This window comes from Azoarcus olearius (genome assembly GCF_001682385.1).
Lineage (GTDB): Bacteria > Pseudomonadota > Gammaproteobacteria > Burkholderiales > Rhodocyclaceae > Azoarcus > Azoarcus olearius.
Genome location: NZ_CP016210.1, coordinates 1,641,873 through 1,870,942, shown reverse-complemented (window position 1 = coordinate 1,870,942; position 229,070 = coordinate 1,641,873). Strand labels below are relative to the sequence as shown.

The window sequence follows — 229,070 nt, the reverse complement described above, 5'->3', positions numbered from 1 at the left end:
CATCGCGAGATTGTCACGAGTGATGCCGGCGTTGTTCACCAGGATGCCGACCGCGCCAAAACGCTTCTCGACTTCCGCAATCAGGCCTTCACAGGCAGCAACGTCGGTGACGTCGAGCGCCAGACCGGCGCCCTTGAAACCCGCCTCCGCCAAGGCGTTGTCGATGTCCGCCGCACCCGCTTCAGAGGTGGCGGTGCCGACCACGACGGCGCCGAGCCGGGCCAGTTCCATCGCTACCGCGCGACCGATCCCGCGCGAGGCGCCGGTAACCAGCGCGATCTGTCCTTCCAGCGAAAAACTCATTCTTACCTCACTGCCGCAATCGATTGTTCCAGACTCGCGGCGTCGTGTGCCGAGCCGCCTTCGATGTCCTTCGCGATGCGCTTGGTCATGCCGGCGAGCACCTTGCCGGGCCCGCATTCGACGACGTGGGTCATTCCGCGACGAGCCATTTCCTGCACGGATTCGATCCAGCGCACCGGCGAAAACGCCTGCCGCACCAGCGCGTCACGGATACGGTCCGGCTCCGCGTACACCGCAACATCGACGTTGTTCAGCACGTCGATCTCGGGGGTGCCGATTTCGAGACCTGCCAGACGCTCCGCCAACCGCTCCGCGGCCGGCTTCATCAAGGCACAGTGGAACGGGGCCGAAACCGGCAGCAGCACCGCGCGCTTTGCGCCCTTGCCCTTGGCGACCTCGATGGCACGCTCGACGGCAGCCTTGGCCCCGGCGATGACGATCTGCCCCGGCGCATTCAGGTTGGCCGCCTCGACGACCTCGCCTTGCGCCGCTTCGGCACACGCCTCCCGCACTGCGTCCGCCTCCAGCCCGAGCAGGGCGGCCATCGCGCCCTCGCCCGCCGGCACCGCTTCCTGCATGGCCTGAGCGCGCAACCGCACCAGCGGCACGGCGTCGGCAAACGGCAGTGCGCCAGCAGCCACCAGCGCCGCATACTCGCCGAGGCTGTGACCGGCGACGATCGCCGGTTTGGGACCGCCGGCCGCAAGCCAGGCGCGATACACCGCCACGCCGGCAGTCAGCATCAGAGGCTGCGTATTCACCGTGAGCGCCAGGCGCTCCGCCGGTCCTTCGCACACCATCTGCCACAAATCTTCACCCAGCGCCGCAGAGGCCTCGGCAAAAGTGTCGCGGATCACCGCGGATTCGCCATACGCGTCCATCATCGCGACGGACTGCGAACCCTGGCCTGGAAAAACCAGCGCAAAAGCCATCATCTCTCCAAGGTCTATCGGAAGAAATCAGAAGTCGATCAGGGCTGCGCCCCAGGTGAACCCGCCGCCTACACCCTCGACCACGACGCGCTGCCCGGGGCGGATACGGCCATCCCGCACCGCGAGATCGAGTGCAAGCGGAATCGATGCCGCCGAGGTGTTGCCATGGCGATCCACCGTGGCCACGACCTTCTCCATCGACAGGCCCAGGCGCTTCGCCGTGGCCTGGATGATGCGGATGTTCGCCTGGTGGGGAATCAGCCAGTCCACGCTGTCCGCCGCCACGCCTGCCGCGTCGAGCACCTCGTGCGCGACGTCGCCGAGCACTTTCACGGCAAACTTGAACACCGCCTGACCGTCCATGCGCAAAAAGGGGTCGCCTACCACCTGCCCGGTAGCCACGTTGCCGGGAACACAGAGAATTGGATGGTGGCTACCATCGGCGTGGAGCGCGGTCGTCAGCACGCCGGGCCGCTCAGAGGCTTCGAGCACCACCGCGCCGGCGCCGTCTCCGAACAGCACGCAGGTAGCGCGATCGGTCCAGTCGAGAATGCGGGAGAAAACTTCCGCCCCGACGACGAGCGCGCGCTTGTGACTGCCCGAACGGATGAATTTCTCAGCGATGCTCAGTGCGTAGACAAAGCCGCTGCACACGGCCTGCACATCGAATGCCGCACCGTTGTTGCCGATGCCCAGCTTGGACTGCAGCAGCGTGGCGGTGCTGGGAAAGATGTAATCGGGCGTCGAGGTCGCCACGATGATGAGGTCGATGTCGTTGGCCGCACAGCCCGCCGCTTCAATTGCGCGCTGCGCCGCGACGAGCGCGAGATCGCTGGAGCCCACGTCGGGCGGCGCGAGATAGCGGGTGCGGATGCCGGTTCTCGATACCACCCAATCGTCGGAGGTGTCGATGCCACGGGCGACGAGATCGTCGTTGCTCACCGGATTGCCGGGGAGATAACTGCCTGTCCCGGCGATACGTGCGTGGATCATGCGGCCTCCTGGCTCATCGCGGACATCCTCTCCTCGATACGTTCGATCAAACGGTTCGCGGCTGCATCGGCAGCACGGCCGAGCGCCTGCTCGAAGGCGAATGCGTCCGCCGAACCATGACTTTTCACCACCACGCCGCGCAAACCGAGCAGCGACGCGCCGTTGTAGCGGCGGTGATCGACCCGCCGCTTGAACCGCCCCAGTGCCGGAAGCGCCACAATCGCCATCAGCTTCGTCAGCAGATTGCGGCTGAACTCTTCGCGCAGGAACGTTGCCAGCATCTGCGCCAAGCCCTCGGAGGTCTTCAGCGCCACGTTGCCGACGAAGCCGTCGCACACGACCACATCCACACCCCCGGTGTAGATCTGGTCGCCCTCGACATTGCCCTTGAAGTTGAGCCCGCTGGTGCGCAGCAGTTCGCCGGCCTGCTTGACGACCTCGTTGCCCTTGATCGCCTCTTCGCCGATGTTGAGCAGACCGACGGTGGGACGATCGATGTGCTCCACGGCCGAAACCAGCATGGCCCCCATGATGCCGAACTGGAGCAGATGCTCGGGCGAGCAATCCACGTTTGCACCCAGGTCGAGCACGTAGGTACGTCCATCGCGACTGGGCAGCACGGTGGCGATCGCAGGGCGATCGATGCCGGGCAAGGTCTTGAGCACGAAGCGGGAAATCGCCATCAGCGCACCGGTGTTACCGGCGGAAACGGCCGCGGTGGCCTCACCGGACTTCACCAGGTCGATCGCCACCCGCATCGACGAGTCTTTCTTGTTCCGCATGGCGGTCGCTGGCGCTTCGTCCATGCCGACCACCTCGGTTGCGGGCTGCAGGCGCAGGCGCTCACCGAACTCCTTCGCCACCGGCGCAATCAGGGGCGCCAGAACCTCTTCACGACCGACCGCGATCGCCCGTGCGTCGGCGTGGCTGCGCAGAAACGCAAACACCGCAGGCACGGTGACGACCGGGCCGTGATCGCCACCCATGCAATCGACTGCAACGGTGACACTCATCGGCTTCTCGCGTGATTCACAAGCTGGGGATAAAAAAGGCGGCGCGAGCGCCACGCGCTCCGCGCCGCCTCCGGTTCAGGAAGCAGGCTTATTCGCCTTTTGCCTTGACGACCTTCTTGCCGCGGTAGAAACCGTTGGGGCTGATGTGGTGCCGCAGGTGCACTTCACCCGTGGTCGGCTCGACGGCCAGCGACGGGGCGGTCAGGAAATCGTGCGCACGGTGCATGCCACGCTTCGAGGGAGACTTCTTGTTCTGCTGGACTGCCATGAAAAACTCCTAATTCACACGTACTACGATGTTTCGTTCAAGCCTTGCCGCCACCGCGCAGCCCGGCCAGGACCGCAAACGGAGAAGCCTTGCCGTCTGCACCCTCTTGACCGGCGGGCCCACAGCTTTCATGCCGCGGCGCGATGGGCAATGCCAACAGAATCTCGTCTTCGACCAAGCCCACGACATCCAGCCCGGATTCGACCTCGATGGCGTCGACCTCGTCGTCCTCCAGCTCCTCGTCGGGAATTTCTTCCCCACTGCGGAAAGGCTGCAAGACTCTATCCACTGCAAGCGCCCAGGACATCCCTTCAAGACACCGCTGACAACGCAGTTCCAGGCAGCCTTTGACAATCAACTGCAAACGCGGCTTTCCCTGCTTGTCGAGCGATCCGGCGATGCGGTATTCCACATCACCTTCCGTACCTGCGAGAGCATCCGCCAACCGCTCAAGCGCAGCGACCCCGACCTTCCCCGCCAGGCTGCGGGCCTCGACGGCGAAGCGAAAGGGGTCGGCGATCACGACTGACGGAACGTCTGGGTGCGACATAAGCTGCGCATCATAGTATTCTTTCCGCCTGATTGTCAAAGACTTGAGACGGTTAGCCGGAAGACCCGGCGGCGCTCACTTACCCTGCCCTCACCATGAAGAAGCTCGTCCTCGCCTCTACCTCGTCCTACCGTCGCCAACTGCTGGAGCGGCTCGGCCATCCGTTTGAAACGGACCGCCCGGAAACCGATGAAAGCGCACTGCCCGGCGAGCATCCGCGCGACACGGCCGAGCGGCTCGCGATCGAGAAGGCACGTGCCGTGGCGGCCCGCCACCCGGACGCACTCATCATCGGCAGCGATCAGGTGGCCTTTCTGGACGACGAAGTGTTCGGCAAGCCGGGCACCGAAGAGCGCGCGATCGCGCAACTGACCCGCATGAGTGGTCGGACAGTCGTTTTCCATACTGGCGTCGCGGTGCTCGACGCGGCCAACGGCCAGGTGCAGTGCGTCGGCGTCCCCACCGAGGTGCGTTTCCGGACGCTGACCGATACCGAGATCCGGCGTTACGTCGAGAAGGAACGTCCGCTCGACTGCGCCGGCAGCGCCAAGTCGGAAGGCCTGGGCATCTCGCTGCTCGACGCCTTGTCGGGAGACGACCCGACGGCCTTGATCGGCCTGCCGCTGATCGCCCTGTCCAGAATGCTGCGTACCCAGGGCATCGAACTGCCATGACCACGCCCGGCCGCCTGCTCCTGATCCCGGTCGGCCTCGGCGGCGACGCATGGCCCGACTTCCTGCCGGCCCGCACGCAAGCCACCGCGGCAGCGCTGCGCTATTTCGTGGTTGAAAACGCCCGCGCGGCGCGTGCCCACCTGAAGACGATGGGTCATCCGCTGCCTTTGCGCGATGTCGCCATCCATGAACTCCCCGAGCAGTGCGCCGCCGCTGCGCTCGACGAGTTGCTCGCGCCGGCACGCGCTGGCCAGGACATCGGCCTGATGTCGGACGCAGGCTGCCCGGCGGTCGCGGACCCTGGCTCGCGCCTGGTCGCCCGCGCGCACGAACTCGGCATCCCGGTCATGCCGCTGGTAGGACCGTCGTCCATCCTCCTCGGCCTGATGGGTTCGGGGCTGAATGGCCAGAGCTTTGCGTTCCACGGCTACCTGCCCGTGGCGGAAAGCGAGCGCGACCTGCGCATCCGCGGACTGGAGGAGGAGTCGCGCCGCCAGGACCGCACGCAGATCTTCATCGAAACGCCCTACCGCAACGAACGCATGTTCGACGCGCTGCTCCGTCTTTGCCATCCGCAGACCCGGCTGTGCATCGCCTGCGATCTGACAACCCCGACGGAGTATCTGGTGACGCACCGGATCGAGACCTGGAGGACGACCCCTCGCCCCCAACTCGCCAAGCGGCCCGCGCTGTTTCTCCTGCTGGCCGCAGCCAGCCGCTAACGCAGCGTGACCCCTCGCAGCGCGGTGGCGAGGCTTTCGGTGACGCCGGCGCCGAAGCGCTGGGCGAAACGCTCGGCAAACGAACGGGTCTCGGTGAAATCGCGCACTTCTTCGGCCTGGAATACGTCGCGCGCAACCGAATCAACGGTTCCGTAGCCATCCGCGAGCCCCAGTTCCACGCTGCGCGCGCCGGTCCACACCAAGCCGGAAAACAACTCCGGCCCCTCCTTGAGACGCGGACCCCGCCCTTTGCGGACGACCTCGATGAACTGACGATGAATGTCGTCGAGCAAGCCGCGCGCGTGCGCGGTCTGCGTTTCCCGCTGCGGCGAGAACGGGTCGAGAAAGCCCTTGTTCGCGCCCGCGGCCAACAACCGACGCTCGACCCCGAGCTTTTCCATCGCGCCGACGAAGCCGAACCCGTCCATCAGTACGCCGATGGATCCAACCAGGCTCGCCTTGTCGACCATGATCTTGTCGGCCGCGGCAGCGACGTAATAGCCACCGGACGCACACATGTCTTCCACCACCGCGACCACCGGCAGATCGGGGCGCTCGCCACGCAAGCGGTAAATCTCGTCATTGATCATGCCTGCCTGGACAGGGCTGCCGCCGGGGCTGTTGATCCGCAGGACAACGCCGCGCACCGCCTTGTCGTCGTAGGCTGAACGCAGCGCACCGATGACGCGTTCAGCACTGGCCTCCGACCCGGAGTCGATCACCCCCTCGACGGACACCATCGCGGTATAGCCGCCCGCGGGCGCGAGGGCCTCCGCCGGCTCACCCCAGTCGGCAACTTTCCACAGGATCACGCCGAGGTAGATGAAAGTCAGCAACCGGAAGAACACGCTCCAGCGCCGGCGGCGGCGCTGCTCCGCCAGCGCTTCGAGCGCCAGCTTTTCGAGCACACCCCGCTCCCAGCCAGTCCCCTCAGTCCCACTCATAGCCCTTCGTCCTCGTGCAGATAGACGTGACCGGCACGTTCAACCACGTTGAGCGCGATGAGCCGCCTGCCCTTGCACGGCCCCATCACGCACTGCCCGGATTCCGGCTCGTAGTGTGCACCGTGCACTGCACAAATCAAGAGCGTTCCACTGAGGTCAAAGAACTTTCCCGCAACCCAGTCCAGCTCGACCGGTACATGGGCGCAGCGGTTGAGATAGGCGTACACCGCACCCCGGTAGCGAACTGCAAAGGCCGGCTCCACCACGCCGAAGCGCTCCACCGTGAACCGCACCCCGTCGCCGCCATCCGCCAGTTCGCTGGCCGCACAGATCAGACGTTCCCGCGCAGCCATTGCTCGAGCGCCGCCGGCGTTTCCACATAGGCGAGCGGGCGCGCCGCCTCGAGTTCTGCACGGCCATGCGCACCGAACCCGACCGCAAGCCCGGCCACGCCGGCGTTATGCGCCATCTGCAGATCGTGGGTGGCGTCACCGATCATCAGTGTGCGGTCCCGAGCCACCCCCAGTTCATCCATCAACTCTTCCAGCATGGCCGGATGCGGCTTCGAAAAGCACTCGTCGGCACACCGCGTTGCATGGAAGCGCGGCCCCAGCCCCGAATGCGACAGCGCGCGGTCCAGCCCGAGGCGGCTCTTCCCGGTTGCCACCGCCAGCAGCTTTCCCTCCTCGGCCAGCCAGTCGATCATGCCGGGCACGCCGGGAAAGAGCGTCAGCTCGTGGTCGGCCGACAGGTAATGATGACGATAACGCTCGACCATGCGCGGATAGGCCTCGACATCGAGTTCCGGCACCGCGTGCCGCAACGCATCGCCCAGCCCCAGGCCGATGACGTAGCGCGCCCGCTCCTCAGGCGGCTCGGGCAGACCGAGGTCACGGCAGGCGGCGAGGATGGCGCGCACGATCGCCGCCGCCGAATCCATCAGCGTGCCGTCCCAGTCGAAAACAACCAGATCGAAGCGGTCAGCCACGGGACTTGCCCTCCTTGGTATCGAGCAGGGCGACGAAGCCCCGCAGATCGTCCGGCAGCGCCGCCTCGAATGCGAGCAACTTGCCGGTCAGCGGATGGTGAAAGCGAAGCGAGGCCGCGTGCAGGAACATCCGGCGCAAACCCTCGCCCTCCAGGCGCTTGTTCAACGCGAAATCACCATATTTGTCGTCACCGCACAAGGGGAAACCGAGATGGGTCAGATGGACGCGGATCTGATGAGTCCGCCCGGTCTTCAGTTCCACCTCGAGCAGGCTGTAGTCGGCCCAGCGCTGCACCAGGCGGACGATGCTGTGCGCGGGCTTGCCCTCGTCGCTGACTCGAACCCTGCGCTCGCCCTCCGGCGTCAGGTACTTCAGGAGGGGCGCCTTGACGTGTTGCATCGGGTTCATCCAGCGCCCGGGCACCAGGGTCAGGTAGCGCTTTTCAACCTGGCCCTCCCGCATCATGTCGTGCAGCGCGGTCAGTGCGGAACGCTTCTTCGCGACGATCAGCAGGCCCGAGGTCTCACGGTCGAGACGATGCGCGAGCTCCAGCATCCGCAGCTCGGGCCGCTGAGTGCGCAATTGCTCGATGACCCCGTAACTGACGCCGCTGCCTCCGTGCACAGCCTTGCCGGACGGCTTGTTGACCACCAGCAGCGCATCGTCCTCGAACACGACCGGCAGCGGCTTGCCCGCCGGAGCGGGCGCACTGCGCGTCGGCTCGGCCACGCGCAGCGGCGGCACCCGCACTTCGTCGCCCAGCGCCAGTCGATAGGTGGGCTGCACGCGGCGGCCGTTTACCCGGACCTCCCCGCCGCGCAGGATGCGATAGACGTGACTCTTGGGCACGCCCTTGGCAAGCCGCAGGAGGAAATTGTCGATGCGCTGACCGGCCGAAGCCTCGTCGATGCGCTCGTGGCGAACCGCGATCGCTTTGCCTTGTGTCGTCATCCTGAAATATACTTCCCCGCGGTTTAGCCGGTTGCGGTCGCCATCCCCACACGCCAGAAGGCGGGGGTCGATGTTCGACGATGAGCCCGCACGAGCGCTCCCGGCAGAACCGATGCGTGCGCCGCGCTGCCCAAAAAGGCGGCGATGGTAACGCAATCAACCAAGCAAAACACACTCTTCGACCTACCAGTTGGATTTATTCGCGTAGCACACGCAGGATCAAATGTTCTGGCCCGAACGCCGCACGACGGCGGGGGCGGGAACACGAGAATTTCGACCAGCCGACCCATCACAGCCGCGACCCTACAACCGGATGAAAGTAGCCCTACCCAACCGCTCCTGAACCCGGAAAGCGCGATGGTGCGCGCCGTTCGTCCTGCCCGTGTGCTTTTGCGCGGGAGAACGACCTAAATGAAGCGCATGCTTTTCAACGCGACGCAGGCCGAGGAACTGCGCGTCGCAATCGTAGACGGTCAGAAACTGATCGATCTCGATATCGAATCGGCCGCCAAGGAACAACGCAAGAGCAACATCTACAAAGCGGTCATCACCCGCATCGAGCCCAGCCTCGAAGCCGCTTTCGTCGATTACGGCGCCGAGCGCCACGGCTTCCTGCCGTTCAAGGAAATCTCGCGCTCCTACTTCCAGCCGGGCGTGGATGCCGGCAAGGCCAGCATCAAGGAAGCCCTGCGCGAAGGCCAGGAACTGATCGTCCAGGTGGAAAAGGACGAGCGCGGCAACAAGGGCGCGGCGCTCACCACCTACATCTCGCTGGCCGGGCGCTACCTGGTCCTGATGCCGAACAATCCGCGCGGCGGCGGCGTGTCGCGCCGTGTGGAAGGCGACGAGCGCGCCGAACTGCGCGACGTCATGGACCAGCTCGAAGTCCCGGGCGGCATGAGCCTGATCGCGCGTACCGCGGCGATCGGCCGCAGTGCCGAAGAGTTGCAGTGGGACCTGAACTACCTGCTGCAGCTGTGGACCGCGATCGAAGGCGCCGCCACCAGCCAGTCCGGCGCGTTCCTGATCTACCAGGAAGGCAGCCTGGTGATCCGCGCGATCCGCGATTACTTCCAGCCGGAAATCGGCGAAATCCTGATCGACACCGACGACATCTACGAGCAGGCGCGCCAGTTCATGGCCCACGTCATGCCGGGCAACGTCAACCGGGTCAAGCGCTATCAGGACGACGTGCCGCTGTTCTCGCGCTTCCAGATCGAGCACCAGATCGAATCCGCCTACTCGCGTCAGGTCGGCCTGCCCTCCGGCGGCGCGGTGGTCATCGACCACACCGAAGCGCTGGTGTCGATCGACGTGAACTCGGGCCGTGCGACCAAGGGCGCCGACATCGAGGAAACCGCCTTCCGCACCAACCTGGAAGCGGCCGATGAAATCGCCCGCCAGCTGCGCCTGCGCGACCTCGGCGGCCTGATCGTCATCGACTTCATCGACATGGAGTCGCAGAAGAACCAACGCGAAGTCGAGAACCGCCTGCGCGACGCGCTGCGCCACGACCGCGCCCGCGTGCAGACCGGCAAGATCAGCCGCTTCGGCCTGCTCGAACTGTCGCGCCAGCGCCTGCGTCCGGCGCTCGCCGAAACCAGCTACATCCCCTGCCCGCGCTGTAACGGCACCGGCCACATCCGCAGCACCGAATCGTCGGCGCTGCACATCGTGCGCATCCTCGAAGAGGAAGCGATGAAGGAGAACACCGGCGCGGTGCACCTGCAGGTGCCGGTCGATGTCGCCACCTTCCTGCTCAACGAGAAGCGGGTCGACATCGCCCGCATCGAGATGCGCCACAAGGTGCAGCTCATCATCGTGCCGAACCGCCACCTGGAGACGCCGCAGCACGAAATCATCCGTCTGCGCCACGACCAGCTCAACCTCGAAGACATCGCCCTCGCCAGCTACCAGATGGTGCAGAAGCCGGCTGACGAGGAAATGCGCCTGCCGACCAAGAACGGCGACAAGCCGGCCCGCCAGGAAGCTGCAGTCAAGGGCATCTCGCCCGAACAGCCCGCGCCCATCGTGGAAGCCCGCGCCGAAGCCGCGCCGGCGCCCGCCGCGGTGGCGCCCGCGCCGCGCCGCGGCCTGCTCGACTGGATTCTCGGCCTGTTCCGCAGCGAACCAGCCCCGGCCGCCACGCCGGCGCCGGCCGAAACGCCGGCCAAGCGCGAGGCCCGTCCGCGCGGCGAACGTAACGGAGACGCCCGTCGCGGCAATGGCAATCGCAACCGCCGTGAAGGCCAGCGCGAGCGCACCGAACGCGATGGCGAGACGCCTCGCGCACGCCCCGAGAACGGCCGTCACGCACGTGGCGAACGAAGCGAAAGCGTCGAACGCGAGAAGCCCCAACAGGAGCGTGCGGAGCGTCCCGAGCGCGCTGACCGTCCCGAACGGACCGAGCGCGGCGAAGGCGGCCGTGGTCGCGGCCGTGGGCAGCGCCAGGCACGCACCGAAGAGCTGAACGAGAAGCCTGCCGACAAGGCTGCCGAAGTCGCGGCGGAAGTCATCGCCGCCGCGGCGCTCGCCAGCGCGAACGACACCGAAGCCGTGGTGCCCTCGGGCGACGACAGTGCAGGTGAGAACGCAGCCCCCGAAAAGCGTCGCCGCCGGGGCCGCGGCCGCCGCGACCGCCGCCCGGCCGAAGTCGCCGGCGTGGATGGCGTGACCGAGAACGAAGGCAGCGCCGATGCGGTTGCCGAAACCGCCGACGTCCTCGCCCCTGAGGCCGCGCCCGTCGTGGCGGAGGCCGAGGCTGTGGTTCAGGTCGCCGCGACCGTGGAAGCGGTCGAAGCCCCTGCGGTCGAAGCCCCTGCGGTGGAAGATGCGCCGGCTGCCGCCGAGGCGGCCCCCGCGAGCGCAGAACTGCCGGTCGTCGCCTCCGCCGCTACGGCGGTGGAGTCGATCGTCGAGGCGGCACCGCTGCCGGTCGCCATCGAAACGGCGGTTCCCACCGAGGAGGTCGCTGGCGCCCAGGTCACCGAAACCGTTGCGCCCGAGACGGTTCCGCCGCTGTGCGTGGCCGAACCCCCGGCCGCCGACCACCCCGAGGTGTCCGTGGAAGCCGAGGCGGTGGCGACGACGTTCGAAACCGCGACGGTGCAGCCGGTGGCCGCCCCTGAGGCAGAACCGGTCGCCGAGGCGCCGATCCCGGTGGTCGTGGCGGAAGACAGCATCGTCCCGCCTGCGCCGACCGAGACGCGCGCCGCCGGCGTTGAGCAGAAGCCCGCGCCTTCGGATCCGATCGACCTGGGACCGGCGCTGGCTGACAGCGGCTTGGTACTGATCGAAACGAGCCGCGACAAGCTGTCCAAGTTTGGCACCGGTGCCGTGGAACAGTCCGTGCCGCTGGGCCGCAAGCCCCGTCAGGCGATGGTAATTGCGGAAGAACCGCTGCAGCAGGTTGAGACGCGCAAGTAAGCGCAGACCGCGTCCAGAAAAAAGGCCACCGCAAGGTGGCCTTTTTTCGTTCTGATCGGCGCTGACGACCGGGGCGCGTGCGCGCCCATTCCCGTCAGGCGCCGATCCGATCCAGCAGGCCGTCGACGCCAGCCTCGCACATGTCGAGCACCATCTCGAAACCCTGCGGACCGCCGTAATACGGGTCCGGCACCTCATCGAACTCGGTTTTCGCGGCGTAGCGCAGGAACAGATCGAGCTTGGGCCGATACACCTCCGGGCAGGCCCGCTTCATCAGGTCGAGGTGGCCGCGATCCATTGCCAGCAGCAGGTCGAAATCCTGGAAATCGCGCAGTTCCAGCTTGCGCGCCCGCAAGGGACTGAGATCGTAGCCACGTCGGGCCGCCGCCTTGAGCGTACGCGGATCCGGCGCCTCGCCCACGTGGTAGCCGTGAGTGCCCGCGGAATCCACATGAACATGGGCGCCGAGGCCGCCACTGTGGATCATGTGCAGCGCAACCCCTTCGGCCGTGGGCGACCTGCAGATGTTGCCGGTGCAAACGAATAGAACGCGCTTCACCTCTCCTCCCTAGGTATTGCCGTGCTGGTCCGCGCCAAAAGCGCGTTCTCGCAGCTTGAACAGTTCGTCGCGCGCGGCCGCGGCCTTTTCGAACTCCAGGTTGCGCGCGTGCTCCTGCATCTCTTTCTCGAGCTTCTTGATGGCCCGTGCGAGTTGCTTTTCGTCCATCGCGGCATAGTCGGCGCGTGCTTCGCCCACCCGGGCGCTGTCGCGACTAGCGCCATCGGCATTGTAGACGCCGTCGATGATGTCCTTGATGCGCTTGCTCACTGTCCTGGGCACGATGCCGTTCGCCTCGTTGAAGGCGATCTGCTTGGTACGCCGGCGCTCGGTCTCGCCGATCGCGGCGCGCATCGAATCGGTGATCTGGTCGGCATACAGGATCGCGGTGCCATGGATGTGGCGCGCGGCGCGGCCGATCGTCTGGATCAGCGAACGCTCCGAGCGCAGGAAACCCTCCTTGTCCGCATCGAGGATGGCCACCAGCGACACCTCGGGAATATCCAGCCCCTCGCGCAGCAGGTTGATGCCGACCAGCACATCGAACTGACCCAGGCGCAGGTCGCGGATGATCTCCACCCGCTCGACGGTGTCGATGTCCGAATGCAGATAGCGCACCTTGATGCCGTTGTCGGCCAGGTAGTCGGTCAGATCTTCCGCCATCCGCTTGGTCAGCACCGTCACCAGCACGCGTTCCTGAACCGCGATGCGGGTCTTGATCTGGGCAAGCAGGTCATCCACCTGCGTCGTCGCCGGACGGATCTCGACGACAGGGTCGATCAGCCCGGTCGGGCGGACCACCTGCTCCACCACCTGGCCCTGATGCTGCGCCTCGTAGGCCGCCGGAGTCGCCGAGACGAATACGGTCTGCGGCATCAGGCGCTCGAACTCCTCGAACTTCAGCGGCCGGTTGTCCAGCGCGGATGGCAGCCGGAAACCGTAGCCCACGAGGTTTTCCTTGCGCGAGCGGTCGCCCTTGTACATGCCGCCCACCTGCCCGATGGCGACGTGCGACTCGTCGATGAACATCAGCGCGTCGGCTGGAAGGTAGTCGATCAGCGTGGGCGGCGGCTCGCCCGGGCCGCGCCCAGACAGATGGCGGGAGTAGTTCTCGATGCCCTTGCAGAAGCCCATCTCGTTGAGCATCTCGAGATCGAAGCGGGTGCGCTGCTCGAGCCGCTGCGCCTCCACCAGCTTGCCCTCGCGCTGGAAGAAGGCGATGCGGTCCTTCAGCTCTTCCTTGATCGCCTCGATCGCCTTCAGCACGGTCGCGCGCGGCGTGACGTAGTGGCTGGACGGATAGACGGTGAAGCGCACCAGCTTCTGCTTGAGGTGCCCCGTGAGCGGATCGAACAGCGTCAGGTGCTCGATCTCATCGTCGAACATCTCGATGCGCACTGCGAGTTCCGCGTTCTCCGACGGGAACACGTCGATCACGTCGCCGCGCACGCGGAAGGTGCCACGACGGAAGTCGAGGTCGGCGCGGGTGTATTGCATCGCTACCAGGCGGGCGATCAGATCGCGGTGGGAGACGCGCTCGCCCTCGCGCAGGTGCAGGATCATCGCGTGGTAGTCCACCGGGTCGCCGATACCGTAGATGCACGACACCGTCGCCACGATCACCACGTCACGGCGTTCCATTAGGCTCTTGGTGGCCGACAGCCGCATCTGCTCGATGTGCTCGTTCACCGACGAATCCTTCTCGATGAAGAGGTCGCGCTGCGGCACGTAGGCCTCGGGCTGGTAGTAGTCGTAGTAGCTGACGAAGTACTCGACCGCGTTCTCCGGCAGGAACTCGCGGAACTCGGCATAGAGCTGCGCCGCCAGCGTCTTGTTGGGCGCCAGCACCAGCGCCGGCCGCCCCATGCGGGCGATGACGTTGGCCATGGTGTAGGTCTTGCCCGAGCCGGTCACGCCCAGCAGGGTCTGGTACATCAGGCCGTCCTCGACACCCTCGCACAACAGCCGGATCGCCTCCGGCTGGTCGCCCGCCGGAGGAAAGGGTTGGTGCAGGCGGAAGGGACTGCCCTCGAACGTCAGCACCTTGGCGGTGCTGTCGGAGCCGCTGTCGGCCGGACTCTGCATGCTAGAATTCCCGTCTTGTTTCAAGCGCCTGCGCCCACCAGGGGAAGCAGGCGGAAACACCGATTATTTCCCAAATCGCGTCTCAAGGCACGGCCCAGGCCGCGCCGCGGCGCGACCGAACCGCTAGCGCAACTGGAGTCCAAATGTCCGCATCGATCTTCGCCGCCGTCGAGTTGGCGCCCCGTGACCCGATCCTCGGCCTCAACGAGGCCTTCGCCGCCGACACCCGCGCCGAGAAGGTGAACCTCGGCGTCGGCGTCTACTACGACGACAACGGCAAGATTCCGCTGCTGGCCGCCGTCCGCGCCGCCGAAAAGGCCCGCCTCGAAGCCATGCCGCCGCGCGGCTACCAGCCGATCGAAGGCCCCGCCGCCTACAACAACGCGGTGCAGAACCTGCTGCTCGGCAAGGATTCCGCGCTGATCGCCAACGGCCAGGTCGTCACCGTCGAAGCACTCGGCGGCACCGGCGCGCTGAAGGTCGGCGCCGACTACCTCAAGCGCCTGCTGCCGGGCGCCACGGTCTACATCTCCGACCCGAGCTGGGAAAACCACCGCGCGCTGTTCGAATCGGCCGGCTTCCCGGTCGACACCTACCCTTACTACGACGCCGCCACCCGCGGCGTGAACTTCGCCGGCATGAAGGCCAAGCTGGAAAGCCTGCCGGCCGGCTCGATCATCGTGCTGCACGCCTGCTGCCACAACCCGACCGGCGCGGATCTTTCCGACGCCCAGTGGGATGAGGTCGTCGCCGCCTGCCGCGCCCGCGGCCTGGTGCCCTTCCTCGACATGGCCTACCAGGGCTTCGCCGACGGCATCGACGCCGACGCCGTCGCGGTGCGCGCCTTCTCGGCCAGCGGCCTGCAGTTCTTCGTTTCCAGCTCGTTCTCCAAGAGCTTCTCGCTGTACGGCGAGCGCGTCGGCGCGCTGTCCATCATCACCGCCAGCAAGGAAGAGTCCGGCCGCGTGCTGTCGCAAGTCAAGCGCGTGATCCGTACCAACTATTCCAACCCGCCGATCCACGGCGGCGCCATCGTCGCCGCGGTGCTCAACTCCGCCGAACTGCGCCAGCAGTGGGAAGACGAACTCGCCGGCATGCGCGACCGCATCCGCGCGATGCGGACGGGGCTGGTCGAGCAGCTGAAGGCCGAAGGCGTGGCGCAGGACTTCTCCTTCGTGATCAAGCAGCGCGGCATGTTCTCCTACACCGGCCTCACCGCCGCCCAGGTCGAGAAGCTGAAGACCGACTTCGGCATCTACGCGGTGTCGACGGGCCGCATCTGCCTGGCGGCGCTGAACTCCAAGAACATCGGCTACGTCGCCAAGGCGATCGCGGCGGTGGTCAAGGGCTGATCATCGAGTCGGGGCGGCCGATTGCCGTGCGAACGAATAATCCGCGGCCCCGTTCTTGACGAAGCGCACATTCATGCCTAGAATGCGCGGCTCTGTTCCTCGATAGCTCAGTCGGTAGAGCGCCGGACTGTTAATCCGTAGGTCCCTGGTTCGAGCCCAGGTCGAGGAGCCAAAATTCGATGCACGAAACCTCCGGTTGCGGGCATCTGCAGTACAAGAAGCACCAACACGTTTTATTCCCCGATAGCTCAGTCGGTAGAGCGCCGGACTGTTAATCCGTAGGTCCCTGGTTCGAGCCCAGGTCGGGGAGCCAAAAATTCAAGGCCGTGTTCCACAAGGAACGCGGCCTTTTTGTTTTTCGACGGCGGCGGATCGCTCCGCCGCCCCTCGCCTCAATGCGTTCGCGAACGCCGCCGGCGCGAGGCCGATTCGCCGTCGTTGAAGGCGTGACGCGCCGCCGTCATGTCCGCCAGCACCGCGGCCACCTTGTAGTTCAGCGATCCGCGCGGCATCGCGCCCTTGGCGTCGGGTTCGCCTGCCGGCACGCCGGTCAGCACTTCCATCGCCTCGTCCACCGTGCTCACCGGGTAGATGTGGAAGCGGCCGGCGCGGGCTGCTTCGACCACGTCCTGGCGCAGCATCAGGTGGCGCACGCTGGCTGCGGGAATCACCACGCCATGGCTGCCGTCCAGACCGCGTGCGGCGCAGAGGTCGAAGAAGCCTTCGATCTTCTCGTTCACCCCGCCGATCACCTGCACCTCACCGAACTGGTTGACCGAACCGGTGATGGCCAGCCGCTGTTCGATCGGCAACTGGGTGAGGGCCGACAGCAGCGCGCACAGCTCCGCCAGCGACGCGGAATCACCTTCGACCGGCGCGTACGACTGTTCGAACACCAGGCTGGCCGACAAGGACAGGGGCTGATGGCGGGCGTAGCGGGCGGCAAGGAAGGCCGACAGGATCAGCACACCCTTGGAGTGGATCGCGCCGCCAAGGTCGGCCTCGCGCTCGATGTCGACCACGTCGCCCTCGCCCAGCCTCACCGTGGCCGAGATGCGCACCGGATGGCCGAAGCGCTCGCCGGCGAGTTCGATGACGACCAGGCCGTTGATCTGGCCGGCACGGGCGCCGCTGGTGCTGATCAAGGTGGTGCCTTCCAGCATCGACTGCCGCACCCGTTCGGAATAGCGACCGTAACGGTGGCGGCGTGCCGCCAGTGCCGACTCCACCGCGGCCACGTCCACCCGGTCGCGCTGCTGCAGGCGGGCGAAGTGATCCGCCTCGCGCATCAGGTCGGCGAGGCTGCGGGTCTGCAGCGACAGCCTGCCGGCGTCTTCAGCCAGCCGTGCGCCCTCCTCGATCAGGCGCGCAACGGCGTTGCGCTCCAAGGGCATCAGCTTGGCGCCGCGGGCCAACATGGCGAGCAGGCGCGCGTATTCGAACTCGGTTGCCGCGGTGCGCGGCAGATCGTCGTCGAAGTCCGCCGCCACCTTGAACAGTTCGGCGAACTCGGGATCGTGCTCCATCAGCAGGTAATAGATGTCGCGGTCGCCGATCATCACCACCTTGAGCCGGCACGGCACCGCCTCCGGCTCCAGCGTCAGCGCCCCGCTCCAGCCCTGCGCCTCGGCGGGCGGTTCGATGCGGATTTCTCCCGAGCGCAGCGTGCGCTTGAGGCCCTCCCAGGCAAACGGCTGCGACAACACCCGTTCGGCGTCGATGACGAGGTAGCCGCCGTTGGCGCGATGCAGCGCACCCGCGCGGATCAGGTTGAAGTGGCTGACCTGCACGCCCTGCTGCACCACGTGCTCGATGCGGCCGATGAGATTGCCGTAGCCAGGATTGTTCTCGAACACGATGGGCGCGCCCTGCGAACTGGCGTGATCCACCAGCAGCTTGACCTGATAGCGGGTGAAGCGGGTGGATTCCTCCGGTTCGCCGTCCTCGTCGTCCTCCTCCATCATCATGTGGTTAACCGCGTTGTCGAGCACATCGCGGAACACCGCGTCGAAGAAGGACAGCACCTCGGGCAGGTCGGCGTGACGCTCGCGCATGTCGCGCATCAGGTGTCCCACGGCCGGCGACAGCACCTCGTGCTCCGCGCGTACCACTGCTTCGCGCAGCGCCTTGCGCCAGCCGGGAAACTCGTTGAGCAGTTCCTCGAGCTTGTCGCTCCACGATGCGACGCGGACTTCGATCGCGTCGCGCTCTTCCTGCGGAAGCACCTCGAACGCCTCCGGCGACAAGGGTTCGCCGTCCTTGGAGGGGGCAAACACGAAGCCGTCGGGCGTCTGCAGCAACGAAATGCCTTCTTCGGCGCAGGCCTCGCCGATCTCGCGCAAGGCCGCCTCTTCACGCGCCTTGTGATTGTTCTGCAGCGCTTCGACGCGTTCGGTATGGGCCTCCTGGCCCAGGGCCGCTTCGATGGCCGGACCCAGTTCGCGGATGAAGGTCTGCATGTCCGCGCGCAGCGCGGCGCCACGCCCGGCCGGCAGCGTCAGCAGGCGCGGGCGCAGCACCTCGTCGAAGTTGTGCAGGTAACACAGGTCGGGCGGCACCGCCTCATTGGCCGCACGTTCGCGCAGCATGCGGAAGGTCGTCGCATGCTTGCCGCTGCCGGCCTCGCCCAGCACGAACACGTGGTAATCGGAATGGGCGATCGACAGGCCGAAACGCAGCGCATCCATCGCGCGTTCCTGGCCCAGGTCGCCTGGGTGGCTTTCTAGGGTTTCAGTGGTCTCAAAATCGAATTGCTCGGGATTGCAGCGCGTCCGCAGCAGATCCGCGGACAAGGGTGTGGCGTCGGCCATTATGTGTTTTTCTCCGGGAGCCGAAGGTGTATCGAGGAGCGCACGGACGACGCGCGCTCCCCGCCATCTTTACCGCAAGCGTGCGTGCGGGCAAGCCCGCAACGCGGCTCGCCGCAATCGGGCAAGATGCATCAGCGCGGGCTGTACTCGGTCCAGGCCTGCCCCTGCAGATCGTTCTCGAACGCCGGATACAGGCGGTCGTGCTCGGCCAGCAGGCCGAATATGGTGCGGGCGTGCTCTGGCGGAAAGCCCTGCCGGGTCCCACCGCGCGAGTCGGTCAACAGGTTCATCAACCGCCGTCGGCAGGCGCGCGTGCCCCATTCGCTCTCGATCGCCTGCAAGTGGGGAAAACGTTGATACAAGGCGGTGGTATCCACTTTGCGCGACGCTTGGATGCCGGGTGTCTCCATGGGACCTCCTGTCTTCGCTGGCGCTACCGCCTGTTAGTCCGCCCGGCCCCCGGCGGCGTTCCGTCCGGCGGCTGCCTTGCCAGCCTGCAACGGGCTGCCGATAATCCGGTCGAACACAGGCGATCGCGCTCCGCTACTTGATCGCCGACAAGGCGCAGCCGGTAAAGCGGTGCCGACAATGCAACACCGAACGACGGCAAGCTCGCATCCCATGAAGGTCATCCCGATCCGCCCCGCCTCCTCCGCCCGCATCGACCTGCCGCCCCCTCCGGCCGCCGGCTTGCCCTTGCTCGACACCCGCGGCCGCAGCGTGCGCGACCTGCGCATCTCGGTAACCGACCGCTGCAACTTCCGCTGCGTCTATTGCATGCCGCGCGAGGTGTTCGACAAGGACTATCCCTTCCTCCCGCGCGGCCAGTTGCTCAGCTTCGAGGAGATCCTGCGCGTCGCCCGCCTGTTCGTGGCGCGCGGGGTCCGCAAGATCCGCATCACCGGCGGCGAGCCGCTGCTGCGCAAGGACATCGAGCGGCTGGTGGAAATGCTGGCGGCGCTGGATGGCGTCGAGCTGACGCTGACCACCAACGGCGTGCTGCTGCCGCGGCTGGCCAAGAAACTGCGCGATGCCGGCCTGCATCGCGTCACCGTCAGCCTCGACGCGCTGGACGACGCGACCTTCCGCCGCATGAACGATGCCGACTACCCGGTCGAACGCGTACTCGAAGGCATCGCCGCGGCGCGGGACGCCGGCTTCGAGGGCATCAAGGTGAACATGGTGGTCAAGCGCGGTACCAACGACCAGGACATCGAGGCGATGGCGCGGCATTTCCGCGGCAGCGGCAACATCCTGCGCTTCATCGAATTCATGGACGTCGGCTCCAGCAACGGCTGGAAGATGGACGAAGTGCTGCCCTCGCGCGAGGTGATCGCGCGCATCGACCGCCTGTTTCCGCTCGAACCCATCGACCCCAACTATGAGGGCGAGGTGGCGGAGCGTTGGCGCTACAAGGACGGAAGCGGCGAGGTCGGGGTGATTTCCTCGGTGACACAGGCGTTCTGCGGCACCTGCACCCGCATCCGCCTATCCACCGAAGGCAAGCTCTACACCTGTCTGTTCGCCCAGCAGGGGCACGACCTGCGCCAGCTGCTGCGCGAAGGGGCCGATGATGGCCAGCTCGATGCCGCCATCGCCCATGTGTGGCAGCAACGCGACGACCACTATTCCGAAATCCGCACTGCCGCCACGGCCAAGGCGCACAAGATCGAGATGTCCTACATCGGCGGCTGAGCGCTCAGCTGACGCTCAGGCCAACGCCCGCAAACTGGCAAGCGGCGGCCGCCGCAGCAGGCCGCGCGTGCCCAGCCAGCCACCGGCCACCACCCCGGTCGCGCCCAGCGCCGCCGCCAGCAGCACCGGCGCCGCCCCCGGCACGTAGGCCATCTTGAACACGAAGTGCGCGAGCAGCCAGCCGATCGCACTCGCGCCCGCGCCGGCCAGCACGCCGGCCGCGCCGCCGAGGACCAGGAATTCCGCCAGCAGCGCCTGCCGTACCTGACGGTTGCGCGCGCCCAGGGTACGCAGCACCGCCAGTTCGAACTCGCGCTCGTCATGCGTGGATTGCAGCGCCGCGAACAGCACCACCAGCCCGGCCAGCACCGCAAAACCGAACACGAACTGGACGATGAGCACCAGCTTGTCGACCATCGTGTGCACCTGCGCAAGCACCGCCGTCACGTCGATGACCGACAGGTTGGGAAAGGCATTGACCAGCGCGGTGGAGAACGCCGCCCGCTCCGGCGGCAGATGGAAACTGGTGATGAGACTGGCCGGATAGTCCTCCAGCCAGCCGGGCGAGGCGATGAAGAAGAAATTGACCCGCATCGAATCCCACGACAGCGCACGCACGCTGGTGATCGGCGCCTCCACGCTGCGTCCCGCAATCTCGAAGCGCACGCGGTCTCCGACCTTCAGGCCGAAGGTCTCCGCCAACCCGGCTTCCACCGACAACTGCGGCTGCGCGGCGTCGCCGTGCCAGCGCCCGGCGGAGACGCGGTTGCCGGACGGCAGGCGGCTGTCGTAGGACAGGTTGAACTCGCGCTCCGCAAGCCGGCGCGTGCGTTCATCCTGGAAGTCCGACGCCTTCACCGGCGCGTCGTTGATGGCGGTCAGGCGGGCGCGGATCATCGGCTGGATATCCGGGGCCGGCAGGCCGGCTTCGACGAAGCGGGCCGCGATGCCCTCGCGCTGGTCGGGCTGGATGTTGATGATGAAGCGATTGGGCGCGTCCGGCGGCGCCATCCGCTGCCAGTTGTCCAGCAGGTCGCCGCGGATCAGCGTCAGCAGCAGCAACGCGGTCATGCCGAGCCCGAGCGCCGTCACCTGGATCACGCTGCCGCCCATGCGCCGGCCGAGCGCGGCCAGGCCATACCGCCAGCCGCCGCGCACCCCGGCGCCACCCTTCAGGCGGGTGACAGCCCGCAGCCCCCACCAAGCGGCCAGCGCGAAGACGCCGAGCGCGGCGACAAAGCCGGCCGCCGCGAAGGCCCCGAGGCGCAGGTCGCCCGCGATCCAGAACACCAGCCCAAGCAGCGCAACGCCACCGAAGCCCCAGGCGGCGCTGCTGGCGGCTTCGACCACGTCGAATTCGCGCCGCAACACCCGCAGCGTCGACACCCGCCCCAACCGCAGCAGCTGCGGCAGCACGAAGCCGACCAGCAGCGCGATGCCGACCACGAGGCCGTGCGCCAGCGGCAGCAGCGAGGGCTGCGGCAGCTCGCTGGCGACGAGTTCGCTGACGCCGCCCGCGAGCGCCCACTGCGTGAGCCAGCCCAAGGCGCTGCCGCACAGCGCCGCGATCAGGCCGAACACCAGGAATTCGCCGGCCATCACACCCAGCACCTGACGCTGGCGGGCACCCAGGCACCGCATCACCGCGCAGGCGTCGACGTGACGCCGCATGAAGCGGCGCGCCGACAGCCCCACCGCGACCGCCGCGAGGATCACCGCCAGCAGCGCCGACAGGCGCAGGAAGCGCTGTGCGCGGTCGAGCATGTCGCGCACCTCGGGGCGGGCGTTCTCGATCGTTTCGATGCGCTGGCCGCGCCCCAACCGCGGACGCGCCCATTCGGCATAGGCATCGACGGCGGCCTGAGGCCCTGCGAGTTGAAGCAGCCAGGTTGCGCGGCTACCGACGCCGAGCAGGCCGGTCGCTTCCAGATCCGCGGCATTGAACATGGCACGCGGCAGTAGGCTGAAGAAATTGCTACCGCGATCGGATTCGAAGCTGACCATGGCGCCCACGCGGAAAGCCACCCGGCCCAGCTCCACCGTGTCGCCCACTTTCAGACCCAACTCGGCGAACAGCCGCTCGTCCAGCCAGGCTTCGCCGCGCTCCGGCACCCGCCCCGCCACCGCGTCCGGTGTATTGGGCGCCGGCGCGATGCGCAACGCGCCGCGCAAGGGATAGCCCGGCTGTACCACCTTGACCCCCGCCAGCTGAGTGGCGTCCGGCGTGCTCGCCATACTGGTGAATTGCACCGTGACCACCGCTTCCAGCCCGCGCCGCCGCGCCTCGTCGGCAAACTCCTCGGACCACGGCCGGTCCGCGCGCAGCAGCAGGTCACCACCGAGCAACTGGTTTGCCTCGCGGTCCAGCCCGCGCCCGACGCGGTCGGCGAGAAAGCCGACACTCGTAAGGCTGGCGACCGCGACCACGATCGCCAGCCCCAGCAGGTGCAATTCGCCCGCGCGCAGGTCGCGCAGCATCATGCGGAAAGCGAGCCGGAGCGTGTTCATGAAGGGTCCTCAGCGCGCCGGCAGCAGACGCCGCACCAGCTCCACCCAATAGCCGATGCCCGCCGGCAGGATGTCGTCGTTGAAGTCGTAATGCGGGTTGTGCAGCGTGCAGCCGCCCTCGCCCGGGCCGTTGCCGATCCAGATATAGGCGCCCGGCTTCTTCTGCAGGAAGAAGGCGAAGTCCTCTGCCCCCATGCTGGGTGGCGCGGCGGTAGTCACCGCGCTTTCCCCCGCCACCGCCCGCGCGGCGTCGGCGCACAGCGCGGCCTCGGCGGCGGTGTTGACCGTCGGCGGATAGCCGCGCCGGTATTCGAATTCGACCTCCACGCCGAATGCCGCCGCGGTGCCCTCGCACAGCGTGCGCAGGCGCGCTTCCACCGCCTCCTGCACCTGTTCCGAGAAGGCCCGCACGGTGCCGGCCAGCTCGGCGCGGTCGGGAATGGCGTTGTAGGCCTCGCCCGCATGGAACTGGGTGATGGACACCACCGCCGACACCACCGGGTCGAGGTTGCGCGAGACGATGGTCTGCACCGCCTGCACCAGCGCCGCGGCCGCGGTCACCGGGTCGGTGCCCAGGTGCGGCATCGCGGCGTGGGCGCCATGGCCGCGGACCGTGATGTCGAAGCGGTCTGCGCTCGCCATCACCGGCCCGGCGTGCACCGCAAAGCTGCCGGCCGCCATGCCGGGCCAGTTGTGCATGCCGAATACCGACTCCATCGGAAAACGGTCGAACAGGCCGTCCTCGATCATCGCCCGCGCGCCGCCCTCACCCTCTTCGGCAGGCTGGAAGATCAGGTACACCGTGCCGTCGAAATCCGGCCGCGCGGCCAGGACCTCGGCAGCGCCGAGCAGCATCGTCGTGTGGCCGTCATGCCCGCAGGCATGCATGCAGGCCTCCACAGTGGAGCGGTGGGCGAAGGTGTTACGCTCGGTAATCGGCAGCGCGTCCATGTCCGCGCGCAGGCCGATCGCACGCAGGCCGCGGCCACCGCGCACGACGCCGACCACGCCGGTGCCGCCAAGGCCGCGATGCACCTCCAGCCCGAGCGACGTCAGGTGGCGGGCGACGACGTCGGCAGTGCGGTGTTCGGCGAAGGCGAGTTCCGGATGGGCGTGAAGGTCGCGGCGGATCGCCTTCAGGTTGTAAAGACGCGGACTGACGATGTCGATGATGCTCATGGTTGCACCCAGGCCGGAAAGGCGGCGGAAGACGGACGGCGGGAACGGCCGAGTGTAGTACAGGACCCGAAGGACTGTGCGCCGCCCGCTCCCCGGTGCGAGAACCGTACGAAAACAGTGCGCCCCAAAACAGGGCGCGCCCGATTAGGGTGCATGAATACGCCCGCTGGCCCCGGCAGATGGCCTATCGCGCTTGGCGCAAGACTTGCTGAGCCGACTTTCAAACAGCTCGAAGAAGGAATCCGTTCATGTCCATCCATGTGGCGCTGAATCACGTCACCACCTACACGTACGACCGCCCGATCAACCTCGGACCGCAGGTGATCCGGCTGCGCCCTGCGCCGCACAGCCGCTCCCGCATCCTGTCGTACTCGCTGCGCGTGCTGCCCGCCACCCACTTCATCAACTGGCAGCAGGACCCCCAGTCCAACTATCTCGCGCGCCTCGTCTTCCCGGAAAAGACGAAGGAGTTCCGCATCGAGGTGGACCTGGTCGCCGAGATGGCGGTGATCAACCCGTTCGACTTCTTCCTCGAACCCCATGCCGAGCACATCCCCTTCGAATACGAATCGTGGCAGCGCGACGAGCTGTCGCCCTATTTCAAGAAGCTGCCGCTGACCCCGCGTTTCGCGGAATACCTCAACGGCATCGAGCGCGAGAAGCGCCAGAGCGTGAACTTCCTCGTCGATCTCAACGCCGAGCTGTTCAAGCACATCGAATACACGATCCGGATGGAACCCGGCGTGCAGACCCCGGAAGAGACGCTGGAAAAGCGTTCCGGTTCCTGCCGCGACTCGGCCTGGCTGCTGGTGCAGCTGCTGCGTCACCTCGGTCTGGCGGCCCGCTTCGTGTCGGGCTACCTGATCCAGCTCACGCCCGACGTCAAATCGCTCGACGGCCCCTCCGGCCCGGAGAAGGACTTCACCGACCTGCACGCCTGGTGCGAGGTCTACCTGCCCGGCGCGGGCTGGATCGGACTGGACCCCACCTCGGGGCTCTTCGCCGGCGAAGGCCACATTCCCTTGGCGTGCACGCCCGACCCCTACTCCGCCGCCCCGGTTACCGGCGCGCTGGACAAGTGCGAGGTGGCGTTCGAACACGCGATGAAGGTCACCCGCATCTGGGAAGCGCCGCGCGTCACCAAACCCTATACCGAGGCGCAGTGGAGCGAGATCGAACGCCTCGGCCACGCGATCGACGCCGAACTCGCGGAGCACGACGTCCGCCTCACGCAAGGCGGCGAACCCACCTTCGTGTCGGTGGACGATCCGGACGGCGCCGAGTGGAACACCACCGCGATGGGGCCCAACAAGAAGCGGCTGGCCTCCGACCTGTACGACCGCCTTGCGGCCAAGTACGGCCCGCAGGGGCTGGTGCATTACGGTCAGGGCAAGTGGTATCCGGGCGAACAGCTGCCGCGCTGGTCGCTCAACTGCTTCTGGCGCAAGGATGGCGAGCCGATGTGGACCCGCCGCGATCTGATCGCCGACGAATCGCGCCCGGGCGGAGCAACCGACATCATCGCGGGCCGCTTCCTGCGCGGCATCGCCGATCGCCTCGGGCTGGACGCGCAATACGTCTTTCCGGCGTATGAAGACGTCTTCTACTACCTGTGGCGCGAACGCCGCCTGCCGGCCAACGTCGATCCCTTCGACTCGCGCCTGGACGATCCGCTCGAGCGCGAGCGGCTCATGAAGGTCTATAGCCAGGGGCTCACCAAGATCGCCGGCCACGTGCTGCCGATCGCTCGCAACCCGGCCAACGACGCCTGGCAGACCGGGCCGTGGTTCCTCCGCAGCGAACGGTGCTACCTGATTCCCGGCGACTCGCCGCTCGGCTACCGCCTGCCGCTCGATTCCCAGCCGTGGGCCACGCCGGGGGATTACCCCTGGATCCACCAGCCCGACCCGTTCGAGCGCTTCAAGCCGCTTCCGACGCATGCCGCAATCCGCCAGCAGTTCGGCCCCGCAAGCGGCTTTGCAACCCTGCGCCCCGCGGCCGGCGGCATGCCGGGCAGCGGCGGCGAAGACGGCAACAGCAACGGCAAGGCCCGCAGCCAGGCCGAAATCACCGATCGCAAGCCGCAGGGCAAGCAATCGGCCGGCTGGATCACCCGCACCGCGATGTGCGCCGAGGCGCGCAACGGTACGCTGTACGTGTTCATGCCGCCGGTCGCCACGCTGGAGGACTACCTGGAGATCGCCGCCGCCGTCGAAGCCACCGCCGAAAGCCTCAACCACCCGGTGATGCTCGAAGGCTACGAGCCGCCGCGCGACCCGCGCCTGTCGCACTTCCGCATCACCCCCGACCCGGGCGTGATCGAGGTGAACATCCACCCGGCGTCGAACTGGGACGAGCTGGTCGACCAGACCACCCACCTGTACGAATCGGCCCACTACTCGCGCCTCACCACCGAGAAGTTCATGCTCGACGGCCGCCACACCGGCACCGGCGGGGGCAACCACTTCGTGCTCGGCGGCGCAACCCCGGCCGACTCGCCCTTCCTGCGCCGGCCCGACCTGCTGCGCAGTCTGGTGAGCTACTGGAACAACCACCCCAGCCTGTCCTACCTCTTCTCCGGCATGTTCATCGGGCCGACCTCGCAGGCGCCGCGCATCGACGAAGCGCGCAACGACTCGGTGCCGGAGATCGAACTCGCCTTCCGCGAGATGGACCGCGTGTGCCAGTCCGGCCCCAACGGCTGCCCGCCGTGGATGGTCGACCGGCTGTTGCGCAACCTGCTGATCGACGTTACCGGCAACACCCACCGCGCCGAGTTCTGCATCGACAAGCTGTACTCGCCCGACGGCCCCACCGGCCGTCTCGGCCTGCTGGAGATGCGCGCGTTCGAAATGCCGCCGCATGCGCGCATGAGCCTGACCCAGCAGCTGCTGCTGCGCACACTGGTCGCCCGCTTCTGGAAAGACCCCTACACCCCGCCCAAGCTGGTGCGCTGGGGCACCGAACTGCACGACCGCTTCCTGCTGCCGCATTTCGTCTGGCAGGACTTCAGCGACGTCATCGGCGACCTGCAGGCCGACGGCTATCCGATCCAGCCGGAGTGGTTCGCGTCGCACCTCGAGTTCCGCTTCCCCAAGTATGGTGACTTCGCGGTCAAGGGCATGCAGCTCGAACTGCGCGCGGCGCTGGAGCCCTGGCACGTGATGGGCGAGGAAGGCGCGATCGGCGGCACCGTGCGCTATGTGGACTCGTCGCTCGAACGTATCCAGGTCAAGCTCAACGGCGCCGCGCCCGACCGCTACACCGTCACCTGCAACGGCGTGCCGGTGCCGCTGCAGCCCACCGGCACCGTGGGCGAGTTCGTCGCCGGCGTGCGCTACCGCGCGTGGCAGCCCGCTTCCTGCCTGCACCCCACCATCGGCACCGACGGCCCGCTCACCTTCGACATCGTCGATACCTGGAACCAGCGCAGCCTGGGCGGCTGCCAATACCACGTCGCCCATCCGGGCGGGCGCAACTACGACACCTTCCCGGTCAACGCCTTCGAAGCGGAGAGCCGTCGCATGGCGCGCTACTTCCGCATGGGCCACACACCGGGGCGGATGGAGGTCGGGGAAGCCCGCATCAACCCGGAGTTCCCATTCACGTTAGACTTGCGCCACTACTAACCCGCGCGCCGCGCCCGGTCCCCGGACGCGGCGCCGTTTTCTTGCGATCATGCCCGCAAGCCTCATCGCCACCTATCCGCTCATCGCAGACCGCTACGACGAGATGCTTGCCACGCGCGGCGACGCGCGCCCGCACTGGCAGGCATTCGCCGAGCGGCTCGAGCACGCTCCCGACGACGTCCTGAAGCGCCGCGCCGAGTTCGTCCGCGACGCCATCGAATCGGACGGCGTCACCTACAACGTCTATGCCGACCCCAAGGGCACCAAGCGCCCGTGGGAGCTCGACATGCTGCCGCTGCTGGTGAGCGCCGACGAGTGGAAGGGCATAGCCGGGGCGATCAGCCAGCGCGCGCGCCTGCTCAACGCCATCCTGGCCGATCTCTACGGGCCGCAGACCCTGCTCGCCGAAGGCCTGCTGCCACCCGCGCTGGTGTTCGGCCAGCATGGTTTCAAGTGGCCCGCGCGCGGCACGGTGCCGCCCGGCAACGTATGGCTGTTCAGCTACGGTGCCGACCTCGCCCGGGCGCCGGACGGCCGCTTCTGGGTGATCGCCGACCGCACCCAGGGCCCCTCGGGCGCAGGCTATGCGCTGCAGAACCGCATCATCGTCTCGCGCGCGTTTCCGGATGCCTTCCGTGAGCTGCACGTGCAGCCGCTGGCCAGCTTCTTCCGCGCGATGCAGGACGGCCTCGCCCGCCTCGCACCGGCCGACGGCGACGTGCCGCTCACCGTGCTGCTGACGCCCGGCCCGTACAACGAAACCTATTTCGAGCACGCCTTCCTCGCCCGCTACCTCGGCTTTCCGCTGGTCGAGGGGCAGGATCTCACCGTGCGCGACGACACTGTCTATCTCAAGACGCTGCGCGGCCTGCGCCGGGTGCATGCCATCCTGCGCCGGCTCGACGACGACTTCTGCGATCCGCTCGAGCTGCGCGCCGACTCCGCGCTCGGCATCCCCGGCCTGCTCGGCGCCATCCGGGCCGGGCGCGTGCTGATGGCCAACGCGATCGGCAGCGGGGTGCTCGAATCCGGCGCGATCTTCGGCTTCCTGCCGGCCATCTGCGAACGCCTGCTCGGCGAGCCGCTGGCCATGCCCTCGGTGGCGAGCTGGTGGTGCGGCGAACCCCCGGCGCTGGAATACGTGCTCGAACACCTCGACGAACTCGTCATCAAGCCGGCCTTCCCCAGCATGCGGATGGAGGCGGTGTTCGGCCACCAGCTGAAGGGCGAGGCGCGCAAGACCATGATCGAGCGCATCCTCAAGCAGCCCCACGCCTACGTGGCGCAGGAATGGGTGCGGCTGTCGCAGGCACCCGTGTGGAATCACCGCCTGACCCCGCGCTCGATGGGCATGCGGGTGTTCGCCACCGCCACGCCCGAGGGCTACACCGTCATGCCCGGCGCGCTCGGCCGCGTCGCGCCCCGCCCCGGCATGGAAGTCATCTCGATGCAGCGCGGCGGCCTGTCCAAGGACACCTGGGTGCGGGCCGAGGCGCCGGTGGTGCGCACCTCGCTGCTCAAGCGCCGGCTCGGCGTGATCGACCTGGTGTGCGGCGGCTCGGACATCCCCTCGCGCGTCGGCGAAAACCTGTTCTGGATGGGGCGCTACGCCGAACGCTGCGAAGCCAGCGCACGCATGCTGCGCGCGGCGCTGACGCGCGTGGCCAGTACCGACCCGGAAACGGAGCAAAGTCTCGCCGGTCTGGTGCTGGCGGCGCGCCGACTGGGCGTGCTGTCCGCCGAGCGCGAGGATGAGGACGAGGAGCCGGTGGCGCTCGAAGACGAACTGGTCGCCGCGCTCACTGACCCCACCCAGCCCGGTTCGGTCGCAGCCAACCTGCGCGCACTCGCGTTTTCCGCCAGCCAGGTGCGCGAGCGCCTGTCGTCCGACAACTGGCACGCGCTCAACCGGCTCGAACAGCAGCTCTCCGAGCCGGTGCAGACCACCGACCAGGCGCTGTCGGCGCTGGACCGCGTGATGCAGTCCTGCATCGCGCTCGCGGGTTACGCGATGGACGACATGACGCGCGACGAAGGCTGGCGCTTCCTCATCCTCGGCCGCCGCATCGAACGCATGGCGGGCCTGTCGGGCCTGATCTCGGTGCCGATGGAGGCGCCGGCCGAAGCGCGCGAGCGCATGTTCGAGTGGATGCTGGAAGTCGCCAACTCCATCGTCACCTACCGCGCCCGCTACCGCCGCGTGCCCGAGCTGCTGCCGGTGGTGCACCTGCTGGTGTTCGACACCGCCAACCCGCACGCGGTGGGCTTCCAGGTGGAAATCCTGCAACGCTATCTGGCCCGCACGGCGCGCGAACTCGGCCACCCCTACCCTTCGCTGATGATCGACCCGCTCGCCCGCCGCCTCGAAGACTTCGACCTCACCCGCTTCGAGGCCGAGGACTGCGAACTCGCGATCCGCACCCTGCGCACGCTGCTCAACGATGCGCTGGAGGCGGCCGGCAACCTGTCGGACGAGGTCCATCGCCGCTTCTTCACCCACACGGTGCGGCCGATGCACCTGCGGAGGGTGGCATGAACGCGCGCGCCTGGACGCCCGTGCCCGGCCCCCGCCGCGGCGATGGCCTGAGGGTGGCGCCATGACCCTGCTCCCGCCCAGCGCGCCGATGGCGGCCGCGGTCCGCTACCACATCCGGCACGACACGCTTTACGCCTACGACCAGCCGGTGGGCGAGTCGCGCCAGTTGCTGCGCCTGACGCCGCGCGAGTTGCCGTGGCAGCGCTGCCTCACCCACCGCATCGACGTCCACCCCGAACCCGCCCGCCGTCAGCAGTTCATCGACGGTTTCGGCAACGCGGTGCAGTCGCTGCATTTCGAACGCGACCACGAGGAACTCTTCATCCGCGCCGAAAGCTGGGTGTGTCTCGCGCTGCGCCCGCCGGTGGTGGCCGCCGAATCGCCACCCTGGGAAGCCGTGCGCGACGGCCTCGCCTATCGCGCGGGGCGGCGTAACGACCCGGCGGAACTCGACGCCGCAGGCTACCTGTTCGAATCGAGCCATGTCCGCGTCAAACGCGACTTCGCCGACTATGCCGGGGCCGACTTCAAGCCCGGCGTGCCGCTGCTGGCGGCCGTCAACGGTCTGATGCGGCGCATCTTCGACGAATTCACCTTCGACCCCGAGGCCACCGACGTGTCGACGCCGGTCACCGAGGTGTTCGAAAAACGCCGCGGCGTCTGCCAGGACTACGCCCACTTCATGCTGTCCTGCCTGCGTTCGCTCGGTCTGGCCGCGCGCTACGTGAGCGGCTACATCCTGACCCGGCCGCCGGCCGGCAAGCCGCGGCTGATCGGCGCCGATGCCACACACGCCTGGATCGCGGTGTACTGCCCGCGGCACGGCTGGGTGGACTTCGACCCCACCAATGCGCTGATGCCCGCGCTCGAACACGTCACGATCGGCTGGGGGCGCGATTTCGCCGACGTCTCGCCCTTGCGCGGCGTGCTGCTGGGCGGCGGCGGCCACGAGCCCAAGATCGCGGTGACCATGGTGCCCGAGGGCGAACTCGCGGCGGTGTATGGCGACAGCGAAGCCGTGCTGGCGCCGCTGATCGAGTGACGCGGCCGGCACGCCGGCCGCCCTCCGGGCTGCATTCGTGAAGCTGTACTACGCCGACCATTTCGTCCTGCCGCTGCCGCCGGGCCACCGCTTCCCGATGGAAAAGTACAGCCGGCTGCGGGCGCGGCTCGTCGCCAGCGGCGTGTTTGGCGACGGCGACCTGCGTGAGCCCGCGGCCGCCACCGACGCCGAACTCGCCCGCGCCCACGATCCGGCCTATGTGGCACGCGTGGCGCAAGGCGAACTCGCGGCGGACGAGATCCGCCGCATCGGCTTTCCGTGGTCGGAAGCCATGGTCGAACGCTCGCGCCGCTCCGCCGGCGCGACGCTTGCCGCCTGCCGCAGCGCGCTCGACGAAGGCTGCGGGATCAATCTGGCGGGTGGCACCCACCACGCCCATCGCGAATTCGGCTCCGGCTTCTGCGTGTTCAACGACGCCGCGGTGGCCGCACTGGCGATGCGTGCCGAAGGCCGGGTGCAACGCGTCGCGGTTGTCGATTGCGACGTGCATCAGGGCGACGGCACCGCCGCCATCCTCGCCGGCGTACCCGAGGTATTCACCTGCAGCCTGCACGGCGCCAAGAATTTTCCGTTCCGCAAGGCGCGCAGCGATCTCGACGTCGAACTCCCCGACGACACGGGCGACGAGCCTTACCTGGCGGCGCTCGACAACGCGCTCGAGCGCGTGTTCAGCGAGTTCCGCCCGCAACTGCTGATCTACCTCGCGGGGGCGGACCCCTACGCCGGCGACCGCCTTGGCCGACTTGCGCTGAGCAAACAGGGCCTGGCGGAACGCGACCGGCGCGTCCTTGCACGCTGCCACGCCAGCGGCCTGCCCGTCGCCATTGCGATGGCCGGCGGGTACGCCAGCGAGATCGACGATACGGTGGACATCCACTACCGCACCGTCCTCACCGCCGCAGGCCTTTTCCACCGCCCAGCCGGCGTGCGATGAGCGCAGGCTCGCCATCAGACTGGACGCTTTACGGCGTGGACTTCACGTCGGCACCGCGCGCGCACAAGCCGATCGTGATTGCGCGCGGACACGCCGTCGGCAACGAGGTGGCCTTGCTCGCCCTCGAACGCTGCGCTGACTGGCGCGCGTTCGAAGCCATCCTGACCCGACCGGGCCCCTGGCTGGGCGCGTTCGATCTCCCCTTCGGCTTGCCGCGTGAGGCAGTGCTGGACCTCGGCTGGCCCACCGCGTGGCCAGCGCTGGTGGAACATTGCCGGCGGAGCGGACGCGACGCTTTCCGCAGCGCACTCGACGCCTACCGCGAGAGCCGGCCGCCCGGCCGCCGCTATGCCCACCGCGCGGCCGATGGTCCGGCCGGGTCACATAGCCCGCTCAAGCTGGTCAATCCGCCGGTGGGGCTGATGTTCCTCGAAGGCGCGCCACGCCTGCTCGACGCGGGCGTCACGTTGCCCGGCATGCACCTCGCGGACCCGCAGCGGGTGGCGATGGAGGCCTATCCCGGCGCGCTCGCACGCGGCATCACGCGCGCTCCGTACAAGAGCGACGAACGGCGCAAGCAGACCGAGGCGCGGGCGGCGGCACGGCAAACGATCGTGGAGGCGCTCGAAGCCGGCGGACATCCGCTGCGCCTGCGGCTCGTTGCGGATGCGTCGCTGCGGACCCAACTGCTGGCCGATGCGAGCGGAGATTGTCTGGACGCGACGCTGGCGCTGGTGCAGGCCGCGTGGGCCTTGCACGCCGGTGCGCCGCTGTACGGGTTGCCGGCCGGCTTCGACCCGCTGGAAGGCTGGATCGTCGCCTGCGGCTGAGGCGACTTACTGGATTTCGATGCGCAGCGTGGGTACTTCGCCACCACGGCGCACCCGTTCCTGCCGAATCAGCGCCGCAATGTCGGTATTGCCGTTGGCCATCGCCCACGAGTCGGCGGTCTGCCCGGCATCATTGCGCGCATCGACGCTGGCGCCCGCGCGCAGCAGCAGGCGAACCACCTCGATGTGGCCGTTGCGCGCGGCGAGCATCAAGGGCGTGGACTTGTTCGGGGCGGGCGCGTCGACCTCGGCCCCCGCGGCAAGCAGGCGCTGGGCGATTTCGAGACGCCCTTCGAAGGCGGCGTAATGCAGCGGCGACCAGCCGTCGTGGCTGACCGGCGCGCCCGCCGCGATCAGCATCTCGGCAACCCGGTCGTAGCCCCGCAGCACCGCCAGCATCAGCGCAGAATCCCCCGCCAGGTTGCGCTGGCCCAGCGCCACCCGGTGCCGCAGCAGGGCTTCGACCGTATCCGCGTTGCCTTCACGCGCGGCGAGAATCAACAGCGTGTTGCCCTGCTCGTCCACCGTGTTGGGGTCGATGCCCCGCTCCAGCAGGCGTTGCAGTTGTGCGGTATCGCCCAGGCGCGCGGAACTCAAGGCGTCATCGTAGCTGCCGGCGCGTGCCGGGCCCCAGCACAAACAGGCACCGAGTGCGGCGACGAGGATGAAACGGCGTGCGGAATCAGGGGTGCGCATGGCTGAACAGACGGAAGAAGTTGTCGGTGGTGGCTTCCGCGATACGGCTGAGCGGCTCGCCGCGCAGGCGGGCGATCTCCTCCGCCACATGCACCACCCAGGCCGGCTCGTTGGTGTGGCCGCGGTGCGGCACCGGCGCCAGATAGGGCGAATCGGTCTCGATCAGCAGACGGTCGAGCGGCACCAGGGTGGCGACCTCCTTGAGCGCGGCCGCATTGCGGAAGGTGACGATGCCGGAAAAGGAGATGTAGAAGCCGAGGTCCAGCGCGGCCTCAGCCACCTCGCGGGTTTCGGTGAAACAGTGCATGACACCGCCGGCGGCGCCGGCATCTTCCTCGTTCATCAGCCGCAGGGTGTCGGCGGCGGCGTTACGGGTGTGGACGATCAGCGGCTTGCCACAGGCGCGCGCGGCGCGGATGTGGGTGCGAAAGCGTGCCCGCTGCCATTCCGGCGCGTCCTTGTGCCAGTAGTAATCCAGCCCGGTCTCGCCAATGGCAACCACCCGCGGATGCGCCGCCAGTGCGGTCAGCCGCGCGACATCGGGCTCTTCGCAGTCGGCGTTGTCCGGATGCACGCCCACCGAAGCCCACAGGCCGGGATGGCGTTCGGCCACGGCGAGAACACGCGGAAAATCCTCGAGCTTGACGCTGACGCACAGCGCGTGGCGCACGTCGTTGGCCGCCATGGCGGCGAGCACTTCGTCCTCGCGCGCGATCAGGTCGGGAAAATCGAGATGACAGTGGGAATCGACGTACATCGTGGAGCAGCGCGCCGGGCGCGGGTCAGAGCGTGTGGGTGGGGCGATTGGAGCCGAGATGGCCGGCGAGGATCTGCTCGATGCGGTGACGCAAGGCCTTGCCCGATTCGTCCTCGGAAAAATGCACGCCGATGCCCTGGGTCTTGCCGCCCTGGGCGCCGTGCGGCGTGGCCCACACCACCGACCCCGCCACGGGATGCTTGGTCGGGTCATCCATCAGCTGCAGCAGCATGAAGACTTCATCGCCGAGGCTGTAGGTCTTGGGGGTTGGCACGAAGATGCCGCCATTGACCAGAAAGGGCATGTAGGCCGCATACAACGCCGACTTTGAATTGATGTTCAGCGACAGCACGCTGGGGCGCGCCACCTGCGGTCTGGGTGCGGCGGGTTCGCTCATCCTCTGGCTCCGGAAAGGGCGCGCGCATAGCGCAACAGCATGTCTTCGAGCACCAGCCGCATGTTCAATGGATGCTGGGCAACGCGGCGGATCTGGGCGAATTCATTGTAGCAGTTGGTTATCGCGGCCACGCTGCTGCGCTCGCACAGCGCGGCGAGCGCAGCCTGCTGGGCGGAGAAGAAACGTACCCGGCCGCCCAGCCGGAGCGCCGCCAGATCGGCCACCCAGCGCTGCATCCAGTCGATCAGCTGTGGCAGACCGAAACCGGCCGCGATCGCCTCCTTGGACTTCAGCCACGCTTCCCAGCGGCCGGCAAGCTGCAAGGGGTCGGCCGCCGGCAGCTCGCCCAACTCGCGCACGAAGCGTGCGAGCAGCGCGTCGCCGCCCGCCTCCTGCAACCGGACCGCGGCCAGGGGCATGCCGCCCACGACATCGAGCAGCGCGCTTGCGGCGCCGGCGTGCCCCTGCCATTGCGCCAGTTGCCCGGACGACGGGCGGGAAAACGACCACTGCTGGCAGCGGCTGCGCAGCGTGGGCAGCAGGCGGCGCGGTGCCGAGGACACCAGCACGAAGGTGCAGCCCGCGGGCGGTTCCTCCAACAGCTTGAGCAGCGCATTGGCGGTGAATACGTTCATCGCCTCGGCAGGGTCGACGACGACCACCCGGCGCGCGCTGTGGTGGCCGGTTACCGTCAGCGCCTCCTGCAGGTCACGGATCTGTTCGATCACGATCTGCGCCGACTTGGCCTTGGTCGTCCCGCCCTCGCCGTCGCCGCCTTCGGCGGCAGCTTCCTTCTCGGCGTCCGCCGCCGGCACCAGGTGATAGAAGTCCGGGTGATTGCCTGCCAGCCGCCAGGCACAGGCGGCGCAACGGCCGCAGGCGGCACCGTCGGCCGCCGGGCTGTCGCACAGCAGGCGCGCAGCCAGCATCTCGGCCAGATCACGCTTGCCCAGGCCGGCCGGGCCGATGAACAGCAGCGCGTGCGGCAAGCGCCCTTCGAGCGCGACCAGACGCGACCAGACCGGCTGCAGCCACGGATGGATCATGCGAACCAGCGCTCCACCACGAGTTGCTCGATCTCGGCGCGGATCACTTCCGGCGGGCGGTTGGCGTCGATCACGCGGATGCGCTGGGGCGCTGCCTGCGCGCGCTCGAGATAGGCGTTGCGCACGCGCTCGAAGAAGTCGCGCTGTTCGCGTTCGAAGCGGTCCGGCTGCGCGCCGCTCGACACCACGCGCGCGGCGGCGATCTCCGGCGGCAAGTCGAAAACCAGCGTCAGATCGGGTTGAAGGCCGGGATGGACCCAGGCTTCGAGCGCGTCGAACTTCGCCCGCGCGAGCCCGCGCCCGCCGACCTGATAGGCATAGGTGGCGTCGGAAAAGCGGTCGCACACCACCCAGTTTCCGGCCTGCAGCGCGGGCACGATGCGCGCGGCAAGATGTTCGCGGCGTGCGGCGAACATCAGCAAGGCTTCGGTTTCCAGGTTCATCGGCTCATGCAACAGCAACTCGCGCAGACGCTCGCCGAGCGGCGTGCCGCCGGGCTCGCGCGATTGCTCCACCGTGCAACCGCGCGCGCGCAGGATGTCTACGACGGCTGCGATCTGGCTGCTCTTGCCGGCGCCGTCGATGCCCTCGAAAGTGATGAAACGCCCGTGCTGCATGTCGTTCAGCTTCCTTTGCCGTTGCGCTGGTAACGATCGACCGCGCGATTGTGGTCTTCGAGCGTGCGCGAGAAGACGCTGGTGCCATCGCCGCGCGAGACGAAATAGAGATAGTCGGTCTTGGCCGGCCGCACCGCCGCCTGCAGGGAGTCGCGGCCCGGAATCGCGATGGGCGTGGGCGGAAGGCCGGCGCGCGTGTACGTATTCCACGGATGGTCGGTGTCCAGGTCGCGCCGGCGCAACCGCCCATCGAAGGCGGTCCCCAGGCCATAGATCACCGTGGGATCGGTCTGCAGCCGCATGCCGATGCGCAGGCGATTGGCAAACACCGATGCGATCAGGCCGCGATCCTCCGCCCGCCCCGTCTCTTTCTCGACGATGGATGCGAGCACGAGCAATTCGTAGGGCGACGCGAGCGGCAGCGCAGGATCACGGCTCTCCCAAGCTGCCGCCAGCCGTTGCTGCATGGCGACGTAGGCGCGGCGCAGCACGGCAAGCGCGCTCGACTGCTTGTCGAACAGATAGGTATCGGGAAAGAACAGGCCTTCGGCGCGCGACTCGCCGGCGCCGATGCGCCGCATGATCTCCTCCTCGGAGAGCCCGCGCGTGTCCGGCTGCAGATAGGGATGGTTTTCCAGCGCCTCGCGCACCTGGCGGAAATTCCAGCCCTCGACGAACAGCACTTCGCCCTGCGAGACATCGCCGGCGGAGAGCTTGAGCACCAGCTGCCACGGCGTGACACCGGCGTGAACCTCGTAGCTGCCGGCCTTGATCAAGGCCGCCTTGCCGCCTAGGCGCGCGATCCAGTAGAGCAGGTCGGGCTGGACGTCGACACCCGCGCGGGCGATGGCCGCGGCGGCCTGACGCATGGTGAATCCGCGTTGCACGGTGAAATCGACCACCGGCTGCTGCAGCGTCAAGGGACGCCCGGCGTACCAGGTGAGCGCGCCGATCGTCGACAGCAGGATCACGCCGAACAGAGCGGCAAGACGAATCAAGAGACGTTTCATGCGCAGGATGAAAGGCTGCCGCCCGGGCAGCGGTTTGAATGAGCAGCGCGACACCCTCATCAAGGGCATGCTTCCTGCTTTTACAGCAGGCGCGACATGGGTGAAGCCGTTTCCCGTCGTTCGCGGGGCCCTATAATACTTCATTGCTCCAGTGCCGCCGCGGACGCCGGCGGGCGCTGTGCGTCCCGCGTGTCGCCGCCCCTTCCCTCAACCTTTGTGCAGAATCCGACATGACCGCCTGGACCGATCACCTCGCGCTGGAAGGCGCCAAGCTCGACACCCTGTCCGTGAGTTTTGCGGACGCCCGATCCGATGCCGCCGCGCTTGAGCGGGGTACCGTCGTCGTTCCGCTGTTGCACCTGGGGCTGATCCGCAGCGTCGGCCCCGACTCGACGACCTTCCTGCACAACCTTTTCTCCAACGACGTCGCCAAGCTGCCCGCCGACGGCGCGCAGTGGAGCAGCTTCAACAGCCCGAAGGGCCGCATGCTGGCCAGCCTGCTCCTGTGGCCGGAGGCCGAAGGCCATGCACTCGTCATGGCTGCGGACATTCTGCCGGCGATGCTGAAGAAGCTGTCGATGTATGTGCTGCGCAGCAAGGTCAAGCTGAACGACGCCGGTGAAACCACGGTGCTGATCGGCGTGGCCGGCGGCGACGCGGCCGCCGTGCTCCAGGGTGCCGGGTTGCCGGTGCCGGCGGCGCCCATGCAGCAGGCGTCCGCCGCGGCAGGCCGTGTCGTGCGCGTGGGCGAACAGGCCTTTGTCCTTGCGATCGACAGCGCGGCAGCGAGCAGCGTGTTTACCGCCCTTGTCGCGGCCGGCGCCCACAAGGCCGGCACCGCCGCCTGGCAACTGGCGATGATCCGCGCGGGCGTGCCGCTGATCACCGCGCCGACCCAGGAAGAATTCGTCGCCCAGATGCTGAATTACGACCTCATCGGCGGCGTCAATTTCAAGAAGGGCTGCTACCCCGGGCAGGAGATCGTGGCCCGCACGCAGTACCTCGGCACCGTCAAGAAGCGCCTCTATCGCGTGGCGCTCGATGCCGACAGCGTGCCCACGCCTGGCAGCGACCTGTATGCGCCCGACTTCGGCGAGCAGTCCGCCGGCAAGGTGGTCAACGTGGCGCCGTCGCCCGAAGGCGGCTACGAGGCCCTGGCGGTACTGCAGAACACCAGCGTCGAAGGCGGCCAGCTGCGCTACGGAAGCCCGGCGGGAGCGCCGGTGCGCGTCCTCGACCTGCCCTACCCGCTGCCCTGATCCAGGAGACGCCATGAGCGATGGCACCGCCAGCCTGTCCACGACCGTCCAGTACTTCATCTACTACCGGGTGCGCGAAGAACTGGACGCCGAGGTTGCCCAGGCGGCGGTGCGCGCCATGCAGGCGGAACTGGAACGCACCCATGGCGTGCGCGGCCGCCTGCTGACGCGGTTGAACGAGCCGGCGACCTGGATGGAGGTCTATGCCGACGTGGCCGACCCCACCCGGTTCGAAGCCGCGCTCGGCGCCGCCGTAAACGCGGCGGCGCTCGACAGTCACCTCGCCGAGGGCACCGTGCGCCATATCGAACGCTTCATCGAATGTGCCTGATCCTGTTCGGCTGGCAGGCGCGGGCGGATTTTCCGCTGGTCGTCGCTGCCAATCGCGACGAATTCCACGACCGCCCGGCGGCCGCGGCCCACTGGTGGGCGGATCGCCCCGGCCTGCTGGCGGGGCGCGACCTGGAAGCCGGCGGCACCTGGATGGGCGTTTCGCGCCGCGGACGCTTCGCCGCCCTCACCAATTACCGCGACCCGGCGCGTCGGCGCCCCGGCGCGCCCTCGCGCGGCATGCTGGTACGCGATGCGCTGGAAAGCGATCGTCCGGCGCTGGATGTGCTGCACGAAATCGGCGCCCGCAGCGCCGACTACGTCCCCTTCAACCTGCTTGTGGGTGACGGGAACACCCTGGGCATCCTAGAAAGCACGACCGGCGCGGTGCAGGAACTCCCACCGGGCATCTACGGGCTCTCCAACCACTTGCTCGATTCGGACTGGCCCAAGGTAAAGCGCGCGCGCGCGGCATTTGGCGCAGCGCTGGCCACCCTGCCGGACGAGGGCGCCTTTCTCGCCTTACTGCGGGACACGACCGTTGCCGACGATGCCGACCTGCCGGCAACCGGTGTCGGGCTGGAGTGGGAGCGCTGGCTGTCGCCAGCCTTCGTGCAGGCACCCGGCTACGGCACCCGTTGCTCCACGCTGCTGACAGTGGATGCCAGCGGCGAGCATTGCCTTACCGAGTGGAGCTGGAATGCCGCCGGCGAATCCGGCGCCAGCGTCACCCACCGCTTTCGCCCCTCAGTCTGCTAGCGCGACGCCCTTTATCCGAGCGAACGACGCATCGCCCGATGCGGAATCCCGGCGTCCATGAAGCGTTCACCAAAGCCCGCGAAGCCGTGCCGCTCGTAGAACGGCATCGCCGTGATCTGCGCGTTGAGGACGACTTCGGCAAACCCGCGTTCGCGCGCCGCCGCGACCAGCGCCTCGAGCACCGCGCCACCGACGCCACGCCCGCGCCAGGCCTGTGCCACCGCCATCCGTCCGATGTGCCCATCCGGCAGCAGGCGACCGGTGGCGATGACCTCCCCCTGCTCAGTCCTTACCAGCGCGTGCACGCAAACCGGGTCGAAAGCATCGCGCTCCAGCTCCAGCGGAACGCCCTGCTCGACCACGAAAACCGCTTCCCGAAGCGGCATCACCGCGGCCTCCGCCGCCGGCCACTCGAGCAAGGCCACGCACACCGCTGCCGTCATTCGCAGATCTCCACCGGCGTACCCGGCCGCACCAGATCGAACAGCTCCACCACCTCGCGATTACGCATGCGGATGCAGCCATGCGAGCGCGGCGTGCCCATCGGCTGATCGTCACCGGTGCCGTGGATATAGACATAGCGGCGCATCGTATCCACTTCGCCCAGCCGGTTGCGCCCCGGCTCCTCGCCGCACAGCCACAGGATGCGCGACAGGATCCAGTCGCGCCCGGGCGCGGCGGCCGCAAGCGCTGGCGTCCATATCTCGCCGGTGGGGCGCCGGCCCCGGAACACGGTTCCGATCGGCATTGCGCGGCCGATTGCCGCGCGGATGCGATGCCGCCCGCGCGGCGTGCACCCGCTGCCTTCGCGTTCGCCGGGGCCGTTGGCGGCGGTCGACACCGCGTAGCGGCGGATGCAGGCGCCGTCGTCGCCAAACAGCGCCAGGGTCTGGCTGCCAAGGTCGATCCGGATCCGCATCTCAGGCCACCGAGGTCCGCCGCCGGCGCGCGGCAAAGAAACTGGACAGGAGCCCGCCACACTCCTCCGCAAGCAGGCCGCCCTCGATACTGGCGTGGTGATTCAGCCGCCCCTCGGCGTAGAGGTCGATCACGCTCCCCGCGACGCCCGTCTTCGGGTCGCGCGCGCCGTAGACAACCCGGGCGATGCGGGCGTGCATGATGGCGCCCGAGCACATGACGCAGGGCTCCAGCGTCACGTAGAGTTCGCAGCCGGGCAGCCGGTAGTTTCCGAGCCGGGCGGCCGCGTCGCGCAAGGCCATCACCTCGGCGTGGGCGGTCGGGTCGTGGCGGCCGATGGGCTGATTGAAGCCGCGGCCGACGATCTCGCCCTCGCATACCACCACCGCGCCGACCGGCACCTCGTCACAGGCGCCGGCGAGATGGGCTTGTTCAAGCGCCGCACGCATGAACATTTCGTCCTTCATTCGGGCATTGCTCCTTTGCTGAGGACAGAAGTGTAAAGGAGCTGATCACTTTTCCGTTCGACACTTGCCATTAGCTATTACCTAAGTACTATAGAAGAGATCATGCCGCCGCTGTCCGGACACCCCTCTTCGTCACCGCGTACCGCCCGCATTCCCGTGCTCCGTCTGGTCGCACTGTACTGTGCGGCGGCGGTCGCATGGAGTCTGGCAATCACCCTGCTGCCGGCGCTGCTGGGTCTGCCGCCGGAAGCGACGGATGCACTGCGCTTCTGGGGCCTGGTGGCGTTGACGGCCGCCGCACTGCCGCTGGCCGCGCGTACTACGCTGCTCGGGGGCGCGGCCCCGGAGGGCGAACCGGCGGAATCCCTGCAGCGCCGGCTTGCCGAGGTGGCAACCCGCTACAGCGTGCTGGTGGACAGTTCCCCAATGGGGATATTCCATTTCGACACCACGCTGCGCCTCACCCAGTTCAATACCCGTTTCGCCGAAATACTGAAGTCGCCGCCGGAGTCGCTGCAGGGGCTGACGCTCGATGCCCTGCGCGACCAGCGTGTGCTGCCCGCCATCCGCGCCGCCCTCGAAGGCCAGGCCGCCCAGTACGAAGGCGACTACGTCGCCACCCACTCGAGCCGCCAGATCCACGTCAGCCTGCGGACCGCCCCGCTGCGGGACGCGGCCGGCACGATCGTCGGCGGCATCGGCATCGTCGAGGACACCACCGCGCGGCACGAGGCCGAATCCATGCTGCGCGAAAGCGAGGCGCGCTACGCGCTGGCGATGCGCGGCACCAACGAAGGCCTGTGGGACTGGAACCCGGTCACGCACGGCCTCTTCCTCTCCAGTCGCCTGCTCACCGCGCTCGGCGTATCGAGCGAACACCTCAGCACCAACAGTGACGAGTGGCTGCGCCGCATCCATGAAGAGGACCGCCCGGCCTTCCAGCGCTGCCTGACCGCCCATCTGAAAGGCCAGACTCCGCATTTCGAATGCGAGTACCGCGTGCTCGACGCCGAAGGCAGCTACCGCTGGGTGCTGGCGCGTGGCCTCGCCCAGCGCGACTGGAAGGGACGCGCCTACCGCATGGTGGGGTCGATCGGGGACATCACCGAACGCAAACGCGCCGAAACCGCGCTGAAGAACATGAACCGCGAGCTGGAGTCGCGCGTCGAGGAACGCACTGCCCAGCTCGCCGCCGCGGTGAAGGAACTGGAAGCGTTCAGCTACTCGGTCTCCCACGACTTGCGCGCGCCGCTGCGGGTCATCGACGGCTACAGCGCACTGCTCGAAAGCGAATACGCCGAGCAGCTCGACAGCGACGCCCGCGGCTTGCTGGGACGGATGCGGCTGGCCGTGCAGCGGATGGGCGAGCTGATCGACGATCTCCTCGACCTCGCCCGCATGTCGCGCCAACCCTTGCAGCGTGGGCGGGTCGATCTCTCGGCGCTCGCGGCGAAGATCGTCGCGGAACTGCGGGAAAACGATCCCGAACGCACGGTGGAGGTCGACATCACGCCGGGCATCGTCGTGCAGGCGGACCCGGGGTTGCTGGAGATCGCGCTCCACAACCTGCTTTCGAACGCGTGGAAATTCACCTCCAGGGAGCCCGCCGCACGCATCAGCCTATATCCGGACCGCAGCCAACCCGGGGTGATCTGCGTCGAGGACAACGGCGCCGGCTTCGACATGCGCTACGCGAACAAGCTCTTCGGCGCGTTCCAGCGCCTGCATACCGACCGCGAATTTCCCGGCACCGGCGTCGGCCTGGCCACGGTGGCGCGTGTCGTCCAGCGGCACGGCGGCCACATCGAGGCCCATGGCGCACCCGGCAAAGGCGCCTGTTTCCGCTTCAGCCTCGCTCCGCGCGACACCGCCACCAACGACTGAACCGACGTCCCGCGGCCGGTCTAATCCTGCAATGCAGCAGCAGGAGCAGGATCGTGCGCCCTTACCGTCTCATCCCCCTGGCCCTCGCCGCGCTGGCGGCACTTGGGGCGTCCGCGAGTCAGGCCGAAGTCAGCGTCCGTTTCGTCGATCCGGAGCAGTTCACCGACATCGGTCCGCCGGGCAAGGATCGCCAGCACAACCTGCAGGCGCTGGAACGACATCTGCGCACCGAAGCGGAACGCTGCCTTCCCCCAGGCCACAACCTGGACGTCCAGGTGCTCGACGTCGATCTCGCGGGAAGGGAGGAGTGGTGGCACCACGCGAGCGCCGACCTCCGGGTGATGCGCGAGACCACCTGGCCCCGCATCAACCTGCGCTACGTCTGGCGCGACGAGACCGGCGCCACGCGCGGGCAGGCCTCCGAGCGCTTGACTGACATGACCTACCTTAACCGCGCCGCGATGATCCGGGGCCCGCGCAGCGAGTTGGGCTATGAGCGCGCGATGCTCGCGGATTGGGTGGAACATCGCCTGTGCCGGGCGACACCCTCCCGCTGAACGCCCACGTCGATTTTTTTTACACTTGGCTGTTTCAAATTTGTACCACCCCGTTCAGACGCGCTTCAATCACCTTGCAAGCCTTTGAATTTTCTATTTTTATTTTTTCAGAAACCCAAATTCCCCGCGCTGGCCCATCCTTTGCTTATGGCAATCCAAGCCCATCCACCTCCCATCTTGGGCACATAAGGAAAATCAGAGCCATGCGACCCTTCAAGCGTCTTGCAGCCGCCCTCTTCGGTGCCGCCGCCATTTTCTCCGCCCCCGCTCATGCCATCCCCATCACGGTCGATGGTGGCTGGGCAAGCTTCGGGTTCGGGCAGGCAGGCCAGACGTTCATCGAGGAGCCGTTCACCTTCACGCTGACGACCGCCGGCATCCTGAAGGTCACCGATGCCTTCCTGTCGGGCGACCGCTTCGAGATCTTCAACTTCGGCAGCAGCCTTGGCCTCACCCGCGCTCCGGGAAGCGTCGGCGACTCCATCGGCCCCGACTACGAGGCCGCTTTCAACGACGCGAACTGGAGCAGCGGTACTTTCCTGCTCTCCGCGGGTACCTATTCGATCACCGGTATTGTGGTTGACAGCCCGTTCTCGGGCGGCGGCGCCGCACTGCGGGTTGATACCGCCCAAGCTGTTCCCGAACCGGCGAGTCTCGCGCTGTTCGGCATCGGGCTGCTCGGACTGGGCGCCCTGCGCCGCAAGCGCGGCTAAGGTCCGAAGCAGTTCTTCTGCGCGTTTTCGGAAGCGGGCAAGTCGCACCTCGGCTTGCCCGCTTTTTGCTGGCCCCGCGGTAACGCGAGCCACCGGTTTCTCCCCCTCCGGCACTGTCACCACCGTCGTCTATAGTGCATAAGCGCCCACCGGCGCCCGATCCCCACCTCCCTGGAGCGGTCGATGAGCAGGTTGCGAATTCTGCATATCGAGGACGATCACGACGACGCCGACCTGATTCACCACGCCGCGACCCGCCTCGGCGTACCGCCAGACTGGACCATGGCCGAATCACGGCCCGCCTTTCTGGAAGCGCTGACCGGGCGCGATTTCGATCTGGTCCTGTCCGACAGCCGCGTACCCGGAATGGACGGCCAGGAAGCGATGCGGCTGGTGCGCGAACGCCACCCGGACCTGCCCTTCGTCTTCGTCAGTGGCACCGATGATCCCCTGTGGGTGGAGCAGTGTTTCCGCCAGGGGGCGTACGACCACGTATCCAAGGACCAGTTGTGGCGTCTCGTGCCCGTGTTGCAGGGTGTTGGCGCCGAAGCGGAACGCCGGCGCCTGGCGCGGCTGGCGCGGGCTCACGCGCTGCTGGTGGAAATCGTCAAGCAGTTGTCGCTCGCGCGCAGCCTCGATGCAGTGGTCGATATCGTCAAGAGCGGAGCGCGCCAGCTCAATGGCGCGGACGGGGCAACTTTCGTGCTGCGCGAAGGCGACCACTGTCACTACGTCGCCGAGGACGCGATCGGCCCGCTGTGGCAGGGACGGCGTTTTCCCCTGCGCGCCTGCATCAGCGGGTGGGCCATGCTGGAGGGCCGCGCGGCGGTGGTTCCCGATATCTACGCCGACGAGCGGATTCCCGCCGACGCCTACCGGCCGACCTTCGTGAAAAGTCTGGTCATGGTACCGATCCGCGCCGAAGCGCCGATCGGCGCCATCGGCAACTATTGGGCCCATCCGCACGAAGCCACGCCGGAAGAGGTGGAACTCATCCAGGCACTCGCCGATTCCACCTCGCTGGCGCTGGAGAATCTTTCCCTCTACCGCGACCTTGAACGTCGGGTGCGCGACCGCACCCGACGCCTGCAGGCTGCAAACGCCGAACTGGAAGCGTTCTCGTCGTCGGTTTCGCATGATCTGCGCGCGCCGCTGCGCACCATCCAGGGCTATGCCGACCTGCTGGCGACCCGCGTGGATCCGCCGCTCGAAGGCACCCCGCTGAGCTACGTCGAGCGGATGCGTTCGTCTGCCCGGCGCATGCAGGTACTGATCGAAGATCTGCTGAAGCTGTCGAAGGTGTCACGGACGGAATTGCAGACGCTGCCGGTGCCGCTTGGCCGCATCGCCGCGGACGTCATTGCCAGCCTCCGGAATGTTTCGCCGCCGCGGGAACATCTACGCATATCGATCGACGAAACGCTGCAGGCCGAAGGCGATCCCGGACTGCTGACGATCGCCCTCGAAAACCTGCTGTCGAACGCGTGGAAGTACACCGCCAATACGGAAAGTCCCACCATCGAGTTCTTCTCCGAGAAGTTCCCGGGCAGCGCCACCGTCTTCACCGTGCGCGACAACGGCGTCGGTTTCGACATGGCCCTTGCCGACGAACTCTTCCAGCCTTTCCACCGCCTCCACCCCGAAGCCGAATTCAGCGGCACCGGCATCGGCCTCACCATCGTCCAGCGCATCATCCACAAGCACGGCGGACACATCTGGGCGGAAGCGACACCCGGGGACGGGGCCGTCTTCCGCTTCACGCTGCCGGCCCCCGCATCCCGCTGCAGCACCGCGTTCGACTGACGCCGCCGCAGCCGGCTGACTACACGGCCGGCACGCCTGCCTCTGCGGACGACAGGTGGATGCCGAAGCCCGAAGCGCCTGGCGCGAGTTCTGGCTGTAGCGTTAGCTCCGGAATGCGGTAGTCGCCGCCGTTCTGGCGACGGAACGGAATCGGCGCAGTCGTCGCCAAGGTATCGAGTCGGCGGCCGAGCGCCTCGCAAACGCGTTCGAATGCCGCGTCATCGATCTTGCCGGTGCGATGGATCACATGCGGCGGCAGCACATCGAAACCGGGATAGAACAGCACGCCGTGCTGGATAGGGAACAGCAGATCGTCGATCGGCCCGTTGATGCCCCGCGGTCCGTAGTGCGATGCCCAGCCGCCGGTCGTCACCACCAGCATCGCCCGCTTTCCCGCCAGCGTGCCTTCGCCATAGCGTTGTCCCCAGCGGACGTCGGAATGCTCACCGACGCCATAGGCAAAACCGCAGGCGTACACACGGTCGACCCAGCCCTTGAGAATCGCGGGCATCGAGAACCACCACAGCGGAAATTGCAGGATGACGGCATCGGCCCAACGCAGCTTGTCCTGCTCGCCCGCGATATCGGCGCTCTGCGTGCCGCGTTCGAACGCCCGCCTTGAATCCTCGGACGCCTCGAAGCGCGCAGGGGCGGCACCCGCCGTGTTGTCGCTCGCATCCAGTGCCGGCTTCCATCGCATGGCATAGAGGTCCGAGACCTGGACTGAGTGACCGCCCTGCTGGAGGCGGTGAACAGAAAAATCCTTCAGTGAACCGTTCAGGGATTGCGGTTCAGGGTGGGCATAGACGATCAGAACATTCATGGCGGAGGCTCCGTAATAGACCGCCGCAGGATAGGGTTGCGTGAGATATAGTTGAAATGAATTTCCGGAATCTCTGGTATTGCCTTGGATAATTCCTTGCGACGTCTCGACCTCAATCTGCTGGTAACGCTGGACGCATTGCTGACCGAACTGAACGTCACGCGTGCAGCCGAGCGCCTGCATCTGTCACAACCGACGGTCAGCGTCCAGCTTGCCAAGCTGCGTGAGATGTTCGGAGATCCGCTGTTGCTGCCGGGCCCGCGCGGCGTGCGCCCAACCGCCCGCGCCGACGCGCTGCGCGAGCCGCTGCAAGACGCACTCAAAGCACTCGAGCGGGCTGTGGCGCCCGCTTCCCCATTCGATCCGGGTCTGGCACGCCAGAACTGGCGCGTGGCTGCCACCGACTATGGCGCATCGACAATCCTCCTGCCGGCGCTGACTACGCTGCGGGCCGCAGCCCCCAACACCCGCCTGGCTGTTGTGGAACTGCAACCCGCCACCCTGGTGCAACGGTCGGAACGCGGCGACATCGATCTCGCGTTCCACATCAGCTCGGAAGCCCCTCCCGGCCTGCACCAGCGGCTGTTGTTCGCCGAGCATTACGTGCTCGCGGGCCGAGTCGGACACCCGCGCTTGACTGTTCGCCCCACCCTTGCCGAATTCTGCGAACTCGAACACGTGATCGTGTCGCCCAACGGCGGTGGATTTCACGGCGTCACCGACACTGCCCTTGCTGCACTCGGAATGACACGAAAGGTCGCGCTCTCGGTGCCGCACTTCCTCTTCCTCAGCGCCACCCTCGCCCGCACCGACCTGGTGGCGATGGTCCCGTCGCGGCTGGTCCGCGACAACACCGCGTTACAGGTCGTGGATACGCCACTGGAACTGCCCGGCTTCGAGATGGTGATGCTGTGGCACGAACGCGTCCACCGCGACCCGGCGCACCAGTGGTTGCGGGAGCAGATTGCCGGCGCCGTCTGAAATCAGCCGGCCCCGTCTGCCACACGGCGAGCGCGTGAGCACCAACAAAAAAGCCTGACGTTTTCAGGCGTCAGGCTTTATCGGTCACTCCCACTCGATCGTCGCTGGCGGTTTGCCCGAGATGTCGTACACCACCCGGTTGATGCCGCGGACTTCGTTGATGATGCGGTTACTCACCTTGCCCAGCAGGCTGTGGGGCAGCTCCGCCCAGTGCGCCGTCATGAAGTCCTGGGTCTGCACGGCGCGCAGCGCCACCACGTATTCGTAGGTGCGGCCGTCGCCCATCACGCCCACGCTCTTTACCGGCAGGAAGACCGCAAAAGCCTGACTGGTCTTGTCGTACCAGTCCGCGGCGCGCAGTTCGTCAATGAAGATCGCATCGGCGCGACGCAGCAGGTCGGCGAATTCCTTCTTGACCTCGCCGAGGATGCGCACGCCCAGGCCGGGGCCGGGGAAGGGATGGCGATAGACCATGTCGTGCGGCAGACCGAGGGCGACGCCGAGTTCGCGCACTTCGTCCTTGAAGAGGTCGCGCAGCGGCTCCAGCAGCTTGAGGTTGAGCGTTTCGGGGAGGCCGCCGACGTTGTGGTGGCTCTTGATCGCGTGCGCCTTGCCGGTCTTGGCGCCAGCGGACTCGATCACGTCCGGGTAGATCGTGCCCTGCGCCAGCCAGCGCGCCTTGGGCAGCTTGGCCGCTTCGGCCTGGAACACCTCGACGAATTCGCGGCCGATGATCTTGCGTTTCTGCTCGGGGTCCGAAACGCCCTTCAGATGGCCCATGAACTGCTCGGTGGCATCGACGTGGATGACCTTGACGCCGAGCGAGCGGTTGAAGGTCTCCATCACCTGCGCGCCTTCGTTGAGGCGCAGCAAGCCGTTGTCGACGAACACGCAGGTGAGCTGGTCGCCAATGGCACGGTGGATCAGCGCCGCCGCCACCGAGGAGTCGACCCCGCCCGACAGGCCGAGGATGACTTCCTCATCGCCGACCTGGGCGCGGATCTTCTCGACCGCTTCCGAGATGTAGTCCGGCATGTTCCAGTCATTGCCGCAGCCGCAGATCTCGTGCACGAAGCGGGCGAGCATTTCCTTGCCCTTGATCGTGTGAGTGACTTCCGGGTGGAACTGCACGCCGTAGAAGCCGCGCTCCTCGTCCGCCATCGCCGCCACCGGGCAGGATTCGTTGCTGCCGATCACCTTGAAGCCTGCGGGCAGCTCAGTGACCTTGTCGCCGTGGCTCATCCACACGTCGAGCAGGCCGTAGCCTTCGGCGTTGGTCCGGTCCTCGATGCCCTGGAACAGCTTGGAATGGCCGCGGGCGCGCAGTTCTGCGTAGCCAAACTCGCGCTTGGCGGAGCTTTCGACCTTGCCGCCGAGTTGCTCGGCCATGGTCTGCATGCCGTAGCAGATACCGAGCACCGGCACGCCGAGTTCGAAGACCACCTGCGGCGCACGCCAGTCCACCGCCTCGTACACCGAATTCGGACCGCCGGAAAGGATGATGCCCTGCGGCTTGAAGTCCCGGATGAAGGCTTCGGACACGTCGTAGGGGTGCAGTTCGCAATACACGTGTTGTTCGCGCACGCGCCGTGCAATCAGCTGCGAAACCTGGGAGCCGAAATCGAGAATGAGGATTTTCTGGTGGGACATGTCCGTCTCAACAAACAGGAAAGGCGGCGTCGGTACAACCCGACGACCGCCTGTAGGTGACGCTACGACGATGCAGCGTTAATCGACGTGATAGTTGGGCGCTTCCTTGGTGATCTGAACGTCATGCACGTGGGATTCGCGCACACCCGCCGAGGTGATCTCGACGAACTGGGCGCGTTCGTGCATGGCGCCGATGCTCTCGCAGCCAAGATAGCCCATGGAGGCGCGGACGCCACCGATCAGTTGGTGGATCACGGCGGTGACGGCGCCCTTGTAAGGCACGCGCCCTTCGATACCTTCGGGTACCAGTTTGTCCACATTGGCCGAACTGTCCTGGAAATAGCGGTCGGCTGCGCCCTGCTGCATCGCACCGAGCGAGCCCATGCCGCGGTAGGACTTGTAGGAACGGCCCTGATACAACACGGTTTCGCCCGGCGATTCCTCGGTACCCGCGAACAGGCCGCCCAGCATCACCGCGTTGGCACCGGCGGCAAGCGCCTTGGCGATATCGCCGGAGAAGCGGATGCCGCCGTCCGCGATCAGCGGAACGCCGGTGCCGGCCAGCGCCGTTGCGACGTTGTCGACCGCGGTGATCTGCGGAACGCCCACGCCGGCGATGATGCGCGTGGTGCAGATCGAGCCGGGGCCGATACCCACCTTCACCGCATCAGCGCCCGAATCGGCCAGCGCACGCGCCGCGTCGCCGGTGGCGATGTTGCCGCCGATCACCTCGACGTTGGGGAAGTTCTTCTTGACCCAGTTCACGCGGTCGAGCACGCCCTGCGAATGGCCGTGCGCGGTATCCACCACCAGCACATCCACGCCGGCGTCGGCGAGCAGTTCCGCGCGCTCTTCGGTGCCGGCCCCGACACCGATCGCCGCGCCGACGCGCAGACGGCCGAGCTCGTCCTTCGCCGCGAGCGGGTGCTCGGTGGACTTCATCATGTCCTTCACGGTGATGAGGCCGCGCAGTTCACCCTCGTCGTTGAGCACCAGCACGCGCTCGAGGCGATGCTTGTGCATCAGCGCCCGCGCATCTTCGAGGCTGCCACCTTCTTTAACGGTCACCAAGCGCGACTGCGGCGTCATGATGGCCGACACGGGCTGATCGAGATTGGTTTCGAAACGAAGGTCGCGATTGGTGACGATGCCGACGACCTTCTTGCCTTCGAGCACGGGCAGGCCGGAGAAGCGGTGCTGGCGCGTGAGCGCCACGACTTCACGCACGCTCATCGTCGGCGGAATCGTGATCGGGTCCTTCAGCACGCCGGATTCGAAGCGCTTGACCTTGCTGACTTCGGCCGCCTGCTGCTTCGGAGTGAGGTTCTTGTGGACGATGCCCAGTCCGCCTTCCTGAGCGAGTGCGATCGCGAGGCGGGCCTCGGTGACGGTATCCATCGCGGCGGAAACCAGCGGGATGTTGATGCGGATGCGGCGCGTGAGCTGGGTCTGCAGGCTCACATCGCGCGGTAGGACCGTCGAGTGGGCGGGAACGAGAAGGACGTCATCGAACGTCAGCGCCTTCTGGATCACTCGCATGGCTTCTATCCTTTCAACCAAATCCGTATTATACAGACCGCCTCCCTCGGTGGTAAGTCACCCCTGATATATCCTGCGCCAAGCCGTGGCGCGAACCGTCCAGGAGCCCGCTCCGCATGCCCCGTGCCCTCGTTCTCAGCGCGCTTGTCGTGGCGCTCTCGTCCGCCCTCCCCGTCCTCGGCGAGATCTACAGCTGGCGCGACAAGGACGGCAAGGTCCACTATTCCGACCAGGCGCCGCCGAGCGGCGACGTGAAGGTGTTGCGCGGCGGCGTCCAGCGGCCCCGTAGCGCAGCGCCGACGCCAGCGGAGGAAGACGGAGCGTCCGCCGCCGCAAACGGCGCCACGCAGTCCGGTGCCAATGGCGAAGCCAAGCCCGCTGCGGAGGCGAAGTCGGCTGAAAACCGCCCCAAGACCGCCGCCGAGCAGGAACAGGCTTTCCGCCAGCGCCGTGCCGAAGCGGCCGAGGCGCAGGCCAAGGCTGAAAAGGAGAACGCGGTCAAGGCGGACCGCGAGCGCCTGTGCCAGGAAGCGCGCAACCAGTTGGCGGCGCTACAGTCCGGCCAGCGCATGGTGCGCTATGGCAAGGACGGTGAGCGCGTGGTGCTCGACGACGCAATGCGCGCGGAGGAAGCCGCACGCACGCAACGCCACGTGGACGAAGCCTGCCGCTGACGCCGCCGGGCGCTGGCCTTACCCGCCCTCGCCGCCGCCCTTCTTCATCGCCTTGCCTTCATCGGCCCGTTTTTTACGGACGGCCTTGGGGTCGGCAATCAAGGGCCGGTAGATCTCCACCCGGTCGCGGTCGCGCAGCGCGGCATCCGCTTTGATCGGGCGCGAGAAGATGCCCAGCTTGTTGCGTCCATCGATCTCCAGCTCGGGATACTTTTCGAGCAGGCCGGAAGCGGCAACGGCATCACCTGCACTCGCCCCTGCGGGAAGTTGCAGCCGGACCAGTTCTGCATTGTGGGGCTGTGCATAGACAACCTCGACGTGAATCAGGTCGGGGGTATTCATGGGCGTGGATAAACCTGCGCTGCGCGCTTCACGAAGGAATCGACGAAGGTGTTGGCAATGTGGCTGAACACCGGCCCCAACGCTTTCTCCAGCAGCCTGCTGGAGAACTCGTAGTGCAGGCTGAACTCGATCTTGCAGGCGGTTTCGCCCAGCGGCGTGAAACGCCAGCTGCCATGCAGATGGGTAAACGGCCCTTCCTTCAGGCGGATGTCCATCTCGGTGGGCCGGCGTTTGGCATTGACCGTGCTGAAGTGGGCCTTGATGCCGTGGTAGTTGATGTGCAGCGTAGCCGCGGTGACGCTCTCGGTGCGCTCATGCACGTCTGCACCGCCACACCAGGGCAGGAACAACGGGTAGTCCTCGCACCGATCCACCAGGTCGAACATCTGCGCCGGGGTGAATTCGATCAGGACCAGTTTCTTGACATCGGCCATATGACAGGAACGGAACGCGCTGCCGAACTGATAACATGCGCGATTCTACCGCATGCCCGGCACCCGTCCGCCGCGCCGAACCAATACACGCCGAGGACACCCAGGTTCTTCCATGAGCATCATCGATAATCGCAAGGCTTATCACGACTATTTCATCGAGGAAAAGTACGAGGCCGGCCTCGTCCTCGAAGGATGGGAGGTGAAGGCGATCCGCGCCGGCCGCGCCAATATCAAGGAGGCCTACATCATCGTGCGCGGTGAGGAAATCTTCATCCTCGGCATGCACATCACTCCGCTCGCCAGCGCCTCCACCCACATTCGCACCGACCCCACCCGCACCCGCAAGCTGCTACTTCATGGCGCCGAGATCGCGCGCCTCATCGGCAAGGTCGAACGCGCAGGATTCACCTTGGTGCCGCTGGACCTCCACTATGCCAAGGGCCGCGTGAAGGCCGAGATCGGGCTGGCGAAAGGCAAGAAGCAGTACGACAAGCGCGAAGACGAGAAAAAGCGCGACTGGGAGCGCGAGAAGCAGCGCCTGATGCGGGTGAAAGCGTAGGTCGCCGCCGCGAGGCCGATACGTCTCCTGACACTCCGGGCAGTGTGGATTTCATCTCCGCGGCATAAGCTGCAAGTCCGAGTCTTGCTCCCCACACGCCATGTTCGCGCACACTGTCCTCGTCCTCGGGCTGCTGCTTTTCCTCGGCCCCCATTCCCTCCGCATCTTTGCCGATGACTGGCGGCACCGGCGCGTCGCCGCGCTTGGGGAAAAACGCTGGAAAGGCATCTACGCCGCGGTCGCCGCGGTCGGCCTGGTGCTCGTCGTGTGGGGTTACGGGCTCACTCGCGACGTGCCAGTAGCGATCTGGAGCGCGCCGGTCTGGACCCGCCATCTGGCCGCCGTCCTGACGCTGCCCGCCTTTGTGCTGCTGGTGGCGGCCTACCTGCCCGGCTCGCATATCAAGGCCACCCTCCGTCACCCGATGCTGGCCGGCACGGCGCTGTGGGCCTTTGCCCACCTGCTCGCCAACGGCACGTTGGCCGATCTGCTGCTGTTCGGCGGCTTTCTGGCGTGGTCCGCGACCGACTTTGTCTCCGCCCGCCGGCGTGAGCCCGCGAGCGGCATCACGCGGCCGGCCCTGAAAGTGGATGCGACCGCAGTGTTGCTCGGCATCGTCGCCTGGGCGATTTTCGCGCGCTTCCTGCACGGCCCCCTGATCGGCGTGCCGCCCTTCGTCTGAAGCGGTTCAGGAACTGCAGGAGAGCATCGAACACCCGGCGCGCTCGCGCGCCCAGTCGGGCCTGCGCTGCGCGTACGCCGCGCGCTCGGGTTGCTCGTCGTAGGGCCGGCGCATCACGTCCAGCAGACTGCGAACGGGACCGTAATCGCCCTGCTCCGCCGCATCGATGGCCTGCTGCGCCAGGTAATTGCGCATGACGTAACGCGGGTTGGCCGCATTCATGCGCGCCCGCCGCTGGGCCGCATCCAGACCCTCCTGGCGACAGCGGTCCGCATACAGCCGCAACCAGCCGGAGAATTCGTCGGCCGTCTCGAGGCGCTTTGCGTCATCGTAGAAGGCATCGAGGAACAGCGCCGGATCCGGCTTCAGGAGATCGACTTCGGCCAGCGCGCGGAAAAACAGGGTCATGTCGACTTCGGCGCGCTTCATCCAGCCGTGCAATGCGTCCACCATCGGCAGATCGGCATCGGCGAGCGCCGCCAACCCCAGCTTTGCGGCGGTCATCGCCCTGCTCTCACGGTCATAGACCTCCGCGTAGGTGTTCAGCCCCGCCTGTAGCGCCTCCGTGCTGCCAAAGGCGGGAAACAGGGCGTTCGCCAACTGGAGCAGATTCCAGTTGGCGATCCTCGGCTGGTGGCCAAACCGGTAGCGCCGGCCGCCGGCGTCGGTGGTGTTGGGCGTCCAGCCAGGATCGAAGTTGTCGACCCAGCCGTAAGGGCCGTAGTCGATCGTGAGTCCGAGGATAGACATGTTGTCGGTGTTCATCACCCCATGGACGAAACCGACCCGCATCCAGTGCGCCACCATCGTGGCGGTACGCGCACATACCGTCTCGAACCAGCGCGCCCGCTTGTCGCGCGCACTGCCCTCGATCCCGGGGAAGTCGCGCGCGATGGTGAAGTCGATCAGGCGGTTGAGCAGGTCGAGATCGCCCCGCGCCGCCAGCAGTTCGAAGTTGCCAAAGCGGATGAAGGATGGCGCCACCCTGCAGACGATGGCCCCGGGTTCGGCCTGCGGGTTGCCGTCGTAGAACATGTCGCGCACGACCTTTTCGCCGGTGCCGACCAGGCTCAAGGCGCGCGTGGTCGGCACCCCCAGGTGATGCATCGCTTCGCTGCAGAGGAATTCCCGGATCGAGGACCGCAGCACCGCACGCCCGTCGGCGCGCCGGGAATAAGGGGTTGGCCCAGCGCCTTTCAGTTGCAGTTCCCAACGCTCGCCCTGCCCGTTGAGCACCTCACCCAAGGTGATTGCGCGACCGTCGCCCAGTTGCCCGGCCCAGTTGCCGAACTGATGCCCGCCGTAGCAGGCCGCGTACGGCTCCATGCCGTCGAGCAGACGATTGCCGCCGAACACCTCGGCGAATTCCGGGCTGGCAATGTCGGTTTCGTCCCAGCCGAGCAGCGCCGCAACCTCTGCGGAATGGGCCACGAGATGCGGCGCGGCCACCGGGGTGGGATTCACGCGCGAATAGCTGGCGCCCGCAACCTGCCGGGTATGCGGCCCGGTCTCCGGATCCGCGGGCAGTTCGCGCACGAAGCGATTGTCGAAAACGAGTGGTCTCATCGGGTAGGGGATCGCAGCTTTTGTCGGGTTTAGATCATCAGAGTGACGCGCACAGCGATGGTTCGGCCGCGTGGCCAGATACCCGAGCAAGGAGCGCGCCAACGCGGTCAGCGCCAGCGCGGATCGAAGGCGTCGCGCACGACGTCGGCAAACAGGTTGGCCGCCAGGACCAGCACGAACATGAACACGAAGGCCGCGGCAAGCGACCACCACACCATGGGCTCGCGCGCCAGTTCCGCCCGCGCCAGGTTGATCATGGTGCCGAAGCTGATGGTGGTGGGATCGACCCCGATCCCGACATAGGACAGCACCGCCTCGGCAAGCACCAGCCCCGAAAAATCCATGACCAGGGCGATCAGCACGATGTGCATGACGTTGGGCAGGATGTGGCGGCGCAGGATGCCTGTGGTGCCAACCCCGAAGGCCCGCGCGGCCTGGACGTATTCGAGTTCGCGCAGCTTGAGCGTTTCGCCCCGCAGCAGCCGGCACAAGCCGGTCCAGCTGGTAATGCCGAGAATGAAGCACAGCGCAAGCAGGCGCGCATCGGAACGCTCCGCCGCAGTGCCGAACCAGTGCGGGTGGGTATCGATCACCACCTGCATCATCAGCACGGCGGCGGCGATCAACAGCACCGAGGGAATCGCGTTGAGCACCGTATAGACGTACTGCACGGCGTCATCCACCCACCCGCCCAGGTAGCCCGCGGCGATGCCGAGCGCGATGGCGAACGGCAGCATCACCAGCGTGGTGACGGTCCCGATCACGAGGGCGGTCCGCACGCTCTTCAGGGAGAGATAGAGCACGTCCTGGCCGACTTTGTCGGTACCGAGCACGTGGTAGTACGGCGCCAGCATCACCACCACCGCGACGACCAGCGCGATGATGCTGCATGCGACCCACGCCGCACGCCACGCCAGCACGGTACGGCCCGCAAGCACCGCGGCGGCGGCCCGGATCGGCCCGCCATGACGGGCGGCAAGGCCCACCGCCAGCGCCGCCAGCAGCGCGACGCTGGCGACCACCGCCAACCCCGCTGCGTGCCCCAGGCGGCGGGCCAGATCCGGGGCGAACTCCGCTTCCGGCGCCTGCAGGTGGGCACCACCGTGCTGCAGGCGCGGATACGTCCGAACCTGCCCGCCCCCGGTTTCCACGGTTTCGCGCTGGTACAGGGTGGCGGCGAGCGGCGCCGAATAGGTCTTCTCGGTATTCAGCCGCAGTGGCTCCAGCACCCGGTCGAGCAGGCTCAGGACCTCGGCCGAGTAGGTTTCTGAGGGCCCCGCAGCCCCTTCCAGCTGCGCCAGTTGCGGCCGGTAATGCAGGCTGTCCATCACGCCGATCACGATGAACACCCCCAGCACGCACGCCGACACCATGCCGGTCGCGCGCTCGCCCACCTTGCGCCAGGCCTGCCGCAGTGGCGGTTGCGCGCGCGCATGCAGGACCACCCCAACGCCGGCGAGCAGCAGCAGGAACAGCAGCGCGTCGGTCCACAACAGCACGGGTTGAAAGCCCGCCATCATCCCAGCCTCACCCGCGGATCGACCAGCGTGTACGACAGGTCGGTCAGGATCAGGCCGACGATGTAGAGCAGCGAGCCGATGAACACCATGGCGCGCACCACGGCGAAGTCCTGCGCGTTGATCGCGTCGATCGTGTAGCTGCCCAGCCCCGGAATGGCGAAAAAGGATTCCACCAGCAGGCTGCCGAGGAACAGCAGCGGGATCAGCACGACCACGCCGGTCAGGATGGGGATCATCGCGTTCTTGAGCACGTGGCGGAACAGCACGGCCAGTTCGGACAGCCCCTTCGCGCGCGCGGTGCGGACATAGTCGCGCGAGATCTCTTCAAGGAACAGCGTGCGATACCAGCGCACGCTCGACCCCACCCCGCCGATCACGCTGATCAGCACCGGCAGCACCAGGAAGCGGGCGGCGTCCAGACCGCCGGCGTAGCCGGAAATCGGCACCAGCGCCCACAGTTTGGAAACCAGCCACTGGCCACCGATGATGTAGAACAGGCTGGAGATCGACATCATGCCGACACACAGCACCACGCCCCAGAAATCCAGGTAGGTGGCGCGGAAGAACACCAGCAGCAGCGCCATGCTGACCGCGGCGAACAGGCCGAGCGCGAAGGTCGGCAGCGCGATTGCGAGCGACGGCCCCATGCGGGTGCGGATCTCGCGGCCGATGTCGCGGCCGTCGTCGGCCTGGCCGAAATCGAACGCGAACATGCGCAGGGACTTGTCGAAGAAGATCGTGTCGGTCACCCGTTCCAGGCCCTTGGCCTCGGTATTCACCAGCAGCGGGCGGTCATAGCCGCGCTCGACCTTCCAGCGCTCGATCGCCTCGGGCGTGGCGCGTTTGACGCCGATCTGCATGCGCGCCATGTCGTCGGGCGAATTCACGACGAAGAACAGCACGAAGGTCAGCAGATTGACGCCGACCAGGATGGGAATGGCGTAGAGCAGGCGGCGGACGATGTAGGCCAGCATCTCAGCGCGCCTCTGATCCGGCCGTTGCGGTACGCGCGGTGCCGCGCTCGTGCCGTCGCCAGTGCAGCAGCGCGGGCGCTACCGCAGCGGCCAATACGAGCGCCACCACCAGCAAGGGCCACAGCACCGGGCGGTTCCACTCGGCCCGCGCTGCCTCGCGCTGGGCGACGTCGATGCGCTGGTACTTGAGCCCGTTGCGCACGATGCTGCCCGGCTTGCGGTTGTAAAGCCAGCCGTGCTGCAACGAGTAGGACTTGGGATGGAAGCCGAACAGCCAGGGAGCGTCCTGCTGAACCAGGCCCACCATGCGGTCGATCACCGCCTGCCGGCGGGGTCCGTCGGGCAGCATCTTCATCCGCTCGAACAACTGGTCGAACTCCGCGTTGGCATAGTTGGAGGCGTTCTGCCCCTGGAACTTCACCTTGCCCTGCGGGCCGTGGAGCAGGAAGAGCATGTTCTCCGGATCGGGGTAATCGGCGTTCCAGCCGAAGAAGAACAGTTGCGCATTACCCAGCCGGATCTTGTCCTGGAAGCGGTTCCAGTCGGTGGGGCGCACCACGAACTGCACGCCCAGTTCGCGAAACTGCTTTGCCAGCCAGTCCGACCGCGCCTTGTCGCCCAAGCCGCCCGGCGTGGTGTCGAGATTCAGGATCAGCGGTTCGCCGGTCTTTGCGTCCCGTCCGTTGGGGTAGCCGGCCTCGGCCAGCAACTGGCGCGCGCGCTCGAGCTTGCGCCGCACCGCGCGCCCGTCGCGCCATTCGTAGACCACCGGGTTGATGCCGGCCTCGCCGTCACGCGCACCGAACACGTCGGGCGGAATCGGGCTCATCGCCGGGATGCCGCGGCCGTTGAGGAAGATGGAGACGAACTCTTCCATATCCAGCGCCACCGACACCGCCTGCCGCAGCTTGCGGGCGCGCTCGCGCGCGGCGGCCGAAGCGCCTTCGGGCATGCCGACCACGGGGTCGAGCATGTTGAAGCCCAGGTAGAAGATCGACGGCGACACCGAGGTCAGCAGGCGGATGCCGCGCTCGCTCATCTCGTCCGACAGCGAAACCTCGCCCTGGCTGGTCATCGTCACCGCCTGGTCGAAGTTGTCGGACGACACGCCCGAGGCGTCGTAATAGCCTTGCAGGAACTTGTTCCAGTAGGGAATGCCTTCGCGTTCGCGCGAAAACACGGCACGGTCGATGAACGGGATCGGCTTGCCGCAATCGGCAAGCAAGCCCTCGGCGGCATCGGCCGCTTCGCCTTCGCAGGGATAACGCCCGCCCCGGAAGTTGGGGTTGCGCACGAGTTCCATGCGGTTGTTGGGATCGTTCTCGACCATCATGTAGGGCCCGGTGCCGATCGGCCACCAGTCCAGCGTGAGGTTGCGCTCCGCCATCCCCGGCTGGTCGTAGAAGCGGTCCGCCTCGGGCGGCACCGGAGCGAAGAAGGGCATCGAGAGCCAGTACACGAACTGCGGATAGGCGCCGCGGAGCGTGATGCGATACGTGTGCCGGTCCACCACCTGGACGCCGGGCAGTTCGAAGCGGGTGAGGTCCAGCGGCCCGGGGTTCCGCTTCAGCTCGTCCGCAAGCTGTTGCTGCAGCGTCTTCAGCCCGGGCAGGTATTCCGCGATCAGCTCGAAGATCGGCGAATGCAGGCGCGGGTGGGCAAGCCGCTTGATCTGGTGGACGAAATCCGCCGCCTCCAGCTCGCGCGTGCCGGTGTGCTCGAAATCGCCGATGCCGTCGATGCCGGCCAACGCGGCGGGGGAAAGGTCGAGGTAGCGCGGATTTCCGCTGTCGTCGCGGGCGAAGGCCGGGTGTGGCTGGAACAGGATGCCGGGACGCACGCTGATCTCATAAACGCTGGTCGCCACCTTCGCCGGGTCCGCATCCGCGGGCAGTTCGCGGCCCGCGGCGTCATAGCGGCGCAGCGCAGGCATTCCGGCCGCGGAGCCCGGCTCCAGCGTGTAGGGCCGTTTCAGGTAGTGGTACTGCAGCGGCGGCTCGTAGATCTGATAGACGAACACCGCCTCGTCCTCGGCATAGGACTGCACGGGGTCGAGGTGCTTAGGGCGCTGGCTGAAGGCGCTGTACAGAATGTTCTGACCGCGTTCGGCCGCGGGATAAGGGTCGTTCCACAGCGGGCCGCAGGCGCCCATCAGCATCGCGGCCGCACAGGCGGCCACGATATGGCGAAACGGAAAGGACACGGAGCGGCTCATCGCCCGCGAGTGTATGCGGGCCGGGCGCTCAAGTCAGTATGTAATCCGTGGCCACCGGCGCCGGCAACGGCTTCTCGCCCAGCATCTCGCGCAGGCTGGCCTCGATGCCGGCGGCCATGGCGTCGAGCGCGAGGTCGTTGGGCGCGAGACCAAAGGGTTCCTCGATCTCGTCGCTCAGCGCTTCGAGCGCGAAGAAGGTGTAGGAAACGAACAGCACGACCACCGGCGTCATCATGCCGATCGCATCCACCAGGCCGAAGGGCAGCATCATGCAGTACAGGTACACCGTACGGTGCAGGATGACCGAATAGGTGAATGGCAAGGGCGTGCCCGCGATGCGCTCGCAGCCGCCCAGCACTTCTGATAGCCCGGACACGTGCACGTCCATGCGCTGCTGCAGCACCACGTCGAGTTCACCGGCATCCCGCCGCTCGCGCAGCCATTCGGCCAGCCACAGCAGGATCAGGGCGCAGGGAAACCGGGCCTGGCCGATCCGCGCCAGCAGCGTGGTCGGCAACAACCCGTCCAGCCCCTGCGCCGAGGGCTGTCCGCGCAACTGGTTGCGCAACGCGTGGGCAAAAGCGATGACGCCGAGCACGAAGGGACGCGCATCGGTGCGCCGTCGCGTCATGGTCAGCGCCTGGCGCGACACCGTGCGCGCCTCCACCAGCAGACGCCCCCACAGCTTGCGCGCCTCCCAGTAGCGGTCGTAGCTCGCGTTGTTGCGAAAACCCAGAAAAATCGCCAGCGCCACACCCATCAGCGAGAACGGCGCCGAGGTAAGCGTGACCTTCCAGTGAAAGAGCTGGCCATGCGCCAGCACGACGACCGCGGCGAGGCCAGTGGTGAACAGCAGTTGCGGAAAGATGCGGTTGAGGATGGAACCGCGGCGGACGAAGAGCAGCTTGAGCCAGTGTGGCCGGGGACGGACGATCACGGGAGACGCCGGAGGGCGAGGAAAATGGACGGGAACCGAATTCTGTCAGTTTTTTTGCTGCACTGCCGCACAGACCGCCGGGCGCGCGCAGGGCGGCCGCCAACAACCCTAAGCAGAGGGCAGTTTTGGCTATAATCCTTGGCTCTGTCATTCGGAGCTGTACTACATGGGCTTTCTCGCCGGCAAACGCATCCTCATCACCGGTCTGCTCAGCAATCGCTCGATTGCCTACGGCATTGCCAAAGCCATGCATCGCGAAGGCGCGCAACTCGCGTTCACCTACCAGAACGAGCGGTTCCAGGAGCGCGTGGCGAAGATGGCCGCGGACTTCGACAGCGACATGCTGTACGCCTGTGACGTTCAGAACGACGCCGAGATCAACGCCCTTTTCGAGCAGCTCGCCCAGAAATGGGATGGCCTCGACGGTCTGGTGCACTCCATCGCTTTCGCGCCGAGCGACGCGCTCGAAGGCGACTTCCTCGACGGTTTCTCGCGTGAAGCGTTCCGCATCTCGCAGGAAGTCAGCGCCTACAGCTTCCCGGCGCTGGCCAAGGCCGCCCGCCCGCTGATGAAGGGCCGCAATGGCGCGCTGCTGACGCTGTCGTATCTCGGCGCGGTGCGCACCATGCCCAACTACAACATCATGGGCCTGGCCAAGGCCAGCCTCGAAGCCTCGGTGCGCTACATGGCCGTTTGCGTGGGCCCCGAAGGCACCCGCGTCAACGCGATCTCGGCGGGTCCGATCAAGACCCTGGCGGCCTCGGGCATCGGCAGCTTCGGCAAGCTGCTGGCGTTCAACGAGCGCAATGCGCCGCTGCGCCGTAACGTCACCATCGACGAAGTCGGCAACGCCGCCGCGTTCATGTGCTCCGATCTGGCCAGCGGCATCACCGGCGAAGTCATGTACGTCGATGCCGGATTCAACACCACCGCGCTCGGCAACTCCGAACAGGTCTGAACCCGACGCGCGCGGCACACCGCCGCCGCATGAAAAAACGCCCGGCTTGGACCGGGCGTTTTTCTTTTTGCCACTGTCCGCTATTCGCGCGGCGGGGCGGCCGGCAGCTTGATCTCGACCTTGTAGCGCTCCCGCAGCCCGGCAAGGAAACTGCCGAAATCGCGCTCCGCGACCATGCGCGAATACTGCGAGGCGACGGCCGCGATGCGGGGATCATCATCCGCCAGCACGGGGCGGTTGACCGCATCGATGCGATAAACCGCGTAGCCCCCTTCCGGCAGCGCAACGCCGACGTGCGCCGGCAGCTTTCCGGACGGGGCCGCGAAGACGGCCTGCATCGCCGCGGCGGGCAGCGCCGGCGCGCCGCGCTGGAGCTTGCGCGCGGCCGAAAACTCACCGCCCCCCGCAGCCTCGCCCTTTTCCAGGGCGGCGAGCGCAGCGCTGCCACGCTCGGTGGCCAGCTTGGCGGCCTCTTCGTTGCGCAATTGCTGCTCGATCTCGGCCCGGACCTGATCGAACGGCAGGCGCTGGGCCGGCTCGAACGCCGCCACCCGCCCTGCCGCCAGCGCGTTCGGACCCAGTTCGATCGCCTGGGTGTTGCGGCCGTTCTTGCTCGCGTCTTCGGCAAACAGCGCATCCACCAGCTTGCTGCTGCTGACGCTACCCACCGCGTCGGCACCGCGCTGCACCCAGTCGCTGGTCCGCACCTCGAGGCCGAACTGCTCCGCCACCGGCTTCAGGCTGTCCGGCTGCTCGTAGACCATATTGGAGAAATCGTTGGCGACTTCGGCAAAACGACGCCCGGCCGCCTGCTTGCGCAGTTCGTCCACGATCTCGCCGCGCACGCTGTCCAGCGAACGCGTGGTCGCCGGCTTGATGTCGGTCACCTGGATGATGTGGAAACCGAAATCGGAGCGCACCACCGGACCGACGACGCCCTTGGCCTGACCGAAGGCCGCGTCCTCGAACGGCTTGACCATCGCGCCCCGGCCGAAGAAGCCGAGATCCCCGCCGCGCGCGGCCGAACCCGAGTCCTGCGACGACGCCTTGGCGAGCGCCTCGAAACGGCCCGGATCCTTGGCGAGGGTGGCGGCAATCTCGTCGATCGCGGCCTTGGCCTTGGCCACCTCTGCCTCAGGCGCGCCGGCATCCACCTGGATCAGGATGTGGCGCGCACGACGCTCTTCCGGCTGGCCGAAACGGCCCGGATTGCCGTCGTAGAACGCGCGGACTTCCTCGTCCGAAACCTTGACCTGCTTCGCCAGCGCGGCTTCGTCCAGCACCACGTATTCCGCCTTCAGCCGCGCCGGCTGCTCGAAGCGCGCTGCGTTGGCGTCGTAGAAGGCCTGCGCCGCGCCCTCGGCCAGCTTGACCTCGCCGAGGTAGCGGCTGGCGGGGAAACGCAATTCGCGTACCTCGCGCTCTTCGAGCTGCGCGAGCAGGAAGCGCTTGGCCGATGCGGCCGGGGTAAACGCCGCTTCGCCGATCGACGCGGCCAGTTGCTGGATGCGCACATCCTGCGCCAGCCGGGCTTCGAAACCCGCGGGCGTCATGTTCTGCGCGCGCAGCACATCCTGATAGCGCTGCAGCGAGAACTGGCCGTTCTCGTGGAAGGCCTCCACCGCGGCAATCGTCTCCTGCAGTTGCTGCGGCGTCACCACCATGTGGCGGTCCGCCGCATAGCGCGCGAGCAGACGCTGGCTGACCATGGTTTCGAGCACCGCGCGGCGCAGCGCCGGCGATTCGAGCAGGGCGCTATCCACCGGACCGCCCATTTCGTTGCGCAGGCGATCCTGGCGCTCACGCAGCGCGCGGTCGAACTCGGCCGCCGTGATCGGCGCCCCATCGACGACGGCGACTTCGCCACCGCCGGGACCGTCCTTGAAATAGGCGTCGAGGCCGAAGAATGCGAAGGGGATGATGAGCAGGGCCAGAATGATCTGGGCCACCCGCTTGTTGTTGCGAACAGCGTCGAACATCTTGATTTCCGTATAAGCAGCGGGAATACGACGAACGGCGGGACGGGCCGGCGCCGGAGGCCGGAGTGTAGCGCATCCGGCGTGTGCTGGCCGCGATCCGTGGCCGACGGCACACGGGCCGCCCGAAGCGGGCCGTTATACTGCGCGCCATGCGTTCTAACCCCCTCCGTTTTTCCCTGGTCGCCCTCGGCTACGCCGTCGTCGGGTGGCTGTCGTTGCAGCTTGCGGTTCCGCCGGGCTATGCCGTGCCGTTTTTCCCTGCGGCCGGCATTGCGCTTTCGGCGCGCATCATCTACGGCCCGCGTATCCTGCCCGCGGTGTTCCTCGGCTCGCTGGCCGTACAGATTCCGGCCCTGCTCCAGTCCTCCGTCGCGGTGCCGGTATGGTGGGGCCCGGCACTGGTTCCGCTGGGCGCCGTACTGCAAGCAGGCGCGGGCGCATGGCTGGCCGAACGCCTGATCGGCTTTCCCAACCCGCTCGATGCGCCGCGCCCCATCATCCGCTTCCTGCTCGGCGTCGCCCCGCTCAGCTGCCTCGTCAGCCCCACCTTCGCGATCCCGGTGCTGATGGGGGCAGGCGTCATCTCCTTCGGCGACGCGACATTCAACTGGTGGAACTGGTGGGTGGGCGACACGCTCGGCGTCGTCGTCGCGACGCCGCTGATGTTCGCGTTTCTCGGTCACCCGGCGGCCGATTGGCGGGCGCGCCGCTTCGGCATCGCGATTCCCCTCGGCATCGCCATCGTGCTGCTCGGATTTGCGTTCCATCAGGTCCGCAACTGGGAAGCGCTGCGGGTGGAAACCCAGTTCAGCCGTGATGCCGACCACATCACCAGCCAGGTGCGCAAGCGCCTGGACATGCAGCTGGACATGCTGCAGTCCATCGAGCGTCTGATCACCGTCAGCGAAAACGTAAACGGCAACGACTTCCGCGACTTCGTGATGCCATGGATCGAGCGCTACCCGGGGACCCAGAACTTCGGCTGGAGTCCGCTCGTCAGCCACGCCCAGCGCGACGCGTTCGAAGCAGCGCTGCGGGAATCCGACACACCCGACTTCCGCATCCGCGACCGCCAGCCCGACGGCCGCACCTTCACCGCGGCGGAGGCCGACGAATACCTGCCGATCATCTTCGTCGAACCCTTCCGCACCAATCGCAGCGTGGTCGGCCTCAACCCCTTGTCGTTGCCGGCCACCGCCGAAGCGATCCGCGAGACCCGCCAGACGGGCCGTCCGGTGACGACCGAAGGCGTAAGACTGGTGCAGGAAAGCGGCGATCAACGCGGGGTGATCGTGTATCTGGCCGTGTTCGAACGCCAGAGCGACTTCACCGCCGAACGGCGGCTGCGCGGCGTGATCTCCGGCGTGTTCCGCATGGACGACGCGATCGCGGGGGCGCTGGAAGGCGCGCGCTCGTCGGGTATCGAGCTGTGCCTCACCGACCTCGATGCGCCAGTCGGCAACCGCCGGCTCGCGGGGCCTGTCGGATGCGACTCAGCGGACTGGGCGCGCGGCCTGCCGGTCAGCCGCTCGGCGCTGCAGTTCGCGGGCCGCCAGTGGAGCCTCGTGCAGCGCGCGGGGCCGGAATACCTCGGCGCGATCCGCAGCTGGGCGGCGTGGAGTTCGATCGCGATCGGGCTGGTGTCGGTCGGCATCCTCGGCGCGTTCCTGCTCATCACTACCGGCAATACGCGCCGCATCGCGGCCCTGATCGAGCGCCGCACCACCGAACTGGCGAGCGCAGGCAGCAAGCTGCGCCAACAGCAGGCCGCGCTCGCCCAAGCGCAGCGCGTGGCCCGGCTGGGCAGCTGGGAAACCGACAACGAGTTGTGCGAGGTGCGCTGCTCGGCCGAGCTGCACCGCGTGCTGGAACGCCCGGAAGGCCGGCTGGGCACCATGGAAGAACTGATGGACGCGGTGATCCCGCTCGACCGCCCTGCCCTGCTTGGCGCCCTCGAACAGGTCGCGCGCGCCCCCGACCACGCCACGCTGGACTGTCGCGTCCAGGCCCGTCCCACCCGCATCGTGCAGTTCCAGATCGAGAGCGAGTGGCAGGACGGCGTGCTGGAACGCATCCGCGGTACGGTGCAGGACGTGACCAGCGCGCGCGAGGCCGAGGCGCACATCCAGTACCTTGCCCATTACGATTCGCTGACCGGGCTGCCCAACCGCAGCGCGTGGATGAACCAGGCGCGCAGCGCGCTCAGCCTGGCGCAGCGCCACCAGCACATCCTGGCGGTGCTGTTCCTCGATCTCGACAACTTCAAGACGGTGAACGATTCGCTCGGCCACCCAGTGGGCGACCGCCTGCTCGCGGCGGTGGCGCAGCGCCTGGCTCATTGCCTGCGCGAGGAGGACAGCTTCGCCCGCCTCGGCGGCGACGAATTCGTCGCCCTGCTGCCGCGCGTAACGCGCGCGGAGGACGCCGCGGCGGTGGCGCGCAAGATGCTGGATGCGCTCGCCACACCGGTGGTGATCGACGACCACGAACTCGCCCCTTCGGTGAGCATCGGCATTTCGCTGTTCCCCAGCGACGGCACCGATGTGGACACGCTGCTCAAACACGCCGACACCGCGATGTACGGCGCCAAGGAAGTCGGCCGCAACAACTTCCAGTTCTTCGTGCCCGAGATGAACACCCGGGCGCTCGAACGGTTGCTGCTCGAAAACGCGCTGCGCCGCGCGATCGAGCGCAACGAGCTGACGTTGCACTACCAGCCCCAGGTGGCCGCCACCAGCGACCGACCGAACGGCTGCGAGGCGCTGGTCCGCTGGCAGCATCCGGACTTCGGCCTGGTGCCGCCGGCCCAGTTCATTCCGATCGCGGAGGACTCGGGCCTGATCGTGCCGCTGGGCGAATGGGTGCTGCGCGAGGCCTGTCGCCAGCAGGTGAAATGGGCGCGCAGCGGGCTGCACCTGATGGTCGGGGTCAACATCTCCGCGCTCCAGTTCCGCCGCGCCGACTTCGTCGACAGTGTGGTGCAGGTGCTGGCGGAAACCGGCGCCAACCCGGAACGCATCGAGCTGGAAATCACCGAGAGCGCGCTGATGGATGCGAGCGACGCGCTGTCGCGCCGGCTGCGCGAACTCGCCAACATGGGCCTCTCGCTCGCGCTCGACGACTTCGGCACCGGATACTCCAGTCTCGCCTACCTCAAGCGGCTGCCGATCGGCCGGCTCAAGATCGACCGCTCCTTCGTGAAAGATCTGCCGGGCGACCCGGAAGATGCGGCGGTGACGGCGGCGACGCTGTCGCTCGCGCGCGACCTCGGCCTCGAAGTCGTCGCCGAAGGCGTGGAGACCGTCGCCCAGCGCGACTTCCTGGTTGCGCGCGGTTGTCACACGCTGCAGGGTTATCTGTACTCGCGCCCGCTCGACGTGGCCGCGTTCGAAGCCTGGATGCAGGCCACCGAAGAGGCGTAAACGGACAAGGGCGGCCCGCGGGCCGCCCTTTCAACATGCGCCGTGCTCAGTCAGCCCGGCTGAAGCTCAGCTTGCTGCCGCTGGCGTCGACCCGGATGCGGTCCTTGGCGCCGAACTGCCCTTCGAGAATCGCCTTCGCCAACGGATTCTCGATGCGCTCCTGGATCGCACGCTTCAGCGGCCGCGCGCCGAACACCGGATCGAAACCGGCCGAGGCGATCTCGGCCAGCGCCGCGTCGCTCACCTCCATGCTCATGTCGAGCTTGGCCAGGCGCTTCTCCAGGTACTTCAGCTGGATGCGCGCGATACCGGCGATGTTCTTCTCGTCGAGCGCATGGAACACCACCACCTCGTCGATGCGGTTGATGAACTCGGGGCGGAAGAAGGTCTTCACCTCGGCCATCACCGCCAGCTTGATCACCTGGTAATCGTCGCCCGACATCTGCTGGATCATCTGGCTGCCGAGGTTGCTGGTCATCACGATCACGGTGTTCTTGAAGTCCACCGTGCGGCCCTGGCCGTCGGTCATGCGGCCGTCGTCGAGCACCTGCAGCAGCACGTTGAACACGTCCGGATGTGCCTTCTCGACCTCGTCGAACAGGATGACGCTGTAGGGCTTGCGCCGCACCTGCTCGGTCAGGTAGCCGCCTTCCTCGTAGCCGACATAGCCCGGGGGCGCGCCGATCAGGCGGGCGACCGAGTGCTTCTCCATGAACTCGCTCATGTCGATCCGGATCAGGTGCTCTTCCGAATCGAACAGGAATTCGGCCAGCGTCTTGCACAGCTCGGTCTTGCCCACGCCGGTGGGGCCGAGGAAGAGGAAGGAGCCGTAGGGCCGGTTTTCGTCGGCCAGCCCCGCGCGCGAGCGGCGGATGGCGTCCGACACCAGCCGCACCGCTTCGTCCTGGCCCACCACGCGGCCGTGCAGCCGCTCTTCCATCTTCAGGAGCTTGTCGCGCTCGCCCTGCATCATCTTGCTCACCGGAATGCCGGTGGCGCGAGACACCACCTCGGCGATTTCCTCGGCGCCCACCTGGGTGCGCAAGAGCTTGAACTGGCGCTCGCCGCTGCCGGCGGTTTCGGCCGCCTTCAGCTGGGCTTCCAGCTGCGGCAGCTTGCCGTACTGCAGCTCGGCGAGCTTGTCGAACTGGCCCTTGCGCTGCATCTCGGCCATCTGCGCGCGCAGCTTCTCGATCTCTTCCTTGATGTGCTGGCTGCCCTGCACGCTGGCCTTTTCCGAACGCCAGACCTCGTCCAGGTTGGCGTACTCGCGTTCGAGCTTGTCGATCTCGTCGCGGATCAGCAGCAGACGTCGCTGCGACGCCTCGTCGGTCTCGCGCTTGACCGCCTCCTGCTCGATCTTGAGCTGGATCAGCCGGCGTTCGAGCTTGTCCATGACCTCCGGCTTGGAGTCGATCTCCATCTTGATGCGCGCCGCGGCCTCGTCGATCAGGTCGATCGCCTTGTCCGGCAGGAAGCGGTCGGTGATGTAGCGGTGCGAGAGTTCCGCCGCGGCGACGATGGCCGGGTCGGTGATGTCCACGCCGTGGTGCACCTCGTACTTCTCCTGCAGGCCGCGCAGGATGGCGATGGTGGACTCCACCGTCGGCTCGTCCACCAGCACCTTCTGGAAGCGGCGTTCGAGCGCGGCATCTTTCTCGATGTACTTGCGGTACTCGTCCAGCGTGGTGGCGCCGATGCAGTGCAGCTCGCCGCGCGCCAGCGCCGGCTTCAGCATGTTGCCAGCGTCCATCGCGCCTTCGGCCTTGCCGGCGCCCACCATAGTGTGGATCTCGTCGATGAAGAGGATGATGCGGCCCTCGTCCTGGGCGATGTCCTTCAGCACCGCCTTCAGCCGCTCCTCGAACTCGCCGCGGTACTTTGCGCCGGCCAGCAGCGCCGCCATGTCGAGCGACAGCACCTTCTTGCCCTTGAGCGTCTCCGGCACCTCGTCATTGACGATGCGCTGCGCCAGGCCCTCGACGATAGCGGTCTTGCCCACGCCCGGCTCGCCGATCAGCACCGGGTTGTTCTTGGTGCGGCGCTGCAGGATCTGGATCGCGCGGCGGATCTCGTCGTCACGGCCGATCACCGGGTCGAGCTTGCCGGCGCGGGCGCGCTCGGTGAGGTCCAGGCAGTACTTCTTCAGCGCCTCGCGCTGGCCTTCGGCATCCTGGCTGCCCACGTTCTGGCCGCCGCGCACCGCATCCACGGCCGCCTCCAGCGCCTTGCGGGTGAGGCCGTGCTCCTTCAGCAGACGGCCGGTCTCGCCCTTGTCGTCGGCGAGCGCGAGCAGGAACATCTCGCTGGCGATGAACTGGTCGCCGCGCTTCTGGGCTTCCTTGTCGGTGAGGTTGAGCAGGTTGGTGAGGTCGCGGCCGACCTGCACCTCGCCGCCATGGCCTTCCACCTTGGGCAGGCGGTCGAGCGCCTTCTGCAGCGCGGATTTCAGCGGCGGCACATTGACGCCGGCGCGCTGCAACAGCGACACCGTGCCGCCGTCGTCCTGGTTGAGCATCGCCGCGAGCAGGTGCTGCGGCTCGATGAACTGCTGGTCGTTGCCCACCGCGATGCTCTGGGCATCCGCGAGGGCTTGCTGGAATTTGGTGGTGAGCTTGTCGAAACGCATGACGATCGTCCTTATGCTGAGCGGCTTGGCACGGATATGGGGCCGGCGCGGCCGAAATCAAGCGGTATCGCCGGGCCGCGCCGCGGGTTCGCGCTGCCCCGCTGCCCCATGCCTGTGTTATGGTTCTCGGCGAGGCGGAGGGAGCAGAAACCGTGGTTCAAGGCCACACCAGCAACTGCCGGAGTCTTGAGCGCCTCTTACAACATTCAACCGCGCGCGGAGGAAAACACATGGCAAGCAAACAGGATCAGTTCAACGAACTGCAAAAGAAGAACCTCGAAGCGGCGATGCGCCTGGCCCAGCTGTCGATCGAGAACTCGCAGCGCATCATGGAAATCCAGGTCACCACCGCCAAGGCCTTGTTCGAGGAAGGCGTGGAGAACGCCAAGGCCCTGTCCTCCACCAAGGACCCCAAGGATCTGCTGGAACTGCGTACCCAGTTCGCCCAATCGACCACCGAGAAGATGCTGTCCTGCGCTCGCGAGATCGCGGAACTCACCTCCCGTGCCCAGGCCGAAGTTGGCAAGCTGGTCGGCGAACAGCTGACCACCGGCAGCACCGACGTGTTCGAAGCGATGCAGAAGATGTTCCAGGGCATGCCGATCACCGACCAGAACGCGATGGGCGCGATCCAGACGGCGATGGACACCACCCGCGCCGCCTTCGAGCAGGTCACCCGCGCCTCGGCCGAAGCCTTCCAGGCCTTCACCGGCGCAGCCCGCCCGCGCAAGTAAGATCGCCTCGGCGACAAAAAAACGGCGCCCGCGGGCGCCGTTTTTTATTGCTGCGTGCCGGGTCGCCTAGCGCCCGCCCTCGCCGCCTGTGCCCCAGCGCGCGGCTGCGGCGTCGTCGCCCTCGCGCGCGTCCACCCAGCGCGCACCCTGCGGCGTTTCCTCGCGCTTCCAGAACGGCGCCCGCGTCTTCAGGTAGTCCATGATGAACTCGCAGGCGGCGAAAGCTTCACCACGGTGCGCCCCCGCCACCGCGACGAACACGATGCGGTCGCCCGGCACCAGCCGGCCGTAGCGGTGGATCACGCGCACCGCGTTCAGCCTCCAGCGCGCCTCGGCCTCCGCGACGATGTCCGCGAGTGCCTGCTCGGTCATCCCCGGATAGTGCTCCAGGGTCATCGCCGAAACACCGCTGCCTTCGTTCGCATCCCGAACCAGGCCGACGAAGCTCGCCACCGCACCGACATCCACCCTGCCCGCGGTCAGCGCGTCGATCTCGGCGCCGACATCGAAATCCTCTTCCTGAACGCTGATCGACATCGTTTCAGCCTCCGGTAACCGGCGGGAAAAAGGCCACTTCATCGCCGGGGCGCAGTTCCACCTCCGGCCCGGCCATACGCTGGTTCACCGCCGCGCGCACATTGCGCCCGGGCGCCAGTGCCTGCCAACGCTCCCCGCGTAGCGCCAGTTCCGCCCGCAGGGTGCCGACGGTGAGGCCGCCGGCCGGCAACGTATAGGACTCGGACGCGGTTCCCAGCGCTTCACGCAGGCTGGCAAAAAACAGGATCTTGACGTTCATGGCTCAGTATAGTCAGGCAAGCAGTTCGCCATACGGCAGGAAGCGCACGGTGTCACCCTGGCGGATCGGGGTATCGGCGGGCACGTCGACCAGCCCGTTCGCCCAAACGGTGGAGCCGAGCGCGGCGGCGCCCTGGTTGGAGAAGAGTTCGACTTCACCGGCGGCGTTGACCCGCGCGCGCAGGAACTCGCGCCGACGGTCCGGCTTCGGCCAGTCGAACGCGGCGCGCAGGGACAGCGCCAGCGGCGCCGTCTCGGCCACGCCCTGGGTGGCGAGCAGGAAGGGCCGGACCATCAGCAGGAAGGTGACGAAGCTCGATACCGGGTTGCCGGGCAGGCCGATGAACGCCGCGCCGCGGACGCGGCCATAGGCGAGCGGCTTGCCGGGCTTCATCGCGATCTTCCACATGTCCAGGCTGCCCTCGGCCTCGACCGCGGGCTTGACGTGGTCTTCTTCGCCCATCGACACGCCGCCGCTGGTGAGGATCAGGTCGTGGCCCTCGGCGGCCGCGCGCAACGCATCGCGGGTCGCATCCAGCCGGTCGGGCACGATGCCGAAATCGGTGACTTCACAGCCCATCCCGACCAGCAGTGCATGCAGCATGAAACGGTTCGAGTTGTAGATTCCGCCGGGCGGCAGCGGCTCGCCGGGCATCACCAGCTCGCTGCCGGTGGAGAACATCGCCACCCGCACGCGGCGGAAGACGGGCAGCTGGGCGAGACCGACCGAGGCCGCCAGCGCCACCTCCTGCGGCCGCAGCCGCGTGCCGGCAGGGAGAATCGCCGCGCCCGCGCGGATGTCCTCGCCGGCGCGCCGCACCGCCTCACCGAGGCGGGGAACGCGGTTGACGATCACGCTCTCACCGTCGTGTTCGCAGAATTCCTGCATCACCACGGCGTCAGCACCGGCCGGCAGCGGAGCGCCGGTGAAGATGCGCGCGGCGGTTCCGGCCGCCAGCGCATGCGCGGTGCCGCCGGCGGGAATGCGCTGGCTCACCGGCAGCCGGGTGCCGGCCGCGGCAACGTCGGCCACGCGCAACGCGTAGCCGTCCATGGCGGAGTTGTCCATCGGCGGCTGGTCGATCGGGGAGTGCTGGGCCACGGCGAGCACGCGCCCGTTGGCGACCATGGTGTCAACCTGATCGACCTCGCGAACCGGACGCGCGTGACCGAGGAGCGCGGCAAGCGCTTCGTCGAAGGAGAGCATGCTGGCGTTCATGTGGACTCCGTGAATTCGAGAATGAAGGCCGCAACCGCGGCCGCGTCGTTGAGCGGCAGGCGCGGCAGCGGACAGGCGATGTCTGCGTCGGTGGCCACGGCAACCACGTGGGGGTTGTCCGGCCACAGCGGCGGTTTGCCGAAGTCCGGGCGGTGGATTTCGATCTTCGGCACGGCGGCCGCCTTGTAGCCTTCGATCAGCACGATGTCGCAGGGCGCGAGCAGCGCAAGCTGTTCGTCCAGCGTCGGCTCGGGGCGGTCCCGCAGCTCGTGCATCAGCACCCAGCGCTCACCCGACAGCATCAGCACCTGGGTGGCGCCCGCTTCGCGGTGGCGGAAGGAATCCTTGCCCGGACGGTCGAGATCGAAGCCGTGATGCGCGTGCTTGATGACGGACACCCGCAGGCCGCGGGCCGTGAATTGGGGAATGAGCTTCTCGAGCAGGGTCGTCTTGCCGGAGCCGGACCACCCGGCAATGCCAAAAACTTTCATCGAGCGCGGGCCGCGGGGGCCTCGAGTGATTCGAGCCGGGAGCATACAACAAGGCGCCGATCGCGAACCTTGCCCGTGCTCAAGGACAGCCGCCGGTGCAACGCCACGCGCTACCCCGCTGTCGTGCCCGGCCCCGACTTCGGCGGCGGCAGCTTCTCCAGGAAGGCCGCGGCCGTGGCCTCTTCCTTGGTGCGGCTCATCGGCGGCAGGCTGCGCCAGATCACCTTGCCGTAGTTCTTGGTGAGCATGCGCGGATCGCAGATGCACAGCACGCCGCGATCGCGCTCGGTGCGGATCAGGCGGCCGGCGCCCTGTTTCATGTTGATCACCGCGCGCGGCAGCTGGTAATGGATGAAAGGGCTGAGGCCCTGCTTTTCCATGTGCTCGACGCGCGCCGCCAGCACCGGATCGTCCGGCGGCGCGAACGGGAACTTGTCGATCACCACCAGCGACAGCGCATCGCCCGGCACGTCCACGCCCTCCCAGAAGCTCTGGCTGGCAACCAGCACCGCGTTGCCCAGCCGGCGGAAGCGCTCCAGCAGCTCGGTGCGCGAACCTTCGCCCTGCAGCAGCAGCGGCAGCTTGTCGCCGGCACGCTCCAGGCCGTCGGCGATCAGTTCGTGGATGCGCCGCATCGCCCGGAGCGAGGTGCACAGCACGAAGGTACGGCCGCGCGCGGCACGGATCAGCGGCAGCGCCTTGCGCGCCACCGCATCCGGGTAATCGGGCGAGTTCGGTTCCGGCATCGCCTGCGGCGCATACAGCAGCGCCTGCTGCGCATAGTCGAAGGGGCTGCCCCACACCGAAGTCATCGGCGGCGGGTCCATCCAGGCCAGGCCCAGCTCGCGGCAGTAGTGGCCGAAATCCTGGCCGACGGCGAGCGTGGCCGAGGTGAAGATCCACGCGCGCGGATGGCCTTCGAGCTGGCGGCGGAACACGTCCGACACGTGCAGCGGCGTGGCGTTGAGCGCGAGCGACTGGGTGAAGACCTCGACCCAGCGGATCAGGTCCTTCTCTTCCGGGTTGCGCCAGCGCACCAGGCGCTCGCTCATCTCCTGCGTGCGGCGCAGGCAGTTGGCGAGACCCTCGGAACGCTCGGCCTGCGTTTCCAGCACGGCGTGGAAGCGGTCCAGCACCTCGGCGAGCGCGCCGAGCTGCTTGTCGAAATCCGGCTTTTCCTGCGCTTGCGCCGCGGACATGCGCGCCTGTTCGGTGCCGAAGACCAACCGCAGGTCGCGCGCGGCCTTCTCCAGCGCGCGGCTTTCGTCGATCAGCGGAACACAGTCACGCGCCGCGGCAACGCCCTCGGAGCGGGTGTCGCGCGCGAGTTCCAGCACCTGCGCGGTGGATACGCTTTCGCCGAAGAACAGGCTGGCGGTTTCGGGCAGCTGGTGGGCCTCGTCGAAGATCACCGCGTTGCAGGCCGGCAGCAACTCGCCCATGCCCTCGTCACGCAGCATCACGTCGGCGAAGAAGAGGTGATGGTTCACCACCACCACGTCAGCCTCCATCGCGTTGCGCCGCGCCGCCATCACGAAGCATTCCTTGACGTCGGGGCAGTCCTGGCCGAGGCAGTTGTCACGGGTGGAGGTGGCGGCGATCCAGGCCGCGGAATCCTCGCGCACCTCGGTGCATTCGGCCTTGTCGCCGCTCTGGGTGATCTTGGCGAAGCGCGAGATGGCGCGCAGGTCGGCGGCGTCCTGCGCGGTGAGGAAGCGGCCGTCACGCTCGTTGCGGGCGAGGTGGTAGGGGCAGACGTAGTTGGCGCGGCCCTTCAGCAGCGCGATCGTCACCGGCACCTTGAGCGCGGCGCGCACCGTCGGCAGGTCGCGGTTGAAGAGCTGGTCCTGCAGTGTCTTGGTGCCGGTGGAGACGATGACCTTGCCGCCGGCCATCAACGCCGGCACCAGGTAGGCGTAAGTCTTGCCGGTGCCGGTACCGGCCTCGGCGACCAGCACGCGGTTGCCGCGGATCGCCTCGGCGATACGGCCCGCCATCTCGATCTGCTGCGGGCGCGCGTTGAAGCCCGGCACCGCCTGGGCGAGCGGGCCGTCGGGGGCGAACAGCGCGGCGATGTCGGCCATGACCGCCCTACTCCGTGCGGTGCGCCTCGGCGAGGTATTCGCGGGTGCGCATTTCCATCAGCCGGCTGACGGTGCGCACGAACTCGTGCGCGTTGTGGCCCTCGGGGTACAGCTCGTAGGCCTCGACCTCGGCGCTGAGGATGAGCTTGACGCGGTGGTCGTACAGCACGTCGATCAGCCAGGTGAAGCGGCGCGCCTCGGAGGCGTTGCCGGCCAGCATCTTCGGCACCTTCGACAGGAACAGCGTGTGGTGCTCGCGGGCGATCTCGAGGTAGTCGTTCTGCGAGCGGGGTCCGCCGCACAGCGTGGCGAAGTCGAACCAGATCACCCCGGGCGCCTTGCGCACCACCGGCAGCTTGCGTTCGTTGAGCGCAATCTCGCCGCTGTCCCCATCGGTGGCGGCGAGGCGGCGGAAATCCTCGCGCATCTTGCGATCGGCTTCGTCGTCCGCCGGCACCAGGAAGATCTCGATCTTCTCCAGCGTGCGCAGGCGGTAGTCGGTGCCGTGATCCACTTCGACGACATCGAAGCGGCGCTTGATCATCTCGATCGTCGGCAGGAAATTCACCCGCATCAGGCCGTTGGGATAGAGACCATCCGGGGGGTAGTTGGAGGTCATCACGAAGATCACGCCGCGGGTGAACAGCGCTTCGAGCAGGCGGCCGAGGATCATCGCGTCGGCGATGTCGGACACGTGGAACTCGTCGAAGCACAGCAGCCGGGTTTCGCGCGCGATGCGGTCGGCCACCTTCTGCAGCGGATCGGGCTCGTTGTTGTGGTTCTTGAGGTCGTTCTGCACTTCCTGCATGAAGGCATGGAAGTGCACCCGGCGCTTGCGCTTGTAGGGCACCGCCTCGAAGAAGCAGTCCATCAGGAAGCTCTTGCCACGCCCCACGCCGCCCCAGAAATACACGCTGCGCGGCATGTGCGGCCGCGTGAGCATGCGGCGCAGCGCGCTGCTGCGCGCGACCTTGAAGCCGAGCAATTCGCCGTATAGCTGCTGCAGACGCTGCATTGCGGCACGCTGCGCCGGGTCGGACTTGAAACCGCGGGCGCGCAACTGGGCCTCGTAGGCATCCAGCACGCCGTGTTCGGAGACTTTGAGGGTGCGATGGGGCATGTCGGTAAAGGCCGCGCGCAGGAAATCCGCGCGTATCCGGCGCCTCCCGCGTTCGGCCGCGGGGGCTCGATCGAGCCGGGAATTGTAGTGCAAGAGCCCGCCTCCGGGCCCTGATTTTGCCTGTCGGAGATGCTTGCCCAGACCTCGGCCGAACGTTATGCTGCGACGCACAAACGCCAATTTTCGTCGTGCCGGCAAGACGTTGCGCCCGCCCGCCAGCCAGGAGACCCCGACCGTGCAACTCTTCCCCTCGCCCCTCGCGCCCTCGGGCCATGCCCTGCAATTGCTTCCCGCCGCCTTCGCCGGCATCAGCGGCCTGTTCAGGCATCAGCTCCACACCGCCGCAGCCGCGGTGCATTACCTCTACGACCGCTGGCAGCGCCAGATCCTCTTCATCGATGTGCTGCGCGAACGCGGCAACCAGTACATCGAGCACAGCCGCTCCGGCAAGCCGCCGGTGCTGGCGTTCGACTACGAGATCATCATGGACGGGCGGCGCCTGCCCGATCCGGCCAACTACGCGCTCGCCCGCATCCATCCCGGCCCCGACTGCCCACCGACTGACCCCACGCGCCGGCCCTTCGTGGTGATCGACCCACGAGCCGGCCACGGCCCCGGCATCGGCGGCTTCAAGATCGACAGCGGCATCGGCATCGCGCTGCAGCAGGGCCACCCGTGCTATTTCGTGATGTTCTTCCCGACCCCCGAGCCGGGGCAGACGATCGAATCGGTGACGCGGGCGGAACACGCCTTCCTCAGCCGCGTGAATGAACTCCATCCGGAAGCCAGCCAGCCCCTGGTGATCGGCAACTGCCAGGGCGGCTGGGCGCTGATGATGCTGGCAGCCTCTGCCCCCCGGGTGGTGGGCCCCATCCTGCTCGCCGGGTCTCCCGTGTCTTACTGGGCTGGGGTGCGCGGCAAGAACCCGATGCGCTACACCGGCGGCCTGATGGGCGGCACCTGGCTGGCATCGCTGGTGGGCGACCTCGGCAACGGCCGCTTCGACGGCGCGCTGCTGGTGAACAACTTCGAACTGCTCAACCCGGCCAACACCTTCTGGGGCAAACCCTACGGCCTGTTCGCCAACGTGGACGAGGAGCGCGAGCGCTTCCTCGAATTCGAACGCTGGTGGGGCGGCCATTTCCTGCTGAACAAGGCGGAAATGGAGTGGATCACCCAGAACCTCTTCGTCGGCAACCGGCTGTCGGCAGGCGACATCGTTTCCTCGGACGGCCGCATCCGGATCGACCTGCGCAATATCCGCTCGCCGATCATCGTGTTCGCGTCGTGGGGCGACAACATCACCCCGCCGCAGCAGGCGCTCAACTGGATCCACGACCTGTATGAGGATGTCGAGGACATCCGCCTGAACGAGCAGACCATCGTCTACTGCCTGCACGAGAAGATCGGTCACCTCGGCATCTTCGTGTCGGCCTCGGTGGCGCAGAAGCAGACCAACAAGCTGGTCGGCGCGCTGGAGCTGATCGACATCCTGCCGCCTGGGCTGTACGAAGCGGTCATCGAGGACACCCATCCGGAGATGCCGGGGCGCGAATACGTGCAGGGGCGTTTTCACGTCCGCTTCGAGCCGCGCAGCATCGACGACATCCTCGCGCTGGACGACGGCCGCGAAGACGAGCGGGCGTTCGAGGTGGTCAAGCGCGTCGCGCTGGTCAACCAGGGCCTTTACGACACCTTTGTGTCGCCCTGGGTGCGGCTTTTCAGCAGCGAGCTGATGGCCGAAACCTTCCGCAATCTCAATCCCGCGCGCTTCGAACGCTTGTGGTTCTCCGACGCCAATCCGCTGCTGTGGCCGCTGGCGCCGATCGCGGGTCTGATCGCGCACAAACGGGTGCCGGCCAGCGACGACAACCCCTTCGTGCAACTCGAAAAACAGGTGTCCGGGCAGATCGAACAAAGCCTGAACCACTATCGCGACAGCCGGGACCATCTGCAGGAACAGCTCTTCACCACGGTGTACGAAGCGCCGTTGCTGCAGGCGCTGGTCGGCCTCGGCCAGGGCGTCGTGCGCCGTCGCGAGCAGGCTCACACCTGGATGGAGGACGAGTTCCGCAACCTGCAGCGGCGCGTGCTGACGGAGGATTTCGAGCACGGCAGTGTGCTGGACGGCATCGTCCGCACCATCTTCTTCACCAAGCCCGACCTGCTCGGCTTCGACGAACGTCCGTTCAACCTGCTGCGTCAGGGGCTGGAGCACGCCGGGCTCGGCGGACGCCATGCGCTCGCCGACCTGAAGCAGATCCTGAAGCGCCAGGCGCTGCTGTTCCTGCTGGACGAAGACCGCGCGCTCGCGGGTCTGCCCGCCCTGCTGCCAACGCCGGAACTGCGCCGGCGCGCGCTCGAAACCGCCTACGCGCTCGGCCGCGCCCGCGGCGACCTCGGCGAGGTCTTCCAGCAGCGTTACGCGCGCGTGGCGGCCCAGCTCGATGTCGCCCCCGAAACCGCGGCCGAACAGGCGCCGGTGCTGGAAGCGCCGCCGACGGCCCTGGCTGCGCCTTCCGGCCCCGCCGACGACGGCGGGCCGGCCCGGCGCCGCCGGCCGCGCAAGGGCACCGACGAGCGCGCCTGAGGTTCCACGCCGGACAAAAAAAGGGCGATGCCGTGGCATCGCCCTTTTACTTGCATGACGGCCCGCGGGCCGTCTGCCTTAGAAGTGCAGCGGCCGCTTGTCGCAGGCCAGCGCCGCCTCGTGCACCACTTCCGACAGCGTCGGGTGCGCGTGGCAGATGCGGGCGAGGTCTTCGCTGCAACCGGCGAACTCCATCGCCACCACGGCTTCGGAGATCAGTTCCGAAGCGCCGGCGCCGATGATATGCACACCGAGGATGCGGTCGGTCGCGGCATCCGCGATCATCTTGACGAAGCCCGTGGTTTCGCCCATGCCGAGCGCGCGGCCGTTGGCCAGGAACGGGATCTTGCCGACCTTGTAGGCGACGCCTTCGCCCTTGAGCTGCTGCTCGGTCTTGCCGACCCAGGCGATTTCCGGGCTGGTGTAGATCACCCAGGGCACGGTGTCGAAGTTGCAGTGGCCGGCCTGGCCCGCCATCAGCTCGGCGACCATCACCGCTTCTTCCATCGCCTTGTGCGCCAGCATCGGGCCGCGCACCACGTCGCCCACCGCCCACACGCCGGGCAGGTTGGTGCGGCAGTGGCCGTCGACTTCGATCATGCCGCGGTCGTTCAGCTTGAGGCCCACCGCTTCGGCGTTGAGGCCGTCGGTGTTGGGCACGCGGCCGACCGAGACGATCAGGCGGTCGGCGTCGAGCTTCTGCTCCACGCCGTCCTTGTCGGTGTAGGCGATCGAGACACCCTTCTTGGCGGCCTTGACCTCGCCGATCTTGACGCCGAGCTGGAGCTTGAGGCCCTGCTTGGTGAAGACCTTGAGCGCTTCCTTGGCCACGTCTTGGTCGGCGGCGGCGAGGAAGTCGGGCATCGCTTCGAGGATGGTGACGTCGGCACCGAGGCGGCGCCACACCGAGCCCATTTCCAGCCCGATGACGCCCGCACCGATGATCGCGAGCTTCTTCGGCACCGCGTCGATGTCGAGGGCGCCGACGTTGTCGCAGACGATCTTGTTATCGACCGGGATGCCCGGCAGGTGGCGCGCCTTGGAGCCGGTGGCGACGATGACCTGCTTGGCGGTGACCACTTCGTCGCCGACCTTGACCTGCCAACCCTCGCCCGCCTGGGCGACGAAGGAGCCGTGGCCGTTGAGCAGGGTGACCTTGTTCTTCTTGAACAGGCCCTTGATGCCGCCGGTGAGCTGGTCGACGATGCCGCTCTTGCGCGCAATCATCTTGGCGACGTCGATCTTGGGCGTGCCAACGGTGATGCCCTGCGCCTCGAAGCCGTGGCCGGCTTCCTCGAACAGGTGCGAGGTGTGCAGCAGCGCCTTGGACGGGATGCAGCCCACGTTCAGGCAGGTGCCGCCGAGGCGCGGTTCGCCCTTGGGATCGGCATAGGGGTTGGATTCGCAGCACGCGGTCTTGAAGCCGAGCTGGGCCGCGCGGATCGCCGCGACATAGCCGCCGGGGCCGCCGCCGATGACGAGAACGTCGAATTCTTTGGACATTGAGAACTCCCTTGCAGGAAAACGGGGCGCAGCCGCGCCGGGAACCGAGGTTCCCCGCGGGTTGCGCCCCGACTACGTGTTTTAGACGTCGAGGATCAGGCGGGCCGGATCTTCCAGCGCTTCCTTCATCGTCACCAGGCCGAGCACAGCTTCGCGGCCGTCGATGATGCGGTGGTCGTAGGACATCGCCAGGTAGTTGATCGGGCGGATCACGATCTGGCCGTTCTCGACCACCGGACGGTCCTTGGTGGCGTGGATGCCGAGGATGGCGGACTGCGGCGGGTTGATGATCGGGGTCGACAGCATCGAACCGAACACGCCACCGTTGGAGATCGAGAAGGTGCCGCCGGAGAGTTCTTCCAGCGACAGCTTGCCGTCCTTGGCCTTCTGGCCGAACTCGGCGATCTTCTTCTCGATGTCGGCGATCGACATCGATTCGGCGTCACGCAGGATCGGCACGACCAGGCCACGCGGCGAACCGACCGCGATGCCGATGTCGATGTAGCCGTGGTAGACGATGTCGTTGCCATCGACCGAAGCGTTCAGGATCGGGAACTTCTTCAGCGCGGCCACGGCGGCCTTGACGAAGAAGCCCATGAAGCCCAGGCGCACGCCGTGGGCCTTCTCGAACTTGTCGCCGTACTGCTTGCGCAGCGCCATCACCGGGGCCATGTTCACTTCGTTGAACGTGGTGAGGATGGCGTTCTCGTTCTTCGACTGCAGCAGGCGCTCGGCGATGCGGGCGCGCAGGCGGGTCATCGGCACGCGCTCTTCCGGACGCTCGCCGGCGATCACCACGGCCGGGGCCGCAGCAGCGGCAGCCGCCGGCTTGGCGCTGGCGCCCACGGCGTCTTCCTTGGTGACGCGGCCGCCACGGCCGGAGCCGGCCACGTCGCCCGCGGCGATGCCCTTCTCTTCAAGGATCTTGCGCGCAGCCGGGCTGGCGGCGCCAGCGGCGGCGGACGGCGCGGCAGCGGGGGCGGCCGGCGGCGGGGTCACCGCCTGCACGGGCTCCGCGGCCTTGGCGCCGCCGGCGGCGGCCTTGGCTTCGGTGTCGATCTGGGCGATCAGTTCGCCGGACGTCACAGTGCCGCCGTCGCCCTTGATGATCTTGACCAGCACGCCATCGGCCGGGGCCGGGGTTTCCAGCACGACCTTGTCGGTCTCGATGTCGATCAGGTTCTCGTCACGGGTGACCGCGTCGCCTTCCTTCTTGTGCCAGGTGACCAGCGTGGCTTCGGAAACGGACTCGGACAGCTGCGGCACTTTCACTTCGATCAGCATGAAATACTCTCCCCTTGTTATTCGGAGTCTTTCGTTGTCATTGAGCGCGGATCAGTCCTGGATCGGACCGAAGGCGTTTTCGATCACGGCCTTCTGCTGCGCGTTGTGCTTGGCGTAGTAGCCCACCGCCGGCGAAGCGGCCGCCGGGCGGCTGACCAGCAGCAGCTTGTGCTTCGGACCGAGCACGTTCACCAGGTGCTGACGCGAGGCCAGCCAGTACCACGCACCCTGGTTGCGCGGCTCTTCCTGGCACCAGACCACTTCCTTGGCGTTCGGGAACTGCGCGATCGCGGCGGCGAAGGCTTCGGCCGGGAACGGGTAGAGCTGCTCGATGCGGACCAGCGCGGTGTCCTTGATCTTGTTCTCGCGGCGATGGGCCAGCAGTTCGTAGTAGATCTTGCCCTGGCACAGCACCACGCGCTTGACCTTCTTCGGATCGAGCTTCTCGACTTCCGGGATCACGGTCTGGAAGCGGCCGGCAGCCAGCTCGTCCATCGACGAGATCGCTTCCTTGTGACGCAGCAGCGACTTCGGCGTGATGATGATCAGCGGCTTGCGCACGCGACGCAGCATCTGGCGACGCAGCAGGTGGAAGATCTGGCTCGGCGTGGTCGGGACGCAGACCTGCCAGTTGTTCTCGGCCGCGTTGTTCATGAAGCGTTCGAGGCGGGCGGAGGAGTGCTCCGGACCCTGACCTTCATAGCCGTGCGGCAGCATGATCGTGAGACCGCACAGACGGCCCCACTTCGACTCGCCGGAGCTGATGAACTGGTCGAGCACGACCTGGGCGCCATTCACGAAATCGCCGAACTGCGCTTCCCACACCACCAGTTCGTTGGGCTCGGCGGTGGAATAGCCGTACTCGAAACCGAGCACCGCTTCTTCGGACAGCACGGAGTCGAAGCACTGGAAACCGGCCTGGCCATCCTGGATGTGTTCGAGCGGCTTGAAGGTGCCTTCGTCCCAGCGCTCGCGCTTCTGGTCGTGCAGCACCGCGTGGCGGTGGAAGAAGGTGCCGCGACCGACGTCTTCACCCGAGATGCGCACCGCGTAGCCTTGCGCCAGCAGCGAGGCGTAGGCGAGGTTTTCGCCCATGCCCCAGTCGAGCGGCAGTTCGCCACGGCCCATCGCCGCGCGGTCCTCGATGATCTTCTTGACGCGCGAGTGCAGCGTGAAGTTGGCCGGGACTGCGGTCAGGCGCTCGGACAGGCGCTTGATTTCCTGCACCGGGATCGCGGTGTCCGCGTCGTCGGTGTAGGGCTGGTTGAGGAACGGAGTCCAGTCGACCGCGAACTGGCGGTTGTGGCCGGACAGCACCGGGTTGTACAGCAGCTCGCCCTTGTCGAGGTGCTCGCGGTATTCCTGGATCATGCGATCCGGTTCGTCGCTCTTGAGCGTGCCTTCGGCAACCAGGCGGTCGGCGTAGAGCTTGCGGGTGCCCGGGTGCTGCTGCACCTTGCGGTACATCAGCGGCTGGGTAACCATCGGCTCGTCCTGCTCGTTGTGGCCGAGCTTGCGGAAGCAGACGATGTCGACCACCACGTCCTTCTTGAACTGCTGGCGGAATTCCACGGCCAGCGCGGTGACGAAGGCCACCGCTTCCGGATCGTCGCCATTCACGTGGAAGATCGGCGCCTCGACCATCTTGAAGATGTCGGTGCAGTACAGCGAGGAGCGGTAGTCGCGCGGGTCGGAGGTGGTGAAGCCGATCTGGTTGTTCACCACGATGTGCACCGTGCCGCCGGTGCCGTAGCCGCGGGTCTGCGAGAAGTTGAGCATTTCCTGGTTCACGCCCTGGCCGGCCACGGCGGCGTCGCCGTGGATCAGCACCGGGATGACCTGGCTCTTCTCGGTGTCCTTGCGGCGGACCTGGCGGGCATACACCGAACCCTCGACCACCGGGTTGATGATTTCCAGGTGGGACGGGTTGAAGGCGAGCGTCAGGTGCATCGGACCGCCCGGGGTCATGACGTCGCTGGAGAAGCCCATGTGGTACTTGACGTCGCCGGCGGACAGATCGGCAGCTGCCTTGCCTTCGAATTCGGAGAACAGCATCTTCGGCGACTTGCCGAGGGTGTTCACCAGCACGTTCAGGCGGCCGCGGTGGGCCATGCCGATGACGACTTCCTGGGCGCCGAGACCGCCACCGACGCGGATGATCTCGTCCATCGCAACGATGGTGGATTCACCGCCTTCGAGCGAGAAGCGCTTCTGGCCGACGTACTTGGTGTGCAGGTAGCGTTCGAGGGTTTCGGCCGCGGTGGTGCGCTCGAGGATGCGCTTCTTCATCTCGACCGAGAACTTGGGGGCGCCGCGCACGCTCTCCAGACGGCTCTGGATCCAGCGCTTCTGCTGGATGTCGGAGATGTACATGTACTCGGAGCCGATCGACCCGCAGTAGGTCTGGCGCAGCGCTTCGAGGATTTCACGCAGGCTGGCGTGTTCGGTGGAGAAGCCGTGGAAGGAGCCGACGTTGAAGCTCTTCGACAGGTCGGCTTCGGTAAAGCCGTAGTAGGACGGCTCCAGTTCTGCGATCTGCGGGCGCTCGGTGCGCTTGAGCGGATCGAGGTTGGCCCAGCGGTTGCCGAGGAAGCGGTAGGCGTTGATCAGCTGCAGCGTGGCGACCTGCAGCTTGTCTTCGCCACCCGCGGCGACCACGGTGCGCACCGGGCCGCGCTTGGCCATCTGCTCGAACGCGGCGATGACCGGGCCGTGGGCGACGTCGCGCACGGCGGCGCCGGCCTGGCTCTGCAGGTTGTCGAAATAGGTCCGCCATGCCTCCGGCACGGAAGCCGGGTCAGCGAGGTAGTTCTCGTAAAGTTCTTCGATGAACGGTGCGTTGGCACCGAACAGATGGGACGTGTTCTGTAGTTGCTTCATCATGATGAAAGCCACCTGTGGTGTTCTGGTTCCCTGCTTGCGGCAATTCGGAGTCGGCGAAAACCGGCACCAGACGTCGAAGGAAAAACGGGATGGCGACACAAGGCCACCATCCCGCGACGGCTAGAACCGGGATAGCCTCCCTCCCCTCTCCATCGTCTCTTACGGACGCTGTCCGATGACCGGAACGTCGCGACGTGCCGCGCCGATGTACAGCTGGCGCGGACGGCCGATCTTGTATTCCGGATCGGTGATCATTTCTTCCCACTGGGTGATCCAGCCCACCGTGCGCGCGAGCGCGAAGATGCAGGTGAACATGGAAGTCGGGATGCCCAGCGCCTTCTGCACGATGCCCGAGTAGAAGTCGACGTTCGGGTAGAGCTTCTTCTCGACGAAGTACTCGTCTTCCAGCGCGATCTTTTCGAGTTCCTTGGCCAGCTTGAACAGGCGGTCGTCTTCGAGGCCGAGTTCGGTCAGCACGTCGTTGCAGACCTTGCCCATCAGCTTGGCGCGCGGGTCGAAGTTCTTGTAGACGCGGTGGCCGAAGCCCATCAGCTTGAAGCTGTCGTTCTTGTCCTTGGCACGCTTGATGTACTCGCCGACGCGGGACACGTCGCCGATTTCTTCCAGCATGTTCAGGCAGGCTTCGTTCGCGCCGCCGTGCGCCGGGCCCCACAGGCAGGCGATACCGGCCGAGATGCAGGCGAACGGGTTGGCGCCCGAGGAGCCGGCCAGACGCACCGTGGAGGTGGAGGCGTTCTGCTCGTGGTCGGCGTGCAGCGTGAAGATGACGTCGAGCGCGCGCACCAGCACCGGGTTCGGCTTGTACTCCTCGCACGGCGTACCGAACATCATGTGCATGAAGTTCGACGTGTAGTCGAGGTCGTTGCGCGGGTACATGAACGGCTGGCCGGTGTTGTACTTGTAGGCCATGGCGACGATGGTCGGCAGCTTCGCGATCAGGCGGTTGATCGAGACGTTGCGGTGCTCCTGGTCGGAGAAGTCCATCGCGTCGTGGTAGAACGCGGACAGCGCGCCGACCACGCCCACCATGATCGCCATCGGGTGGGCGTCACGGCGGAAGCCGTTGTAGAAGCGGGTCAGCTGGTCGTGCACCATCGTGTGGCTCTTGATGGTGTTTTCGAAATCCAGCTTCTGCGCCGCGTTCGGCAGTTCGCCGTTCTTGAGCAGGTAGGCGACTTCGAGGAAGTTGCACTTCTCGGCGAGTTGCTCGATCGGGTAGCCGCGGTACAGCAGTTCACCCTTGTCGCCGTCGATGAAGGTGATCTTCGACTTGCAGCTGGCGGTGGAGAGGAAACCGGAATCGTAGGTGAACAAGCCCGTCTTCCCGCCCAGGGTACGGATGTCGATGACATCCTGGCCATGGGTGCCGGTCATCACGGGGAAATCGACGGTCTTGCCATCGACGGTTAGGGTTGCGGTGCGTTCAGTGCTCATGGTCGTCCCTTTGTGGCTTTGCCCGATTTTCTAAAGCTAACTCCCTCGTTCATGACCGGCTTGCCTGCGTCACTTCTGACGCAGCAAGCCAATCATCTCCTTCCAGCGGTCCACCTTGCACTCCGCGCTGCCGTTGACCATCGCCCAGATGTCGTAGTCGTCGGCGCGCAGAAGGTCGTCGAGATCCGCCAGCTGATCGTCGGTGAGACGATCGAAATCGCGCTCGAGAAAGCGTGCGAAGACAAGATCGAGCTCGAGCAGAGCCCGACGGCATTGCCAGCGCACGCGCCCCCGGTTGATGCTCATCCTCAAACCGCCCGGCGGACCATCATGTCCTTGATCTTGCCGATCGCGCGCGTCGGGTTGAGACCCTTCGGACACACGTCGACGCAGTTCATGATGGTGTGGCAGCGGAACAGGCGGTACGGGTCTTCGAGGTTGTCGAGACGCTCGTTGGTCGCCTGATCGCGCGTGTCGGCGAGGAAGCGGTAAGCGGCCAGCAGACCGGCCGGCCCGACGAACTTGTCCGGGTTCCACCAGAACGACGGGCAGGAGGTCGAGCAGCAGGCGCACAGGATGCACTCGTAGAGCCCGTTGAGTTCCTCACGGTCTTCCGGCGTCTGCAGGCGCTCGCGTTCCGGCGCCGGCTCGTTGTTGACCAGGTAGGGCTTGATCGAGTGGTACTGCTTGAAGAACTGGGTCATGTCCACGATCAGGTCGCGGATGACCGGCAGCCCCGGCAGCGGACGCAGCGTGATCGGCTGCTCCAGGCTATCGACGTCGGTCAGGCAGGCCAGGCCGTTCTTGCCGTTGATGTTCATCGCGTCCGAACCGCACACGCCTTCGCGGCAGGAGCGGCGGAAGGACAGCGTGTCGTCCTTGGTCTTGAGGCGGACGATGGCGTCGAGCAGCTTCTTGTCGGAGGCTTCCAGTTCGACCGAGATGTCCTGCATGTAGGGCTTCTCGTCCTTGTCCGGATCGTAGCGGTAGATCTTGAATTGAACGGTACGCTTGGTCATTTGATCTGTTCTCCCGCGCTCAGTAGGTACGCTTGGCGAGCGCGATGGGTTCGACATCGTCGGACATCGGCTTCAGGTTCACCGGCTTGTAGTCGAGGCGGTTGCCTTCGCTGAACCACAGCGTGTGCTTGAGCCAGTTGGCGTCGTCGCGGCCGTTCGGACGCTCCGGGCTGTCGATGGCGTCATCGCGCACGTGGGCGCCGCGCGACTCCTTGCGGGCCTCGGCCGAGATCATGGTGGCCTTGGCCACTTCGATCAGGTTGTCGAGTTCCAGCGCTTCGGTGCGGGCGGTGTTCCAGACCTTGGACTTGTCGCCGATCTCGGTGCTCTTGGCCTGTTCGGCCACTTCGAGGATGCGGGTGACGCCTTCCTGCAGCAGGTCGTTGAAGCGGAACACACCGGCGTGCTTCTGCATGGTGCGCTGCATCGCGAGGCGGACCTCATGCACGTTGGTGCCGTTCTTCTGCGTTTCGAGGCGGTTGATGCGCGCCAGCGAGGCATCGGCGGCATCGGCCGGCAGCGGCTTGAGCGCCAGGTTGCCGGCCTGGAAGTCGGCAACCACGGTTTCGCCCGCCGACTTGCCGAACACCAGCAGGTCGAGCAGCGAGTTGGTGCCGAGGCGGTTGGCACCGTGCACCGAGGCACAGGCACATTCGCCGGCGGCGTAGAAGCCGGAGACCGGGGTGTTCGGGTTGCCGTCCTTCGGCACCACGACCTGACCCTTGTAGTTGGTCGGAATGCCGCCCATCTGATAGTGGCAGGTCGGCACGACCGGGATCGGCGCCTTGATCGGGTCCACACCGGCGAACTGGATCGAGATTTCACGAATGCCGGGCAGGCGCTTCATGATGGTTTCGGGCGACAGGTGGGTGATGTCGAGCAGCACGTGGTCCTTGTCGGGACCGCAACCGCGACCTTCGTTGATCTCGGTCACCATCGAACGCGACACGACGTCGCGCGAGGCCAGATCCTTCAGGTTCGGGGCGTAGCGTTCCATGAAGCGCTCGCCGGAGGCGTTGCGCAGGATGCCGCCTTCGCCGCGCACACCTTCGGTGATCAGCACGCCCGCGCCGGCCACGCCGGTGGGGTGGAACTGCCAGAACTCCATGTCTTCCAGCGGGATGCCGGCACGCGCCGCCATGCCCACGCCGTCACCGGTGTTGATGAAGGCGTTGGTCGAGCTGTAGTAGATACGGCCGGCACCGCCGGTGGCGAAGATGGTCGCCTTGGCGTGGAAGATCGAGACTTCGCCGGTTTCCATTTCCAGCGCGGTAACGCCGAGGACATCGCCTTCGCTGTTGCGGATCAGGTCGAGCGCCATCCACTCGACGAAGAACTGGGTGTTCGCGCGCACGTTGCGCTGGTAGAGCGCGTGCAGCATGGCGTGGCCGGTACGGTCGGCCGCCGCGCACGAGCGCATTACCGGCGCCTGGCCATAGTTCATCGAATGGCCGCCGAACGGACGCTGGTAGATCTTGCCGTTGTCGGTACGGTCGAACGGCATGCCGTAGTGTTCGAGTTCGACCACGACTTCGTTGGCCTTGCGGACCATGAACTCGATGGCGTCCTGGTCGCCCAGCCAGTCCGACCCCTTGACGGTGTCGTACATGTGCCAGTGCCAGTTGTCCTCGGTGGAGTTGCCCAGCGAAGCGGCCACACCGCCCTGCGCCGCCACGGTATGGGAGCGGGTGGGGAAGACCTTGGTCAGCACGGCGGTCTTGAGGCCGGCTTCGGAGAGTTGCAGGGCCGCACGCAGGCCGGCACCACCGGCGCCGACGATGACCGCATCAAAGGTACGCTTTGCGACGTTCACGCTTACAGCCTCCACAGGATCTGGGCAGCCCAGCCGGCGTAGCCGACGAGCAGAAAGAGGGTAATCAGGTGCAGGGACAGGCGCAGGCCGTCCGGCTTGACGTAATCCATCCAGATGTCACGCACGCCGATCCAGGCGTGGTAGAACACCGACAGGAAGAACAGGAAGGAAGCGAACTTCATCAACCCGTTGGAAAACAGGCCCGACCAGGCCGAATAGGACAGCTCCGGCAGGGTCAGCGCACAGATTGCGAACACGACCGTGTAGATGGCCATGAACACCGCGGTCGCGCGCTGCGCGATCCAGTCCTTCAGCCCGTAATGGGCACCGACGATTTTGCGATTCACCACAGCTTCACCCCGATGATCACGGTGAGCGCGATGCTCACAACCAGAACGATGCGCGACGAATTGCGCGCGGCCTGCAGTTCGAGACCCTTGTGCAGGTCGAGCAGCAGGAAGCGGATGCCGGCACAGAAGTGGTGCAGGAAGGCCCACAGCAGGCCGATCAGGATCAGCTTGACGAGCGGATGGCCGACCACCGCCTCGAAGGTCGCGAAGCTTTCCGGCGAACCCAGGCTGCGATCGAGCAGATAGAGCAGGAACGGCAGGAGCAGGAACAGCCCGGCTCCGCTGACCCGGTGAAGAATCGACACGATCCCCGGCAGCGGCAGCCGAATTTCGTTGATGGCCAGATGCTTCGGCCTTTGTTTGCGTACTGTCACTTCTGACATGAAGACTCCCCTCAACATGTGCGACGGCCATCCGTCGCTGACTCCCAAAAGCTCTTGATTATAGCGACCCGAACCGGACCGCATGCATCCGGCACATTCAATTCAATTCATTGAGATAGAAGTGCTCGGCGGTCGAGTAGAGCCCCCTGCGCCACTCGACCGGTTTATCGCCATAGGTATAGGTCACCCGCTCCACCGAGAGCAGCGGCGTACCCTCGGGAACCTTCAGCGCCTCGCCCGTGGAACGGTCGGCGGCAACGGCGCGGATGCGCTCCTGGGCGCGGATCATGCGCAGCCCGAAGCGGGTTTCGAACAGGCTGTACAGCGAACCATTCCAGCCCTGCAGCATTTCGAAGCTGAGCCCGGGGAAGACGTCACCGGGCAGATAGATTTCATCGATCACCACCGGCTTCATCGCGAAGCGCAGCAGACGGCGGACGATGATGATGGGCGCGCCCAGCTCGATGCCGAGCATCCGCGAGGCCTCCTGCCCCGCCTTGGCGCGCCAGCAATCGAGCGGAATGCTCTGCGGATGGGACAGGTCGCCATCCATCGGCACGAGACGCAAGAAACGGAACAGGGCACGCGGATCGTTATGCGAGGCGACGAAGGTGCCCTTACCCTGCTTGCGGATCAGCAGGTTCTCGGCCGCCATTTCATCGATCGCCTTTCGCACCGTACCCTGCGATACACTGAAGCGCGCCGCCAGTTCCTGCTCGCTCGGGATCGCCTGCCCCGGACGCCATTCGCCCGCCTCAAGCGCTTGAAGAATCAAGGTCTTGATCTGACGGTAGAGCGGACTGAATGTTGGGGATTCCTGAGCCATACACATATTTGATCACAAAAATTCCGAAGCGTCTATGACCTGTCATATGTCTTATATAAGACAAAAGACATGATTTGACAGGCGTTCTGCTTGCTTCTAACATCTTCGCGCTCTCGTTGCACGGGATCGAGTCCGCCCTTCCCGCCCAGCACGCGGCAGCGCCGCCGAGACCGCAAAACCTTCATCCAGACCGTCTTCTTAGAGGGAGTATTCACATGAGCAAAGCCCCTGTGCGCGTTGCCGTCACCGGCGCGGCCGGCCAGATCGGTTACAGCCTGCTGTTCCGCATCGCGAGTGGCGAAATGCTGGGCAAGGACCAGCCCGTCATCCTGCAACTGCTCGACCTGCCCCAGGCCCAGAAGGCGGTCAAGGGCGTCATGATGGAACTGGAAGACTGCGCCTTCCCGCTGCTGGCCGGCATGATCGCCACCGACGACCCCAACGTCGCCTTCAAGGACGCCAAGGTTGCCCTGCTGGTCGGCGCCCGTCCGCGCGGCCCCGGCATGGAGCGCAAGGACCTGCTGACCGAAAACGCCAAGATCTTCACCGTTCAGGGCGCTGCGATCGGCCAGTACGCTGATCCGGACTGCAAGGTGCTGGTCGTCGGCAACCCGTGCAACACCAACGCCTACATCGCCAAGGAAGTCGCGCAGAAGTACGGCCGCGTTCCGGCGAAGAACTTCACCGGCATGCTGCGCCTGGACCACAACCGCGCGCTGTCGCAACTGGCCGGCAAGTCGGGCCGTGAAGTCTCCAGCCTGAAGAACCTGGTCGTGTGGGGCAACCACTCGCCCACCATGTACGCCGACTACCGCTTCGTTAAGTCGAACGGCGACAGCGTCAAGGACCTGATCAACGACGCGGCCTGGAACAAGGACGTGTTCCTGCCCACCGTCGGCAAGCGCGGCGCCGCCATCATCGAAGCGCGCGGCCTGTCGTCCGCCGCCTCGGCTGCCAACGCGGCCATCGACCACATCCGCGACTGGGTGCTCGGCTCCAACGGCGAATGGGTCACCATGGGCATCCCGTCTGACGGTTCCTACGGCATCCCCGAAGGCGTCATCTACGGCTTCCCGGTCACCACCGAAAACGGTGAGTACAAGATCGTCCAGGGTCTGGAAATCGACGAGTTCTCGCGCGAGCGCATGACCGTCACCCTGAACGAGCTGCTGGAAGAGCGCGAAGGCGTGAAGGACCTGCTGGCCTGATCCACCCCGGCTCCAGCTATAAGGCGCATGGCTCCGGCCATGCGCCTTTTTCGTTTACCGCCCCGCTGCTATCCTTCGCCGCCATTCCCTGACGCCGAGAATCGACCATGTCCCAGGCTACCCATCCGCGCGACGTCCTTTTTGCGGGCGAACGGCCCTTCCCCGCCCTGCCGGCGGTAGACCACTACGCGGGTTCCGAGAAGCTGATGCGCAAGGCGCTCGCGCTGCAGCAGGAGCTGGGCGCGGTATTCGACATCACCTGCGACTGCGAGGACGGCGCGCGCGCCGGAGCCGAGGAAGAGCACGCGTGCATGGTGGTCGAGGTCGTCAATTCGGCGGACAACCGCCACGGCCGGGTCGGCGTGCGCATCCATGACATTACCCACCCCCACTGGCGGGCCGACCTTGCGCTCATGGTGCCCGCTGCGGGCGCCCGGCTCGCGTTCGTCACGCTGCCCAAGGTGCGCTCGGCGGCGGACGCAGCCGAGCAGATCGGCGAGCTGCGCCGCGTCGAGCAGGCGGCGGGGCTGAAGCGCCCGCTGCCGGTCCACGTGCTGATCGAAACCCATGGCGCACTGCGCGAGGTCTGGGACATCGCCGCGCTGGACGGCGTGGAGTCGCTCGACTTCGGCCTGATGGATTTCGTCTCGGGCCATCACGGCGCGATCCCGGGTGCCGCGATGAAAAGTCCCGGCCAGTTCGAACATCCGCTGGTGGTCCGCGCCAAGACCGAAATCGCGGCGGCCGCGCTGGCCAACGGCGTGGTGCCGTCGCACAACGTCACCACCGAGCTGAAGGACATCGACTACATCCGCCACGACGCCGAACGCGCACGGCGCGAATTCGGTTTCCTGCGCATGTGGAGCATCCACCCCAACCAGATCCTGCCCATCGTCGAGGCGATGCGTCCGGACTTCTCGGAAGTGGAAGCGGCGGCGGCCATCCTGCTGGCCGCGCAGGATGCCGCGTGGGGGCCGATCCAGCACGCCGGCAAACTGCACGACCGCGCCTCGTACCGCTACTACTGGGAACTTCTGGAGCGCGCGCGCAATACCGGCATGACGCTGCCGGCCGAGGCCGGCGCCCGCTTCTTCGCCGCCTGAACCGGCGCTAACCGGCCTTGGGCGCCCGGCGCGGCTGACGCCGCGGCGCGGCCGGCTTTTCTTCCGCGACCGCCGACGTAACGGACGCGTCGGCGGCGGGCTTTTCAACCGCCTGCTTTTCCGCCTGCTTTTCCGCCGCCTTTTCCGCCGCCACCTTCACGTTTCGCGTGCGCGGCCGTGCAGCGGCAGGCGGCGGCGCCTCGGTCGCGGCCGCGGCGGTAACCGCCTTCGTGCCCGCGGAACGCTTCGCGGACGTCTTCCCGGCGGTTTTCTGGGGCGCTTTTTCCGGTGCGTCGGCCACCTTTACTGCGGGCGAGCCTGCCGGCGCTGCGGAAGCCGGCGCCTCGGTCTTTTCCGCCCTCGCGGCCGGCACGCGTTGCAACGCGGCTTTGGCCGCTGCAGCCACCGGCGTGGCCGCCTTGGGCGGCGTCCGCCGAACCGGCGCCGCCGCGCGAATCAGCGCCCCCTCCGCATCCTTGTCGGTGTGAGCGTCGGGATTGGGCTGTTTCAGCCTCTGCAGCGTGGGCGCCCACGGCAGGAAGTACTCGATGCCGGCCGGCTGGTCGCGGCGCTCCGCGGCGAGCGCCGGCAACCAAGGCGACGGCATGGCGGCAGCGGTTTCCAGCCAGCGCTGCCAATTCTCGCCCCACAGGCGCGACCACACCTGCCAGGCCGACCAGGGCGCCACCATGCTCGAAAGCCACACGTCCGACAGGCGGGCGAAAGGACTGGACGCGGTATGGAGCGGCTTCTGCTTCATCGGTAACCTCGCTTCAGGAACGGGATCGGTCTTCAGCATAGTCCAGCGCGGAGAAGCCCTGAACATGCTGCTCGGGACGGTAGGTACGCAGCCATTCGGCAAACTCGGCGCCGGGCATCGGCTTTGCGAACAGGTAGCCCTGCGCGAGCGTGCATCCCTCGCTCACCAGGAAGGCCGCCTGCGCCGGCTCTTCCACGCCCTCGGCGACGACGCCGAAGCCGAGGCTGCGGCACATCGCGATGATGGCGCGGGTGATCGCGAGGTTGCCGGCGTCATGTGGCAGGTCGCGGACGAATTCGCGGTCGATCTTCAGCGTCTGCACCGCGAGGTTCTTCAGGTAGGCGAGCGAGGAATAGCCGGTGCCGAAATCGTCGATCGCCACCCCGACCCCGAGTGCGCGCAAGGCCGCCACCGCCAGCCGCGCGTTCTCGGCCGAGCGCAGCAGCGAGCCTTCGGTGATTTCCACTTCGAGCGCGGCCGGGGGCAGTCCCGACGCCGACAGCACGCGCGCGACGGCCTGGTCGAACCCGCCGCGCTCGATCTGCGGCGCGGCGACGTTGACCGCGATCCGGCCCGGCGCCAGACCGGCGTCCAGCCACGCCCGGCCCGCACGGCACGCTTCTTCCAGCACCCAGAGACCGATCGGCAGGATCAACCCGGTTTCTTCGGCCAGCGGCACGAACTCCGCCGGAGACACCAGCCCACGTTCCGGATCGCGCCAGCGCAACAGCGCCTCCGCGCCAGCCAGCACCCCTGTACGCAAGTCGATCTGCGGCTGGTACCACAGTTCGAAACGCCCCTGCTCCAGCGCCTGGCGCAGGCCGTGTTCGAGCGAGAGGCGCCGGTGCGCCGCCTGCGCCATGTCCTCGTGGTGGAAGCTGAAGGTATTGCGGCCGAGCGCCTTGCTGCGGTACATCGCCGTGTCCGCGGCCTTGATCAGCGTCGTCGCGTCGTCGCCGTCGCGCGGGAATAGCGCGATGCCGATGCTCGCCGAGACGTGGGCACCGTGGCCGTCGAGATCGAGCGGGCGCGCGATCTCGGCGATCAGGTGCTCGGCCACCTCGGACACCGCTTCGCCGCGTACCACGTCCTCCAGCACCACGGCGAATTCGTCGCCGCCGAAACGGGACACCGAATCCTCGGAGCGCAACGCACCGCACAGGCGTTCGGCAATGATCTGCAGCAGACGGTCACCTGCGGGGTGCCCGAGGCTGTCATTGACGTTCTTGAAACCGTCGAGATCGAGGAACAGCACCGCCACCGAGGTGCCGGCGCGGCGCGCGCGCGAAATCGCGTGGGCGAGGCGATCGCCCAGCAGCGCACGGTTGGGGAGCCCGGTGAGGGGGTCGTAGTGGGCCAGGCGTTCGAGCTGGCTCTGCGCGTCCTTGATCTGGGAGATATCGGAGAACACCGCGACGTAGTTGCTGACCTCGCCCTCGTCGTCACGCACGGTGCCGATCGTCAGCCACTGCGGATACACCTCGCCGGTCTTGCGCCGGTTCCAGATCTCGCCCTGCCACTGCCCGGTGCGCGCGAGCGTACGCCACATCGCGCGGTAGTAATCGGCCCCGTGACGGCCCGACTGGAGGATGCGGGTGTGGCAGCCGATCACTTCCGCTTCGGCGTAGCCGGTGATGCGGCTGAAGGCCGGATTGACGGACTGGATGATGCCGTCGCGGTCGGTGATCGAGATGCCTTCCACCGTGTTGTCGAACACGGTCGCGGCCTGGCGCAGGCGTTCCTCCGCGGCGCGGCGTTCGGTGATGTCGCGGCCAACAACGACGATGCCCTTGCGTTGGCCGGCGGAATCGAACAGCGGAATGCGGGTGGCCTCGAACACCAGGCGGCGGCCCTGGCCATCCTCGACGATCTCCAGCATCTGGCGCATGCCGCCCTGTTGCCACACCAGTTCGTCGTTGCGTGCGCACACCGCGTGCACTTCGGCACGCGCCGGGTCCTCCGCGCCCAGTTCGAGGTCGGTGCGGCCGAACCAGTCGCGCTCGGCCAGTCCGAACAAGGCCTGGGCCGCGCCGTTGGTCACCAGCCAGCGGCCCTCGCCATCCTTCAGGAACACCGCGTCCGGCAGCGCCTGGATCAGCGCGCCCAGCCGCTCCTCGCTCTCGCGCACGCGGCGCTCTGCCTGCTTGCGGTCGGTGATGTCGAGAATGGTGCCGACGAGGCCGGCGACCTTGCCCTCGGTGTCGTGGAAGGTGGCCTTGTAGAACACCACCTCGCGCCGTTCGCCACGGGCGTTCTGCACCTGGGCCTCGTAGACCTGCTCGCCCGGGTTGTCGAACAGGGCCTGGTCCTGCGCGTGGTAGCGCGCGGCCAGGTCCGGCGGCGAAAGCTCGAACACGGACTTGCCGAGGATGCGATCGGCGGTATAGCCGAGGAAATCCAGGAAAGCCGTGTTGCAGCCCAGGTAGCGGCCCGCCGCGTCCTTGAAGAACACCGGCGCCGGAATCGCATCCAGGACGTTCTGCAGGAATCCCTGGTCCATCGGGATGGAAACCTGCGCGGAGGATGCAGCGGTGCCGGGAGAAACAGGCATAAGCAGAAGAGGCGCGGGAGGGATGAATCGAGACGTCATTCTACGCGGCCCGCCGCGGCGGGCGAAATGCCGCCCGTCGGCGTGTCAGCCCGCGCGGGTGGTGCGCACCTCGTCCAGCACCGCGAGGAAGCGATCGGTCACGGCGCGGGTGCGATGCGCATGGCAGGCCACGGCGAGCGGGAAGTCGGCTCCCGCGTCCTTCACCGGCAGGTAGCGCACCCGCGGCATGCGCACGCACTCCAGCGGCGCCGGCAACAGCGCGATGCCGAGCCCGGCGGCGACCAGGCCGATCTGCGTGGTCGCCTCGCGCGCAAGCTGGACCACGCGCGGCTCGAAACCCGCGCCCCGGCACAGCCGGTCGAGGATGGCGGGCAGTTCGGTGCCGGCATCCGCCGGGAAGCTAATGAAGTCGGCGTCACGCAACTCGGCGAACGAAACGCTCGCCTTCGCCGCCAGCGGATGCTCGGCATGGACCACCACGCGCAAGGCGTCGCGGCCGATCTCCCGAACCCGGATATGGGGTGGCGCCAGGGTCGCGTCGAAGCGCACCAGGCCGACGTCGAGCCTGTCCTGCGCAAGCGCGTCGAACTGCTCCGCGGTGAACATCTCGTGGATCTGCAGCCGCAATGCGGGGTGGCGCTGGCGGAACGCCGCCAGCGCGTCGGGCAGGATCGCGGTGTAGGGCAGCGACGACGTGATGCCGACGCGCAGTTCGCCGATCTCGCCCGCCGCCGCCCGGCGCGCCTCCTCGGCCGCCTCCTCGGTCCGGGCCAGGATGGCGCGCGCATGGGCGAGGAAGCGCTCGCCGGCATCGGTCAGCTCCACCTTGCGCCGGCTGCGTTCGAACAGCCGGGCGCCGACCTCCGTCTCGAGGTCGCGGATCTGCATCGACAAGGGGGGTTGGCCGATGTGCAGGTGCTCGGCCGCGCGGGTGAAATTGAGCGTCTCGGCAACCGCGACGAAGTAGCGCAAGTGGCGCAGTTCCATATATTTTTAAAGTATCAATCGACACTAAAGAATATATTGGACTGCGTATTCGCACACACCTAGCATCACTGTATGGCTCGCCTTGAGCCCACAGGAACCCCGCAGGAATGTCCGTCCCAGCCTCCCCCACCCTCGGCGCCGCCGGCGCGCCCGCCCCGAGCGGCCCGCTCGAAGCCGGCACGCCGGCCTTCCGCCACGCCAGCCTGGCCATGTTCCTGGGCGGCTTCGCCACCTTTGCGATGTTGTACGGCACCCAGCCGATGCTGCCGCTGCTGGCATCGGTGTTCGATGTCAGTCCCGCCCATGCGAGCCTTTCGGTTTCGGCGGGCACCGGCGCACTGGCGCTCAGCCTGATTCCGGCCAGCGTGCTGTCCGACCGCTACGGGCGCGAACCGGTGATGAAGCTCGCGCTGGCGCTGGCCGCGGTGATTGCGCTGGCAAGCGCGGCGGTTACCGACTTCACCACGCTGCTGGTGCTGCGCGCGCTGCTCGGGGTCGTGCTGGCGGGCCTGCCGGCGGCGGCGATGGCCTACCTGGGCGAAGAGGTGGCCCCCAACGCGCAAGGGCGGGCGATGGGCCTCTACATCGCCGGCAATGCCTGCGGCGGCATGAGCGGACGCTTCCTCGCCGCGCTCGTCACCGAATGGGGCTCGTGGCGGCTGGCACTGGTGGTGCTCGGCGTGCTCGGAGGGATCGCCGCGGTGGTGTTCTGGCGCGGCCTGCCAGCCTCTCGCCATTTCCGCGCCCGCGCGGCCACCCCGATGCGCATCCTGCGCGACGCGCTCGCAATCTTCCGCGACGCCGGCCTGCCCTGGCTGTTCCTCACGGCCTTCCTGATCATGGGTGCCTTCGTCGGGCTCTACAACTACCTCGGTTTCCGCCTGCAGGGCGCGCCCTACAACCTCGGCCAGATCGCCACCGGGTCGATCTTCCTGCTCTACCTGCTCGGCACCTGGGCATCAGCCTGGGTCGGGCGGCTCGCCGACCGCTTCGGTCGCCGCAACGTGCTGTGGATGATGGTGTGCCTGATGGGCGCGGGCCTGGCGCTGACGCTGGCCGAACCGCTGCCGCTGCTGGTGCTGGGCATGGGGGTGTTCACCTTCGGCTTCTTCGCCACCCACACGACCGCCAGCGGCTGGGTCAGCCGCCGCGCCCAGGAGCGCCGCGCGCTCGCCGCGGCGCTTTATCTCAGCGCGTACTACCTGGGCGGCAGCGTGATCGGCAGCGCCGCCGGCCTGGCCTGGAGCGATGCCGGCTGGGGCGGGCTGGTGCTGCTGCTAGGGCTGGGTGCATTGCTCACGCTGGCGCTGGCACTGTGGCTGCGGCGCATTCCGCAGGTCCAGGCGGGCTGAACCGTCGCCAGTCGCGCTCAGCGATAGCCCTCTTCACGCAGCACTTGCTGCACCACGGGCCGCGCCCGCATGCGCTGGTAGTGGGCGGCGCAGTTGGGCGGCAGCGGTATGCCGATGCGGTCGGCCCAGAAACTGACGTAGAACAGCGCCGCGTCGGCAATCGAGAAGTTGCCGACGAGATAGTCCCTGCCCGCCAGCGCGATCTCCATCACCGCGAAACCGGCATCGACGATCTCCCGTCCGCGCGCCTTCACGGCGTCGTGCTCGGCCGGGTTGTCGGTATAGGCATCGGTGGTGAAGATGCGGGTATAGCCCTGGCCGTGGATGGTCGCGGTGATGTAGCACAGGTGCTCGAGCACCCGCGCCACGCCCTCGTCATCGTCCGGCAGCAGCCGCGCGCGCGGATTGGCGCGCGCCAGCCAGAACGCGATCGCGGGAAATTCGGTCAGCACGCTGCCGTCGTCGCGCACCAGCACCGGAATCGTGGATTTCGGGTTCATCGCCACGTAGTCCGGCTTTTTGTGGTCGCCGGCCGGAAGATTGACGATGTAGGCCTCGAAGACCTTGCCGATTTCCTCGAGGAGGATGTGGATGCCGGTCGAACACGAACCGGGCGTCATGTAGAACTTCATGGAAGGGGCGGCTCCGCGGGATGGCTGGGTGTCGCAAAGCGCACACAAAGTGCGCCCGCCACCCCGCGAAGCAAGCTCCGTTCCGTTCGATGCGCGGCAGGCCGCGTCTCGCTCAGCGCACCAGGCGGCGCGCCGCCGCAACCACGGCCTCGGCCTGCGGCACAAAGGCCTGCTCCAACGGATAGCTGGCTGGCGTCGGCGCGTCGGGCCCGGTCAGGCGCAGCACCGGCGCTTTCAAGGCGTCGAACGCATGCTCGGCCACCAGCGCCGCCACTTCCGCGCCCACGCCGCATGTGCGGCTGGCTTCGTGGACGACGATCGCGCGCCCGGTCTTGCGTACCGAGGCCAGGATCGCGGCCTCGTCCAGCGGCTTGATCGAGCGCAGGTCGATGACCTCCGCCGAGATGCCCTCCCCGGCCAGCGTCTCCGCCGCGCGCAAGCAGGCATCGACCGTCTTCGCATAGCTGATCAGCGTGAGGTCCTCGCCCTCGCGGCGCGTCGCGGCGCGGCCGATCGGCACCAGCACCTCCCCCTCCGGCACCTCGCCGGCGGCATAGGCAAGCGCGATGTCGACGAAGAACAGCACCGGGTTCGGATCCCGGATCGCGCTCTTCAGCAGCCCCTTGAAGTCGGCCACCGTGGAGGGCATCACCAGCTTCAGCCCCGGCGCATGGGCAAACCAGGCTTCGACGTTGTGGTTGTGCTGCGCGCCCACCCCCCAACCGGCACCGGTCATCGCCAGTGCCACCAGCGGAAATTCGAACTGCCCGCCGGAGAGGTAGCGCAGCTTGCCGGCGCTGTTCACCAGTTCGTCCATCGCGTAACACAGGAAGGGGGCGAACAGCAGGTCGATGACCGGCCGCAGCCCCATCGCGGCCGCCCCCGCGGCGGTGCCGGCGATGATGCCCTCGGCCAGCGGGGTGTTGCGCACGCGCTCGCCGCCGAACGCCTGTACCAGCCCCGGCCTCTTGGTGGCGACACCCTCGCCCATCAGCAGCACGTTGGCGTCCAGGCTCATTTCCTCGGCCAGGGCCTGTTCGATTGCTTCCTGCACGGTAATCCGGGCCATGACGGGTTCCTCAGGCGTAAACATCGGTGGTGAGTTCTTCGAGCGCCGGATAGGGCGAGTCGATGGCGAAGGCGTGGGCGGCGGCGACCTGCGCCGCGACGGCGGCCTTCATCGCGGTGATCGCGGCGGCATCGCAGCGTCCGCTGGCGAGCAGGCGCGCCTCCATGCGCGGCAGCGGATCGCGCGCGCGCCAGGCTGCCAGTTCGTCCGCATCGACGTAGGCCTGGTCGTCGGGTTCGAAATGCCCGCGCAGGCGGTAGGTGCGCGCTTCCAGCAGGAAGGGCCGGCCGCGGCCGCGCACCGACTCCAGCGCGGCGGTGGCCACCGCGCGCACCTGCTCGACGTCGTTGCCGTCTACGGTGGCGTGGTCGATGCCGTAGTTGCCCGCCCAGCCGGCGATGCCCTCGGCCAGCATGGTCTCGCGCCGATGCACGAAGGCCTGCCATTCGTTGTTCTCGCACACGTAGAGCACCGGCAGCCCCCACAGCGCGGCGAGGTTCAGCGATTCATGGAAGCGGCCCTCGCAGGCTGCGCCATCGCCGAAGAAGCACACCACCGCGCCCGGCCTGCGCAGTTGCTTCTGCGCCAGCGCCACCCCGGTGGCCAGCGCGAGTTCGCCGCCGACGATGGTGGACGTCAGCACCACGCCCAGCTCACGCGCGGAAACGTGCAGCGAGCCGCTCTTGCCCTTGCAGTAGCCGCCGCGCCGCCCCATCACCTCCGCCAGCAGCCGTCCCGGGTCGGCGCCGCGCGCCAGCAGATGCCCGGCGCTGCGATGGTTGGTGAGGATGAGTTCGTCTGCGCCAAGCGCCGCCACCACGCCCACCGCGGCCGCCTCCTGGCCCACCGCGGTGCAGGTGCCGGGCGTGCCGCTTTCGGCCTGCAAGGCGGCCGCCTTTTCCTCGTAGGCGCGGATCAGCAGCATGGCCTCCAGCAAGGCCTCGGGCCGCTCGTCGTAAAGCCTGATTCCCATGTTCCGTCTCCTGGTTGCGATTCGCTCGCGCGCCGGCCGCAGCCGGTGCATGGCGTCGCACTGTAGCGAGACAGCGGGCCCGGTCCGGTGCCCTTAGGGAAGATTTAGGAACTGTGCAGGGAATTCTTAAGCGGGCGGCAGCCCGCCACGCGCGCCGGTCGATTCGAGCACCAGCGGACGCGACACGCACAAGCGGAAACGGCCGCGGCCCGTCTTCTCGATCCGCAGCGGAGCGGCGCGTTCCTCGAGCCGGCGCGCGAGCAGGATGAGGCGCGCCTCGAGGTTGTCGCTGAGGTCGGGCAGGCGGATGCGCGGATCGAGCCGCAGCTCGCGGTTGGAGAACTGGCTCCGTCCCTGCTCGACGTAGTCGCGCAACAACGTCCACAGGATGGCGCCGGCCACGCCCTTGATCAGGTAGTCGCCATCGACGAACACGCTGTCGTTCTCGGCGTAGTGCCGCAAGCGCAAGGGCTCGCCGTCCGCGCCGGCGCGCGCCGACTCCGCCAGCGGGCTCTCTTCGGCGCTCTCCTGCCCCTGCTGCAGCAGCCGGATGCCGACGCCGACCTGGCCGGCCAGCGCAACCAGCGCGTCCTCGTCGTCGTAACCGAAGCGCAGGTCTTCCGCGCTTTCGACGTACAGCACGCCGATCAGCGCGCCGCACGCAAGGATGGGCACCGCGAGCTGGCTGCAGGAATCGGGCAGGCCGGGCAGCGGAATCTCGGTTTCCAGCGGTCCGGCGCCGCTGCCTTCCAGGCTGCTGCGGATCGCCCGCCCGTAGGTGTAGTCGGCGGTGAAATGACCGATGCGGATCGGGGTGCGTTCGCGCGCGGCGACCCCGATCACGCCGTCGCCAAGGGCGATTTCGGCGCCGATGCCCGAGTTCTCGTAGCCCCGGCTGGCCACCGTGTAGAGCCGCTCGCCGGCACCGTCCAGCATCAGCACCATCGCGTGTTCGATGCCGAACTGCCGCTGCAGCCCGTCGAGCAGGGCCGCCAGCAGACCGTCGAGATCGGCCGCGCCGCACAGTTGCCCGGCGCAGGCCCGCAGCGCCGCCAGCAGATTGCGCCGCGGGGGCGGCGGCGGCAGGGTTTCGCCCGGCACCTGTTCGATGTCGAGCACGCGATAGACATCCGCGCCGAGGAGGCGGAACACGCCACTCATGCCGGTATGCGAGGCCACGCCCGCCAGCCGCGCCTTCATGTTCTCGAACAGCGCCCCGCTCTCTTCGGTGCGCAGGTACTGCACGGTCATGCGGTAGTGCGCCGCCGTACGCGGATCGATGACCGAGACGCGGGCATACGGCGAGGCGAGGATGTTGCGGCGGGTGGTGTTGAAGAACTGGTAGGACAGCGCGACGTGGTTCACATCCACGTACTGCACCTGCGACAGGTAGGCGACGTTGGGTGTGCCGTCGGGCGCGCAGGTGGCGATATTGCCCGGCACCACGCCTTCCAGGCATTCGCGGATCGCATCCAGCGTGATCATCCGCGGCGCCCCCCGAGCGGTTCGCCGGCCTGCGGACCGGGCGTCTGCGAGAACGCCGACAGCGGCGTGAAGCGCACCGCGACCAGTTCCCCCGGCGGTACCGCAAGCAGCGCGCGAACCAGCGCCTCGGTATGGCCGAAAGGCGCCAGCACCGCGGCAAAGGCCCGGCGGTAGCGTTCGACCCGGTCCTCGTCACCCGCTTCGACCGGCACCACCAGCGCGTCGCTGCCCTTCAACTGCACCGTGCGGTGGCTGGGCGGATCGCTGAACACCACGGCAATCATCCCGCTGCGGCGGACGCCTTCGAGCAGGTCGGCGGCTGCGCGCGCACCGAACAGCACGGTGACCTCGCGGCGATCGTCCGACACCCGGCAGCCGGTGGCGCGCGCCAGCGCCGGCAGGCCGCCCGGCCGGCAGGAGGCCGCGTTGATGGAGATGCCGCTGCTGATGAACTCGGCGTGGGCGGCATCCAGGATGGCGGGAATGGCGGGGGCGGGCGACATGATCGGTGAATGATAGCCAGCTTTCGCCGGGCTGCCATCCACCTCGCAGCGCCCCGCCTGCCCGCGGCCGCCACGGCCGCCTTACCCGCGGGGAATGCGCTCAGCCCTTGGGTGCCGGGAAGCGCACAACCGGGCCTTGCGGTTCCGTGCCCGGCGGCAGATAGGCCGGCGCGGCTTCGCCCGCGGGGCCGAGCGAGCGGACGAAACGGTAGATCGCGCGCAGGTCGCGGTCCGTCATCGTGCGCAGGCTGACACTCGGCATCGGCGGGCGGTAGGCGGCATGGCGCGCAGCCTTCACCCACGCGGCCTCCGACATCGCCGTCATCGACAGACGCAGGTTGGAGGGATAGGTGGTGCCCCACGGGCCGTTCCAGCCGAGCGCGTCGCCGGTCAACCAGGCGGCCTCCGGCACCTTGCCGTCCGACAGCGCATAGTTGGGGGTATGACAGTCATTGCAGCCGACAATCTGCACCAGGTAGCGACCGCGGTCGATCATCGCGGAATCGGGCGCGGCGGCGGCGCTGCCGGCAGCCAGCGCAAGCGCACAGGCGGCAGCGATGCGGGGGAACGGCATCAGCATGGGAAATCTCCTTGTGGTTTTGGTCGTTTCCGGCTGTTTTCCGGAACGCCGCGAGTGTGCGCCCGCTACCACAACGGAATTGCTAACAAATGCCGTTCGCAAGGCTAAAAAATTCTTAAGGCATCCCCCCGCCCTGCACCAGGCGCTCGGTGTACGCCTCCGCCGGCACCGGCTGGCCCACGACGTAGCCCTGGCACACATCGCAACCGCGCGCGGCCAAGTGCTCCCATCCGGCACGGTCCTCCACGCCTTCGGCCACCACTTCCAGTTCCAGATCGTGGGCGAGATCGATCGTCGAGCGCACGATCACCGCCGAATCCGGGTTGGAGAGCATGTCGTGCACGAAGGACTTGTCGATCTTGATCGCATCGACCGGGAGCTTCTGCAGATAGGCGAGCGAGGAATAGCCGGTGCCGAAATCGTCGATGAACAGTTCCACGCCGAGTTCGCGCAGGCGCGACAGGCAATCGAGGCTGCCTTGGGGGTCGTGCATCAACGCGCTCTCGGTCAGCTCGAACTGCGCGCTGCCCGGCTCGCCGCCCCAGGTGGCCAGCAGGTTGCGCACCCGTTCGAGCAGACGCGGATCGCGCAGGTCGCGCGCGGAGAGATTCACCGCCAGCGGCAGGTGCAGCCCGGCTTCGCGCCACACATATCCCTGGCGGAAAGCCGCCTGCATCACCCAGTCGGTCAGCGGCCCGATCAGGCCGCTGTGCTCGGCCAGGCCGATGAACTCGTCGGGCTGGATCAGGCCCAGCTGCGGATGCTGCCAGCGCACCAGCGCCTCCACGCCGCAGATCTCGCCGCTGGCGAAGCGCATCTTGGGCTGGCAGTAAAGGCGCAACTCGTTGTTGTCGATGGCGCGATGCAGATCGCCGATGAGCGCCAGCCGGCGCGCGCATTCGCGGTCGCGGCCGCCGGTGTAGAGCGCGAAGCCGCGCCCCTGCTGGCGGGCCTGGTGCATTGCGACGTTTGCGCGGCGGATCAGGGTGTCGGGCTCCGCGCCGTGGCCGGGGAAAACCGCGATCCCCACGCTGCAGCCGGCGTCGAGCATGACGTCGCCGCTGGCAACCGGGGCCAGCATGTCGGCGATGATCCGCTGCGCCGCCACCGCGGCCGCGCTCGCGTCGGCGCTGGGCAGCAGGATGGCGAACTCCGCCTCGCCCACCCGAGCGATGTTGGCGGGATCGGCCAGCGGGCCCGACAAGCGCACCGCCACCTCACACAGCAGCGCGTCGCCCTGCTGGTAGCCGAGGGTTTCATTGACGTCCTGGAAGCGGTCGATGCCTGTCATCAGCAGCGCGAACGGCCGGTGCGCCGCCTTCGCCGCCACGATCGCCTCGCTCAGCCGCAGGCGCAACCGCCAGCGGTTGGGCAGTCCGGTCAGCGTGTCCTGCTCGGCCATGCGCTTGATCGTGGCCTCCGCGGCCTCGCTGCGACGGCGCATGCGCAGGGTTTCGATGCCGAAGGCAAGATCGGCCGCCAACTCGCCCAACAGTTCAGCCTCGCCGGCATCGAAGGCGTCGGCCTCCGCCGCGGCGATGCTGAGGTTGCCGATGACTTCGCCGCCGACAAAGAGCGGGAAGGCGCTGACCGCCGCGTAGCCGCGCCGTATCGCCTCGGCACGCCAGGGCGCCAGGTCGGGATCGCTGAGGATGTTGCGCCCGATGCTCGGGCGTCCGCTGCGGATCGCGGTGCCGGTTGCGCTGCGGCCACGCTCGGTATCGGCCCAGGTCAGGCGGAGGTCTTCGAGATGCGGCCGGTCCACCCCGACCTCGGCCATGACATCGATGCCGCGTGCCTCATCGTGGCGGGCGTAGCCCACCCAGGCATAGCGGTAGCCGCCTTCTTCCACGATCACGCGGCAGATCGCGTCGAGCAGCGCTTGCTCGTCGGCGATGCGCACGAGCGCGCGATTGGCGGCACTGAGCGTGCGCCGCGCGCGGTCCACCCGGCGCAGTTCAGCTTCTGCCGCCGCGCGCTGGCTTGCGGAGCGCAGCGCGGCGATCCCGTACGCCAGGCTCTTCGCTGCCTCGTGCAACAGCGCGAGCTCCTCGGTGGCGAAACCCCCGCCGTCCGCTGTGCCCACGATCAGGCCGCCAATCAGCGCGGAACCGGCCCCCAGCGGGAGCACCGCCAAGCCACCGCCCTGCTCGCCGGGGGCAGGAGGCACCTGCCACGACCAGCCCAGCCGCAAGCGGCCGGTCAGGCCTTGCTCTTCGGCGCCGCCGCCATCAGGTGTGAGCGGCCGATCCCACAGTTCCCCGGCGGTGGCGCCCCACGATGCGACCACCTCCATGTGCTGGCCGTCCGCCTGTGGAAACGCGACCCAGACGCAGCAGTAGGCGCTGGGTGCGGCAACGATGCGGCAGACCTCGCGCAGCAGCAGGGCCTCGTCGCTCGTCTCGGAAATCAGCGCGTTTACCGAGCGCAACACGGTCAGCGCACGGGCCGGCCCCTGTACTCCCGCATCGGATCGCGTGCGCCGCATGCGGTTGGATGTGACATGCCCGGTCATTTGCGCCTCCTTTGCCGTCCACCGCGGGTGGAAGGACAGGTATACGGCCTTGGACGGGGGCGGACGCGAAAAGGTTGAGCGAAAATTCCGTCAAATCAAAACAAAACGCCCCTGCCGGCAACCCGGACAGGGGCGTTACATCGGCGGGCGGGCGCTCTTGGGCGCCCTGCTCCGGTCTCCCTACCTCTAAACCTTAAACTTCGACGGTATCGGCGACGCTCTTGAACTCTTCGATCTGGTCGAAGTTCATGTAGCGGTAGATATCGGCGGCCTTCTTGTTGACCACTTCCACCTGCGCCATGTACTCGGCCGGGGTCGGGATCTTGCCCAGCAGCGCGCACACCGCCGACAGTTCGGCCGAACCCAGATACACGCGGGTGTCGATGCCGAGACGGTTGGGGAAGTTGCGCGTCGAGGTCGACATCGCGGTGCTGCCCTTACGGATCTGCGCCTGGTTGCCCATGCACAGCGAGCAGCCCGGCATTTCCATGCGGGCGCCGGACTTGCCGAGCACGCCGTAGTAGCCTTCCTCGTTGAGGATCATCGCGTCCATCTTGGTGGGCGGGGCGATCCACAGGCGGGTCGGGATGTCGGACTTGCCGTCCAGCACCTTGCCGGCAGCGCGGAAGTGGCCGATGTTGGTCATGCACGAGCCGATGAAGACTTCGTCGATCTTGTCGCCGGCGACTTCGGACAGCAGCTTGACGTCGTCCGGGTCGTTCGGGCACGCGACGATCGGCTCCTTGATGTCGGCCAGATCGATCTCGATGACCGCGGCGTACTCGGCGTCGGCATCGCCCGACAGCAGTTCGCCGTTGGCGATCCAGTCTTCCATCGCCTTGATGCGGCGGCGCAGGGTGCGGGCATCCTGGTAGCCGTTGGCGATCATCCACTTCATCAGCGTGATGTTCGAGTTCATGTACTCGACGATCGGCGCCTTGTTGAGGTGGACCGTGCAGCCGGCGGCAGAGCGTTCGGCCGAGGCGTCGGTCAGTTCGAAGGCCTGTTCCACCTTCAGATCCGGCAGACCTTCGATTTCGAGGATGCGGCCGGAGAAGATGTTCTTCTTGCCCTTCTTCTCGACGGTCAGCAGGCCGGCCTTGATGGCGTACAGCGGGATCGCGTTGACCAGGTCACGCAGGGTGACGCCCGGCTGCATGGTGCCCTTGAAGCGCACCAGCACCGATTCCGGCATGTCGAGCGGCATCACGCCGGTGGCGGCGGCAAAGGCCACCAGGCCGGAACCCGCCGGGAAGGAGATGCCGATCGGGAAGCGGGTGTGGCTGTCGCCGCCGGTGCCGACGGTATCGGGCAGCAGCAGGCGGTTGAGCCAGGAGTGGATCACGCCGTCGCCCGGACGCAGGGCCACGCCGCCGCGGGTGCTGATGAAGCTCGGCAGCTCGCGGTGCATCTTCACGTCAACCAGCTTCGGGTAGGCCGCGGTGTGGCAGAAGGACTGCATCACCATGTCGGCGGAGAAGCCGAGGCAGGCGAGGTCCTTCAGTTCGTCGCGGGTCATCGGGCCGGTGGTGTCCTGCGAGCCGACGGTGGTCATCTTCGGTTCGCAGTAGGTGCCCGGGCGGATGCCCTGGCCTTCCGGCAGACCGCAGGCGCGGCCGACCATCTTCTGCGCCAGCGAGAAGCCCTTGCCGGTATCGACCGGCGCTTGCGGCAGGCGGAACAGCGTGGAAGGCGGCAGGCCCAGCGCTTCGCGCGCCTTGGCGGTGAGGCCGCGGCCGATGATCAGCGGAATGCGGCCGCCGGCGCGCACTTCGTCGAGGATCACCAGGGTCTTGAGCTGGCTTTCAGCGATCACGGCGCCGTTCTTGAGCGCGGTGACCTTGCCGGTGGCCTGGTCGACCTTCAGCTCGATCTCGTCGCCCATGTCCATCTGGCCGGCGTCGATTTCGATCGGCAGCGCACCGGCGTCTTCCATCGTGTTGAAGAAGATCGGGGCGATCTTCGAACCCAGGCACACCCCGCCGAAACGCTTGTTCGGCACGAAGGGGATGTCTTCGCCGGTGAACCACAGCACCGAGTTGGTGGCGGACTTGCGCGAGGAGCCGGTGCCGACCACGTCGCCCACGTAGGCGACGAGGTTGCCCTTGGCCTTGAGTTCTTCGAGGAACTTGACCGGGCCACGCACGCCCGGCTCTTCCGGGGTGATGCCCGGACGCGGGTTCTTCAGCATCGCCAGCGCGTGCAGCGGGATGTCCGGGCGGGACCAGGCATCCGGCGCCGGGGAAAGGTCGTCGGTGTTGGTTTCGCCGGTGACCTTGAACACGGTCAGCTTCTGCGAGGCCGGCACTTCCGGACGGCTGGTGAACCACTCGGCGTCGGCCCACGACTGCATCACGGCCTTGGCGTTGGCGTTGCCCTTTTCGGCCAGTTCCTTGACGTCGTGGAAGTAGTCGAACATCAGCAGCGTGGTCTTGAGGCCGGCGGCGGCGACAGCGCCCACTTCGGCATCGGCCAGCAGGTCGATCAGCGGCTTGATGTTGAAACCGCCGAGCATGGTGCCCAGCAGTTCGGTGGCCTTGGCGCGCGACACGAGGCCACAGGATTCTTCGCCCTTGGCGACCTTGGCCAGGAACTCGGCCTTCACCTTGGCGGCGTCGTCCACGCCGGCCGGCACACGGTGGGTCAGCAGTTCGACAAGGAAGGCTTCCTCGCCGGCGGGGGGATTCTTCAGCAGTTCGACCAGCTCGGCGGTCTGCTGCTTGGTCAGGGGCAGCGGCGGGATGCCGAGGGCGGCACGCTCGGCGACATGGGCACGGTAGGCTTCAAGCACGGCGACTTCCTTCCAGTTTCGTGACGGTGGCAAGGGCTCCGGCGCGGGGTTCGCCCGCACGGACGGACGGCATTATATGTCTTTTATAAGACTTGCGGTGCGACGCAGCAGAAAACTGCGCCGGCGGGCGCGATTCTACTCCGCGCACATTTCTCCACGATAGGCCAAAGGTGCGGGAATTCCAGTGTTTGGCGCGTGCACCGCGAGGGAACGTCCCCCCTGCGGGGAATGTCGCACCACAGTCCGCAGAACGGAACCGAGGGAGACCGATCATGGCCGTCACCGACATCGAGACACTCAGGCAGCAGACCCTCAAGACCTTCACCACGCCGGGCGGCGAGATCGGACGCTATTTCTCGCTGCCCGCGCTGGAAGCCGCGGGCATCGGCCCGGTGTCGCGCCTGCCGGTGTCGCTGCGCATCGTGCTCGAAGCGGTGCTGCGCCGCTGCGACGGACTCAAGGTGGACGTCGAACACGTCCGCCAGCTCGCCAACTGGGAACCGGGCGGCGAGCGCTGCGCCGAGATTCCCTTCGTGGTCGCGCGCGTGGTGCTGCAGGACTTCACCGGGGTGCCGCTGCTGTGCGATCTCGCGGCGATGCGGGACGTGGCCGCCGAACAGGGCCGCGACCCCAAGCGCATCGAACCGCTGGTGCCCGTCGATCTTGTCGTCGACCACTCGGTGCAGGTGGACCACTACGGCTCGCCGATCGCGCTGCGCCAGAACATGGAGCTGGAATTCGAGCGCAACCGCGAGCGCTACCAATTCCTCAAGTGGGGCATGCAGGCCTTCGACACCTTCGGCGTCGTCCCGCCGGGCATCGGCATCGTGCACCAGATCAACCTGGAGTATCTCTTCCGCGGCCTGCGCGAGGAAGGCGACCTCTACTATCCCGACACGCTGGTGGGCACCGACTCCCACACCACGATGATCAATGGCCTCGGTGTCGTGGGCTGGGGCGTGGGCGGCATCGAGGCCGAGGCCGCGATGCTCGGCCAGCCGGTGTATTTCCTCACGCCGGACGTGATCGGCGTGGAGCTGCGCGGCAAGCTGCCCGAAGGGGTGACGGCGACCGACCTCGTGCTGACCGTCACCGAGTTGCTGCGGCGCGAGAAAGTCGTCGGCAAATTTGTCGAGTTCTTCGGCGACGGCACGGCCAATCTCACCGTCACCGACCGCGCGACGATCGCCAACATGGCGCCGGAATACGGCGCGACCATGGGCTTCTTCCCGGTGGACGAAAAAACCGTGGCCTACATGCGCGGCACCGGGCGGGACGAGCGCAACTGCGCGCTGCTCGAGGCCTGGTTCCGCGCCCAGCAGATGTTCGGCGTGCCGCGCGCGGGCGAAATCGACTACACCCGCACGCTGGTGCTGGACCTCGCCACCATCACGCCTTCGGTCGCCGGCCCCAAGCGCCCGCAGGACCGTATTCCGCTGGGCGGGCTCGGCGCGCGCTTCACCGAACTGTTCTCGGCACCCACCGCCGCCAACGGCTTCGGCCGCCCCGCCGAGACGCTGCGCGAACGCGTGCCGAGCGGGCGCGAGAACATCGCGCTGGGCAACGGCGACGTGCTGATCGCCGCGATCACGTCCTGCACCAACACCAGCAACCCTGCGGTGCTGATCGCCGCCGGCCTGCTGGCGCGCAAGGCGGTCGAGGCCGGCCTGCGGGTGCAGCCGCACATCAAGACCTCGCTGGCGCCGGGTTCGCGCGTGGTGACCGACTATCTGGAAAAGGCCGGGCTGCTGGAGCCGCTGGCCGAACTCGGCTTCGCGCTGGCCGGCTATGGCTGCACCACCTGCATCGGCAATGCCGGCGACCTGGCGCCCGAATTCAACGAGACGATTTCGGCCCATCACCTGGTTGCCGCGGCGGTGCTGTCGGGCAACCGCAACTTCGAGGCCCGCATCCATCCGTCGATACGCGCCAACTTCCTCGCCTCGCCACCCCTGGTGGTCGCCTTCGCGCTCGCCGGCACGGTCAACATCGACCTCACCCGCGACCCGTTGGGCACCGGGCACAACGGCAAGCCGGTATTCCTGCGCGACCTGTGGCCCAGCTCGGACGAGATCGCCGCCGTGATGCCGCTCGCGATGGACCCGGCGAACTATCGTCAGCGCTATGCCGACCTCACCCGCGACCACGACTTGTGGAACGCAATCGCCGCGCCCGCCGGCCAACGCTACGACTGGCCGCCATCGACCTACATCGCGCGCCCGCCCTTCTTTACCGGCTTCGGCATGACGCCACAGCCCACCAGCGCGATCCGCAGCGCGCACGCGCTGCTGCTGCTTGGCGATTCGGTCACCACCGATCACATCTCGCCCGCGGGCTCCTTCCGCGAAACGACGCCCGCCGGGCAATGGCTGAGCGCGCAGGGCGTGGCGCGCAAGGATTTCAACTCCTACGGCTCGCGCCGCGGGCACCATGAAGTGATGATGCGCGGCACCTTCGCCAACGTGCGCATCCGCAACCTGATGCTGCCGGCCGACGGCGACGGCAACCGCGTCGAAGGCGGCTACACGCTGCTCGACGGCCAGCTGACCACGGTGTACGAGGCCGCGATGGCCTACCAGCAACGGGGCACGCCCACGCTGATCTTCGCCGGCGAGGAATATGGCACCGGCTCCTCGCGCGACTGGGCCGCCAAAGGCACCGCGCTGCTCGGCGTGCGCGCCGTCATCGCGCGCAGCTTCGAACGCATCCACCGCTCCAACCTCGTCGGCATGGGCGTGCTGCCGCTGCAGTTCAAGGGCGAGGACAGCTGGCCGGCGCTGGGGCTGGACGGCAGCGAGCAGTTCGACCTCGACGGACTGGACGGCGAACTGCGCCCGCTGCAGGACGTGACGCTGGTGATCCATCGCGCCGACGGCGACACCCGGCGCGTCGTCCTGCAATGCCGCATCGACACCCCGATCGAGGTCGAGTACTACCGCCACGGCGGCATCCTGCCCTACGTACTGCGCGAAATCCTGCGTTAGCCGGCGCGCGTGGCCTGCCCGCGCCGGCCCGGCCCACCCCGTCGCGGCAGGGAGACGGGGCCCAGCCCCCGTGCCGGCGGCGGAGGGTGGGCGGACACTGGAACTGGCGCGCAACAGCGGCACGATGCGGATTCCGGCGGGTCTGGACGGACGGGCCGCACGACGCACGATGCACGCCGCGCGGATGACCCCCGCCCGTCGGCGAGGCACAATCCGCGCTTTTCCTCCCTGCCCGCCCCAGCCGATGAAACCCGCCGACTGCCCCTGCGGCTCCGCTCGCCCGTTTGCCACGTGTTGCGGCCCCGCGCTCGACGGCAGCGCGCCCGCTGCGACCGCCGAAGCCCTGATGCGCTCGCGCTACACCGCCTACAGCCTTGGCCTGCGCGACTATCTGCTCACCACCTGGCACACGACCACCCGCCCCTCCGCCCTCGACCTCGACGAAACACCGCGTCCGAAGTGGATCGGCCTGCAGGTCAAATCGCACCGCGCGCTGGACGACGAGCACGCGGAAGTGGAGTTCATCGCCCGTTATCGCGTCGGCGGCCGCGCCCATCGCCTGCACGAAACCAGCCGTTTCGTGCGCGAGGGGGGTCGCTGGTACTACGTGGACGGGGATGTGCGCTGAGTGCGCCGGCAGCGCCAGCCGAGCGCCGCCCAGCCGATTCCGAACAAGGCCAGCGCCCCCGGTTCCGGCACGGTCAGCACGTCGCTGAAGTCGATGCGCCAGGATGCGATCGGAAGGAAGGTCGAGCGGCTCACGGTGTCGGACGTGAAAGTCTGCGTGCCGTCGGCGTCGTAGCTGTAGCGGATCAGCTCGTCGAAAGTCCTTATGTTGATGCTGCCCCCCAGCGCGGACGAGAAGCCGGTCGGCAACTCCTGCCCGTTCAGCTTTGCCAGCACCAGCCCGTCGTCGTCGATCTGGATCATGCTCTGTCCATACGCATGGCGACGGGAGGTCGGACGCCCCTGGTCGTCGTAGGTGTAGGTGACAGGCTGGAACTCGACCTCGTCGACCAGGAACAGATATCCGCCGCTCCCGCCGTTATAGGCGTCCGTCTGCCCATAGAGATTGCTGAGCACCATCCCCCCGGTGTTCAGCGTCTCGTTACCCCAGAACCCATTCACCGTGGCGGTGCTGCGCAGCCACGCCTCACCGGCGGACAAAGGGCCGGTGTAGGCGAATGCGAAGCCGTCGGTCGAGGCGTATTCGTCGGTGTAGCGGTCGAGATCCAGCGTGAAGGCGACGCTGCCGCTGACGGCGTTGACCGCCTGCGGTCCGTAGGTTGGCGAGAACACCGTCTGGCGGGTGACCGAGTCGTAGGACGACGAAGCGTCGAACTGGTGGGAGCCGGCTGTGGCGCCGGTAAAGCTGTAGGTGACCAGCGCCGCATTGACCGATCCGGCGGCGAGGACGATGGGGAGTGCGGTGAGGAGACGACACGGGCCATTCACAGCGCTTTCTCCTGGTGGTTGATGAGGGCCGGCACGCGCCGACGCAAAGCCGGCGCGAGCGTCGTGGTGAGCAAACGGCATTCCCGGCACTGCGCGCCCCACGCCGGCCTGAGCGGCACTGCGCTGCGCGCGCGACGAGGCCGCAGATCGGGCGCGGTTCCCGCCGGCGCCAGCGCTTTCGCCTGCCCGGGCGCCCCGGCTTCATTCCGGCGCGGCGTGTCGGGCGGCTTTACAGTCCGTTCTCGGCCAAGCGGCCAGGCCCTCGTCCCGGTGCGGCGCCCGGCGCCTGTTCCCCGCATATAATCGGGCGGTCCCGAATGCCGGTAGGCCGCGGAAAACCACAAGAAGAGAAACATGAACCTCGAGAAAGTCATCTTCGGCTTCTTTATCGTGCTGGCCGCCACGCTCAACTTCGGCTTTTTCGTCGGCGACATCGACAACCCGGCGCACCACGACATCTACGAGCTGTTTGCCGCCATCATCGTCAGCCTGATCGCGACGCTGCTGAAATTCGGCGACCGTACCCAGATCGGCGCAGTGCACCTCGCCACCAGTCTGGTGGCCGACCTGCAGCTGATCGCCGCGGCGATGGTGTGGGGTTACGCGGTGCACGTGACCGGCGACGGCATGACCGCCAAGGCCACCGCCAGCGTGGTGTCGCTGTCCGGCGGCGCGCTGTTCGCCAACATCGTCTCGGTCATCATCCTGATCGCCGAGACCATCATGCAGCGCCGTTGAGCGCCCCGCGATGACGCCGCTGCCGCGCCATCACAGCATCTTCTTCCTGATCATGCGGCGCATGCGGGCGCCGCTGATCCTGCTGATCGTCATCATCGCGATCTCGGTGCTCGGGCTCACGCTCGCGCCCGGCGTCGATGCCGACGGCAATCCGCACAAGCTCAGCTTCTTCCACGCGCTGTACTTCATCAGCTACACCGCCACCACGATCGGCTTCGGCGAAATCCCCTTTGCCTTTTCCGACCAGCAGCGGCTGTGGGTGCTGATCTGCATCTACATGTCGGTGATCGGCTGGGCCTATACGCTCGGTACGGTGTTCGCGCTGCTGGCCGACCGCAACCTGCAGCAGGCCTTCGCGATGCAGCGCTTCGTGGGGGCGGTGCGCAACCTGCGCGAACCCTTCTACCTGGTGTGCGGCTACGGTGAAACCGGCGGCCTGATCTGCGAGGCGCTCGACCGCATGGGCGTGCGCGCGGTGGTGGTGGAACTGGACGAGGCCAAGGTGGGCGAGATCGAGCTGCATAGCTACGCCGCAGACGTGCCCGCCATTGCGGCGGATGCCCGTAATCCCGAGATCCTCAAATTCGCCGGGCTCACGCATCCGCACTGCATCGGCGTGATCGCGCTGACCAACGACGACAGCGCCAACCTCGCGATCGCGATCGCCGCCCGCCTGCTGGCGCCCAAGCTCCCGGCGCTGTGCCGGGCGGAATCGCGCGACACCGCGGCCAACATGGCCTCGTTCGGCACCCGCCACATCATCAATCCGTTCGAGAAGTTCGCGGAATACCTCGGCCTCGCGCTGCACGCGCCCAACGCCTGGCATCTGCTCGGCTGGCTCACCGGCCTGCCCGGCACCGCGGTCGAGCGCCACCGCGACCCACCGCGCGGCAACTGGATCATCTGCGGCCATGGCCGTTTCGGCCGCCTGATGGCGCAGACCATGGAAGCGCAGGCGGTGCCGGTCACCATCATCGACCGCCAGCCGCCGCCCGAAGCCGACCAGCGCTGGATACAGGGCGACGGCACCGGCGCCGAAGCGCTGACGGCCGCCGGGGTGGATAGCGCGGTCGGGCTGGTGGCCTGCACCGGCTCCGATGTCGATAACCTGTCCGCGGCGGTCACCGCGCGCGAACTCAATCCCGGCCTGTTCGTCATCGTGCGCCAGAACCTGTATGTGAACCGCGCGCTGTTCGACGCCTACGACGCCGACATTGCCGTGGTGCCCAGCCAGATCATCGCCCACGAATGCCTCGCCATTCTCGGCACGCCGCTGCTCGCCCCGTTCCTCCAGGAGGTGCGACAGCGCGGCGAAGCGTGGAGCGCCGCCCTGCTCGACGACCTGACCACGCGCTACGGCTGGTCGGTGCCGATGATCTGGAGCGAGCGCATCAACCTGCTGCGCGCGCCCGCGCTGCAACAGCGCCTGATGGACGGCGAAACGGTACGGATTGCCGACGTGCTGCGCTCGCCCGCGGGGCGCGAGGAATCCCTGCCCTGCACCGTCGCCTACCTGCGCCGGGACGACGACGACCACGTCGTGATGCCGGGGCCGGACTGCCCGCTGCGCCCCGGCGACGAACTGCTGCTGATCGGGCTGCCGGAGGCGCGCAACGCGCTGTGCCTGACCCTGGCCTACGAACACACGCTCAACTACGTGCTCACCGGCAAGGACCTGCCCGGCGGCTGGGTATGGGAGCGCATCGCCGCCCATCGCAACCGCGCGGCGACCGCGCGCCGCGTGCTGCCGTAGGCCTGGCGGACGCTCAAGCGTCTTCGGCGCCCACCAGCACGATCTCCTCGGCGCCGAAGCGGACGCGCTGCCCGGGACGCAGCTTGGCGCGCTTGCGCGACTCGGGCCGGCCGTCCACCTTCACGGCACCGGCTTCCACCGCGGCATGGGCTTCGCCGCCGGACGACACGAGATTGGCGGCCTTCAGCAGTTGGTCGAGCTGGATGTAATCGCCGCGGACGGCAAAGCGGATGGACATTGTTACGGATTCCTTGAGCGGGCCGGCGCGCTGTGGGCCGGGATGGTCGTGTCACAATACGGCGATTGTCCCCCGCCCGAGGCTTACATGACCAGCGGCGCCCATCCGGAACCCGACCTGCTGACCCGCATCGACCTGTGCATCGCCGCCGCGCTCGAAAGCGGGGCCCTGCAGCCCATCCGCACCGAGCAGACCGAGGTGGTGGAGCGCGGCCTGCATTTCGCGGTGCGCTGGGTGTCGTCGCTGGCCCGCAAGGACGCGGCCCGCGTGGATGAAGTCACCCGCCGCAAGCCCGACTTCAACCCCTTCCTGCCGCCCGATCCGGCGCTGACCGTCGGGCCGGTGGGCGAGCACCACCTCGCGGTACTCAACAAGTACCCGGTGATCGAACGCCACCTGCTGATCGTCACGCGCGCGTTCGAAGCGCAGACCGCGCCGCTCACGCTGGACGACTTCGATGCGCTCGCGGCGGTCATGGGGCCGCACGGCGGGCTGGGCTTCTACAACGGCGGCGCCGACGCCGGCGCCAGCCAGCCGCACAAGCATCTGCAATGGATTCCGCACGGCCGCGGCCTGGCTGCCTTCACCGACCATCTGGCCGACATGGAAGCGGGCGAGGCGACCGCACTCGGGGCGCTCGAATGGGCGCACCTGTTCGTCAAGCTCGACGCCGGCCTGTGGCAGCGCCCGCAGCCCGGCGCCACGCTGCGCGAGGTCTTCGCGCAGGCCTGCCGCCGGCTGGGGCTCGACCCCGCCGCCAACCCGATGCCGCCCTACAACCTGCTGCTGACCCACGACCACCTGCTGCTGGTGCCCCGCCGCTGCGAAAAGTGGCAGGACATCTCGGTCAACGCGCTCGGCTACGCGGGCTCGCTGTTCGTGCGCCGCCCGGAGCAGATCGACGAATTGCGGGCAGTCGGCCCCTTGCGCTTGCTGGCCGAAGTCGCGCGGACCGGCGCCTGACCACGGGCGCCCTACTGCCTCACGCGGCGGCGCTGTCCGCCGGCGCCTGCGGCAACAGCGCCGGCAAGCCGATCCGCGCGCGCAGCTCATCGCACTTGGGATTGGGCTGGCCGTCGTCGAAATAGACCGGAAACTCGCGGCACGGCGTCGGCCGGTTCTCGTAGATGGTGCACCACACCTTTTCTCCGACCGTGCCGGCCAACGCGGAACAGCGGCGCGGAATCGAATTGCTGCCCTTCATGCAGCGCAGGTGCGGGGTGAGTTGCTCGGTCATGTCGGCCGGCACGAAGCCGCCCGGGGCGTCGTCGGCCTCGGCCCAGTAGAACGAGATTCGGAAGTGCGTGCAGCAGATGCCGCAGTCCAGACAGGGGTTGTAGGTTTCCATCGCGCAGCGCGCTCCACCGCAACAGTCGGGCAAATCAGGGTTCGAGAGAAGGCAGGCCGTAACGGGCGCGCGCACGGGTGCACGCGTCCTCGGCCATCCCCAGCGCCGCGTAGGGCGCGAAGTCGCGACAGGGCGAGGGGCGCTCGGGGTAGATCGTGCAGCGCACCGAACGGCCGATGTCGCCCGCCAGCGCGATGCAGCGCGGCGACGCGTCATCCGTGCCGCGCATCCGCACCAGCGTGGCGGTGACCGGCACCGTCATGTCCACCGGCACGCCCTCGGCGCCCAGGCTCATGCCGCCGCCGACGAGTTCCGCGCAGTGAAAATCGACGCGGAAGGCCGCGCAGCAGGCGCCGCAGCGGGTGCAATGATCCTCACGCATCGGCGCCGTGGCACTTCTTGTACTTTTTCCCGCTGCCGCAGGGACAGGGTTCGTTGCGACCTGGGCCGGCAGGCTTGGGCTGCGACGGCAGCTCCACCGCCACGGGCGTCGGCATCGCCAGTTCCAGCTCGCGCCAGTGGGCGACGATGTCGGAGACGCGCTCGCCCGCCTCTTCCAGCCAGCGCAGCCGCTCTTCGTCACCGGCAGCCGCAGCCTCGTCCGCGCCCCACGGCGCGAGGATGGCGTCGAGTTCCGCCCGCAGCGCTTCCGCCTCTGCTGCCGGCAGCGTCTTTTCCCAATCCTGCGGCCACAGTTCCAGCCCCTGGGCGAAGCCGGCCATCCACTCCTCGGCCAGCTTCAGGCTGTCGCCCTCGGCGATCGCGAAGCAGAACGGCTCCCAGCCCTCCTCTTCGTCGCCGATCGTGGTGACCAGCTCGTTGTAGTAGGACAGCACCAGCCGGATGGCGCGCTGCGCGCCGCTGCCGGAGCCGAAGCTGATCTCGTCGGCATGCGCCGACCACACCGCCGGCAGCCAGTTGGCGGTGGCAATCGGCACCGGGCTGGCGAGCACGCCGGCGAGAAAGCCGTCCAGCATCTCCAGGTCCATGCAGTCCTCCGGCACCATGTCCGAGGTCAGCATTTCCTCCAGCGCTTCGAAGTCTTCATCGCTCATCAGGTGAGCTTGGTCTGCAGCGGTACTCATCGGGATTCTCCAGAAACGGGTTCATCCCCCAGCTCGACGACGCAGCGATACAGCGCTTGGCCGGAGTCGCGGTACTTGCGCTCGAAGGGCGTCAGCGGCGAGGGGGCGTCGAAGGGCTCCCATGCCACGTGCCGCCCGAGGTTGCGGCCGAGCGCGAAGGCGAACTCTTCAATATAGACCTGCCAGTTGCTGCGGCACTCCAGCACGCCGCCCAGCCGCGGTATCCACGGAAATACCGGGTGGGCATGCCAACGGCGTGCAAGGTGGCCGATCTTGGGCCAGGGGTTGGGGTACAGGATGTAGTGACGCGCGAGCCGCAGCCCCGCGTCGGCAAGGAGGCGCCAGAAATCGACCAGATCGGCGCGCACGAAAACCAGGTTGCGCGGCATCAGCGCCTCCGGATAGGGCTTCTTGCGCGTCAGCCGGTCCTCCGACTGGTCGACACCGATCACCCAGTGATCGGGAAAGGCGCGCGCGATCTGGATGGTGCTGTGGCCCACGCCGCAGCCGGCGTCGAGGATCAGCGGTGCGCGCCGGTCCCAGCCGGCCAGCGCCGCCTCGAGCGCGGCGCGGTTGTAGTCGGCATAGGGCTTGCGGAACGGCTCCGTCCGGTGGCGATCCACCAGGCGGGCGAGATTCTCGTGCACGCCGGTCTGCGCGCTTTCTGGAATGCGGGAATTGGCGTAGCTCATGAATGCAGTGCTCGGGACAGAGGCGGCATCAGGCAGCGCGCAGCGCGGCCGCCATCGGCACGCCGTGCGCGGCCAGTACCGGGTCGATTTCCGCCAGATGGCGCAGGGCACGGATTTCGGCAAACAGGCTTTCGGCCTGCGGATAGCTGCGCCGCAGGAGGTTGAGCCACTGCTTGATCCGCCCCGGCACGAACGCCGCCCGCAGCTTGGCCCGGACCCGCACGCGAAAATCGCCCAGCAGATCCAGCACCGCGGCCCATTCCTCGGCGCGGACGGCCGGCTCCGGCGTTTCCAGTTCGCCGCGCCGGATCCGCCCCGCGAGGAAGGGATCGGCCACCGCGCCGCGCCCGAGCATCACGTCGGCCACGCCGGACACCGCGCGGCAGCGCCGCCAGTCGGCCGCGCTCCAGACCTCGCCGTTGGCCACCACCGGCACCCGCACTTCGCTGGCGATGCGGCCCACCCACTCCCAGTGCGCCGGCGGCCGGTAGCCCTGCTGCTTGGTACGCGCATGCACCACGAGTTCGGCAATCCCGCCATCGGCCAGGGCGCGGGCACAGTCGAGCGCGCGCCCGGCATCGGCGATGCCCAACCGCATCTTCGCGGTCAGCGGCATTTCGGGCGGCAGCGCGGCGCGCACGCTGCGGGCGATCTCGTGCAGCAGTTCGGGCTCGTCCAGCAGCGCCGCGCCACCGCGATGACGGTTGACGGTGGGGGCCGGACAGCCGAAGTTCAGATCCACCGCGGTGGGCGCCAGGCGCGCCAGCACCGCGGCGTTCGCGGCCAGCAGGGCAGGATCGGAACCGAGCAGTTGCACCCGCAGCGGGGTGCCACCCACGGTGCGGCTGCCGTTGTCCAGCTCGGGCGCGATCCGCCGGTAGGTCCGCGGCGGCAGCATTACGCCCGACACCCGCACGAACTCGGTGACCGCGCAGTCGTAGCGCGTGTCGCGCGTCAGCACGGCGCGCAACACGTCATCGAGCAGGCCTTCCATCGGGGCAAGCAGCAGACGCAAGATCGGGGCTTCCGGGAACGGGAAAACGCGCGATTGTAGTGCATCGCTCCGCGGCCAGCGCCAGCAACCTTGCGGTAGCGCGCCGACTCGCGGATAATCCCGTGTTTTCCACATCAGGGCGGCCACATTCACCGCCCGCTCGTACCAAGGACCGAACCATGAAAGCCGATATCCATCCGAAGTACGCGGAAGTGAACGTCACCTGCTCCTGCGGCCACGTCTTCACCACCCGCTCCACGCTCGGCAAGCCGGAACTGCACGTCGAAGTGTGCGCCGCCTGCCACCCGTTCTACACCGGCAAGCAGAAGATCGTCGATACCGCCGGCCGTGTCGAACGCTTCCGCCAGAAGTACGGCAACGTGCAGCGCCTGGGCTGATCCGCCCGCCGGCGAGCCTCGCGCCGCCGGTTCATTTGCAGAAAAGGCAGCCACGGCTGCCTTTTTTGTTGCGCGGGCGCATCGTCGCCCGCGGCGGGCACCGCTAAAATCCAGCCCCCGAAGCCCCCGTTTTCAGCCGCGGCACCCGCGCCAAACGGGGGCCGTGCACACCAGCTCACGCCCAACCAGAACAAGCATGACAAGCGACGTGTCCGAAACATCCCTGCTGAAGCGACGCATCTACGGCACGCTCGGCCTCAGTGTGCTGGTCCTGCTCTACCTGCTCGTCGGCCTGACCGGACACGACCCCTGGCGCGGAGACGATGCGCGCTACTTCGGTCCCATCCACGCGATCCTTCAGGGCGAAGGCTGGCTGTTCCCGCACATCGCCGGCGAACCCTTCGCCGACTTCCCGCCGCTGTACTACTGGACCGCCGCCGCCCTGGCGTGGGCCTTCAAGCTGGTACTGCCATTACACGACGGCGCCCGGCTCGCCAGCGCGCTGTTTACCGCCCTCGCGATCTACTGGATCGCTCGCGCTGCCGAACGCCTGCACGGCCGCCCGGCGCGCACCCCGGCGGCCATGCTCACGCTCGGCTCGCTCGGCCTGGTACTGCACGCACACGAAACCCAGCCCATGATCGCGCTGATGGCGATGCTGGCCCTGGTGCTGGCCGGCCTCGCGCGCGTGCCGCGCGAACCGCTCGCCGGCGGCCTGCAAGCCGGCGCCGGCGCCGCCCTCGCGGTGCTGGCGGGCGGACTGCCGGGCGCCATTCTGACCATCCCGCTGTTTCCGCTCGCGATCGCCGCCAGCCCCGACTGCCGCGACCCGCGCAGCAGCGGCGGGCTGGTGGCGGGCCTGTCGCTCGCACTCGGGCTGGGCGCGCTGTGGCCGGTCGCGGTACATATCGTCGCGCCGGAGTTGCTTTCGCTGTGGCTGCGCGAGGAATGGCGCCAGCTCTCGGAAGGACCGCTCTCCCTCGACGAGACAGGGCGGCTGCTCGAGCTGATCGGTTGGTTCGTCTGGCCCTTGTGGCCGATCGCGCTATGGGGCCTGTGGCGAGGCCGCCGTCGTATCACCGCGCTGCAGTGGATGCTGCCGCTGCTGTCGCTGCTGCTGACTGTCGGCCTGCTCTATGCCACCGGCGACGTCTCGCCAACCGCAGCGCTTCCCTTGATCCCGGCGGTCGCGCTGCTGGCCGCCGGCGGTGCGCCCACCCTGCGGCGCGGCGCGGCCAACGCGTTCGACTGGTTCGCGGTCATGACTTTCGCCGTGTTCGCGGTGCTGGTCTGGATCGCCTGGACCGCCCAGGTCTTCGCCTGGCCGCCGGGGCTGGCGCGTCACGTTGCGAAGGTGATGCCCAACTTCGTGCTGCACGGCGGCCTGGGTCAGGCCGTCCTCGCCGGGAGCATCTGCCTGGCGTGGATCGCCCTGGTGTGGCAACTGCCTCGCAGCACGTCGCGCGGCCCGGCCGCCTGGGCGCTGGGCATGACGATGCTGTGGTGCGTCGCGGTGGTGCTGCTGATGCCCTGGTTCGATTACGGGCGCAGCTATCGCCCAGCGGCGCGTGCGCTCGCCGCCGCACTCGAACGCCATCCGGAAGACTGCATCGCGACGACCGGCCTGCCCGATGCGGTGCGCAGCTCCCTCGACTACTACGCTGGCATACGGACGATGCCGATCCGCGGCAACAGCACGAGTTGCAGGTTGTTACTCATCTACGAGGAGCGCCGCCCCGGCGCGCAGGCGCCTGCGCCTGAATGGCATACAATCTGGGAGTACCGCCGGGGTGGCGGAAAGCAACTCGAAATCTTCCGGCTCTATCGCCGCCAGTCATCGTGACCGACACCTTTACTCCTCCTCAGCGTCTTCCGGTCTGGTCCTCTCTCGAGCAACACGCGGCGCGCCTGGGCGCGACCCGCGTGCGCACGCTGTTCGACACCGACGCCGGCCGCTTCCAGCGCCTTTCGCGCAGCGTTTGCGGTCTTACGGTCGATTTCTCCAAGCAGCGCCTTGACGCCGCGACGCTTGCCGACCTGCTCGAACTCGCCTCGGCCGCCGGCCTTCAGGACGGCATCGCCGGGCTGTTCGGGGCCGCGCAGATGAACTTCACCGAAGGTCGCGCCGCGCTGCACATGGCGCTCCGCGGCAGTTGCCCCGCACCAGGCGGCGAAGATGTCACGCGCTATTTCCGCGAGGCGCGCAGTTTCGCGCGCGCGCTGCGCGAAGGCGGCATCAAGGGCGCAACCGGCAAGTCGATCAACCATGTCATCAACCTCGGCATCGGCGGCTCGGACCTCGGCCCGCGCATGGTGTTCGAGGCCCTGGCGCACACCCACCGGCCGGTCAAGGTGGATTTCGTGGCCAACATCGACCCGCGCGACCTGGACGAAGCGCTCGCCGGCGTGGATCCGGAGCGCACACTTTTCATCGTCTCGTCGAAGAGCTTCGGCACTGCCGAAACGCTCTCCAACGCCACTGCCGCCCGTGCCTGGCTGGCCTCCACGCTGCCGGCCCGGGTGTCGGACGACGCCCTCGCCGTCCATTTCGCGGCCGTCAGCAATGCAACCGCCAGCGCCGCCGCCTTCGGCATTCCGCCGGAGCGGGTGTTTCCGCTGCCGGAATGGGTAGGCGGCCGGTACTCGGTGTGGTCGGCCATCGGTCTGCCGCTGCTGATCGCCTTTGGCGAAGCCGGCTTCGACGCTTTCCTCGCCGGCGGTCGCGACCTGGACCAGCACTTCCTTAAAGCCCCGCTCGCCGACAACCTACCGGTGCTGATGGGGCTGGTCGGGCTATGGAATACCGACTTTCTCGGCCTCGAGACCTTGGCGGTGCTGCCCTACGCCCACGGCCTGCGCAACTTCGCGATGTGGCTGCAGCAGCTCGAAATGGAAAGCAACGGCAAGCGGACGCTGCGCAACGGAGAAGCCAGCGCGGTGCAGACCTCGCCGGTGGTATGGGGTGGCGTAGGCACGGTGGGCCAGCACGCGTTCCACCAGCTTTTCTACCAGGGCACGCGCACCATCCCGATGGACTTCATCGTGCCGGTGGGTGACGACGATCCGCGCCAGCGCGGGCTGGTGGACAACGCGTTCGCACAGGCCGCCGCGCTGATGAACGGGCGTGACCTCGCCACCGCCACGGCGGCACTTGCGGCCAAGGGGATGACGCCCGACGAGGTGGAGCGCCTCGCCCCTCATCTCGTGTGTCCCGGCAACCAGCCCAGCACGACGATCCTGCTGCCGCAACTCGACGCCTATCACCTCGGCGCGCTGCTTGCGTTGTACGAACACAAGGTATTCGTCCAGGGCTGGATCTGGGGCATCAACAGCTTCGACCAGTACGGCGTGGAACTCGGCAAGGAAATGGCGCGGGCGCTGGCGCAAGGTGGCAGCGCCGAGTGCGATGCTTCGACCGCCGGCCTGATGGCCGCCGCAGCGGCCCTCAGGGCCTCGAACCGCGCCCGCTGAGGGGCGGTTCGACAGCGGGAGAGGTCAGGCAAGCCGCAGGAAATTGTCGCGGTAGTGGCGGAGTTCGCCGATCGACTCGTGGATGTCGGCGAGCGCCTCGTGCTTGCCCTTCTTGTCCACGCCCTTGTACACCTCCGGACGCCAGCGCTTCGCAAGCTCCTTCAGCGTCGAAACATCCAGGTTGCGGTAGTGGAACCACGCTTCGAAAGCCGGCATGTACCGCGCCAGGAAGCGACGATCCTGACAGATCGAGTTGCCGCACATCGGCGAGGTACGCGCCGGCACCCACTCCTGCAGGAAGGCCAGCATCCGCGCCTCGGCCTCGGCCTCGGACACGGTCGACGCCCGCACCCGGTCGATCAGGCCCGATTTGCCGTGGGTGTTCTTGTTCCAGTCGTCCATCGCGTCCAGGACGGATTCCGGCTGATGCACCGCGATGACCGGCGCTTCCGCGATCGTGTTGAGCTGACTATCGGTGATGACCAGCGCGATCTCGATGATGCGGTCGCGGTCGGGCTCCAGCCCGGTCATCTCCATGTCGAGCCATATCAGGTGGTTGGGGTCCTGTGCCATAATCTTTCGGCCTTTTCAGCGATTTTCAGCGAAACAATGAAGGGGCCGATTGTGTCACAGAACCGCAGCGGCAGCCCGCCCCGCCATCCGCGGCGGTTCCCGGGCAAGTGCGCGTCGCCTCGCGGCCGCTCCGCTCCGGTTTCCGCCCTTCGCAGCCCCTTCCAACTTCGCCCTCACCCGCCCGGATGACCGCCGACGCCTTCTCCCTGCTTTTCGTCACCTTCCTGCTGCTTGGCGTGCTTGCGCGCGGCGGCCTGATGTTGCGCCAGATCCGCCATGTACGCGCACGCCGCGACGAGGTGCCCGCCGCCTTCGCGCAGGACATCAGCCTCGACAGCCACCGCCGCGCCGCCGACTACACCTGCGCCCGGATGCGCCTGGCGCTGGCCGACACCGTCACCGGCGCACTGCTTGCACTGGTATTGACGCTGGGTGGCGGACTGCAGGCCATCCACGACACCTGGGCGCGGCTTTTCGATGCGGGGGGCATTGCGCACGGCACCGCGCTGCTCGCCTCGCTCGCCGTCGTCGGCTGGGTGGTCGAACTGCCCTTCGGCCTCTATCGCACCTTCGTCGTCGAGAAGCGCTTCGGCTTCAACCGCATGACGCCCGCGCTGTTCGTTGCCGACACGATCAAGAGCACCGCCCTCGCCGCGTTGATCGGGTTGCCCCTGCTGGGCGGCGTACTGTGGTTGATGGGCGCGATGGGCGCGCTGTGGTGGCTGTGGGTGTGGGCGGTATGGATGGCCTTCAACCTGCTGGTGCTGCTGGTATGGCCCACCTTCATCGCGCCGCTGTTCAACACCTTCACGCCGCTTGCGGACGAGGCGCTCAAGGCGCGCGTCGAAGCCCTGCTCGCCCGTTGCGGCTTCCAGTCGAAAGGCCTGTTCGTGATGGACGGCTCGCGGCGCTCGGCGCACGGCAATGCCTACTTCACCGGCTTTGGGGCCTCCAAGCGCATCGTGTTCTTCGACACGCTGCTCGCCAAGCTGCAGCCCGAAGAGGTCGAAGCGGTGCTCGCGCACGAACTCGGTCACTTCCGCCACCATCACATCTTCAAGCGGCTGGCGGTGCTCGCCCCCGCCGCGCTCGCGCTGTTCGCGCTGCTCGGCGGGTTGATGCAGACAGACTGGTTCTACGCCGGCCTGGGCGTGAACAGCGCTGGCACCGCGATGGCCCTGGCGCTGTTCTCCCTGGTGCTGCCGGCCTTCAGCTTTCCGTTCGTGCCACTCGCCAGCCACTGGTCGCGCACGCACGAATTCGAGGCCGACCGCTACGCTGCCCGGCAGGCGAGCGCCGGCCACCTGGTCGCCGCGCTGGTCAAGCTGTACCGCGACAACGCCGCCACGCTGACACCCGATCCGCTGTATTCGAGCGTATTCGATTCGCACCCGCCGGCGGCGGTCCGCATCCTGCGGCTGCAGGCGCAGGGTCGCTGAGGTGGGCAAACCCGCGGCACGCACCCGCAGCAACGCCGCTGCCACCACGCCGGGCACCATTACCGCCGCGTTCGGGCGGCACTACGAGGTGGAGACGGCCGAGGGCCGCATCCAGTGCTATCCGCGCGGCAAGAAAAGCGTGTTCGCCTGCGGTGACGAGGTCGAGGTCCTGCCCGGCGGCGACGGCCAGGGCGTCATCGAGCAGCTGCAGCCGCGTCGTAACCTGCTGTGGCGCTCGGACGCCTTTCGCGAAAAGCTGATCGCGGCCAATCTCAGCCACGTCGTCATCGTCGTCGCCACCGAACCGGGCTTCTCGGATCTGCTGGTATCGCGCTGTATCGCCGCGGCGGAACATCAGGACATCGTGCCGCTGATCGTGCTGAACAAGGCCGATCTTGCATCGCGGCTGGAAAGCGCGCGCGCACAGCTGGCCCCCTTCGCGGCGCTCGGCTACGAAATCGTCGAGACGAACGCGCTCGGCGATCCCGCGACGCTGCGCGACCGTCTGTTCGACCGCCGCAGCATCCTCGTCGGCCAGTCGGGGATGGGCAAATCCACCCTCACCAACGCCCTCGTACCGGAAGCGCGCGCGGTCACGCGGGAGATCTCCACCGCGCTCGACACCGGCAAGCACACCACCACCTTCGCCCGGCTGTATGCACTCGGCCTCGAAGGCTGGCTGATCGACAGCCCCGGCCTGCAGGCCTTCGGGCTCGCCCATCTGACGCCCGAGAGTCTGGCCGAGAGCTTCATCGAATTCCGCCCGCTGCTCGGGCACTGCCGCTTCCGCGACTGTCGCCACGAAGCCGAACCCGGGTGCGCGCTGCTCGCCGCGGTCGAACGCGGCGAAATCCATCCCCGGCGCTTCGAGCACTACCGGACCATCCGCGAGGAGATCGCGACCGCCCGTAAACTGAATCCGGGCTGGTAGGCAAAGCCCCCAGCCCGGATTCAACGGCGCCTCGCTACCGGGCGTCTTACGACACCGGCACCAGGAAGTCGTCCGCGATGCGGTTGCCGAGTTCCTGCACGCGCGCCAGCAGGCGGGTGACGTAGTTGTGCAGCCCGCCGCGCACGATGTCCTCAACCCGCGAGAAGCGCAGCTGCGCTTCCAGCTCGCCAGCCTGGCGCTCGGTTTCCCTGGACTGGGCATTGGAGACGCGCTGCAGGTTGGAATACACCTCCTTCATGCAGCGCGCGAGCGAACGCGGCATGTCGGCGCGCAGCAGCAGCAGTTCGGCGACACGCGCGGGGGTGATCAGGTCGCGGTACACCTTGCGGTACACCTCGAAGGCGGACACCGAGCGCAGCAGCGCGCTCCATTGGTAGTAGTCCGCGGCCCCCCCCTCAACCTCGCCGGCCGGCAACAGCAGCTGGTACTTCACGTCGAGGATGCGCGCGGTGTTGTCGGCGCGTTCCAGGAAAGTGCCGATACGGATGAAGCGCAGCGACTCGTCCTGCAGCATGGTGCCGATGGTGACGCCGCGCGACAGGTGCGAGCGGTACTTCACCCACTCGAAGAACTCGCTCGCACCGACGTCGGCGAATTGCTCGGGCGTGAAGTCACGCATCTTCAACCAGGTGCCGTTGGTGGTCTCCCACAGCTCGGAGGTCAGCGTGCCGCGCACCGCGTGGGCGTTCTCGCGCGCCGCGCGCAGGCAGTTGCGGATGCTGGAGAGGTTCTCCGGGTCGAAGATCATGAACTCCAGCACGTTGTCCGGGGTGATCTCCGCGTGGCGGTGGTGGAAGGCGCCCTCCAGACCCATGATGCGCAGCGTGGCGCCCCAGGCCTGCTCTTCCTGCGCCTTCGACTGCGGCATCATCGACATGCGGTGATTGACATCGAGGACGCGGGCGATGTTTTCGGCCCGCTCCATGTAACGGGCCATCCAGTAGAGGTGATCGGCAGTACGGCTCAGCATGTTGTTTTCCCCTTGATCCCCGATCAGGCTTCCAGCACCCAGGTGTCCTTGGTGCCGCCGCCCTGCGACGAATTGACCACCAGCGAACCCTCGCGCAGCGCAACGCGCGTGAGCCCGCCCGGGATCAACTGGATGTCCTCGCCCGACAGCACGAAGGGCCGCAGGTCGATGTGGCGCGGCGCGATGCCGGCGTCCACAAACGTCGGGCAAGCCGACAGCGCCAGCGTGGGCTGGGCGATGTAACGCTCCGGGTACTTCACCAGCACTTCGCGGAAAGCCTCGATCTCCGCCCGGGTCGACGCGGGGCCGACCAGCATCCCGTAGCCGCCGGCGCCGTGCACTTCCTTCACCACCAACTCGGCCAGGTGATCCAGCACATAGGCCAGATCGTCCTTCTTGCGGCACATGTAGGTCGGTACGTTGTGCAGGATCGGTTCTTCGCCGAGGTAGAAGCGGATCATCTCGGGCACGTACGGGTAGATGGACTTGTCGTCCGCCACGCCACTGCCGATCGCGTTCGACAGCGTCACGCGGCCGGCCTGGTAGGCCTTGAGGATGCCTGGCACGCCGAGCACGGAATCGGAGCGGAAAGCCTGCGGATCGAGGAAGTCGTCGTCCACCCGGCGGTAGATCACGTCCACCCGCTGCGGCCCCTGCGTGGTGCGCATGTAGACCTGGTCGTCCTTGACGAACATGTCCTGGCCTTCGACCAGTTCCACCCCCATCTGCTGGGCGAGGAAGGCGTGTTCGAAATACGCGCTGTTGTAGGCGCCCGGCGTCAACACCACAACGGTGGGATCGGTGACGCCCACCGGCGCCACGCTGCGCAGCGTGTTGAGCAGCATGTCGGGGTAGCGGTCCACCGGGGCGACGCGGTAGCGCGAGAACAGCCGCGGGAAGAGCCGCATCATCATCTTGCGGTTCTCGAGCATGTAGGACACGCCCGAGGGCACGCGCAGGTTGTCTTCCAGCACGTAGAACTCGCCCGCGCCGGCACGCACGATGTCCACGCCGGCGATATGGGCGTAGATGTCGCGCGGCACATCGACACCCTGCATCACCTTGCGGTACTGGGCATTGTTGAGCACCTGCTCGGCCGGAATCTTGCCGGCCTTGAGGATGTCCTGCTTGTGATAGATGTCGTGGATGAACAGGTTCAGCGCCTTCACGCGCTGCTTCAGGCCCGCCGCGAGATCACCCCATTCATGCGCCGGGATGATGCGCGGGATGATGTCGAAGGGAATCAGCCGCTCGGTGCCCGCCCCCTCGCCATAGACCGCGAAGGTGATGCCGTAACGGTGGAACAGCGCATCCGCCTCTGCCCGCTTCTGTGCCAGCCTCTCCTCTGGCATCTCGGACAGCCACGCGGCGTAGGACGCGTAGTGCGGCCGCACCCGACCGGCATCGTCGGTCATTTCGTTGTAGAAGTTCTTGATGGTCATGGCGTTGCGCCCGCCTTTTCTGGTGTTGAATCGTTTCGCTACCGGTCAGCGAAAAGCATGCCAGCCTGTCATGACACGCTTCCCTCAAGCGCGACATGGTTTTTGACAACAGAATGCACCATGACGGTGCATAAAGCGGTACTGATTTCGGTCCGCTGGTGCATGCCGGCACCAGCGTCCTTCAGCCTTCGCGCAGGAAGTCGCGTACCACCGCGATCTGATCCTCGGCCATCAGCATGGGCGCATGACCGACGCCCGGGAATTCCACGGTGCGGGCGCGCGGGCCGCGTTCGCCCATGGCCTGCAGGGTCGACGCCTCCAGCAGGTCGGACTCGGCGCCGCGCAAGGCCAGGGTGGGACAGCGCACGTGGTCGTAGACCGTCCACAGGTCCACGTCGACCAGCAGCGGCGTCTGGCGGAAGACCTCGCCGATGCCCGGGTCGTAAATCATCGCGAAGCCGCCCTCGACCGGGCGCACCGAAAACCGCGTGAGGTGCTGCCACTGCGCGTCGGTCAGCGGACCGAAGGGTGCGCTCACCTCGCGGATGTAGGCCTCGGCTGCGGCCATCGTCGGAAAGCGCGGCGCGCTGCCCACGTACTGCCCGATCCGGCGCAGAGAGGCGGCGGTGATCACCGGACCGACGTCGTTGAGCACCAGCCGGGTGATCGGGCTGTGCGGCTGGCTGGCGATCAGCATGCCGATGAGGCCGCCCATCGAGGTGCCCACCCAATGCACCTGCGGCACGTCGAGACGCGCGATCAGCGTGACCATGTCGGCGACATAGAGCGGAAAGCCGTAGTCCGCCTTCACGCCCAGCCAGTCGCTGCGGCCGCGGCCGACCACATCGGGACAGACGACGCGGTAGTCACGCGCCAGCACGCGCGCGAGGTCGTCGAAATCGCGGCCGTTGCGGGTGAGACCGTGCGCGCAGATCACCACCCGCGGGTTACGCGGGTCCCCCCATTCGGTGTAGGCCATACGGTGCAGGCCGTGGGGGCCGATGCACTGCACCGAGCGTTCGCGCAGACCGTAATCGCGACCGCTGACCGGGGCGGGTTGGAACAGGCGGCGCAGTGCGGACAGCAGGCTCATGGCGGCTCGCGGCGGACGGGTCGATGACGGTTGCGAGTCTAGCACCGCGTTCGCGGCATGACCTTCGGCTAGCGTCCATGCCAGTAGCGCGGGGCGGATTCGCGCGCGGCGTTCACGGTGACGCCCGATCCGTCGACCTCGATGGCGATGGCACCCTGGCTGTCGGTGCGCCAGTTGCGGGCGCCGGCCTCGGCCCAGCGTGCCCACACCATCGGGTGGGGGTGGCCGAACATGTTGCGGTAGCCGACCGAGAACACCGCGGCCTCCGGCAGCACGGCGTCGACGAAGGCGGGAGACGACGAACTGCGGCTGCCGTGGTGGGCGACGACGATGACCGAGCTGGCAAGCACCGCGGCATCACCCCTGACCAGCCCCGCCTCGGCGCGCTGCTCGATGTCACCCACCAACAGCAGCGAGCCGCCTCCGGCAGCGATCCGCAGCACGCAGGAGTCGTCGTTGTTGCGCCGCGCCGGTCCGCGCCCCGCGACGGGATGGAGAACCTGGAAACCCACGTCGTCCCAGGCCCACTGTTCGCCGGCAGCGCAGGCCCGCGCCGGCACCCCGGCGGCCGGCACAAAACCGGCGCCCTCGCCCGCCAGGACCTCGTCCACCGCGATCGACTCCAGTACGCTGCCGGCGCCACCGGAATGATCCGCGTCGTCGTGCGACAGCACCAGCGCATCGAGCCGCGCCACGCCATTCGCTGCCAGATACGGCAGCACGACGCGCTCGCCGGCGTCCGACAAGGGACCATAGGGCGGCCCGGCGTCGTAGAGCAGATCGTGGGTAGCCGTCTGCACGTGCACTGCCAAGCCGTTGCCGACGTCGAGCACCGTCGCGCGAAAGCTGCCGGGCGCGGGGCGCGGCGGCTGCCATCCGAGCAGCAGCCCCACCATCAGCAGCGCGCCGGCACGCCCCGGCAGCGGGCGCGGCAACAGCCACATCCAGGCGCCCACCGCGCCCGCCGCGAGCGCCCAGCCCGGCGCGGCCGCCTGACGCCACAGCGCGAAGGGAAGATCGGCGAGCAGCACCGACCAGTCCATCACGCGGGCCGTCACCCAATGCGCGGCCTCCAGCAGCAGGTCCCACGGCAGGACCATCGCCAGCAGGGCCAGGGGCGTGACGACGAAACTGACGAGCGGAATCGCCACCGCATTGGCCAGCGGGGAAACCAGCGGAAACGAATGGAACAGCGCCACCAGCAGCGGTACGGTGGCCAGCGTGATGCCAAGCTGGAGGCGCACCGCCGCGCTCCAGCGCGCCGCCGGACCGATCCGCCCGCCGGCGAGCACGAGGATCGCCCCGACCGCCCCGAACGACAGCCAGAACCCGGCAGCCAGCACCGCCCACGGGTCGACCAGCAGCACGCCCAGCACCGCGAGCGCAAGCACCCGGCTGGGCGCCACCTCGCGCCCGAGCATCAGCGCGATGGCGGCCATGCTGAGCATGATCGCCGCGCGCTGCACAGGGATGCCCATGCCCGCAAGCAGACCATAGCCCAAGGCCGCCGCGAGGCCGGCGAGCACGCCCGCCTTGCGTGCCGGCAAGCGCAACACCAGCGCCGGTACACGCCGCCACAACAGATTGACGAGGCCGCCGGCGAGCAGCGCGATCAAGGAGATGTGCATGCCGGAAATCGACACCAGGTGGGCGATGCCGGTGCGCCGGAAGACCTCCCACTGCTCGGCCGGAATTGCGCGCTGGTCGCCCACCGCAAGCGCAACCAGGATGCCGGCGTAGGGCGCCTCTCCCAGCGCCGCGAGAAAGCGGTCGCGAACCGCGGCACGCACGCGATGCACCCTGGTCATCCACCCGCCGGCGTCTTCGTGCAGGCGGCGTGGCGCGGGCTGCGCCCGCACGTAGCCGGTCGCGCGCACGCCGCGCTCCAGCAGCCAGGCTTCGTAATCGAATCCCGCCGGATTCACGAATCCGTGCGGCCGCTTCAGCCGCAGTGTGAATGCCCAGCGTTCGCCCGGGAGAAGCCGCGGCAGCGGGCTGTCGTCGTCGCGGCCCCGATACCACGACACCTGCACCCGCGACGGCACCGGCCCCTCGGCGGACTCAACCGCGAGCGTGAAACGCACCCCTTCGCCAAAGGACTGCGGCAGGTCGTCGATCACCCCCACCATCGGCACGTCCCGCCCTTCCCACGCCATCGGCAAGACGTCCGCCAGGCGGTCGTCGGCGCGCAGCGCGGCGCCGATGAAGCCGGCGAGTGCGGCGGCCGCCATCAGGCTCAGGCGGGCGGCGCGCCCTCTGCCGCGCAGCACTGCCGCCAGGCCCACCGCGGCGGCAAGCGCTGCGGCCACCCAAACCACTGTGACGGCCGTCGGCAGTTCGGGTTGAAGCTGCAGCGCCGCGGTTCCGAGCGCAAACATGAAAATTGACATTCGCATAATCCGCGATCATGCCAACGGGATGAACAACGAGGCAAGCGTGGGCGGCGCCCGCGCTGGGCTAGAATCGGGGCAAATCCATGCGCAAGATACTCAAGCAATTCCTGCCGAAGCACGACACGGTGAGCGAGAACCGCTGGCTGCGGCCGTTCGCGAACTCGCTGCTGCACCCTCGCCTGTGGCACCTCAACCGCCACTCCGCCGCCGGCGCGGTGGCGGTGGGCCTGTTCTGCGGGCTGATTCCCGGGCCGTTCCAGATGCCGGCAGCGGCGCTGCTATGCGTGCTGCTGCGGGTGAACCTGCCGCTGGCGTTGCTGACCACGCTGTACACCAACCCGCTCACGCTGGTGCCGCTCTACATCCTCGCTTTCAACCTCGGCGCCTGGGTCATGGGGGGCGAGCACGCCTTCGCCGCCCCGCCAGAGCTGGCGGGCATGGGCATCGGCACCTGGATTTCCGCGCTGGGCGACTGGATGGTGGCGCTGGGCAAGCCCCTCGCGCTCGGCCTGGTACTGCTCGCCGCCATCCTGTCGGTGGCGGGCTACATGGGGGTCAAGGCCGGCTGGCGCTGGTGGCTGATCCGCCACTGGCGGCGGCGCGCGGCGCGCCGCCGCACGCACGACTAAACCAGTACGCCGTCCTGCAGCCGCAAGGTGCGCTGGGCGCGCCGCGCGAGCGCCTCGTCGTGGGTGACGATCACGAAGCTGGTGGCGTGGCGCTCGTTGAGCGACAGCATCAGTTCGAACACCGCCTCCGCGGTGCGGCGGTCGAGGTTGCCGGTCGGCTCGTCGGCCAGCACGCAGGCGGGCCGGGTGACCAGCGCACGCGCAATCGCAGCGCGCTGGCGCTCGCCGCCGGAAAGCTCGCCGGGCGCGTGATCGAGCCGGTGCGCCAGCCCCACTTCGCGCAGCATCTCCGCCGCCTGGGCGTCCGCCTCCGCCTTTGACATGCGCCGGATGTAGAGCGGCATCGCCACGTTTTCGAGTGCCGAGAATTCCGGCAGCAGATGATGGAACTGATACACGAAGCCGAGCGCCTCGTTGCGCAGCGCGCCGCGCGCGGCATCCGAGAGGCGGGAGAAGTCCTGTCCCATCAGCTTCACGGTGCCGGCGGTGGGAATGTCCAGCCCGCCCAGCAGGTGCAACAGGGTGCTCTTGCCCGAACCCGAAGCGCCGACGATCGCGACGCGTTCCCCGCGCTCGACCGCGAGGCTCACGCCCGCCGGGCCGCCATTGCCGCCGCCGAGCACACGGACCGCGTCCGCCCCTTCCCGAAACTGCTTCTGCAGGCCTTCGCAGGCCAGCACCGTCGTCAGCGTGGTGTCACTCATAGCGCAGGGCCTCCGCCGGATTCACCTTGGACGCCCGCCAGCTCGGGTAGAGCGCGGCGAGCAGCGTCAGCGAGAACGAGACCGTGAGGATGGTGACCACGTCGCTCATCAGCACCTTCGAGGGCAGTTCGTTGATGTAATAGATTTCCTTGTTCCACAGCGTGGCACCGGTAACGGCCTCCAGCGCGGGGATCACCACGTCGAGGTTGTGCGCGATCGCCAGTCCGCCTGCCACGCCCGCCAGCAGACCGACGAGGCCGATGATGGATCCCTGCAGCACGAAGATCGCCATGATCGAGCCGGGGCTTGCGCCCAGCGTGCGCAGGATGGCGATGTCGGCGTACTTTTCCTGCACCGCCATCACCAGCGTGGAAACGATGTTGAAGGCCGCGACGCCGACGATGAGGAAGAGGATCAGCGTCATCATGGTCTTCTCCAGCGCGACGGCGCGGAAGAAGTTGGCGTGGCTCCGGGTCCAGTCGGTAACGAAGGCGTTCGGCGCTTCCAGCATGCCCGCCAGTTCGCGCGCCACCCGCGGCGCGGCGAACAGGTCGTCGAGCTTCAGGCGCACGCCGGTGACCGCGTCGCCCATGCGGTAGAGCGCCTGCGCATCGGCGATGTGCACCAGCGCCAGGCCGGAGTCGTACTCGTACATGCCGGCCTCGAAAATGCCTACCACCTCGAACTGCTTGACCCGCGGCAGCACCGCAGCGGGCGTCACCAGCCCCTGCGGCGCGATCAGCGTCACCTTGTCGCCCAGTTGCACGCGCAGGCTCAGCGCGAGATCGCGACCGAGCACAATGCCGAAGCGGCCCGGCGCCAGCGCTTCCAGCGCGCCCGCCTTCATGTAGCGGCCGAAGTCGGCCACCTTGTCCTCGGTGGCGGGAATCACCCCGCGCACCAGCGTGCCGCGCACCACCTCGTCGAACGAAAGCATGCCCTGCTCCTGCACGAAGGGCGCGGCGGCCTTGACGGCGGGATGGCGTGCCGCATCTTCCGCCACCTGCTGCCAGGAAGCGAGTTCGCCCTCCACGCCCTGCACCAGCACATGCGACGCGACGCCGAGGATGCGGGTGCGCAGTTCCTCCTGGAAGCCGTTCATCACCGACAGCACGACGATCAGCGCCGCCACGCCAAGCGCGATGCCGAGCATGGACACCAGCGAGATGAACGAGATGAAGCGGTTACGCCCCTGCGCGCGCTTACGCGAGCGGGTGTAGCGCAGGCCAACGAGCAATTCGTAGTGCATCAGGGATAGCGCGGATAAGGGCCGGATTCGGCAAGCCCGGCATTGTGCCGGGGAAGCCGCCGGCTGGGGAGCGCGCTCCCCCGATTTTTTGCAACGATGCGCAGCGCGGCGAAGCCGGGGTTCTCACAGCTCGCCGGCGAGACGGTCCGCGCGGATGTGGAAATTGTCACGGCATGATGCCGTTCGCATTCAGACCTTCTTGACTGCCCATTTTGGGGTGCTATGAATACCCTTATAAAGCCGGTTTTTCGAATGACAAGAAGATTTCCCGCGCAACAAAAAAAGGAGGCTTCATCATGCACCATCGAGCCACTCCGGCGGCTGCCCGCCCCGCCTGGTTCAACGGCAGCGAAGACGAATACCTCACCCTGACCGACCTGCTGCAGCGCATGCAGGCGCGCGAAGCGGAACGGCGCCGAAGGCTCTTCGGCCGCAGTGCGGTATTACTGGTATCGGTGCTCGGTGCAAGTTTCGGCCTCAACCGGCTGGTGCTCGCCAGCGGCGAAGCAGTGGCCGCGCCCAGCCTGCTGCCGCTGTACGTGACCACGGCCCTGCTCGGCCTGATGGTGCTGGTCGAATTCCTGCGCTTCATGGAAAGCCACCTGCAGCGCCTCGACCTGCACCTGGGCTTCGCGCGCCTGGCGAGCGAACTGGTGAGCCGGATGGACGTGCCGGATACGCTGCCTGACGACGATCCTTCCACCCCGCTTCACACCCAACTGCGGGCTTTCGCCCGCGCCCACCGTGCCGGCAAGGTGATGATGCCCTCGCTGCTGACCGCCGGCTTCACGCCGCGGCCACGCTACCGGGCAGATCGGCTGCCGCTGTTCTGAGGGTCGCTTCAGCGCGGGCGGCGCGGCGCCGGCCGCGCGCCCCGCGGCGCCCCGGAGGGGCCCGCCGGACGCCCTGGGGCCCGTCGTCCGTCACGCGCTGCCGCACCTGCGCCCGTTCGCGCCTGCTGCTCGGGACGGCGGACGGGCGAAACCACCCCCGCCGGCTGATGGCGCGGCACCAGACAGTTGGGGCCGTTGCCGATCAGATCCGCGCGCCCCATGCGCAGCAGCGCTTCGCGCAGGATCGGCCAGTTCTCCGGGTCGTGCCAGCGCAGGAAGGCCTTGTGCAGGCGGCGCAGCTTGCCGGTGCGCACGGTGTCCACCGCTTCGGACTCCGCGCTCACCTTCTTCAGCGGATTCTTGCGGCTGTGGTACATCGCGGTCGCCAGCGCCATCGGCGTCGGCAGGAAGGTCTGCACCTGATCCAGCCGGAAGTCGTTGGCCTTCAGCCACAGCGCGAGGTTGAGCATGTCCTCGTCGGTGGTGCCGGGGTGGGCGGCGATGAAGTAGGGCACCAGATGCTGCTTCTTGCCGGCTTCCTTCGAGTACTTCTCGAACAGCTTGCGGAAGGCTTCGTAGGCACCCATGCCCGGCTTCATCATCTTGGAGAGCGGGCCTTCCTCGCTATGCTCGGGCGCGATCTTCAACAGGCCGCTGACGTGGTGGGTCACCAGTTCCTTCACGTACTCCGGCGAGCGCACCGCGAGGTCGTAACGCAGGCCGGAGCCGATGGTGATGCGCTTGATGCCGGGCAGCGCGCGCGCCTTGCGGTAGATCTGGATCAGCGGACCGTGGTCGGTGCCGAGGTTTTCGCAGATGCCGGGATAGACGCAGGACAGCCGGCGACAGGACTGCTCGATCTTCGGGTCCTTGCACGCCATCCGGTACATGTTGGCGGTGGGGCCGCCGAGGTCGGAGATGTGGCCCTTGAAGTCCGGCGACTTGTCGCGGATCTCCTCGATCTCGCGCAGGATGGATTGTTCCGAGCGGCTCTGGATGATGCGGCCCTCGTGCTCGGTGATCGAGCAGAAGGTACAGCCGCCGAAGCAGCCGCGCATGATGTTCACCGAGAACTTGATCATGTCCCAGGCCGGAATGCGCGCGCCCTTGTAGGCCGGATGCGGCTGGCGCGCATAGGGCAGGCCGTAGACGAAGTCCATCTCCGGCGTGGAGAGCGGAATCGGCGGCGGGTTCAGCCAGACCTCGCGCGCGCCCGGCCCCTCGCCGTGGCGCTGTACCAGCGCACGCGCGTTGCCGGGGTTGGATTCGAGGTGGAACACCCGCGAGGCGTGGGCGTACAGCACCGCGTCGTCCTTGACCGCCTCGTAGGCCGGCAGCCGCACCACGGTGTGCTGGCGCGCGGCGCGGCGGGCGGCGACACGCTCGGCCGCCGGCACGATGCGCACCGGCTGGGCGCCATCAGCCGCGGGCTGCAGCGCACTGCCTTGCGGTTCCATCGCGTAGGGGTCGGCATGGCTGTCGATGCGGCCCGGCTTGTCGAGCGCGAGCGAATCGATCTCCACCCAGCCTTCCGGCCGCCAGCCCGGCCTGGCCATGAAGGCGGTGCCGCGCAGGTCGCGGATGGACTCGATCGGTTCGCCCGCCGCCAGCCGCTGGGTCAGCGCCACCAGCGCGCGCTCGGCATTGCCGAACAGCAGGATGTCGGCCTTGGAATCGGGCAGCACCGAACGCCGCACCTTGTCCGACCAGTAGTCGTAGTGGGCGATACGGCGCAGCGAGGCCTCGATGCTGCCGATCACCACATTGGCGTCGGGATAGGCTTCGCGGGCGCGCTGGGCGTAGACCGTGAGCGCGCGGTCTGGCCGCTTGTTGGCCTCGGCGTTGGGCGTGTAGGCGTCGTCGGAGCGGATCTTGCGGTCGGAGGTGTAGCGGTTGACCATCGAATCCATGTTGCCGGCGGTGATGCCGAAGTACAGCCGCGGCTTGCCGAGCGCGCGGAAGGGCTCGGCCGAGTGCCAGTCCGGCTGGCTGATGATGCCGACGCGAAAGCCGTGGGCTTCGAGCAGGCGGCCGACCAGGGCCATGCCGAAGCTCGGGTGGTCGATGTAGGCGTCGCCGGTCACCAGGACGACGTCGCAGGCATCCCAGCCCAGCGTGCCCATCTCGGCGCGCGACATCGGCAGAAAAGGGGCTGGCCGGCGCGACGGAACACCGGCCGGCAGAATCGAGGGAACTGCATTCATGATGCCCGCCATTGTAGCCCGCGGTAGCGCCCAAGCCCCGGAAATATCTGACCTTTTTCCTGTGGGGTTATTGGCCCCGCGGGCCCTTGGCGGGGCTGTGCGGGGATCGGCGCGTGCTAGACTGCGGCCCGCTCCGCACCGCCACCCACCATGCAGATCCATCTCGTCATCCCCGGCCTGATCTGGCCCACGCCGCACGCCACCGCGCCGAGCGGCAGCCTTGCGCTTCCGGGCCTGGAACGGCTGCTGGGCCTTGGAGAACGCACTGCGCTCACCGAACGTTCCAGCGACGCGGCCCTCGCCCGCCTGTTCGGGCTGCACAGTGATGCCCTGCCATACGCGGCACTGCGCCGGCTGGGCGAGCAGGACGGGGCGGAACAACACGCCGGGCACGACTGGCTGTGCGCCGACCCGGTGCACCTGCAGTTCGCGCGCGAACACCTGCTGCTCACCGAACTGGACGACAGCGAAATCGACCAGCAGGACGCGGACGCCCTGCTCGCCGCGCTCAACGACAGCTTCGCCGACATCGGCCGCTTCGAGGCGCCGGCGCCGCGACGCTGGTATCTGAAGCTGGCGGCGCCGACCGAGGCCGCGCTGTTTCCGCTCACCGATGTCGTCGGCCGCCCGATCGCCCACTTCCTGCCGGAAGGCCGCGACGCCCGTCTGTGGCAGCGCACAATGAACGAAGTGCAGATCGTGCTGCACAACCACGCGCTCAACCAGGCGCGTGAAGACCGCGGCCTGCGCAGCCTCAACAGCCTGTGGTTCTGGGGCCCCGGCCGGCTGCCCGAGCGCGCCACCGCGCCCTGCCCCACGGTGCTCGCCGCCGACCCGCTGAGCGTCGGCCTCGCCCGCCTTGCCGGGCTCACGCCGCAGCCGCCGCGCACCGCGGCCGGACTCGCTGGCGACACGCTGGTGGTGCTGGATGCGCTGCAGCGCCCCGCGCTGCAGCTCGACCTCGACAGCTGGCGCGAGGCGCTCGCCGGGCTGGAGCGCGACTGGTTCGCCCCGCTCGCAGCGCTGCCCGGCGGCAAGCTGCACAGGCTGCGCATCACCGCACCCGGCGACCGCGCCGGCTTTGAACTGGACGTGCGCGCCGGCCAGCGCTGGAAGTTCTGGCGCAAGCCGCAAGCGCTCGACGCCCTGCTCAAGCAGATCGTGCCGCCGCCCCAACGGCCGGAAGCGCCCCCCGGCGCAATGCACACCGAACACGGACACCCATGATCCAGATCCACCCCCGCGCCGTCCCGCAGCGCGCCGCCGCCGCCCTGATGGACGCCGGCATCCACCCGCTGCTGGCCCGCCTCTATGCCGCGCGTGGCATCGCCCGCAGCAGCGACCTCGACACCTCGCTGAAGGCGCTGTTGCCGCCGCAGGCACTCACCGGCACCGCCGAGGCGGCGCAGCTGCTGGCCGACGCGATCGAAGCCGGCGCGCGCATGGTGATCGTCGCTGATTACGACTGCGACGGCGCCACCGCCTGCGCCGTCGGTGTGCGCGCGCTACGCGCCTTCGGCGCCGACGTGCATTACCTAGTGCCGGACCGCGTCACCCTGGGCTACGGCCTCACCCCGGCGATGGTGGAGATCGCTGCGCGGCTGGAGCCGGACGTACTGATCACGGTGGACAACGGCATCGCCAGCGTCGAAGGCATCGCCGCCGCGCGCGCCCACGGCATGGCGACGATCATCACCGACCACCACCTGCCGGGCGACGTGCTGCCCGACGCCGACGTGATCGTGAACCCCAACCAGCCCGGCTGCGACTTCCCCAGCAAGGCGCTGGCCGGCGTGGGCGCGATGTTCTACACCATGCTCGCGCTGCGCGCGGAGCTGCGCGAACGCGGCGCTTTTGCCGCCGGCCAGGAACCCAACCTCGCCGAGCTGCTCGACCTGGTGGCGCTCGGCACCGTGGCCGACGTCGTCAAGCTCGACCACAACAACCGCATCCTGGTCGCCCAGGGCCTGCAGCGCATGCGCGCCGGCCGCATGCAGCCGGGCATCCGCGCGCTGTTCGCCGCCGCCGGCCGTGAGCCGGCGCGCGCCAACACCTTCGACCTCGGCTTTGCCGTCGGCCCGCGCCTGAATGCCGCCGGCCGGCTGTCGGACATGAGCCTGGGCATCGAATGCCTGATCACCGACGATCCCGGCCGCGCGCTCAACATCGCCCAGGAACTCGACAAGCTCAACCGCGAGCGCCGCAGCATCGAGGCCGGCATGCAGGAAGAAGCCGCGCTGCGGCTGGAAGGTTTCGATCCCGGCGCCAGCGCCAGCATCGCGCTGTTCGAGCCCGACTGGCACCAGGGCGTGATCGGCATCGTCGCCGGTCGCATCAAGGAAAAGCTGCACCGCCCGACCATCGCCTTCGCGCGCGGCAATGACGGCGAACTCAAGGGTTCCGGCCGTTCGATTGCCGGCCTGCACCTGCGCGACGCGCTCGACCTCGTCACCAAGCAGCACCCCGACCTCATCGTGCGCTTCGGCGGCCACGCGATGGCGGCCGGCCTCACCATCCGCGAGGCGGATTTCGACCGTTTCAGCAGCGTGTTCGAGGAAGTGGTGGCCGGGCTGGTCGAACCGGCCGCGCTGCAACGGCGCATCGAAACCGATGGCGCGCTGGAGGCCGGCTATCTCAGCCTGGAATCCGCCCGCCTGCTGGAAAAGGAGATCTGGGGCCAGGGCTTTCCGGCGCCGGTGTTCGACGACGTCTTCCGCGTCGAGCGCCAGCGCATCCTCAAGGACCGCCACCTCAAGCTCGAACTCGGCAAGCAGGGGGCGCGCTACGACGCCATCCAGTTCAACTTCGCCGACGGCGCGCCGGACACCATCCGCGCCGCCTACCGGCTGGCCATCAACGAATACAACGGCGTCAGCAACGTACAGCTGATGCTGGAGCACTTCGAAGCGGCCTGAGCGCCCGGCCGGCGTCACGGGCAAATTGCCCGCCGCGCCGCCGCCTGCTTCCATTCGGAATGCTGGGGCGGGAAGATGGCGGCCCCGTGCTGCCTTTCCGCCCCGCGCTTTCGATGAATCCGCTGCGCTCCGCCGCCTCCGCGACGCATCCCTTCCGCCCCACCGCCAGCGCCGCCGCCTTCGACCTGCAACGCGCGCTGCTGCTGCGGCTGTTGGTGTTCGGCCTCGCCGCCTCGCTGCTGGCGCTCGCCGCCCACGGCTGGCGCGGCCACCACCAAGCGCTCACGGACCTCGCGCCCACCGGCGCCATCGTGCAGCAATTGCTCAACCAGGATCAGCCGCGGCTGGCCGATCCCTTCAACCGCGAGCAGATCGCCACCGACCTCGGCGTGCTCGCACCGCTCGCGCGCCGGCTGGCCTTCTGCGTCGAGGTCGAAGACCTGTGGGGCCGGGTGATCGCGCAGGACTGCGTCGCGCCCACGCCGCCGCTGGCCGGCACCGCTACGCCCGCCGGCTGGCTGGCGGCGCTCGCGGGGGACGCCGGCAGCGCCCGCTATGCGCTGCTGCGCCCGCCCGGCGTCAGCGTCGGCGAGATCCGGGTGTCGCCCTACTGGGCGGCCGAACTCTCCGGCTGGCTCGGCGTACTCGGCCTGCTGGCGCTGGCGTGGGCGGCACTGGCCGCGCTCGCGGCCGCGCTGATCGCCCCGGTGCGGCGTGCGCTGCGCCCGGCCGACCGCATCCTCGCCGCCATCGGCCAGCTCGAAGCCGGCGACACCGCGGTGCGCCTGCCCGAGTTCGAACTGCGCGAATTCCGCCGCATCGGCGAGGACTTCAACAGCCTCGCCTCCCAGCTCGGCGAGACCCGCGCCGCCGAACGCCGGCTCGCCACCGGCCTGCTCGACGCGCGCGAGGCCGAGCGCCGCCACCTCGCCCGCGAACTGCACGACGACATGGGCCAGCACCTCACCTCGCTGCGCGCCGAAACCGCCTTCCTGCGCCACGGAGCCGGTGAAAACGCCGCGCTGCAGCCTAGCCTGGATTCGATCGAAGCCAGCCTCGCCCAGCTGCACGAGAGCGTGCAGGACATCGTCCACCGCCTGCGCCCGCCGGGGCTGGACGCTTTCGGCCTGGGCGAATGCCTGCGTCAGTTGGTCCGCGAGGTACGACGCCGCCCCGATGGCACCGCTGTTACCACCACGTTGACGCTGGACGGCGATATCGACGCCCTCCCCGGCGAATGCGCGGTGCACGCCTACCGCATCGTCCAGGAAGGCTTGACCAACGCGCTGCGCCACGCGCGCGCCAGCCGGGTGGCGGTGACGCTCGCCTGCGCCGCCGACAGCGTGACGGTGGAGGTGACCGACGATGGCGTCGCCGATGCGATCAGCGGCGGCGGGCGCGGAGGCCACGGCCTTGCCGGCATCGCCGAACGGGTCGCGGCCCTGGGCGGCAGCGTGGAACTCGCGCCGCTGGCCACCGGTGGCATGCGGCTCGCCGCCGCATGGCCACTGCCGGCGACGGAGGTGGCGGCATGATCCGCCTGCTGCTGGTGGACGACCACGCAGTGGTGCGCCAGGGCTATCGCCGCCTGCTCGAACAGCAGGGCAACCTCGTGGTCGCCGGCGAGGCTGCCACCGGCGCGGACGGCCTGCAGCTGTGGCGCGAACTGCAGCCGGACCTCGCGGTGCTCGACCTCGCGCTGCCCGACATCGGCGGCCTCGAACTCCTCGCCCGCATCCGCCAGCGCGACCCGCAGGCCCGCCTGCTCGCCTTCAGCATGCATCGCGACGTGTTGTGGGCGGTGCAGGCAGTGCGCGCCGGCGCGCTCGGCTACGTCACCAAGAGCAGCCCGCCGGAGGTGTTGCAGCAGGCGGTGCGCGAGGTGGCGGGCGGACGCCGCTTCTTCAGCCCGGACATCGCCACCGAACTGCGCGCCGCGCTGCGCGAAGCCGAGCCGCCTACCGCCGCCGACTGCCTCAGCCCGCGCGAACTCGAAGTGCTGCGCCTGCTGCTGGCCGGCACCCCGGTGGCGGAGATTGCCACGGCGCTGTGCCTGAGCCCGAAGACGGTGCATAACACCCACTACCAGATCAAGGCGCGGCTGGGCGCCGGGAATGATTTCGAGCTGGTGCGGATCGCGCGGCGGCTGGGGCTGGGGGAGGACTGAGGCCGCACCGACCCCATCCCCACCCCTGCCCGGGAGTCGTCGCTTCGCTCCGCCGCTCCGGCGGCGCAGAGCCATGCTCTGCGAAACCCCGCCTGCACCCCCTTGAAGGGGAGGGAGCACACCGTCTCGGCGCGGAAGCCTTCACTTCGTTCACGCACCTCCCACCGCTCAACGGTTTTGTCCCTCCCCCTTCAAGGGGGAGGTTAGGAGGGGGATGGGGTTGGAGTGAGCACCGTGCCTACCCCAGCCCGCCACCGCACCCGCGCGGCAAGGCAAGAGCAAACACTTCACCCCGCCACCGGATAAAACCCCAGCGTCAGCGCAAACAGCACGCTGTAAAGCCCGATCTCCGCCGTCTCGGTCCAGGGCTGGATGCGCTGGATCGCGCCGACGATGTGCAGCGCCACCATGCTGGCGAAGATCGCGGCGAGGATTTCGAACACCGTCACCAGCGCGGTGCCGTCGAGCGCCGCGCGCAGCATCAGCGCCTCGACGATCAGGATGAAGCAGCCGAGGCAGCGGCCGAAATACACCGCGAGGTCGGTGTCCTCCGGCAGCCGCCAGCGCATCAGCGTGGCCCAGCGCAGCGGGGCGAAGGTGATGGGCAGTGCGAACACCAGCGTGGTGACGATGCACAGCCAGAGCAGGAATTGTTGGCTCGCGGTATGCCAGATGCCGATCATGGGTTCTCCTTGGTGAGATTGAGGGGGGTGTTGCGATCGAGGTGATCGAGGAATTCAGCGGCGTCGGCCACGCCTTCGGCCGCCGCACGCCGCAGCCACCGGCGCGCCTGGACCGGGTCGCGGGGCACGCCGCGGCCTTCGGCCAGGGCCACGCCCCAGTGGTAGCGCGCGAGGCTGGCGTGGGCGTCGTTGTCCACCTGGGCGCCGCGCTCCATCAGCCGCGCGGCGCGCGTCTGGTCGCGCGGCACGCCGACGCCGGCCTCCAGGATCTGGGCCAGCCAGATCATCGAATACACGTCGTTCCAGCGCGCGATGCAGTCCTCGAAGATGCGGATCGCGGCGGCGTGGTCGCCGGTCTTGTCGGCGGCATAGCCGTAGAGGCATTTGAAGCGCTGCGGGCTGTCGATATGGGCGCGGTAGCTGAGGTCGCCTTCATCTGGCGGCTCCACCGCAGCTGCGGTACGGACGAGCGCAACGACTGCAAGCACGCACAGCGCGCGCCTCGACCGACCGCCCTGCCGCTGCGCACCGCGGGGCGGGCCTTGCTCGGCGGACGTGCGCCGCCACCCCGCTGCGCGGCCGGAACGCCCAACAGCCAGCGCTGCGCGCCAATCCGCGGCCGCACTCACGGCGCGGCCTCGGCGACAAAGTCGGGATCGCGGTAGAGGCTGCCGTCCAGCCGCCGCCACGCGCTGTGGGTGCCGGTCTGCAGGAATGCGGCGGCATCGGCGTCGCCCAGCGCGGCGGCGCTGCGGAACAGCGCCAGCGCGCGCGGCCGGTCCGGCGCGGTGCCGACGCCGAAATAGAGCGCGGTGGCGTACAGCGTGCGGGCGGCGGCGTGGTAGCCGGTGCCGCCCGCATCGGCCGCGCGGGCGAGGAAATGCGCCATCCGCTCCGGCCGTTGCGGCACGCCGCTGCCCACTTCGTAGAGTTGCGCGATCCGCACCAGCCCGCCGGCGTGACCTTCACGCGAGCAGATGCTGAGCAGCCGCAGCGTGGTCTCGTGGTCGCCGCATTTCTCCAGTTCCAGCAGCGCAGACGAGAAGTTGCCGGTGCCCATGCCGCAATGGGTGGCGGCGTCGATGCTCGGTTCGGGGATGTGATCGTGGCGCGGATCGGGTTCGAGGCCGCGGCAGTAGCGGTTGCGGTGGCGCTGGCGGGCGGCGTCGGCGGCGACGCCTTCCATCCAGCCCGCCACCTGCGGCGCCGCGGCGCCGGCGTCGCTCCAGGTGAGGCGGGTGAGGCCGCTGTGTTCGTCCCAGTCCACCGACACCTCCACCGGCGCCGCGCCGGCGAGGCTCAGGCGGCCTTCGTAGCGCCGGGCGTCGCCGGCCAGCGCATCGCCGGCACGCTGGGCGAGCGCGGTCCACACCCGTTCGGGCCCGACATCCACCAGCTTGTCGTCGGCCAGCGCGGCACCGCCCCACAGCACACCCAGCGCCGGCAGCAGCCGCAGCGCCCATCCTGCATAGTGATTTCGCATTGTCGTCTCCACCGTCGAGGTGGAACGAGTCTATGCGGAGGTACTGGGCGCGGTCCCGGGCAAATCGCCCGGCGCGAAGGGCGACGCGGCGGCGTGGGCCGATATAATCGCGGGCATCTGCGCGGCCCGGCGCCCACCGCCTGCCGACCATCCTCACCCATCAAGGAAGAGACCGCCCATGTCCTACGACAACAACAACGTCTTCGCCCGCATCCTGCGCGGCGAACTGCCCTGCCAGAAACTCTACGAGGACGACGCCACCTTCGCCTTCCTCGACATCATGCCGCAGTCCGACGGCCACAGCCTGGTGCTGCCCAAGGAGCCGGCGGCGGTGCTCGCCGACCTTTCACCGGCCGCGCTGCAGGCGGCGATGCTGACCACGCAGAAGCTCGCGCGTGCGGTGCAGCAGGCCACCGGCGCGCCCGGCCTCCGGATCGCGCAGTTCAATGGCGCCGTCGCCGGCCAGACGGTGCCGCACGTGCATTTCCACATCATCCCGTGCTACCCGCAGCAGGAACTGCGCGCCCACGCGCGCGAAAGCGCCGACCCCGCGGCGCTGGCGGCAATGCGCGAGAAGGTGGTGGCGGCGCTCGCCGCGCTCGGCTGAACGCCGGCGCTCAGCGGGCCGGTGGTCGCTCCTTCCCGCCGTCGGCGCCGCGCTGCATGTCCTCCACCACCACCCACAGCGCATTGGTGGAGATCAGCACCTCGAACAGCGACAGCACCAGCGACACTGCGAGCGCGACGATGCTGGTGCCGAACAGCAGCTTGCCGGCCGTCTCGCCGTGCATGAACAGCGCCAGCATCGCCAGCGCGCACAGCAGGAAGCTGAGCACACCGAAGCCCTGCATGTACTGGATGAACTGGATGCGGCGCTTGAGCCCCGGAATCTGCCGCATCACCAGCGGACTGCCGTGATCGGGCGAGGCATGCAACTGGCGGATGACCTGCGCCAGCGTGAGGAAGCGGTTGGTATAGGCGAGCAGCAGCAGCGAAATCGCCGGAAACAGCAAAGCGGGCGTGGTGATGTCCATCTCGCGGGCACGCAGGGGGAAAGGCGCGCAGTTTAGCCTGCGGCGCCCGGGCGGGCCGCCCTCCCCGGTATAATGCCGGGTTTTCCGCATTGTCCCGGAGCCGCACATGGAAGCCGAACGCAAGAACGCCATCGCCGAAAAACTCGCCGACCTCGCCGCCCGCGGTCGCGAACTCCGGAGGTATCTTTGACTACGATGAGAAAGCATCGAAGCTCGAAGAGGTAAACCGCGCACTCGAAGACCCCGCGGTGTGGAACGACGCCGCGCGCGCGCAGGAACTCGGCAAGGAAAAGCGCCAGCTCGAAGGCGTGGTGCTGACGCTGCAGCAGATCGAACAGCAGTCGGCGGACCTGAAGGACCTGTTCGACCTCGCCGACATGGAAGGCGACGACGACACCTTCGAGGCGGTCGAGGGCGACCTCGTGGGCCTGGAGGGCCTGGTCGGCCAGCTCGAATTCCGCCGCATGTTCTCCAACCCGATGGACCCCAACGCCTGCTTCATCGAAATCCAGGCCGGCGCCGGCGGCACCGAAGCGCAGGACTGGGCCGGCATGCTGGAGCGCATGTATCTGCGCTACGGCGAGAAGAAGGGCTTCACCGTCGAACTGATGGAAGAGACCGAGGGCGAAGTCGCCGGCATCAAGAACTGCACGATCAAATTCACCGGCGACTACGCCTACGGCTTCCTGCGCACCGAAACCGGCATCCACCGCCTGGTGCGCAAGAGCCCGTTCGACTCCAACGCGCGCCGCCACACCAGCTTCACCTCGGTGTTCGTGTATCCGGAGGTCGATGACTCGATCGAGATCGAGATCAACCCGGCCGACCTGCGCATCGACACCTACCGCGCCTCCGGCGCCGGCGGCCAGCACATCAACAAGACCGATTCCGCGGTGCGCATCACCCACCAGCCGACCGGCATCGTCGTGCAGTGCCAGAACGACCGTTCGCAGCACCGCAACAAGGACGAGGCGATGTCGATGCTGAAGGCGCGCCTGTACGAGCTGGAACTGCGCAAGCGCCAGGCCGAGCAGCAGAAGCTGGAAGACGCCAAGAGCGACATCGGCTGGGGCCACCAGATCCGCAGCTACGTGCTCGACCAGTCGCGCATCAAGGACCTGCGCACCGGCTACGAAGTCGGCAACACCCAGGCGGTGCTCGACGGCGACCTCGACAACTTCATCGCTGCCAGCCTCAAGCAGGGCGTCTGAGCCCCCCGCGTTCCACCCGATGAGCCGGCCCGCCGCGGCCGGCTCCGTTTTTTGATGACCGCTCCAGACCTCTCGGACTTTCTCGCCGCCGGCGTCGTCCCCGACGACGTGCCCGAACTCGCCCCGCTGCTGGGCGCGCGCGGCGTCATCGGCGCCTTCATCTCGCTGTTCCGCGGCTCGGATGCCGAGGTGCTGCTGCGCCTGCTCGTGCTGCGCGAGATCGGCCAGGAATCGGAGGCGCCGCGCTGGTCGCCGGATTCCCTACGGCGCCGCTTTTCCTACCTCGACGCGGTCAAGCTCGAAACGGTGCTGAAGCGCCTGCGCGAGCACGATCTGCTCGCCATCGGCGAGGACGGCCTGTACCACCTGTCCGACCTCGGCCGCAACGCGGTGGCCGCGCTTGGCATGCTGCTGCAGTTCGGCGCCGAGGAAGACGCCGAACTCGGCTTCCTCACCGCGCAGCTCGCCGGCCTGTCGGCCACCGGCAACGTCACCGCCGAAAGCCTCAGCCACCTGCTGTCCAAGCTCAACGACCTCACCTGGCACTTCGAGGAGGCGATCGCCTCCGGTTCGGAGTTCCGCATCGTCACCGCGCGCAGCCGGCTCAAGGCCAACGGCCGCTGGCTGGATCGCGGCACCGCCATCCTGCGCGAGCTGCTGGCCGATCCCGAGGTGGATTTCGAGATCGCCCGCATCGCCCAGCGCATCGGCCTCGCGCAGTCGCGGCTGGCGCGGGTGGACGCCGCCTTCCAGCGCGCGTTGAACAAGATCGAGACCCAGCGCGTCACCCTCGGCGGCTCCGGCATCTCGTCGTCCGACGTCGCCGCCTGGCTGCGCCGCCAGGATGCCGCCACGCTGGCCGCGATGATGGTCGGCGCGCTTGATGTCTCGCCCGCGCCGGCGCTGCTCGCCGGCGGCCACGAACTGCTCGACCGCGCCGAAGCCACGCTGGCCGACGACCCGCGCGCCGAGGCCATCGCCGCGGTGCTGCCGGAAGCCGACAGCGCGCCGGTGTCGGTGGCGCCCGAGCATGAAGACCTGCGCCTGCTCGAACACTTCGGCGAACGCCTCGGCCGCGTCGCCGAACCCACCCCGCTGCACCAGCTGGTGGGCGGCGGCGGCTTCGCCCCGGCAAGCTACCGGCTGTCGCTGCTCGCCCTGCTCGCCGACGCCGACAGCAGCGGCCCCGCCGACGGCCCGGTCGCCGCTTTCATGAACCAGCCGCTGGATGTGCATTTCGGCGACACCCTGGTGGCGGTCGGCGAGGACGAAATCGCCGCGATGAGCGCCGGCCACGTCGCCCGCCGCGACCGCCCCGTGCCGGACGCCGGCACGGAAGAACCCGGCCTCGCCCCCGCCACACCCTGAGGGAGCCACAATGGATCACGAACTGCAGACCCTCACCGCCCGCCTGCTGGCCAACCGCTGGCTGCCGCGCACCGACCGCATGGTGCGGCGCGCGCTGGTGGACGAGACCTTCCGCCTCGAACTCGACCGCCGCCTCGAAGCGGTCGGCCTGCGCCTGCTCGACAACCCCTACGCCGCCAACGTCGCGGTCGGCCTCAACGCGGACATGTACGACCCGGTGTTCGGCGCCAGCCGCGAATACGCCGCCAGCAACCTCGGCCTCACCCGCGACGAGGTCGCGCTGCTGGTCATCGTGTGGTCGCTGATCGTGCTGCCCAAGCGCGAACGCCAGGTCACCCGGCGCGAGACCGACGACGACGGCCAGGCCGACATGTTCGGCGGCGAAAAGCCGGTGGCGCACGGCGAGGCGGTGTCCGCCGGGCTCTCGGAAGCCTCGCTGATCGCCGACTTCGGCACCCGCCTCGGCGGCAAGACCAAGGTGCGCAACTTCATGCTCGGCAAGCTCGCGCGCCTCGGCTTCATCGAACGGCGCAACGGCATGATCATCGAAGGCCCGCTGCTCGACGTCGCGCTCGACTACCGCATGCTGGCCGACCGCGTCATCCACGGCACGCTCGCCGAAGTGCTCGCCGAAGCCGGCCATCCGGTGCCCGAGGCCAACGCCTTCGAAATCGCCGACGTGCTGCCCGACGAAGATCCGGAAGACTGATCCCGATGTTCCACATCAAGACCCTAGAACTGGTCCACTGGGACTACTGGCGCCGCTTCACGCTGCCGCTGGACGCCCAGATCATCACCATCGTCGGCCCCAACGGCTCCGGCAAGACCACGCTGCTCGACGCGATGCGCACGCTCTTCGCGCTGCGTTGCTCGGGCAAGCGCGACTTCCGCCGCTACGTGCGCCGCGCCGACCGCAGCTTCGCGTGGATCCGCGCGGTGGTCGCCAACAAGCCGGGCAGCAGCGGCCGCCGCCCCTTCTTCCCCTGCCTGCAGGACGAAGTCACGCTCGCCTGCCGCATCCGCAAGGCCAGCGGCGACTGGACGCGCGACTACGCGATCATCGACGGCAACCTCAGCATCGAGGAGCTGGAGCACAGCAGCGACTGGACCGGCCTGCGCGACTACCAGACGCGGCTCGCCTGGGGCGGGCTGACGCCGGCCATCGCCAAGGTGCTGTCGCTGGAACAGGGCGACACCGACAAGCTGTGCGAATACTCGCCGAAGGCACTGCTGGAATTGGTCTTCGATGTGTTCGGCGACAAGGAGGTGCTCGACAACTACGACGCAGCCCGCGAGGAACAGAAGAACGCCGAGCGCGAAATCGAAAGCCTGGGCCTCGACCTCGACCGCCTGCGCGCGCAGGCCGAGACCAAGCGCCTGGAGGCCGACCGCTTCCTCGAATGGAAGCAGCTTTCCGACGAGATCCACGCGCTCGAAGCCGAAATCGTGCCGCGCCTGGAAACCGCCGAACTCGCCCGCGAGGTCGAGAACGAACGCCATGAACTGCTGCGCCTCGACGAGGAACGCGTGGACCGCCAGCGCGAACAGCGCGACGCGCGCGCCCGGCTGGAGCAGATCCGCGCCGAACAAAGCGCCGCCACCGCCGAGCGCAGCCGGCTGAAGACCCACGCCGACGAGGCCGAACGCCAGCACCTCGCCGCCCACGACCGCGTGCGCGACCTCGAAAAGCTCACCGCCGAGCGCGACGCGCTGCGCGCCCAGCTCGCCAGCGAACACGGCGCCGACGCGGTGGCGCTGGAAAAGGAGCACGAGGAGGCCGACGCCGCGCTGGTGGCGCTGCGCCGCAAGGAGCGCGAACTGGTGGCCGCTTTCGAGGAGAAGACCGAACAGCTGCGCAGCGAACGCAGCCGCAGCGGCCCGCCGGGCGACGCCGAGGTCAACCGCTTCCGCGTCAAGCTCAGCGCCGAGGGCATCGCCCACCAGGGCCTGGCCGAGGTGCTGGAAGTCACCGACCCGGCCTGGCAGGCAGCGCTCGAAGCCATCCTGCGGCCCTACCGCCATGTGATCCTGCTCGAACACGAAAGCGACCGCCACGCCGCCTGGGCGCTGGGCGAGCGCGAACGCTTCCGCCACTTCATCGTGCCGGAACGCGAAACCCCGCCGCCGCCCAAGCCGATGAGCCTGGCCGAGGTGGTGAACATCGACGCCCCGGTGCCGCGCTGGCTGACCGACCTGCTCAACCGCATCCGCCGCGTGGAAGATGCCGAATCCGCCCGCAACCTGCCGCGCGAGCAGGAATGGATCACCCGCGACGGCTACCACCGCGAACGCCGCGGTGCCCGCCACCTCGGCCGGCCGCAGGACTTCCACTTCGGCGAACTCGCGCGCCAGTCGCGCATCGACGCGCTCACCGCCGAGATCGCCGGGCTGGACAAGCAATTGCAAGCGCTGCGGCCCAAACTGGATGCCGCCGGCGAGCGCCTTGCCGGCATTCGCCAGCGCCTGCTCGGGCTGCAGTCGGCCCAGCTGCTCGCCGCCAACACCGAAAAGTATGCCGCCGCCGACGCCGAACTGCCGGCCGCGCGCAAGGCGCTGACCGAGGCGATCGCCGAACGTGCGGCCACCCGCGGGGCGCTCGACGAGGTGGCCGAGAAGCTGCGCGGCGTCGAGATCGAACTCGACCGCCGCAACCGCGAGCTGAAGAACATCGAGCTGCGCCTGGCCGACATCGCCCGCGACAACGCGCCGCGCCGCCGCGCCCAGGCCGAGCGCATCCTCAAGCTGCGCCGGCGCCGCCGCGGCATGCCGGCGCACTGGCTGGACAGCGCCGAACTCGCGCTGCTGGTGGAAAAATACGGCGACGCCCGCAGCGCCCGCCTGCAGCTTGACCGCCTGCGCCGCCACCTGGACGAAGGCGACTGGGTCACCGACGGCACCGTGCTCACCCTGCGCGACCGCCTCACCACCGACCTCGCCGGTCGCGAGCGCGACTACGGCGACCGCCAGGCCTACTGCGCCACCGCCCGCCGCCACACCGACGAGGCGCGCGCCGCCTACATCGCCAAGCTGCGCGCCACGGTGCGCCAGTACGGCAAGAACCTGAAGGCGCTCGGCGAGCTGGCCAACCTCGACGTCGATTGTCCGGCGCCGCACCTGGACAACGACGACCTCTCGCTCGCCCAGGCCGGTCTCGAAGTGCGTTTCGACTTCGACCGCAAGGGCGCGGTCGGCCTCAACGACGGCGAGGCCTCCGGCGGCCAGCAGGTGATGAAGTCGCTGATCCTGCTGGTGGCGCTGCTGATGGACGACGCCCGCCCCGGCGGCTTCGTGTTCATCGACGAGCCCTTCGCCCACCTCGACGTCGCCAACATCGACCGCGTCGGCACCTTCCTGCGCGCCACCCGTGCGCAGTACCTGATCACCACGCCGGTCACCCACAACGCCAACGTCTTCGCGCCCGCCCAGCTCACGCTGGTGACGCGCAAGAAGCCGCCCGCCGAAACCTGGGCGCCGCCGATCGGCGTGCTCCAGCGGGCGCGAGACTGAGCATGCCGTTCGAATGGCGTCAGGCCAGCGGCATGATGTATCGTCCCATTCCCGATACATACGCCTGACCGGCCGCGACGTCGCGCCGGGGCGGGCGTTTTCACACCCACCCGGCGAGACGAAGCGATGACCCACGATCAGTTCGAAGCCCTGGTTGGCAGGCTGGAACAGCAGGCCCAGGCCAACCCGCGCGGCTACCAGTTCAAGGTGCTGATGCTGGCACTGTTCGGCAACGCCTACCTGGCGGCGGTGCTGTTGGTGCTGGTGGTCGTGCTGCTGGCGCTGGTCGCCTCGGTGGGGGTGCTGAAGGCGCTGGCGCTGAAGCTGATCCTGATCTTCGGCGTTTTCCTGTGGATGGTGCTGAAGGCGATGTGGGTGAAGATCGACCCGCCCACCGGCGTGGAGATCGACGCGCGCCAGGCGCCGGAGCTGTTCGCGATGGTGGACGCGCTGCGCCGCGAACTCGGCGCGCCGCGCTTCCACCATGCGCTGGTCACCGACGACTTCAACGCCGGCGTGGTGCAGACGCCGCGCCTGGGCATCTTCGGCTGGCCGCGCAACTACCTGCTGATCGGCCTGCCGCTGATGAAGTCGCTCAGCGTCGAGCAGTTCCGCGCGGTGCTCGCCCACGAGTTCGGCCACCTCGCCCGCGGCCACGGCCGGCTGTCCAACTGGATCTACCGCCAGCGCCTGCGCTGGTCGCGCCTGCTGCAGGCACTGGAGGCGAACGACAGCAAGGGCAGCTTCCTGTTCAAGCCTTTCATCGACCGCTTCGCGCCCTACTTCAACGCCTATTCCTTCCCGCTGGCGCGCGCCAACGAATACGAGGCCGACGCCACCTCGGTGCGACTCACCTCCGCACGCGCCGCGGCCGAGGCGCTGACCGGCGTCAACGTGGTCGGCAGCTACCTCGCCGAGCGCTACTGGCCGCAGATCCACCGCCAGGCCGACGAGCACCCGGCGCCCGCCTTCGCCCCCTTCGTCGGCATGGCGCAGGGCGTCGCGAGCGAGGTGGACGAGGATTCCGCGCGCGGCTGGCTGGAGCAGGCGCTGGCGCGCCGCACCGATGTCGCCGACACCCACCCGGCGCTGCAAGACCGCCTCGCCGCCATCGGTGAAGCCCCGCGCCTCGCCATCCCCGCCGCCGGCGACAGCGCCGACCGCCTGCTCGGCACCGCGCTCGCCACGATCACCGAGGGCTTCGACCAGCGCTGGCTCGCGCACATCCAGCCGTCGTGGACCGAACGCTACCAGGAGGTGAGCGAAGGCCGCCGCCAACTTGCCGAACTCGACGCGCGGGCGGCGCAGGGCGAGGAACTCGCTCTGCAGGACGCCTACGACCGCGCCCGCCTCACCGAAAGCGTCGGCGGCGCGGCCGAGGCGGCGTTCGAGCAGTACCGCGAACTCCATCGCCGCGCGCCCGACGACAGCGTGATCAACCTCACCCTCGGCGCCCGCCTGCTTGACCGCGACGACGCCGAAGGCTGCGCGCTGGTCGAACGCGCGATGCAGCTCGACGACGGCGCCATCGCCAGCGGCAGCGAGTTGCTGCGCGACTACCACTGGCGCCAGGGCCACAGCGACGAGGCCCATGCCTGGCACCAGCGCCTGATGGAACGCGTGCAGCTCGAACAGGCCGCCGCCCGCGAACGCGACGAACTGAAGCTGAGCGACAAGCTCGACGCCCACGGCCTGCCCGCGGATGAAGTGGCGCCGCTGGCCGCCGCGCTCGCCGCCATCCCCGGCCTGCGCAAGGCCTACCTGGTGCGCAAACGGGTACACCACCTCGCGGACAAGCCGTGCTTCGTGCTCGGCTACCGGGTCACGCCCTGGTACCGGCTGCACAGCAAGCGGCGCGCGCAGGAAGTGATGGAGCAGATCCGCCAGTCGGTGCGCTTCCCGCACGAAACCCTGATCGTCAACGTCGAGGGCGACAACTACCGCTTCGGCCGCAAGCTGGCGTGGAAGCGCGGCACCCGCGTGGTATAGCGCATCGCGCCGATAGACCCTGTCGGCACCACGGAAATACCCGACAAAATCAGTTGGCTAATCGAAGCCACTCTGTTATCAATAGTGCGTTGTAACAGGGGCTCGCATCCGGCCGGATGCGAGCCCCCTGACGACGCGCTGCAGCGCCCATCCTGCAGCATCGCTTTCACCCTGCCGTGCGGCGCCACGGGTGCCCGCACCGGCAGCGGACCATCGCAGCCGCTGTTTTTTCGTCGAATGCCGCCTTCCGCCGGCGCACCGGCCGCCGCCGGCCCCATGGAAGACGGACCGGAACGGAGCAGGCATGACGGTAGATGTATGCAGACTGATGCAGGACGAATCGCCCGACGCCTGCATCGTGCTCGACGCCGACGGCGCAGTGCGCCACTGGAACGGCGGCGCAGTACGCCTGTTCGGCTACAACGCGGCGGAGGCCGATGGCCAGCTCCTGATCGACCTGACCGTGCCGCCGGACCGACGCGCGGCGGAACAGGCGCTGCTCGACGATCTGCCCGCGCTCGGCAACGCAACGCACGAGTCGGTGCGCCAGCGCAAGGACGGCTCGCTGGTGCATGTGGCGCTGTCGATGAGGCGGGTTCATGCCGACGGCCTCCCGTATGTGCTGACGAGCATGAAGGACGTCACCCAGCTCAAGGTGGCGCGCGAAGCGCGGCTGGTCGAGACGCGCTACCGCGACCTGCTGGAATCGATGCCCGACGGCATCGTGATGGTGAACGCGCTCGGCCGCATCGTCTTTTCCAATCAGCAGGCTGACGCGATGTTCGGCTATGGCGCGGGCGAACTGCGCGGTCAGCCGATCGAGGCGCTGCTGCCGGCGCGGCTGCGCACCGCGCACGTGGGCCACCGCAGCCACTACTTCGGCCAGCCGCGCACGCGGACCATGGGCATGGGGCTGGAACTCTTCGGCCTGCGCCACGATGGCAGCGAGTTTCCGCTCGAAATCAGCCTCAGTCCGCTGCATACCGACGAAGGCACGATGGTGCTGAGCGCCATCCGCGACATCGCCGGCCGCAAGAAGGCCGAGGAGAAGTTCCGCGGCCTGCTCGAATCGGCGCCGGATGCGATCGTCATCGTCAACCGCGACGGACGCATCGTGCTGGTCAATTCGCAGGCGGAGCGCCTGTTCGGCTATGCGCGCAGCGAGCTGATCGACCAGCAGATCGAGATGCTGATGCCAGAACGCTTTCGCGCCCAGCACCCCGGCCACCGCAACAGCTTCTTCACCGACCCGCGGGTGCGGCCGATGGGCGTCGGGCTGGAACTGTTCGGACGCCGCCGCAACGGCGAGGAGTTCCCGGTGGAGATCAGCCTCAGTCCGCTCGAAACCGAAGAAGGCACGCTGGTGTCGAGCGCGATCCGCGACATCACCGAGCGCAAGCGCTTCGAACGCGCGCTGCAGGAAAAGAACGTGGAACTGGCCCAGGCCAATGCCGCCAAGGACCACTTCCTCGCCAGCATGAGCCATGAGCTGCGCACCCCGCTGAACGCCATCATCGGCTTTACCGGCACGCTGCTGATGAAGCTGCCGGGTCCGCTCAACGAAGATCAGGAAAAGCAGCTGCGCACCGTGCAGCGCAGCGCCAGCCACCTGCTGTCGCTGATCAACGACCTGCTCGACGTCGCCCGCATCGAGGCCGGCAAGTTCGAGCCCGTGTTCGAGCCGGTGGACCTCTGCGCCACCCTCGAGGAACTGGCCGTTGTCCTGCGCCCGCAGGCCGAGGCCAAGGGCCTGCGGCTCGAGCTGAAGCTGCCCGGTGGTTCTTGCGTGGTCGAAACCGACCAGCGCGCATTCAGTCAGATTGTCATCAACCTGCTGCAGAACGCGATCAAGTTCACGGAGCACGGCCGCATCGAGCTTGCGCTTGCCCGTATCGAAGCGGACGGTCGGCCAGCGGTCGAGTTGCAGGTCGCCGACAGCGGCATCGGCATCCAGCCAGACGACCAGACGCGGCTCTTCGCGCCCTTCGCCCGCATCACCCCGGCAGCGGGGCCGGCGCAGGAAGGGACGGGGCTGGGCCTGCACCTTTGCCTCAAGCTCGCCGCGCAGCTCGGCGGCCAGATCGCAATGCACAGCACCTATGGCGAGGGCAGCGTGTTCTCGCTGATCTTGCCGGAGCAGCCATGATGGGCGCGCGCATCCTCGTCGCCGAAGACAACCTCGCCAACCTGGAACTGGTGCGCTACCTGCTAAGCCGTGCAGGGCACGAGGTCATCACCACGGCCGACGGTCTGGCAGCGCTGGAAGAAGCGCAGCGCGCCGTACCGGACCTGATCATCAGCGACCTGCAGATGCCGCGCATGGACGGCTACCAGCTGCTCGCGCGGCTGCGGGGCGACCCCGCCCTGCGCGCGGTGCCGGTGATCGCGCTGACGGCGTTCTCGATGCCCGGCGATCGCGTCAAGGTCATGCAGGCGGGTTTCGACAGCTACATGTCCAAGCCGCTCGTTCCGGAAACCTTCGTCGCCCAGGTCGAAGCCTGGCTGCCCGCGTCGCGCCGGGACGGCGAACGAGGCTGAGTCCATGGCCCGCATCCTCGTCGTCGACGACCACGCCAGCAACCGCGAACTCATCGTGACGCTCGCCGGCTATGCCGGCCACGAAGCGCTGGAGGCCAGCGATGGCGCCGATGCGCTGGCGCTGGTGCGCGAGCACCACCCCGACCTGGTGATCTGCGACATCCTGATGCCGACGATGGACGGCTACGAGTTCGTGCGCCAGCTGCGCGCCGACCCCGACCTCGCCGCCACCGAGGTGATGTTCTACACCGCCAACTACCACGAACCCGAAGCGCGCAACCTGGCGCGCACCCTGGGGGTCGGCCGCATCCTCGTCAAACCGAGCATCCCGGAAGACATCCTCGAGGAAATCGAGCGCGCGCTGGCGCAGGCGCCACGGCCGGTGCCGGCGCCGGCGGAGGATTTCGACCGCGAGCATCGGCGCGTGCTCACCGACAAGCTCGCGGCCAAGGCCGAGGAACTGGAGCGCGCCAACCAGCGGCTGGCAGCGCTGACCGAACTCAACCTGCAGCTCTCGGCCGAACGCGACATGCACGCCCTGCTGGACAAGGTGTGCCAGGGCGCACGCGAACTGACCGGCGCGCGCTATGCGCTGCTGTGCATCCATGCCGGAGGCAGCGATCAGACGGTGGGACTCTGGGGCTACGGCCTGAACACCGAGGAGGCCCGCCATCTGGGCGGACCGATCGCGGCCGGCGGCGTCCTGGCGCGCGTGATGGCGGAGCGCCGCCCGGTGCGCTTCCGCAACCCGCAGGGCGCTCCCGAAGACATCGGCCTGCCGCGGGGCTTTCCGCAGGTCCATTGCGGTGTCGCGGCCCCGATCGCGTCCGCGGCGGCGGTGTTCGGCTGGGTCTGCCTGCTCGACAAGGTCGGCGCGGCCGAATTCACCGAGGAAGACGAATGGATCTCGCGCGCGCACGCGGCGCAGGCGGGCCGCATCTACGAGAACCGCAACCTCTACGCCCAGCTGGAGCGCCGCGCGGCCGACCTCGCCGCCGAAATCCGCACCCGTGAGCAGGCCGAGCAGCAACTGCGACGCGTGCTGCGCGCCCGCAAGGTGATGGCCGAATGCAACCGCACGCTGGTGCGCGCCGTGGATGAAACCACGCTGCTGGCCGACGTGTGCCGGTTCCTCGTGGAGCTGGGCGGCCACGGCGCGGCCTGGGTCTGCCTGGCGCGCCACGACGAGGCGCGGACGCTGGAAACCGTGGCCAGCGCCGGCGACGATCTCGGCATCCTGAAGGCCTCGCGCTTTTCCTGGGGCGACAACGAACACGGCCGGGGGCCGGCGGGCCTCGCGGTCCGCTCGGGCACGCCGCAGGTGGTGCACGACATCCACCGTCATCCGCAGTTGCAGCGCTGGCGCCGGATCGCGGCCGAACGCGGCTTCAAGGCCGCGGCCGCGCTGCCGCTGCGCAGCGACGGCGAGACCTACGGCGTGCTGTGCCTCGTCTCCTTCGACCCGCAGGCCTTCGACGCCGACGAAGTCGAACTGCTGGCCGAACTCGCCGACGACATCGCCTTCGGCGTCCGCACGCTGCGCGCCCGCGTGGAGCAGCAGCAACTGGCGGCCACGCTGGAACTGCGCAACCGCGCGATCGAGGAAAGCACCAACGCAATCGTCATCAGCCACGCGGACCACGCGGCGGACAACCCGATCATCTACGTCAATCCGGCCTTCACCGTCACCACCGGCTACAGCGCCGACGAGGTGCTGGGACGCAACGCGCGCTTCCTGGTCGACAACGACTGGGACCAGCCCGGGGTGGAACGCCTGCGCGAAGCGGTGCGGGAAGGCCGCGACGCACGGGTGACGCTGCGCACCTACCACAAGGACGGCCAACTGCTGTGGAACGAGATTTCACTCGCATCCATCCGCGATGCGCAGGGCGAGGTCAGCCACTTCATCGCCATCTTCAACGACGTGACCGAGCGCGTGCGCTATGAAGCCGAGCTGGAACAGCAGGCCACGCACGACGCGCTGACCGGGCTGGCCAACCGCAACCTGCTCAACGACCGCATGCAGCGCGCGATCATCCGCGCCGCGCGCGACGGCCACGCGGTGGCGGTGATGCTGCTCGATCTCGACCGCTTCAAGCTGATCAACGACAGCCTGGGCCACGCCGCCGGCGACGCGCTGCTGCAGGAAACCGCGCGCAGGCTCAGCACCAGCGTGCGTCGCGGCGACACCGTGGCGCGGCTGGGGGGCGACGAGTTCATGGTGGTGATGAGCGACATGAGCGCCGAGGACGACGCCGCCGCGCTCGCCGCCAAGGTGCTGGAATCGCTCGCGGTGCCGATGTTGTTGAACGGCCGCGAGATCGTCGTCACCGGCAGCATCGGCGTGTCGCTCTACCCGCGCGACGGCGAGGCCGCCGCCACGCTGCTCAAGCACGCCGACGTGGCGATGTACCGCGCCAAGGAACTCGGCCGCAACCGCTTCCAGTTCTACGCGCCGGAGATGAACGAGCGCATCCTGGAGCGGCTGGAGCTGGAGAACAGCCTGCGCCGCGCACTGGAGAACGACGAACTCGAACTCCATTACCAGCCCAAGGTGTCGCTCCGCGATGGCCGCGTGATCGGTGCGGAAGCGCTGATCCGCTGGCGTCATCCGCAGCTGGGCATGGTGTCGCCCGCCGACTTCATCCCGCTGGCGGAGGAAACCGGCCTGATCGTGCCGATCGGCGAATGGGTGGTGGACCACGCCTGCCGCCAGTTGCGCGGGTGGCTGGACGCCGGGCTGCCGCAGATCAGCGTCGCGGTGAACGTCTCCGCCCGCCAGTTCCAGCACGAACAGCTCACCCACGTGCTGGCCCGCGCGCTGGCGGCGCACCGGCTGCCGCCCGGGCAACTGCATGTGGAGGTAACCGAGAGCGCGGTGATGTGGGAGCCCGAGCGCACCATCTTCACGCTGCGCGAACTCAAGAACATCGGCGTGCGCATTTCGCTCGACGACTTCGGCACCGGCTACTGCAGCCTCAACTACCTGAAGCGCTTCCCGATCGACAGCATCAAGATCGACCGCTGCTTCGTCACCGATCTCGCCACTTCGGCTGAAGACGCGGCGATCGCGCTGATGATCGTGTCGCTCGCGCACAGCCTCAATCAGACGGTGATCGCCGAAGGCGTGGAGAACGAGGCCCAGCTCGACTTCCTGCGCCGCCACGGCTGCGACGAGATGCAGGGCTTCCTGTTCAGCCGTCCGCTGCCCGCGGCGGAATTCGCCCGCCTGCTCGCCGCCGGCACCCGGCTGCAACGCCCGCCCGGCGGCTGAAGCGAACGGTTACCGCGCCGTCGCCATCCCGCTTGCATGCGCGGGCGGCGATCGCCCTACAATCACGCCACTCCCCGACACCTGAACCCCGCCGTTTCCGCCCGCTCCAACTGTCATGCCCGTGCATATCGACACCCTGCGCGCCGACATCACCACGCTGCCGGTCGACGCGATCGTCAACGCGGCCAACCGCTCGCTGCTCGGCGGTGGCGGCGTGGACGGCGCGATCCACCGTGCGGCCGGTTTCGAACTGCTCGAAGCCTGCCGCAAGCTCGGCGGCTGCGAACCCGGCGACGCGAAGATCACGCCCGGCTTCCTGCTGAAGGCGCGCTACGTGGTCCACACCGTCGGCCCGATCTGGCACGGCGGCACGCGCGGCGAAGCCGAGGTGCTGGCCAGTTGCTACTGGCGCTGCCTGGAGGTGGCGGCCGAACACGGCGTGCGCTCGATCGCGTTTCCGTGCATCAGCACCGGGGTGTATGGCTATCCGCCTGAGCTGGCCGCGCAGGTGGCGGTGGGCACCGTGCGCTACGCGCTATCGGGCGAGCATCCGTTCGAGCAGGTGCTGTTCTGCTGTTTCTCGCCGGCCGACCTGCGCCTGTACGAGCATCTGCTGGCCGACCCAGCGGGCTGACCCGCCCCCTCAATCGCCGTCGGCCGCCCCTGCCCCGCCCAGCACGCCGGCGGCGCGCAGCCGCGCCTTGTAGGCCTTCATGACCGGGCGCGAGATCGCGGTCTCGGCGAGCACGCGGTGCTCGTAGATTTCGGCCACCAGCGCCTCGCGCTCACCGCTGCGCGCACGGGCGATCAACGCGTGCATCGCATCGTCCAGCAGTCGACCGGGGCGATGCCGGATCGCGTCGTACAGCACCGGAATCACGTCCTTGTCATGCGGCCCCATCTTGCACTTGCCATCGAGGATCTTGAGCATCACGGTGGTCGTGCAATCGACATCGACCGGGTCGAGCAGGTGGTCGGCGGCCCATGCGGCAAGCGCGGCGTGCTGCGGTAAGGGTGGCATCGGGGCTCCAGCGGCGGATTCGGATCGTCATGTCAGAGCAACAATCACGCCAAAACCGCAAAAATGGCGGATTTACGCGTGATTTCATGCAACGCCGATTTGCTCGACGGTGGCGCGCCTGCGACAATTGCGGCCTTGATCACAGTGCCGATGAATCATGTCCGACCATAACGCCACCCCTGCCGCCCAGGACGAAAACCACATCATCGCGGAGCGCCGCGAAAAACTCGCCCAATGGCGCCAGGCAGGCCGGGCCTTCCCCAACGACTTCTCGCGCGAGAACACCGCCGGCAAGCTCGACGAGGTGTATGGCGACAAAGAGCCGGAAGCGCTGGAAGCCAGCCCGGTGGAAGTCCGCGTAGCCGGCCGCGTAATGCTGAAGCGCGTGATGGGCAAGGCCAGCTTCATCACCATCCAGGACCTCTCCGGCCGCATCCAGCTGTACGTGCAGCGCGACGGCGTCGGCGAAGACGTCTATGCCGACTTCAAGCACTGGGACATCGGCGACATCGTCGGCTGCGTCGGCACGCTGTTCAAGACCAAGACCGGCGAACTCACGGTCAAGGCGAGCGAAATCCGCCTGCTCACCAAGAGCCTGCGCCCGCTGCCGGACAAGTTCCACGGCCTCACCGACGTCGAGCAGAAGTACCGCCAGCGCTACCTCGACCTGATCATGAGCGAGCAGACCCGCTTCACCTTCGTGGCCCGCAGCCGCATGGTGCAGTCGATCCGCAACTACATGATCAACCACGGCTTCCTCGAAGTCGAAACGCCGATGATGCACCCCATCCCCGGCGGCGCCGCGGCCAAGCCCTTCGTCACCCACCACAACGCGCTCGACATGGAACTCTTCCTGCGCATCGCGCCGGAGCTGTACCTCAAGCGCCTGGTGGTCGGCGGGCTGGAGAAGGTGTTCGAGGTGAACCGCAACTTCCGCAACGAAGGCCTCTCGCCGCGCCACAACCCCGAATTCACGATGATGGAGTTCTACGAGGCCTACGCGGACTACCGCAGCCTGATGAACTTCACCGAAGGCCTCATCCGCCAGGCCGCACGCGAAGCGCTCGGCGCCGAAAGCTTCGTCTACCAGGGCCGCGAACTCGATCTCTCCAAGCCCTTCCACCGCCTCACCATCGTGCAGGCCATCCGCAAGTACCACCCGGGCTTCTCCGAAGCCCAACTGGCCGACGCGGAATGGGTCAAGGAAAAGATCCAGGCCTTCGGCGAGAAAGTGAAGCCCGGCGGCCTCGGCAGCCTGCAGTTGCAGCTCTTCGAAGCCTGCGCCGAAGCCGAGCTGTGGGAACCGACCTTCATCATCGACTACCCGGTTGAAGTCTCGCCGCTCGCCCGCGCCTCCGACAGCAACCCGGAAATCACCGAACGCTTCGAACTCTTCATCGTCGGCCGCGAGATCGCCAACGGCTTCTCCGAGCTCAACGACCCCGAAGACCAGGCCGCGCGCTTCCTCGCCCAGGCGCAGGCCAAGGAAGCCGGCGACGAAGAAGCGATGTACTACGACGCCGACTACATCCGCGCGCTCGAATTCGGCCTGCCGCCCACCGGCGGCTGCGGCATCGGCATCGACCGCCTGGTGATGCTGCTGACCGACAGCGCCTCGATCCGCGACGTGATCCTGTTCCCGCAGATGCGCCCGGAATAAGCGCAGCGCGCGCCGGTCGCCCCCGCCGCCTCGCAAGCCCGCCTGGCTCCCGCCAGCGCGGGCTTTTTTGTTCGGGCCGCTACCCGGCCGCGCGTAACGGACCGTCCGCCGGCACCGATCGCACGCCTGCGCCACCCGATCTGGGTATGCGGAGAAGGTTTTGGTAGTACGATCGGCACGAACCGATCCGCCTTCCTTCGCAGGTGATTCGAATGCGACCCAGTCAGGCGCCCAAGAACGGCCATTCCTTTTCCCATCTGGTGCAGGACGCGCTGGGCGCCCTGCGCCGCCATCTCGGCATGGAGGTGGCGTTCATCTCCGAATTCCGCCACGGCCGGCGCTTCTTCCGCTACGTGGATTCGGACGCCGCGTTCTCTCCGATCCAGGTCGGCGGCTCCAACCCGCTGGACGAAAGCTACTGCCTGCGCGTGGTCGATGGCCGCCTGCCCCAGCTCATCCCCGACGCCCTGCAGAACGCCGAGGCCCTGTCGCTGCCGGTCACGCGGCTGCTGCCGGTGGGCGCGCACATCAGCGTGCCGATCCAACTGCTCGATGGCGAGGTGTTCGGCACCTTCTGCTGCTTCAGCCGCACCGCCGACCTGTCACTCGACGATCGCGACCTCGCCGTCGTCCGCCTGTTCGCGGAATTCGTCGGCGGCACGGTCGCCCAGGCCTTCCGCCAGCGGAAAAACCTCAAAGCCGCTTACCAGCGCGTGCAGCACGCGATCGCGCAGGAGGATTTTCATATCGCGTATCAGCCGATCATTCACGTCGGCGAGAGCCGGCTGGTCGGTCACGAGGCCCTCGCCCGCTTCACCGCCGAACCGCTGCGCTCGCCCGACAAATGGTTCCACGAAGCGGCCGAGGTTGGCCTGCAGGAGGAACTGGAACTCGCGGCGATCCGCAAGGCGCTGGAGAACCTGCACCGCTTCCCGGCTCCCACCTACCTGTCGCTCAACATCTCGCCCGAGACCATCCTGAAGGGCGGGTTGCCCGCGGTGCTGGCCGGATACCCGCTAGACCGGCTGGTGCTGGAACTCACCGAGCACGAGTCGATCGACGACTACGCCGCACTCGTGGCCGCACTCGCCCCACTGCGCCAACGCGGCCTGCGCGTGGCGGTGGACGATGCGGGCGCGGGCTACGCCAGCTTCCGCCACATCCTCAAGCTGGCGCCCGACATCATCAAGCTCGACGCCAGCCTGGTTGCCACCATAGACAAGGACCAGGGCATGCGCGCGCTGGCAGCCGCGGTGGTGCGCTTCGCCGAGGAAACCGGCAGCAAGGTGGTGGCCGAAGGCGTGGAGCGCCCCGAAGAACTGCAGGTGCTACGCGACCTGAAGGTCAACAAGGCGCAGGGCTACCTGCTCGGCCGCCCACGCCGGGCCGAGGACCTGGAATTCCCGGGTTAGCTGACGCACACGCGCCTAACGCAGACCGATGATCATGCTCAGCATCAGCGCCAGCACCACCATCAGCGCCACCCAGGCGATCACGCCCGCCATCAGCACGAAGCCCGACATCAACCGGGCCTTGCCGAAGTCGGCCACCCGGAACAGGGGCGGCACGCCGTGGTAGATGAGCGCCGCGGAGCAGACCCAGGCCGCAGCCACCACCGCCACCACGAACCAGAGCGACGGCACGAACAGCGCCAGCGCCGACAACCACAGGGGCGTCGGGGCCACCGCGGCGAGCATGAACGCCTCGTGATAGGCGGGCTTCACATCGACCACCTCGCCCATCTGCTGGATGATCGAGGCCATCAACGGCACCATCGCGAGTTCCGCCAGATAGAAGGCGACGACCACCGCGAGCGCCTCGGCGGGGGTGATCTGCGGCACCATCTGCGGGAACACCGCGCCCGGTGTCACCGCCAGCGAATACACGAACATTGCCGGCGGAATCAGCGACATCGGCATCACATAAACCGTGAACAAGCGGGTCACCGAGGGATGGACGCGCGCCAGCTCGGGCCAGCCTTCGGAATACGAATAGAGCATCTTGGGCAGATCGTGGAGTGTCATGGCCGCCTCCTGTATTGCCATGGAGCCCGCGCCGAACGGCGTTGGGGGGCCGGACACCCCGCCTGCACCCTGGGGTACCGCGCCCTCGCGCAAGGCGCGCGTCCCTGTCGAAACACGGGGTGTCCGGCTTGACGTAGACCGCCGTCTGCAGACGAAGTGCCGCAACCGCACCCGCGCGAAGCGGCCCCCCACCTCCGATCCAGCGCCGGCGGCACCGCCGAACGGCCTAAGCACCGCTTCAAGAGGGCGCAACAGTGCATCTCTACGCTCGCGGACTTCATTCCCGAGGAATATGCAAGATGCCCCTGCTGCCCCGCCCGATCGCACTCGCGGTACTGATTGCCGGCCTTGGCGCCGCGTCGCTCGCCACCGCCGCCCCCACCGAGCTGTTCTTCTCCGAATACATCGAGGGCAGCGCCAACAACAAGGCGCTCGAAATCCATAACGGCACCGGCGCGCCGATCGACCTCGCCGCCGGCGGCTATGTGGTGCAGATGTACTTCAACGGCAGCACCACGGCCGGCCTCAGCATTCCGCTGACCGGCGTGATCGCGGCCGGCGATGTCTTCGTGCTGGCCCAGGCCGCGGCCGATTCGGCCGTGCTGGCGGTGGCCGACCAGATCAATGCCAGCGCCTGGTACAACGGCGACGACGCCGTGGTGCTGCGCAAGGGCGGCACCACCGGCGCGCTGATCGACGTGATCGGACAGATCGGCATGGACCCGGGCACCGAGTGGGGCAGCGGTCTCGCCAGCACCGCCGACAACACCCTGCGCCGCAAGGCCGGCGTGGCGCGCGGCGACACCGTCGCGGACGACGCCTTCGACCCCGCGGTGGAATGGGACGGCTACGCCACCAACAGCTTCGACGGCCTCGGCAGCCACCTCGCCAGCGGTAGCGACGGCGGAGGCGACGGCGGCACCGGCGGCGGCAGCGACGGCGCGCAATGCGGTGGCGCGCATACCCCGATCGGACAGATCCAGGGCCGCGGCAGCAATGCGGCGATCACCGGCGCCGTGGTGACCCGCGGCGTGGTCGTCGGCGACTACGAGCTGCCCGGCGGCAGCGGCCAGATGCGCGGCTTCTACATTCAGGACCCGGTCGGTGACGGTGACCCCGAGACCTCGGACGGCCTCTTCGTCTACAACGCCGGGCGCGACCACGTCGCCCTCGGCGACCTCGTGCTGGTCAGCGGCACCGCCAGCGAATACCAGGGCCAGACCCAGCTCTCCGCCACCGCGATCACCCGCTGCGGCACCGGCACCGTCGCACCGACCGACATCTACCTGCCGCTCGCCGACGCGAACGCGCTGGAACGCTACGAAGGCATGCTGGTGCGCCTGCCGCAAACGCTCTACGTCACCGAGCACTACCAGCTTGGCCGCTTCGGCCAGGTGGTGGTGTCGAGCGGCGAGCGTCTGCCGCAGCCCACCGCGGTGGCGGCCCCCGGCGCCGCGGCGCTGGGGGTCCAGGCGCAGAACGACCTCAACCGCATCATCATCGACGACGCCGACAACGACCAGAACCCGGACCCGATCCGCTTCGCCCGTGACGAGGCGCCGCTGTCGGCCGCCAACACGCTGCGCGGCGGCGACAGCGCGAGCGACATCGTCGGCGTGCTGACCTGGGGCTGGGCGGGGAACAGCGCCAGCGGCAACGCCTGGCGCGTGCGCCCGGCCAACGCGCTCGGTGGCAACGCCCGCTTCAGCGCCGCCAACCCCCGCCCCACCGCGGCACCGGCGGTGGGCGGCACGCTGAAAGTCGCCAGCATCAACCTGCTCAACTACTTCAACACCTTCGACGGCCGCCCGGACACGGTGGACAACTGCCGCTACGGCCTCGGCGGCGCGCCCACCGACTGCCGTGGCGCCGACGACGGCGCCGAATTCGAGCGCCAGGCGGCGAAAACGGTGGCGGCCATCCTCGCGCTCGACGCCGACGTGATCGGCCTGATGGAAGTGGAGAACGACGGCTACGGCGCCGACAGCGCACTCGCCGACCTCGTCGGCCGCCTCAACGCGGTCGCCGGCCCCGGCGCCTATGCCTACCTCGACGCCGATGCCGCCGCCGGCAAGGCGAACGCGCTCGGCACCGACGCGATCAAGACCGGCCTGATCTACCGCCCGGCCAGGGTCACGCGGCTCGGCACCGCGGTGCTGGACCGGGGCGCCTTCGGCCTCTACACCACGGTCAGCGAAGGCACCCTCGGCCGCAACCGGCCGGCGCTGGCGCAGAGCTTCCGCACGGCCGACGGCGCGCGCTTCACCGTGGTGGTGAACCACCTCAAGTCCAAGAGTTCGTCGTGCGCCGGCAACATCGCGCCGGTGCCGTCCGACCCCGACCTGGGCGACGGCCAGGGTGACTGCAACCGCACCCGCAGCACCGCCGCGCGCGAGCTGGCGGCCTGGCTGGCGACGGACCCGACCGCGGCGGGCGACGGCGACGTGCTGATCATCGGCGACCTCAACGCCTACGCACAGGAAGACCCGGTGACCGCGCTGACCGAAGCCGGCTACACCGACCTCGTCGGCCGCGACGTTGGCCGCGGCGCCTACAGCTACGTGTTCGACGGCCAGTGGGGCTACCTCGACCACGCGCTCGCCTCGCCGTCGCTGGCCCGCCAGGTGAGCGGCGTGGCCGAGTGGCACATCAATGCCGACGAACCCTCGGTGCTCGACTACAACACCGACTACAAGAGCGCCGCCCAGATTGCCGGCTACTACGCCGCCGATCCCTATCGCGCCTCCGACCACGATCCGGTGGTGATCGGCCTCGATCTCGATGGCCAGCCGCCGCTGCTGCAGCTGTCGGCAACGCCATCGGTGCTGTGGCCGGCCAACCACGGCTATGTGGACGTGAAGGTCAGCGCCACGGTCTCCGATAATCGCGACCCCGCCCCGCAGGTGAAGCTGCTGTCGGTCCGCTCCAGCGAGCCGGACCAGGGCACGGGCGACGGCGACACCGCCAACGACATCGTGGTCCTCGACCCGTACCGCTTCCGCCTGCGCGCCGAACGCGCCGGCCACGGCAGCGGGCGCATTTACACACTGACCTACGAGGCGCGCGACTACGCCGGCAACACGCGCACCGCCACCACCACGGTGACGGTGCCGCACTCGGCGGCGCAGTAAGCCGGGCCCCCTACCCGCCGCCCGTTCGCGGCGGCGGGCTTCCCGCTGTTCCCCATGGAGAGAACCATGCGTTTCCCGCTCAAGACCCTCGCCCTGCTGGTCGGCTTCGCCTGCGCGCAACCGCTGCTCGCCGCGCAATGCACCGGCACGGTCGGCTTCGGCGAAGCCAACGGCCGTGTGCTCACCCAGGTCGCCAACCGCGCCGTCGGCGCGGCCTGCTTCAACGATCTGATCATCGACACCGACGCCGAAGGCGCCAACTACGGCAGCCACGGCGAATTCGTCGCCGCCTTCGGCGCGCTTGCCCGCGACTGGCGCGACCAGGGGCTGATCAACGGCCGCGAATACGGCGAACTCGTCAGCGCCGCGGCGCGCTCCCACGTCGGCAAAACGCTGAAGCTGCGCGTGATCGCGTTCAACGACTTCCACGGCAACATCGACGGCAGCACGCTCACCCAGTCGAGCGCGGCGGACGGCTTTTCCGGGGTGCGCGCCGGCGGCGTCGACTACCTTGCCGGGCTGGTCAAGCAACTGCGCGACGGCGCGCCCAACAGCGTGATGGTGTCGGCCGGCGACCTGATCGGCGCCAGCCCGCTCAACTCCGCGCTGTTCCACGACGAGCCGACGATCGAGACCATGAACCGCCTCGGCCTCGACTTCAACGCGGTCGGCAACCACGAGTTCGACGAAGGCAAGGACGAGCTGCTGCGCATGAAGCGCGGCGGCTGCCACCCCACCGACGCCAACTCCTGCCAAGGCAACGCGGTCGGCACGCCCTACCCGTTCGAGGGCGCGACGTTCGACTTCCTCGCTGCCAACGTGGTCGATAGCGCCACCGGCGACACCGTCTTCCCCGCCTACGGCATCAAGGAGTACAAGGGCATCCGCGTCGCCTTCATCGGCATGACGCTGAAGGGCACGCCCTCCATCGTCACCCCGGGCGGCATCGTCGGCCTGCGCTTCGGCGATGAAGCCGACACGGTGAACGCGCTGATCGGCAAGCTGAAGGACGAAGGCGTCAACGCGGTGGTGGTGCTGGTGCATGAAGGCGGCTACGCCCCCGGCAGCATCAACGGCTGCAGCGGCATTTCCGGCCCGATCACCGACATCGTCAAACGCCTCGACGACGCGGTGGACCTGGTGGTATCCGGCCACACGCATGCCGCCTACAACTGCACGCTGCCCAACCGCGCCGGGCGCGCGATCCCGGTCACCAGCGCGGGCAACTACGGCCGCCTGGTCACCCGCATCGACCTGGTGCTCGACACCAAGCGCCGTGACGTCATCGCCGCCAGCGCGCAGAACCTGGTGGTCGACCGCAACAATGTGCTCGGCGCCGTCGAGCCGATCGTGCCGGACGCGGCCATCGCCGGCATCGTCGCCAACTACAACGCGCTCACCGGCCCGATCGCCAACCGCGTCATCGGCAACATCACCGCCACCCTCAGCCGCAGCATCAACGCCGCGGGTGAATCGGTGCTCGGCGACCTGATCGCCGACGGCCAGTTGCTGGCCACCGCGCCGGTGCAAAAGGGCGGCGCCGTGGTCGCCTTCATGAACCCGGGCGGCATCCGCGCCGACTTCACCTATCCCGGCAGCCCGGCCGGCGAAGGCGACGGCCAGGTGACCTACGGCGAAGCCTTCACCGTGCAGCCCTTCGGCAACAGCCTGGTGGTGAAGACACTGAGCGGCCAGCAGCTCTACGACCTGCTCGAACAGCAGTGGGCGGTCGGCCAGCCCGCCAGCGGCCGCATCCTGCAGGTGTCCGACGGCTTCCACTACCGTCACACCTTCAGCGCCAGCGTCAGCCCGCTCGGCGGGCGCTACGTCTGCGACGGCTCGGTGACGCTGAACGGCGTGGCGATCGACAAGGCGGCCCGCTACCGCGTGACGATGAACTCCTTCCTCGCCACCGGCGGCGACAACTTCAGCGTGTTCAACCTCGGCACCGAGCCGCTGGGCGGTGATGTGGACCTGGACGCGCTGACCGACTGGTTCGCGCTGAAGTCCCCCGCCGCACCCACCGCGCTGGACCGCATCGTCAAGGTCGCGTCCTGCAACTAAGGCGTTGATTTCCCCGGCGGCGCCCTGCCGCCGCCGGGCCTCCCGCACCCGGGGCCCGCCCCGGCTACCCGCGCGGCGGGCCGACGCGCTACCATGGCGCCCCCCGACCGTCCGCGCGCACACCCCCGGCCCTGCCGGCCAGGTTGCGCGCCCGTGCCGCGCCATGCCGATCACACCCGCCAGCCTCAGCTTCGCCGAAGACGGCACGCCCTACTCCACCGCCTACGGCGACGTCTATCACTCCAGCGACGGCGGCCTCGGCCAGGCCCACCACGTCTTTCTCGCCGGCAACGGCCTGCCCGAACGCTGGCGCGGCCGCGAGCGCTTCGTCATCGTCGAGACCGGCTTCGGGCTCGGGCTCAACTTCCTCGCCAGCTGGGCGGCGTGGCGTAAGGACCCGCAGCGCAGCGAACGGCTGCACTTCGTCTCGTGCGAGCTGCATCCCTTCCGCGTCGAAGACCTCGCGCTGCTGCACGCGCGCTGGCCGGAGTTCGCGCCGCTCGCCGCCGAGCTGCAGGCCAACTGGCCCTGCCTCGCGCCCGGCGTGCATCGGCTGCACCTCGATGGCGGCCGCGTCTGCCTCACACTCTACTTCGGCGATGCGCGCGACGGGCTGGCGCAGCTCGACGCGCGCGCCGACGCCTTCCTGCTCGACGGCTTCTCGCCGGCGAAGAATCCGGATTTGTGGTCTGCGCGCATCTTCCACCTGCTTGCCCGGCTGGCCGCGGCGGACGCGACCCTCGCGACCTGGTCGGTTGCCGGCGAGGTGCGCGAAGGGCTGCGACGCGCCGGCTTCGAAGTGGAGAAGGCACCCGGCTTCGGCGGCAAGCGGCAGATGCTGCGCGGACGTTACCTCGGGCGCGAACACCGCCCGGCGCCAGCCGCGGCCGAGCGCCGCGCGCTGGTGATCGGCGCCGGTGTCGCGGGCACCTCGATCGCCGAACGGCTCGCGGCGCGCGGCTGGCAGGTGGAGCTGCTCGACGCCGCCAGCGGCCCCGCCCAGGGCGCGTCCGGCAATCACGCCGGCGTGCTGCGCCCGCTGCCCAGCCTGGACGACAACCGCATGGGCCGGCTGACACGCGCCGGCACGCTCTACGGCTGGCGCCACATCCAGCGCCTGCAGGCCGCCGGGCTGCCGCTGCGCGCCGAGGCCTGCGGCGTGCTGCACCTCGCGCGCGACGCCGCGCAGGAGGCGAAGATGCGCGCGGTGGTCGAACGCCTCGCGCTGCCGCCGGCCCACCTGCGTTTCGTCAGTGCCGCCGAAGCCAGCGAGATCGGCGGCTGGCCGGTGCCGCTGGGTGGATGGTGGTTTGGCGACAGCGGTTGGGTGCAGCCGCCCAGCCTGTGCGCCGCCAATCTCTCCGCCGGTGGCGAAGGCATCCGCGCGCACTGGAACGCGCGCGTGACGCTGACTCGCGCCGACACCCGCTGGCAGGCCCGCGATGCGCAGGGCGCACTGCTTGCAGAAGCGCCGGTCGCCATCCTCGCGGCGGGCACCGGCATCACCGGCTTTCCGCTTGCCGCGCCCTTGCCGGTGGTGAGCGCGCGCGGCCAGGTAAGCCTGCTGCCGGCCGCCGCTGGCAGCCCGCCCCGGGTGGTGATGTGCCGCATGGGCTACGTCAGCCCGGCGGTAGATGGCCTGCGCTGCGCCGGCGCCACCTTCGACGTCGGCGACGACGACGCGACGCTGCGCGCGCGCGACCACCACGAAAACCTGAGCAAGCTCGAAGCCATGCTGCCGGGCTACACCGCCGCGCTCGCCACCCAAACGGCGGAAGGCCGCGTCGGCTTCCGCCCGGCCTCGCCCGACCGCCTGCCGATGGTGGGCGCGGTGCCCGCGCTCACCACCGTGGCCGCGCCCTGCGCGCTGGCCGAGATTCCCCGCCACGCCGGCCTTTACGCCCTGTCCGGCTTCGGCGCGCGCGGCCTGGTGTGGGCGACGCTGGCCGCCGAAACGCTCGCCAGCCAGCTCGACGGGGAACCTCTGCCGCTGGAGCGCGATCTGGTCGACGCGCTCGATCCCGCCCGCTTCCTGCTGCGCCCCGCACGATCGCTGCGCGGCGAGGACTGACGGCCGGCCACCACCTAGAATTCATTACCGCTGCTGACACCTCATGGATGCCATCCCGTTCTTCTTCCTGCTCGGCTTCGTTGCCCGCCTCGCCCGCTCGGACCTGAAACTGCCCGGTCAACTGTACGAGGCCCTCTCCATCTACCTGCTGCTCGCCATCGGCCTCAAGGGCGGCATGGAACTCGCCAAGCAGGACCCACTGCAGGTGCTGCCGCAGGCGCTGGCGGTGCTGGCGCTGGGTGCGGCGATTCCGCTGGTGGCCTTCCCCATCCTGCGCCGGCTGGGCCGCTTCGATCGCTACAACGCCGCGGCGATCGCCGGCCACTACGGCTCGGTCAGCGTGGTCACGTTCGCGGTCGGGGTGGATTACCTCACCGCGCGCAGCATCCCCTACGAAGCCTACCTGCCGCTGTTCCTGGTGCTGCTGGAGATGCCCGGCATCGTGGTCGGCATCCTGCTCGCCCGCCTCGGCGGCGAAGGCGGCAAGGTGCGGTGGGGGCCGCTGCTGCACGAAATTTTCCTCGGCAAGAGCATGGTGCTGCTCGCCGGCGGCCTGATCATCGGCTGGGTGGCCGGGCCGAAGGGCCTGGTGCCGCTCGAACCCTTCTTCTTCACGCTGTTCAAGGGCGTGCTGTGCCTGTTCCTGCTGGAGATGGGCCTGGTCGCGGCCGGACAGGCCGGCGCGCTGCGCACCAGCGGCGCCTTCCTGGTCGGCTTCGCGCTGGCGATGCCGGTGATCGGCGCCACGCTCGGCAGCGTGCTCGGCGTGGCGATCGGCCTGTCGCTGGGCGGCACGCTGCTGCTCGCCACGCTGGCGGCCAGCGCCTCCTACATCGCGGCACCGGCGGCGATGCGGATCGCGGTGCCGGAGGCCAACCCGGGGCTGTCGATCACCGCGGCGCTGGTGATCACCTTCCCCTTCAACATCCTGCTCGGGATTCCGCTCTACGAACGGATCGCGGGCTTCATCCACGGGAGCTGAGCATGCCCAACACCCATCCCTGCAAACTCGTTGTGATCATCGCCGAAGAGGCGCTGGAAGGCCCGCTGGCGAAGGATGTGATGGCGCTCGGCGCGCACGGCTACACCGTCAGCGACGTGCGCGGCTGCGGCAGCCACGGCATGCGCAGCGGCGTGTGGGACGCGGACAGCAGCATCCGCATGGAGATCCTGTGCGACGCCGACACCTCGCTGGCAATCACCCGCCACGTGGAAGACGCCTACTTCCGCAACTACGCGATGGTGACCTACGTGGCCGACGTGGGCGTGCTGCGCCCGGAAAAGTTCGTCCGCTGAAAACGCCGCGGCGCCCCCCCTGGCGGGAGCGGGCGCCGCGTTGCGACCAGCGCGAAGGCCGGACCTCAGCCGAGGTGTCGCGCCAGCCGCGCCAGCACGCGCTCGCGGCCGAGCACCTCCACCACCGCGTCGATCGACGGCGTCTGCGGCACGCCGAGCAGCGCCACCCGCAGCGGAATCGCCACCTGCGGCATCTTCAGGCCGTGCTCGGCCATGGTGTCCTTGATCGCCTGGTTGAGCGCGGCCTTGTCCCACGCCACCGCCTCGAAGCGGGCGCGCAGGCTGGCGAGCGCCGCCCTGGCGGTGTCGGTGAGGTGCTGGGCGATCACTTCCGGCGCGGGATGGACATCCACGCAGAACAACTCGGCCGCGTCGGCGAGTTCGTTGAGGTTGGCGGAGCGGTCCTTGTACAGCGCCACCACCTGCTCCAGCGCCGGGCCGGCTTCAGGATCGACCCCGCGGCGGGCAAGCCGGTTGGCGACTTCGGCCGCCAGGTAGGCGTTGTCGGCCTGCTTGATGTAGTGGGCGTTCAGCCAGTTGAGCTTTTCGGTGTTGAACTGCGCCGCCGACGGCGTGATGTGGTCGAGGTCGAACCACTCGACGAACTGCTCGCGGCTGAAGATCTCGTCGTCGCCGTGGCTCCAGCCCAGGCGCGCGAGGTAGTTGATGACGGCCTCCGGCAGATAGCCTTCGTCGTCGTACTGCATCACGCTCACCGCGCCGTGGCGCTTGGAGAGCTTGGTGCCGTCGTCGCCCAGGATCATCGACAGGTGCGCGTACTGCGGCACGCTGGCGCCGAGCGCCTGCAGCACGTTGATCTGGCGCGGGGTGTTGTTCACATGGTCGTCGCCGCGGATGACCTGGGTGATGCCCATGTCCCAGTCATCGACGACGACGCAGAAGTTGTAGGTGGGCGTGCCGTCGGCGCGCGCGATGATGAAGTCGTCGAGTTCGGTGTTGGAGATCTCGATGCGGCCCTTCACCAGGTCGTTCCAGGCCACCGCGCCGGTGATCGGGTTGCAGAAGCGCACCACCGGCTGCACGCCGGCCGGCGGCGTCGGTAGCGTCTTGCCGGGCGCGGGGCGCCAGCGGCCGTCGTAGCGCGGCTTCTCCTTCTTCGCTTCCTGCTCGGCGCGCAGCGCGTCGAGTTCTTCCTTCGAGGTGTAGCAGTAGTAGGCGGTGCCGGCGGCGAGCATCTGCTGGATCACTTCCTTGTAGCGATCCATGCGCTGCATCTGGTAGAACGGGCCCTCGTCATGCTCCAGGCCGAGCCACTTCATGCCATCCAGGATGGCCTGCACCGCTTCCGGGGTGGAGCGGGCCACGTCGGTGTCCTCGATGCGCAGGATGAAGCGGCCGCCGTGGCGGCGGGCATAGGCCCAGGAGAACAGCGCCGTGCGGGCACCGCCGATGTGGAGGTAGCCGGTGGGGCTGGGCGCGAAACGGGTACGGACTGGGGTGGCGGCCATCGTGGGACTCGGAATGCGGACAGGACGAAAGGCGGAATTCTAAGCGATCGTCGCGACATTGCGGCGCAGCAGGCGCCGCGCAGGGAACAGCCATGTACATCGGAGAAATCGCGCGCCGCACCGGCGCTTCGCCCAAGGCGATCCGCCACTACGAGACGCTCGGCCTGCTCGGCGCCGTCGGCCGCAGCGGCAGCTACCGGGTGTATGCCGAAGCCGACGTGGCGCGCGTGGAGCTGATCCGCCAGGCGCAGGCGCTGGGCATGCGCCTGGCCGAACTGCAGCCGCTGCTCGCCGGCGCCGAGCCCGACTGGAGCGCGCTGTGCCGGCTGATCGAGGCGAAGCGCGCCGCCGTCGCCGCGGATATCGCCCGCCTGCACAACCTCGACCTCCGGCTGGACGCGGTGCACAGGGAGATCGCCGCCTGCCTGGGCGCGGACCCGGGCGCCGCGGCCCATTGCGCGCACGCCGGCCGTGCGGCGGCCGGTGTCGCGCTGCCGGCCGACGCCGAGGCTTGACTCTGCCCTCAGGGGCAAGCCTTAGCCTGCCGGCCTCTTTCCAGCACGGAGCACAACCATGGGCAAACGCGTCCTGGTCATCCTCGGCCATCCTTCGGCAGCCAGCTTGTGCGGCGCCCTGGCCGCCAGCTACGCCGAAGCCGCCACCGCCGCCGGCCATGAAGTGAGCCGGCTCAACCTTGGCGACCTCGATTTCGACCCGATCCTGCACGAGGGCTACAGGCGCATCCAGCCGCTGGAGCCGGACCTCGAACACGCCCGCGCGGCCATCCACCGCGCCGACCACCTCGCCTTCGTGTTCCCCGTGTGGTGGGGCGGCGTGCCGGCCACGCTGAAAGGCTTTCTCGACCGCGTGTTCCTGCCCGGCTTCGCCTTCCAGTACCGCGACGGCGCACTCTTCCCCGACCAGTTGTTGAAGGGCCGCAGCGCCGATCTGGTGGTGAGCATGGATACGCCGCCGTGGTACTTCCGCTGGATCTACCGCATGCCGGCGGTCCATCAGATGCGGCGCACGACGCTGGAATTCTGCGGCATCCGCCCGGTGCGCACGCTGCTGCTGGGGCCGGTGAAGGACGCCCCGACGGCGCGGCGCGAGCGCTGGCTGGCGCGGGTGCAAAAACTGGCGGCACGCATCGGCTGAGCGGCGCCCTTCCCCGGGGGACCGCTTCCCTTCGTGCCCCCTTCCACGCCGGCCGTCGCGCCTTGCCCCGCGGCTGGCACCGAGTCTTGATCTAGCGCAACAGACCCGGATTGGGCTGTCAGTATCGTGAGCCCACCCTCCCAAGAAGCCCGCCTCCGATGAACCTCAAAGGTTTCATAGTCGCCACCTCCGCCGCGGTCGGCATCATCTTCACGGCAGGCAGCTGGCTCGCGATCAGTTCCGCGTTCGAGCAAGCCTTCAGCACCCATGCGCGCGACCAGGCGCGCGAGGCGGCGCGGGTCAGCTTCGCCGCGATGTACGGCATCATGAGCCAGGGCTGGACGCGCGCGCAGGCCGAGCGCTTTCTCGACGGCATCCACGCCGGCGGCAACGAGGCCGGCCTCAAGGTGGCCATCTACCGCAGCCCGGTGGTAGAGGCACGCTACGGCAGCATCGCGCAGCCCGCGCCTGACGAACTGGTGAGCGCGGCACTGCAGCGCGGCGACGCGGGCGACCATGTGAGCGACGGGCGTTTTCGCAGCGCGGTGCCGCTGCGCGCCGAGGAACGCTGCCTCGGTTGTCACGACAACGCCCGCCCCGGCGACGTGCTTGGCGCAATCGAGGTCACCCAGCCCTTCGGCCAGGTGCTGCAGCAGGCGCGCTCGGCGTTCTACCTGCACGCGGCGCCCAGCCTGCTGCTTGGGCTGCTGCTGGCGGGCACCGCACTGTGGTGGATCGGACGCTCGGTATCGCGCAGCGTGAACGAGGTGGAAAGCAGCCTCGATTCGATCAACAAGGTCTCGGACCTGCGCCATCTGCGGCTGGGCGAGCGCAAGGCCACCTTCGGCGAAATCAACCGCGTCCACGAGGCCATCGCCGGCCTTGCCGCGCGCCTGCGCACGATCGCGGTGGACAAGAACATCCTGCTGTTCGAGATCGGCCTGCTGGAGAAATTCGTCATCACGTCCGAGGTGATCCGCGACTGGCGCGCCTACGTCGGCAAGCTGCTGGTCGACATCAACAGCATCATCGACGCCCATGTGCTGTTCTCGGTGTTCCAGATCGACGACGAACTGTTCGACGTGGAGATCTTCTGGCACGTGCAGCCGGGCACCACGACGCGGCGCCGGATCGAGGCCGTGGTGCGCGACACGCTGAACGACGACCCGCGCTTCTCGGCGCCGGCCACGCTCAACATCCACCACCACTACCCGGCGCAGACGGCCACGCCGGCCGAGGACGCCGAGCTGACGCTGCGGGTGAAGTCCTTCTTCGTCGACCGCCCGAAGATCGGCAGCATCGTCGGCATCGGCGTGCAGGCCGCGGGGCCGGTGGACCAGACCCACAACCTGGTGCTCGATTCCATCCTGTCCACACTGCTGAACGTGGTGGGCTCGATCAAGGCGATCCACAAATACACCCGCGACCTGGAGTACTACGCCACCCGCGACCCGCTGACCGACCTCTACAACCAGCGCGTGTTCTGGGAACTGCTCGATTACGAACTGGACCGCAGCCAGCGCCACGCCACCCGCGCCACGCTGCTGCTGATCGACCTCGACAATTTCAAGCTCATCAACGACCACTACGGCCACGCCACCGGCGACCGCTTCCTGCAGCAGTTCTCGCGCAGCATGCAGCAGGCGCTGCGCGGCGGCGACATCCTGGCGCGCTACGGCGGCGACGAGTTCGTCGTGATCCTGCCGGAGACCGAGCTGGAACAGGGTTACGCCACCGCGCGCCGCCTGCTCGACGCCACCCGCGACATCGCGCTCGAAATTCCCGGCAACGATCCGATCCGCGGCACCGTGTCGATCGGGCTGGCGGTGTATCCGGACCACGCCACCACCGCCAAGGACCTGTTCCTGTTCGCCGACAACATGATGTACCGCGCCAAGGCCGAGGGTAAGGAGCGGGTGGCGGTGCCGAGCGAGGAAGACGTGATGGCGGTGTTCCGCGACGTCTCCGAGATGAGCATGGCGGTGCTCCACGCGGTGAACGAGCGCCGCATCATCCCCTTCTTCCAGCCCATCCTCGGCATCGAGGACGGCCGCGTCGCGGCGGTGGAGGTGCTGTCGCGGCTGGAGGTGAACGGCCAGCTGCTGCGCGCCGACCAGTTCATCGAGATCGCCGAGAAGATCGGTGTGATCCACCGCCTCGACGCGATCGTCATCGAAGCCGCGCTGGCGCGCGTGCGCGAGAGCGACTTCGACGGCGACATCTTCTTCAACCTGTCGCCGCGCGCGCTGGTGCTGGCGGAGTTCGCGCGCACGCTGCGCAGCATCGTCGCCGACTCGGGCATCGCGCCGGAACGCATCGTGTTCGAGATCACCGAGCGCGACACGGTGAAGAATCTGTCGCTGCTGGAACGCTTCATCTGCGACCTGAAGGCGGAAGGCTTCCGCCTCGCGATCGACGACTTCGGTTCGGGCTTCTCGTCCTTCCACTACCTGCGCCGCTTCCCGTTCGACGTGCTGAAGATCGAGGGCGACTTCATCGCCAACATGGTCAACAGCGAACGCGACCGCATCTTCGTGCAGAGCATCACCGAGCTGTCGCGTGCACTGAAGATCAAGGTGGTGGCGGAGTTCGTGGAATCGGCCGAGGTGCTGGCGCTGCTGCGCGAGTTCGGCATCGACTATGCGCAGGGCTACCACGTCGGCCGGCCCGAACGCGAGGTGCTGCCCGCCCGCGCGCGTGCTGCGCGGCCGGCGCTGACCGCTCAGTAACCCGCCGCGCTGCCCTCGCGGCGCGGATCGGCCGCGCCCGCCCAGCCTCCAGCTTCACGCACGATCAGGCTGGTGCCGCTGGTGAGGTCACGCAGTTGCGGGCGGTGCCCGAACAGCGCGAGTCGGCCCGCCAGCGCGCACCCGGCGGCGTTGTCCTCCACTTCGGTCGGGCCATTGCGGCTGCCGGCGTGCGGCCGCGCCAGCGCCGCGTCCGGCGCCTGCCCCCAGTCGAGCACGCCCACCAGCGCGGCCGCCACGTAGTTGATGATGGCGCTGCCGCCGGGCGAGCCGAGCACCGCGTGCAGCCGTCCATCGGGCGCAAACACCAGCGTCGGCGCCATCGAGCTGAGCGGGCGCTTGCGCGGCCCGGCGCGGTTGGGGTGTGCCCCGTGCTCACCGCTCGGGACAAACGAAAAATCGGTGAGCTGGTTGTTGAGCAGGAAGCCGCGCACCATGCGCCGGCTGCCGAAGGCGTTCTCGATCGAGGCGGTCAGCGACACCGCGTTGCCGCCTGCATCCACCACCGATATGTGCGTGGTGGCGGGCCACTCCGGGCTGCTCGCCGCCACCGCTGCCACCGCGGGGTCCGGCACGCCCGCCGGCGCGGTCCCCATGCTGCCGTCGAGCGCGATCAGCGCGGCGCGGCGGGCGAGGTAGCGCGGCGCCAGCAACTGCGCGGGCGCCAGCGTCATCGCCGCGGGGTCGCCGTACCAGGCTTCGCGGTCCGCATAGGCAAGCCGGCCCGCCTCGGCGAAGAGGTGCGCGGCAAAAGCCGAATCCGGCGCGATCGCAGGCAGGTCGAAGCGTTGCAACACGCCGAGCAGGGCCAGCACGCTCGCACCGCCGGCGCTGGGGGGCGGCATGCCGCACACCCGCCAGGCGCGGTACGGGCCGCACAGCGCCGGGCGCTCGACCACCTCGTAGGAGCGAAGGTCGTCCAGCGTGAGCGCGCCCGGCGCCGGGGCGCGCGCCACCGCGGCGACGAGATCGCGCGCCACCTCGCCGCCGTAGAAGGCCTCGGCGCCGTCGCGCGCGAGCAGTTCCAGCGTCGCGGCGAGCGCCGGATTGCGCAGCGTCGCACCCACCGCCAGCGGCGCACCGCCCGCATCGAAGAACAGCAGGCGCGCGGCGGGGTCGGCGCGCAGGAAGCGGTCGCGCGCGATGTGCGCGTGCAGGCGCGGCGACACCGCGAAGCCCTCCCGCGCCAATGCAATCGCGGGCGCGAACAGGCGCGCCCAGGGCAGCACGCCGTGGCGCCGATGGGCGGCTTCGAGCAGGCGCGGCAACCCCGGCACACCCACCGCACGGCCGCCCACCACCGCGTCGAAGAAGTGCAGCGGGCGCCCGGCCTCGTCCAGGAACCAGTCCGCCTCCACCGCCGCAGGCGCGCTTTCGCGGCCGTCCCAGGCGGCAAGACGCTGCGCGGCAGCGTCGTAGTGGAGCAGGAAACCGCCGCCGCCGATGCCGGACGATTGCGGTTCGACCACATTGAGCACCAGCGCCGCGGCAATCGCGGCATCCGCGGCCGAACCACCCTCGCCCAGCACGGCAAGCGCGGCGTCGGTGGCGAGCGGGTGGGCGGTCACCACCATTGCGTTGGAAGCGCGTACCGCCGGTCGCGGTGAGAAGCCGGTCGCGGCCTCGGGCGCGGGCGGCTGCGCGGCCGCCGTGGCCGCAAGCCACAGCCAGACCGCGAACAGGATCGCCGCGCGCATCGGCCTGCCGCCCGCGCTCAGCGCGTCCAGGCAGGCAGCCGGCGCGGTTCGGGTGCGAGTTGTAGTTGGAAGTAGTCGGGCAGACCGGCGTGGGTCGGCACCGGCAGTTCGCCTTCGATCAGCGGCGCCAGCGCGGCCTTGGCGGCGGCGGTGACGTGCAGGCCGTCGGCGGCGATGAAATGCGGCGGCACGCGGCGCTCGAGGTTGGCGATTTCCTCCACCCGCACCGGCTGCACATCCCACCGATACGGTTCGTCGGCCAGGCGGCGGATCGCCGGCATCACCCCATCCTGCCCGGCCAGCGCGTAGGCCACCGCAGCCCGCCCCACCGCCCTTGCCTGCGCCACGTCGGTGGCCGAGCGCCAGTGGCCGGCCGCGCGCTGCAGGTAGTCCGGGATGGCCCAGTGGTGCTTGTAGTCGAAGCGCGCCGAAACCAAGCGCGCGACGCACTGCCCCGCGCCGCCCAGCTGGACGTGACCGAGCGCGTCGTGCGACTGCTCCATCACCAGCGTGCCGTCGGCGCGGCGGATGCCTTCCGCCACGGTGACTGCACAGTAGCCCAGGCGCTCGACTACCGCCTTCACCCGCGCGAGGAAGGCCTCCTCGTCGAACGCGACCTCGGGCAGCAGCACGATGTGTGGCGGCTCGTCCTCGTTGCGCGCGGCCAGCGCGGTTGCGGCGGCCAGCCAGCCGGCGTTGCGCCCCATCACCTCCATGACGAACACCCGCCCACGCCGGCTGGACATCGCCGCCAGGTCCAGCCCGGATTCGCGCATCGCGGTGGCGAGATACTTGGCCGCGGAGCCGAAGCCGGGCGAGCAGTCGGTGCCCTCGAGGTCGTTGTCCACCGTCTTGGGCACACCGATGCAGCACAGCGGGTAAGCCCGCGCGCGCGCCGCTGCGGCAACGCGGGCGACGATGTCCATGGAACCGTTGCCGCCGTTGTACAGGAAGGCGCCGATGCGATAGCTGGCGAACACCTCGAACAGACGGTCGTACTGCGCGGGATTGGCTTCCTCCGGATCGAGGTCGAAGCGGCACGAACCGAATGCGCCGCCGGGCGTGAGTGCAAGCTGTGCCAGCTCGGCGGGCGTCAGCGGCGTCGTATCGACCAGCGTTTCACTCAGCACCCCGAGAATGCCGTTGCGCGCGCCATAGACAGTGCCGATCGCCTGCGGATGTTCGCGCGCGGCTTCGATGACCGCGGCAGCGCTCGCGTTGATCACCGCGGTGACGCCGCCCGCCTGGGCGTAGAGGAGATTGAACGGCTGGGTCGGGCTCATCGTCGGAGGTCACCTCGACAGCGGCGCGCATGCGCCGGATCACACCTGCAAAGACAAACGCGGCCGGCACCGGGTTCGGTACCGACCGCGTCGGATGACGGCGCCGGGCGCCGGATTACTTCAGCGCGTCGAAGGCGCGGGCGGTAATCTCATCCACGGCACCGAGGCCGGAGATCTTGCGCACCTTGGGCGCCTTGACGTCGCCGGAGGCGGCCCAGCTGCTGTAGTACTCGACCAGCGGCTTGGTCTGGGCGTGGTAGACGTCCAGGCGCTTCTTGACGGTCTCTTCCTTGTCGTCGTCGCGCTGCACCAGGTCTTCGCCGGTGACGTCATCCTTGCCCTCGACCTTGGGCGGGTTGTACTTGACGTGGTAGGTGCGGCCGGAGGCCAGGTGGGCGCGGCGGCCGCTCATGCGTTCCACGATCTCGCTGTCGGGCACGTCGATCTCGAGCACGAAGTCGATCGGCACGCCGGCGTCCTTCATCGCGTCGGCCTGAGGGATGGTGCGCGGGAAGCCGTCGAACATGTAGCCGGCCTTGCAATCGTCCTGCTGCAGGCGGTCCTTCACCAGGCCGATGATGATCTCGTCGGACACCAGGCCACCGGCGTCCATCACCTTCTTGGCCTCGATGCCCAGCGGGGTGCCGGCCTTGACCGCGGCGCGCAGCATGTCGCCGGTGGAGATCTGCGGAATGCCGAACTTCTCCTTGATGAAGTTCGCTTGCGTGCCCTTGCCGGCGCCCGGCGGTCCCAACAGAATCAGTCGCATACACCCTCCCGAGATTTTGGCCTGTGCTGCCGGCCTGCTTTATGAACTAGATGAACCAAAAGGCCGAAACTTAAACGACTCGACCGGCACGGTCAAACCGAAAGACCGCGCAAAACGTGTCAGGCAGCGCCGGCGAATACCGCCCGCACCCGCTCCAGGTCTTCCACGGTATCGACCCCCGCGGCCGGCGCGGCCTCCAGCCCGAGCACGCGGATGCGGTAGCCGTGCCACATCGCCCGCAGCTGCTCCAGCGCTTCCCACTGCTCGATCGGCGCGGGCGCCAGCGCGGTGTAGCGGCGCAGGAAGCTGACGCGGTAGGCATACAGCCCGACATGGCGCAGCACCGGAAGTCCGGCCGGCAGGACGGCGCGCTCGCCGGGTTGCGCCCAGGCATCGCGCGCCCAGGGAATCGGCGCGCGGGAGAAATACAGCGCGCGCTGCTGGGCGTCGCACACCACCTTGACGACGTTGGGATTGAAGACTTCGTCGGCGTCGTGGATCGGATGCGCCGCGGTGGCGATGGCGGCTTCGCCGTCGGCCGCGAGTTCGGCCGCCACCGCGGTGATGATGGCGGGGTCGATCAGCGGCTCGTCGCCCTGTACGTTGACGACGATGTCCTCGTCCTGCCAGCCGAGCGCGCACGCGACCTCGGCGAGGCGATCGGTGCCGCTCGGATGGTCGGCGCGGGTCATGACCACCTTGCCGCCGGCCGCCTCAACCGCCTCGCGCACGCCATCGTGGTCGGTGGCCACCCACACCTCGGCGGCGCCGGCGTCCTGCACGCGTTCGAGCACGCGGACGATCATCGGCTTGCCGGCAATGTCGGCGAGCGGCTTGCCCGGCAGCCGGCTGGAGGCGAAACGGGCGGGAATGACGATGCGGAAGGCGGACATGGCGGCGCTCAACGCAACGCGTCCACGTCCTCGGCGGCCAGCGCGCGCGCTTCCTCTTCCAGCATCACCGGGATGCCGTCGCGGATCGGGAACGCGAGGCGGTCGGCCTTGCAGACCAGCTCCTGCTTGTCCTTGAGGTAGTCGAGCGGACCCTTGCACAGCGGGCAGACGAGGATTTCAAGCAGGCGGGCGTCCATGTTGCAGTCTCTCCAGGATGCGTTCGGCGGCACCCGAACCGATTTCGGCCGTCACCGGGAATTCCCAGGCGTCGGCCGGTGCGAAAGGCGCGCATTTTACCGCATCCTTGCTGGTCATCAGCTTGGGCTCGCCGGGCGCGAAGTCGAGATCGGCGGCAACGAAGCGGTGATGGTCGGGAAACGGATGCGGCACCACGTCCAGACCCATCGCCGCGAGCTGGTCGAAGAAGCGCTGCGGACGGCCGATGCCGGCAACGGCATGGACCCGGCGGCCGCGGAAGGCGCTCGCATCGCAGCGCCGGGCAGGATCGGCAACGCCGCGGAACCCGTCGCCGACCAGCCGCATCGGCACCGCACGCGCGCCCAGCCCGGGCGGCAGTTCCCCCTCGTCGCCGTGGCGGATCACCAGGTCCACGCGGTCGAGCCGGCGGACCGGCTCGCGCAGCGGCCCGGCGGGCAGCAGCCAGCGGTTGCCCAGCGTGGCGGGATCGACCACCGCCAGCTCCAGGTCGCGGGCAAGGCGGTAGTGCTGCATGCCGTCGTCGGAGACGATGACATCGCATTCCGGGTGGGCCTGCAGCAGCGCGGCGGCGGCCGCGGGGCGGTCGCGCCCGACGAAGACCGGCACGCCGGTGAGGCGCGCAAGCAGCAGCGGCTCGTCGCCGCATACGCCGGCATCGCCGGAGGCGACCACTTCGAGCACGCCGCGCGCGCTGCCGCCGTGCCCGCGGCTGATGATGCCCGGATGCCAGCCGGCCGCCCGCAACTGCTCGACCAGCCAGGCGACCACCGGAGTCTTGCCGCTGCCGCCGACCGCGATGTTGCCGACGACGATCACCTTCACCGGCAGCCGCACCTGCGAAAGCAGGCCGGCGCGGTAGAGCCGGCGTCGCAATGCGGCGAGCAGGCCGAACAGCAGGGACAGGGGATACAGCAGCAGCGCGCGCGGACCGCGGCTGCGCCAGTACGACGGGGCGGTGGGCATGGCCCCGCGCGCAGCCGCCATGGGTCAGTTCGCCGGGGTCTGGGTGGCGAAAGTGATGTGGGCAAGGCCGGCGCGCTGCGCCGCCTGCATGACGTCCACGACGCGCTGGTGCGGGGTCTTGGCGTCGGCGCTGATCACCACGACCGGCTCGCGGCCGTTGGACGGGCTGGCCTTGCCGAGCGCCGCGGCGAGCTCGTCGATGCCGCGTCCGGCCACCGGCTGGCGATTGACGAGCACGTCGCCGGTGGCCGTGACCGCGACCGCAATTTCGTTCGCCACCGTTTCGCTGCCATCCGCTGCGGACGTCGGCAGGTTGATTTCCAGGCCCGACACCTTGGAGAAGGTGGTCGTCAGCATCAAGAAGATCACGATCACCAGCAGCACGTCGATGAAGGGGATGAGGTTGATCTCCGGCTCCTCATCGCGATTGCCCTTCCGGAAATTCATCGCCATCGCCCTCAGCCGCGGCGGTCGCCCTGGGCGACCTCGACCAGCTTGATCGCCTGCTGCTCCATGTCGATGACGAAGTCGTCGATCAGGCGGCGGAAATGGCGCCAGAAGATCATCGTCGGAATCGCAATCACCAGGCCGAAGCCGGTGGCGTACAGCGCGAGCGAAATGCCGTGCGCGAGCTGGGCGGTGTTGGCGCCGCTGATACCCTGCGAGGCGAAGATCTCGATCATGCCGATGACGGTGCCGAAGAGGCCGAGCAGCGGCGCCACCGAAGCGATGGTGCCGAGCGTGGTGAGGAAGCGCTCGAGTTCGTGGACCACCGCCCGGCCGGTTTCCTCGATCGATTCCTTCATGACGTCGCGCGAGGCGCCGATGTTGCGCAGGCCCGCAGCCAGCACGCGGCCGAGCGGCGAATGCGCGGCGACGCGGTTGATCATCTCGGCCGAGGCACCGTGGCTGCGCAGGTCCACCAGCACCTTGTCGAGCAGCCCGGCCGGAACCACGCGCGCGCGCCGGAGCGACACGGAACGTTCGATGATCAATGCCACTGCAATAACCGACGCCAGCAACAGCGGCCAGATCGGCCATCCCGCAGCCTGAATGATCTCGAACACGCGCCCACTCCCCGGGAAAAAGCGGAACTCTAGCGCCAGCCCCCGTCGGGCGGCAAGTCGGGGCGCTGTGCGGAGAATCCACAAAAGCTGTGGATAAGTTTGTGGACTGATTCGGGATGTTGCCCCGGAAGCCCGTCGCCGCGGGCTTTTGCTTGCTTCGCTGAAAAATTAGGCAACATAAAATACCGTTAGTTATCAACTACTTGACAAACACTCCCAGTCGGATCAAGGACTTGCCGATTCAGGCTTGACAGTCCGGCGGGGCTGTGGATTCCGCTACAATCCCGGGCATGAAATTCGCCTCCCAATCGCCTGAAGCATCACCGCTATCCCTGTCCGCTCAAGTGCTTACGGTGTCCGCACTGAACCGCCTCGCGCGCGAGGTACTCGAGTCGGCCATCCCCCTGCTGTGGGTCAGCGGCGAGATCTCCAACCTCACCCGTGCCGCCTCCGGACATCTGTATTTCACCCTCAAGGACGAGCAGGCCCAGGTGCGGTGCGCGATGTGGCGCAACCGTGCCCAGTTGCTGCCCTTCCGGCCTGAAAACGGCATGCGGGTCGAAGCCCGCGCCCTGGTGACTGTCTATGAAGTCCGGGGCGACTATCAGCTGGGCGTGGAGGCGCTGCGCCCGGCGGGCATCGGCAACCTGTTCGAAGCCTTCACGCGCCTGAAGGAAAAGCTCGCCGCCGAAGGCCTGTTCGATGCCGCGGTCAAGCGCCCCTTGCCGCCGTATCCGCGCGGCATCGGTATCGTCACCTCGCCCGCCGCGGCCGCCCTGCGCGACGTGCTGGTCACCCTGAAGCGCCGTGCGCCGCAACTGCCGGTGGTGCTGTATCCCGCCCCGGTGCAGGGTGCGGATGCGCCGCTGCGGCTGGTGGCGGCGCTGGAAGCCGCGGCGGCGCGCGCGGCGGAAGACGGCATCGACCTCGTCCTGCTGGTGCGCGGAGGCGGCAGCATCGAAGACCTGCAGGCCTTCAACGACGAAGGGCTGGCGCGCGCCATCCGGCGCAGTCCGTTGCCGGTGGTGTGCGGCGTGGGGCACGAAACCGACTTCACCATCGCCGACTTCGCCGCCGACCTCCGCGCCCCGACGCCGACCGGCGCGGCCGAACTTGCAAGCGCGGGTTTTCATGCCGCGCGCGACCGCGTCCTCGCGCTCGACCAACATCTTGCCCGCGCCATGCAGCGCCGGCTCGACACGCTCGCCCAGCGCCTCGACCGTGCCGCGCTGCGACTGGTGCATCCGCGCCAGCGGCTGGCAGCCGCCAGGGTTCAACTCGCAACGCTGGAGCGCCGGCTCCACGATGCCGGAACGCGGCAGCTGCAGCGGGCAGACGAACGCCTCGCGCGCCTCGGCCTGCGCCTGCGCGGGCGCCGGCCCGATCTGGCGCGCGCGCGCGCCGACCAGCACCAGCTCGCCGCGCGCCTGCGTCGCGGCCTCGACACCGTCATGCAGCGGCACCGCCTGCGGCTGGAGGCACTACAGGACCACCTCAAGCATCTCGCGCCGGATGCCGTGCTCGCGCGCGGCTACAGCATCACCCGCGACGCCCACGGCCACATCCTGCGTTCCGTTCAGGACATCGGCGTGGGCGACGCGGTGAGCGTGCAACTGGCCGATGGCCGTCTCGACGCGGAAGTCACCGCCACGCAGCCGCCCCGGCCCTGATGCCGGGGCACTTCCGGCATATGCATTTGCTGTTGCCGCGGTTTCCCAAACGCCGCGTTCGGCTTAAGATCAATGGCTGTCGGGATTGGCGACCCTGAGCAATCCTGACTAGAATTGTCGGACTTTACCCCCCAACGGACACAGACAGGAGAATTCGATGGAACACACGCTGCCCCCCCTGCCCTACGCCAAGAACGCCCTGGCGCCGGCCATCTCCGAAGAAACGCTGGAATTCCACTACGGCAAGCACCACCAAGCCTACGTCACCAACCTCAACAACCTGATCAAGGGCACCGAGTACGAGAACCTCGACCTCGAAGCCATTATCAAGAAGGCCCCGGCCGGCGGCGTGTACAACAACTCGGCGCAGGTCTGGAACCACACCTTCTTCTGGAACAGCATGAAGCCGAACGGCGGTGGCGAACCGACCGGCGCGCTGGCTGACGCGATCAAGGCCAAGTGGGGCTCGTTCGACGACTTCAAGAAGGCTTTCCAGACCTCCGCCGTGGGCAATTTCGGCTCCGGCTGGACCTGGCTGGTGAAGAAGGCCGACGGCTCGGTGGACATCGTCAACATGGGCGCTGCCGGCACCCCGCTGACCACCGGCGACAAGGCTCTGCTCTGTATCGATGTGTGGGAACACGCCTACTACATCGACTACCGCAACCTGCGTCCCAAGTTCGTCGAGACCTTCCTCGAGAAGCTCGCCAACTGGGATTTCGCGGCGCAGAACTTCGCCTGATCCCGCCTGCCTCGCGGGTGCACGCACCCGCGGCAGCAAAAGCGACCCGACCGGGTCGCTTTTTCTTTTTCCACTCCCGCCCGTGCTCGAGATCCTTTATCAAGACGAACACCTCGTCGCCATCCACAAGCCCTCCGGGCTGCTGGTACACCGCAGCGCGCTCGACGCGCACGAGGAACGCTTCGCGGTGCAACTGCTGCGCGACCAGCTCGGCCGCCACGTGCACCCGGTACACCGTCTCGACAAAGGCACTTCGGGCGTGCTCGTGTTCGCGCTCGACCGCGACACCGCCGGACGGCTCGCGACGCAGTTCGAAACCCGCGCCGTGCGCAAGCAGTATGTCGCCATCGTGCGCGGTCATCCGGCCGAGGCGGGCACGATCGACCATCCGCTGAGCCGCCGCTTCGACCCGGTCGAGCACGTCGCCGAGGACAAGGTCTTCGCGCCGCAGCCCGCGATCACCCATTTCCGCCGCCTCGCAACCGCAGAGCTGCCCTGGGCGGTCGACCGCTATCCCACCAGCCGCTACGCGCTGCTCGCGCTGGAACCGGAAACCGGGCGCCGCCACCAGATCAGGCGGCACCTGAAGCACATCTCCCACCCCATCATCGGCGACTCGACCTTCGGCAAGGGCAAGCACAATCGCATGTTCCAGGCGCACTTCGGCAGCGAACGGATGCTGCTCGCCTGCACCGACATCGAACTGCGCCATCCGCAGCGCGACGCGCCGCTGCAGTTGCATGCCGCCCCCGCGCCAGACTTCCGCGCGGTCGCCGACGCACTCGGTTGGCATGACGCGCTGGCGCGCCTTCCGGCCGACGGGGATACGGGGCACAATGCGTGTTTCCCCGAATCCACCCGCTAAGTTCCGCGCCGCCATGAAACCGCTGCTCCAGGTCCGCCAGCACGGCCAGCAAGTCTGGCTCGACAACCTCTCCCGTACCCTGCTCAACGACGGCCACCTGGCGCGTTTCATCGACGAAGGGGTCAGTGGCGTCACCACCAATCCGGCGATCTTCTACAAGGCAATCGCCGACGGGCGCTACTACGGCGACGACCTGGCGGCCTTGAAAGCGGAGAAACGGGGGGCGGAAGCCTGCTACGAGGGCCTGGTCGTTCCGGACGTGCAGCGGGGCTGCGACCTGCTGCTGCCGCTCTACCGCGACAGCAAGGGCGAGGCCGGCTACGTCAGCCTTGAGGTGTCGCCCGCGCTGGCCCACGACGCCGCGGCCACGATCGCCGCCGGCGTGCGCCTGAAAGCCGCGGTGGACCGCCCCAACCTGCTGATCAAGGTGCCGGCCACCCCCGCGGGGCTGGAAGCCATCGAGGCGCTGATCGCGCGCGGCATCAGCGTCAACGTCACGCTGATGTTCTCGCTGGCCCATGTGGACGCGGTCGCGCAGGCTTACGTGCGCGGCCTGTCGCGCCTGCAGCAGCAGGGCGGCGATGTCACGGCGGTGATGTCGGTGGCCAGCCTCTTCCTGTCGCGCGTCGATACCTTGGTCGACACCCGGTTGGAGGCCAGTGGCGAAGCGGGGCTGCCCCATCTCGGCAAGACGGCGGTGGCAATGGCCAAACTTGCCTACCAGCGCAACCGCGCCGTGTTTGGCGGGCCCGAATTCGCTCCGCTGCGGGCGGCGGGGGCGCGGCCGCAGTACATGCTGTGGGCGAGCACCGGCACCAAGAACCCGGCTTATCCCGACCTGCTGTACGTGGAGCCGCTGATCGGCGCACAGACGGTCAATACCCTGCCCGACGCCACACTGGCGGCGCTGCTGGATCACGGCAAGGCCGCAGCAACGCTGGAAGACGGCGTGGCAGAAGCACGCGCGCATTACGAGGCGCTGGCCGGCCTCGGTATCGACCTCGACGCGGTGGGTGAGTCGCTGCAGCAGGACGGCCTGACGCAATTCGAACAGGCCTTCGCCAAGCTGCTCGAACTCACTGCCTGAAAACGCTGCACCGGCTCAGATGTGTTCTTCGAGCCGGTGCATCATCTCCTTCAGGCGCTCCCCCGCCGCATTCAACTCGGCCCCCTTGCGCCGCAACACGTCGAGACGTTCCTGCATCAGCCCGGCGATGTTGCGGACAGCCCCCATCGGCGTGCCCGAGGACACCCGCACGCAGTCGATGAAGGCCTGCATCTCGCGCAGCCGGCGGGCCTGGGGCGCGGGGTGCGATTCGATGAAGCGCTCGATCAGCCGGTGTCGGGCATGGAAGAAAGCTGCCGGATCGCGTTTGGCCAAGTCGCACCAGTGATCGAAATCGAATCCCGCCATGGTTCCCCCATCGGGGCGCAGGATGCGATCCCCTGTGGTTCATCCTAGGCAAGCCCCCCGCACAAAACAACAAACCCGGCTGAAGCGCCGGGTTTGCGGGTTGGGAGCAGGCGGGCGGGTCAGGCCAGCGCAGGAACCGCCATATCGCGCAGTAGCGTGGCCCTCGGCACGCCGCGGTGCTCGCCGGCCGCGCCGAGCAGTTCCTTCATGTCCAGGATCAACACGATCTGGCCGTTGGAGAGCGTGGTGACGCCTGCCACGCCCTTGGGACGGAAGTCGTCGAGCGACTTGATCACCGCGTCCTCGCGGCCGGCGAAGCTGTCGATTGCAAGGATGAAGGACAGCTCGGCGGTCTGCATCAGCACGCCGTACTCCGGCGTGCGCTCCTGCGGCCATCCGAGCAGGGCCGCCAGCGGCAGCACCGGCAGTACCTCGCCGCGCACCACCATGGTGGCGCGGCCGCCGACCTCCTGAACCTCCTTGATGTCGATCGGCAGGATCTCGCGCACCATCGACAACGGCACGGCCAGCGGCTGCTCGCCCAGCCGCACCAGCAGCACCGGCAGGATCGCCAGCGTCAGCGGCAGGCTGATGACGAAGGTGGTGCCCTTGCCCTGCACCGAACGGATGTCGATCGAACCGTTCAGCTTCTGGATGTTGGTGCGCACCACATCCATGCCGACCCCGCGCCCGGAAACGTCGGAAATCTGTGCCGCCATCGAGAAGCCCGGCAGGAACACCAGGTTGAAGCTCTGGCGCTCGTCCATGGTGTTGGCCTCCTCATCGGTGATGAGGCCCTTCTGCAGCGCCTTCGCGCGCAGACGCTCGGCATTCATGCCGCGCCCGTCGTCCGCCACCATGATGACGATATGATCGCCCTCCTGGCGCGCCTCCAGGCGCACGATCGACTTCTCCGGCTTGCCACTGGCAAGGCGCTCCGCCTTGTCCTCGACGCCATGGTCCACCGCATTGCGGATCAGGTGGATGATGGGATCGGACAAGTCCTCGATCATGGTCTTGTCGATCTCGGTCTCTTCGCCCGCCAGCACGAGCTCCACGTCCTTGCCCAGGTTGCGGGCGAGGTCGCGGGCGATCCGCGGATACTTCTGGAAAAGGCGGCCGATCGGCTGCATGCGGGTCTTCATGACCGCGTTCTGCAGATCGGACACCAGCAGGTCGAGCTGGCTCACCGCCAGATCGAGCGCGTGCAGGGTTTCGGTGTCGTTGCGGCCCGAGAGGATGTCGCTGCGCAGCGCGTTGAGGCGGTTCTTGGTCAGACCGATTTCGCCCGACAGGTTGAGCACCTGGTCGAGGCGCGCGGTATCGACGCGAATCGAGTTGTCGCGCTGGCGCTCGCCCTCGCGGCGGCCCACCGGCACCGCCCCGCCCGGCCGGTCGGTCGAGCGGCGGCCGATCGCGGCCTGGATGATCTCTTCCGGATTCTTCTCCGGCTGCGCGGGCACCGGATCAAGCACCTGCGCCGGCGCCGCACCCACCGGCACCGGCAGCCCGGTGACCGCGTTGTACAGCAGGTTCCAGTCCGGCTCGTTGGCGCCGCCGGCCTTGGCCTGCGACGCCGGCTGGGGCGCCGCGGCGGGTGCGGCCGCGGCCGGCGCGGCGGCAGGCGGCGCCTCGCCGGCGATCACCGCCTTCAGCCCGGCCATCAGCTGCGGATCGGCCGCCGGCGGCTGCGCGCCGCGCTCCAGGTAGCCGAACATGTCGCGCACCGAGGCCGTCGCGGCGAGGATCATGTCCATCACTTCGGCGGTGATCGAGAGTTCGCCGTTGCGCAGCTTGTCGAACAGGTTTTCGGTCAGGTGACACAGCGCCACCAGTTCGGTGGCGTTGAGAAAACCTGCCCCACCCTTGATGGTGTGAAAGCCGCGGAAGATGTCGTTGAGCAGCCCGCGGTCACCGGGCGAGCGCTCGAGATCGACGAGCTTGTTGTCCACACCGGACAGCAGGTCCCCGGCTTCGATCAGGAAGTCCTGCAGCAAGTCTTCCATCCCGGCAAAGTCACTCATGGCTCAAGCTCCCGTATTTCTTGTCTGCGGCGGTGTGGCGCCGGTGTTGCCGTGCCGGGCGGTGCCCGGCCTGTGTTCAGAATCCCAGGCTTTCGAGCAGGTCGTCGACCTGCCCCTGGCTGGTCACCACGTCGTCGCGCCCTTCGCTGCTGATCACCGGGCCGTTCATCAACCCGCTGTGCTTGTCGTTGCGCTTCTCGGCCGGGGTGACTTCGAGCAGGACCTGCAGCAGCTGGGTTTCCAGGGTCTGCGCCATGTCGACGACGCGCTTGATGACCTGGCCGGTAAGGTCCTGGAAGTCCTGCGCCATCATGATCTCGAGCAACTGGGCGTTGGTGGCCCGGCTGTTCTGCGCCGCGGTGCCGAGAAAGCCGCGCGTCTCCAGTGCCAGCTGCTTGAACTCATCGACCGAGAGTTGCTGCGCGAAGAGCTTGTCCCAGCGCGCCTGCAAGGCTTCAGCTTCCGACTCGACCTGATCCTGCAGCGGCTGGGCGATGTCGGTGGCGTTGAGCACGCGGCTGGCAGCCTGCTCGGTCATCTGCGCGATGTAGTTGAGGCGCTGACGAGCGTCGGGAATGGCCTCGGCCACTTCCTGCAGGGCCTGGTCGAAACCGAGTTCGCCCAGCATGTCGTGCACCTGGCGGGTGAGCTTGCCGAGCCGGGTGAACACCACGTCGCAGCTGTGTTCTTCGGCCGCCGGCGCGGCAGCGGGCACCGCCGGCTGCGGTGCGGCCGGCGTGGGCGCAGGCTCGGAAAACTCCGCGGCGACGGCATCGAACAGCGCCTGCAGTTCGTCGTTGTCGCCCGCGGCACCGGACGCGGCCGCAGGGGCAGGCGCCGGTGCGGCCGCGGGTTTGACGGCGACAGCTTCTGCCACCGGCGCGGACGGCGCCGACGCGATGCTGTCGAACAAGGCCTGCAGATCGTCGGAGTCGCCCGCTTCGTCAAATTTCAGCTTCTTGGCCATCCTCTGGCTCCTGTCCTTTCTTGTCCGGGGCGGCTCAGGCGACGGTGCTCTTGCCGAGACGTTCGAAGATCTTTTCCAGCTTTTCAGCCAGGGTCGCCGCGGTGAAGGGCTTGACGATGTAGCCGCTGGCGCCGGCCTGGGCGGCGGCGATGATGTTTTCCTTCTTCGCCTCGGCGGTGATCATCAGCACCGGCAGGTGCTTGAGCTGCGGCGTCTGACGGATGGTCTGCAGCAGCGTCAGCCCGTCCATGTTGGGCATGTTCCAGTCGGTGACGACGAAGTCGAACGGCGCGCTGTTGAGCTTCTGCAGCGCAACCGCGCCGTCTTCGGCCTCGTCCACGTTGGTGTAGCCGAGTTCCTTCAACAGATTGCGCACGATGCGGCGCATGGTCGAGAAGTCGTCGACGACGAGGAATTTCATCTTGGGGTCGGCCATCTTGGTCTCCGTAATTCGCGGGCGGGCGGCTCAGACCGGGCGGGCGCGCTGCAGCAGCGGGCGCAGGGTTTCGGCGAGCACATCGGCGTCGAATTTTGCCACGTAAGAATCGACCCCAACCCGTTTTCCCATGGCCCGGTTGGCGTCGGAAGACAGCGACGAGTGCATCACTACCGGGATGCCCTCGAAGCGCGTGTCGTTCTTGATGTTGCGGGTCAGCACATAGCCATCCATCTCGGGCATTTCGGCATCGACCATGATCAGGTCGATCTCCTCGGCGACGTGGCGGCCCATCTGCTGTGCATGGCTGGCCATGCCTTCCAGGCGGGTCCAGGCCTCCAGCCCGTTCTGCGCGTGCTTGTGGCGCACGCCGAGCTTGTCGAGCACCTCGGAGATCTTGCGCCGCGCGACCGCGGAATCATCGACGAAGAACACATTCACCTCGTGCCCGCCGCTGATCGGCGCGATGTTGCCGACGATGGCTTCGCCGAAGGTGTTGGCGAGGATGGTTTCCACATCGAGGATGGACACCAGCTTGCCGTCGTTGAGTTCCGTGATCGCGGTGATGAAGCTGTTGTTGCCTGCCGAGACGTTGTCGGGCGTACGCACCTTGTCCCATTCCACGCGGATGATGCGGTCCACCTCGTCGACCAGGAAGCCGAGCGTGCGCTTGCTGTACTCGGTCACCATCATCGAGCCGCCGAGGCCGGTGCCGGGCTGCGACAGGCCGAGGATCTTGCCGAGCGACAGCACCGGGATGACGTTGCCGCGCAGCGAGATCAGGCCTTCCACGCCATTGGGCATGTTGGGCGCCTTGGTGATGAACGGGGTCTTGGAGACTTCCCGCACCTTGAACACGTTGATGCCGAAGGTCTCGCTGGTGCCGAGCGAGAACAGCAGGATCTCCATCCGGTTGGAACCGGCCAGCATCGTGCGGCCATCCACCGCTTCGAGCAGCGCGTTGTCCTTCTGGTCCAGATTCAGCATGGGCTCACCTCACTCCTTGGCCGCGTGGTCGCGCTTGAGCAGGCGGCGCAGGGTCTGCGCCAGGCGCTGCGGCTCGAACTTGGGCACGTATTCGTCCACCCCGACCGACTTGCCGAGCTGCTGGTTCGACATGCCCGACAGCGAGGAATGCATGATCACCGGCACCCCCTCGAAGCGCGGGTCGGACTTGATGTGCTTGGTCAGGATGTAGCCGTCCATCTCGGGCATCTCGACGTCGGTCAGCACCAGGCTGACCATGTCCTTGACCTTGCGCCCGGTGGCGTCGGCATGGGCGGCCACCTTCTTGAGCTCTTCCCAGGCCGCTCGGCCATTGACCGAACCGACGTGGCGCACGCCGAGGATGTCCAGCGTCTGGGTGATCTGCTTGCGCGCGACCGAGGAATCGTCGGCGAAGAACACGGTGTGCGTGGCGCCGTCCTCGATTGCCTCGATGTCCTTGAACAGGAAGGCGTCGTCGTAGCGGGTGGTCTCGGACAGCACCTTCTCGACGTCGAGCATCATCACCAGCTTGTTGCCCTGCAGCTCGGTCACCGCGGTAACCAGCCCGCCCATGTTGGCGGTGAGCATTTCCGGCGGCACCCGCATCTGCGACCAGTCCAGGCGCAGGATGGTATCGACCGCCTCCACCAGGAAGCCCTGGGTGTGGCCGTTGTACTCGGTGACGATCATGATGTCGCGCGGCGAATCGGAGCCGATGCCGACGTATTTGGCCAGATCCACCACCGGCACCAGCACGCCGCGCAGGCTGACCATGCCTTCCACCGACGAGGGCATCTCGGGCGCAGCGGTGATCTGCGGCGTGCGCATCACCTCGCGGACCTTGAAGACGTTGATGCCGAAGGTTTCGCGCCGGCCGGTACGCTGGTCGGTACCCAGCGTGAACAGCAGGATCTCCAGCTTGTTGGTGCCCGCAAGCCGGGTGCGGGCATCGATGTTCTTCAACAGATCGGACATTTCGTTCTCCGCATGGGGCGGCTTGTCTTCTCCGGCCGCCGCGGCCGGAAGGTGATGTTGTGTTTATCGACCGGCCATCGACAGACTTGAGGCGTACTGCCAAGGACCGGAGCGGCTCCGCATTCTCGCATCAACCATGCCTCGCGGCGCGGCACCGTGCCGGATTTTGACGGCGCCTCGCCCTGCCCCGTTCGGCGGCCGTCTATGCCTTGTAGCCGATACGGAAACCGCCCCAGTGGCGGCCCTTCACGTAAACCGGGGCGGAGATGTCGTGCATGATTTCACCGGTGTCGCGGCGATAGGTCTGGATCAGGAACTCCAGTTCGTGCGCGCCGCACTGTTTGCCCACCGGGTCGTCGAAGACGCGCTTGCTGCGGTTGCCGACGAAGTCCTTGTCGTAGTCGCCGGTGAGCGGCTGCGAAAAGCGCTTGTTGTGCGTCGGCACATAGCCCTTGCGGTCGCAGCCGATCGCATACACCGCCTCGGCGTTGCGGTCGAGCACGGCTTCCTGCACACGCGGGAAGACCTTGTCGGTGAGGCTGTCGAAGCGCGTATTGAACTTCTGCGGCCGGGTGTTGGGAATCGGCTGGTAATTGGAGTCGAACGCGGCCTCCTCGGTCAGCTGACCGGCCGCGATCGCGTCTTCCAGCAGCTTGCCGACCTCGCGCGCGGCCTGCTGGACGATCTCCGGCATGCGCTTGTGCACCTGCATCGCCTGCTCGCCCTCCGAGCCGAGGCGGAAGACCTTGCTGATCTCGTGCAGGTTGGCCGCCAGGCTCTCCAGCGACTGTGCTTCCTGCAGCGTATCGGCGGCGCCGGTGGAGTTGCGCTCCACCATGTCCATGATGTGGCGCACATGGCCGACGACGCTGTCCGCCTCGCGGCTCTGCTGCGCGATCGCCACCGCGATCTCGTCGATGCGCTCCATCGTCTGCTGCGCACCCTGGTTGATGCGTTCGAGCGAACCGGCCGCCTGCTGCGCGAGTTGCGCGCCGGCGTGGGCCTGGTTGCTGCCTTCGCGGATCGACGAAATCGCCGTGCGGGTCTCGTCCTGGATTGCGTTGATCATCGTGCCGATCTCGCTGGTCGCCGCGGAGGTCCGCTCGGCCAGCTTGCGCACCTCGTCCGCCACCACCGCGAAGCCGCGGCCCTGCTCGCCCGCGCGCGCGGCCTCGATCGCCGCATTGAGCGCCAGCAGGTTGGTCTGGTCGGCGATCTCGCGGATCACCTTGACGATGCCGCTGATCGCTTCCGAACGCTCGCCCAGCGCGGCGATCACCTGCGCCGACTGCTCGACCGAGCGCGCGATGCGCTCGATCTCCTTGGAGGCGTCGGACACGATGCGGGTGCCCTCCCGGGAGAGTTCGCGCGCTTCCTGCGCGTTGTGCGCGGTCAGCGTCGCATGATCGGCGACCGCATTCACGCCGGCGGTCATTTCCTCGATCGCGCGCACCATCTGCTCGGAGGCGTCGCGCTGCGCGCTGGAGCCGTCGGCAACGCTGCGCGCATGGCGCGACAGCACGTCGGCCGTGGAGGCGACGCGCTGGGCGTCGTAGATCACCTTGCCGACGATGCCCTGGAAGCTCTCGATCAGCAGGTTGAAGGTGTCAGCGCACGGCGCTACCGGCCCGGCGCCCACCTTTGCGCGTCGCGACAGGTCGCCGTCGCGGTGCATCTGGCGCAAGGTCTCGGCAAAAGCCGCCAGACCGCTACCCACCTGCGCCCGCAGCAGGCCCCAGGTCACCACCGCCACGATCACGCCCACCAGCACCTGCCCCGCCGCCGCGAGCGGCGTCAGTCCGCCGCCCACCGCAACCGCGGCCGTGCCGCCCACGGCAGACGCGACGCCCGCCACCACCGCAATCAAAGCCAAACCCATGTCTACTTCCCCCGGTCTCGCGGTCGTCGCCGCGTTTTTATCGCTTCTCCCGGACTGCCGGGCGGCAATCCGTCTCCGTGCCGGATTCTATCGGCGACGCTGTCAACTTTCTTTAGTAATAGTGGGCGGATGCGGGAGGATTGCCGCTCAGACGCTGCAACGCTGTACCAGCGCGGCGCCGATCTCGCGCAGCGGCAGCACCTGCTGGGCCGCGCCGAGCGCCACCGCCTCGCGCGGCATGCCATACACCACGCAGGACTCCTGGTCCTGGGCGATGGTCCACGCACCGGCGTCGCGCATCGCCTTCAGCCCGGCCGCGCCATCCTTGCCCATGCCGGTCAGCAACACGCCGAGCGCGCCGGCGCCCACCTCCGCCGCCGCGGAATGGAACAGCACATCCACGGCCGGCCGGTGGCGGTTCACCGGCTCCGCGCGCGACAGCTCGCACTGGTAGCCGGTGCCGGCGCGCCGCACCGACAGGTGGGAGTGGCCCGGCGCGAGGTAGACCCGTCCCGACTCCAGCCGCTCGCCGGATTCCGCCTCGCGCACGTCGAGCGCGCACAGCCCGTCGAGCCGGCGTGCGAATGACGCGGTGAACATCTCCGGCATGTGCTGGACGATCATGATCGGCGGCATGCCCACCGGCAGGCCGAGCAGGACTTCCTTGATCGCCTCCGTCCCGCCGGTGGAGGCGCCGATGAAGATCGCGCTGATCCGCTGGCCGAGCCGGCGCGGCGGCGCCGGCATCGTAGGCGCCACCGCGCGCGCGCGCGCTTCCGGGGCGACGGTGGAAACCGCCAGTGCAGGTGCCGCGGCCACCGCGGGCGCGGGACGCGGCGACATCACCCGGCCCCGCTCGCTGGCGCGCGACCACGCCAGATGCGCCGCGCGGATGCGCTCCACCAGCGCCGCACCGTACTCGGCCAGCGCCTCGGCGCTGCGGGCCTGCGGCTTGCCCACGATCTCCAGCGCGCCCAGTTCCAGCGCCCGCAGCGACGCCTCGGAGCCGCGCTCGGTGAGGTTGGAGATCATCACCACCGCCATCGGATGCAGGCGCATCAAGCGGCTGAGGAATTCCAGCCCGTCCATCTGCGGCATCTCCACATCCAGCGTCAGCACGTCCGGCTTGCTGTTGCGGATCATCTCGCGCGCCACCAGTGCATCCGCGGCGGTGCCGACGACTTCCATGTCCGGCTCGCGCGCGACGATGTCGGCCAGCAGGGCACGCATCACGGCGGAGTCGTCGCAGATCAGGACGCGGATCGGCATCGCGCGGCTCAGGCGGGTTGGTCGGCGCGTTGGTAGACGGTGCGGCCGCGCGAACGGAACACGTCGGCGGCATGCATGAAACTCTCGGAATGGCCGGCGAAGAGGAGTCCATCCGGGCGCAGCAGCGGCGCAAAGCGCTTGAGGATGCCGTACTGCGTGGGCTTGTCGAAATAGATCATCACGTTGCGGCAGAAGATCGCATCCACCGGGCCCTGCACCGGCCACACGTGGTCGAGCAGGTTGATGCGGCGGAACTGGATCAGGCGGCGCAGTTCGGGCCGGACCTTCACCATTCCGTCCTGCTCGCCGGTGCCGCGCAGGAAGAAGCGGCGCAGCCGCTCGGGCGACAGGCGCTCCACCCGTTCCTGGCGGTAAGTCCCCGCTTCGCCGTGGGCCAGCACCGCGGTGTCGATGTCCGATGCGAGGATCTGCACCGGCGGACTGAGGCTGTCGAACGCCTCGCACGCGGTGATCGCGAGCGAGTACGGCTCCTCCCCGGTGGAGGCCGCCGCGCACCAGATGCGCACCGTGCGCGCGCTGCCCAGGCGGCGGAGCTGGTCGGCAAGGATGTCGAAGTGGTGCGCCTCGCGGAAGAAGGAGGTGAGGTTGGTCGTCAGCGAATTGACGAAGGTCTCCCACTCGCTGCGATCGCGCTCCAGGCGCTGCAGGTACTGGGCGAAGTTGCGGTCGCCACAGGCGCGCAGGCGGCGCGCGAGGCGGCTGTAGACCATGTCCTGCTTGGCAGGGGACAGCGCGATGCCGGCGTGCTCGTGGATCAGCTTGCGCACGCGCTCGAAGTCGGCGCTGGTGAACTCGAATTCACGCTCGCGCGCACCGGCCAGCGGCGGCAGGCTGAGGTTGCGCAGGGCGGCCACATCGGGACGGGATGGGGTGCGCTCGCCCGCCGGTTCGGCGGGCCGCGGCGGAAAAAGCGGCGAACGCGGCGTATCCCCAGGGGGCATGCTCATGGCTGTCCTCCACGGCCGCGCGCTCCGCCACCCCGCACGCCAGTCCCGCGCGGCAGCACGCGCAGCGCGGGCGCCGCTTCGCCGATACGGAACACGCCGACCACGTCCACCAGTTCGCGCGCCTGCTCTTCCAGGCTGATCGCCGCCGCGGCCGCCTCTTCCACCAACGCCGCGTTGTGCTGCGTCATCTCGTCCATCTGTCCCACCGCCATGCACACCTGGCCGATGCCCGCGCTCTGCTCGCCGCTCGCGCCCGCGATCTCGCTCATCAGCGCGGCCACCTGACCGAAGGCCGACACCACTTCATCCACCGTGCGGCCCGCGTCATCGACCAGCTTCACGCCGTGCTCGACCCGCTCCACCGATTCGCCGATCAGCGCCTTCACCTCGCGCGCCGACTGTGCGCTGCGCTGCGCGAGGCTGCGCACCTCGGCCGCCACCACCGCAAAGCCGCGGCCCTGCTCGCCCGCCCGCGCCGCCTCCACCGCCGCGTTGAGCGCGAGGATGTTGGTCTGGAACGCCAGCGCGTCGATCACGCCCACGATGTCGCCGATCTTGCGCGCCGAGTGCTCGATCTCGCCCATCGTGCTCACCACCCGCCGCATCGCCTCGCCGCCACGGCCGGCCACCGCATGCGCGCCCAGCGCCAGCCCGTTGGCCGCGCGTGCGTTGTCCGCGGTCTGGCGAACCGTCGCCGACAGCTCCTCCATCGAACTCGCCGTCTCTTCGAGCGCGCTCGCCTGCTGCTCGGTGCGCGTCGACAGCTCCCCGTTGCCCGCCGCAATCTCGCGCGCCGCGCGGTTGATCGCCACCGCCGAATCCTGGATGCGGCCCACCACTTCGCGCAGCCTGAGCACCGTCGCGTTCGCGTCGTGCTGCAACTGCCCGAAGGTGCCCCGGTACTCGCCTTCGATCCGCTCGGTCAGGTCGCCGCGCGCCACCGCGTTCAGCACCCGCGCCACCGCATCCACGCTGCCCGAAATCTCCCCCATCAGCCGGTTCAGCCCTTCGGCCAGCTGCAGGAAGAAGCCGCTCTTGTTCTCCACCGGCAGCCGACGGCTGAAGTCCCCCGCCGCCGCCGCTTCCACCAAGCCGGCGAGTTCGGCGCGCACACCCACTTCGGCGGTGATGTCGCTCCACTCCACGACGGTGCCGGCGCGCAAGCCGTCCGCATCGAACACCGGGGTGGCCTGCTGGCGCAGCGAACGGGCGCCGAGGCGGATTTCCGCCGAATGGGTGCCGACCATCGCCGCGATGCGCTGGCGCTGCACTTCGGGCTGGCGGTGGAACACATCGAAGCTGCTGCCAACGATCTGGTCCGCCCTGACCCCGCCGGGCAGGGCGCCGCCCATTTCCATCTGCACCCGCTCCAGCAGGCGCAGGCCGGCGGCATTCATATAGACGATGGTGCCGCCGGTATCCGCAATCATCACGCTCGTCGCGGCCGTATCCAGCGCCTCGCGGATCAGACGGTTGTAGTCCGCTTCGGTGGCGCTGGCGGAGAAGCGCTCGCTCAGCGTTCCGAGGCTGCGTTCGATCCCCTGCCACAGCGCGGTAAGCGCGTCGCCGTCGCCGATTTCGCGCGGCCGCGCGTTGAGTTCGCCCTCGGCGAAGCCGCGTACCCGCGCCGCCAGGCGCTGCATCCGGCGCTCGAGGTAGACCGCCAGCCACAGCGCGAGTGCGAAGCCGGCGAGGATGAGCAAGGCGGACAGCGCCATCACCGCCCCGCGCCCGCCGCTTTCGGCCGGGCTGAACAGCAGGCCGAGCGCGCCGCACGCGGGCAGCATCGCCACCAGCAACAGCTTGCCCGCGATCGGCAGGCGTTCGAACGGACCGGGCACGACCGGGGCACTGACGTAGGTGGGTCTCATGACTGGGCTTCCGGGTCAGGGTCGACCAGCGCCAGTTCGGGCGCGGCCATCAGGCGTTCAACATCGAGCACGACCAGCATCGCGTCCCCCGCGGCGCCCAGGCCGCGGATATAGCGTCCGCCGACCAGGCCGGCGAACTCCGGCGGGGGCTGGATTTCGCCCGCGGCCAGGCGCACCACGTCGGCCACCGCATCGACCACCACCGCGGCCAGGCGGCCGGCGAGTTGCAGCACGATCATCACGGTGAAGGGGCCGCAGGCGCCGTCGCCACAGCCGAAGTACAGACGCAGATCCACCACCGGCACGATCGCGCCGCGCAGGTTCATGACGCCCTTGAGGAAGGCCGGCGCCCCCGCGATCCGCGTCACCCGCTCCCACGCGCGGATCTCCCGCACCTTCAGGATGTCGATCGCGTACAGCTCGCCGCCGAGCGTGAAGGTGAGGAACTCGCCGGCCTCGGCTGCGGCTTCCGCCGGCGCCAGCGCCGGTCGGTCAGGGGCTGACATGTTCGGACTCCTTGATTGCTTTGATCGGTCTACGGCCGCCGGCGGTCAATCTGTAGCGCCGCGCCATCAGATCGCCGCGCTGTCGCGCGCGGTGCCGATCAGGGCGGCGACGTCGAGGATCAGCGCGACGCGGCCGTCGCCGAGCAAGGTTGCGGAAGACACGCCCGGGACGCGCCGGAAGTGGGTTTCGAGCGGCTTGATCACCACCTGTTGCTGTCCGACCAGACCATCCACGAACAGCGCCGCGCGGCTGCCGTTGCGCTCCACCAGCACCATGATGCCGCGCGTCCAGTCGCGGCCCGCCTCGGGCACGGCGAAGAAGTGGCCGAGTTCGACCACCGGCCAGTATTCGCCGCGCACCGCAATCAGCCGCGGCGCGCCGCCGATGCTGCGGATGCTGGCCGGCTCGGGCTGCAGCGATTCGACGATCGCATCGAGCGGCAGGATGAAGACCTCGTCGCCCACCGCCACCTGCATGCCTTCCAGGATGGCGAGCGTCAGCGGCACGCTGACCGAGAACCGCGTGCCCCGCCCCGCGCGCGAGACGATGTCCACCCGCCCGCCCAGCGCCGCGATGTTGCGCCGGACGACATCCATGCCGACGCCGCGCCCGGACAGGTCGGTGACCTGCTCGGCGGTGGAAAAGCCGGGCAGGAAGATCAGTTGCCAGGCCTCCTCGTCACTCATGTCCTCGCTGCACGGCAGGCCCTGCGCGCGCGCGCGGGCGATCAGCCGCTCCCGGTCCAGCCCCGCGCCGTCGTCCTCCACCTCGATCAGCACATGGCCGCCAAGGTGCGACGCCGCCAGCCGCAGCCGGCCGGCCTCGGGCTTGCCGGCCGCGCGACGGCGCTCGGCGGGCTCGATGCCATGGTCGATGCAGTTGCGCACCAGATGCGTGAGCGGGTCGGCCAGCTTTTCCACCAGCCCCTTGTCGAGTTCGGTGTGCTCGCCTTCCAGTACCAGGTCGATCTGCTTGTCGAGCCGCATGCCGAGGTCGTGCACCAGGCGCGGAAAACGGGAGAACACCATCGACACCGGCACCATGCGGATCGCCATCACCGACTGCTGCAGATCGCGCGTGTGCCGCTGCAGCAGCGCAAGCCCGGCGAGCAGGCGCTCTCCGGCGGCGGGGCCGATCGCCGCCGCCGCATCGAGCAGCATCGACTGGGTGATTACCAGTTCGCCCACGAGGTCCATCATCCGGTCCACCCGCTCGACCCCGACGCGGATCGAACTGTCCGCGCTGCGGGGCAACTCGCGCGCGGTCGCGGCCGGCTGGGCATCGGCCTCGTCCGGCACGGCCGCGGCGGGCGGATCGTCGGCGCCAAACGGCGCCGCGGGTAGCGTCTCGAGCGGCACGAAGAAGCCGTAGCTGCCGTCGTCGGCGACATCGAACAGCGCCTCGTCGCCCGCCGCCGCCACCGCCGGAGGCTGGGGCTCGGGCAGCGCCGGGGCCGCGTTTGCGGCAGCCATCTGCTCGGCGGTGATCTCGACGCTGCCGGGCTCGGCGAGGCGCTCGAAGGCCGCGCGCAACGCATCCACCGACTCGCCGCTGCAGATCCTGATGCAGCGCGTGCCGGGTGCGGCGGGATCCGGTTCCAGCAGTTCGTAGTCGCCGAGCGCCGCGAGGTCTTCCAGCATGCTGCCGAACAGCAGATCGCTGCCGGCAAGAAAGCGTGCGACGACGAAGCGCACACGGTAGAGCGGCCACTCCGTCGCGTCGGGCACGGCCGCCGCCGGCCGGTCCGTCACCGCGCCATCGTGATCGGGCGCGTCCTTGAGCTGCAGCAGGCGCTGACGGGCGGCCTCGGCGGCGGCGCGGTCTGCAACGCCCTCGCCGCGGTGCGCCGCGAGCAGGCCGTGCAGCGCGTCGCCCGCGGCAAGACAGGCCTGGACCATCGCCTGGGTCAACGGCCGCCGGCCGCGCCGCACGTCGTCGAGCAAGGACTCCATCTCGTGGGTGAGGCCGGTGAGATCGTCGAAGCCGAAGGTGGCGGCCGACCCCTTGATGGAGTGCGCGGCGCGGAAGATCTCCGCGACCTTCTCGGGGTCGGGGCGCGCCGCGTCGATCGACAGCAGCACGGTCTCGATTGTCGCCAGGTGTTCCGCCGCCTCTTCGAAGAAGATCTGGTAGAACTGGCTCATGTCGAACGCCATCGCGCCTGCCTCCTAGCCCAGCACCCGGCGCACCACTTCCAGCAGGCGGTCGGGATCGAAGGGTTTCACCAGCCAGCCGGTGGCGCCGGCCTCGCGCCCGCGTTCGCGCATCTCGGCGGACGACTCGGTCGTCAGCATCAGGATGGGCACCTTGCGGTAGGCCGGTTCGGCGCGCAGCGCGCGGATCAGGCCAAATCCGTCCAGCCGCGGCATGTGCAGGTCGGTGATCACCAGGTCGGCGCGCTGGGCGCGCGCGCGCGCAAGTCCGTCCTCGCCGTCTACGGCACTGCTGACCGCGTAGCCCGCCGACTGCAGCAGCACGGTCATGACGCCGCGGATCGCGGCGGAGTCGTCGACCGTCAGCACGGTTTTGATCATGTTGCGGCTCTTGGTCCGGATGGCTGGGAAGGCCGCGCAGCGGCGCGGCATGCTTCGGATAACGTCCCGGGGCGCGGGCGACTTTAGGCCCGCGCCGGCGCCTTACTGCGGTTGCGCCTCGGAGAAGCGGGTGCGCGGCACGTAGGACGAGCGCGTACTGCCGGCCGCGGGCGGAGTGGGCGCGGGCGTCGGCGCCGGCGGCGCAAGACCGCTCCCCACGCCCTGCCGGATGGCGTCGCTGTCGGCGGGCGCGCCCATGTCGACATCGAGCTTGCTGCCTTCGGTGCGGATCGCGTCCTCAGCCTGCTTGTTGAGCACGATGATGCTGATGCGCCGGTTCACCGCGTCCATCGGGTTGGCGCGGTTGAGCGGAATGGTGTCGGCAAGGCCCACCACGCGTACCACCTTGCCGGCCAGCAGGCCGCCGCTGACCAGTTCGCGCCGCGAGGCGTTGGCGCGGTTGGACGACAGCTCCCAGTTGGAGAAGCCGCGCTCGCCACCCGCGTACTGCGCCGAGTCGGTGTGCCCCGAGACGCTGACGCTGTTGCCGACGTCGTTGAGCGCACGCCCGATCGCCCGCAGCAGGTCGCGCGTATAGGGGCGCAGGTCGGCGCTGGCGGAATTGAACATCGGCCGGTTCTGCTCATCGACGAGCTGGATGCGCAGCCCCTCGTTCACGATGTCCATCAGGATCTGGTTCTTGAACTGGCGCAGGTCCGGATTGGCCTCGACGATGGCTTCGATGCGGCCCTTGAGATCGATCAGGCGCGAGCGCTCGCGGTTGCTTTCCGCTTCGTCGCGCCCCTTGCCGTCCGCGGACGGCGCCTGGCGGCCTTTGGCGGCATCGAGGTTGATCCGGCGGTCGCCCTCGACGTCGCCGCGCTTGACCTGCCCCACGGAGCGCGTCAGGTCCTCGCCCCCGCCCTTGATGATGCTGGAGCTGTCGCCGCTGCCTTCGCCGCCGTCCATCGCCAGCTTGAGCGGGTTCTGGAAGTAATCCGCGATGCCTTCGAGGTCGCCCTGCGCGGTGGAGCCGAGCAGCCACATCAGCAGGAAGAAGGCCATCATCGCCGTCACGAAGTCGGCGTAGGCGATCTTCCACGCACCACCGTGATGGCCGCCGCCGCCCTTCTTGATGCGCTTGACGACGATGGGCTGCTGGGAATCGTCGCTCATGCGCCCACTCCCCGGCCCGTCGTGCCCCGCGCGATTGCGCCCGTCTGCATGCTAGCCGCCTCAGCCCTTGCGGTTCTTGATTTCCTGCTCGAGCTCCGAGAAGGTCGGGCGGTCGTTGGCGTACAGCACCTTGCGGCCGAACTCGATGGCGACCTGCGGCGCGTAGCCATTCATGCTGGCAAGCAGCACGACTTTCATCACCTGATAGATCTTGCCGCTCTCCTCCACCTTCTGTTCGATCTGGCTGGCGATCGGCGCGACGATGCCGTAGGAGAGCAGGATGCCAAGGAAGGTGCCGACCAGCGCGCCGCCGATCATCTTGCCCAGCACGGCGGGCGGCTGGCCCACCGAACCCATCACGTTCACCACGCCCATGACCGCGACCACGATACCGAACGCGGGCAGGCCGTCGGCGACCTTCGAGACGATGTGCGGCGCCACGTGAGCCTCCTGATGGTGGGTCTCGATCTCCATGTCCATCAGGTTCTCGATTTCGAACGCGTTGAGGTTGCCGCCCACCATCATGCGCAGGTAGTCGGTGAGAAACTCGACCACGTGGTGGTCCGAGGTGACGCTCGGGTACTTGCCGAAGATGGGGCTGGAATCCGGGTTCTCCACGTCGTTCTCGATCGACATCAGGCCTTCCTTGCGGACCTTGGCCAGGATCTCGTACAGCAGCGACAGCAGGTCCATGTACAGCGCCTTGTTGTAAGGCGAACCCTTCACCGCCAGCGACAGCGAGCCCAGCGTCGCCTTCATCGCCTTCGGCCCGTTGCCGGCCACGAAGCCGCCGACCATCAGACCGATGATCGCGAGGTACTCCATCGGCACCCACAGGGCGGCAAGGCTTCCGTGCACCGCATAGGTGCCGACGGAGGCGGCCAGGATGATGACGTAGCCAATGATGAGGAACACCGCTTACTCCAGAAGCCGGGACGAAGATTTGGACCGCCCGAATTGTATCGTCCCGCATCCGCCAAACTTGAACGCCGGCCGTGGAAAAAGACACGGGCCGCCTGCTAACGCAGGCGGCCCGTGAGGATGGGGGCGGAAATCAGGCGCTGACGGCGCGGACGGACGACTTGCGCACGGCGGCGCGCTTAGTCTTGCCGGCGCGCGAGGGCATGTTGCACAGCCCGCAGACGAAGCTGGCGGTGGGGTCGTAGGCATGCACCACGTAGTGACCGCCGCAGCAGGTGCAGGGCGCCAGTTGCAGCAGGTCGGCATCGAAGAAGCGCACCAGCGTCCACGCGCGGGTGAGGCTCAGCACCGGCTCCATCTGCTCCGCCTCGATGTGGTCGAGGTAGAGGTGGTAGGACTTGATGATCGCGTCCAGCCCCTGCACGCCCGCGGCACCGGCGAAGAAGCGGTGAAAGGCCATGAACAGCGACGAATGGACATTCGGCTGCCAGGTCATGAACCAGTCGGTGGAGAACGGCAGCATCCCCTTCGGGGGCGACACGCCGCGCACCTCCTTGTAGATCTTCAGCAGCTTTTCGCGGCTGAGGCGGGTTTCCACCTCCAGCATCTGCATGCGCGCACCGAGCTGCACCATTTCCACTGCGCGGCGGATGTCTTCCGCCTCGTCAATGATGCGCTTATTTTTCATGCTCTTACTCCTGGGCCGAAGCCTGCACAGCCTTGCCCGCGGCGATGATTGCCGCATGCAGGCTGGAGGTGGCCGGGTCGCGCCCCTCGCCGGCCATCAGCCGGGCAAGCTGCGCATCATCGAAACGGAAACTGGGCATCAGCATCTGGCTGTTGGCCATGCGCACGAGCTTCGCGGCCGACAGGCCCTCGATCAGCTCGGCGACGTCCTTGCTGACGCCCAGCCTGAACATCGCCGTCTCCCGGTCGCTGCGCAGCATCTGCTGCGCCAGCATGAGATAGGCGAGATTCAGTTCGCGTATTTCTGCCTGAAAATCGGGGCGTTTCACGGATTAAAGCTCCCTTTCAGGAACAAGCACCCCGAACTTAAAGTAATTTGTAAGGAGCTGCAAGCACGAATACCCTGAGTGGCCGCGTGGACATGTCGCAGTTGCGCAACACTCGCAATGCACCGAAACGCGGCGGCAGGCACCCGATATTTCTTTGGCATTACCCCGGCACCGTCCCCATCACGAACACTTCGGCGGGCACCGGCCGTCCGTAGCGGTAGCCCTGGAAGCTGTCACAGCCTTCACGGCGCAGCGTGGCCTCCTGCTCGGCGGTTTCAACACCCTCCGCCACTGTACCCAGGCCCAGACTGTGAGCGAGCGCGATGATGGCGCGCACGATGGCGGCGTCTTCGCCGTTGTTGCTGACGTCGCGCACGAAGGACTTGTCGATCTTGACGGTGTCGATCGGCAGCCGCCGCAGGTAGGACAGCGACGAATAGCCGGTGCCGAAGTCGTCCACCGCAATCCGCACGCCCATGTTCTTCAGCGAACGCAGCATGCCGGCCGCGGATTCGACGTCGCTCATCAGCGAACTCTCGGTGATTTCCAGCGTGAGGCAGGCGGGCGGGAAGCCGCTGCCGCGCAGCGCCTCGCGCACCGTTTCGAGCAGCCGCGGCTGGCCGAACTGCACCGCCGACACGTTGACCGAAACCCGAAAGCGCTCGTGGCCGGCGTCGTGCCAGCAGCGCCCCTGGTAGCAGGCCTCGGTCAGCACCCAGGCGCCGATCTCGGTGATCAGGCCGGTTTCGTCGGCCAGCGGGATGAAGCGGTCCGGCGCCAGCAGGCCCTGCTCGGGATGCTGCCAGCGCACCAGGGCCTCGGCGGCGCGCACGGTGCCATCGGGATCGACGATCGGCTGGTAGAACAGGCGCAGTTCGCCGCGTTCGACCGCGTGGCGCAGCTCCGCCTCCAGCGTCAATCGTTCGGCCGAGGCGGCGTTCATCGCCCGGTCGTAACAGCGCACGCCGTTGCCGCCCTGGCACTTCACGCGCGCCACCGCGGCTTCGGCGTTCATCAGCAGCTCGAACACGTCGGCGCCGTCGCCCCCGACCATCGCGATGCCCACACTCGCGGTCAGGAAGAGTTCGATGTCGTTCTTCATGAACGGCTGCTCGAACGCGCGCAGCAGCCAGCGGGCGGCGATCTCGGCCTGCTCCCGCTCCACCACGCCGGGCAGGAAGACGCCGAAGCGGTCGCTGCCGAGGCGGGCCAGCATCACGTCGGCAGCCAGCCCCGCGGCGAGGCGCTCGCCGAGCTGGCGCAGGATGACGTTGCCGGTGTCGTAGCCGAAGCTGGCGTTGATGCGCATGAAGCGGTCGACATCGACCACCAGCACCGCGCCCGCAGCCTGGGCGCCGGCATCGGCGATCCAGTCGCCGACCTTGGTGCAGAACAGGTTGTGGTTGGGCAGCGCCGACAGGACATCGAAATTGACCAGTTCGCGGATGCGTTCGTCGGCCTGGCGCACCGCGCGGCGCGCATGCAGGCCGCGCAGCTCGCGCTCGATCACCGGCAGCAGGCGGTCGTAGTCGCCCTTCGCGATGAAGTCGTCGACCCCTTCGTACATCGCGGAAACGGCCTGGCGGTCGGAGATTTCGCCGGAGTGGATGATGAAGGGAAGGTCGAGCCCGCTGCGCTTGAGCACGTCGAGGGCCGCGAGCGAACTGAAGCCCGGCATGTTGTGGTCGGACAGGACAACGTCCCAGGGCTCCGCCGCGAGGGCCGCAGCCATGTCGAAATCGCAATCGACGCGCCGGTGATGCACCGCCATGCCGCGCCGTGTGAGTTCCGCACAGACCAGAAAGGCGTCGTCCTCGGAATCGTCGACGATCAGCAACCGCACCGGCCCCGCCGGCCGCCCCAGCACGCGATGCTCCACCGCGGCGCTCATCGCTGGGCTCCCGCGGCGCCGCCCTGCACCGAGGCGACGCAATTGCGGCCGCGCTGCTTGGCCAGGTAAGCGCCCTGGTCGGCGCGCTTCATCAGCGCGTCGAGGTCGGCCATGCTGTCGTCGCGCACGGCGACGCCGATGCTGATCGTCAGCCCCAGGGTGTCGGCGCCGGTGACGATCGCGAGCGCATCGACCGCGGCGCGCAGGCGCTCGGCGCAGCTCAACCCTTGTGCCAGGTCGGTGTCGGGGCAGATGACCAGGAACTCGTCGCCGCCGGTACGGCAGATGACGTCCTGGCCGCGCAGCGCCAGCCGCAGCGCATCGGCCGATTGCCGCAGCACCATGTCGCCGACGTCGTGGCCGTAGGTATCGTTGATCTGCTTGAAGCCGTCGAGGTCGATGATCATGCACGACAGCGGCCGGCCGTTACGCTTCGCCGCGGTCCATTCCTGCTGCATGCGGTCGATCGCGTAACGGCGGTTGGGAAAACCGGTCAACGCGTCGGTCAGCGCCGCTTCCTGCAGGCGGCGGTTGGTGATCGCGAGTTCGGCGGCGAAATGGCGGATTTCCTCGCGGTCGCGCTCCAGTTCCTGCTGCAGCCGTACCACGCGCTGGCCGGCCCGCATGCGGGCGGCGAGCACGCGCGGCTTGACCGGCTTGGTGACGAAATCGTCCGCGCCGACCTCGAAGGCCTCGATCAGGCGCTCATCGTCTTCCACATTGGTCAGCAACAGGATGTAGATGCTGCGTCCGATCTTGGTGGCGCGCAGCGCGCGCACCAGTTCCAGCCCCTCCATCTCGGGCATCACCCAGTCGAGCACCATCATGTGGGGCTGGATGTCGAGCGCGCGCTCCAGCCCGATGCGGCCGTTCTCGGCCTCGAACACCGTGTGGCCGGCCTCCTCCAGCACCGCGCACATCAGCTTGCGGATCGAGGCCTCGTCATCGACCACCAGCACTCGCATGCCGCCATCGCGCGCGCCGCTTTCCGCAGCCTCGGCGCCGCTGTCCGCCCCGGCGCAAGCCGCGGGAACCGGCTGGCCCGTGCCGCCGCTGCGTTCGATCAGGTCGGAGAACTGCGGCGGCGCGAGCGTTTCGAGCTGCAGCAGCTTGCCCCACTCCATCCACTCGCGGCCGATGCGCTCGCAGGCCGCGGCGAAGTCTTCCTTGTTCAGCCCGAGCGCCGCGGCCTGCTTGAGCACGCCGGGCATCATCGAGGCCTGCTCCACCGACGGCGCGAGGCACAGCTCGGCGAGCGTGCGCGCCAGCCCGAGGCACTCCATCAGCTGCGCCTCGCGGCTCTCGGCCGTGAAGGTGGCCTTGTCTGCCTGCTCGAAGAACATCACCGGCTGGGTGAAGATCGGCGGCAGCCCCCAGTCCACCAGCATCGCGGCGGACAGCTCGCGGTGGGTCATCGCGAAGGCCTGCTGCTCGAGGTCGAACAGACGCAGTTCGGGAAAGCGGCGGGATTCAAGCAGGATGCGGCCGTAGTCGGCCGGATACAGCGTGGCGAGCGCGAGTTCGCCCACCCGCGCGAGCAGGCCGACGCTGAACGCTTCGTCGGCCGCCACCACGCGCACCCGCTGCACCAGCACCTGCATCGACAGCGCCATCAGCAGCGAGGACGACCAGAAACGGCCGTAGTCGAATCCCGCGCAGGCGCCCTTGCGGTAGTTGGACAGCAGCGAAAACCCGAGCGCCATCGTGCGCACGGCGGGCAGGCCGAGCACCATCAGGGCTTCCTGCACCGACACGATTGCGCGCCGGTTGAGCGGCACGGTTCCGTTGGCCGCCTTGATCAAGCGCCCGACGAACGCGGGGTCGCTCTTGATGATGCGCGCCAGCTCCGGGATCGAGACCTCTTCTTCCTGGGTGAGGCGGATGATGGCGAGGGCCACCCCGCGCGGCGAGGGCAACTCGCCCGAGGCCTTGAGCTGCTCGAAGCGGTGCATGTCTAGAGGCGGCATGGTGTCCTTCTGACGATCTCGGATACGGCGACGGTGCGCATTCGGGGATGGCGCGCCGCGCCGTGGAACTTTACGTGGCTTCGCCCACGCTGTCAGCCATCGCCCTGCGCGCGAACCGGGCTAGAATCGAAGCCTTCCCTGCACTTGCCGCCCGCAGCGCCCGCCCGCGATGAAGTTCTGCTCGAGTTGTGGTTCCACCGTCGAATTCCGCGTTCCGCCGGGCGACGCGCTGCCGCGCCATGTGTGCCCGACTTGCAGCACGGTGCATTACCAGAACCCCAAGATCGTGGTGGGCGCCCTGGCCGAATGGGAAGACCGCATCCTGCTGTGCCGCCGCGCCATCGAACCCCGCCTCGGGATGTGGACGCTGCCGGCCGGCTTCATGGAAAACGAGGAAAGCACCGCCGAGGGTGCGGCGCGCGAAACGCTGGAAGAAGCCTGCGCGCGCATCGAGGTAGGCCCGATGTACACGCTGATCGACGTGCCGGCGATCAGCCAGGTGCACATCATCTACCGGGCCCGCCTGCTCGACCTCGACTTCCGCCCGGGCGAGGAATCGCTCGAGGTCGCGCTGTTCGCCGAAGCCGACATCCCCTGGGAGCAGATCGCCTTCCGCACCATCGCGATGACCTTGCGTCACTATTTCGACGACCGCCGCAGCGGCAACTGGTCGTTCCATACCGGCTGCATCACGGCGCCGCCTCCTGCCGGCGGCAAACCCGTGCCCGCGGGCTGAACCGCGGCATGGCAAACGCACTCTAAGTCCAGTCAGGCGGCCGCGCGCCCGCGCGGTCGGGATGAGTCGACAGTGGCGGCATGGCCCCAAGGGCGCCGCGCATTCTGTGACGGAGGACGTGTGCTGAGCGAACCCGGCGCGTTGTTGATCGGAACCGAAGAATCCCCGGGCGAGGGTTACCACCCGTGGATCCTGTCGCTCGACGTCCACGGCAACCCCCACCGCTGGATCAGCTGGCAGACCGCCTGCCACTACCATGCGCGCGATCAGGTGGCGTGGAGCATCGGCGACCGCAGCTTCCGCTTCCTGGGCGGCATCTGCCGCGCCACCGGGCAGCGCTCCGAAATCACCACCCAGAGCATCATCGCGATCAAGGGCCGCGCCTTGCTGCCCGGCGCGCTGCGCCAGACGCCGCCGCTGAACAACCGTGAGCTTTTCCGCCGCGACCGCCACCTGTGCGCCTACTGCGGACACCGCCTGCCGGGCAGCCAGCTCACGCGCGACCACGTCTGCCCGGTATCGCAAGGCGGACGCGACATCTGGATGAACGTGGTCACCGCCTGCCGCCCCTGCAACCAGCGCAAGAGCGGCCGCACGCCGGAACAGGCGCGGATGGCGCTGCTGTACGCGCCCTACGTGCCGAACAAGGCGGAGTACCTCATCCTGTGCAACCGCAACATCCTCGCCGACCAGATGGATTTCCTCACCCGCCACCTGCCGCGCCAGAGCCGGCTGCATCCGCTGTCATAAACATCGGGGATTCTTGCGCGGACAGGGTTGTGGCGAGCGCGCACGGCGCGCGATAATCCGCCGATTCACCCCTGCCGCCCCCCATGAGCAGCTATCTTTTCGTCGTCATCGGCGCCGTTCTGGTCAACAACGTCGTCTTCGTCCGCATCCTCGGGCTGTGCCCCTTCATGGGCGTGTCGAAGAAGCTTGAAACGGCGATCGGCATGGGCGCCGCCACCACCTTCGTGCTGACCCTGGGCGCCGGCAGCAGCTACCTGATCGACCACTACCTGCTGGTCCCGGCGGACCTCGGCTACCTGCGCACGCTGGCGTTCATCGTGGTGATCGCCGCCATCGTGCAGCTGACCGAACTCGTCATCCAGAAGACCAGCCCGCTGCTGCATCAGGTGCTCGGCATCTACCTGCCGCTGATCACCACCAACTGCGCGGTGCTCGGCGTTCCGCTGCTCAACGTCGGCCTCGGCCACAACCTGCTCGAATCGCTGCTGTTCGGGTTCGGCTCCTCGGTGGGCTTCACGTTCGCGCTGGTGCTGTTCGCCGGCATCCGCGAGCGGCTTGAGGGCGCCGACGTGCCGCAGCCCTTCCGCGGCACCGCGATCGCGATGATCACCGCCGGCTTCATGAGTCTCGCTTTCATGGGCTTTGCCGGCCTCGACCGTTTCCACTGAGCCCCCAGATGCTGTCTGCCCTTCTCGTCATGGCCGCCATCGCGGTAGTGCTCGGCGCGGCGCTCGGCTTTGCCGCGATCCGCTTCCGCGTCGAAGGCGACCCGCTGGTCGACAAGATCGACGCGATCCTGCCGCAAACCCAGTGCGGCCAGTGCGGCTACCCCGGCTGCAAGCCCTACGCGCAGGCCATCGCCCAGGGCGAGGCCGACATCAACCAATGCCCGCCGGGCGGCGAGGAAGGCGTGCGCAAGCTCGCGGATCTGCTGGGCCGCGAGTTCAAGCCGCTGTCGGCCGAGCATGGCGAGGAAAAGCCGAAGGCGGTGGCCTACATCGACGAAAACGTCTGCATCGGCTGCACGCTGTGCCTGCAGGCCTGCCCGGTGGACGCCATCGTCGGCGCCGCCAAGCAGATGCACACCGTGGTCGATCCGCTGTGCACCGGCTGCGAACTCTGCGTCGCGCCCTGCCCGGTCGACTGCATCTACATGGAGCCGGTACGCGAAACCGTGCAGACCTGGCGCTGGAAATACCCGGTCGTCGAGATCAGGAAGGCAGCATGATCGGACGCCTGTTCAGTTTTCGCGGCGGCATCAAGCCCGCCGCCCACAAGGAAGAATCCGCCGGCGCCGCCATCGTCGCCGCGCCGCTGCCAGCCCAGCTGGTGGTGCCGCTGCGACAGAGCATTCGCGCCACCGCGCGCTGCCTGGTCGCTCCCGGCCAGCGGGTGCTGAAGGGCGAGCGCATCGGCGCGGCCGACGGTCCGCTCGGCACCGCGGTGCATGCCCCCACCTCCGGCACCGTGGTCGAGATCGCACCGCGGCCGATGGCCCACCCCTCGGGGCTGGATACGCGCTGCGTCATCATCGCCCCCGACGGCGAGGACCGCTGGATCGAACACCAGCCCTTCGACCACCGCGCCGCCGGACGCGACGCCACCCTCGCCCACCTGCGCGACTGCGGCATTGTCGGACTGGGCGGGGCGACCTTCCCCAGCCACGTCAAGCTGGGCCGCGGCAAGGGCGTGGAGACCCTGATCCTGAACGGCGCCGAGTGCGAACCGTGGATCACCTGCGACGACCGCCTGATGCGCGAACGCGCGGCCGACATCCTCGCCGGCGCCGCCGTGCTGCGCGAACTGATCGGCGCCCAGCGCCTCATCGTCGGCATCGAGGACAACAAGCCGGAAGCCATCGCCGCGATGCGCGCCGCCGCCGGCAGCGAGGCCGAGGTGGTGGCGGTTCCGGCGCTGTACCCCGCGGGCGGCGAAAAACAGCTCATCCGCGTGCTTACCGGCATCGAGATTCCCTACGGCAAGCTCGGCGGCGACTTCGGCGTCCAGTGCTTCAACGTCGGCACCGCGCATGCGGTGTACCGTGCCATCGCGCACGGCGAACCGCTGGTGTCGCGCGTGGTCACGCTGACCGGCAGCGTCGCGCGCCCCGGCAACTACGAAGTGGCGATCGGCACCCCGATCCAGGATCTGCTCTCGCTGGCGCAGCCCGCCGGCGATACCGACCGCTACCTGATGGGCGGCCCGATGATGGGGTTCGCGCTGCCGCGCCTCGACGTTCCGGTGGTCAAGGCCACCAACTGCGTGATTGCCGCGTCCCCCGCCCTGTTCCCGCCGCCGCCGCCGGAACAGCCCTGCATCCGCTGCGGCGAATGCGCGCGCGCCTGCCCGGCCGAGTTGCAGCCCTTCGAGCTGTACTGGTTCGGCCGCGCACGCAATTTCGGCAAGGCGCAGGAATACCACCTGTTCGACTGCATCGAATGCGGCTGCTGCGCCTACGTGTGCCCGGCGCACATTCCGCTGGTCGATTACTTCCGCTTCTCCAAGGGCGAGATCTGGGCGCGTGAGCGCGACAAGGACGCGGCCGACGCGGCGCGCGAACGCTTCGAGTTCCGCAACTTCCGGCAGGAACGCGAGAAGGCCGAGAAAGCCGCCCGTCTGGCCGCCAAGGCCGCCGAAACCCGCAGCAAGCTGGCCGAGGAAGCCCCCGCTGCGGGAGATGCCCCTGCCGCGGACGACGCCAAGAAGGCCCTGATCGCCGCCGCGCTGGCGCGCGCCAAGGCGCAGAAGGACACGGTCGAAGTGCGCAACACCGACAACCTCAGCCCCGCGGTGCAGGCGGAAATCGCCGCGGTGGAAGCGCGCCGCAAAGCGGCGCTCGAAACAGGCGCCGCCCCCGTCGCCACGCCGGACAACGAGTCATGATGCATTCTCCCTACATCCGCCGGCCGGCCAGCGTCCAGCGCGTGATGCTCACCGTGCTTGCGGCCCTGCTGCCGGGCATCGCGCTGTACGTGTGGCAGATCGGCCCCGGCATCCTGGTAAATCTCGCGATCGCCAGCGTCGCCGCACTCGCGGGCGAGGCCGCCATCCTGGCGCTGCGGCGCAAGCCCGCCGCGGCCGCGCTCAGCGACGGCTCGGCGCTGGTCACCGCGTGGCTGGTGGCGCTGTGTTTTCCGCCCATCGTGCCGTGGTGGCTGACCACGCTGGCGGTCCTGATCGCGGTGATGGGCGCCAAGCATCTGTACGGCGGCCTTGGGCAGAACCCGTTCAATCCGGCCATGGCCGCCTACTGCACGATGATCGTCGCCTACCCGGCGCTGATGTCGCAATGGCCGGCGGCGGGCCAGCTCGACTTCGCCACGCAGCTGCAGCTCATCCTCGGCGGCACGCGCGAAATTGACGCGGTCACCGGCGCGACTGCGCTCGACACCCTGCGTACCGGCCTGCGCGCGCCGGAGGCAAGCGTGGCCAGCGTGCGTGCACTCGACGCCTTCGGCTTTGCCGGCGGCCGCGGCTGGGAATGGGTCGCGGCGGGCTACTTCATCGGCGGCGTGGTACTACTTGCCACCCGCACCATCACCTGGCACCTGCCGGTGGGCTTTCTGGCCGCGCTGGCGCTGATTTCCGGTGCCTTCTGGCTGGCGGACCCGGTGCGCTTCGCCTCGCCGCTGTTCCATCTCGCCAGCGGCGGCGCCATGCTCGGCGCCTTCTTCATCGTCACCGATCCCGTCAGCGCGGCCACCACCCCGCGCGGCAAGCTGGTGTTCGCCGCCGGTGTCGCGTGCATCGCCTGGCTCATCCGCAACTTCGGCGCCTATCCGGAAGGCATTGCGTTCGGCGTTCTGCTGATGAACATGTGCGTACCACTGATCGACATGAAGACGCAGCCGCGCGTGTTCGGCCATCGCGGAGGCCGGCCGTCATGACCACCGCCCGTTACGGCGCCGCCCGCACCTCGCTGCGCACCTCGGCGATCATGCTGGTGTTCACCGTGGTGTTCACCGCGCTGATGGCCTTCACCTACAACGCAACCCGGCCCGCGATCGAGGCTTCGGTGCAGCAGGCCCAGCTTGCCCTGGTCGGCGAAATCCTGCCGCCCGGCAGCTACGACAACGCCCTGCTCGACGACGTGCTGCGCCCCGGCGCCGCCGCGGCGCTCGGTTTCGACGACGCCCGGGTGTGGCGGGCGCGGCGCGGTGGTGAGCCGGTGGCATTGGTCGTCGAAGCCGAGGCACCAGACGGCTACGCCGGCCGCATCGGGCTGATCGTGGCGGTGGCTGCGGACGGCCGCCTGCTTGGCGCGCGCGTTACGCGCCACAAGGAAACGCCCGGACTGGGCGACTACGTCGAGCTTGCCAAGGACCGCAACAAGCACGCGCCGTGGATCGCGCAATTCGCCGGGCTGGATGCCGCCAGCCTGCCGCTGGAGCGCTGGACCGTGCGCAAGGACGGCGGCGCCTTCGACTATCGCGCCGGCGCCACCATCAGCGCCCGCGCCGTCAGCCGCGCGGTGGGCAGGGCGGTGGACTATGTCCAGCACAACCGCGACGCGCTGTTTGCCGCCCAGGGCGGCCGCAACCCGGGAGCCGGCCGATGATGAACATGCAGCAATTCCGCGAGATCGCCCGCAACGGGCTGTGGAAGCAGAACACCGGGCTCGCCCAACTGCTCGGCCTGTGCCCCATCCTTGCGATCAGCACCAGCATGGTCAATGCGGTCAGCCTGGGCCTGGCCACGCTGCTGGTGATGGCCCTGTCCAACCTTGCGGTGGCCACGCTGCGCAACTTCATTCCATACGAAATCCGGATTCCGGTGTTCGTACTGATCATCGCCGCGCTGGTCACCGTGGTAGACCTCAGCTTCAACGCCTACCTGCACAGCCTCTACCTCGTGCTCGGCATCTTCATCCCGCTGATCGTCACCAACTGCATCGTGCTGGCGCGCGTCGAAGCCTACGCCGCCAAGAACGACCCGCTGTCCTCCACGGTGGATGCGGTGATGATGGGTTGCGGGCTGGTGTGGGTGCTGGCCTTGCTGGGCGGCCTGCGCGAGCTGCTCGGTAGCGGCACGCTGTTCGCGGGCATCGAGATGATCATCCCCGACGCGAGCGCGCTCAGCGTGTTCGGCGACGACTATCCCGGCTTTCTCGTCGCCATCCTGCCGCCCGGTGCGTTCTTCGCGCTCGGATGCCTGATCGCCGCCTACAACGCGATCAACACCCGTCGCGCGGCGCGCCTGCAGGCCCGCCCGCCGGCAGCAGAACCCGCCCGGGCCGGCAGCCCCGCCGAAGCCGGCGCGGGAGCCTGAAATGGCGTTGATGAAACGCGAGGCGATCCGGGAGTTCTTCAGTCGCCTCGCCGCCGCCAACCCCGAACCGAAGACTGAACTCGAGTACCAGACGCCCTACCAGTTGCTGGTCGCCGTGGTGCTCTCCGCGCAGGCCACCGACAAGAGCGTGAACCTCGCGACCCGCAAGCTGTTTGCCGCCGCGCCCACGCCCGAAGCCATGCTGGCGCTGGGCGAAGAAGGCGTGGCGGACTACATCAAGACCATCGGCCTTTTTCGCAACAAGGCCAAGAACACCGTGGCGCTGTCGCGCCTGCTGCTGGAGCGCCATGGCGGCGAAGTGCCGCGCGACCGCGAGGCGCTCGAAGCGCTACCGGGCGTGGGTCGCAAGACCGCGAACGTGGTGCTCAACACCATCTTCCGCGAGCCCGTGATGGCGGTCGATACGCACATCTTCCGCCTCGCCAACCGCACCGGGCTCGCCCCGGGCAAGGACGTGATTGCGGTCGAGCAGTCGCTGCTCAAGCGCGTGCCCAAGGCCTTCCTGCTCGACGCCCACCACTGGCTGATCCTGCACGGGCGTTACGTCTGTACCGCGCGCAAACCCAACTGCGCCGCGTGCATCGTGCGCGACCTGTGCCTGTTCCGCGACAAGACCGCCTGAAGCGGCCGCCAACCGAGAGAGAAACAGCATGTTCAACCCTACCCGCGACGAGGTCCGCAACTTCTTCATCGAAGCCTGGCGCAAGTACCAGGCGCGCGAAGTGCTGACCCCGCTCGAGACGATCGCGGCCGACGTGGTCGCGCTGCACCCCGAATACCACACCGTGGTGGACAACCCGGACTCGGTGGACCGCGACTTCCCGCCCGAGGCAGGCCAGATCAATCCTTTTCTGCACCTGTCCCTGCATCTGGCGATCGAGGAGCAATTGTCGATCGACCAGCCGACGGGCATCCGCGCCGCGTTCGACGAGGCCTGTGCGCGCCACGGCAACCGCCACGATGCGATGCACGACGCCCTGGAATGCCTCGGGGAAACCCTGTTCAACGCGCAGCGCAACGGCACCCCGCCCGACGGCGCCGCCTACGTTGCGGCGCTACGCAAGCGCGCCGGGCACGGTTAACGCGCATTCGGCGCAGGCGGGCCGAGGCATGGCGGCCCCGGCGGTCGCATGCCTGTTCCGGCAGGTGACCGCCGGACTCCCCGGTCCGACCTCGCCCCTCAGCGTTTGAAGTACAGCCCTTTCTGCGACGCGAACCACGCAGAAAGATCTGCGATGTCACGCTTGTCCAGGCTTTCCACCTGCGCCGCCATGATGGGGTTGCGCCGCTTGCCGGCCTTGTAGTCGGTCAAGGCCTGGCGCAGGTAGTCCTCGTGCTGGCCGGCAATGCGCGGAAACTCGGCGGTGGTGCTGTTGCCGTCCGCGCCGTGGCAGGCCGCACAGGTCGTGGAAATTTCCTTGCCGCGCGCCGCATCCCCTGCCTGCGCCGGCGGGGCCACGGCGACGAGCGCGCCAAACACGAACAACGCGGCGGAAGAAGGCAAGCGGATACGCGCAATCATTTTCCGCCTCCGTCGCCGTAGTAGGCCGCCAGGTCGGCCATGTCCTGTTCGCTCAAGCCGCGGGCGATGCCCTGCATCGTGGGGTGGCTACGCTCGCCGGCCTTGTATGCCTCGAGCGCCCGTACAAGATAGGCAGGATGCTGGCCGCCCAGCTTGGGCACGGAATACACCGTGGGAAACCCGGTCCGGTAGCCGGCGATGCCGTGGCAACCGATGCACATCGCCAGCTTGCCCTGCGCCGCGCCGGCATTGCCTTCCGCGGCTGCCGCGGGCCATGCGGTCGCCAGCGCGGCGGCGACTGCCCAAAACCGTCCGTCCATGTGCCACCTCCTGGGTGAAGCCCTCCTCTAACGCTAGACCTATAATCGTCGGGAATTAATCAGAGGATTCCCCGATGTCGCTTCGCTTCGAAGGCTCCCAGGACTACGTCGCCACCCCCGACCTGATGCTGGCGGTCAATGCCGCCATCCGCCTGCAGCGCCCGCTGCTGATCAAGGGCGAACCCGGCACCGGCAAGACCATGCTGGCCGAGGAAGTCGCCGCCGCGCTCGGCCTGCCACTGCTGCAGTGGCATATCAAATCCACCACCAAGGCCCAGCAGGGGCTGTACGAATACGATGCGGTGTCGCGCCTGCGCGATTCGCAGCTGGGCGACGACCGCGTCAAGGACATCGCCAACTACATCGTCAAAGGGGTGCTGTGGCAGGCCTTCGAGGCCGAGACGCCGACCGTGGTGCTGATCGACGAGATCGACAAGGCCGACATCGAGTTTCCCAACGACCTGCTGCGTGAACTCGACCGCATGGAGTTCCATGTGTACGAGACGCGCAAGACCGTGCAGGCGCGTCATCGCCCCATCGTCTTCATCACCTCGAACAACGAGAAGGAACTGCCCGACGCCTTCCTGCGGCGTTGCTTCTTCCACTACATCAAGTTTCCCGACCGCGACACCATGCAGAAGATCGTGGATGTGCACTTCCCGGGCATCCGCAAGGCGCTGCTGGCCGAAGCACTCGAAGTCTTCTTCGGACTGCGCGACATCCCCGGCCTGAAAAAGAAGCCCTCCACGTCCGAACTGATCGACTGGCTGAAGCTGCTGGTGGCCGAGGACATTCCGCCCGAGGCCCTGCGCTCGCCCGACCAGAAGGCGATCGTGCCGCCGCTGGCCGGCGCGCTGCTCAAGAACGAACAGGACATCCACCTCTTCGAGCGCCTGGTGTACATGGCGCGCCACAATCGCTGAGAGCGTCAGATGCTGACCGCGCTGTTTTCCCGACTGTTCAGAAGGACCGCGGCCCCAGCGGCTGCGACGCCGGCGACGGTTTCCGCCACGGCCGCCGATGCGCGCGACACCAGCGCGCGACCCGCCACGCCGCCGCCGCAATGGAGCCTGCGCCGCGAGGCGGTACTGGGCAGCAATGAGCGGGTCGCGGGCTATCGCTTCACGGTGGACCACGGCGGCAGCGGCAGCGGGGAGAAGGCCGAAGCCCTGATCCAGCTGCTGCTGGAGTCGCGCCTCGCCGACACCCTCGGCTACCGCCTGGCCTTCATCGACCTGCCGTCGCCACTGCTTGCAAGCCCCCGTTTGCAGGAATTGCCGGCCAAGCGCTGCGTGCTGGTGGTTACACCCGCAGCCAGCGACGGCGCCGCCCCGGCGGACACGCTGGCTGCGATGCATGCGCTCCGCGCGCAGGGCTTCCTGCTTGCCGTCGGCGAGCCGCTGACCCCGGCCGGCACCGCCCTGCTGGCCGCCGCCGACCTGGCGGTGCTCGACGCCCGCGCGCTCCACGCCGCCGACGCCCGCCAACTGCGCGATCACCTGGCGCGTCACGCCCCGGCGGCCCGGATACTGGCGCGCAGCGTGACCTCGCTCGAAGAGGCCCGGTTCTGCCGCAGCGCGCTCGACGTCGCCTTTCTCGAGGGCGGCTTCGTCACCCAGCGCGAGAACTGGGACGACCGCGAACTCGGCCCGCGCGTGGCCCGCCTTGCCACCCTGCTCGGCCGCCTGCGCAAGGATGCGGACACCGAGGAGATCGTTGCGCTGCTCAAGCAGGACGCGGCGCTGTCGCTGCGCCTGCTGCGCTATGTGAATTCGGCCGGAAGCGGCGTGCTGGAGCCGGTGCATTCGATCGAGCGCGCCTTCATCCTGCTCGGCCGCTCGGCCCTGCAGCGCTGGTTGCTGATCCTGCTGTGCGGCCTCGACGACAACGGCGGGCGCGCCTCCGCCGCGCTGGAAAGCGCGCTGGTGCGGGCCCGGATGATGGAGTTGCTCGGGGCCGCCCGCCCCCGGCCGGAGCAGGAAACCCTGTTCCTCACCGGCCTGCTGTCGCTGATCGACGTGATCCTGCAGGTGCCGATGGAGAAGGCGATCGGGGCGCTCGCCGTCGGCCCCGAGATCGCGCAGGCGCTGACCCGCGGTGAGGGCGAACACGCACTGCTGCTCGAGATCGCGTGCGCCTGCGAGGCAGCCGATCCGCAGCAGGTGCTGCGCGCCGCCACCCGTCTGCAGCTCGAACCCGCCTCGGCCGCCGCCGCGCACGCCGAAGCCCTGAACTGGACCTTCCAGCTTCAGGACGCTTGAGACCCCGTCCATGCTGATCGATTTCTTCCTGCACCTGAAATCCCGCCGGCTGCCGGTCTCCACGCGCGAATTCCTGACGCTGCTGGAAGGCCTGCGCGAAGGCGTGTGCGAACACTCGATCGACGACTTCTACATCTACGCCCGCGCCTGCCTGGTCAAGGACGAATCGCTCTACGACCGTTTCGATCAGGCCTTCGGCGAATACTTCCGCGGCGTCAACACGCTGCCCGGACTCGACGCGGACATCCCGGAAGACTGGCTGCGTGCGGCGATGAAGAAGCACCTCAGCCCGGAGGAACAGGCCAAGCTGGAAAAGCTCGGTTGGGACAAACTGATGGAGGAGTTCCGCAAGCGGCTCGACGAGCAGAAGGGGCGCCACCAGGGCGGCAACAAGTGGATCGGCAGCGGCGGCAGCTCGCCCTTCGGTAACAACGGCACCCATCCGGAAGGCATCCGCGTCGGCGGCGATTCGGCGGGCAACCGCACCGCGGTGAAGGTGTGGGACAAGCGCGAGTTCCGCAATCTCGACGACAACGTCGAACTCGGTACGCGCAACATCAAGGTCGCGCTACGCCGGCTGCGCCGCTTCGCACGCGACGGCGCGGCCGAAGAACTGGACCTGGACGGCACCATCGCCGCCACCGCGCGCAACGCCGGCTGGCTGGACCTGCTGATGCGCCCGGAGCGCCACAACGCGGTGAAGGTGCTGCTGTTCCTCGACGTGGGCGGCTCGATGGACGACCACGTCAAGGTGTGCGAGGAGCTGTTTTCGGCTTGTCGCACCGAGTTCAAGCACCTGGAGTATTTCTACTTCCACAACTGCGTCTATGAATCAGTGTGGCGCGACAGCAGCCGGCGCCACCACGAGCGCATCGAACTACTGGACGTGATCCACCGCTACGGGCCGGACTACAAGCTCGTCTTCGTCGGCGATGCGACCATGAGCCCGTACGAAATCCTGCACCAGCACGGCTCGATCGAGCACATGAACGCCGAACCGGGCGCGGTATGGCTGCGCCGGCTGCTGGACGCCTACCCGGCCGCCGCGTGGCTGAATCCGGAGCCGGAGCGTCTGTGGGACTACCGTAAGTCCATCGAGCTGATCCACCAGATCGTCGGCGGGCGGATGTTCCCGATGACGCTCGACGGACTCACGCGGGCCATGCAGTCGCTGTCGAAGAAACACTGAACCCCCGCCGCGCCAGGGCCGCGGGGGCGTTGCGGCTCAGGGCGCGCGGTAGTTGTCCTGCGTCATCAGGTCGACGCCGCACTGCAGGTTCTCGATCCAGTCGAGGAAGCGGTTGACCATCGCCTTGCCCTCGAAGCGGGCGCCGTGCTGCGGCACGATCATCTCCACATCCAGGCTGCGGACCATGTTCGCCCAGAAGCGGCCGATCTTGTTCGACACCATGTAGCGGCGGTGAAAGCCGAGCATGTACTGGATGTGCTTGTCGAAGTCCTTCACCGGTTGCAGCGCGTCGGCGTGGTCGATCAGCGAAGCGCCCATGTCGCCCGAAAACAGGATCTTGGAGATCGGGTCGTAGAACTGGAAGTTGCCTTCGGAATGCATGAAGTGCGCCGGCAGCGCCTTGAGCTTGCACTGCCCGAGCGGGATCAGCATGCCCTCATCGGGGATGCCGATGATGCGGTCGGTGTAGTCGCGACCGGTGGTGAAATGCGGCAGGAAGCGCGACCACAGCTTGGAAATCATCACCCGGCAGCTGGTCGTCACCATCCACTTGTTAAGCGAGGCGATGATGTCCGGGTCGGCGTGCGAGGCCAGGATGTAGTCGAGGTTCTTGGACGGGAAGTAGCGCTGCATGCCCATCAGCAGACCGTTGTAGGTCATGTTGCCACCGGGATCGACCAGCGCGCCGTGATCGCCGTCGACGATCAGGAACTGGTTGCATTGGACGGCGTGGTCGGCCTCTTCGTCCACGAGGTCGTAAAACGCCAGGCAGACGTGTTTTCCATCGTTGTAAAGCTCGACCGCCATGTCTCGATCACCTTGTCTTTTGTCGCATCCGCCCCTGCGGATGCCAAGTGCCTAACTCTACCGCAGGACCCCGCCCGCTGTGGAGACGAAGCGGCACGGTCTTGACGCCGGTCAAGCGATGCCGGGCAAAAAAAAAAACGCGGCCCGAAGGCCGCGCAAGCTGCTGTCCATCCGCCCAGGGCGAAGGATTGACCGGAAACACCCGCCGGCCCGGGGAAAACCTCATTCGGTGAAGGGCAGCGGCTGCATGCCAAAGCCTTCGTCCAGATCCTTGATCTGCCGCAGCAGACCATCGAGTTCGTTCTGCAGGCGCCCGAGCGCGTCCTCGTCGATCAGGCGCAGCGCCTCCGGCAGCACGCCGCGCGCCGGCGACGGTGCGCGCGCCAGCAGGGCCTCGCCTTCTTCCGTCAGGTACAGGCGCACCACGCGCTGGTCGGCGCTCGTGCGCTCCTTGCGAATGAGCGCAGTGGTTTCGAGGCGGTCGATCATGTTGGAGGCGGTGGACTGGTGCAGCGCCATGCGGTTGGCGAGTTCGCCCACGCGCAGCCCCGGCGCCTCGCTGAGTTCCTGCAGGGCCCACAACTGCGCCCCGGTCACCCCGCTTTGCCGTTCGATCCACTGCGAATGCCGTTGCGCGGTGCGGATCAGCACGCGGAACCGCTGCAGCACCGACAGCGGCGTGACAGCGCTTTCATTCGGGGAAGACTTCTTCAAGGCGCGGGAGGGCGAGGACATCAATGTGCTCCGACTATATTTGCTCAAATCATCATTGTCAAAATTTTAACCATTTCGGCCGCCGAGGCGTATCGTTACATCCGCGTCACCCGCGGCGGGCCCGATGGTCCTAGGCGTCAACGCACAAATCATCCAAAAGGTTTAGTACAAAAGTAAAAACCGGCCCCACCGCCGGCCCCGCCGATGCAGTCGCCACCTTCGCCCCCGGAATCCCCGCGTCCAGACGCCTCGTCTCCGCCGCCTAGCGCCCCGCCACCGCCCGCCAAACCCCCGCGCCGCCCATCCTATGGAGGCGAGCCGCTGCGCCTGCTGGCGCGCGGCGGACGCCGCTACGCCTTGCCCTGGCTGTCGATCGGGCGCTGGCACAAGCGCCTGCTGCTGGTCGGCGCGGCGCTGCTGGCGGGGCTGATTGCAATCAGCTTCGCCATCGCCGCGGAAGTGGCGATCGAATGGCATCAGCGCGTGATGTCGGTCAGTCCTTGGCTGACCCTGCTCATTGCGCCGGCCGGCTTCGCGCTGATGGCGTGGCTGTCGCGCCAGTTCTTTCCGGGCACCGCCGGCAGCGGCATTCCGCAGGCGATCGCCGCCTCGCTCAGCGACGACGGGCGGCTGCGCCGCAGCCTGCTGTCGCTGCGGATCGCCATCGCCAAGGTGATGCTCACGCTCGGGGGTTTGCTGGCTGGTGCTTCCATCGGCCGCGAAGGGCCATCGGTGCAGATCGGCGCCTCGGTCATGCACATGCTGGCAAGCCGCAGCCGCGGCCGCATCGCCTCCAGCCGCGACCTCATCGTGGCCGGCAGCGGCGCCGGTATCGCCGCGGCGTTCAATACACCGCTCGGCGGCATCATGTTCGCCATCGAGGAGATGTGCCGCCACCGCGCCTTCCGCGCCAACAGCACGACGCTGATCGCGGTGATCTTCGCCGGCCTGATGTCGCTCGCGGTGCTGGGCAACTACACCTATTTCGGCCGCACGCCGGCGGCGATCAGCTGGCCCGGCGGCATCTGGCCCGTTCTGTTGTGCGGCGCCCTTGGTGGCTTGTTGGGCGGCGGCTTCTCGCGGCTGCTGATTGCCTCGTCCCGTGGCCTGCCCGGGCGTGCGGGTCTCCTCGCGCAGCAGCGGCCGATCGTGTTCGCCGCGCTCTGCGGGCTGGCCACCGGCCTGGTCGGCCTGCTGACGGGCGGCCTGACCTACGGCACGGGCTATGCGGAATCCAAAGCGGCGCTGGAGGGTGCGGCCGGCTTGCCGGTGTACTTCCTGCTGGCCAAGCTCGTGGTCATCTGGCTGGCCTTCGTGTCGCGCATCCCGGGCGGAATCTTCGCGCCGGCACTCGCCGTCGGCGCGGGACTTGGCGCCAACATTGCGCTGTTCACGCCCAGCGACCAGGACGCGGCGATCCTCGTCCTGGGCATGGTGGGTTTCCTGGCCGGCATGACGCAGACGCCGATCACGTCCTTCGTGATCGTCATGGAGATGACCGCCAACCACCAGATGCTGATGCCGCTGATGGCCACCGCCGTGGTGGCGCACGGGTTCTCCAAGTCGGTGGCCCCGCTGCCGCTGTATCACGCGCTCGCCTACCCGATGCTGCGAAGGCTGGAAGCCGAGAACCACCGCAAGCAGGTTGCGCCGGAGCACGGACCCGCCGAGCCGCGCTGAGCGACCCGCACGCTTCACAAAGCAGAACCGCCCCGAAGGGCGGTTCTGCACTGCGGGCGACGCGACGGCTCAGTTGCCGCTCATCGCCATCATCAGCTGGTTGATGCGCTTCACAAAGGTGGCCGGGTCGTCCAGCGTGCCGCCTTCGGCCAGCAGCGCCTGGTCGAACAGCACCGCCGCCCAGTCGTCGAAGCTCTTTTCCTCGTACTTCAGCCGCAGCACTGCCGGGTGGTTGGGATTGATCTCGAGAATGGGCTTGGACACCGGCGCGCTCTGGCCGGCCGCCTTCAGGATGCGCGCCAGGTTCATGCCCATGTCGTGCTCGTCGGCGACCAAGCAGGCCGGCGAATCGGTCAGGCGCAGCGTCACCTTGACGTCCTTGACGCGCTCGCCGAGGCTGGCCTTCATCTTCTCCAGCAGGTCCTTGTAGTCGTCGGCGGCCTTCTCGGCTTCCTTCTTCTCGGCTTCGTCTTCCAGCGCGCCCAGATCCAGCCCGCCCTTGGCGACGGACACCAGCGGCTTGCCGTCGAACTCGGTGAGGTTGCCGATCACCCATTCATCGACGCGGTCCGACAGCAGCAGCACTTCGATGCCCTTCTTGCGGAAGACTTCGAGGTGCGGGCTGTTCTTGGCGGCGTTGAAGGTTTCGGCGGTGACGAAGTATATCTTGTCCTGGCCTTCCTTCATGCGCTCGATGTAGTCCTTGAGCGACACGATCTCGTCCGGCGTGTCCGCCTTGGTGGAGGCGAAGCGCAGCAGGCCGGCGATCTTCTCCTTGTTGGCGAAGTCCTCGCCCACGCCTTCCTTCAGCACCTTGCCGAATTCCTTCCAGAAGGTGGCGTACTTCTCCTTGTCACCGGCCTCGTCGCTGGTGGCGAGGTCTTCCAGCAGGCCGAGCACCTTCTTCGTGCAGCCGGCGCGGATGGTGTCGATGTCCTTGGATTCCTGCAGGATCTCGCGCGACACGTTGAGCGGCAGGTCGGCGGAATCGACCACCCCGCGTACGAAGCGCAGGTAGGTGGGCATCAGCTTCTCGGCGTCGTCCATGATGAAGACGCGCTTCACGTACAGCTTGATGCCGTGCTTGGCGTTGCGGTCCCACAGGTCGAAGGGCGCGTGCGCCGGCACGTAGAGCAGGTTGGTGTATTCGTGGCGGCCTTCGACGCGCGAATGGGTCCACGCCAGCGGCTCGTCGTAGTCGTGGCCGACATGCTTGTAGAAAGCCTTGTACTCGTCTTCCGAGATGTCGTTCTTCGAGCGGGTCCACAGCGCGTTGGCCTGGTTCACC

At 68.1% G+C, this 229,070-nt stretch carries 200 protein-coding genes and 2 tRNA genes (2 of these 202 cut by a window edge); 84 read left to right on the top strand and 118 right to left on the bottom strand.

Annotated elements, in window-relative coordinates; all coding sequences use genetic code 11:
• From fabG to dqs_RS08585, 6 genes are all read right to left on the bottom strand, one after another.
• A protein-coding gene (gene fabG, locus dqs_RS08610) for a 3-oxoacyl-ACP reductase FabG (RefSeq protein WP_065340209.1) crosses the window boundary here: on the bottom strand, positions 1-303 show its beginning. The gene continues 447 nt to the left of window position 1, outside the view; only the first 303 of its 750 coding nucleotides appear in the window; it begins with the start codon at positions 301-303; the stop codon falls past the left edge of the window.
• 2 nt (positions 304-305) lie between these two features.
• Positions 306-1,235: an ACP S-malonyltransferase gene (gene fabD / locus dqs_RS08605; protein ID WP_065340208.1), complete on the bottom strand. Its 930-nt coding sequence runs from the start codon at positions 1,233-1,235 to the stop codon at positions 306-308.
• A gap of 27 nt (positions 1,236-1,262) precedes the next feature.
• The gene (locus tag dqs_RS08600) at positions 1,263-2,228 is read right to left on the bottom strand and encodes a beta-ketoacyl-ACP synthase III (RefSeq protein ID WP_011765356.1); all 966 of its coding nucleotides are present in this window, start codon (positions 2,226-2,228) and stop codon (positions 1,263-1,265) included.
• Positions 2,225-3,241 (bottom strand): phosphate acyltransferase PlsX, encoded by a 1,017-nt coding sequence (plsX, locus tag dqs_RS08595; RefSeq protein ID WP_011765355.1) that lies wholly within the window; start codon positions 3,239-3,241, stop codon positions 2,225-2,227. Before plsX ends, dqs_RS08600 begins: the two co-directional genes overlap by 4 nt.
• A gap of 88 nt (positions 3,242-3,329) precedes the next feature.
• Entirely contained in the window at positions 3,330-3,509 is a 180-nt protein-coding gene (gene rpmF / locus dqs_RS08590) for a 50S ribosomal protein L32 (protein ID WP_011765354.1), read from the bottom strand.
• Between the two features lie 37 nt (positions 3,510-3,546).
• Positions 3,547-4,059 carry a YceD family protein gene (locus dqs_RS08585; protein ID WP_065340207.1) on the bottom strand — a complete coding sequence of 171 codons (513 nt, stop codon included), beginning with the start codon at positions 4,057-4,059 and terminating at the stop codon, positions 3,547-3,549.
• 95 nt (positions 4,060-4,154) lie between these two features.
• Between dqs_RS08585 and dqs_RS08580 the strand changes: the two genes are divergently transcribed.
• Both dqs_RS08580 and dqs_RS08575 read left to right on the top strand, forming a co-directional pair.
• A complete protein-coding gene (locus tag dqs_RS08580) occupies positions 4,155-4,733 on the top strand; it encodes a Maf family protein (RefSeq protein WP_065340206.1) in 579 nt (192 codons plus the stop codon).
• Complete coding sequence (locus tag dqs_RS08575) at positions 4,730-5,455, top strand: SAM-dependent methyltransferase (protein ID WP_065340205.1); 726 nt, start codon at positions 4,730-4,732, stop codon at positions 5,453-5,455. The genes dqs_RS08580 and dqs_RS08575 overlap by 4 nt, the downstream gene beginning before the upstream one ends.
• Here the strand turns inward: dqs_RS08575 and dqs_RS08570 are convergent.
• Genes dqs_RS08570 through dqs_RS08555 form a run of 4 tightly spaced genes read right to left on the bottom strand, consistent with a single transcriptional unit; the run spans position 5,452 to position 8,339 of the window.
• Positions 5,452-6,363 carry a S49 family peptidase gene (locus dqs_RS08570; RefSeq protein ID WP_221405630.1) on the bottom strand — a complete coding sequence of 304 codons (912 nt, stop codon included), beginning with the start codon at positions 6,361-6,363 and terminating at the stop codon, positions 5,452-5,454. The genes dqs_RS08575 and dqs_RS08570 overlap by 4 nt on opposite strands.
• A 32-nt stretch (positions 6,364-6,395) precedes the next feature.
• Positions 6,396-6,752, bottom strand: a complete 357-nt coding sequence (locus dqs_RS08565; protein ID WP_011765349.1) for a Rieske (2Fe-2S) protein — start codon at positions 6,750-6,752, stop codon at positions 6,396-6,398.
• Positions 6,731-7,387: an HAD-IA family hydrolase gene (locus tag dqs_RS08560; RefSeq protein ID WP_065340203.1), complete on the bottom strand. Its 657-nt coding sequence runs from the start codon at positions 7,385-7,387 to the stop codon at positions 6,731-6,733. Before dqs_RS08560 ends, dqs_RS08565 begins: the two co-directional genes overlap by 22 nt.
• Positions 7,380-8,339, bottom strand: a complete 960-nt coding sequence (locus dqs_RS08555; protein ID WP_065340202.1) for an RluA family pseudouridine synthase — start codon at positions 8,337-8,339, stop codon at positions 7,380-7,382. The genes dqs_RS08560 and dqs_RS08555 overlap by 8 nt, the downstream gene beginning before the upstream one ends.
• Before the next feature lie 411 nt (positions 8,340-8,750).
• Here dqs_RS08555 and dqs_RS08550 point away from each other — a divergent pair, with 411 nt between their 5' ends.
• Complete coding sequence (locus dqs_RS08550; RefSeq protein WP_065340201.1) at positions 8,751-11,765, top strand: Rne/Rng family ribonuclease; 3,015 nt, start codon at positions 8,751-8,753, stop codon at positions 11,763-11,765.
• A 94-nt stretch (positions 11,766-11,859) separates the two neighbouring features.
• On the opposite strand, the gene dqs_RS08545 is transcribed toward dqs_RS08550, so the two are convergent.
• The gene (locus dqs_RS08545) at positions 11,860-12,324 is read right to left on the bottom strand and encodes a low molecular weight protein-tyrosine-phosphatase (protein ID WP_065340200.1); all 465 of its coding nucleotides are present in this window, start codon (positions 12,322-12,324) and stop codon (positions 11,860-11,862) included.
• 9 nt (positions 12,325-12,333) lie between these two features.
• Entirely contained in the window at positions 12,334-14,409 is a 2,076-nt protein-coding gene (gene uvrB / locus dqs_RS08540) for an excinuclease ABC subunit UvrB (protein ID WP_011765344.1), read from the bottom strand.
• A gap of 143 nt (positions 14,410-14,552) precedes the next feature.
• Here uvrB and dqs_RS08535 point away from each other — a divergent pair, with 143 nt between their 5' ends.
• From dqs_RS08535 to dqs_RS08525, 3 genes are all read left to right on the top strand, one after another.
• Positions 14,553-15,761 carry an amino acid aminotransferase gene (locus tag dqs_RS08535; protein WP_065340199.1) on the top strand — a complete coding sequence of 403 codons (1,209 nt, stop codon included), beginning with the start codon at positions 14,553-14,555 and terminating at the stop codon, positions 15,759-15,761.
• A gap of 96 nt (positions 15,762-15,857) precedes the next feature.
• A tRNA-Asn gene (locus tag dqs_RS08530) sits at positions 15,858-15,933 on the top strand.
• Positions 15,934-15,998: 65 nt separating this feature from the next.
• A tRNA-Asn gene (locus tag dqs_RS08525) sits at positions 15,999-16,074 on the top strand.
• Between the two features lie 79 nt (positions 16,075-16,153).
• Here dqs_RS08525 and dqs_RS08520 read toward each other — a convergent pair.
• Together dqs_RS08520 and dqs_RS08515 are read right to left on the bottom strand one after the other, a co-directional pair.
• A complete protein-coding gene (locus dqs_RS08520) occupies positions 16,154-18,571 on the bottom strand; it encodes a Lon protease family protein (RefSeq protein WP_065340198.1) in 2,418 nt (805 codons plus the stop codon).
• A gap of 131 nt (positions 18,572-18,702) precedes the next feature.
• Entirely contained in the window at positions 18,703-18,981 is a 279-nt protein-coding gene (locus dqs_RS08515) for a hypothetical protein (protein WP_011765341.1), read from the bottom strand.
• 211 nt (positions 18,982-19,192) lie between these two features.
• Here dqs_RS08515 and moaA point away from each other — a divergent pair, with 211 nt between their 5' ends.
• Positions 19,193-20,266: a GTP 3',8-cyclase MoaA gene (gene moaA / locus dqs_RS08510; RefSeq protein WP_065340197.1), complete on the top strand. Its 1,074-nt coding sequence runs from the start codon at positions 19,193-19,195 to the stop codon at positions 20,264-20,266.
• A gap of 15 nt (positions 20,267-20,281) precedes the next feature.
• Here moaA and dqs_RS08505 read toward each other — a convergent pair whose 3' ends face one another.
• The gene (locus dqs_RS08505; protein ID WP_065340196.1) at positions 20,282-22,774 is read right to left on the bottom strand and encodes an ABC transporter permease; all 2,493 of its coding nucleotides are present in this window, start codon (positions 22,772-22,774) and stop codon (positions 20,282-20,284) included.
• A gap of 9 nt (positions 22,775-22,783) precedes the next feature.
• Positions 22,784-23,953 carry a M20 aminoacylase family protein gene (locus dqs_RS08500; protein WP_065340195.1) on the bottom strand — a complete coding sequence of 390 codons (1,170 nt, stop codon included), beginning with the start codon at positions 23,951-23,953 and terminating at the stop codon, positions 22,784-22,786.
• Between the two features lie 248 nt (positions 23,954-24,201).
• Here dqs_RS08500 and dqs_RS08495 point away from each other — a divergent pair, with 248 nt between their 5' ends.
• The 5 genes from dqs_RS08495 to dqs_RS08475 all read left to right on the top strand — a co-directional run bounded on the left by dqs_RS08495 (position 24,202) and on the right by dqs_RS08475 (position 32,945).
• Entirely contained in the window at positions 24,202-27,582 is a 3,381-nt protein-coding gene (locus tag dqs_RS08495; protein ID WP_065340194.1) for a transglutaminase family protein, read from the top strand.
• A gap of 49 nt (positions 27,583-27,631) precedes the next feature.
• On the top strand, positions 27,632-30,118 hold the full coding sequence (locus dqs_RS08490; protein WP_011765336.1) for a circularly permuted type 2 ATP-grasp protein: 2,487 nt from the start codon (positions 27,632-27,634) through the stop codon (positions 30,116-30,118).
• 61 nt (positions 30,119-30,179) lie between these two features.
• Positions 30,180-31,160, top strand: coding sequence for a transglutaminase family protein (locus tag dqs_RS08485; protein WP_221405629.1), 981 nt, complete (start codon positions 30,180-30,182; stop codon positions 31,158-31,160).
• Between the two features lie 37 nt (positions 31,161-31,197).
• Positions 31,198-32,115: a histone deacetylase family protein gene (locus dqs_RS08480; RefSeq protein WP_065340193.1), complete on the top strand. Its 918-nt coding sequence runs from the start codon at positions 31,198-31,200 to the stop codon at positions 32,113-32,115.
• Positions 32,112-32,945, top strand: a complete 834-nt coding sequence (locus dqs_RS08475) for a DUF429 domain-containing protein (protein WP_065340192.1) — start codon at positions 32,112-32,114, stop codon at positions 32,943-32,945. Before dqs_RS08480 ends, dqs_RS08475 begins: the two co-directional genes overlap by 4 nt.
• 6 nt (positions 32,946-32,951) lie before the next feature.
• Here the strand turns inward: dqs_RS08475 and dqs_RS08470 are convergent, their stop codons facing one another.
• The 6 genes from dqs_RS08470 to mltG are packed head-to-tail and all read right to left on the bottom strand — an operon-like array spanning position 32,952 to position 37,468.
• Positions 32,952-33,641 carry an ankyrin repeat domain-containing protein gene (locus dqs_RS08470; RefSeq protein ID WP_011765332.1) on the bottom strand — a complete coding sequence of 230 codons (690 nt, stop codon included), beginning with the start codon at positions 33,639-33,641 and terminating at the stop codon, positions 32,952-32,954.
• Entirely contained in the window at positions 33,628-34,398 is a 771-nt protein-coding gene (locus dqs_RS08465) for a TatD family hydrolase (RefSeq protein WP_065340191.1), read from the bottom strand. Before dqs_RS08465 ends, dqs_RS08470 begins: the two co-directional genes overlap by 14 nt.
• Before the next feature lie 25 nt (positions 34,399-34,423).
• Positions 34,424-34,795 carry a PilZ domain-containing protein gene (locus dqs_RS08460; protein ID WP_011765330.1) on the bottom strand — a complete coding sequence of 124 codons (372 nt, stop codon included), beginning with the start codon at positions 34,793-34,795 and terminating at the stop codon, positions 34,424-34,426.
• Positions 34,792-35,841, bottom strand: coding sequence for a DNA polymerase III subunit delta' (gene holB / locus dqs_RS08455; RefSeq protein ID WP_065340190.1), 1,050 nt, complete (start codon positions 35,839-35,841; stop codon positions 34,792-34,794). The genes dqs_RS08460 and holB overlap by 4 nt, the downstream gene beginning before the upstream one ends.
• A complete protein-coding gene (tmk, locus tag dqs_RS08450) occupies positions 35,838-36,458 on the bottom strand; it encodes a dTMP kinase (protein ID WP_065340189.1) in 621 nt (206 codons plus the stop codon). The genes holB and tmk overlap by 4 nt, the downstream gene beginning before the upstream one ends.
• Positions 36,459-36,463: 5 nt before the next feature.
• Positions 36,464-37,468, bottom strand: a complete 1,005-nt coding sequence (mltG, locus tag dqs_RS08445) for an endolytic transglycosylase MltG (RefSeq protein ID WP_065341676.1) — start codon at positions 37,466-37,468, stop codon at positions 36,464-36,466.
• Positions 37,469-37,698: 230 nt separating this feature from the next.
• On the opposite strand from mltG, the gene ygfZ reads away from it, so the two are divergent.
• Genes ygfZ through dqs_RS08430 form a run of 3 tightly spaced genes read left to right on the top strand, consistent with a single transcriptional unit; the run spans position 37,699 to position 39,816 of the window.
• The gene (gene ygfZ / locus dqs_RS08440; RefSeq protein ID WP_065340188.1) at positions 37,699-38,727 is read left to right on the top strand and encodes a CAF17-like 4Fe-4S cluster assembly/insertion protein YgfZ; all 1,029 of its coding nucleotides are present in this window, start codon (positions 37,699-37,701) and stop codon (positions 38,725-38,727) included.
• A gap of 13 nt (positions 38,728-38,740) precedes the next feature.
• The gene (locus tag dqs_RS08435) at positions 38,741-39,058 is read left to right on the top strand and encodes a DUF4936 family protein (RefSeq protein WP_084018324.1); all 318 of its coding nucleotides are present in this window, start codon (positions 38,741-38,743) and stop codon (positions 39,056-39,058) included.
• Positions 39,049-39,816: an NRDE family protein gene (locus dqs_RS08430; protein WP_065340187.1), complete on the top strand. Its 768-nt coding sequence runs from the start codon at positions 39,049-39,051 to the stop codon at positions 39,814-39,816. Before dqs_RS08435 ends, dqs_RS08430 begins: the two co-directional genes overlap by 10 nt.
• Positions 39,817-39,827: 11 nt before the next feature.
• Here the strand turns inward: dqs_RS08430 and dqs_RS08425 are convergent, their stop codons facing one another.
• The 3 genes from dqs_RS08425 to tadA are packed head-to-tail and all read right to left on the bottom strand — an operon-like array spanning position 39,828 to position 41,201.
• Positions 39,828-40,259 carry a GNAT family N-acetyltransferase gene (locus dqs_RS08425; RefSeq protein ID WP_065340186.1) on the bottom strand — a complete coding sequence of 144 codons (432 nt, stop codon included), beginning with the start codon at positions 40,257-40,259 and terminating at the stop codon, positions 39,828-39,830.
• Entirely contained in the window at positions 40,256-40,735 is a 480-nt protein-coding gene (locus dqs_RS08420) for a L,D-transpeptidase (RefSeq protein ID WP_065340185.1), read from the bottom strand. Before dqs_RS08420 ends, dqs_RS08425 begins: the two co-directional genes overlap by 4 nt.
• 1 nt (position 40,736) lies before the next feature.
• Entirely contained in the window at positions 40,737-41,201 is a 465-nt protein-coding gene (gene tadA / locus dqs_RS08415) for a tRNA adenosine(34) deaminase TadA (protein ID WP_011765321.1), read from the bottom strand.
• Positions 41,202-41,303: 102 nt separating this feature from the next.
• Between tadA and dqs_RS08410 the strand changes: the two genes are divergently transcribed.
• The 4 genes from dqs_RS08410 to dqs_RS08395 all read left to right on the top strand — a co-directional run bounded on the left by dqs_RS08410 (position 41,304) and on the right by dqs_RS08395 (position 46,158).
• Positions 41,304-43,085 (top strand): sensor histidine kinase, encoded by a 1,782-nt coding sequence (locus dqs_RS08410; protein ID WP_011765320.1) that lies wholly within the window; start codon positions 41,304-41,306, stop codon positions 43,083-43,085.
• Between the two features lie 53 nt (positions 43,086-43,138).
• On the top strand, positions 43,139-43,642 hold the full coding sequence (locus dqs_RS08405; protein ID WP_065340184.1) for a DUF3016 domain-containing protein: 504 nt from the start codon (positions 43,139-43,141) through the stop codon (positions 43,640-43,642).
• A 203-nt stretch (positions 43,643-43,845) separates the two neighbouring features.
• The gene (locus dqs_RS08400) at positions 43,846-44,355 is read left to right on the top strand and encodes a PEP-CTERM sorting domain-containing protein (protein ID WP_065340183.1); all 510 of its coding nucleotides are present in this window, start codon (positions 43,846-43,848) and stop codon (positions 44,353-44,355) included.
• Positions 44,356-44,538: 183 nt separating this feature from the next.
• The gene (locus tag dqs_RS08395) at positions 44,539-46,158 is read left to right on the top strand and encodes a sensor histidine kinase (RefSeq protein ID WP_065340182.1); all 1,620 of its coding nucleotides are present in this window, start codon (positions 44,539-44,541) and stop codon (positions 46,156-46,158) included.
• A gap of 19 nt (positions 46,159-46,177) precedes the next feature.
• Here dqs_RS08395 and dqs_RS08390 read toward each other — a convergent pair whose 3' ends face one another.
• Positions 46,178-46,981, bottom strand: a complete 804-nt coding sequence (locus dqs_RS08390; RefSeq protein WP_065340181.1) for an NAD(P)H-dependent oxidoreductase — start codon at positions 46,979-46,981, stop codon at positions 46,178-46,180.
• Positions 46,982-47,077: 96 nt separating this feature from the next.
• Here dqs_RS08390 and dqs_RS08385 point away from each other — a divergent pair, with 96 nt between their 5' ends.
• The gene (locus tag dqs_RS08385; protein ID WP_221405628.1) at positions 47,078-47,962 is read left to right on the top strand and encodes a LysR family transcriptional regulator; all 885 of its coding nucleotides are present in this window, start codon (positions 47,078-47,080) and stop codon (positions 47,960-47,962) included.
• An 84-nt stretch (positions 47,963-48,046) separates the two neighbouring features.
• On the opposite strand, the gene guaA is transcribed toward dqs_RS08385, so the two are convergent.
• Both guaA and guaB read right to left on the bottom strand, forming a co-directional pair.
• Positions 48,047-49,612, bottom strand: a complete 1,566-nt coding sequence (guaA, locus tag dqs_RS08380) for a glutamine-hydrolyzing GMP synthase (RefSeq protein ID WP_065340179.1) — start codon at positions 49,610-49,612, stop codon at positions 48,047-48,049.
• A gap of 78 nt (positions 49,613-49,690) precedes the next feature.
• The gene (gene guaB, locus dqs_RS08375; protein WP_011765313.1) at positions 49,691-51,151 is read right to left on the bottom strand and encodes an IMP dehydrogenase; all 1,461 of its coding nucleotides are present in this window, start codon (positions 51,149-51,151) and stop codon (positions 49,691-49,693) included.
• Positions 51,152-51,267: 116 nt separating this feature from the next.
• Here guaB and dqs_RS08370 point away from each other — a divergent pair, with 116 nt between their 5' ends.
• The gene (locus dqs_RS08370) at positions 51,268-51,825 is read left to right on the top strand and encodes a DUF4124 domain-containing protein (RefSeq protein WP_065340178.1); all 558 of its coding nucleotides are present in this window, start codon (positions 51,268-51,270) and stop codon (positions 51,823-51,825) included.
• An 18-nt stretch (positions 51,826-51,843) separates the two neighbouring features.
• Here dqs_RS08370 and dqs_RS08365 read toward each other — a convergent pair whose 3' ends face one another.
• Positions 51,844-52,167: an RnfH family protein gene (locus dqs_RS08365; RefSeq protein ID WP_011765311.1), complete on the bottom strand. Its 324-nt coding sequence runs from the start codon at positions 52,165-52,167 to the stop codon at positions 51,844-51,846.
• Positions 52,164-52,601, bottom strand: a complete 438-nt coding sequence (locus tag dqs_RS08360) for a type II toxin-antitoxin system RatA family toxin (RefSeq protein ID WP_011765310.1) — start codon at positions 52,599-52,601, stop codon at positions 52,164-52,166. The genes dqs_RS08365 and dqs_RS08360 overlap by 4 nt, the downstream gene beginning before the upstream one ends.
• Positions 52,602-52,713: 112 nt before the next feature.
• Between dqs_RS08360 and smpB the strand changes: the two genes are divergently transcribed.
• Together smpB and dqs_RS08350 are read left to right on the top strand one after the other, a co-directional pair.
• Complete coding sequence (gene smpB, locus dqs_RS08355; RefSeq protein WP_011765309.1) at positions 52,714-53,160, top strand: SsrA-binding protein SmpB; 447 nt, start codon at positions 52,714-52,716, stop codon at positions 53,158-53,160.
• Between the two features lie 100 nt (positions 53,161-53,260).
• Positions 53,261-53,842: an NnrU family protein gene (locus dqs_RS08350; protein WP_065340177.1), complete on the top strand. Its 582-nt coding sequence runs from the start codon at positions 53,261-53,263 to the stop codon at positions 53,840-53,842.
• Between the two features lie 6 nt (positions 53,843-53,848).
• Here dqs_RS08350 and dqs_RS08345 read toward each other — a convergent pair whose 3' ends face one another.
• The 5 genes from dqs_RS08345 to dqs_RS08325 all read right to left on the bottom strand — a co-directional run bounded on the left by dqs_RS08345 (position 53,849) and on the right by dqs_RS08325 (position 61,054).
• Complete coding sequence (locus dqs_RS08345; RefSeq protein ID WP_065340176.1) at positions 53,849-55,408, bottom strand: protein adenylyltransferase SelO; 1,560 nt, start codon at positions 55,406-55,408, stop codon at positions 53,849-53,851.
• Between the two features lie 107 nt (positions 55,409-55,515).
• Positions 55,516-56,928 carry an ABC transporter permease gene (locus tag dqs_RS08340; RefSeq protein WP_065340175.1) on the bottom strand — a complete coding sequence of 471 codons (1,413 nt, stop codon included), beginning with the start codon at positions 56,926-56,928 and terminating at the stop codon, positions 55,516-55,518.
• Positions 56,925-57,902, bottom strand: coding sequence for an ABC transporter permease (locus tag dqs_RS08335; protein ID WP_011765305.1), 978 nt, complete (start codon positions 57,900-57,902; stop codon positions 56,925-56,927). The genes dqs_RS08340 and dqs_RS08335 overlap by 4 nt, the downstream gene beginning before the upstream one ends.
• 1 nt (position 57,903) lies before the next feature.
• A complete protein-coding gene (locus dqs_RS08330; protein ID WP_157108245.1) occupies positions 57,904-60,060 on the bottom strand; it encodes an ABC transporter substrate-binding protein in 2,157 nt (718 codons plus the stop codon).
• Between the two features lie 85 nt (positions 60,061-60,145).
• On the bottom strand, positions 60,146-61,054 hold the full coding sequence (locus dqs_RS08325; RefSeq protein ID WP_065340173.1) for a bestrophin family protein: 909 nt from the start codon (positions 61,052-61,054) through the stop codon (positions 60,146-60,148).
• Positions 61,055-61,220: 166 nt separating this feature from the next.
• Here dqs_RS08325 and fabI point away from each other — a divergent pair, with 166 nt between their 5' ends.
• A complete protein-coding gene (fabI, locus tag dqs_RS08320; RefSeq protein WP_011765302.1) occupies positions 61,221-62,012 on the top strand; it encodes an enoyl-ACP reductase FabI in 792 nt (263 codons plus the stop codon).
• Between the two features lie 80 nt (positions 62,013-62,092).
• On the opposite strand, the gene dqs_RS08315 is transcribed toward fabI, so the two are convergent.
• Positions 62,093-63,991: a SurA N-terminal domain-containing protein gene (locus dqs_RS08315; RefSeq protein ID WP_065340172.1), complete on the bottom strand. Its 1,899-nt coding sequence runs from the start codon at positions 63,989-63,991 to the stop codon at positions 62,093-62,095.
• A 149-nt stretch (positions 63,992-64,140) separates the two neighbouring features.
• On the opposite strand from dqs_RS08315, the gene dqs_RS08310 reads away from it, so the two are divergent.
• Entirely contained in the window at positions 64,141-67,413 is a 3,273-nt protein-coding gene (locus dqs_RS08310; protein ID WP_011765300.1) for an EAL domain-containing protein, read from the top strand.
• Positions 67,414-67,459: 46 nt separating this feature from the next.
• Here dqs_RS08310 and clpB read toward each other — a convergent pair whose 3' ends face one another.
• Entirely contained in the window at positions 67,460-70,042 is a 2,583-nt protein-coding gene (gene clpB, locus dqs_RS08305; RefSeq protein ID WP_011765299.1) for an ATP-dependent chaperone ClpB, read from the bottom strand.
• A 230-nt stretch (positions 70,043-70,272) separates the two neighbouring features.
• Between clpB and dqs_RS08300 the strand changes: the two genes are divergently transcribed.
• Positions 70,273-70,776, top strand: a complete 504-nt coding sequence (locus dqs_RS08300) for a phasin family protein (protein WP_011765298.1) — start codon at positions 70,273-70,275, stop codon at positions 70,774-70,776.
• A 66-nt stretch (positions 70,777-70,842) separates the two neighbouring features.
• Here dqs_RS08300 and moaE read toward each other — a convergent pair whose 3' ends face one another.
• From moaE to zapE, 6 genes are all read right to left on the bottom strand, one after another.
• On the bottom strand, positions 70,843-71,313 hold the full coding sequence (gene moaE, locus dqs_RS08295) for a molybdopterin synthase catalytic subunit MoaE (protein WP_065340171.1): 471 nt from the start codon (positions 71,311-71,313) through the stop codon (positions 70,843-70,845).
• Between the two features lie 4 nt (positions 71,314-71,317).
• On the bottom strand, positions 71,318-71,572 hold the full coding sequence (gene moaD, locus dqs_RS08290) for a molybdopterin converting factor subunit 1 (protein WP_011765296.1): 255 nt from the start codon (positions 71,570-71,572) through the stop codon (positions 71,318-71,320).
• 12 nt (positions 71,573-71,584) lie between these two features.
• Positions 71,585-72,790, bottom strand: coding sequence for a molybdopterin molybdotransferase MoeA (locus tag dqs_RS08285; protein ID WP_065340170.1), 1,206 nt, complete (start codon positions 72,788-72,790; stop codon positions 71,585-71,587).
• Positions 72,787-73,281: a molybdopterin-guanine dinucleotide biosynthesis protein B gene (mobB, locus tag dqs_RS08280; RefSeq protein ID WP_011765294.1), complete on the bottom strand. Its 495-nt coding sequence runs from the start codon at positions 73,279-73,281 to the stop codon at positions 72,787-72,789. Before mobB ends, dqs_RS08285 begins: the two co-directional genes overlap by 4 nt.
• A 110-nt stretch (positions 73,282-73,391) precedes the next feature.
• Positions 73,392-75,365: an ATP-dependent DNA helicase gene (locus tag dqs_RS08275; RefSeq protein WP_011765293.1), complete on the bottom strand. Its 1,974-nt coding sequence runs from the start codon at positions 75,363-75,365 to the stop codon at positions 73,392-73,394.
• Positions 75,366-75,372: 7 nt separating this feature from the next.
• The gene (gene zapE, locus dqs_RS08270; RefSeq protein WP_065340169.1) at positions 75,373-76,485 is read right to left on the bottom strand and encodes a cell division protein ZapE; all 1,113 of its coding nucleotides are present in this window, start codon (positions 76,483-76,485) and stop codon (positions 75,373-75,375) included.
• 235 nt (positions 76,486-76,720) lie between these two features.
• Between zapE and dqs_RS08265 the strand changes: the two genes are divergently transcribed.
• Positions 76,721-79,075, top strand: a complete 2,355-nt coding sequence (locus dqs_RS08265) for a DUF3141 domain-containing protein (RefSeq protein WP_065341674.1) — start codon at positions 76,721-76,723, stop codon at positions 79,073-79,075.
• 78 nt (positions 79,076-79,153) lie between these two features.
• Here dqs_RS08265 and lpdA read toward each other — a convergent pair whose 3' ends face one another.
• From lpdA to dqs_RS08215, 10 genes are all read right to left on the bottom strand, one after another.
• Complete coding sequence (gene lpdA, locus dqs_RS08260) at positions 79,154-80,578, bottom strand: dihydrolipoyl dehydrogenase (protein WP_065340168.1); 1,425 nt, start codon at positions 80,576-80,578, stop codon at positions 79,154-79,156.
• Between the two features lie 81 nt (positions 80,579-80,659).
• On the bottom strand, positions 80,660-81,862 hold the full coding sequence (gene odhB, locus dqs_RS08255; RefSeq protein WP_011765289.1) for a 2-oxoglutarate dehydrogenase complex dihydrolipoyllysine-residue succinyltransferase: 1,203 nt from the start codon (positions 81,860-81,862) through the stop codon (positions 80,660-80,662).
• Positions 81,863-81,913: 51 nt separating this feature from the next.
• Positions 81,914-84,745 (bottom strand): 2-oxoglutarate dehydrogenase E1 component, encoded by a 2,832-nt coding sequence (locus dqs_RS08250; RefSeq protein WP_011765288.1) that lies wholly within the window; start codon positions 84,743-84,745, stop codon positions 81,914-81,916.
• 159 nt (positions 84,746-84,904) lie between these two features.
• Positions 84,905-86,200, bottom strand: coding sequence for a citrate synthase (gltA, locus tag dqs_RS08245; RefSeq protein WP_011765287.1), 1,296 nt, complete (start codon positions 86,198-86,200; stop codon positions 84,905-84,907).
• 69 nt (positions 86,201-86,269) lie between these two features.
• A complete protein-coding gene (locus dqs_RS08240) occupies positions 86,270-86,506 on the bottom strand; it encodes a succinate dehydrogenase assembly factor 2 (protein WP_011765286.1) in 237 nt (78 codons plus the stop codon).
• Positions 86,507-86,508: 2 nt separating this feature from the next.
• Positions 86,509-87,219 (bottom strand): succinate dehydrogenase iron-sulfur subunit, encoded by a 711-nt coding sequence (locus tag dqs_RS08235; protein WP_065340167.1) that lies wholly within the window; start codon positions 87,217-87,219, stop codon positions 86,509-86,511.
• A gap of 19 nt (positions 87,220-87,238) precedes the next feature.
• Positions 87,239-89,032, bottom strand: coding sequence for a succinate dehydrogenase flavoprotein subunit (gene sdhA / locus dqs_RS08230; protein ID WP_011765284.1), 1,794 nt, complete (start codon positions 89,030-89,032; stop codon positions 87,239-87,241).
• Between the two features lie 2 nt (positions 89,033-89,034).
• The gene (sdhD, locus tag dqs_RS08225) at positions 89,035-89,382 is read right to left on the bottom strand and encodes a succinate dehydrogenase, hydrophobic membrane anchor protein (protein WP_041642448.1); all 348 of its coding nucleotides are present in this window, start codon (positions 89,380-89,382) and stop codon (positions 89,035-89,037) included.
• Complete coding sequence (sdhC, locus tag dqs_RS08220) at positions 89,376-89,765, bottom strand: succinate dehydrogenase, cytochrome b556 subunit (RefSeq protein WP_011765282.1); 390 nt, start codon at positions 89,763-89,765, stop codon at positions 89,376-89,378. Before sdhC ends, sdhD begins: the two co-directional genes overlap by 7 nt.
• Positions 89,766-89,862: 97 nt before the next feature.
• Positions 89,863-90,591, bottom strand: a complete 729-nt coding sequence (locus dqs_RS08215) for a GntR family transcriptional regulator (protein WP_011765281.1) — start codon at positions 90,589-90,591, stop codon at positions 89,863-89,865.
• A gap of 215 nt (positions 90,592-90,806) precedes the next feature.
• On the opposite strand from dqs_RS08215, the gene dqs_RS08210 reads away from it, so the two are divergent.
• Together dqs_RS08210 and dqs_RS08205 are read left to right on the top strand one after the other, a co-directional pair.
• A complete protein-coding gene (locus dqs_RS08210; protein WP_011765280.1) occupies positions 90,807-91,799 on the top strand; it encodes a malate dehydrogenase in 993 nt (330 codons plus the stop codon).
• A gap of 107 nt (positions 91,800-91,906) precedes the next feature.
• Positions 91,907-92,902: an HpcH/HpaI aldolase/citrate lyase family protein gene (locus tag dqs_RS08205; protein WP_065340166.1), complete on the top strand. Its 996-nt coding sequence runs from the start codon at positions 91,907-91,909 to the stop codon at positions 92,900-92,902.
• Between the two features lie 7 nt (positions 92,903-92,909).
• On the opposite strand, the gene dqs_RS08200 is transcribed toward dqs_RS08205, so the two are convergent.
• From dqs_RS08200 to dqs_RS08190, 3 genes are all read right to left on the bottom strand, one after another.
• Complete coding sequence (locus tag dqs_RS08200; RefSeq protein ID WP_157108161.1) at positions 92,910-93,701, bottom strand: hypothetical protein; 792 nt, start codon at positions 93,699-93,701, stop codon at positions 92,910-92,912.
• Positions 93,676-96,162 (bottom strand): sensor domain-containing protein, encoded by a 2,487-nt coding sequence (locus tag dqs_RS08195; protein WP_065340164.1) that lies wholly within the window; start codon positions 96,160-96,162, stop codon positions 93,676-93,678. Before dqs_RS08195 ends, dqs_RS08200 begins: the two co-directional genes overlap by 26 nt.
• A 135-nt stretch (positions 96,163-96,297) precedes the next feature.
• Positions 96,298-97,200 (bottom strand): LysR family transcriptional regulator, encoded by a 903-nt coding sequence (locus dqs_RS08190; protein ID WP_065340163.1) that lies wholly within the window; start codon positions 97,198-97,200, stop codon positions 96,298-96,300.
• Positions 97,201-97,307: 107 nt separating this feature from the next.
• Between dqs_RS08190 and dqs_RS08185 the strand changes: the two genes are divergently transcribed.
• Positions 97,308-98,552 carry an MFS transporter gene (locus dqs_RS08185; RefSeq protein WP_179948021.1) on the top strand — a complete coding sequence of 415 codons (1,245 nt, stop codon included), beginning with the start codon at positions 97,308-97,310 and terminating at the stop codon, positions 98,550-98,552.
• A 17-nt stretch (positions 98,553-98,569) separates the two neighbouring features.
• Here dqs_RS08185 and dqs_RS08180 read toward each other — a convergent pair whose 3' ends face one another.
• From dqs_RS08180 to acnB, 8 genes are all read right to left on the bottom strand, one after another.
• Positions 98,570-99,184: a glutathione S-transferase family protein gene (locus tag dqs_RS08180; protein WP_065340162.1), complete on the bottom strand. Its 615-nt coding sequence runs from the start codon at positions 99,182-99,184 to the stop codon at positions 98,570-98,572.
• Between the two features lie 112 nt (positions 99,185-99,296).
• Positions 99,297-100,253, bottom strand: a complete 957-nt coding sequence (locus dqs_RS08175) for an alpha-ketoacid dehydrogenase subunit beta (RefSeq protein ID WP_065340161.1) — start codon at positions 100,251-100,253, stop codon at positions 99,297-99,299.
• Between the two features lie 10 nt (positions 100,254-100,263).
• Positions 100,264-101,226 (bottom strand): thiamine pyrophosphate-dependent dehydrogenase E1 component subunit alpha, encoded by a 963-nt coding sequence (locus dqs_RS08170; RefSeq protein ID WP_065340160.1) that lies wholly within the window; start codon positions 101,224-101,226, stop codon positions 100,264-100,266.
• Between the two features lie 126 nt (positions 101,227-101,352).
• Positions 101,353-102,711, bottom strand: coding sequence for a GAF domain-containing protein (locus dqs_RS08165; protein ID WP_065340159.1), 1,359 nt, complete (start codon positions 102,709-102,711; stop codon positions 101,353-101,355).
• Positions 102,708-103,214 (bottom strand): hypothetical protein, encoded by a 507-nt coding sequence (locus dqs_RS08160; RefSeq protein WP_065340158.1) that lies wholly within the window; start codon positions 103,212-103,214, stop codon positions 102,708-102,710. The genes dqs_RS08165 and dqs_RS08160 overlap by 4 nt, the downstream gene beginning before the upstream one ends.
• Positions 103,215-103,314: 100 nt before the next feature.
• Positions 103,315-103,794 (bottom strand): hypothetical protein, encoded by a 480-nt coding sequence (locus dqs_RS08155; RefSeq protein ID WP_011765269.1) that lies wholly within the window; start codon positions 103,792-103,794, stop codon positions 103,315-103,317.
• A gap of 115 nt (positions 103,795-103,909) precedes the next feature.
• Positions 103,910-106,309 carry a putative bifunctional diguanylate cyclase/phosphodiesterase gene (locus dqs_RS08150; protein ID WP_084018318.1) on the bottom strand — a complete coding sequence of 800 codons (2,400 nt, stop codon included), beginning with the start codon at positions 106,307-106,309 and terminating at the stop codon, positions 103,910-103,912.
• A 193-nt stretch (positions 106,310-106,502) separates the two neighbouring features.
• Positions 106,503-109,100, bottom strand: a complete 2,598-nt coding sequence (acnB, locus tag dqs_RS08145; RefSeq protein WP_011765267.1) for a bifunctional aconitate hydratase 2/2-methylisocitrate dehydratase — start codon at positions 109,098-109,100, stop codon at positions 106,503-106,505.
• Positions 109,101-109,372: 272 nt separating this feature from the next.
• On the opposite strand from acnB, the gene acnA reads away from it, so the two are divergent.
• Both acnA and dqs_RS08135 read left to right on the top strand, forming a co-directional pair.
• Positions 109,373-112,084: an aconitate hydratase AcnA gene (gene acnA / locus dqs_RS08140; protein ID WP_065340157.1), complete on the top strand. Its 2,712-nt coding sequence runs from the start codon at positions 109,373-109,375 to the stop codon at positions 112,082-112,084.
• Positions 112,085-112,328: 244 nt separating this feature from the next.
• On the top strand, positions 112,329-112,712 hold the full coding sequence (locus dqs_RS08135; protein WP_065340156.1) for a YchJ family protein: 384 nt from the start codon (positions 112,329-112,331) through the stop codon (positions 112,710-112,712).
• On the opposite strand, the gene dqs_RS08130 is transcribed toward dqs_RS08135, so the two are convergent.
• On the bottom strand, positions 112,688-113,539 hold the full coding sequence (locus tag dqs_RS08130; protein ID WP_065340155.1) for a PEP-CTERM sorting domain-containing protein: 852 nt from the start codon (positions 113,537-113,539) through the stop codon (positions 112,688-112,690). The genes dqs_RS08135 and dqs_RS08130 overlap by 25 nt on opposite strands.
• A 354-nt stretch (positions 113,540-113,893) precedes the next feature.
• On the opposite strand from dqs_RS08130, the gene dqs_RS08125 reads away from it, so the two are divergent.
• Together dqs_RS08125 and dqs_RS08120 are read left to right on the top strand one after the other, a co-directional pair.
• The gene (locus dqs_RS08125; RefSeq protein ID WP_011765263.1) at positions 113,894-114,277 is read left to right on the top strand and encodes a DUF6394 family protein; all 384 of its coding nucleotides are present in this window, start codon (positions 113,894-113,896) and stop codon (positions 114,275-114,277) included.
• 10 nt (positions 114,278-114,287) lie between these two features.
• The gene (locus dqs_RS08120) at positions 114,288-116,030 is read left to right on the top strand and encodes an NAD-binding protein (RefSeq protein ID WP_065340154.1); all 1,743 of its coding nucleotides are present in this window, start codon (positions 114,288-114,290) and stop codon (positions 116,028-116,030) included.
• Positions 116,031-116,043: 13 nt separating this feature from the next.
• Here dqs_RS08120 and dqs_RS08115 read toward each other — a convergent pair whose 3' ends face one another.
• Complete coding sequence (locus dqs_RS08115; protein ID WP_011765261.1) at positions 116,044-116,268, bottom strand: RNA-binding S4 domain-containing protein; 225 nt, start codon at positions 116,266-116,268, stop codon at positions 116,044-116,046.
• An 87-nt stretch (positions 116,269-116,355) separates the two neighbouring features.
• On the opposite strand from dqs_RS08115, the gene dqs_RS08110 reads away from it, so the two are divergent.
• Entirely contained in the window at positions 116,356-117,231 is an 876-nt protein-coding gene (locus tag dqs_RS08110) for an ATP adenylyltransferase family protein (protein WP_065340153.1), read from the top strand.
• A 19-nt stretch (positions 117,232-117,250) separates the two neighbouring features.
• On the opposite strand, the gene dqs_RS08105 is transcribed toward dqs_RS08110, so the two are convergent.
• Genes dqs_RS08105 through dqs_RS08085 form a run of 5 tightly spaced genes read right to left on the bottom strand, consistent with a single transcriptional unit; the run spans position 117,251 to position 120,408 of the window.
• Entirely contained in the window at positions 117,251-117,616 is a 366-nt protein-coding gene (locus dqs_RS08105; protein ID WP_011765259.1) for a YkgJ family cysteine cluster protein, read from the bottom strand.
• Positions 117,617-117,650: 34 nt separating this feature from the next.
• The gene (locus dqs_RS08100) at positions 117,651-117,998 is read right to left on the bottom strand and encodes a YkgJ family cysteine cluster protein (RefSeq protein WP_011765258.1); all 348 of its coding nucleotides are present in this window, start codon (positions 117,996-117,998) and stop codon (positions 117,651-117,653) included.
• Positions 117,991-118,701: a UPF0149 family protein gene (locus tag dqs_RS08095; RefSeq protein ID WP_065340152.1), complete on the bottom strand. Its 711-nt coding sequence runs from the start codon at positions 118,699-118,701 to the stop codon at positions 117,991-117,993. The genes dqs_RS08100 and dqs_RS08095 overlap by 8 nt, the downstream gene beginning before the upstream one ends.
• A complete protein-coding gene (gene trmB, locus dqs_RS08090; RefSeq protein WP_065340151.1) occupies positions 118,698-119,393 on the bottom strand; it encodes a tRNA (guanine(46)-N(7))-methyltransferase TrmB in 696 nt (231 codons plus the stop codon). The genes dqs_RS08095 and trmB overlap by 4 nt, the downstream gene beginning before the upstream one ends.
• A 28-nt stretch (positions 119,394-119,421) precedes the next feature.
• Positions 119,422-120,408: a tRNA dihydrouridine synthase gene (locus tag dqs_RS08085; RefSeq protein WP_179948020.1), complete on the bottom strand. Its 987-nt coding sequence runs from the start codon at positions 120,406-120,408 to the stop codon at positions 119,422-119,424.
• A gap of 158 nt (positions 120,409-120,566) precedes the next feature.
• Here dqs_RS08085 and rpmE point away from each other — a divergent pair, with 158 nt between their 5' ends.
• From rpmE to pgi, 3 genes are all read left to right on the top strand, one after another.
• Positions 120,567-120,785, top strand: a complete 219-nt coding sequence (rpmE, locus tag dqs_RS08080; RefSeq protein ID WP_011765254.1) for a 50S ribosomal protein L31 — start codon at positions 120,567-120,569, stop codon at positions 120,783-120,785.
• Between the two features lie 196 nt (positions 120,786-120,981).
• Entirely contained in the window at positions 120,982-122,628 is a 1,647-nt protein-coding gene (locus dqs_RS08075) for an ArnT family glycosyltransferase (protein ID WP_065340149.1), read from the top strand.
• Positions 122,625-124,256 carry a glucose-6-phosphate isomerase gene (pgi, locus tag dqs_RS08070; protein ID WP_065340148.1) on the top strand — a complete coding sequence of 544 codons (1,632 nt, stop codon included), beginning with the start codon at positions 122,625-122,627 and terminating at the stop codon, positions 124,254-124,256. The genes dqs_RS08075 and pgi overlap by 4 nt, the downstream gene beginning before the upstream one ends.
• A gap of 24 nt (positions 124,257-124,280) precedes the next feature.
• Here pgi and orn read toward each other — a convergent pair whose 3' ends face one another.
• Positions 124,281-124,829 (bottom strand): oligoribonuclease, encoded by a 549-nt coding sequence (orn, locus tag dqs_RS08065; protein WP_011765251.1) that lies wholly within the window; start codon positions 124,827-124,829, stop codon positions 124,281-124,283.
• Positions 124,830-125,014: 185 nt separating this feature from the next.
• On the opposite strand from orn, the gene dqs_RS08060 reads away from it, so the two are divergent.
• Both dqs_RS08060 and rsgA read left to right on the top strand, forming a co-directional pair.
• A complete protein-coding gene (locus dqs_RS08060) occupies positions 125,015-126,268 on the top strand; it encodes a M48 family metallopeptidase (protein WP_065340147.1) in 1,254 nt (417 codons plus the stop codon).
• A 1-nt stretch (position 126,269) separates the two neighbouring features.
• Entirely contained in the window at positions 126,270-127,199 is a 930-nt protein-coding gene (gene rsgA / locus dqs_RS08055) for a ribosome small subunit-dependent GTPase A (protein WP_011765249.1), read from the top strand.
• 46 nt (positions 127,200-127,245) lie between these two features.
• Here rsgA and dqs_RS08050 read toward each other — a convergent pair whose 3' ends face one another.
• The 4 genes from dqs_RS08050 to dqs_RS08035 all read right to left on the bottom strand — a co-directional run bounded on the left by dqs_RS08050 (position 127,246) and on the right by dqs_RS08035 (position 133,115).
• Complete coding sequence (locus dqs_RS08050) at positions 127,246-128,190, bottom strand: alpha-E domain-containing protein (protein ID WP_011765248.1); 945 nt, start codon at positions 128,188-128,190, stop codon at positions 127,246-127,248.
• Between the two features lie 23 nt (positions 128,191-128,213).
• Entirely contained in the window at positions 128,214-129,632 is a 1,419-nt protein-coding gene (locus tag dqs_RS08045; protein ID WP_179948019.1) for a circularly permuted type 2 ATP-grasp protein, read from the bottom strand.
• A 181-nt stretch (positions 129,633-129,813) separates the two neighbouring features.
• Positions 129,814-130,725 carry an alpha/beta fold hydrolase gene (locus tag dqs_RS08040; RefSeq protein WP_065340146.1) on the bottom strand — a complete coding sequence of 304 codons (912 nt, stop codon included), beginning with the start codon at positions 130,723-130,725 and terminating at the stop codon, positions 129,814-129,816.
• Positions 130,726-130,793: 68 nt separating this feature from the next.
• Positions 130,794-133,115 (bottom strand): DNA internalization-related competence protein ComEC/Rec2, encoded by a 2,322-nt coding sequence (locus dqs_RS08035; protein ID WP_335622088.1) that lies wholly within the window; start codon positions 133,113-133,115, stop codon positions 130,794-130,796.
• A gap of 86 nt (positions 133,116-133,201) precedes the next feature.
• Between dqs_RS08035 and dqs_RS08030 the strand changes: the two genes are divergently transcribed.
• A complete protein-coding gene (locus tag dqs_RS08030) occupies positions 133,202-133,747 on the top strand; it encodes a DUF2062 domain-containing protein (RefSeq protein WP_065340144.1) in 546 nt (181 codons plus the stop codon).
• Here the strand turns inward: dqs_RS08030 and lolD are convergent.
• Positions 133,744-134,451, bottom strand: coding sequence for a lipoprotein-releasing ABC transporter ATP-binding protein LolD (gene lolD, locus dqs_RS08025; protein WP_011765243.1), 708 nt, complete (start codon positions 134,449-134,451; stop codon positions 133,744-133,746). The genes dqs_RS08030 and lolD overlap by 4 nt on opposite strands.
• Positions 134,444-135,700, bottom strand: a complete 1,257-nt coding sequence (locus tag dqs_RS08020) for a lipoprotein-releasing ABC transporter permease subunit (RefSeq protein WP_011765242.1) — start codon at positions 135,698-135,700, stop codon at positions 134,444-134,446. Before dqs_RS08020 ends, lolD begins: the two co-directional genes overlap by 8 nt.
• Before the next feature lie 296 nt (positions 135,701-135,996).
• Here dqs_RS08020 and dqs_RS08015 point away from each other — a divergent pair, with 296 nt between their 5' ends.
• Positions 135,997-136,533 (top strand): hypothetical protein, encoded by a 537-nt coding sequence (locus dqs_RS08015; protein WP_065340143.1) that lies wholly within the window; start codon positions 135,997-135,999, stop codon positions 136,531-136,533.
• A gap of 8 nt (positions 136,534-136,541) precedes the next feature.
• Here dqs_RS08015 and dqs_RS08010 read toward each other — a convergent pair whose 3' ends face one another.
• Entirely contained in the window at positions 136,542-138,671 is a 2,130-nt protein-coding gene (locus tag dqs_RS08010; protein WP_065340142.1) for a YgiQ family radical SAM protein, read from the bottom strand.
• Positions 138,672-138,887: 216 nt separating this feature from the next.
• Between dqs_RS08010 and dqs_RS08005 the strand changes: the two genes are divergently transcribed.
• The 4 genes from dqs_RS08005 (at position 138,888) to dqs_RS07990 (ending at position 143,819) form a co-directional block, all read left to right on the top strand.
• Entirely contained in the window at positions 138,888-139,964 is a 1,077-nt protein-coding gene (locus tag dqs_RS08005) for a hypothetical protein (protein ID WP_065340141.1), read from the top strand.
• Entirely contained in the window at positions 139,961-141,652 is a 1,692-nt protein-coding gene (gene recJ / locus dqs_RS08000) for a single-stranded-DNA-specific exonuclease RecJ (RefSeq protein WP_065340140.1), read from the top strand. The genes dqs_RS08005 and recJ overlap by 4 nt, the downstream gene beginning before the upstream one ends.
• A 113-nt stretch (positions 141,653-141,765) precedes the next feature.
• Positions 141,766-143,187 (top strand): HAMP domain-containing sensor histidine kinase, encoded by a 1,422-nt coding sequence (locus dqs_RS07995; protein WP_236778741.1) that lies wholly within the window; start codon positions 141,766-141,768, stop codon positions 143,185-143,187.
• Positions 143,184-143,819 carry a response regulator gene (locus dqs_RS07990; RefSeq protein WP_011765236.1) on the top strand — a complete coding sequence of 212 codons (636 nt, stop codon included), beginning with the start codon at positions 143,184-143,186 and terminating at the stop codon, positions 143,817-143,819. Before dqs_RS07995 ends, dqs_RS07990 begins: the two co-directional genes overlap by 4 nt.
• A gap of 287 nt (positions 143,820-144,106) precedes the next feature.
• Here the strand turns inward: dqs_RS07990 and dqs_RS07985 are convergent, their stop codons facing one another.
• The 3 genes from dqs_RS07985 to dqs_RS07975 all read right to left on the bottom strand — a co-directional run bounded on the left by dqs_RS07985 (position 144,107) and on the right by dqs_RS07975 (position 145,985).
• Positions 144,107-144,502: a hypothetical protein gene (locus dqs_RS07985; RefSeq protein ID WP_065340138.1), complete on the bottom strand. Its 396-nt coding sequence runs from the start codon at positions 144,500-144,502 to the stop codon at positions 144,107-144,109.
• On the bottom strand, positions 144,499-144,990 hold the full coding sequence (locus tag dqs_RS07980) for an SEL1-like repeat protein (protein WP_065340137.1): 492 nt from the start codon (positions 144,988-144,990) through the stop codon (positions 144,499-144,501). Before dqs_RS07980 ends, dqs_RS07985 begins: the two co-directional genes overlap by 4 nt.
• Before the next feature lie 137 nt (positions 144,991-145,127).
• Positions 145,128-145,985: an SEL1-like repeat protein gene (locus dqs_RS07975; protein ID WP_011765233.1), complete on the bottom strand. Its 858-nt coding sequence runs from the start codon at positions 145,983-145,985 to the stop codon at positions 145,128-145,130.
• A 178-nt stretch (positions 145,986-146,163) separates the two neighbouring features.
• Between dqs_RS07975 and dqs_RS07970 the strand changes: the two genes are divergently transcribed.
• Positions 146,164-146,592, top strand: coding sequence for an HIT family protein (locus tag dqs_RS07970; RefSeq protein ID WP_065340136.1), 429 nt, complete (start codon positions 146,164-146,166; stop codon positions 146,590-146,592).
• Positions 146,593-146,602: 10 nt separating this feature from the next.
• Here the strand turns inward: dqs_RS07970 and dqs_RS07965 are convergent, their stop codons facing one another.
• Positions 146,603-147,019: a DUF2721 domain-containing protein gene (locus tag dqs_RS07965; protein WP_065340135.1), complete on the bottom strand. Its 417-nt coding sequence runs from the start codon at positions 147,017-147,019 to the stop codon at positions 146,603-146,605.
• Between the two features lie 106 nt (positions 147,020-147,125).
• Here dqs_RS07965 and prfB point away from each other — a divergent pair.
• The 9 genes from prfB (at position 147,126) to dqs_RS07920 (ending at position 161,540) form a co-directional block, all read left to right on the top strand.
• Positions 147,126-148,230, top strand: a protein-coding gene (gene prfB, locus dqs_RS07960; protein ID WP_157108160.1) for a peptide chain release factor 2 whose coding sequence is annotated in 2 segments (ribosomal slippage) — positions 147,126-147,206 and positions 147,208-148,230 — 1,104 coding nt in all. Because the reading frame shifts where the segments join, the coding sequence is not laid out codon by codon here.
• Between the two features lie 54 nt (positions 148,231-148,284).
• Positions 148,285-149,598 (top strand): hypothetical protein, encoded by a 1,314-nt coding sequence (locus tag dqs_RS07955; RefSeq protein ID WP_011765229.1) that lies wholly within the window; start codon positions 148,285-148,287, stop codon positions 149,596-149,598.
• 10 nt (positions 149,599-149,608) lie between these two features.
• On the top strand, positions 149,609-150,307 hold the full coding sequence (locus tag dqs_RS07950; RefSeq protein ID WP_065340134.1) for a hypothetical protein: 699 nt from the start codon (positions 149,609-149,611) through the stop codon (positions 150,305-150,307).
• 5 nt (positions 150,308-150,312) lie between these two features.
• Positions 150,313-153,105, top strand: a complete 2,793-nt coding sequence (locus dqs_RS07945; protein WP_065340133.1) for an ATP-binding protein — start codon at positions 150,313-150,315, stop codon at positions 153,103-153,105.
• Between the two features lie 126 nt (positions 153,106-153,231).
• Entirely contained in the window at positions 153,232-155,094 is a 1,863-nt protein-coding gene (locus tag dqs_RS07940; protein WP_065340132.1) for a M48 family metallopeptidase, read from the top strand.
• Between the two features lie 304 nt (positions 155,095-155,398).
• Positions 155,399-157,240, top strand: a complete 1,842-nt coding sequence (locus tag dqs_RS07935) for a PAS domain S-box protein (protein ID WP_065340131.1) — start codon at positions 155,399-155,401, stop codon at positions 157,238-157,240.
• Complete coding sequence (locus dqs_RS07930) at positions 157,237-157,632, top strand: response regulator (protein WP_011765224.1); 396 nt, start codon at positions 157,237-157,239, stop codon at positions 157,630-157,632. The genes dqs_RS07935 and dqs_RS07930 overlap by 4 nt, the downstream gene beginning before the upstream one ends.
• Before the next feature lie 4 nt (positions 157,633-157,636).
• The gene (locus dqs_RS07925) at positions 157,637-160,906 is read left to right on the top strand and encodes an EAL domain-containing protein (RefSeq protein ID WP_065340130.1); all 3,270 of its coding nucleotides are present in this window, start codon (positions 157,637-157,639) and stop codon (positions 160,904-160,906) included.
• 115 nt (positions 160,907-161,021) lie between these two features.
• Positions 161,022-161,540, top strand: coding sequence for an O-acetyl-ADP-ribose deacetylase (locus tag dqs_RS07920; RefSeq protein ID WP_011765222.1), 519 nt, complete (start codon positions 161,022-161,024; stop codon positions 161,538-161,540).
• Positions 161,541-161,549: 9 nt separating this feature from the next.
• Here the strand turns inward: dqs_RS07920 and dqs_RS07915 are convergent, their stop codons facing one another.
• On the bottom strand, positions 161,550-161,927 hold the full coding sequence (locus dqs_RS07915; protein ID WP_065340129.1) for a hypothetical protein: 378 nt from the start codon (positions 161,925-161,927) through the stop codon (positions 161,550-161,552).
• A gap of 157 nt (positions 161,928-162,084) precedes the next feature.
• Here dqs_RS07915 and lysS point away from each other — a divergent pair, with 157 nt between their 5' ends.
• On the top strand, positions 162,085-163,587 hold the full coding sequence (lysS, locus tag dqs_RS07910; protein WP_011765220.1) for a lysine--tRNA ligase: 1,503 nt from the start codon (positions 162,085-162,087) through the stop codon (positions 163,585-163,587).
• Between the two features lie 212 nt (positions 163,588-163,799).
• Positions 163,800-164,999: a sensor domain-containing phosphodiesterase gene (locus tag dqs_RS07905; RefSeq protein ID WP_011765219.1), complete on the top strand. Its 1,200-nt coding sequence runs from the start codon at positions 163,800-163,802 to the stop codon at positions 164,997-164,999.
• Between the two features lie 15 nt (positions 165,000-165,014).
• Here the strand turns inward: dqs_RS07905 and dqs_RS07900 are convergent, their stop codons facing one another.
• Positions 165,015-165,611 (bottom strand): Yip1 family protein, encoded by a 597-nt coding sequence (locus dqs_RS07900; RefSeq protein WP_041642430.1) that lies wholly within the window; start codon positions 165,609-165,611, stop codon positions 165,015-165,017.
• A gap of 299 nt (positions 165,612-165,910) precedes the next feature.
• Between dqs_RS07900 and dqs_RS07895 the strand changes: the two genes are divergently transcribed.
• The 5 genes from dqs_RS07895 to dqs_RS07875 all read left to right on the top strand — a co-directional run bounded on the left by dqs_RS07895 (position 165,911) and on the right by dqs_RS07875 (position 174,173).
• Complete coding sequence (locus dqs_RS07895; protein ID WP_065340128.1) at positions 165,911-168,742, top strand: ExeM/NucH family extracellular endonuclease; 2,832 nt, start codon at positions 165,911-165,913, stop codon at positions 168,740-168,742.
• A 66-nt stretch (positions 168,743-168,808) separates the two neighbouring features.
• Positions 168,809-170,806 (top strand): bifunctional metallophosphatase/5'-nucleotidase, encoded by a 1,998-nt coding sequence (locus dqs_RS07890; RefSeq protein WP_065340127.1) that lies wholly within the window; start codon positions 168,809-168,811, stop codon positions 170,804-170,806.
• Positions 170,807-170,969: 163 nt separating this feature from the next.
• Complete coding sequence (mnmC, locus tag dqs_RS07885; protein ID WP_065340126.1) at positions 170,970-172,877, top strand: bifunctional tRNA (5-methylaminomethyl-2-thiouridine)(34)-methyltransferase MnmC2/FAD-dependent 5-carboxymethylaminomethyl-2-thiouridine(34) oxidoreductase MnmC1; 1,908 nt, start codon at positions 170,970-170,972, stop codon at positions 172,875-172,877.
• Between the two features lie 43 nt (positions 172,878-172,920).
• Positions 172,921-173,859: a sodium-dependent bicarbonate transport family permease gene (locus dqs_RS07880; RefSeq protein WP_011765214.1), complete on the top strand. Its 939-nt coding sequence runs from the start codon at positions 172,921-172,923 to the stop codon at positions 173,857-173,859.
• Positions 173,860-173,861: 2 nt separating this feature from the next.
• Complete coding sequence (locus tag dqs_RS07875; RefSeq protein ID WP_011765213.1) at positions 173,862-174,173, top strand: P-II family nitrogen regulator; 312 nt, start codon at positions 173,862-173,864, stop codon at positions 174,171-174,173.
• A 65-nt stretch (positions 174,174-174,238) separates the two neighbouring features.
• Here the strand turns inward: dqs_RS07875 and gltX are convergent, their stop codons facing one another.
• Positions 174,239-175,642 carry a glutamate--tRNA ligase gene (gltX, locus tag dqs_RS07870; RefSeq protein WP_065340125.1) on the bottom strand — a complete coding sequence of 468 codons (1,404 nt, stop codon included), beginning with the start codon at positions 175,640-175,642 and terminating at the stop codon, positions 174,239-174,241.
• Between the two features lie 92 nt (positions 175,643-175,734).
• On the opposite strand from gltX, the gene dqs_RS07865 reads away from it, so the two are divergent.
• The 3 genes from dqs_RS07865 (at position 175,735) to dqs_RS07855 (ending at position 179,526) form a co-directional block, all read left to right on the top strand.
• A complete protein-coding gene (locus tag dqs_RS07865) occupies positions 175,735-176,157 on the top strand; it encodes a MerR family transcriptional regulator (protein WP_065340124.1) in 423 nt (140 codons plus the stop codon).
• A gap of 58 nt (positions 176,158-176,215) precedes the next feature.
• Positions 176,216-176,797, top strand: a complete 582-nt coding sequence (locus dqs_RS07860) for an NAD(P)H-dependent oxidoreductase (protein WP_065340123.1) — start codon at positions 176,216-176,218, stop codon at positions 176,795-176,797.
• Positions 176,798-176,955: 158 nt separating this feature from the next.
• On the top strand, positions 176,956-179,526 hold the full coding sequence (locus dqs_RS07855; RefSeq protein WP_065340122.1) for an EAL domain-containing protein: 2,571 nt from the start codon (positions 176,956-176,958) through the stop codon (positions 179,524-179,526).
• Here the strand turns inward: dqs_RS07855 and ggt are convergent.
• The 8 genes from ggt to dqs_RS07815 form a co-directional block, all read right to left on the bottom strand.
• Complete coding sequence (ggt, locus tag dqs_RS07850) at positions 179,520-181,241, bottom strand: gamma-glutamyltransferase (protein WP_065340121.1); 1,722 nt, start codon at positions 181,239-181,241, stop codon at positions 179,520-179,522. The genes dqs_RS07855 and ggt overlap by 7 nt on opposite strands.
• Positions 181,242-181,258: 17 nt before the next feature.
• Positions 181,259-182,524 (bottom strand): 6-phosphofructokinase, encoded by a 1,266-nt coding sequence (locus dqs_RS07845; protein WP_065340120.1) that lies wholly within the window; start codon positions 182,522-182,524, stop codon positions 181,259-181,261.
• Between the two features lie 115 nt (positions 182,525-182,639).
• A complete protein-coding gene (gene adk, locus dqs_RS07840) occupies positions 182,640-183,293 on the bottom strand; it encodes an adenylate kinase (RefSeq protein ID WP_065340119.1) in 654 nt (217 codons plus the stop codon).
• 119 nt (positions 183,294-183,412) lie between these two features.
• A complete protein-coding gene (gene kdsB, locus dqs_RS07835; protein ID WP_179948018.1) occupies positions 183,413-184,186 on the bottom strand; it encodes a 3-deoxy-manno-octulosonate cytidylyltransferase in 774 nt (257 codons plus the stop codon).
• Positions 184,187-184,194: 8 nt separating this feature from the next.
• The gene (locus dqs_RS07830; protein WP_011765204.1) at positions 184,195-184,383 is read right to left on the bottom strand and encodes a Trm112 family protein; all 189 of its coding nucleotides are present in this window, start codon (positions 184,381-184,383) and stop codon (positions 184,195-184,197) included.
• Entirely contained in the window at positions 184,364-185,389 is a 1,026-nt protein-coding gene (gene lpxK, locus dqs_RS07825) for a tetraacyldisaccharide 4'-kinase (RefSeq protein WP_084018306.1), read from the bottom strand. Before lpxK ends, dqs_RS07830 begins: the two co-directional genes overlap by 20 nt.
• Before the next feature lie 3 nt (positions 185,390-185,392).
• Positions 185,393-185,815 carry an ExbD/TolR family protein gene (locus tag dqs_RS07820; protein ID WP_011765202.1) on the bottom strand — a complete coding sequence of 141 codons (423 nt, stop codon included), beginning with the start codon at positions 185,813-185,815 and terminating at the stop codon, positions 185,393-185,395.
• An 11-nt stretch (positions 185,816-185,826) separates the two neighbouring features.
• Positions 185,827-186,435, bottom strand: a complete 609-nt coding sequence (locus tag dqs_RS07815; RefSeq protein WP_011765201.1) for a MotA/TolQ/ExbB proton channel family protein — start codon at positions 186,433-186,435, stop codon at positions 185,827-185,829.
• A gap of 290 nt (positions 186,436-186,725) precedes the next feature.
• Between dqs_RS07815 and xseA the strand changes: the two genes are divergently transcribed.
• The 4 genes from xseA (at position 186,726) to tal (ending at position 190,799) form a co-directional block, all read left to right on the top strand.
• Positions 186,726-188,105 (top strand): exodeoxyribonuclease VII large subunit, encoded by a 1,380-nt coding sequence (gene xseA / locus dqs_RS07810; RefSeq protein ID WP_179948017.1) that lies wholly within the window; start codon positions 186,726-186,728, stop codon positions 188,103-188,105.
• Between the two features lie 157 nt (positions 188,106-188,262).
• Positions 188,263-188,847, top strand: a complete 585-nt coding sequence (locus dqs_RS07805) for a superoxide dismutase (RefSeq protein ID WP_011765199.1) — start codon at positions 188,263-188,265, stop codon at positions 188,845-188,847.
• A gap of 82 nt (positions 188,848-188,929) precedes the next feature.
• Positions 188,930-189,712 (top strand): pseudouridine synthase, encoded by a 783-nt coding sequence (locus dqs_RS07800; protein ID WP_065340116.1) that lies wholly within the window; start codon positions 188,930-188,932, stop codon positions 189,710-189,712.
• 13 nt (positions 189,713-189,725) lie between these two features.
• Complete coding sequence (gene tal / locus dqs_RS07795; RefSeq protein ID WP_065340115.1) at positions 189,726-190,799, top strand: transaldolase; 1,074 nt, start codon at positions 189,726-189,728, stop codon at positions 190,797-190,799.
• A gap of 15 nt (positions 190,800-190,814) precedes the next feature.
• Here the strand turns inward: tal and dqs_RS07790 are convergent, their stop codons facing one another.
• From dqs_RS07790 to dqs_RS07700, 19 genes are all read right to left on the bottom strand, one after another.
• The gene (locus dqs_RS07790; protein ID WP_011765196.1) at positions 190,815-191,126 is read right to left on the bottom strand and encodes a DUF3135 domain-containing protein; all 312 of its coding nucleotides are present in this window, start codon (positions 191,124-191,126) and stop codon (positions 190,815-190,817) included.
• Positions 191,127-191,245: 119 nt separating this feature from the next.
• Complete coding sequence (locus dqs_RS07785; protein ID WP_179948016.1) at positions 191,246-193,150, bottom strand: chemotaxis protein CheA; 1,905 nt, start codon at positions 193,148-193,150, stop codon at positions 191,246-191,248.
• 76 nt (positions 193,151-193,226) lie between these two features.
• Entirely contained in the window at positions 193,227-194,117 is an 891-nt protein-coding gene (gene cheZ, locus dqs_RS07780) for a protein phosphatase CheZ (protein ID WP_065340114.1), read from the bottom strand.
• 34 nt (positions 194,118-194,151) lie between these two features.
• Positions 194,152-194,553 carry a chemotaxis response regulator CheY gene (gene cheY, locus dqs_RS07775; protein WP_011765193.1) on the bottom strand — a complete coding sequence of 134 codons (402 nt, stop codon included), beginning with the start codon at positions 194,551-194,553 and terminating at the stop codon, positions 194,152-194,154.
• 30 nt (positions 194,554-194,583) lie between these two features.
• Entirely contained in the window at positions 194,584-195,540 is a 957-nt protein-coding gene (locus tag dqs_RS07770; protein ID WP_011765192.1) for a chemotaxis protein, read from the bottom strand.
• Between the two features lie 9 nt (positions 195,541-195,549).
• Positions 195,550-196,515, bottom strand: a complete 966-nt coding sequence (locus tag dqs_RS07765; RefSeq protein ID WP_011765191.1) for a chemotaxis protein — start codon at positions 196,513-196,515, stop codon at positions 195,550-195,552.
• 202 nt (positions 196,516-196,717) lie between these two features.
• Positions 196,718-198,394: a methyl-accepting chemotaxis protein gene (locus tag dqs_RS07760; RefSeq protein WP_065340113.1), complete on the bottom strand. Its 1,677-nt coding sequence runs from the start codon at positions 198,392-198,394 to the stop codon at positions 196,718-196,720.
• Positions 198,395-198,541: 147 nt separating this feature from the next.
• Positions 198,542-199,663, bottom strand: coding sequence for a protein-glutamate methylesterase/protein-glutamine glutaminase (locus dqs_RS07755; protein WP_065340112.1), 1,122 nt, complete (start codon positions 199,661-199,663; stop codon positions 198,542-198,544).
• A gap of 8 nt (positions 199,664-199,671) precedes the next feature.
• Positions 199,672-200,625: a CheR family methyltransferase gene (locus dqs_RS07750; protein ID WP_011765188.1), complete on the bottom strand. Its 954-nt coding sequence runs from the start codon at positions 200,623-200,625 to the stop codon at positions 199,672-199,674.
• 2 nt (positions 200,626-200,627) lie between these two features.
• On the bottom strand, positions 200,628-202,502 hold the full coding sequence (locus dqs_RS07745) for a methyl-accepting chemotaxis protein (RefSeq protein ID WP_065340111.1): 1,875 nt from the start codon (positions 202,500-202,502) through the stop codon (positions 200,628-200,630).
• Positions 202,499-203,008, bottom strand: a complete 510-nt coding sequence (locus tag dqs_RS07740; RefSeq protein ID WP_065340110.1) for a chemotaxis protein CheW — start codon at positions 203,006-203,008, stop codon at positions 202,499-202,501. The genes dqs_RS07745 and dqs_RS07740 overlap by 4 nt, the downstream gene beginning before the upstream one ends.
• 66 nt (positions 203,009-203,074) lie before the next feature.
• Positions 203,075-205,165, bottom strand: coding sequence for a chemotaxis protein CheA (locus tag dqs_RS07735; protein WP_065340109.1), 2,091 nt, complete (start codon positions 205,163-205,165; stop codon positions 203,075-203,077).
• 12 nt (positions 205,166-205,177) lie between these two features.
• Positions 205,178-205,543 (bottom strand): response regulator, encoded by a 366-nt coding sequence (locus tag dqs_RS07730; RefSeq protein WP_041643446.1) that lies wholly within the window; start codon positions 205,541-205,543, stop codon positions 205,178-205,180.
• A 102-nt stretch (positions 205,544-205,645) separates the two neighbouring features.
• A complete protein-coding gene (gene motB, locus dqs_RS07725; protein ID WP_065340108.1) occupies positions 205,646-206,719 on the bottom strand; it encodes a flagellar motor protein MotB in 1,074 nt (357 codons plus the stop codon).
• Between the two features lie 60 nt (positions 206,720-206,779).
• Entirely contained in the window at positions 206,780-207,634 is an 855-nt protein-coding gene (motA, locus tag dqs_RS07720) for a flagellar motor stator protein MotA (RefSeq protein WP_011765181.1), read from the bottom strand.
• A gap of 139 nt (positions 207,635-207,773) precedes the next feature.
• A complete protein-coding gene (gene flhC / locus dqs_RS07715) occupies positions 207,774-208,328 on the bottom strand; it encodes a flagellar transcriptional regulator FlhC (protein ID WP_011765180.1) in 555 nt (184 codons plus the stop codon).
• 4 nt (positions 208,329-208,332) lie between these two features.
• Complete coding sequence (gene flhD, locus dqs_RS07710; RefSeq protein WP_011765179.1) at positions 208,333-208,656, bottom strand: flagellar transcriptional regulator FlhD; 324 nt, start codon at positions 208,654-208,656, stop codon at positions 208,333-208,335.
• Positions 208,657-208,816: 160 nt separating this feature from the next.
• Complete coding sequence (locus dqs_RS07705) at positions 208,817-210,547, bottom strand: putative bifunctional diguanylate cyclase/phosphodiesterase (protein ID WP_065340107.1); 1,731 nt, start codon at positions 210,545-210,547, stop codon at positions 208,817-208,819.
• A complete protein-coding gene (locus dqs_RS07700; RefSeq protein WP_065340106.1) occupies positions 210,544-212,514 on the bottom strand; it encodes a diguanylate cyclase in 1,971 nt (656 codons plus the stop codon). Before dqs_RS07700 ends, dqs_RS07705 begins: the two co-directional genes overlap by 4 nt.
• A gap of 169 nt (positions 212,515-212,683) precedes the next feature.
• Between dqs_RS07700 and dqs_RS07695 the strand changes: the two genes are divergently transcribed.
• From dqs_RS07695 to dqs_RS07650, 10 genes are all read left to right on the top strand, one after another.
• Entirely contained in the window at positions 212,684-213,250 is a 567-nt protein-coding gene (locus tag dqs_RS07695) for an NUDIX hydrolase (RefSeq protein ID WP_065340105.1), read from the top strand.
• Positions 213,251-213,370: 120 nt separating this feature from the next.
• Complete coding sequence (locus dqs_RS07690; protein WP_011765175.1) at positions 213,371-214,000, top strand: HNH endonuclease; 630 nt, start codon at positions 213,371-213,373, stop codon at positions 213,998-214,000.
• Positions 214,001-214,083: 83 nt separating this feature from the next.
• Entirely contained in the window at positions 214,084-214,668 is a 585-nt protein-coding gene (gene rsxA, locus dqs_RS07685; RefSeq protein ID WP_011765174.1) for an electron transport complex subunit RsxA, read from the top strand.
• 8 nt (positions 214,669-214,676) lie between these two features.
• On the top strand, positions 214,677-215,228 hold the full coding sequence (rsxB, locus tag dqs_RS07680) for an electron transport complex subunit RsxB (protein WP_011765173.1): 552 nt from the start codon (positions 214,677-214,679) through the stop codon (positions 215,226-215,228).
• Complete coding sequence (rsxC, locus tag dqs_RS07675; protein ID WP_065340104.1) at positions 215,225-216,883, top strand: electron transport complex subunit RsxC; 1,659 nt, start codon at positions 215,225-215,227, stop codon at positions 216,881-216,883. The genes rsxB and rsxC overlap by 4 nt, the downstream gene beginning before the upstream one ends.
• Positions 216,880-217,887 (top strand): RnfABCDGE type electron transport complex subunit D, encoded by a 1,008-nt coding sequence (locus tag dqs_RS07670; RefSeq protein ID WP_065340103.1) that lies wholly within the window; start codon positions 216,880-216,882, stop codon positions 217,885-217,887. Before rsxC ends, dqs_RS07670 begins: the two co-directional genes overlap by 4 nt.
• A complete protein-coding gene (locus dqs_RS07665; RefSeq protein WP_065340102.1) occupies positions 217,884-218,558 on the top strand; it encodes an RnfABCDGE type electron transport complex subunit G in 675 nt (224 codons plus the stop codon). The genes dqs_RS07670 and dqs_RS07665 overlap by 4 nt, the downstream gene beginning before the upstream one ends.
• Positions 218,558-219,268, top strand: coding sequence for an electron transport complex subunit E (locus tag dqs_RS07660; protein ID WP_065341667.1), 711 nt, complete (start codon positions 218,558-218,560; stop codon positions 219,266-219,268). The genes dqs_RS07665 and dqs_RS07660 overlap by 1 nt, the downstream gene beginning before the upstream one ends.
• Before the next feature lie 10 nt (positions 219,269-219,278).
• Complete coding sequence (nth, locus tag dqs_RS07655; protein ID WP_065341666.1) at positions 219,279-219,911, top strand: endonuclease III; 633 nt, start codon at positions 219,279-219,281, stop codon at positions 219,909-219,911.
• 28 nt (positions 219,912-219,939) lie between these two features.
• The gene (locus tag dqs_RS07650; RefSeq protein WP_011765167.1) at positions 219,940-220,371 is read left to right on the top strand and encodes a DUF1841 family protein; all 432 of its coding nucleotides are present in this window, start codon (positions 219,940-219,942) and stop codon (positions 220,369-220,371) included.
• A gap of 98 nt (positions 220,372-220,469) precedes the next feature.
• Here the strand turns inward: dqs_RS07650 and dqs_RS07645 are convergent, their stop codons facing one another.
• On the bottom strand, positions 220,470-220,811 hold the full coding sequence (locus tag dqs_RS07645; protein ID WP_065340101.1) for a c-type cytochrome: 342 nt from the start codon (positions 220,809-220,811) through the stop codon (positions 220,470-220,472).
• A complete protein-coding gene (locus dqs_RS07640) occupies positions 220,808-221,131 on the bottom strand; it encodes a c-type cytochrome (RefSeq protein ID WP_011765165.1) in 324 nt (107 codons plus the stop codon). The genes dqs_RS07645 and dqs_RS07640 overlap by 4 nt, the downstream gene beginning before the upstream one ends.
• 74 nt (positions 221,132-221,205) lie before the next feature.
• Here dqs_RS07640 and dqs_RS07635 point away from each other — a divergent pair, with 74 nt between their 5' ends.
• From dqs_RS07635 to dqs_RS07625, 3 genes are read left to right on the top strand one after another with little or no spacing between them, the layout of a single operon-like run.
• Positions 221,206-222,054: an AAA family ATPase gene (locus dqs_RS07635; protein WP_011765164.1), complete on the top strand. Its 849-nt coding sequence runs from the start codon at positions 221,206-221,208 to the stop codon at positions 222,052-222,054.
• 9 nt (positions 222,055-222,063) lie between these two features.
• Complete coding sequence (locus dqs_RS07630) at positions 222,064-223,392, top strand: EAL and HDOD domain-containing protein (RefSeq protein ID WP_065340100.1); 1,329 nt, start codon at positions 222,064-222,066, stop codon at positions 223,390-223,392.
• A gap of 10 nt (positions 223,393-223,402) precedes the next feature.
• Positions 223,403-224,581 (top strand): vWA domain-containing protein, encoded by a 1,179-nt coding sequence (locus dqs_RS07625; RefSeq protein ID WP_065340099.1) that lies wholly within the window; start codon positions 223,403-223,405, stop codon positions 224,579-224,581.
• Positions 224,582-224,617: 36 nt separating this feature from the next.
• Here dqs_RS07625 and dqs_RS07620 read toward each other — a convergent pair whose 3' ends face one another.
• Both dqs_RS07620 and dqs_RS07615 read right to left on the bottom strand, forming a co-directional pair.
• Positions 224,618-225,388: an oxygen-binding di-iron domain-containing protein gene (locus dqs_RS07620; RefSeq protein ID WP_011765161.1), complete on the bottom strand. Its 771-nt coding sequence runs from the start codon at positions 225,386-225,388 to the stop codon at positions 224,618-224,620.
• A 222-nt stretch (positions 225,389-225,610) separates the two neighbouring features.
• Positions 225,611-226,123 (bottom strand): MarR family winged helix-turn-helix transcriptional regulator, encoded by a 513-nt coding sequence (locus dqs_RS07615; RefSeq protein WP_011765160.1) that lies wholly within the window; start codon positions 226,121-226,123, stop codon positions 225,611-225,613.
• A 336-nt stretch (positions 226,124-226,459) separates the two neighbouring features.
• On the opposite strand from dqs_RS07615, the gene dqs_RS07610 reads away from it, so the two are divergent.
• Positions 226,460-227,782: a chloride channel protein gene (locus dqs_RS07610; protein ID WP_157108159.1), complete on the top strand. Its 1,323-nt coding sequence runs from the start codon at positions 226,460-226,462 to the stop codon at positions 227,780-227,782.
• A 69-nt stretch (positions 227,783-227,851) separates the two neighbouring features.
• On the opposite strand, the gene htpG is transcribed toward dqs_RS07610, so the two are convergent.
• Positions 227,852-229,070, bottom strand: the 3' portion of a protein-coding gene (htpG, locus tag dqs_RS07605; protein WP_065340098.1) for a molecular chaperone HtpG. It continues 713 nt past the right edge of the window; 1,219 of the gene's 1,932 nt are visible here — the last part of the coding sequence; the start codon falls outside the window, past its right edge — the gene reads right to left on this strand; it ends in the stop codon at positions 227,852-227,854.

Excerpts from the sequence above, each read along its gene's own strand:
- fabD (WP_065340208.1), bottom strand. The coding sequence starts at position 1,235 with ATGGCTTTTGCGCTGGTTTTTCCAGGCCAGGGTTCGCAGTCCGTCGCG.
- dqs_RS08600 (WP_011765356.1), bottom strand. The coding sequence starts at position 2,228 with ATGATCCACGCACGTATCGCCGGGACAGGCAGTTATCTCCCCGGCAAT.
- plsX (WP_011765355.1), bottom strand. The coding sequence starts at position 3,241 with ATGAGTGTCACCGTTGCAGTCGATTGCATGGGTGGCGATCACGGCCCG.
- rpmF (WP_011765354.1), bottom strand. The coding sequence starts at position 3,509 with ATGGCAGTCCAGCAGAACAAGAAGTCTCCCTCGAAGCGTGGCATGCAC.
- dqs_RS08585 (WP_065340207.1), bottom strand. The coding sequence starts at position 4,059 with ATGTCGCACCCAGACGTTCCGTCAGTCGTGATCGCCGACCCCTTTCGC.
- dqs_RS08580 (WP_065340206.1), top strand. The coding sequence starts at position 4,155 with ATGAAGAAGCTCGTCCTCGCCTCTACCTCGTCCTACCGTCGCCAACTG.
- dqs_RS08575 (WP_065340205.1), top strand. The coding sequence starts at position 4,730 with ATGACCACGCCCGGCCGCCTGCTCCTGATCCCGGTCGGCCTCGGCGGC.
- dqs_RS08565 (WP_011765349.1), bottom strand. The coding sequence starts at position 6,752 with ATGGCTGCGCGGGAACGTCTGATCTGTGCGGCCAGCGAACTGGCGGAT.
- dqs_RS08555 (WP_065340202.1), bottom strand. The coding sequence starts at position 8,339 with ATGACGACACAAGGCAAAGCGATCGCGGTTCGCCACGAGCGCATCGAC.
- dqs_RS08550 (WP_065340201.1), top strand. The coding sequence starts at position 8,751 with ATGAAGCGCATGCTTTTCAACGCGACGCAGGCCGAGGAACTGCGCGTC.
- uvrB (WP_011765344.1), bottom strand. The coding sequence starts at position 14,409 with ATGCAGAGTCCGGCCGACAGCGGCTCCGACAGCACCGCCAAGGTGCTG.
- dqs_RS08535 (WP_065340199.1), top strand. The coding sequence starts at position 14,553 with ATGTCCGCATCGATCTTCGCCGCCGTCGAGTTGGCGCCCCGTGACCCG.
- dqs_RS08520 (WP_065340198.1), bottom strand. The coding sequence starts at position 18,571 with ATGGCCGACGCCACACCCTTGTCCGCGGATCTGCTGCGGACGCGCTGC.
- dqs_RS08515 (WP_011765341.1), bottom strand. The coding sequence starts at position 18,981 with ATGGAGACACCCGGCATCCAAGCGTCGCGCAAAGTGGATACCACCGCC.
- moaA (WP_065340197.1), top strand. The coding sequence starts at position 19,193 with ATGAAGGTCATCCCGATCCGCCCCGCCTCCTCCGCCCGCATCGACCTG.
- dqs_RS08505 (WP_065340196.1), bottom strand. The coding sequence starts at position 22,774 with ATGAACACGCTCCGGCTCGCTTTCCGCATGATGCTGCGCGACCTGCGC.
- dqs_RS08500 (WP_065340195.1), bottom strand. The coding sequence starts at position 23,953 with ATGAGCATCATCGACATCGTCAGTCCGCGTCTTTACAACCTGAAGGCG.
- dqs_RS08495 (WP_065340194.1), top strand. The coding sequence starts at position 24,202 with ATGTCCATCCATGTGGCGCTGAATCACGTCACCACCTACACGTACGAC.
- dqs_RS08490 (WP_011765336.1), top strand. The coding sequence starts at position 27,632 with ATGCCCGCAAGCCTCATCGCCACCTATCCGCTCATCGCAGACCGCTAC.
- dqs_RS08485 (WP_221405629.1), top strand. The coding sequence starts at position 30,180 with ATGACCCTGCTCCCGCCCAGCGCGCCGATGGCGGCCGCGGTCCGCTAC.
- dqs_RS08475 (WP_065340192.1), top strand. The coding sequence starts at position 32,112 with ATGAGCGCAGGCTCGCCATCAGACTGGACGCTTTACGGCGTGGACTTC.
- dqs_RS08470 (WP_011765332.1), bottom strand. The coding sequence starts at position 33,641 with ATGCGCACCCCTGATTCCGCACGCCGTTTCATCCTCGTCGCCGCACTC.
- dqs_RS08465 (WP_065340191.1), bottom strand. The coding sequence starts at position 34,398 with ATGTACGTCGATTCCCACTGTCATCTCGATTTTCCCGACCTGATCGCG.
- dqs_RS08460 (WP_011765330.1), bottom strand. The coding sequence starts at position 34,795 with ATGAGCGAACCCGCCGCACCCAGACCGCAGGTGGCGCGCCCCAGCGTG.
- holB (WP_065340190.1), bottom strand. The coding sequence starts at position 35,841 with ATGATCCATCCGTGGCTGCAGCCGGTCTGGTCGCGTCTGGTCGCGCTC.
- tmk (WP_065340189.1), bottom strand. The coding sequence starts at position 36,458 with ATGCAGCACGGGCGTTTCATCACTTTCGAGGGCATCGACGGCGCCGGC.
- mltG (WP_065341676.1), bottom strand. The coding sequence starts at position 37,468 with ATGAAACGTCTCTTGATTCGTCTTGCCGCTCTGTTCGGCGTGATCCTG.
- ygfZ (WP_065340188.1), top strand. The coding sequence starts at position 37,699 with ATGACCGCCTGGACCGATCACCTCGCGCTGGAAGGCGCCAAGCTCGAC.
- dqs_RS08435 (WP_084018324.1), top strand. The coding sequence starts at position 38,741 with ATGAGCGATGGCACCGCCAGCCTGTCCACGACCGTCCAGTACTTCATC.
- dqs_RS08430 (WP_065340187.1), top strand. The coding sequence starts at position 39,049 with ATGTGCCTGATCCTGTTCGGCTGGCAGGCGCGGGCGGATTTTCCGCTG.
- dqs_RS08425 (WP_065340186.1), bottom strand. The coding sequence starts at position 40,259 with ATGACGGCAGCGGTGTGCGTGGCCTTGCTCGAGTGGCCGGCGGCGGAG.
- dqs_RS08420 (WP_065340185.1), bottom strand. The coding sequence starts at position 40,735 with ATGCGGATCCGGATCGACCTTGGCAGCCAGACCCTGGCGCTGTTTGGC.
- tadA (WP_011765321.1), bottom strand. The coding sequence starts at position 41,201 with ATGAAGGACGAAATGTTCATGCGTGCGGCGCTTGAACAAGCCCATCTC.
- dqs_RS08410 (WP_011765320.1), top strand. The coding sequence starts at position 41,304 with ATGCCGCCGCTGTCCGGACACCCCTCTTCGTCACCGCGTACCGCCCGC.
- dqs_RS08400 (WP_065340183.1), top strand. The coding sequence starts at position 43,846 with ATGCGACCCTTCAAGCGTCTTGCAGCCGCCCTCTTCGGTGCCGCCGCC.
- dqs_RS08395 (WP_065340182.1), top strand. The coding sequence starts at position 44,539 with ATGAGCAGGTTGCGAATTCTGCATATCGAGGACGATCACGACGACGCC.
- dqs_RS08390 (WP_065340181.1), bottom strand. The coding sequence starts at position 46,981 with ATGAATGTTCTGATCGTCTATGCCCACCCTGAACCGCAATCCCTGAAC.
- guaA (WP_065340179.1), bottom strand. The coding sequence starts at position 49,612 with ATGTCCCACCAGAAAATCCTCATTCTCGATTTCGGCTCCCAGGTTTCG.
- guaB (WP_011765313.1), bottom strand. The coding sequence starts at position 51,151 with ATGCGAGTGATCCAGAAGGCGCTGACGTTCGATGACGTCCTTCTCGTT.
- dqs_RS08370 (WP_065340178.1), top strand. The coding sequence starts at position 51,268 with ATGCCCCGTGCCCTCGTTCTCAGCGCGCTTGTCGTGGCGCTCTCGTCC.
- dqs_RS08365 (WP_011765311.1), bottom strand. The coding sequence starts at position 52,167 with ATGAATACCCCCGACCTGATTCACGTCGAGGTTGTCTATGCACAGCCC.
- dqs_RS08360 (WP_011765310.1), bottom strand. The coding sequence starts at position 52,601 with ATGGCCGATGTCAAGAAACTGGTCCTGATCGAATTCACCCCGGCGCAG.
- smpB (WP_011765309.1), top strand. The coding sequence starts at position 52,714 with ATGAGCATCATCGATAATCGCAAGGCTTATCACGACTATTTCATCGAG.
- dqs_RS08350 (WP_065340177.1), top strand. The coding sequence starts at position 53,261 with ATGTTCGCGCACACTGTCCTCGTCCTCGGGCTGCTGCTTTTCCTCGGC.
- dqs_RS08345 (WP_065340176.1), bottom strand. The coding sequence starts at position 55,408 with ATGAGACCACTCGTTTTCGACAATCGCTTCGTGCGCGAACTGCCCGCG.
- dqs_RS08340 (WP_065340175.1), bottom strand. The coding sequence starts at position 56,928 with ATGATGGCGGGCTTTCAACCCGTGCTGTTGTGGACCGACGCGCTGCTG.
- dqs_RS08335 (WP_011765305.1), bottom strand. The coding sequence starts at position 57,902 with ATGCTGGCCTACATCGTCCGCCGCCTGCTCTACGCCATTCCCATCCTG.
- dqs_RS08330 (WP_157108245.1), bottom strand. The coding sequence starts at position 60,060 with ATGCTGATGGGCGCCTGCGGCCCGCTGTGGAACGACCCTTATCCCGCG.
- fabI (WP_011765302.1), top strand. The coding sequence starts at position 61,221 with ATGGGCTTTCTCGCCGGCAAACGCATCCTCATCACCGGTCTGCTCAGC.
- dqs_RS08315 (WP_065340172.1), bottom strand. The coding sequence starts at position 63,991 with ATGTTCGACGCTGTTCGCAACAACAAGCGGGTGGCCCAGATCATTCTG.
- dqs_RS08310 (WP_011765300.1), top strand. The coding sequence starts at position 64,141 with ATGCGTTCTAACCCCCTCCGTTTTTCCCTGGTCGCCCTCGGCTACGCC.
- clpB (WP_011765299.1), bottom strand. The coding sequence starts at position 70,042 with ATGCGTTTCGACAAGCTCACCACCAAATTCCAGCAAGCCCTCGCGGAT.
- dqs_RS08300 (WP_011765298.1), top strand. The coding sequence starts at position 70,273 with ATGGCAAGCAAACAGGATCAGTTCAACGAACTGCAAAAGAAGAACCTC.
- moaE (WP_065340171.1), bottom strand. The coding sequence starts at position 71,313 with ATGTCGATCAGCGTTCAGGAAGAGGATTTCGATGTCGGCGCCGAGATC.
- moaD (WP_011765296.1), bottom strand. The coding sequence starts at position 71,572 with ATGAACGTCAAGATCCTGTTTTTTGCCAGCCTGCGTGAAGCGCTGGGA.
- dqs_RS08285 (WP_065340170.1), bottom strand. The coding sequence starts at position 72,790 with ATGAACGCCAGCATGCTCTCCTTCGACGAAGCGCTTGCCGCGCTCCTC.
- mobB (WP_011765294.1), bottom strand. The coding sequence starts at position 73,281 with ATGAAAGTTTTTGGCATTGCCGGGTGGTCCGGCTCCGGCAAGACGACC.
- dqs_RS08275 (WP_011765293.1), bottom strand. The coding sequence starts at position 75,365 with ATGGCCGACATCGCCGCGCTGTTCGCCCCCGACGGCCCGCTCGCCCAG.
- zapE (WP_065340169.1), bottom strand. The coding sequence starts at position 76,485 with ATGCCCCATCGCACCCTCAAAGTCTCCGAACACGGCGTGCTGGATGCC.
- lpdA (WP_065340168.1), bottom strand. The coding sequence starts at position 80,578 with ATGTCCAAAGAATTCGACGTTCTCGTCATCGGCGGCGGCCCCGGCGGC.
- odhB (WP_011765289.1), bottom strand. The coding sequence starts at position 81,862 with ATGCTGATCGAAGTGAAAGTGCCGCAGCTGTCCGAGTCCGTTTCCGAA.
- dqs_RS08250 (WP_011765288.1), bottom strand. The coding sequence starts at position 84,745 with ATGATGAAGCAACTACAGAACACGTCCCATCTGTTCGGTGCCAACGCA.
- gltA (WP_011765287.1), bottom strand. The coding sequence starts at position 86,200 with ATGAGCACTGAACGCACCGCAACCCTAACCGTCGATGGCAAGACCGTC.
- dqs_RS08240 (WP_011765286.1), bottom strand. The coding sequence starts at position 86,506 with ATGAGCATCAACCGGGGGCGCGTGCGCTGGCAATGCCGTCGGGCTCTG.
- dqs_RS08235 (WP_065340167.1), bottom strand. The coding sequence starts at position 87,219 with ATGACCAAGCGTACCGTTCAATTCAAGATCTACCGCTACGATCCGGAC.
- sdhC (WP_011765282.1), bottom strand. The coding sequence starts at position 89,765 with ATGTCAGAAGTGACAGTACGCAAACAAAGGCCGAAGCATCTGGCCATC.
- dqs_RS08215 (WP_011765281.1), bottom strand. The coding sequence starts at position 90,591 with ATGGCTCAGGAATCCCCAACATTCAGTCCGCTCTACCGTCAGATCAAG.
- dqs_RS08210 (WP_011765280.1), top strand. The coding sequence starts at position 90,807 with ATGAGCAAAGCCCCTGTGCGCGTTGCCGTCACCGGCGCGGCCGGCCAG.
- dqs_RS08205 (WP_065340166.1), top strand. The coding sequence starts at position 91,907 with ATGTCCCAGGCTACCCATCCGCGCGACGTCCTTTTTGCGGGCGAACGG.
- dqs_RS08200 (WP_157108161.1), bottom strand. The coding sequence starts at position 93,701 with ATGCTGAAGACCGATCCCGTTCCTGAAGCGAGGTTACCGATGAAGCAG.
- dqs_RS08195 (WP_065340164.1), bottom strand. The coding sequence starts at position 96,162 with ATGGACCAGGGATTCCTGCAGAACGTCCTGGATGCGATTCCGGCGCCG.
- dqs_RS08190 (WP_065340163.1), bottom strand. The coding sequence starts at position 97,200 with ATGGAACTGCGCCACTTGCGCTACTTCGTCGCGGTTGCCGAGACGCTC.
- dqs_RS08185 (WP_179948021.1), top strand. The coding sequence starts at position 97,308 with ATGTCCGTCCCAGCCTCCCCCACCCTCGGCGCCGCCGGCGCGCCCGCC.
- dqs_RS08180 (WP_065340162.1), bottom strand. The coding sequence starts at position 99,184 with ATGAAGTTCTACATGACGCCCGGTTCGTGTTCGACCGGCATCCACATC.
- dqs_RS08175 (WP_065340161.1), bottom strand. The coding sequence starts at position 100,253 with ATGGCCCGGATTACCGTGCAGGAAGCAATCGAACAGGCCCTGGCCGAG.
- dqs_RS08170 (WP_065340160.1), bottom strand. The coding sequence starts at position 101,226 with ATGGGAATCAGGCTTTACGACGAGCGGCCCGAGGCCTTGCTGGAGGCC.
- dqs_RS08165 (WP_065340159.1), bottom strand. The coding sequence starts at position 102,711 with ATGATCACGCTGGATGCGATCCGCGAATGCCTGGAAGGCGTGGTGCCG.
- dqs_RS08160 (WP_065340158.1), bottom strand. The coding sequence starts at position 103,214 with ATGTCGCCCGCCCCCGCCATTCCCGCCATCCTGGATGCCGCCCACGCC.
- dqs_RS08155 (WP_011765269.1), bottom strand. The coding sequence starts at position 103,794 with ATGCTGATGCCGTTCCCCCGCATCGCTGCCGCCTGTGCGCTTGCGCTG.
- dqs_RS08150 (WP_084018318.1), bottom strand. The coding sequence starts at position 106,309 with ATGACCGGGCATGTCACATCCAACCGCATGCGGCGCACGCGATCCGAT.
- acnA (WP_065340157.1), top strand. The coding sequence starts at position 109,373 with ATGGCCGTCACCGACATCGAGACACTCAGGCAGCAGACCCTCAAGACC.
- dqs_RS08135 (WP_065340156.1), top strand. The coding sequence starts at position 112,329 with ATGAAACCCGCCGACTGCCCCTGCGGCTCCGCTCGCCCGTTTGCCACG.
- dqs_RS08125 (WP_011765263.1), top strand. The coding sequence starts at position 113,894 with ATGAACCTCGAGAAAGTCATCTTCGGCTTCTTTATCGTGCTGGCCGCC.
- dqs_RS08120 (WP_065340154.1), top strand. The coding sequence starts at position 114,288 with ATGACGCCGCTGCCGCGCCATCACAGCATCTTCTTCCTGATCATGCGG.
- dqs_RS08115 (WP_011765261.1), bottom strand. The coding sequence starts at position 116,268 with ATGTCCATCCGCTTTGCCGTCCGCGGCGATTACATCCAGCTCGACCAA.
- dqs_RS08110 (WP_065340153.1), top strand. The coding sequence starts at position 116,356 with ATGACCAGCGGCGCCCATCCGGAACCCGACCTGCTGACCCGCATCGAC.
- dqs_RS08105 (WP_011765259.1), bottom strand. The coding sequence starts at position 117,616 with ATGGAAACCTACAACCCCTGTCTGGACTGCGGCATCTGCTGCACGCAC.
- dqs_RS08100 (WP_011765258.1), bottom strand. The coding sequence starts at position 117,998 with ATGCGTGAGGATCATTGCACCCGCTGCGGCGCCTGCTGCGCGGCCTTC.
- dqs_RS08095 (WP_065340152.1), bottom strand. The coding sequence starts at position 118,701 with ATGAGTACCGCTGCAGACCAAGCTCACCTGATGAGCGATGAAGACTTC.
- trmB (WP_065340151.1), bottom strand. The coding sequence starts at position 119,393 with ATGAGCTACGCCAATTCCCGCATTCCAGAAAGCGCGCAGACCGGCGTG.
- rpmE (WP_011765254.1), top strand. The coding sequence starts at position 120,567 with ATGAAAGCCGATATCCATCCGAAGTACGCGGAAGTGAACGTCACCTGC.
- dqs_RS08075 (WP_065340149.1), top strand. The coding sequence starts at position 120,982 with ATGACAAGCGACGTGTCCGAAACATCCCTGCTGAAGCGACGCATCTAC.
- orn (WP_011765251.1), bottom strand. The coding sequence starts at position 124,829 with ATGGCACAGGACCCCAACCACCTGATATGGCTCGACATGGAGATGACC.
- dqs_RS08060 (WP_065340147.1), top strand. The coding sequence starts at position 125,015 with ATGACCGCCGACGCCTTCTCCCTGCTTTTCGTCACCTTCCTGCTGCTT.
- dqs_RS08050 (WP_011765248.1), bottom strand. The coding sequence starts at position 128,190 with ATGCTGAGCCGTACTGCCGATCACCTCTACTGGATGGCCCGTTACATG.
- dqs_RS08045 (WP_179948019.1), bottom strand. The coding sequence starts at position 129,632 with ATGACCATCAAGAACTTCTACAACGAAATGACCGACGATGCCGGTCGG.
- dqs_RS08040 (WP_065340146.1), bottom strand. The coding sequence starts at position 130,725 with ATGAGCCTGCTGTCCGCACTGCGCCGCCTGTTCCAACCCGCCCCGGTC.
- dqs_RS08035 (WP_335622088.1), bottom strand. The coding sequence starts at position 133,115 with ATGTCAATTTTCATGTTTGCGCTCGGAACCGCGGCGCTGCAGCTTCAA.
- dqs_RS08030 (WP_065340144.1), top strand. The coding sequence starts at position 133,202 with ATGCGCAAGATACTCAAGCAATTCCTGCCGAAGCACGACACGGTGAGC.
- lolD (WP_011765243.1), bottom strand. The coding sequence starts at position 134,451 with ATGAGTGACACCACGCTGACGACGGTGCTGGCCTGCGAAGGCCTGCAG.
- dqs_RS08020 (WP_011765242.1), bottom strand. The coding sequence starts at position 135,700 with ATGCACTACGAATTGCTCGTTGGCCTGCGCTACACCCGCTCGCGTAAG.
- dqs_RS08015 (WP_065340143.1), top strand. The coding sequence starts at position 135,997 with ATGCACCATCGAGCCACTCCGGCGGCTGCCCGCCCCGCCTGGTTCAAC.
- dqs_RS08010 (WP_065340142.1), bottom strand. The coding sequence starts at position 138,671 with ATGTCGCGCGCCGAGATGGGCACGCTGGGCTGGGATGCCTGCGACGTC.
- dqs_RS08005 (WP_065340141.1), top strand. The coding sequence starts at position 138,888 with ATGCAGATCCATCTCGTCATCCCCGGCCTGATCTGGCCCACGCCGCAC.
- recJ (WP_065340140.1), top strand. The coding sequence starts at position 139,961 with ATGATCCAGATCCACCCCCGCGCCGTCCCGCAGCGCGCCGCCGCCGCC.
- dqs_RS07995 (WP_236778741.1), top strand. The coding sequence starts at position 141,766 with ATGAATCCGCTGCGCTCCGCCGCCTCCGCGACGCATCCCTTCCGCCCC.
- dqs_RS07990 (WP_011765236.1), top strand. The coding sequence starts at position 143,184 with ATGATCCGCCTGCTGCTGGTGGACGACCACGCAGTGGTGCGCCAGGGC.
- dqs_RS07985 (WP_065340138.1), bottom strand. The coding sequence starts at position 144,502 with ATGATCGGCATCTGGCATACCGCGAGCCAACAATTCCTGCTCTGGCTG.
- dqs_RS07975 (WP_011765233.1), bottom strand. The coding sequence starts at position 145,985 with ATGCGAAATCACTATGCAGGATGGGCGCTGCGGCTGCTGCCGGCGCTG.
- dqs_RS07970 (WP_065340136.1), top strand. The coding sequence starts at position 146,164 with ATGTCCTACGACAACAACAACGTCTTCGCCCGCATCCTGCGCGGCGAA.
- dqs_RS07965 (WP_065340135.1), bottom strand. The coding sequence starts at position 147,019 with ATGGACATCACCACGCCCGCTTTGCTGTTTCCGGCGATTTCGCTGCTG.
- dqs_RS07955 (WP_011765229.1), top strand. The coding sequence starts at position 148,285 with ATGACCGCTCCAGACCTCTCGGACTTTCTCGCCGCCGGCGTCGTCCCC.
- dqs_RS07950 (WP_065340134.1), top strand. The coding sequence starts at position 149,609 with ATGGATCACGAACTGCAGACCCTCACCGCCCGCCTGCTGGCCAACCGC.
- dqs_RS07945 (WP_065340133.1), top strand. The coding sequence starts at position 150,313 with ATGTTCCACATCAAGACCCTAGAACTGGTCCACTGGGACTACTGGCGC.
- dqs_RS07940 (WP_065340132.1), top strand. The coding sequence starts at position 153,232 with ATGACCCACGATCAGTTCGAAGCCCTGGTTGGCAGGCTGGAACAGCAG.
- dqs_RS07935 (WP_065340131.1), top strand. The coding sequence starts at position 155,399 with ATGACGGTAGATGTATGCAGACTGATGCAGGACGAATCGCCCGACGCC.
- dqs_RS07930 (WP_011765224.1), top strand. The coding sequence starts at position 157,237 with ATGATGGGCGCGCGCATCCTCGTCGCCGAAGACAACCTCGCCAACCTG.
- dqs_RS07925 (WP_065340130.1), top strand. The coding sequence starts at position 157,637 with ATGGCCCGCATCCTCGTCGTCGACGACCACGCCAGCAACCGCGAACTC.
- dqs_RS07920 (WP_011765222.1), top strand. The coding sequence starts at position 161,022 with ATGCCCGTGCATATCGACACCCTGCGCGCCGACATCACCACGCTGCCG.
- dqs_RS07915 (WP_065340129.1), bottom strand. The coding sequence starts at position 161,927 with ATGCCACCCTTACCGCAGCACGCCGCGCTTGCCGCATGGGCCGCCGAC.
- lysS (WP_011765220.1), top strand. The coding sequence starts at position 162,085 with ATGTCCGACCATAACGCCACCCCTGCCGCCCAGGACGAAAACCACATC.
- dqs_RS07905 (WP_011765219.1), top strand. The coding sequence starts at position 163,800 with ATGCGACCCAGTCAGGCGCCCAAGAACGGCCATTCCTTTTCCCATCTG.
- dqs_RS07900 (WP_041642430.1), bottom strand. The coding sequence starts at position 165,611 with ATGACACTCCACGATCTGCCCAAGATGCTCTATTCGTATTCCGAAGGC.
- dqs_RS07895 (WP_065340128.1), top strand. The coding sequence starts at position 165,911 with ATGCCCCTGCTGCCCCGCCCGATCGCACTCGCGGTACTGATTGCCGGC.
- dqs_RS07890 (WP_065340127.1), top strand. The coding sequence starts at position 168,809 with ATGCGTTTCCCGCTCAAGACCCTCGCCCTGCTGGTCGGCTTCGCCTGC.
- mnmC (WP_065340126.1), top strand. The coding sequence starts at position 170,970 with ATGCCGATCACACCCGCCAGCCTCAGCTTCGCCGAAGACGGCACGCCC.
- dqs_RS07880 (WP_011765214.1), top strand. The coding sequence starts at position 172,921 with ATGGATGCCATCCCGTTCTTCTTCCTGCTCGGCTTCGTTGCCCGCCTC.
- dqs_RS07875 (WP_011765213.1), top strand. The coding sequence starts at position 173,862 with ATGCCCAACACCCATCCCTGCAAACTCGTTGTGATCATCGCCGAAGAG.
- gltX (WP_065340125.1), bottom strand. The coding sequence starts at position 175,642 with ATGGCCGCCACCCCAGTCCGTACCCGTTTCGCGCCCAGCCCCACCGGC.
- dqs_RS07865 (WP_065340124.1), top strand. The coding sequence starts at position 175,735 with ATGTACATCGGAGAAATCGCGCGCCGCACCGGCGCTTCGCCCAAGGCG.
- dqs_RS07860 (WP_065340123.1), top strand. The coding sequence starts at position 176,216 with ATGGGCAAACGCGTCCTGGTCATCCTCGGCCATCCTTCGGCAGCCAGC.
- dqs_RS07855 (WP_065340122.1), top strand. The coding sequence starts at position 176,956 with ATGAACCTCAAAGGTTTCATAGTCGCCACCTCCGCCGCGGTCGGCATC.
- ggt (WP_065340121.1), bottom strand. The coding sequence starts at position 181,241 with ATGCGCGCGGCGATCCTGTTCGCGGTCTGGCTGTGGCTTGCGGCCACG.
- dqs_RS07845 (WP_065340120.1), bottom strand. The coding sequence starts at position 182,524 with ATGAGCCCGACCCAGCCGTTCAATCTCCTCTACGCCCAGGCGGGCGGC.
- adk (WP_065340119.1), bottom strand. The coding sequence starts at position 183,293 with ATGCGACTGATTCTGTTGGGACCGCCGGGCGCCGGCAAGGGCACGCAA.
- kdsB (WP_179948018.1), bottom strand. The coding sequence starts at position 184,186 with ATGTCCGCCTTCCGCATCGTCATTCCCGCCCGTTTCGCCTCCAGCCGG.
- dqs_RS07830 (WP_011765204.1), bottom strand. The coding sequence starts at position 184,383 with ATGGACGCCCGCCTGCTTGAAATCCTCGTCTGCCCGCTGTGCAAGGGT.
- lpxK (WP_084018306.1), bottom strand. The coding sequence starts at position 185,389 with ATGGCGGCTGCGCGCGGGGCCATGCCCACCGCCCCGTCGTACTGGCGC.
- dqs_RS07820 (WP_011765202.1), bottom strand. The coding sequence starts at position 185,815 with ATGAATTTCCGGAAGGGCAATCGCGATGAGGAGCCGGAGATCAACCTC.
- xseA (WP_179948017.1), top strand. The coding sequence starts at position 186,726 with ATGAAATTCGCCTCCCAATCGCCTGAAGCATCACCGCTATCCCTGTCC.
- dqs_RS07805 (WP_011765199.1), top strand. The coding sequence starts at position 188,263 with ATGGAACACACGCTGCCCCCCCTGCCCTACGCCAAGAACGCCCTGGCG.
- tal (WP_065340115.1), top strand. The coding sequence starts at position 189,726 with ATGAAACCGCTGCTCCAGGTCCGCCAGCACGGCCAGCAAGTCTGGCTC.
- dqs_RS07790 (WP_011765196.1), bottom strand. The coding sequence starts at position 191,126 with ATGGCGGGATTCGATTTCGATCACTGGTGCGACTTGGCCAAACGCGAT.
- dqs_RS07785 (WP_179948016.1), bottom strand. The coding sequence starts at position 193,150 with ATGAGTGACTTTGCCGGGATGGAAGACTTGCTGCAGGACTTCCTGATC.
- cheZ (WP_065340114.1), bottom strand. The coding sequence starts at position 194,117 with ATGGCCAAGAAGCTGAAATTTGACGAAGCGGGCGACTCCGACGATCTG.
- cheY (WP_011765193.1), bottom strand. The coding sequence starts at position 194,553 with ATGGCCGACCCCAAGATGAAATTCCTCGTCGTCGACGACTTCTCGACC.
- dqs_RS07770 (WP_011765192.1), bottom strand. The coding sequence starts at position 195,540 with ATGCTGAATCTGGACCAGAAGGACAACGCGCTGCTCGAAGCGGTGGAT.
- dqs_RS07765 (WP_011765191.1), bottom strand. The coding sequence starts at position 196,515 with ATGTCCGATCTGTTGAAGAACATCGATGCCCGCACCCGGCTTGCGGGC.
- dqs_RS07760 (WP_065340113.1), bottom strand. The coding sequence starts at position 198,394 with ATGGGTTTGGCTTTGATTGCGGTGGTGGCGGGCGTCGCGTCTGCCGTG.
- dqs_RS07755 (WP_065340112.1), bottom strand. The coding sequence starts at position 199,663 with ATGCCGATCCGCGTCCTGATCTGCGACGACTCCGCCGTGATGCGTGCC.
- dqs_RS07750 (WP_011765188.1), bottom strand. The coding sequence starts at position 200,625 with ATGCCCCCTGGGGATACGCCGCGTTCGCCGCTTTTTCCGCCGCGGCCC.
- dqs_RS07745 (WP_065340111.1), bottom strand. The coding sequence starts at position 202,502 with ATGAGACCCACCTACGTCAGTGCCCCGGTCGTGCCCGGTCCGTTCGAA.
- dqs_RS07740 (WP_065340110.1), bottom strand. The coding sequence starts at position 203,008 with ATGTCAGCCCCTGACCGACCGGCGCTGGCGCCGGCGGAAGCCGCAGCC.
- dqs_RS07735 (WP_065340109.1), bottom strand. The coding sequence starts at position 205,165 with ATGGCGTTCGACATGAGCCAGTTCTACCAGATCTTCTTCGAAGAGGCG.
- dqs_RS07730 (WP_041643446.1), bottom strand. The coding sequence starts at position 205,543 with ATGATCAAAACCGTGCTGACGGTCGACGACTCCGCCGCGATCCGCGGC.
- motB (WP_065340108.1), bottom strand. The coding sequence starts at position 206,719 with ATGAGCGACGATTCCCAGCAGCCCATCGTCGTCAAGCGCATCAAGAAG.
- flhC (WP_011765180.1), bottom strand. The coding sequence starts at position 208,328 with ATGAAAAATAAGCGCATCATTGACGAGGCGGAAGACATCCGCCGCGCA.
- dqs_RS07705 (WP_065340107.1), bottom strand. The coding sequence starts at position 210,547 with ATGAGCGCCGCGGTGGAGCATCGCGTGCTGGGGCGGCCGGCGGGGCCG.
- dqs_RS07700 (WP_065340106.1), bottom strand. The coding sequence starts at position 212,514 with ATGCCGCCTCTAGACATGCACCGCTTCGAGCAGCTCAAGGCCTCGGGC.
- dqs_RS07695 (WP_065340105.1), top strand. The coding sequence starts at position 212,684 with ATGAAGTTCTGCTCGAGTTGTGGTTCCACCGTCGAATTCCGCGTTCCG.
- rsxA (WP_011765174.1), top strand. The coding sequence starts at position 214,084 with ATGAGCAGCTATCTTTTCGTCGTCATCGGCGCCGTTCTGGTCAACAAC.
- rsxB (WP_011765173.1), top strand. The coding sequence starts at position 214,677 with ATGCTGTCTGCCCTTCTCGTCATGGCCGCCATCGCGGTAGTGCTCGGC.
- rsxC (WP_065340104.1), top strand. The coding sequence starts at position 215,225 with ATGATCGGACGCCTGTTCAGTTTTCGCGGCGGCATCAAGCCCGCCGCC.
- dqs_RS07670 (WP_065340103.1), top strand. The coding sequence starts at position 216,880 with ATGATGCATTCTCCCTACATCCGCCGGCCGGCCAGCGTCCAGCGCGTG.
- dqs_RS07665 (WP_065340102.1), top strand. The coding sequence starts at position 217,884 with ATGACCACCGCCCGTTACGGCGCCGCCCGCACCTCGCTGCGCACCTCG.
- dqs_RS07660 (WP_065341667.1), top strand. The coding sequence starts at position 218,558 with ATGAACATGCAGCAATTCCGCGAGATCGCCCGCAACGGGCTGTGGAAG.
- nth (WP_065341666.1), top strand. The coding sequence starts at position 219,279 with ATGAAACGCGAGGCGATCCGGGAGTTCTTCAGTCGCCTCGCCGCCGCC.
- dqs_RS07650 (WP_011765167.1), top strand. The coding sequence starts at position 219,940 with ATGTTCAACCCTACCCGCGACGAGGTCCGCAACTTCTTCATCGAAGCC.
- dqs_RS07645 (WP_065340101.1), bottom strand. The coding sequence starts at position 220,811 with ATGATTGCGCGTATCCGCTTGCCTTCTTCCGCCGCGTTGTTCGTGTTT.
- dqs_RS07640 (WP_011765165.1), bottom strand. The coding sequence starts at position 221,131 with ATGGACGGACGGTTTTGGGCAGTCGCCGCCGCGCTGGCGACCGCATGG.
- dqs_RS07635 (WP_011765164.1), top strand. The coding sequence starts at position 221,206 with ATGTCGCTTCGCTTCGAAGGCTCCCAGGACTACGTCGCCACCCCCGAC.
- dqs_RS07630 (WP_065340100.1), top strand. The coding sequence starts at position 222,064 with ATGCTGACCGCGCTGTTTTCCCGACTGTTCAGAAGGACCGCGGCCCCA.
- dqs_RS07625 (WP_065340099.1), top strand. The coding sequence starts at position 223,403 with ATGCTGATCGATTTCTTCCTGCACCTGAAATCCCGCCGGCTGCCGGTC.
- dqs_RS07620 (WP_011765161.1), bottom strand. The coding sequence starts at position 225,388 with ATGGCGGTCGAGCTTTACAACGATGGAAAACACGTCTGCCTGGCGTTT.
- dqs_RS07615 (WP_011765160.1), bottom strand. The coding sequence starts at position 226,123 with ATGTCCTCGCCCTCCCGCGCCTTGAAGAAGTCTTCCCCGAATGAAAGC.